The organism is Pseudoalteromonas sp. PS1M3 (assembly GCF_016865405.1).
In the GTDB taxonomy this organism is placed as follows: Bacteria; Pseudomonadota; Gammaproteobacteria; order Enterobacterales; family Alteromonadaceae; genus Pseudoalteromonas; species Pseudoalteromonas marina.
Genome location: NZ_AP022625.1, coordinates 288,357 through 519,042, shown reverse-complemented (window position 1 = coordinate 519,042; position 230,686 = coordinate 288,357). Strand labels below are relative to the sequence as shown.

Sequence of the window (230,686 nt, the reverse complement as noted above, 5' to 3'; positions counted from 1 at the left end):
CCAGCCATTTATGGGTGCAATGATAAGCGAAAAAGCAGCCCTTGGTATGGTTGCTGCGCAAAATGAATTAGTTAAAAGCGGCGGCGAAATACTCGTTGAGCTTAAGCAGCTAAAAGCAGGCACCGGCTTTGTAAGCCCAGGTATTATTGATGTTACACATATCACTAACATGCCAGATGAAGAACACTTTGGTCCGCTTATTAAAGTGTATCGCTACAACAACTTTGACAGCGCAATAGCAGAGGCAAATAACACCAGCTTTGGTTTATCAGCAGGCTTACTTAGCGATAACGAAGATGATTACAGCCACTTTTTAAAACGTATTCGTGCTGGCATTGTCAATTGGAACCGCCCTATTACAGGAGCCTCTAGTGCTGCGCCGTTTGGTGGTATTGGTGCAAGTGGTAATCACCGTGCTAGCGCATATTATGCGGCAGATTACTGCGCTTACCCTGTTGCGTCGGTTGAATCAGAAAAAGTAAATTTACCGCAAACTTTAGCACCTGGCTTAGTAATAGAATAATACCCATTTTTAAGGATTTAACATGCATACCAACGTAAATACATTATTTGAAAACCTATGGGATAACTATTTAGCCGTTACTCCATCGGCAGATAAAATTCATGACCTTTTAGGTTCAACCCAAAAAGACGACATAATTAACGACCATATTGCGTTACGTACGTTCAATATAGAAAAAGTAGGCCTTGAAAAACTAGCAGCACACTTTTTAGCGTTAGGTTACACAGAGTGCGGCGAATACCACTTTGAAGCTAAAAAGCTATACGCTAAACACTACGAACACAGCGATCCTAAGCAACCTAAAGTATTTATCTCTGAGTTATTAGTTGAAAAGTGTTCACCAGAGTTACAAGCCATTGTGACAGATATGGTAGAGCAAATAGATGAAAACGCAGTAATTGCCGATAACTTTTTATACTCAGGCACCCATTGGCAAGTAAGCGGTGAAACCTACAAGCAATTATTAGCAGAAAGCGAATATGCTGCGTGGATGTCGGCATGGGGCTACCGTGCAAACCACTTTACTGTAAATATTAATATGCTTGCCAAGTTTGATAACATTCACGATGTTAACCAAGCGCTTAAAGATGCAGGCTTTGCGCTTAATACATCAGGCGGCGAAGTAAAAGGCTCACCAGAAGTGCTATTAGAGCAATCATCAACGCTTGCTGATGATTACGCCGTTACCTTTAGCGATGGCGAGCTACGTATCCCTAGTTGTTTTTATGAATTTGCCATTCGATACCCGAAAGCCGATGGCGAACTTTACACGGGGTTTGTTGCAGCTTCAGCTGATAAAATATTTGAAAGCACTAACGCACGCTAATTTGATGAAAACAAAAAAAGCCCTTACGGGCTTTTTTTATGTCTATATTTTCATATAGCTATATAAAAACCTAAAAGAGTGTCACACATTTGGACACTTTTAATGTACACAATTAAGCATGCAATCAAAAGAAACGAAACTTATCACTTGAATATAAGGTTAGGTCAATCCTTTTACCGCAAGAGCCTTAAAACTGACTCCCCCAGTATATGTAGAGCTTACATTTCCGATATAGTATGCTTCATAAAAAGCAAAGCAATATTAGGTAATGCTGTGACCAAGGAAGAATTAGACGACTTTATTAAAGTCCTTATATCAAATAGAGCAAATGAGCTAGGTAGACTAGGTAAGGCAATCACACAACCGTTTTCGGTTACTGCGCAGCACTACTATGAAACTTGGTATAAAAGACATGAAGCTGTAATAATGAGTTTTTATAGGCATGAGGCCACGGGATATCCTGTCCCAGAAGAAGTTAAGTCTAAATATATTAGTTATAAAGAATGGATGAGCAAACAACTCATTAAAGCCTCAAAAAAAGCTCACCCAGTAGAGCATATTGCTAAATATGACAATGAAAATGCAGCATGGGAAATTACTAATTTAGAGCTGTATGATGCCCTAGATTACCCATCAGTTTTTAAAGAAAAAGCCTCATATTTAGACCAACAACTAAAAGAACACGCTCAAAGGCTTGCCTCTGCTAATAGTAGAGACCACAGTATTAAATTTAGAATGGAGCTAGAAGAGCTTTATAAAAAGTTTGAGATACCCCTCCCAACAATTCCTAGTGATACGCCGAAATTGAAAACCCAAAGTACAGCTCCTTTAGTCACTGATTTAGAAAGCTTAGTACACGAATATTGGGATAAAAAAACAGGTCTTAGTAATAAAAGCACTATAAATAAGTATAAAGGTATTCTAAAAGATATACTTATATTTTTTGACAATGTGCATGTAGATGAAATCAGTTTTCATGGCTTAGAAGAGTTCTGGCTGATCTACTCTACTTTACCAAAATTAAATATTAGTGCGGCTACGAGGAAGCAGTATGGCTTCTTTTCTAGTAAAAAAGGTAGTAATGAAGAAAGAAAGTTAAGGCTTGCTATAATTGATCAAGATGAAATAAAAATAAATAAAGCCGACCTTTACGGTTATGAAATGATAAAGAGCTTGAAAGTTGTACTTAAAGACTTTTTCAAAATATGCCTTAAAAACAACTATATAACCATAAACCCTATAGAAAATGCTGAACTTACAATTCCTAGAAATATGCGGGTTTTAAAAAGAACACCTTTATCAAATGAAAAGACATCAGAAATAGTTCATCACTGCTTTTCCAATTTGGATGATCTTTATTCATGGCCTGTTTTAGTTATGGCTTACCATGGTATGAGGAACAAAGAGGTCGCAGCATTAATCAAAGAAGACGTCATTAAAGATGAGGATACACAGGTATGGTATTTCAACATAAAGGAAGGTAAAACTGTTAATGCAACCCGTAAAGTGCCTATACACAAGGAATTTATTAATCGCGGATTTATAGACTACTGGACTAATATTCAAAGTAATGAGCCACTATTTGCGCTTACGTCTTCCATGCTTACAAATAACTTTAACCGTTACAGAGTTAAATTTGATATTCCCTCTCTAAACCAAGCAGGTGAGCTTCAAAGCTTATATAGTTTAAGACATGGTGTGATTTCTATGTTTCAGGATGAAAGTAATGAGATGAAGTATAAAGTTTTCGGGCATGGTAATAATAGTGTAACTGTTAATTATACAAACACGAACCTAGAAATTGCACAGTTTTTAATTAACAAAATTCATTATGAATAACGATATTAACTAAGTAAGTCTTATCTATTAATATACCTCATTCTGTACATGGGTTTACAAACCATTCACATTTTGTTATAATATAACAAAGCAATAAAACCTCCTCTCATATAACTACACACATAAGAAGAACAAAATGTACATCACTATTCGAAAGTTAATCGATGAGCAATACCGCCTGTCTGATGGTAAATTGATCAGCTCAAAACCCGTTAATACATTAACCACTGTTAAATCGATTTTATTAGCACTAGGTTTCACTTTTGACGAGCACGGAAACAACAGCAATTATCGTAAAATTATGCGTTTAATAAATAAAGGTGTACCTATTCATACTGCTGTTTGCACCATTCTAAAAAAGTAAACCAACACACTTCCATTTTGTAAGCTTTTACCCTTTAGCTATCCTCAACAGTCGGGGTAAAAGCTTATCTTTCTAATAACTTAATATAATAAAAAGGAAACTCTCCATGCATACTGATTTAATACAAGAATTAAAAGCAAGAATGCCCGATTTCACTAATGAAGCTAAATTAGCTAATTTAGAAGTACTTACAACCAAAACACATGAACGGGAAGGGAAGTATAAAAAGCAAGTTTTTAATAATTTCCCACAAGCATTGAAAGAAATAGATACCAAATTAAAATCAAAATACAAGATCGCAGCTGAATTGTGTAAGAGCTTATCAGGTAAGTACATTCTAGTATTTGAACTACCTCCAGCGGAAAGTAAAAAAGTACTGGAGCAAGCTTTAAAAGTTGCAAGAAATGAATACGATAAGTGGATTACCGAACAACAAAATGAGTGGTTGGATAGAGAGTTAGAGGAAGCCTTACTAGAAAAAGCTAAAATTCATACTAAAAACCAAGAAGAAGATAATGCAAAGTTTAAGGCCAGTCTTTTGAAAGCGCTACAATCAAATTAAACCTCTCTGTAACAGCGTTCAGCATACTTTAGGCTATATAGCTAAGTATTCACCTTAATAACAAAAACCTCTGCTAATACTGCCCTCCTCATAAGAATAATAACTGCAAGCGTGTTAGCTTCAATAAAATGGAAGAAATAAACGTGATAGAAACCAAAGTTGAATATAAAATTCGTTAGCATCAAATTTTCAAAAAGTCTGATTTGACCGCATTCGGATACATGAGGATTAATAAGTTTGACTTATCCGATCTAAATAAACTTTTAACTGTGGAATTTATTTGTTGACATAAAGATAAAAACAAACAATAATATCAAAGATATTGAATTTTTTAATTTAAAATCAATACCCCCCACTTATTACTCTAAATCTTATTTAAACAATGATTCTAAATTTCATTATATAGAGCTACAACCTATATGATCGTTAACTCTGCGTGTCTGATTAGTTGTTCAGTATCATGCTCAAATTTTACGGTATATAACTATAACTAAGAGTTTTATACATTTTATCTCTAAAGGAGACAGCAAGAATACAAGAAGGAAAGACAGATGCCAGCATTAGAAATAAGGAAAAACAACTATATTAACTCTGGTTATACCACAAACCATCACTATGAGTTATTGCATAAAGAAAACGGTTATATACAAGAATACATAAGGTCAATAACAGATTTGATAGAGTATGCAGCATTCAGTGGTGAGTACAATAGGCCATGTTTTTACTGTATCCGTATTACTCCCTCAATTGGTTTTGATGGTAAGCAATATACTAAAATAATAAATGCTTTCATCGCTAAAATTAGTGTAGGTAATCCCTTGTATTTCTCTAAGGTAGAATCTAACACTACTCAAGATGGAGTTCATTTTCACATAGGTTTAGTATTAGACAGAGATTTAACAAGCCCTAGAACTCTATTAAGTGCCTTAAAATCACTTATCAAAGATGGTTTAATTACTTGTCACTATGTATCAAGAGGCAGTGATCACAGACTTAATCTTATGTACCCTATTGGGTACAGTGATTTAACTAACATCAATAAGACATCGATAGAGTTATATCCTACAAAGAGTAAACCTAACCTCATTGCTAATGCTGTATATATAGGTGGTTACATAGCTAAGGTTGACACAAGTGTTTCCCAAGCTGAAATTGGGTATCAACCAGTACGAACTAACTTTAAAAAGAGCATGAAAACGGCACTCAACAAAGCTGCATAACTCACTCTGCGTTAAACGTACCGAGAAAACCAAACACCATTTATGCATAAAAAAGATAAAACCTCTTCAAAAAAGCGCTAAAGCTAGTAAATACAATGCTTATAGCGTTTTATGCCATGTAATTAATTATATATTAATATACTAAGATCAGCATTTAACCTACTCATTATCCTATATTAATTTCTCCTATCACTGGGCTATGGCCTATAGCAGCAACCCAAAAACCATATCTTTTACATGTTGACCAACTTAAAAGAGTCGATTATCATTAGGGTACTCTAAAGATGCGATTTAAGGTTTTATCAATGGCTAAATATATCTATGCACGTACAAGCACTACAGATCAGAATGTAGACCAACAAGTTGCTAAGCTTAAGGAAAGACATAGTGATGCTACAGTTTACAAAGAACAAGAAAGTGGTAAATCTACAGACAGACCTGTATTTAATGAACTAAAAGAAAAGGTAGCCTCTGGAGATACTATTGTAGTGCTATCGGTATCGAGGCTAGGTCGTAATACTGTACAGGTTTTAGAGTTTATTGAGCTAATGAAAGAAAGGGCTGTAGCCGTTATCGTAGACGATTTAGGCGGTATTGATGTTACAAGTTCAATGGGAAAACTTGTATTAACTACCCTAGCAGCAGTGGCAGAGATGCAGCGTGAAGACATACTAGAAAAACAACGTATTGGGATAGATAGAGCAAAGAAAGAAGGTAAATATCAAGGTAAGAAGCAATCACCTAAAACCATTAAAGCTTGTAAAGAAGCTATCAATCTTATGACTAAGCTAGATTACTCTAAAATGAAAGCTGCTCGTGCTACGGGTATAAGTATAGCAACCCTATACCGTTATATTAAAAGTGAAAACCTTACATGACTAAGCATTGCGTTAACTTAGCCTGTCAGGTTTGTGCCATAGCTATGTCCAGAACGCCTCCCTTAAAAATACTTTTATTTTAAGAATCATTCAGAGTTTTTTGTTTAGCTTTATAAAATTCTTCTTCTGTTAAAATACCTTTTTGAAACAATTCATTTAGCTCATTTAAACTTTCGACTAATGAGCTTTTATTTTCTTTAATGGGACTTAATGATTTCAGTTCTTTTAGGTTTCTCTCATCATATTTATCAGCCTCATTAATTAGTAGTGAAACGATTGCAAACCAATGCCGAACTGACTTTTCTGATTCTTTGAAGAGCGGAGTCCACTCTTTGCATTTAGTGTTTAAAAATATGATATCTTGAACTGGAGACTCTTTGTCGTTTACGATTATCCTAAGCTCAATCTTTTCAATTTCTTTTTTCGATTTCTTTTTTCCTGATAAGCCTCCTACAACGGCACCAAGCCCACCTAGAGCAAGTCCTCCAATTAAAGCACCACCTATTTGGCTAACTCGATTGGTTTTAGTTACAGTGTTGCCATCATAGAAAATCTCAGCTGATAGAATATCTTGATAACTAAAAGTCTTAGTTGTTTTCATTTCTGATGAGCAAATTGCAAATTTTTTATTGGCTTCATCAAATGCAATCCCTTTATTCCCAGTACTTGCAATATAAAATTGAGTTACGGTAAAACCATCAGTTCCTTTGATTCTTTTTTCTAATGATTTCTGTTTTTCCTTTAGGTTAGAGTCCTTTATCCAAAAATATATCCCCATACCTATAGCACCCATTAAAAACAACACTATATCCATATTTATTCCCGTATCTATTTATTAAGCAATTTTGTGGTTTACATCACACAAGTAAGTGAAAAATATAAAATGGTGTCAGTTCTTGCATTTTTCACGTTAACACAGATTTTAACAACGTCCGCTGATAGACCATATCAGTTCGTCAGATAAGAGCTAATAGAAATGAAGCCCTAGTATTTTGTATTTATGACCGATATATTTTCGGGCTGAGTATCTACGCGTTTAAGACCATTAGCACCCAGATCCAATATTTTAAAGTACAAAAAAGTTTCTTGTTATCTAATTTATTGTAGAATTTAATTTGCTTTTCCTATTATTCCACCATCATCCAACTGGGTGACTTCGCCTGACCAACTTTTATAATTGCCCTCTTCATCTTCTAAAGTACCAAAGCACTTAGTTGTACCATTTTGCAATTGTACTCTTGATGTCTCGACAGATAAGACTCTGCTCTTTTTTTCACCTTGATTGTTTAACCAGTATTGAAAGTCACTTTTATAACTGTCACAACTAGGCCCTGAATGGGAAAACTGTAATTTTATACTAACTAGTGATGCAGCTAAGAATAATAAAAATAAGATACTTGTTATCTTAAGTAAGATACTTGAATAAAGGTTTATATCTGACCAACTGATACTTTTGAGATGTGTTTTAATGGTTTCTATTTTAAACATTTACTTTCCCTGTAATTTTAGTCCAACTTTATAGAACTTAGCACCCTATACATACTGACACAAGAAACTTTATAACAGGGCAAGCAGCATAATTTTTAATAACTAGTCTTCCATTTTGTACACAAAAGTCTAAAGTATGTAACACAATCACTTACTAAGTGACGCTTTTAGGAAGTAAAAAAGCCCTTACGGGCTTTTTTATGCTCACGAACTTAAGCATGCAGATAAAATACCTACATCATAAAAACAAGGGTTTATAGTCGTTTTCTAGTTGTTCAAAAGATAAGTCACCAATAAAGCGCCCAAAACTCAACCATGTTGCTAGTCCGCGTAAATCTTTAAAATGCGGGGGAACAAACTTAGGGCTTTCAATCACACCTAAATCATGAAGCTGGGAAATTAATCTAAAATCATCAATAGACAACTTACCGACTAATAACAACGGTAACTGATCGATTCGCCCTAACTGAATTGCCACACGTATTAAGTTATACACTAAAACAAAGCCTTTTATGTAGGCAATGTCTTTAGTAAACGGTAATCCTGTTGCTGTGCTGCCTCTAAATACACGCTGAGCCAACGTATAACTATCGTCTTTAGATATTCCTTGAGCTACGTAATCTCGGTATATATCAACAAATTCAGCCCCATCAATTACTTTGGTGACCGCTTGAATCCGATTAACTAATTTCGATAAGCGCCTAGGGGTAGATTTTAGAGTAATAATTTCAGTTAATACTGCTAAGCCCTCTTGTGTTACTGTTGAGCTTGGTGTGCCCTTACTTAAACAGGTTAAATAAGGTTGGGCTAAACCATTTTGAGTCGTGCCCACATGAATCCACCCTTCATGTACTTCTAATATATCTAATTCACGTTGTGAAAATTTAACATCTTGGTTTAGCTTTATATTGTTAGCACCTGCTGCTGCGTCGCTTACAATCCCATCGCTCAACATAACCTCTACATTTATTCCTGGCATACTGGCATTAACTTGCTCTGATAAAATTCGCACCGCGTCGCTAGCATCTATATTTTTAGGATCATCGGGTAAAATATCGGCCATTAATAAATTTTGCAGTGGTTGCTCTAGCATATTCGCAAGCTCGGAGAGTGAAGGCTCACCCGCATGGAATAAATCTTTAGGATGACCAAAAAGCTCAACTGATAAATCATGAAATTCAGGAGTACCTCGGTACTCCAACATACTTAATACCGTTTTATATTCGCCACACATTTTACCCATATATTGAGAAATGGGGTTTAACTGACCTAACTGGTTAATAATGTTTCGGTGTAATGTTGAAAACGCTTGACGCAACTCGCTAGGCACAAAGCCTAAATCGCGCTGTTGGTAGTATGCACGATCTATTAGAGGGTTTTTTTGACACTTTTGCCTAAAAAATTCCTCTTTGATCTGTTTATCCCAATTTATTGCATCAAGAATTCGAATAGGTGTTTGAAGTGCAATTAGTTGGTCTGATAACTCACGAGTTTTAAGCAATAACGCCTTGTCTATCATGGTGAAAGCTCAATAAAAAATGAACCATGAGCATAATTTATAAACAGTAAATCGCCAAGTATTATCAATCAATTTTATCTGTTGTTTTAAGCTGATCGACCCTCATATCTAATACGTATTGAATTTGAAATTAAAGGTGCAAAATATGAAAAATGAACTCGACAATAAACAAATACTTGCCGTGTACGAGCGAATACAAAAACGCGGAGAAGCGAACGATGAAGGTAAGCATTATCAAGGTGTTACTGCATTTTCAGATATAGATGGATACACAATTTATTTACAAGGTAGTGGCGTACTATTACGCTTTGGTTTTCATAACACTTATCATCTTGATTACGAGCACGATAAACATAAAGATGATTTCTTAAAAAAATTACACAATATTGCTAACGAGGAATAATGTATCCAAGAAAAGTAAGAAAGCGCAGCGACAGCAAGCTCAATACTGCCTTTATTAATCAGGTAATAGCTGCGCTTAAATCAGATCCATCTAAACTCGCCGTCATTCAAAATAACCTGGAACAATACAGAAGCCAACGCCATTTAAAACGGGGGTTTTTACTCGCTATAGAACGCTTTGACTGGGTATTTGAGGCAAGTGATGATGTTAATTTTATTTGTGAACAAATATTAGCTGACGACTATATTGGAAATCGCCTAAGACGTTACCCCCTTCTATTCAAAGGCGTGATTAGCGAACAATAATAGCTATTATTTATACTAAATAACATCTACACAAGCCTAATAAAAAACCTCAGGTAATTTCCAAATTAGCGTGGTTAATATTATTTAGCCAGGGCTAGTTGCCTTACCGCGCCCCTAGTAATACTAACCTTCCCTAAGTTATTAGTGCACTAAGTAATTGTTGTGTTTGTGCTCACTTGGATTAAAAAAATACTATTAGTACTCTAATTATTACCACTCAAATAAATTTATTCATCTTTTATTTGATAACAAGGAGTAAAGATATAATTACACTCTTAAGCATTTCTAAAAAAACATTTAAATCACTGTTTTAAATAGCAATTAACCATCTATTGCATCTATTTTCTTAAGTACTTCTCCTGTTGGTTTTATTAATAATTCATCTACATTTTAGTATATGACTATTTACTTCACCCTTGAATTGTTAGAGCTATTACCTTAAGCTTATCTTTATTGAACGTTCAATTAATAAAAATTATGCCTAAAGTTGGAATGGAACCGGTCAGGCGTCAACAGTTAATTGACGCGACAATTGAGTCAGTGGCGATGCGTGGATTACAAGCAACCACTATAAACAGCATTAGTAAAAATGCGGGTTTATCGTCAGGCATTATTAGTCATTACTTTGGTGGTAAGCAGGGTTTAATAGAAGCAACTGTTCGTTATTTGCTTTCTAATCTTAAAAAAGACCTTATTGAAAAAGTGTGCAACAACACCAGCGCTACACAGCGCCTTATGCTTATTGTTGAAGCTAACTTTGCGCTTGTACAACAGCGCAGTGATACAACCAAAACTTGGTTGAGCTTTTGGGCGCAATCAATGCACGATGACGAACTTCACCGACTGCAAAATGTAAACAGTAAACGCTTGCAAAGTAATTTAGCATTCTCATTTAAGCAATTAATGCCTATTGAGCAAGCAAAACAAGCTGCTGAACTTAGCGCCGCTATGATTGATGGCCTATGGTTGAGAGCAGTATTGAGTAAATCAGACAAAAACCAGTTTAAACACAGTGAAACTCTAGCAAAAAGCTATGTAAATTCACTCATCAAGCAATATGGAGCCTAGCGTGAGCACACCAGTCTATCAAAATTTTATTAATGGCCATTTTCTTGCTAACCAAAGCGGTGAAACTTTTGATGTAACTAACCCTGCAACAGGTGAAGTTATTTACAGTGTCGAAGTTGCCGATGAATTTGTTCAAAACGCAGCCATTGAAAGTGCAAAGCAAGGTTTTGCACAGTGGTCTAAAATGGCCCCTATTGAACGCAGCCGTATTTTATTAAACGCTGTGGCAATACTTCGCGAACGTAACGATGAGCTTGCCTTAATAGAAGTGCTTGATACCGGTAAGCCAATGCAAGAAGCAAACTGTGTTGATATAGAAACCGGCGCCGATGTAATTGAATACTTTGCAGGCTTAGCACCTGCGCAAGTTGGCCAACAACAAATGGTAGGCGAAGACTTTTACTATACACGTAAAGAGCCATTAGGTATTTGTGCCGGTATTGGTGCATGGAACTACCCTCTACAAATAGCATGTTGGAAATCAGGCCCAGCCCTTGCTGCTGGCAACGCATTTATATTTAAACCATCTGAAGAAACGCCACTAGGCGCTATTAAACTTGCCGAAATTTTTGTAGAAGCGGGCGTACCTGCTGGCGTATTTAACGTAGTTCAAGGTGCAGGTGACGTAGGCCAATGGTTAACTGCACACAGTGAAATTGACAAAGTGTCGTTCACTGGCGAAGTAGGCACAGGTAAAAAAGTAGTAGCAAGCGCTTCAGGTACATTAAAAGACGTAACCATGGAGCTTGGCGGTAAGTCGCCGCTTGTTGTGTTTGATGATGCAAATATAGAGCAAGCAGTAAGCGCAGCCATGCTAGGTAACTTTTATACCCAAGGCGAAATTTGCACTAACTGTACACGTATTTACGTTCATAAAAATATATATCAGCAATTTATTGATGAACTTAAAACGCGAACAGAGAACAATATTATTGCGGGCGACCCGCAAGATTTAAACACTAACTTTGGTGCGCTTATCTCTAAAAAGCATCAAGACTTAGTAATGAGTTATGTTAAAAAAGGGATTGAGGAAGGCGCAACACTGCTTACCGGTGGGTCAACGCTTTCACCTGAATCAGCGCCTAATGGTTACTTTGTTGCACCTACCGTGTTTATTGATTGCAACGATGAAATGACTATCGTTAAAGAAGAAATATTCGGCCCAGTAATGAGCGTACTCGTTTTTGAAGACGAAGACGATGTAATTGCACGGGCTAATGGTACTCACCTAGGCCTAGCTGCAGGCGTGTTTACTAGCGATATTAAACGCGCACACCGCGTAATTCATCAATTAGAAGCCGGTATTTGTTGGATTAATGCCTATGGTAACTCACCTGCTGAAATGCCTGTTGGTGGTTATAAGCAATCTGGTATTGGCCGTGAAAATGGCATAGAAACACTTGATCATTACACGCAAACCAAGTCTATTTATGTTGGTATGGCCGACATAGAAAGCCCATTTTAAGGCGCCCTTTTATGAGTAATCATTACGACTATATTATTGTTGGTGCGGGATCTGCGGGTTGTGTTTTAGCTAACCGATTATCTGAAGATTCAAGCAACAAAGTGTTACTACTAGAAACCGGTGGCAGTGATAAAAGTATTTTTATTAAAATGCCAACGGCGTTGTCTATTCCTATGAATACTGACAAGTATGCTTGGCAATTTCATACTCAGCCAGAGCCGTACTTAGATAACCGTGAAATGCATTGCCCTCGCGGTAAGGTACTCGGTGGCTCGTCATCGATTAATGGCATGGTGTACGTACGCGGCCACGCAAAAGATTTTGATGAGTGGCAACAGCACGGTGCTAATGGTTGGGACTACCAATCGTGTTTACCGTATTTTCAAAAAGCGGAAAGCTTTTACCTTGGAGAAAACACATACCGAGGTGGCAAAGGCCCACTTGGCGTTAATAACGGTAACGAAATGCAAAACCCGTTGTACACCACGTTTATAAAAGCAGGTGTAGAAGCCGGTTACGCCAGTACAGACGATTATAACGCGTCACAGCAAGAAGGTTTTGGCCCAATGCACATGACCGTTAAAAACGGTGTACGCAGCTCGGCTTCTCGTGAATATTTAGACCCTGTAAAATCACGTAGTAATTTAACGGTCATTACCGGCGCACTTGCTCAAAAAGTAACTCTAGACGGTAAAAAAGCCACAGGCATTCAGTACAAAGTAAACGGTAATGTTCAAACAGCACATGCAGCAAAAGAGGTTGTTTTAAGTGCAGGCCCTATTGGCTCTCCGCATATATTACAGCTATCTGGGATTGGCGATAAAGACATCCTTGAAAAAGCAGGCGTTGAAGTTAAACACCACTTACCGGGTGTGGGTCAAAACTTACAAGATCATCTTGAATTTTACTTTCAATACAAATGTAAGCAGCCAATTACACTAAACGGCAAATTGGGTCTTATTTCTAAGGGCTTAATTGGCGCTAAATGGTTACTCACTCGAAAAGGTTTAGGCGCTACTAACCACTTTGAGTCATGTGCATTTATCCGCTCAAAGCCTGGAGTTGAATGGCCTGATATTCAGTATCACTTTTTACCAGCCGCTATGCGATACGATGGGCGTAGTGCATTTGCAGGTCATGGTTTTCAAGTTCACGTAGGTCATAACAAACCAAAAAGCCGTGGCAGCGTCACTATTCAATCAGCTAACCCTGAGCAACCGCCACAAATTTTGTTCAATTACTTACAGCACAAAGACGACATTGAAGGCTTTAGAGCCTGTGTGCGTTTAACTCGCGACATTATTGAGCAAAGTGCCTTTGATGATTACCGTGATGAAGAAATTCAACCAGGTAAACATATTCAAACAGATGAAGAAATAGATGCCTTTGTACGCCAAGCCGTAGAAAGTGCTTACCACCCTTCTTGCTCATGCAAAATGGGTGAAGACGACATGGCCGTAGTTAATTCAAATACCCAAGTACATGGTATTGAAGGCTTACGTGTTGTTGACTCTTCTATTTTTCCAACGGTTCCAAACGGAAACCTTAATGCGCCTACGATTATGGTTGCAGAAAAAGCGGCAGACATCATTTTAGGAAATGTGGCATTACAAAAAGCAAATGCTGATGTTGCTGTGACTCAAAATTGGCAAGAAACACAGCGTGCAGCAAAAATTTAATCAGCTACTTATAGGGTTAGCCTCGTCAGACTAACCCTATGAGCCTTGCAGTGGCGAACAACATAAATTGGTTATGTTGTAATAATGCAAGATTGAACAATAAAAAACGGAGTGCTTATGAATAACTCACTATTGGAGGGTAGCAATGACCATTTGGCTTAATGCTGGTATTATTTTTACCCTACTTGCAATTACAATCATTTTATTAAAATGGGGTAATGTACGTGTTGTTGGTGTTACACCAGTTAAAACACTTACTTTTATAGCAATACTCTTTACCTCAGGCCTTGATGTTGGCCTTATAATGTTTCCTTTAACTGAGTTTGCAGGTTATGCAGACATAAAAGCAAGCCCAGAATACGCGTTTGCAAATCCACTGGCCATTGAGTTTGGTTACTGGGGATTTTTGATCTGGGGATTTTACTTTCTTACGTGTTTTTATTTCTGTGTAATAGAACCTAAAGTTAAATTTTTCGAAATTCCTTGGGTTAAATTTATCAATAATGTAGTAATTATTGGTACGTGTGCTTTTACCGCATACCTTTTACTTTCAAACCTTCCGTGGTATTTACCTGAAATTGGTGATGGTTCAAGTGTCGTTTCTGAGTTTTACTTAATTGTATTTGCAGCAATTTGTTTTGCAGTATATTCAAGTACAGATATTAAGTACGTACGATTTTTAAGTATTTCTACAACTTGGTTATTCATAGCATTAATTGGGTTTATGTGGGCAGGTGCCTTTGTATTGGGTGACAGTCAAATGTCAGCATTCACAGATAACTTAGCCTCTATCGGCACATACTTTGCCAACATAAATGAATTTGTTTTACCGCTTAACGATTACCATGAGTTTTACCTATTTTGGTGGTTTGCTTGGAGTATTATGATTGGACAGTTTACTTCTCGTTTTGTTGGCGGGTTAAAAACTTACCAAGTACTTGGCGCTATGTTGATTTTCCCTTCAATACCAATCGCAATTTGGTTCAGTGTACTTTACCACTATCATGAAGCGGGTATTCCAACGCAAGGCATTAAAAACTTTGCCATGGTATTTGTAGGTATTGTGTTTGTAATTAATTCACTCGATTCGTTAGTGCGTTTATATACAGATAATTTAAACATCACTGTAAAACGCTTTGGTAAAGCGAAGTATATGATTGGAAACATACTTGCGCTTTCATTATTAACATTATTGTTCAAGCTAGAGTTTTTACAAATACAGTGGGTAGGCGCATTGGTGATTGCCTTGTTTTTCCTATGTGCTGGCTTCATTGGCTATAGCAAATTTAAAACCGTTAATAGTATTGATAGCTCACCAAAAGCAAACAAGATTGACTACACTAAAATTGAGACACAAAGTTAGGGATTTATAATGAACAACAAACTAAAACAACTTGCAGTAGCATTGTCACTAGCACTTATATCAACAACGGCAGCTGCAGACTGGTCAACAACTATTACAGCAGCATCAGATTACACTTTTAATGGTGTAAGCCAAACAGATAACGACCCTGCATTACAAGCAAGTTTAGATTATGCTTTTGATAATGGCGTGTATGCCGGTGTATGGGCATCAAACGTTGACTTTGGTGACGATACTGATTTTGAACTAGATGGCTATGTTGGTCGCTATGTACAATTAAACGACAAGTTTAGCGTTGACTACGGTATTGCATACTACACATACCAAGGTAATAACAGTGATGGAAATTACCCAGAGGTTTACACTAAATTTGGTTACACAAGTGACTACGGCCAAACAGAGCTTAACTTTTGGTACAGCTGGGATTATTTTGGTACAAGTGCGGGCCATGTAGTTTCAATGATTGCTCATACTTATGAACTTGCACCAAATCATGCAATACGTGCAAGTTTTGATATCTCTAATTCACTTGACGGTGAAAAATGGGCTTGGGATGTAAACCAAAAGAAATCGTATAATCACTACCGTCTTGCTTATCAAACAAGTTACGAAGGTTTCGGTATTGAAGTAGCAGCTGAAAATACTAGCCTTGACTACGATTACGCCGATGAGCGCATCGTGTTAGCAATTTCAAGAACATTTGATTTATAAAGATTAATTAATTTTAACTCTGTACATAAAGTTAGCGAACCACAACCCAGGTTCGTTAAACTGAAAAAAGCCTCTTTATGAGGCTTTTTTATTGTTTAAATATTCAATTAATGCGCTTGAGGTCAGCGGTCTTGAAAAGTAATAGCCTTGCAAATGCGTTACGCCAAGTTGAGTTAGCTTTTTGCACTGCAAAGGTGTTTCAACCCCTTCAGCAATAACATTAAAATTAAGCGAACTTGCCATTTGCACTACTGCGTTAACAATGCTTAAGCCTCTTTCATCCTCATCTTGAACAAAACTTTTATCTACTTTTACAATATCTACACCAACATCAAGCATACTTGATAAAGAAGAGTAACCGGTTCCAAAATCATCTATTGAAATTCTAACACCCAACTCTTGTAATGATTTAACCACATACAAAAATGTATGCTTATCGTTTGCAAATACAGATTCAGTTACTTCTAAATGAAGCTTATGAGCAGGAAAATTTAAATCCGCCAAAATGCTTTTAACCTTACTGGCAAACTCTATCTCCTTAAGCTGCATTACAGATACATTAATACTGACTGATAAATCTGGAGTTAATTTTTGAAAAGTAAGTGCTTGTTGGCATGCCGTTTCGAGTACCCAAAAACCTATTTTTGAAATTAACCCATACTGCTCAGCAATAGGTATAAACTCGTCAGGAGGAATGTTTTCTCCTTTCAATTGCCAACGTATAAGCGCCTCAATCGCATAAATATCATGTGTTTTAGAGTCAATAATGGGCTGGTATACTAACGAAAAACAATTGTTGATGAGCGCTGTTAAAAGCTCTTCGCTAAGTAGGCGCTTTCTTTCTAATTCTGAACGAAGCGACTCGCTAAAAAAACTTATTTGCCCACGATTCATTCTCTTTTGATGATACATTGCCATATCGGCATTTAAAATTAAGGCATCCAGATCTCTACCATGCTCTGGGTAAAGTGCAATACCTATGGTTGCCCCTACCCGTGCACCGTGCTCTGTTTCTGGATGATCCTGCGTAATTGCATCAATAATTTCTTTAGCAAAATCGTATGTATTTTCTTTGCATACAAAATCACTTAAAATTAAAAACTCATCGCCACCCCAGCGGCACTTTTGCTGATTATGAGCACACACGTCAGAAATACGTTTCGCTGTTCTTCTTAAAACATTATCGCCTACCTTGTGACCCATCACGTCATTTATATTCTTAAACCCATCTAGGTCTATAAAAAATAGCGCAAAAGGTGGGTCTGGATAATGCTTAATTCTCTTTTTTGCATCATTTAAAAATGCATTTCGATTTAATAATTGAGTTAGCGAATCAGAGTTTGATAAATGCATTATTTCTTTAGTACGCGCGTCAACTCTTAGCTCCATTCTTTCTAGCAAATCGCTGTTTTGATTTTTTAAATGTATTGCCTGTTGTGTAAATGCAGATGCTTTATTTAGAGTTAACAAGGTAATTGAGCCATAGCCAATACCCAAAAAGCCGAGTACATTTTCGTAATAGTCTTCAGACATTATTAGCACTAAAGCGTAGGGAAATAACAGAATAAAAGCATAAGCAAAACAGGTCAGCTTATGTGCTGACAAAACATTGGCAGAGCCACCACCAAGAGCGGATAATATAATTATGATACTTGTGGCTTCTAGGGGGGCAAAAGAAGTGTGAAAATACAAGGCATAACTGCACCATATAATGGCAGTTATAATAACCCCTGTTGAAAACTTTAGTAGGTCTAATTGGGTAGCCGTTTTGTTTGTTTTTAAAAATAGACGAATATCTAAAAAACGGATCCCCAAAGCAAGCAGCATAATAAGCCACCAAACTAGCTTGTCGTTATAGCTTAACAATCCGCCTTTATTAAAACTAAAAGCAATACATGCGCTGGCAAATAAAGAGACGAGTAAACCTGAATAAGCGTTCTCGTAAAGCAATCTAACGGTATCATTAAGGTTTTCTTTGATTAGGGAGCTTCGATGCATATTATCTAAGCCTTTACATTCGTTTTTATTATTAGTTTAACTAAAGCTATGCCTTAATTAAAAAATTGTCCAGTAAACGCCCTAGCAACACATTTATTTAGAAATTTCCCAGGCGCTAGAGCCAGATGCAGATAAATTAGCGTTATTATTACGTAACACTTTATTTCCTACATTAATTGACGACTCAGGTCGACTGACTAAGTAACCTTGAACTGAACTCACACCTAATTTTTTCACAAGCTCAAACTGGGCGATTTCTTCAACGCCTTCTGCGACAATTTTAAGCCCCAATCTTTGCCCAAGCTCACTAATTGTATTGAGTATATCGTTATATTTTTTGCTTTTGTTAGCTTGTGTAATAAACGAGCGATCTATTTTTATAACATCGATGGGTAAATCTGCTAGCGTACTTAAAGAGCTAAACCCGGTACCAAAATCGTCTATAGCAATAGTTACACCGTCTTCTCTTAGCTTGCTCAACTCATCAATAATTCTAGAGCTTGCCTGAATAAAGGTAGACTCTGTTACTTCAAGCATTAAAGACGTTGCCGGTAACCCCGTACTTTTGAGGATTTTTGTGATCCAATCGTATATATCACGATGTTTTAACTGAATACCGGAAATATTCACTGATATTTTTACTTTACGCATACCTGCATTGTGCCAAGCAGCCATTTGTCTGCATGACTCAAGCATAATCCAATCACCTAACTCTAATATTAAATTTGATTCTTCAGCAATAGGAATAAATTCAGCGGGAGAGATCATACCTTCAACGGGGTGATTCCATCGAGTGAGCGCTTCAAAATAGTCAATCATGCAATCTTCTACGTGCACAATTGGCTGAAAAGACAAATAAAAGTCTTTGCATGCAATGGCTAAACGAAGCTCTTCAAGTAAGTAATGATAGCGACGCATTTTATTACCCATTTCTGGAGAATAAACTTTAAAAATACCTTTACCATCACTTTTAGCACGATACATTGCTACATCAGCTAGTTGTAATAGTGCTTGTGGTGTAGATGCGCTTTCTGGATAAGTAGCAATACCAATGCTTGCGCTAATTTTTACAATCTTATTGCCAAGCACAAAGTCTTTTTCAAGCTCACTAAGTACTTGCTTGGCTATGTCGACTACTTTGTCACTTTCGTCCAACGATTCAATAAATATAGAGAATTCATCACCGCCTAAACGCGATAAATTTTGTTCTAACTGGTTTGCAGAATTGATATTACTCAACTTATGGTGACGCAACACATTAGCTAATCGCGTGGCAACTTGCACCAATATTTCGTCGCCAAAACTATGACCAAATGAATCATTTACTTGCTTAAACCCATCTAAATCTATAAACAACAATGCACAATTGAGTTCTTTTTGACCGGTTTGATTTATGTGCCTACCAATATGCTCTATGTAGGCATGTCTATCGATGAGTTGTGTTAATTTATCTTGGCATATACTTGTTTGTGTTTGTTTCACATAATTCACTACATGCATATTTAAGGTCGTGATAGATTTGCTTAAATTACTAATACCATTAGGGTTTTGAGCAGGTTCAATATCTAAGTTAAACGACTCTAAAAGTTTATTTGCCTGCAGATTAAGTTGGCTTAGCTTATGTTTGTGATTTTGTTTCCTGCTTTGTTTTTTTATGTAGACAGCAAGCAAAAGTATACAAGAGAAGAAAATAATAATGTTTTTAGGCGACGTTAACACCATCAAGATGAGTGCGTTTGAATCAGCCGCAATAAAATGTTGATCCGTTGTTTTAACAAGAAGTAATGTTTGAGAAGCACTGTCAATTGTATAATGACCGCTTAAAACAGGGTTATACCAAGGGGCAATATCTAAACTGGTGCTGCTTATATCAAATTTTTTAACACTAAAATTAGACTGAAACAGATTGGTACGGCTTATTTGGCTCGTTAATTCAGCATTTAGGTAAAAGCAAAATAACAAAGTGACTAAGGAAATTAATCCAACATGCTTTAATTTGTTCATGAAAAATTCCCTAACAATACTAATCCTTAATAACTAAATGCTCATTATATCCCCTATTTTTGTTTGTAAGCAATTATTAATGACTTGTATGCTATTTTTTGTTCATTTTAATATAGCTAAGTTATTGTTTATTCGTTAAGGCAATTATTTTTAGCGCAAAGTATCCGCAAAGTCAGACCACGTATTTGATAGATTGCTCACAAACAGCTTATGTGTATATTTTGCTTGTGAGCTTAAATCTATCTATGCTTTTAAAGCTGCCATGCGTAACTTACTTTTGTAAAAAAGGTGCGTTGGTCGCGCTCAATATTTTCTAGTGTGTCATCCTGATACCCTCTATCTGAGTAACCTAGGTAAAATAGCGTTTGTGCGTTAATCTTATACGAATAAACAAGTTGGCTGCCATAGTCTTTGTTTGTCTGGCTTACTTGATAAAAATAAGCGTCTTTGTTTCTGTCTATATCTTCAACCTGTAAAATCAGCTTTAACATTGATCGCATATTAAATTTATAATGCAGTCTAAAGTCGACTAAATTAGCTGTGTAAACGCGGTCATCTCGTGGGTTATCTAACTTACTATAACTGTGTCTTATATCCACTTGCCAATGATCGTTTATATCCCAAACTGCTTGCGTTTGTGTATTAATTACATCGCCAAGCTCTAAATTTGTATAGTCAATACGGCTTGCATATTCTAAGTAAAACGATAAGTTCAAGTCTTTTGTCGGTTTAAGCGAAGTGTAAAGATAACCTATATTCTGATTGTAAAATTCATCGTAATAACTTTCTTTACGATGGATAAAACCAATATTAAATAAAGACTGCTTTTGCCCCTTAAAACTTAAAAAGCCTTCGTATTCTTCCTCAAGCAAGTCACCACTTTGCGACCAAGTTTTATCCCAATCAGCTTCATAAGACCATGAAGTAATTAAATCTAACTCATCTCGATACCACGTTTGACCGCCACCAATTAGCACTTTTTCATAATCAACTTTTGCTTGGTATCCTAAATCGGTGCGATAATCCTCACCAATATTTTCATAAGATGTGTAAAGTTTATAGTCTCGCTTGTCACGCGTTAACTCAATTGCGTATGCCTGATCAGATTGCGTTTTGGATAGTCCATAGTTATCAACCAAAAAGTCAGAATTTCGTGTATCAGCTGACGAAACCTGATAAAGCAATGTATCTGACTGATTAAACCAATAACTGCCATCAACTGATAGTACCGTATTACTATAATTATCGCTTTGTCGGTGTGTACTTGAAACGCCCAACGTTCCTTGATCACCTAAGTCATATTGATAACGGCCTACTGCTGCCTGTGTTTTTTCATTTAATGAAGCAAAACCAGAGCCTTGATTTGAAGGTAGTAGAATATTACTGTTTTCATCATCAGCTAACATAAGTGCATAGCTATGCCCATCCGTTTTACCGGTTAACTTAGCGCCTAAAGTTGGCTCTGCAATGGTTCGGGTGTATAAAAGCTCAAATAAGCTACTTTTAAAATATGAGGCACCATCTAAAAAGAAAGGTCTTTTTTCTGCATAATAAATTGAGTAGGTTGTATTTACATCAAGCTCTAGAGAATCAGTTTCTACCTGCGAAAAATCAGGATTAATAGTCGCATTTAATACCGCGTCTTTTGTTATTCCCCAGCGTAAATCTAAACCGGCTTCAGTATCTATGTTACCGTTCTCCCAGTCACCGGGGAGTTGCGCTTTATCATCGTGACGAAGCGCTGTAAGCGTTGGGGTAAGTTGTACATTTTTACTTGATTCAATTTCACTTAAGCCCGTTAACTTATCAAACTGGCAAAGGCTACATTTGACATCGCGGTCGAACCCCATGTTAGATATTTGATAGAGCACGTCCCGTGGGTAGTTTCTCATTAACAAAAACCCCCACGTTAAGTCTTTTTTATCTTCTGGAAAACGCAATGCTTTAAAAGGAATACGCATTTCAACTACATAACCTTCATCGGTAATTTTTCCGGCACTATCCCAAATTGCATTCCACGACGGATCAGACTGCCAACCATCGGTATCGCTCATGCGTAAATCGCCTTGTGCACCTAACGGGTTAACAAAAAACTCATAGCCTGAGCGCTCATCATTAAAGGTATCTATTACGAGTATGGCAGTGTCGTCTTGCCAAAGGGTATCTCGGTCACGAAGTGAAGCACGTATTTGATCTGGCTCCGGATCGTAAGCAATAAAACCAACATACAAATTTGTGCCATCTTCGTACATGTAGGCATCGGTTTTTACCGGAGGCGTGCCTCTTTCATTAGGCTCATCTTGAACGAGTAAAGGAACATAGGTCGCTTTTTTCCAATGCGCTTCATCAAGTACGCCATCAACACTGATATTTTGATTGATTCGTGCTAGCGATACCTGCTCTTTTTCTGCAAATACACAGAAGCTATTAAATAGGAGAAAAAAGGATAAAACTAAAAGCGTGAGTGGTTTTTTTATAGTTATAAAGTACTGCATAAACATCCATTTAGAACAACTTTACCCAATATGAGTAATTTCTAAGCCGGAGTGTAATTTAAGCAGGAACATTTGTTAATACCTTGCAAACAAAATTTCGCTAAATATTAACTAATTAATAATAAAGGATTATTTTAATTGCACTGTTAGGTGTCGAGTAGCTTTAGCTTATTCTCAACTCCATTCCATGTGTCAGCATCATCTGGGGCAGATTTGACTTGGGTAATGCGTGGCCAAATTAAGGCAAGCTCTGCATTAAGTTCCGTGAACTCTTTTTGAGAGTCGGGTAGCTCATCTTCTTGATAAATTGCTTCAGCTGGGCATTCCGGTACGCATAACCCACAATCAATACAATCAATTGGGCTAATTGCTAAAAAATTAGGGCCTTCAAAAAATGCATCTGCAGGACACACTGATACGCAATCGGTGTACTTACATTTTATGCAATTTTCAGTAACTACAAACGCCATAATTTTTTGAACCATAAAGCTAATTTAATAGTTCGCGATCATACCCTTTCACCTCAAAAATACAATAAATAACTGCCATAATTAGCCAATTTAACGTAGTATATGCGCCCTTAATGTAAAGCCAATTCGTGCCCTACACTTTCTTATTGTGAGCGGATATACAACCGCTAAGACACCAAATAGAGATATTAATGATACGTTTAACTGAAATAAAATTGCCACTTGATCATGATGAAAATGCTATTGGCCAAGCCATTATCAACAAACTAAAAATACAACCAGAACAATTACACAGTTATAACGTATTTAAACGTGGCTACGACGCGCGCAAAAAAACAGCCATATTACTCATTTACACCCTTGATATAGAAGTTGATAACGAAACTGAGCTTTTAGCCACATTTGCAAAAGATCAACATGTAAAAACAGCGCCCGACACTTCATACAAATTTGTAGCTCAAGCAAACAAAAACATCACAGAGCGCCCTGTTGTTATTGGATTTGGCCCCTGTGGTTTATTTGCAGGCTTAGTGCTTGCACAAATGGGGTTTAATCCAATTATTGTTGAGCGTGGAAAAGAAGTACGAGAGCGTACCAAAGACACCTTTGGCTTTTGGCGTAAAAAAGCACTAAACACCGAATCAAATGTGCAGTTTGGTGAAGGCGGCGCGGGTACATTCTCAGATGGTAAATTATATAGCCAAGTAAAAGATCCAAAGCATTATGGCCGTAAAGTTATTACCGAGTTTGTTGAAGCAGGCGCACCTGAAGAAATTTTGTATGTAAGTAAGCCTCACATTGGTACGTTTAAACTTGTGACAATGATTGAAAAAATGCGCGCTCGTATTATAGAGTTAGGTGGTGAAATTCGCTTTAGTACCCGTGTAGATGATATTCACTTAGATGACGGTCAAGTAACAGGCTTAACCCTTTCTAACGGTGAACACCTTGAAACACGTCACGTTGTTCTTGCCGTTGGGCACAGCGCACGCGATACCTTTAAAATGATTCACGAAAAAGGCATTTATGTAGAAGCCAAGCCATTTTCAGTTGGCTTTAGAATAGAACACAAGCAATCAATGATTGACGAGTGTCGCTTTGGACCAAATGCTGGCAACCCAATTTTAGGCTCTGCCGACTACAAGCTCGTGCATCATTGTAATAACGGACGCACTGTATATAGCTTTTGCATGTGCCCTGGTGGCACTGTCGTTGCGGCAACATCTGAAGAAGGCCGAGTTGTTACCAATGGCATGAGCCAATATTCACGTAGTGAGCGCAATGCAAATAGTGCTATTGTTGTGGGTATTTCACCTGAAAAAGATTTCCCAGGCCATCCTTTAGCGGGTATTGAGTTGCAGCGCAAATTAGAGGAGCAGGCTTACAAGCTAGGCGGCGAAAACTATGATGCACCAGCCCAGCTTATTGGCGACTTTTTAAAGGGCAAATCTTCAGCTGATTTAGGCGATGTTAAACCCTCTTACACACCAGGAATTAAGTTAACTGACTTAGGTAACGTATTGCCTGCGTTTGCTATTGAAGCGTTACGTGAGGCTATTCCTGCTTTTAATAAGCAAATACGTGGGTTTTCTACTAATGATGGATTACTAACGGGTGTTGAAACGCGCACGTCATCACCCATTAGTATAAAACGTGATAGAAGCTTTCAGAGCATTAACACCAAAGGACTCTACCCTGCAGGTGAGGGTGCAGGCTACGCTGGCGGTATATTATCAGCGGGTATTGATGGCATTAAAGCAGCCGAAGCTGTTGCGCTTTCAATGCTTGAAAACGCTTAAACGCGCTATTTAGTTAATTATCGTAAAGCCTCACATTGTGGGGCTTTTTTGTGTTAAAAGTAACCAAACAATTATTTGTGTACTTTTTTATGATAAAAAAATTATTGGGATTATTAACCTGGATTGTTGCTTTTAACACTTCAGCACTCGAGCTAAAAACAATAGATGAGATCCACTCAGCGTATAAAAATAATACAATTACCGCTCAACAACTTACTCAAGGCTATATTAAACGAATTAATCAGCTTAACCCTCAATTTAATGCCGTCATAAATATTGAACCTACAGCTGTTACGCAAGCAAAAAAAATTGATGAACTTAGTGCTCAAGGGCTTTGGGCTGGGCCTCTTCATGGAATACCCGTACTTTTAAAAGATAACATAGAAACCACTGGATCATTACCAACAACAGCTGGCTCTTTAGCTCTTAAAAATAATATAACTAATAACGATGCATTTGTTGTTAAGCAGTTAAGAAATGCGGGCGCTATTATTTTAGGCAAAACCAATTTAAGTGAGTGGGCAAATTTTAGATCGTCTTACTCATCGTCTGGATGGAGTGCAGTTGGCGGGCAAACACACAATGCGCATGATACAACCCGTAATCCCTGTGGTTCGAGCTCTGGATCAGCGGTTGCCATCGCACTTAACTTTGCCCCTGTTGCCCTTGGAACAGAAACCGATGGCTCTATTACCTGCCCCGCTTCTGTAAATGGCGTTTATGCTATAAAACCAAGCATGGGCCAAGTATCGCGCTCTGGTGTAGTGCCACTTTCTAGTAGCCAAGACAGTGTTGGCCCAATGGCACACTCATTAAAAGATGCCCGTCTTGTATTATCTGTGCTACAAGGACGCGATACGCTTGATACTTCAACGCATAGTTTTGAATTGCAAACACTGCCTAAAATTACAAAGTCATCATTAGTTATTGGTGCGTTGCCCAGTGATAAGTTTACAGTGGAGACTCAGCGTTTATACAAAAAACAGCTCTCAGCGCTCAAAAAGGCAGGTCATACAGTAGTCAATATTGATATATCTGATGATCTAACTACGCTTTTTTTCGATGAATATTACATATTACTTTATGATTTTAATAAAGAAATAAACCAGTACTTAGCAAATACTCCTGGCCAAGTGAAGGTAAAAAGTTTAAGTGCACTGATTGATTTTAATAAACAAAACAAAGCAGCAGAAATGCCCCACTTTGGGCAAGATATTTTAATACAAGCCAATGCTATCGACTTAACACAAACAGACAAATACCAAAAAACTAAACACCGTTACCGCACACTGGCCACAGCTGCAATTACTAATTTATACAAAAATAATAATGTGGATGTTGTCATTGCCCCAACAACATCACCTGCATGGAAAACAGACTTAGTAAATGGTGATAACTTTAAAGGCAGTAGTAGTTCTTTATCAGCAATTGCCGGCACAACTCATATAACTCTTCCTGTTGGTCAAGTCAGTGGACTACCTGTTGGGTTATCTATTATTGCAAATAAAAACCAGCCACAGGCGGCCTATCAGCATGCTCAAATAATCGACGCAGTATTTATTTCACCCATAAAAAAACCTGAGTAAAAACTCAGGTTTTATTAATTCTTATATGAGTTGTTATTTTTTAAGTGACAACTTTGCACCTTTTAAGCTTTTACGCACATTAGATATACGCGAACGGTTTACCGCGCGAGCTTCGCCCGTTGCTTGCCCTGATAACTTATTAGAACGAGTACGGCGTAAGTGAGCCGGCTTTTTACCTATTTTATCAATAAGCACTTCGCGGTTACTCACTTCATAGCCTTCAAGGTAAACACGCTTAATTTTTTGACCGATTAATGCTTCGATTTCAAATAATGTATTTTCTTCTTCACGGCTTACAAACGATATTGCTTGGCCTTGATTACCAGCACGGCCTGTTCGGCCAATACGGTGAACGTAATCTTCAGCAAGCCATGGTAAGTCAATATTAATTACACGCGGTAATCCATCAATATCAATACCACGCGCAGCAACTTCAGTGGCCACTAGCACACGTACCTTACCTTCTTTAAATTCACGTAAAGCACGACGTCGGTTGCCTTGTGACTTATCGCCGTGGCAAACGGTTGCAGGGATGCCATCAAGGTTTAGTTCTTTAACAAGCTCATCCGCTGTGTCTTTCATATTTACAAACACAAGCACTTGCTGCCAGTTCTTTTTACCAATCAGCTCAGAAAGAAGTTCTTGTTTGCGGCGCTCTTCCACTGGGTATACAACGTGCTGTACAGTAGATGCGGTACTGTTAGTTTGGTCAACACGCACAATTTCAGGTTGCTTAAGTACTTTAGAAGCAAATTGTTTAATAGCTGCAGGGAATGTAGCAGAAAACAATAAAATTTGACGCTCATCAGCACAGCTTTTAATCACAGTTTGCATGTCTGTGATAAAGCCCATATCAAGCATGCGGTCGGCTTCATCAAGTACTAGGTGCTTTACATTGGCCAAACTTAAGTTACCTAGGCGAATGTGATCTAATAGACGACCCGGAGTTGCGACTACGATATCAACGCCTGCTTTTAATGCGTTTTCTTGGCCTGCGGTATTTACTCCACCAAATAAACTCACTACTTTTAGTGAGGTATGCTTTGCATATTCTTTACAGTTATTGGCTATTTGCTCTGCTAATTCTCGTGTTGGTGCTAAAACCAAAGCAGTAGGTGCATTGGTTGTGCTTAAGTCTGATTCAATTAATTTTTGGATAACAGGTAAAGCAAACGCGGCAGTTTTACCGGTACCAGTTTGTGCACTGGCTAAAACGTCTTTACCTTTACGAACAGCTGGAATTGCTGCGCGTTGAATGGGCGTAAGAGTGTGATAGTTGAGTTCGTCTAATGCCTGGATGATTTCAGGTGCGAAACTAAAAGATTTAAAATTCATGCTGTATAACCTACGGCCACATTATCAAGGGTCGCAAATTATACAGTAAAAATGAGCCAACAGTTAGTTATTACTGCTCATAATATCAAACTTATAGCTAAGAGAGAGTTAATACTTCATTGCTGTTAAGTAAACGCGCCTTGCCACCTACTACATCGGCTTCGTTTAACTGATTAATGAGTGGCAACCCTATTTGTTGCTGCTCATCATTCAGTGGCAAATACGGCAATCTAAATACGGGGTTTACCGCGCCCGTCATCATCAATGCCGTGTTTATTGCAATCGGGTTTGGCTCGCAAAACAACCAGTTCATTAAAGGTTGTAATGAGCTATTTAACGCATCATTTTTAGTATCCATTAGCTGGCGAAACAACTCAGGAATAAGATTAGAGGTAACCGATATAACACCGTGGGCTTTGTGTACATGGCGTGCGTCGTGCGCTTCGTCATCGTTACCAGACCAGCACGCAATACCTTGCTGCTCGTAATGTGCAATTCGCTCGTTACCACCGCATTCTTTTACACCAATTAAGTTAGGGTGTTTTGCTAATGGCTCAATAATATCAGGTGTTAAATCTTGCCCTGTGCGCCCTGCTACGTTGTAAATAAACGCAGGGCCTATATCGAGCACGCGTTTAAAGTGCTCTTTTACACCGGCAATAGACGTACGGCCATAATAAGGGTTAATTTGTAGCGCTGCATGCATACCACTTGCAAAGCCATATTTGGTGGCCTTTATTGCCTCGCGCGTATTATTACTGCCTGTATTACCAACAATTAGTAACTGGTTGCCATACTTGTTTGCACTGTGCGCAATAAGCATTAAATGCTCTTCCCAGTTCATTAACTGACCTTCCCCGGTTGTACCACCAACCACAATGCCATCTACACCCGCTGCAATTTGTATTTCGACGAGTTCATCATACTTGACTAAATCTATTTCACCATTAGCTAAATACGGGGTTTTGATAGCAGTAATTAAGCTTGCTTGTTTAATTTGTTCTAGGGTGCGCATAAAAATTCATTATTTATAAAACTTGCGCTATTTGTAACATACTTACACGCATTTTTGCAGGTCTAAGCTAATAATAAACGTAAAATGGCTTGTGTTATTTAGTTTGATAATACAAAATATAAACACTGTATATTTAAACAGTATTTGTATTTTTAACTTTAGGCGAGCCATTATGCGTTTATCTGACTACTTAGCCACTCATTTTTATACCACCGATGAGCTTTGCCATGCTTTAAATATTGACGCCGAACAGCTAGATACGTGGCAGCAGCAAAGCATTTTTCCTAAACCAAGTTATTGTATAAAAAGCCAACTAAGTTGTAGCTCGTACTCTGGTTTGTATGAATGTGAAGAGTACGATGATTATTACCCGCGAGGTTGTGTAAATTGGGGGCAAGGGCTAATAAAACAAAAAATTGAATCCTCAAGCAATGCCTTTAATTACTTTGCGCAGCAGTACACAGCAAGCCTGAGTAAACTTGCTCAGCAAGGCTTTAATTTTAATGAAGAATTATTTGGCTGCGAAATAGACGAGCATTTACAGCAAGTGTGGCAACAGTTTTTATGCAGCAAATACGGTGTACTGACACAAAACGGGTTAATTGACGAAATAGTATGTGTGGATATAGGCCGCTTGCTGGTAGACGATATTACTGAATTGCGCACTAAAGGAAGTTTAAACCAACAAGAGCGTACGCAGCTGCACCCCGCGATGAAACTGCTCAATAAAGCATTAGGGCACGGGGCTGATCACGAAAAACAACACACATTGCGTGCCCGTTACATAGATGCACTTATTTTAAAGTACGATTTATCGATTAAATAAATACGGCTGAGATTTATACAAGTTTGGGGTTTAAAATACAGAGTAACGCAAATGGCGATATATGTTTACGTCGCCACTGTATTTTACTAACTAATAAGAGTGCTTTTTACTAGCCAATGGTGTTGTAAACGTCAATATTACTGCTTGTTAGAAGCCCGGTAACCTGTGTTCCAAAAGCTTTAAAATGTGGCTCGTTTTTGTGCGATTCAAAATGCTCATCTGATGCCCACTGTTCAGTCACTAAATAAGTCGTTTGCTGCGCGTCACTTTTTACCGATAGCTCATAACGTAGACAGCCAACTTCTTGGCGCGAGTACTTTTGCAGGTTTTCGAGTGCAGTTAATACAACATCTGCATCAATATTTTTACTCGAAATAGTGGCGATTACTGTTAACATGATCAGTCCTTTTTAAAAACAAAGGTGCAGCTGCACTACACCTAATATCGTGTTACATATTTTATTACTGATCCCACTGCGGCGCAAAATCAGGCGTTGCTTGGCGGTCGCCACAGTCAAGTCCGTCAATACGAGCAATGTCTTCATCGTCTAACTTAACATGGTCGTTAAAGTTATCTTCCAAGTTTTTACGCTTGGTTGACGATGGAATAGTAGTCATATCATTTGCGTTTTCCCAAGCAATTACAATTTGCGCAGGTGAAGCGTTATGCTTATTCGCTATATCAAGAATCGTTTCATCTTTTAGTACTTTACCGACCACAAACGGCATATAAGCCGTTACGTGTATACCGTGCTGAGCGCAAAACGCACGTAATTTTGTATTGGTTAAGTACGGATGTACCTCAACTTGGTTAGTAAATATTTCACGCGAGTCTAGCGTTTGCATTGCTTCGTTTAAGTTTGCAATAGTGAAATTAGACACGCCAATATGTTTTGTTAAACCAAGCTGTTTAGCTTTTAAAAGCTCAGTTAGGTACTCACTCATTGGCTCATCGTTTGATGGCGCAGGCCAATGAATAAGCAATAAATCAACAGAGTCTACTTGCAGCTTTTCTAAAGACTTTTCTACGCTTGCAATAAAATCAGTTTTATTGAGTTTGTTATTCCACACTTTAGTCGTTAAAAATATTTCGCTGCGCGGAATGTTACTATCTTTTATAGCTTGGCCTACTTGCTCTTCGTTACCATAAATTTGCGCTGTGTCTATATGGCGAAACCCGACATCTAATGCCATTTTTACCGAGTTGTATGCAGTATCGCCTTCTAAACGAAATGTTCCAACACCTAAATTCGGCATTTCAATTACACGTTGTGTCATGAATCTATCCTTATACGTTGGTTTAAAATACAGCTATTGAATAGAGTTAAAATATACACCTTTTACTTTCTCAAAAAATAACCTCACAGTAGCTATGAGGTTATAAAAATGCGTTTCAAGGGTTTAATGATACAAAGTTTACACTTTATGCTCGCTGAATTTCACGCTTATCAAGCAAGCCACTGTAACGAGTCACTATAAGTGCCAATAGAGAAATGACGGCGCCTATCCATGCTGTGTCCCGCAGAGTCATACTTTCCACTACGCTTCCACCAATGATTGAGCCAAGTGCAATACCAATATTAAAAGCGGCTATATTTAATCCAGATGCAACATCCACAGCATTAGGTGTATGTTTTTGTGCTTGTTTTACAACGTAAAGCTGTAAGCCTGGCACGTTACCAAACGCAAAGGCCCCCCAAACTAAAATTGTAAGTACGGCAGCTACTTTATTATCCATGGTAAATGTAAGTGCCAATAAAATAATGCTAAGAGCACTAAATATAATACTGAGTGCACTTATTGGTCCGCGTTTATCCGCAAGTTTTCCACCCCAAATATTGCCTACCGCTACAGATGCACCATAAACCAGCATAATTAAACCAATAGCTGAGGGTGCAAAGCCCGTTTCCTGCTCTAGAATCGGCGCTAAATAAGTAAATGCTGTAAACGTGCCGCCATAGCCTAAAATAGTCATTAAATATACGAGTAATAAGCGCGGTTTAACAATAACCTGAAGCTGTTCTTTAAAGGTTGCAGGGATAGACTGCTTCAAGTTTTTGGGTACCAAAATAGCACTTCCTACCAAAGCAATTAAGCCCAACACTGATACCACTAAAAATGTTGCACGCCAGCCAAAATGCTGGCCTATCCACGTTCCTAATGGTACTCCTGTTACAAGTGCAACCGTGAGTCCCGTAAACATAATTGCAATAGCGCTGGCCTCTTTATCTTTACTTACTAAGCTTGTGGCAATCATAGAACCAATTGAGAAAAACACCCCATGGGCTAAGCCTGTTAAAATACGCGCAAGTATTAATGTTTCATAACTTGGCGCTTGCCATGCTAATAAGTTCCCCAGCACAAATAAGCCCATTAAGCTTATAAGTACAATTTTACGATTCCATTTCCCGGTGAGTGCAGTAAGTACCGGTGCACCAATAGCCACACCTACCGCATATAAACTCACTAGCAAACCCGCTGAAGGTAGGCTTACGCCTAAATCGTTTGCAATAGTAGGCACTAATCCCACTATTACAAACTCGGTTGTTCCTATTGCAAATGCGCTTAAGGTGAGCGCCCACAAAGCCAATGGCATAATTAAATCCTCATTATTAGTTAAGACTTACAGTTTGACTAAAAATGTGTTTGCAAAAAATAGCATTAGTGACAAAATACTTTTGTAATAAATGCAAAAGTAAGGTGCTAAAATATGGCTCAGCATGCAAAAACCGAAGACTTAGAAATGTTTTTAACGGTAGTAGATAGCGGGAGTTTTTCAGCAGCCGCGAATTTGCTTAATCAGCAAGTAGCAAAAGTGTCGCGTGCCGTGTCTCGTCTTGAAAATACGCTACAATGTACGTTACTAAACAGGACCACTCGCCGATTAGAGCTAACCGAAGAGGGCCATACCTTTATTAAATATGCTCGTGATGGCTTAAACACCTTACAAACCGGCGAAGAGGCAATCAAACTGTTAAAACAGTCACCCAGTGGAAAGTTACGTATTGATGCAGCAAGCCCTTTTGTACTGCACCAATTGGTACCTTTGATTGCTGAGTTTAATATGCAGTACCCCCACATTATGCTTGATATTACCTCTCACGACAGCATTATTGATTTACTAGAGCATAAAACTGACCTAGCCATACGTATTGGTGATTTAAAAGATTCAAACCTGTATGCAAAAAAGTTGGGGGCCAGTAAATTGCATTTGGTCGCAAGCCCTGAGTATTTGAAAAACGAACCTGAACTTACTCAAGCAAGCGATTTGGGCCAACATAAACTTATCGGCTTTACCGACTCACCCGCGCTCAATAACTGGCCTCTTAACATACCCTCAAAGCTTTCGTTTGAAATCACAGCAAGCAGCGGCGAAACAATTAGACAACTATGTATAGCAAACCAAGGCATTGCTTTACTCTCGCATTTTATGATTGGAAACGATTTAAAAGCTGGTAGGTTAGTCAATGTTTTACCAAATAGTATTAAAACACCAAACCACCGAGAAGATATACAAGCCGTTTATTACAAAAACAGTGCGGTGTCGTCTCGCATTGTTGCATTTTTAGATTTTATAAAACCAAAGCTTGCATTATAAGTGGCCTTTTTACGCTTTTAATCAGTATAAAAAGACTTATAATTAATAAAGGATTGATATGGACTCGTTAACACAGGTTGCTTTGGGTAGTGCTGTAGGCTACGCCGTGCTAGGCAATAAAATTGGTCGTAAAGCGGTATTTTGGGGTGCAGCGCTTGGCACCTTGCCCGACTTAGATGTTTTTTTACCTTATGGCGGTCCTGTAGAGTCATTTACTTATCATCGCGGTTTTAGCCATTCCTTCTTTATCCATTTATTAATAAGCCCACTTATCGTATGGCTTATATTAAAATTACACTCAGGTATGCAAACTTACAAAGTGAGATGGTTTTGGTTAGTGTTTTTGTGCTTATCAACCCACGCATTGCTAGATAGTTTTACCGTATATGGCACCCAATTAATGTGGCCGTTTACTGAGCACCCTTTTGCGTTATCAAATATGTTTATAATTGATCCCCTTTATACACTTCCATTATTGCTAGGAGTCGTGTGTACGTTACTTCCTAAAGTATCATCAAACACCGCCTACAAAATTAATAGTATTGCGCTTGGATTAAGCTCACTTTATTTATGTACGTCTTTTGCATTGAAAGTCATGATTGATGACAAAGTAAAAACGGCGCTAAACAACAAAAACATTACGTATGAGAAGTATATAAGCACACCAGCGCCACTTACTACCTTGCTTTGGCGAGTCGTTGTTATGTCTGACGATCATTACTATGAAGGCTATGCCTCTGTATTTGATGAACCCGACGAGGTAACACTTAGTGCATATCCTACAAATCCCTCGCTATTAAATAACATTAAAAATGAATGGGGTGTAAAACGCTTGCAATGGTTTACAAAAGGGTTCTATTCAGTAAGAGAGCAGCAAAAAAAAGTGATTTTGTCAGACTTGCGCATGGGAATGGAATGTCAGTATGTGTTTAATTTTCAAGTAGGTGAAATAAATTCAGAGGGAGTCACAGCCAGTAATTTTGACAAAATAAGTCAACGTCCAAGCTTCAATGATATGGATAAAATATGGGATAGAATTTGGCAACCCAGCAATTCACTCCTCAACAATACATGCAACAACGATACTAATCATTAAATAGTGTTATCGTCCCCAAACAGCTGAGTTCTATTTTTACCAAGCGATTTTGCTTGGTAAACAGCGTTGTCTGCTTGTGTAAATAAATCTATAAATGTGTTTATTGTATTACTTATGGTCATACCTATACTCACAGTCACAGGCTTATTATCGACTAATATGTCCGCAATAATGGCATGCAATCTATTACAAAATAGTAAGGCCCCTTTTTTATCTGTGTCTGGTAGCATGATTAAAAACTCTTCACCACCATAGCGGGAAATTAAATCGGTTTGTCGTCCAAAACTTTTTAGTGCTTGCCCAAGCTCTTTTAAAACACGATCGCCTTCTAAGTGGCCAAAAGTATCATTAATTAATTTAAAATTATCTATATCTATAACAAGCAAGGCTACAGACTGCTTTGATCTTAACGATTGTTCTAACAGTAAAGTACTGCGGTAATTCATTTCTCTTCTGTTTAACAAATTAGTTAGCTCATCAGTAGAAGCTAATGACTTTAACTCTTCAGCCTGCTCTTCTAATTTTTCTCGCGTTTTAATTAGCTCATCATAAAGTTGATCCTGCTTTGATGAATTAAAAAGGCTCCAAAACACCGTCCCCTCTTCATTTATTTGAGCATTAATGGTCATGGGGGTTTTTATCCCTTGTCCATTAAAAATAATTAGCTGCATTTCTTCGGATGTTTTTTCGTGAAGCAAGGTAGGAATAAGATAACTTTGAAAAAATATTCTTGATGATTTGGTCAAAATTTTATTTATATTTTGACCCACCAGTTCATCACTTTTCCAATAAAGATGCTCTTCAAAATAGCTATTTACATAAATAATCGTATTTTTAGAATCTGTGATCAAGGCACCACTGAGAAAACAGTCAGCTGAGTAAGATTCTTTTTTGTTTTCTGTTTTAATGGATTTCACGCTTATTGTTTTACGTAATCAATAATAGATTGACTTACAATCTCTGGGTGAGTCATTTGCAAGCAATGGCCTTGTGCACTTATAACAATGAGTGAACTCGATTGTATTTCCTTTTCAATGTACTGGCCAACAGAAACATCAGCGAGTGCATCATCTTCGCTTTGTAAAATGAGTGTAGGTTGTATAATTTTTGTGAGTAAAAAACGATAGTCAGAAAAAAAGGTCGCCTCTGCAAAATTTTTGGCTATGACAGGATCAGTTGAACAAAAACTACCTGAAAGCTCGCCAATCAACTCAGCTGAGTTAGTATTACCTATAACCAGTGGTGCTAAATAGTCAGCCCAACCAATATAATTTTTATCCATTAAGCTTAACAATTCTTGCAGGTCTTCTTTGTCGAACCCGCCTTGGTAATCTGGCGGGAAATTTAAGAAGCAAGGAGAAGGACACACCATAATTAATTTACTAATTAAATCGGGCCTTTCAACTGCCGCAAGCGCGCCTATCATTCCACTTACCGAATGGCCAACAAATACTACATCCGATAAATTTAACTCTGTGCACACCTCTATTACATCTAAGGCATAACCTTCTAGTTTTTTGTATCGTTGTTTGTTGTATTGAGATATGTCTGAATTACCTGAACCCACATAATCAAACAGTACAATTTTAAACTGCTTTTCTAAATAAGGAGTTAAAAAACGCCACATGTTTTGGTCACATCCAAATCCATGTCCAAATAGCAATGTTTTAGAGCCGCTACCAATTACCTTTACATTGTTTCTCGTTTTTATCGATTCTGAATTTAGCACTTTAAAGCACGCCTTTATCTGTAATATAAGTAATGTTATCGACAAAATGTTAAAAGCTAACTTGTATTAACTCTTACTCAAATTAACCGCCGTATAATCTTTATCAATAAATCTTAGTATACAACCAATACAAGCTATTAATTAAATAAAGATTTAATTTTGATGTTCGTATTGGCCTCTATATACCTCAAATACTTTTAAAACAGTATGTTGGTCTTTTGATAGATTATCGTACCAGTCATCAAATAATTCATCATTTTCTTGCTCGCTCAACGCCATATAATGAGCTAGTAGCTCAATAATGTCGTTATTATCGCAGCCAAGATGGTTAACTTGCTGTGCTAAGGCACTATGGTCGCGCTCTCTTAAGGTCTCCATTACCCCTTGATCTATTTGTTCTTGTTGTATTGCGTCGCTCATAAAATACCTCAGTATCTACTGTAAATATGTTTAACTATTTTTATTGTTGTGTTTATAGTTATAACAGCCTAAACATGAATAGCCAGTATTTTTGAACTAAGTGATTACTTTTTGATTTATTTGTTTAAATAGCCACCAAGAGTGTTTATAAAAGCATCACATATTGAAAAACCAATAAAAAACACACCAAATTACAACTCGTAATTGTTGTGTTTATAGCTATCTAAAAACGTCGTATTTTAGGGTGAGCGGCAAGGCAAGGGTATTAAAATGAAAGAGGTAACTCGTTAAAGTTACCTACATATTGGTGAATTTATTTTACAACAACAGAAAACTCAGGCACAGCTTGAATTACTTTTTTAACAGTACATGTATTTACTGCCGCAATTAATGCTTTTTTATACTTTTGAGGAAAACCATCAGGCAAATTAATTTCGATTGAAAATAACTTTTTACCATTTTCATCTACATTTTCGTTGTTTTGTGTAAGTGTCATACCTTCTGTAGAAATGTCACGTTGCTCACAAAATTTTCGCGCATAAAACCCTGCACACAAAACCATACTCACTAAAAAGTAGTCAAATGGTTCTGGGTGCTCTGCACCACCACCAGCCGAAATACTCTGATCGCTAATGACTTCCAAATCACCAAATTTAGCACTTTGCTTTTGGCCTTCTAATAATGAAACCGAAATTTCCATAACTATTCCTTACTTTCCAAACAATAATTCAAAAAAGCCTGGTGGCTCATGTAGTTTATGATATTTTTTTCGTAAATCATCAATGCGTTTAAGCGGTACTTTAGCAGCAGTAAGCCCTTGCTGATTAGCCGCTTTTTTTGCAAGCCTTGCTTGTGTAAGCACTTTATCAAGCCCCTTAACCGACTGTTCGGGCTTCTTGTAAAACTTTGCCGTTTTGCTTACTTCCACCAGCTTAATAAATTCATCAATTGCGGTATTAAACTCTGTTAACTGGCTAGCTTGTACCGCTTTTTTATAAGCAAGCCCTGTGTTTTTCATGTTTAATTCTAGATCAATAGTCTCGCTAGCATAACTGAGCGAGCTAAATAAAATGACAATAATGAGGTAAGTGTATTTCATGAAAAGCCCTAATAAAACTGATAATACAAATTGTATCAAGTAAACAGAATAAAGTAACGAATCAGCAATCACTCTTTATATACTGTAAAGGGGGTTTACAGCATATTATTGGTAATAGTCAGCATTAAGTTAAAATCAAATAATTACCTATTTTACTAACATTGAATGTATCTAGATCAACAAATGAATAACGACACATTTAATAAAGATGATGAAATTTACTCAATTTAAACATTTATTTTAATAACACCATTGAACGCCCCGCTCGCTAAATCAGCAAAAATATACATTTAAGTAACTTAATAGCACAATTAACAAACACACCTGTTAATTACATCTGCAATTTAACTATCATTTTGACGAGTCAAATAAACAGCAAGTAGATCAAAAATACCGCGTCAATTTTAATATTAATAACTCAATGTAAACAACGCAGCTAAAAAAGGTAAACAACCAAGAAAAACCCCACCTTATTGTCATCATAATTTAAACAAAAGTAACAACTTAAAACACTATAAATAAAATTAATTTCAAACCTTAACACAACAATATAGAGGCTTTCAGAGGGTTTAATCTTGTTTGCGAGCGTGTAATAATCGTTAGTTCTTTAGCTAAATGTGATGACAATGTTGCTATTTGACTATGCCAATTTTTGTTAAGCATTTTTTCATAACAAACACCCATTAGGGAACTCATGAAACATTATTCTTTAATTTCCAACAGCATTAAATGTGCACTACTAACCGCTGCTGCAACAGCGAGTAGCACAGTATTAGCTCAAGATGAGCAAGTAGCAAAAAAAATAGAACGCGTTGAAGTAACAGGCTCACGCATTTTGCGTGAAGGCGCAATTGCACCGGCACCCGTAACCGTAATCAGTGGCGATCAACTTGTAAATAGTGGCGCTGTTAATATTGGTGAAGCATTAAATAACCTTCCTGCACTGGGTAGCACTTATTCAATGGCTAACTCTGGTCGTTTTATAGGTACTGCAGGTTTAAACATCCTTGATTTACGTAATATGGGAACAGACCGCACACTTGTACTTGTAAACGGTAAACGTCACGTATCAAGCTCTGCGGGCTCTCAATCAGTTGACACTAATACAATTCCAAGCGTATGGATTGAACGTGTTGAAATTATTACTGGTGGCGCTTCTGCTGTATATGGTGCTGACGCCGTAACGGGTGTAGTTAACTTTATATTAAAAGATAATATTGAAGGTTTAGATGTAAGCCTAACCCGTGGCTTTGCCGACCTAAATAGCTATAACAACAAAAAGGCGACTTTTTCATACGGTTCAAACTTTAATGATGATCGTGGTAATGCAGCTTTTGCAGTAGAGTATTCTTCACAAGAGTCGTTAAATGCTTTAGACCACCCTTGGACTAGCACATCGTTCAGAAGCCTACGTAATCAGGCACAAACCGATGAAAACAAAGACAGCGCAGACTTTCCAGACAAAATACTAACACCTAACGCTGGTTACTACGCGATCAACAACGCAGGTGTTTATGCATTAGAAAATGGTTACACAAATAGCTTCAACCCTGATAGTACCGCTCGCGATTTATACATTGGTGACAATGTTGACGGCCTTTCATGTGCTAACTGTGACTTTTTTAACCTAGGTCAGTTTGAAGAAATTCAACCTGAGTTTGAACGTTACAACGTAAACTTTAAAGTTAACTACGATGTGACTGATGATTTAAATGCTTACTTCGACGCTAAATATGTAAATAGCCAAGGCGAAAGCATAGGCCAACCTGCGTTTTTCTTTTTTGATAGCGACAACAGCATTAAGCTAGATAACCCATACCTAGACCCAAGCATTAAAGCGCGTATGGAAGAAGAAGGTGTTGAGTCAATCATGGTTAACCGCATGATGACTGACTTAGGCCGCCGCGTTGAAAACAACACCCGTGAAACAACCCGTTTTGTTACAGGCTTACAAGGCACTGTATTTGAAGATTGGGAACTAGATACATCAATCGTATACGGTAAAACAGAATTAGAGCGCGAAAATGGCGCTAACATGATTTTAGCAAACTACTTTAATGCGCTTGATGCCGTTGAAGATGCAAACGGTAATATTGTGTGTCGTAGCGCAGAGGCGCAAGCTGATGGCTGTGTACCTGTTAATATTATGGGCTTTGGCGCACCAAGCCAACAAGCCATTGATTACATGAACACAGTGTCTATTGGCGACTCCACCATTGAGCAAACTGTTGTATCAGCTTCGCTTGCAAACGGCACTATTTTTGAGCTACCAGCCGGTTATGTAGGTATTGCTTTTGGCGCAGAGTATCGTAAAGAAGAAAGCGAAACGAACGAGCCAGATAACGCAGAAGGTACATTTTTTAACGCACTAGGCGAAGATAAAGGCTCGTTTAACGTGCGTGAAGTGTTTTTTGAAGCTTCAATGCCTATCTTAACTGATTTACCGCTTATTCAAGACTTAGTGTTTGATACCGCGGTACGCCATGCCGATTACAGTACTATTGGCGAAGCAACTAGCTGGAAACTAGGCCTTGATTGGACAGTAAACGACGAGCTACGCGTGCGTGTAACGCAATCTGCTGCCCTTAGAGCGCCTAATATTGGTGAAGTTTTTGGCGCACCTAGCCAAACTTTCTACAGTGTTGACGATCCATGTCGTGCTGAAAACCTAAATGACTTGTCAAACAGCACGACCCGCCGCGCTAACTGTGCCGCATTAGGTGTAGCAAACGATTTTAACTCAGACTACGATTCAGCGTCTTTAAATGGCTTAACAAGCGGTAACCGTGACGTAAAAGGTGAAGAGTCAACAAGTACAACGGTAGGTATTGTTTACCAACCAGAGTTTATTGACAACGCAGTATTAACTATCGATTACTGGGAAATTGAACTTGAAGATGCCATTGATACAATCAGCGCGCAAGATATTCTTGACCGCTGTGTAGACAGCACTACTGGCATCAACAACCAGTACTGTAATTTAATTACGCGCGATGCAAACAGCGAAATTTCGTTAATCCAAAACTCTGTATTAAACGTGGCGGGTCAAAAAGCATCAGGTGTTGATTTCGAACTAGGCTACGATTTTGAAGCCCTAGAAGGTAGCTTTAAAACACGTTTAATTGGTACTTACTTAATTGAACGAAAAGACTACCCTTTCCAAGATGATCCAAGCAACTTTATTGAAGCAGCAGGTACTTCTGGCGAAGCTAAATGGCAAGCAAATCTATCTGTAAGCTACTCAATTGACCGCTTTTTCAGCACTGTTGAAACACGCTTTATTGACGAAGTAGACCTTTATACAAATGTTGAACTTGCTCAAAACTCAAACCCTAATAGCAACATGAGCTACGGTAAATACTTTATTACCGATATGACTGTAGGTTACAGCTTCGATAGCGGTGTTGGCGTTAAAGTAGGTGTAGATAACCTATTTAACCGTGAACTACCATACGGTACACGCGGTACAGGCGCCGGTAGCGCAAGCTACGATAACATTGGCCGCTTTGGTTATGTTAGCTTTTCTTACAAGCTTTAATTTAAAGTGAATAATAGGCCAGGCAACGCTTGCCCGGCCTATTTGTTATTTTATATTACTTAGCCAAACACATTGATACGGTTCAAGTTCAATTGTTAACTGCCCTTCCTCTATTGTTTTTCCTGACACTAAGTCAAACCACTGCTGAGTATTAATTAAATTTAAGTCAGCCAATAAAAGTGTTTGCGGTTTATCGCTAATATTAAATACACAAAAAATACTTTGTCTGCGGTCTATACTCTGGCGCCAAAAGCCAAATAATCCACCAGAAAGATGTAACGTAAACTGAGTGGCATTAGGATGAAATGCACGTTGTTTTTTACGCACACCTAATAAGTTTTTAATTGAAGTAAACACTTTGTGATGATGGCTGTATTTTTCGCCAATTGCGGCTAACAGTTTTGATTCTTGCCAACGATGGCGATTAATTGCCCTGTTGTGTTGCGAGTTTTCAAAACGCTCATAATCATTGGTTGTGGCAAGTAAACTATGAATATATAAGCCAGGTATCCCCTCAAGCGCGAACATAATGGCATGCGCGCACATAAAACGCTCAAAACCAAATTTGTCAGGCCCATTATGTGTTCCTTGCATTGCATCAAATAACGCAATATTTAACTCATATGGTGTATGGGTGCCATCGTTACTGGTTCGCATTGAAACGCGACCACCAAATTGCATGGTTGTACTGACCAGCGACGCCACTTCAGTTGGCTGCAATAATCCCTCAATTGGACGAAGCCCTATACCATCATGAGACGCAATAAAATTAAAGTATGCGGTACCGTTTTGCGCAGGTGGCATGCTCATCATCCAATGCTTGAGTGCCGAACTATCACCACTTAATAAGGTATGCAGTAGTAACGGAGGTAAAGCAAAGTTATAAATAGCATGCGCTTCATTGGCATTACCAAAATACGACAGGTTTTCTTGGTTTGGTATATTTGTCTCAGTGATGATCACCACACTTGGCTCAACATGCTCAATAAGCGTGCGCATTAGCCTAACGGCTTCGTGGGTTTGTGGCAGGTTAATACAACTTGTATTAAGTTGTTTCCACAAAAACGCCACTGCATCGAGCCTAAAAAGCCTCACACCGTTATCTAAATAATGACGAATAATGCCTACAAACTCTTTCAAAACTTCCGGGTTTGCAAAATCAAAGTCAACTTGATCATGGCTAAACGTACACCATACATGCTTTTCACCACTGGGAGTTGTTACTGTATTGAGTAAAGACGATGTCCGCGGACGAACAACTTGGCTTAAATCATCGCTTAAGCTTGCAGTTTTAAAGTAATCTTTGCCGGGGTGTAAATCATTTAAAAAGTTTTCAAACCAAACACTTCGGCTAGAGCAATGGTTAATAACTAAATCAGCCATTAGCTTTACATCTTTCGCAATCCGTTTTATGTCTTCCCAATCACCTAACGACTCGTTGACTTGCACGTAATTCATCACCGCAAACCCCTCGTCAGAGCTATACGGGTAAAAAGGTAAAATATGCAGGGCGTTAATTTGCATATCGCACTGCTCTTTTATAAATCGATGCAAGGTTTTTAGTGGTGCTTCGATTGGGTTTGCTACCGCAAACTCAGTGTCGTCGTGCTTTATAATCGAATCACCATAAGCAATCAGTACAATGTCTTGCTCATCCCATCGGTTAGTGTGTGGAGTTGGGTCGCGAAGTGGACTGTCACCTAAAATAATTTTAATGAGTTGCTGTGCAAACTCTGCTATCGATATAGGCAGCTCAACATCTTGGTAAATAATGTGTAGGTGCTGCTCTACTCGCTGTAAAAATAATTCATTCACTGTACTCACACGCGACTCCTTTAACCGTTTTTATATTTATTTTTTTAACTTAACTGTATTCTTCGTTATCGAGCTCTACCGCCTCTTTTAAACGTTCAAATACATCAGGCATAGCCGATACCACCCGGTTCCAACTTGGCACAAATGGCGCTTCCATTGGGTTATCTAAAAAGTGTTGGCCTGCTTCCATAATGTTTTGTGCAAACATTTCTACGGCTTTTTCTTCTTGGTGAACATCCAGTGTTAGTCCGTTCATTAATGCATCATTGTGGTAGGTTTCAATAAAATCTAAGCCAATTCGGTAGTACGTTGCTTTTAATGAACGAATAGTTTCGCTAGTAAATGTCACCCCTTGGGTAGCGAGTTTTCTAAATAATGCCTTCGTAATATCAATCGACATTTTAGACAAACCGGCACTTTGATCGTCAAGCGACAACGCTTGATGTTTGTGATCGTAGTTATCGGCAATATCTACTTGGCATAAACGGTTATGCGAATAGTTTCGATACATTTCACTCAATACGCCTATTTCAAGCCCCCAGTCACTTGGAATACGAATATCGTTTAATACGTCGCGCCTAAACGAAAACTCACCCGCTAATGGGTACCTAAACGAATCCATATATTCAAGGTAGTCTGTATTACCTAAAATGGTTTTAAATGAGCGCAACAAAGGTGTGACTAATAAACGCGATACACGGCCATTAATTTTGCCGTTGGCTGTACGCGGGTAAAATCCTTTACAAAACTCGTAGTTAAAACGAGGGTGTGCAACCGGATAAATAAGACGTGCAAGTAAGCTTCTGTCATAGGTTAAAATATCGCAGTCATGAAGCGCTATAGACTCAACCTCGGCGGTTGCAAGCTTATAACCCATGCAATACCAAACGTTACGCCCTTTACCCAGCTCTCTTGGTGCAACGCCTAATTCTTGAAGCTCTTTATCAAGTGCTTGCAAACGTGGGCCGTCGTTCCACAACACTTTGTGATTTTGGTTTAACTCTTTAAAAAAACCAAGTGCATGGCGGTATTGCTGCTCATCGGCTCTATCTAAGCCAATTGTTATTTGCGACAAGTACGGCACTTCTCTTAACTCTTTTATTATATTTTGTAGTGCCGGACCTTCTAACTCGCTAAATAAAGAAGGGAGAATTAGCCCCATAGGGCGTTGTTTACTAAAGCTTATTAGCTCTTCTTCTAGTGCTTCAATCGGTCTATCTGCAATATTATGTAAAGTCGTGATAATGCCATTTTGATAAAAATCAGCCATGTGATTTTTGCTCCTCAATAGTATTTAAAATGCTGCTAATGCTTGGCAATGTTGTTATTTCTTCAACCCAGCCCTGCGGCGCGGGCGATTGAGAATAACGTGCCTTGTTATGCGATAATTTAACCGGCTTTTTACTGCTTGGGTTATTGATGATGATGGCGATATCAGCGTGTTCTAACATCTGCTTATCGTTGTCGCTATCACCTAGGGCTATTACTGTGAGAGGCTTTCTAAAATGTTGAGTAAATTGTTTAACTAACCACTGCTGCGCAGCGCTTTTATCTGTATTTTTAGCAATATGAATAAATCGGCCACCTATCTTTATTTCGTAGCCAAGTGCTGTTACGTCATTTACAAAGGTATCGAGTAATTCGTCACTGCCATACCAGTACAAAGGATCGGAGTAATCGCGTGTTTGAGCGCGCTTAGCTTGCGCATTATTTAATCCGGTAAGCTCGCTTATTTGCTCGCTACTTAACTCACTAAATAATTTATAGTGTGCTTTGTATTGTGCATCTAATGAGTCTAAATCACTTAACAAGCTTGATAGCGGAGACGCTAAGGCATAACACCAATAACCTGCTACTTCTTTACAGCCTATTGGCTTAAGCTCAAAGTAATTTTGCGGTATAAATACTGCTGCGCCATTTTCAACAATAAAAGGTTGCTGAATGTTTAACTCGTTTTTTATTTCAATCACTTCGCAAAATGTTTTGCTGGTATTAAATACCACAGGAATGTGTGCGCTTTGTAACTGCTGAAGTAGCTCACTTACATTGCTTGTGTTGTAATCTGTATGGTCGAGTAAAGTACCGTCTAAGTCAGTAAAAATAATAGGCTTTAAGGTATCATCACTTGTTAAGTGCATGCTTACTATGTCTCGATTGCTATCAAGCTCAATGAGTGCGTTTGCTTTGCGACTCAATGTATTTAAGTTTTCGCGGGTTATACGCTCAAAATGAGAAATAAAATAAACTAACTGCTCGTCTGTCATCGTGCCTGTACCAACACCACTTTTAGCTATTAGCTTTTGTTCTTGCTCTTTTCGCCACGTAAAAACATCTGAAAAGCTAGGCGCTTTAAGCATAACTTTGTAATCTATTTTATTAAAAATAGATTTATATTCGTTTGCTAAGCAGCTATTTATACAACGACGCCACACACCTTCTTTATCATTTAATTGTTCTAATTCATTCAGTGGCTCGCTTAGTGAAAATAGCGGCTGTGGCTCGCTTCCTACACACCACCCTTCTAAAAACACAATATCAACAGGCGCTACATTTTTAACCCAATCTTGCTCTGCAACGCAGTCGTCTTGGTGTTTGTTAAAACGTGGTAATGCTATGCCCACCTCACCGGCTAATAACTGAGTAATTGTTTTATTCATCAGGTCGGTATCGTGTGTACCGGGTACGCCACGTGTTACAAATAAAGGATGTACGTCTTGAGCTAGTTGCTTACGGCTTTCTTTACCTAGATAAAAATCGTCGATTGATAAAGCGACCGTATTTAACGACGTATTGTTGCTAAACCACGTGACTAAAAAGTCTGCAAGGGTTGTTTTGCCGGAGCCTTGGCAACCATTAATGCCAACAAAAAGAGGAGTTGATGATTTTTTTGATTCGAGAATGTCATGCGCAAGAGGTACAAAGTACTGCTCACTCAAATATTGATACTTTAAAGGCAGTTGATGCTTTGCTAAAAACGGGGTTATATCCACAATATTGGCCTCTGACATAGTAACTCCTTAAATACATAGTGTTCAGAGTACTAAATGCAGGGACTAGACCAACATTATTTTTATAACCTTTTTAATAGGTTATAAAAAAGGCGCGTTTAAAACGCGCCAAATTGGTGCAAATATTTTAACTAATGTTCAAAGTTAAGCAGCGGGTTGCTCTACTTTGGGGAGTACTAAATTAAGCACTATACCTAAAACGGCACACAAGCTAACGCCCTCTAAACTAAATTGACTGCTGCCTATGTACATTCCGCCAATGCCACACACTAAAATAAGGGCAACAATACTTAAGTTACGGGGCGCTGTTAAATCATCACCCGACTTAACCAACGTATTGAGTCCAACGACCGCAATCGAACCAAATAATAAAATCATAATACCGCCCATCACAGGCACCGGTATGGTTTGTAACCCAGCCCCCATTTTTGCAATAAATGCCAGAGCAATAGCAATAATAGCGGTCCACATCATTACTTTTGGATTAAAGTTTTTAGTTAGCATTACCGCGCCAGTCACCTCTGAGTACGTGGTGTTTGGCGGGCCTCCAAATAACGATGCTGCAGACGTTGCTAATCCATCACCAAACAAAGTACGGTGCAGACCTGGCTTTTTTAAAAAGTCTTTTTTAGTCACTTGGCTTATAGCCATCATATCGCCTATATGCTCAATAGCTGGCGCAATGGCCACAGGCACCATAAACAAAATAGCCTGCCATTTAAACTCTGGCAGTGTAAAGTTTGGAATAGCAAACCAATGTGCATTACTTACCGCATCAAACTGTACTACCCCCAACGCAAGCGATAAACCATAGCCCGATATTACGCCTGCCAATATAGGAATTAACTTAAATACTCCTTTACCCCACACGGCAAAAATAAGCGTTACCACAAGTGAAAACATGGAAATTAAAATAGCACTGTTGTAATCAATAAGCTGAACGCTGCCATCACCTGTTTTACCCATTGCCATATTAACTGCAACAGGCGCAAGCGCTAAACCTATCACCATAATAACGGGGCCAACAACAACCGGTGGTAAAATTTTATGAAGAGTCGCCACACCTTTAAATTTAACTAACAAACCTAACAACATATAAGCAACACCAGCGGCCATTAATCCGCCCATCGTAGCGGGTACGCCCCACATTTGTACACCTGCAATAATGGGAGCTATAAACGCAAACGAAGAGGCTAAAAATATTGGTACCTGCCCTTTAGTCACTAATTGAAATAGTAATGTGCCAACACCTGCAGTAAATAGCGCCACACTAGGATCGAGTCCCGTTAATAACGGCACCAGTACCAATGCACCAAATGCAACAAATAGCATTTGTGCGCCGGTTAAAATTGTTTTAATTGAAAACGTTGCGTTACTTTTCACTACACACTCCTAAATTTAAACATTGCTTTTTGCAGTTATAAAGTAATAAACAAACACGAAAAAGGCCTTCCTCAGAAAGCCTCTTTAATGATTGCGTTGCCCATAACGCGAAACACAATTAACGCTAATTAATGACGACTACACCGTACCAAATATTTTATCACCCGCATCACCTAAACCAGGCACTATATATCCTTTCTCGTTTAAGTGGCTATCTACCGCTGCGGTAAATATTTCTACATCAGGGTGAGCTGCTAACGTTTTTTCTACCCCTTCAGGGGCTGCAACTAACACTATAACTTTGATTTCTTTACAGCCCGCTTTTTTTAACATGTCTATTGTGGCAATCATCGAGCCACCTGTTGCAAGCATCGGGTCAATAACCAAGCTAAGACGTTGTTCAATGTTACCAACCAACTTCTCAAAATAAGGAATTGGCTCAAGCGTTTCTTCGTTGCGTTGAAGGCCAACTACACTCACTTTAGCCGCAGGCAACAACTGCATAACACCATCCATCATACCTAAACCTGCACGTAAGATAGGCACCACTGTAATTTTTTTGCCTTTAATATGCTGTACGTTAAGTTTGTTACCGTCCCAACTAGTTATTTCATTGTCTTCAAGGGGAATATTTTTCGTTGCTTCGTACGTTAATAATGTGCCAACTTCTGAGCACAGCTCACGAAAGCTTTTAGTGCTAATGCCGAAAGCGCGCATTAAACCTAATTTATGTTGAACAAGTGGATGAGTAATAACGTGAATAGCCATGATGAAAACCTACTTAGACAATAATTAGCGATATTTTATATTAAAAATGATCATTTGACCTGTAGTTTTAAACCAATTCTCATACATTGTGCGCAAATATATGTGTTTGTTTGATATTTATGCACAACACAATTGTAAAAGTTCAGCTGTTGGTTTCAAACCAACTAACAACTTGGTCATGCATATAACTATTTATTTTGTAATGCTCTGGGCTCCAGCCGGCTAAAAAGCGATAAAAATCAGCCCAAGCAGCAGGCCACAACGCTTTCCATTCCTTTGTTACCCCTTGAGCAGGTATATTAGGCTGATACTGAGTTAGCGCATGTTCTAACTCATAAAAATAATAGGTAAGTTCGCTTGTTGCATGAGCATGTAATTCTTCACAGCTATAGCAGCTCGTCATAAAATACATAACATCGACTATACCAACGCCAGCGCCTGTGTACTGAAAGTCGTAACCACGTATCTCATTATTTGAATTAACGGCAAAATTGGCCACTTTAGCATCGCCATGTAGTAACGTTTTATACTTAGGGTGTTCTAGCTGATAAGCTATTTTTTTAGCTGCCGCTTTTATATCAAACTGATTATTAGGGTTTGATACAAGCGCGTTAAATTCATCTGGCCGGGTATTTAAATGCCAATAACACCCTTGCTCCCACAAATCATCATGTTGCTTATTTAAATTAAACGCATGAAAGTGAGCAAGCCACTTTAATATTGGCTTTATATGCAACGTGCTGGCTTGCGTAAACCCAAACTGAGTAAAATTTTTAAATACCAGCGCATACTCATCGCCACAATTAATAGCACTCACACATTCAATACTGTTTGCTGTTTTAGGTAAATGCTGGCTGTAATGCTTATAAAAGTTATATTCAACATTATAAGACTGCCGCTTTCTTTTTAATGCAAATTCGCTTTGCTTAATTTTTGGATGGTTTATGTGACTGGGTATTCTAATCGCCTTTATAACACAAGGCACATTATCAAGCCTGCACTCAATAATACTGCCACACCCGCTCCAAAGCGAGGTAAGTGTTGCACCTATTTCAATATGTTTAAAGTGAGGCTGTAATAAGGAAAGGTAAAATGCCATAGCTGTATTAAGTAATTAATTTTTTTGTAGTTTAGCATTAGACGGTATTATTAGTGAAAGTACTTAATTAAACCCAATGCTTTAACAAGCCCACAGCTTTTATTTTTAAATAGCACCCATTTTTAATTTTTTAGTTGTACTTCTCGCTGTCGCATATACATGGCATCTATAATTGAATAAAGTGCTTTAACATCAATGGTGCTTCCTTGAGATTTAATGCCCCCATCTTTTCCTATTAAAGTAACGGTATTGTTTTTTAGTTGATATTGCTGCCTAACATTTAACATGAACGACTCGGATAACCGACCAGAATAGTTAGTTAAAGCCTCACTTTCTTTCAAAATAAACCAAACTATGTGTCGCTCATTAATCCCTTCTGAACTGTTTTTCATAAGGCTTAATACGTGCTCAGTATCTGTAGGTTTATTTAATATAATCAGGCGATTTTCCCATCGTAAACTGGATAAGTCATTCAATGGAATACTTTCACTAGCATTCGAAAACACGCTGAATACGAGTAAAGGAAGGTATTTGAGATATTTCATAACATAGCCTAAAAATAGAGTTTATAAATAAAATACGTTCTATTTGGCTTTGCGGTTTTGCTTATTTTATTTTTTAGCGTTTATTGCTGTAGAGTATTTGTATGGGTATCGTTGTTGTTTTTGTTTTAACCCGCTTAAAGTGCAAAATTTATAATAAGTGTCTTGTTAATCTTTCCCATAGTCACTTGTTAGCTGCCGTAATTTAACCGCCATTTTTGGATATGTAAAACTAAATAGCAGACCAACCAAATTAAAATAATATCCCAAAAGTAAATTAAGAATACTAATGGGGCAAATATAAAACTTATAAATGACTCATATATAAATAATCGATTTCCAAAATCAACCCCCAAAATTAGACATTCCGAAGGGCCAGCAGGAGATAAGTCACACCCTGAAATATCTATTAACTCCATTACTATTAAATTACTAATAACGGGAGTGCCAAATATGATAACCATAAAAACGCCGAAGGAAATAAGGCAGAATTTGGAAACTTGTAAATTTAGACTCATAGTTCGAGATTTCATTGGCAGCTAACGCCCGCTTAAGCGGACAAAAATTGTTGGTTATAATGTGAAGCGAAGCGGAACCTAACCAACTGTTTTTGTTCCTTTTAAAGCGCTTGTTAAATTGCGTAAAGCTACTACCTCAATAAGCTTGGGTAGATGTTTTGCAAACCTGAGTACGAAGTTTAAATGATCTTTGTATAAGCCTACTTTCTCCTTATAAAAACCACCTGCAATAATTGGCTTGCCCGAAGGTAACATCAATGAACCCATTGTCATTATTGATGCGTGGCTATAACCATTATAAAAATTTTTTGCTTGTTCGAGCCATTCATAGCCTTCAATTAAACCTAAAGTCTCAGCGTTTAATAAAACATTACCTATGGCTTTATGAGCTTTTGTATTTTTATTTCCTTGTAAATAAGACTTATAAAAATTTACAGGTTTTGCTTTTTTACTCTCACTAATTAATACATTATTCTCTGCACTAAGTAGTATTGCTAAACAAAGAGATTCATATGAAATTCTCATCGTATTACCTGAAGCATTAATATGACCTTCAATCAAAAGCCTTGTTGCCGTAACAAGAGACTCTATGGTCATAAAAGTGAATTCCTGAACCCATTTGTACTTCTGTTTTTCAGGCTCACTAAAGTAGTGCTCAAAGCATGACTCGCTTTGTTCGAGTAAATTTGTTATCTCAGTTATTTCTGAATCGAATGTTGAGCAGAACTCTGCTACTGAACGATCAGTTACTAAAATGTCGCGGATGGTCAAAACTCCATTAGCAATTTAACATGTTTATAGCGAGCTAATCGCGCGTATTTCTACCACAGCGTAGCTCGTTTTCTTATTGGTTTATTATTAACAAACTTGCCAACTAATTGCCAGTGTTATTAAAATTCACCCGCGCGCGTTTTCTTCTTAGTATAAAACGAGCGAATGGGTCGTTTTCTTGACTATGCGAGCGACGAAGCCATGGCTGTGCATATATACAGCGCTAATTTGACGAATTGAAAATAAAAACTTGCTCTGCGTATTTAAATTACATTGCGGACTATATTCTCACTCGACAGTATTCATTAAGAACTATTAATGCTTATTTGAGTTGGGTCCAAACTTTATTCACTTTCACAACAAACTCCATCCAAGCTCAATGGGAAATTCAGAAGTCGAAGCGTTTTTAGACCATATTCTATTAAAACGTAACATGTCAGCTAAAACACAAGCTGCTAATGGAGTTGTTAGCCCTTTTTCAAAATTATGAGCGTCTCTTATTAATCCTCTAGCGTTACATATTCGCTTTAAAACCAATATCGCTATCTATTGCTACTTTAAAAAACACATAAAAAAGCCCCGTTTGGTTTTAATCAAAAGGGGCTCCACACTAATTAGTGACTCAAGAATAAAAGCGCCGATTTTGCTGGCGCTTTGCATCATTGAATTAGCTTTGTAGCTTACTGGTTAACCACACTTTTAAGTGGGTTAACTGGTTGTGCGTTGTCATCTAATATGTTCATATCAAAATCGAACTCATCAACACGAATCGCTTTTTCACGTTTCTTGTTGTAATCAATTAACTGAGCAAACTCAGCATCTGTAATTACGTTTGCAGCAAGTGCGTTTTCAAGCGTAATGCTAAAACGAGCACCTGGCTTGATGGTTCTTGCACGTAATGCTTTTTTAACTTTTGCAAGTTCAGCTAGTGATGCAATTTTAGCTTTATAAGCTTGCTCGTTAATATGATGACCGTCGCCTTCAATAGGCTTAACTAAATGCGTTATTTGCGCTTTAAATGCTGTATCAAGCTGTGCTTGTTCAGCTAATTCGCGGATTAAATCATCGCTGATTTTTGGCATTTTAGTTGAGTAGTTCATTGTAACGAAACGAATAAACTTACGAGTACCACTTGCAGGGAAGTTATCTAAGAACTTGTGCAATGCTTCTTCTGCGCTTTGTAGTGCAAAACGAGTTGCATAATGGAAGTAAGGTGCTGCTTGCTCGCGCTCGCTGCTCGCTACTTTTTGCTCGTAGTATTTAATTGATGCCATAGCTGCGTACAAGAAGCTCATTACATCGCCTAAACGTGCTGATAGCATTTCTGCTTGCTTTAATTTACCGCCAAGTACTAACAACGAGAAGTCAGCGTATACTGCAAGTTTTGCAGATAGTTTGTGTACTGCTTTTTCGTAGTCACGTACTTCTGGTAATGCTGAGCTTGCGCCAGCTGTAAATGGTAATACACCTAAACGGAATGCACGTAAGCTGTTTGCTGTACTGTAACCAATTGTTTTACGTAAAATACCGTTAAATTCTGCATCAGCGCCTTTGTCGTCGCTGTGGATTGATTCAACCATAGATTGTAAGTATGGGTGACAACGCATAACACCTTGACCAAATATCATCAGGTTACGAGTAAGGATGTTTGCGCCTTCTACAGTAATTGCAATAGGTTGTGCAACGTAGCCACTTGCTAGTGTATTTTGTGGACCGTTTTGAATCGCTTTACCAGCTTGAATATCCATCGCCGAGTCTAATACGTCGCGACCAAGTTCAGTCATGTGGTATTTAGCAATTGCCGTTACTACCGATGGTTTTAAGCCCATGCCTAAACCTTCAGTTGTCAGTACACGCATTGCTTCTTGAAGGTATGTTTTACCCGCAATGTCAGCAAGCTTTTCTTGAATACCTTCAAACTGACCGATTGATAGGCCAAACTGCTCTCGTACTGCTGCGTATTCAGATGCAGATTTAAGTGCAACTTGCGCTGTACTTACACCTAGCGCGGGTAGTGAAATACCACGGCCAGCACCTAAACAGCTAACCAGCATTTGCCAACCACGGCCGATGTTTTTCTGACCACCAATAACAAAATCCATTGGTACAAATACTTTGTTACCACGTGTAGTACCGTTGTAAAAACGGATACCCATTGGATCGTGGCGATTACCAAGTTCTACACCTGGGTGCTCTTTTGGAATTAAGGCACATGTGATACCTAGGTTTTCTTTACCACCTAGTAAACCGTCTGGGTCAACTACTTTAAATGCTAAACCAAGAACAGTTGCGATTGGTGCAAGTGTGATATAACGTTTGTCCCATGTAATTTCTAGGCCAAGAACTTCTTCGCCGTTGTGCATGCCTTTGGTTACTTTACCAACGTCTGGAATGCCGCCTGCATCAGAACCCGCTTCAGGGCTTGTTAGGGCAAAACATGGGATGTCTGTGCCGTTTGCTAAGCGTGGTAAGTAATGCGCTTGTTGCTCTTGCGTACCGAAGTGAAGAAGTAGCTCACCCGGACCTAATGAGTTAGGTACCATTACTGTTACTGCTACTGCAGAACTTTTAGTCGCAATTGTGCCAACAATTGTTGAGTTTGCGTAAGGGCTAAACTCTAAACCACCAAATGACTTAGGAATGATAAGCGAGAAGAAACGTTCTTTTTTCAAAAACTCTAAAATGTCATTCGGTAAGTGAATGCCATTTTGAATTACTGAATCGTCAATCATGCCTAGTAGCTCTTGTACAGGGCCGTCAAGGAATGCTTGTTCGTCAGCTGTTAATGTAGCTGCTGGTACATCGCGTAATGCACTGAAATCAGGCTTACCTTGATAGATAGAACCTTCAAGCCAAACATCACCCGCGTCTAGCGCTTCTTGCTCAGTGATAGAAATACTTGGTAAAACTTTTTTTAACTTTGTACGTAAACTCATGATTGAACTCATCCGACCAGATAAATAATACCTACATTACGTCATAAAAATCGCTTTAGATCAATTACTCTATTCAATTAATTAACAGTTTTTTCAATTTATTTTCTTTACTCGAACGTAAACTGTTGAAACACAAAGGCTTACACCTGTACGCTGAAAATGATAAATTTTTTAAGATTGATTGATAAAACGCCGTGCAAAGGCACCAAAAAGCAAATAATCTGCAAAGCGGGTAATGAATTAGGGTGTTTTTTTAAATACAGACTGTTTTAATTTTTAAATTTAAGCCTGATTTATTGTACTGAACAGGGTAAGTTGACACGTTAAATACGTGATTTATGGCCACTCAAGTTGTTTAAAATGCTTTTGCTTATTAGTGTAAATGTATAAAAAATAATAAGTGAATGACACCTAAAAAAGGCATAAAAAAACGCAGCTTAAACAGGCTGCGTTTTGTATTAATCAGAGTTTTTTAACAACCTATTTTTACGACATGCTTGCCTGTAAAACCACCCGCGAGCTGCGTGTTTAAGGCATTAGATACCGCGTTTGCGTTAAACTCAACAGGCGTTAAGGTCGGTGCTTTAATATCACCATTAGTGGCGCCTTCGAGTAATAAATTACCCATAAAGCTCAAGCGTTGCTGCGCACATAAACTATTAGCGAGCCATGCACCACCAAGCGACACAACACTGATATTTGGCGCGCGCCGGTACATTAGATCTTGTTCAAAACAAGGTAATGGATTTAAACACGCTATTTTTCCGCAAAAACGCATGAGTTCGATATTACGCGCTGTCGACTCACCACCCACGGTATCGATTACTGCATCGAACCCTTGCGGCCCTAGCTCTCTACGAATTTTTTCACACAACTTTTTATCGTTGTAGTCAAACACAACATCCGCGCCAAGCTGTTTAACGAGTTTATGGTTTTTCTTAGAGGCTGTTGCAAATACATCAGCGCCACGCTGTTTAGCGTACTGAATAGCAAACTGCCCCACTGCACCTGCCCCACCTTCAATAAAAACAGTTTGACCTTCAGTGATACTAATTTTATCTAAGCTAATTAGTGCTGCCATTCCGGCGCAAGGCAGCACAGCAGCAACCGCTGGGTTTAACTCTTGCGGTACAATAGACACTGCAAAATTAGGCACTTTTGTGTATTCACTCAGTACCCCTTGCCCACCTACGTTGGCGTGCCACATGACTCGCTCGCCAACATTAGGAAGAATCCCTTTACTTGCTTTTACTACAACACCTACCGCATCAAGCCCCAAAATATGAGGGTACTGCCACTGACAAAAACCTGATTTTGCAAAATGCCCATCAACGGGATTTAAACCAACATATTCTACTTTTATCAGTAGCTCGTTATCTGAGCACTCAGGAACAGGTAACTCAATGTCAGCTAAATTTATTTGATCATTCGGTTTTTCCAATACAATGGCACGCATTGTGTGCGGTATAGTATTTTGCGTTAAAATATCAGTATCAGACATCGTTAAACTCTACTTATTTGTGTTACTTAGTGCATAGCTCCATTGCCCATTAAATGATTGGTACGCATTGACCTTAGCAAGTAACGATAAAATGGTTGTTTCAACTGCATTTTCTTGTGCTATTAAAACATCCTGCCGCGCATCTAACAACTCTAGATAAGGGATTTGGCCTTCTTCATACATGGCTTCTGCTTGTAAAAAGGCTTTATTAGCAAAGTCATAACGTTCATCTGCAAAACGTTTTTGCTGTGCCTGATTAACTAACCCCTGCAACGAAAGCTCACTTTCACTAAGTGCTTTAAGCACCACGTTTTGATAATCGCTGTAAGCGGCTTCACTTAAAAACTGTTGTGCGTCTCGTTGTGCTAAAAGAGCAGGATAGCTTAAGATTGACCATTGCAACTTAGGCGCAATTTGCCATTGCTGCTGTGTATCGCTAAAGCCATTACTACCTAGACTTAACACACCTGCAAAGCCACTTAGGCTTACATCAGGTAGTAAAGCTTTACTGGCTGCCACACTTAAACTATTGGCTTGGCTAAAGTCATAAATTGCACGGCTAATATCTGGCCTCAGTGCAATAGCGGCATTTGGCTTACTAAGTGTTACGTCAAATTTATTGCGTAACACACTCAGTTCATTTGTTAATTCAATATTTTGAGTTAAACGCCCTGTAAGAACAGCAAGCGTTGATAAATCACTGTACTTTGCAAACTCAATGGCAGGAATTAACGCTTGTTGCTGGCGTAATTGCGCTAGGGTGCGGTTTAAATCAAGCTCACTTGCAACGCCTTCATCAACCCGCGCTTGTAACACATCAATACTTTGCTCAAGCGCTTGTATTTGTAAGCTAATAATGCGCTGTTTTTCAGCATTGCCTTGATAGCTAACAAACCCTTTAACAACCGCTGAAACAACTTCAATTTGGAGTAAACGAACTTGCTCTGCTTGGCTCATAGCCGATGCATTTGCGGCATCAACTAAAGCAGTAACTCGGCCAAATAAATCCAGCTGCCAGTCAAGTGCAAAATTAGCACTTGATTGGCGTGAGTTTGTATCTCCTAAGCCGCTTCTTTGAGCGCCTACCTCAACACCACCTTGCGGTAAATATTGTGCTTTTTGCTCACCCAGCCTAGCTAATGCACTTTTTAGTACAAGCTGACTTGTTTTTAGGTCGTAGTTTTTAGCGAGTGCATCTGATACTAATTGGTTTAGCTGCTCAGACTTAAGCGCGTGCCACCAGTTAGTTTCATCTGCACCACTTAGTTGGTCAGCAACTGCAGCACTGGCAACAAATTCGTTAATTGTTTTTTGCTCGTCAAGCACGTCAACCTTACTTGCACAGCCAGATATGAGCGTGACCATTAATACAGAAGCTACGGTTAACTGTGTTTTAAACCGCTTTGCTATTTGATTAGTCATTTGATAACTCCTGTGTATTACCTTTTTTCTTTACAACAAGCATGTAAAACACCGGGGTAAACAATAAACCAAACACGGTTACACCAACCATCCCAGAGAACACGGCATTACCCATTGCATGGCGCATTTCAGCCCCTGCACCCGTTGCTAGTACAAGTGGTATAACACCCGCTGTAAACGCGATTGATGTCATAAGTATTGGGCGTAAACGCATACGACATGCCGCTAATATTGCATCAAAATGCGATAAGCCTGTATCGTTTTTATCTTTTGCAAATTCAACCATTAATATCGCATTTTTAGAGGCCAAGGCAACCAGCACAATAAGCGCTATTTGCGTAAATATATTGTTGTCTGAACCTACAAACCAAACACCAAGTAATGCTGAAAATATCGTCATTGGAACAATTAAAATAATTGCCAATGGTAAGCGTAAGCTTTCATATTGTGCAGCCAATACCATAAACACCAGTAACACAACTAATGGGAACACATACACCATAGTGTTGCCTGCTAATACTTGTTGGTACGTTACTTCAGTCCATTCGTACTCGATACCACTGGGTAAGTTGTCGGCCAAAATAGCCTCAATTGCCAGTTGAGCTTGGTCAGAACTAAAACCAGGTGCAGGACTGCCGTTAAGCTCTGCGCTTGGGTAACCGTTGTAGTGCATTACACGGTCTGGGCCAATTGTTGGCGTAACCGTTAGGATTGAGCCTAATGGCACCATGTTACCTTCACGGTTTCTTACTTTAAGGTTAAGAATTTGATCAGGATCTAAGCGATAATCAGCATCAGCTTGCGCATTTACTTGGTACGTTCGGCCAAACATATTAAAGTCGTTTACATACACAGAACCCAAGTATATTTGTAAAGCATTGAACACTTCGTCAAGCGGAATGCCTTGAATTAACGCTTGTTCACGGTCAATATCAATATCCATTTGTGGAACTTGAATTCTAAAGCTTGAGTAAAGACCCATTAATGCTGGATCTTGTTGCGCTTTGCCAATCACTGTTTGTAGGCTGTTAAATAACGCTTCAAAACCTTTGTTTGCTCTGTCTTCAATTTGAAGTTTAAAGCCACCTGTAGTACCTAAGCCTTGAATTGGCGGCGGTGGAAATACTGCGACAAACGCTTCGTCAATTGCTGCAAACCGTTGATTTAACTGCGCGGCTATAGCCATAGCCGATTTACTCGGATCGGTTCTATCTTCAAATGCATCTAATGGGGTAAACACAATCCCGCTGTTAGGGCTGTTGGTAAAGCCATTTACTGATAAACCTGGAAACGCAACCGTATTAGCAACACCTGGTACTTCAAGTGCAATTTGCTGCATTTGCCTGAGAACATCTTCAGTACGGTCAAGGCTTGCTGCATCAGGTAGTTGTGCAATGGCAACTAAGTACTGTTTGTCTTGTTGTGGAATAAACCCACCAGGTACTGCATCAAACAGCTTAATGGTTCCACCTACTAGGGCAACATAACCGATCATTACAATAAAGCTCATACGAATTAGTTTTTTAACTAATTTTTCGTAGCCTTTTGCGCCTCGGTCAAATACACGGTTAAAAGGTTTAAATAGCCAGCGGCCAAATAGTTTATTTAACAAACGTGTGAATGCATCTGGCTTAGTATCGTGAGACTTTAACAACAGTGCCGCTAATGCTGGCGACAACGTTAACGAGTTAATTGCTGAAATCACCGTTGAAATAGTAATTGTTAAGGCAAATTGCTTATAAAATTGCCCTGACAGTCCGGTAATAAATGCCGTAGGAATAAACACAGCACACAATACGAGTGCAATGGCAATAATTGGCCCTGTTACTTCGCTCATAGCAACACGTGTTGCCTCAAGCGGCGATAACCCTTGTTCAATGTTACGCTCAACATTTTCAACTACAACTATGGCGTCATCCACCACAATACCGATGGCAAGTACTAAACCAAACAGCGACAAGGTGTTAATAGATACGCCTAACCACTGCATTACCGCAAATGTACCAATGAGTGAAATAGGCACCGCAATAAGTGGAATAATAGATGCACGCCATGTTTGTAAAAACACAATGACAACAATCACTACTAGTACAATAGCTTCAAGCAACGTGGCAATAACAGCATCAATAGAGCCACGAACAAATACAGTAGGGTCATAAACTATGTCGTATTCTACACCTTCAGGGAAGTCTTTTGATAAACGCGCCATGGTTTCGCGTACTTGGTCCGAAAGCTCAATGGCATTAGACCCTGGGCGTTGAAATATAGGCATTGCAAGTGCAGGTTGCGAGTCAAGCTCAGCACGCAAAGAATAGCTGTCTTGACCAAGCTCTACGCGGGCAATATCTGTTAGGCGTGTTATTTGGCCTTCATCACCCACTTTAATAATTACTTGCTCAAACTCTTCAATACTGTTTAAACGCCCTTTTACATTTAACAGTACTTGAAATTGACTGTCGTTAGAAACCGGCTGTGCACCCAAGCTACCTGCTGCTACTTGTTGGTTTTGTGAACGAAGTGCTGTTATTACATCTGTTGCGGTTAGCTCGCGTGCTGCTAGCGCATCTGGGTTTAACCATACACGCATGGCATATTTACCTGCGCCAAATAAACGCAAGTCACCCACACCCGGTAAACGTGCTATTTCGTCTTTAATATAGAGGTCGGCATAGTTAGACAAATACGCGGTATCGTGGGATTTTTCTGGTGAGTACAAGTGCACCACCATGGTTAAATCTGGTGATGATTTTTCAGCCACCACACCTAAACGTTGCACTTCTTCAGGTAAACGTGGCAAGGCACTGTTTACACGGTTTTGTACTTGTACTTGGGCGCGGTCTAAATCAGTACCCAGTGCAAATGTAACCGTCAGCGTCATACGACCATCACTGGTTGCTTGAGAAAACATATACAGCATGTTTTCTGTACCATTAATTTCTTGCTCTAACGGCGTTGCTACCGTTTGCGCTATTACCGTTGGGTTAGCTCCTGGGTAGCTTGCTGTTACAACCACGGTAGGAGGCACGACTTCTGGGTATTCACTTACTGGCAATTGGAATAACGAAATACCACCGGCAATTAATATAACCAAAGACAGCATGGCCGCAAAAATGGGTCGCTGTATAAAAAAGTGTGAAAATTTCATCTAAAAAACCTTATTGCTTTGCGACTAAGCTTGAATCGTCATTGTTCATGGTGAACGCAACATCACTGCTATCAATGGTTACTTTGTTCGGTGCCACAGGCATACCTGGTCCAACACGAGCAGGGCCATTTACGGCTATTACATCGCCCTCTGAAAGACCTGAGGTGATAGCACGAAGAGAGCCATAACGCTCACCCACTGTAACTAATTTGTACTGCAGCACATTGTTTTCACCCACAGTCAAAACAAAGCGGTTTTTTAAATCAGTTCCTATTGCTCTGTCTGGCACAATTATTTGCTCTGTCACTGAATTAGCAGCAAGCTTAATACGCGCAAACGACCCTGCACGTAATTGGCTGTTATCCTGATCAAATACAGCACGCACACGCAGCGTACCTGTTGATGAGTTAATTTGATTATCAATAAAGTTAATGTACCCTTTGTAAGCAAAATCGCGCTCCCCTACTTTTTGCATTACAACGGCTTGGCGACTTTTTGAGGTCACGTTACTAAAATCGCTATTCCAGGTGCGTTCGTCCACATCAAAATAGGCGTACATTTTTTCGTTAGAAACAATGCTGGTTAGCACGCTTTGCCCTGCAATAATGTTGTTACCTTTCGTGATATTGGCACGCGAGATCACACCGTCGATAGGTGACACAATGGCTGTAAATTCTAAATCAAGTTCAGCTGATGTTAGCTGTGCTTGTAATGCAGCAAGTTGTGCTTCGCGTTGGCGTAATACAGAGGTACGTGACTCTGCTTGCTCAGTTGAAATTGCTTTACGTTCAGTTAAGCGCTCAGCGCGTTTAGCTTCGCTTTTTGCTTGCTCAAGCGCAGCTTGTGCACTATTAACTTGGGCCTTTAAACTGGCAACAACCGCCGCAAACGGACGGTCATCGAGCTTAAATAATACATCGCCTTTTTTAACAAGGTCGCCTTCATTAAACGTGATTTGTTCTATAACACCAGATACGCGTGGCATAAGTGCAACTTCTTGCGGAGACTCTAAGCGAGTTGTGTAGGTGTGCCAGCTTTGTACTGGTTTAACAAGTACGTTAGCAACATCTATAGGTTGAAGAAATTGTGCTTGAGCCGAAGGCGGTGTACTTTCATCAGCACAACCAGCAAGTGTTAAAAATGCGCCTGCAAATGCAGCAGCGATAAGGTGTTTTTTCATGAAGACGCTCCTTTAATTGATTAAGAACGCATACTACGGGTTATACCTGCGGACAAAAACCATAGATTTTTAAATTAATTAATGCCAAAATGGCATCAATAGTATTGTTTTGGTGGTTTTATGGATACGACAAGTCGGCTTTTAATGTTGCTTGAAGTGGTTGAGCAAGGCTCTTTTGCTAAAGCTGCCGAATTACGTAATATCGATCGCTCTGTGATCTCTAAACAAATTAGTCGTTTAGAAGATGAGCTAGGGGTTAGATTGCTAAACCGTACTACTCGCTCATTTTCACTCACTGCCGCTGGTGCAGAAATGATAAAAAAAGCCGGTGAGCTCAGAGAGCTGCTTGGCGAAACCGTGCGCATGGCCGAAAACTACCACTTGGAGCCTCGTGGCGTCCTCAAAATTACTTCATCAACACTCATTGGTAGGCGCTACTTACAACCAGTACTTAATGACTTTCAAAAGCGCTTTCCTCAGGTTGAAGTTGAATTAAGGCTTGATGACAGATTAGTAGATATTGTATCTGAAGGGTTCGATTTAGCGTTTCGTATTGGTGAGCCAAAAGATTCATCACTCATTGCAAGAAAAATTGCACGTAATCGCTTATTAATTGTTGCCGCCCCCGAATTTATCAGCACGTATGGTATGCCATCCTCCATGGAAGAACTAGCAGATTTGCCTGCGGCAAGTTATGCGAGCAACTCTATGAGAGTTGAAACAGTGGATTATTACAATAGCTCGGGTGAGCCATGTGAGCAAAAAATAAAAAGTGTATATCGCGCCAACGACGCTGAAGCACTGCTAATGAAGGCCATATCTGGCACCGCTTATTTTGTAGCACCGGCATTTATAATCGGTGACGAAATTACTGAGGGTAAATTAATTCCTATATTAACGGATGTGAAGTTAATGGATTACAGTGCTATGTATGCTGTTTATCCGCACAGAGATTTACCTGTACGTACACGGTTATTTTTTGATGCAGTGCGCGAATATTTAGGAAAAGATAAACCAATTTGGGAACGCGGCATCCCAAACTTTGAAAAAATGTATTAAGCAGGTACTTCTATTTGCTTTAATTGCTCTTTTGAACTTGCATATACTTTATTTCGACCTAAGCGTTTTGCTTTGTAAAGCTGTTTATCAGCCGCAATGAAAATAGATTCAAGCGAGGGGTTAGCTTGATAGTCAGCTACACCAATACTGATAGTAAGTTTAATTGCATGCCCCTCAATATTAAACGGTGTTTTTTCAACAGCTTCTCTTAACTTTTCAGCTGCAAATAAGGCTTCGTCTTTGCTATTAAAAGAATGAATAACGGCAAACTCCTCACCGCCAACCCTAAACACGTACCCCTTTGCTAAGGTTATTCTTAAAAGCGTTGCAATTTCAGTAAGTACTTTATCGCCTACATCATGGCCAAATTTGTCATTTATTTGTTTGAAGTAATCTAAGTCGAGTAAAAATAAATAGGTATTTGTTTTATCAACCAGCTCTACTTCAAAATAGTGGTTCATTGATAACCGGTTACCTGCGCCAGTTAATGGATCAAGTAGTGCTAGGTTTTTTAAACGTTTGGATGAAAGCGCGCGGCTTCCCTCAAAAATATGCGAAACAGTCCAAATACTGACATAAGCCAATAGTAAGTTAATCGCCATATTTAAATTTACTATAGGATCAGGCGAAGATTTACTTAATAAAGTCAGTGATTGAATAAAGAGGACAGTACCTGAGAAGAAAATTCCGTATCGCTTTCCCATTAATAAGTAACACAATACAGGCAAAGCGAATGACCATACAAATAAGCCATATTTAGGTTCTGATATATAATTGGCGTACAAAACTATAATACAAACCAATACACACATTACAACAGACTGCCAAAACCGCAATGCATGCTTACTTAAATGATGAATGGTATACAGGCAATAAATTGAAAAACAGAACTCTAAAAAGCCGAGCAAATAGACACCACTGAATACGTTTAATGCGCTAAAAAATAATGACACAGAACCAAAAAACAAACACATCCATACAAGAACGTGCTTTCTTAATGCTTTAGTACTATTTAGAGCGGTGATATCCATTCAATTAACTCAATAACGTCGAACTAAGGAATTATTCTACCCTGTAATAAATATATAACAAGTGTAACCGAGCGTTATTACACCACATTGTGGCATTTTTAACCGCTAACCACCCAGCATTGAAAGGTTAGTTGTTACACCTGTTTCGCCCTGATGTAGCAAATGAGTTGGTTTTTTAGTTTTAATATAGCGAGATAGCTGGTTTATAAGTGCTTGGTTTGAGTTTTCATTCATGTGCTCTCGTAATGAAATACCTTGCTCTGAAAACAAACAAAGGTGTAATTTACCCAAAGAAGACACTCTCAGCCTGTTACACGAACTACAAAAATCATTACTGTAGGGCATTATTAAGCCAATACGCCCTTGGTAGTCAGGGTGATAAAACTCCTGAGCAGGACCGTCTGTAATGCTTCTAATGACAGGTTGCCACCCCGCTGCACGTAATCGTACTTTAATTGACTGGCCGGATACGTGATTTTTATCAAAAAACGCCTTATTGTCGTTAGTCTGCATTAGTTCAATAAAGCGCATAGTGACTGGGCGATGCTTTAAATACGCTAAAAATGTGTCGAGCTCTTGACCATTATATTGCTTCATTAACACGCTGTTTATTTTTACCGATTCAATACCGCTTTCTAACGCGGCGTCTATGCCTTTCATCACGGTATTAAATTTATCGTGACCGGTAATAGTATTAAACATTCTTGGATCAAGTGTATCAATACTCACATTAATCGCATTAAGCCCTGCATCTACCCAATTGTTAATGTGCTTATGCATTGAAAAGCCGTTTGTTGTAGCGGCTATTTTTGTAATGCCCGACGTATCTTTTGCCACACGAATAACATCTATGAAATCTTTTCTAAGGGTGGGTTCACCGCCAGTAATACGTAGCTTGGTAATACCATGATGCGCAAAAGCGCTAATAGTATTGCTAATTTCATTCAGTGAAAGGAATTCTCTGTCATGGCCACATTGGTAGCCATCTGGTAAACAATAAACACATTTAAAGTTACACACATCGGTAATCGATAAACGTAAGTAACTAAATTTTCGCCCTGCTGGGTCGATGAGCATAAAAAACCTTCACTTTACTTTGTTTGACTGGGCCTGTGAGTATTACAGGTTATGCTTTTGTTATGGTTGTAGGTTAACACACGGATTTTGGCTTTATTAATATAAAATAAAGGCCTTATGTATTTAATCTAATATGAGCCTAATAACTCGCACTGCAAAAGCGTGTAAATTTAAGGTTTACACGCTTTTGGTGTTTATTTAGGCTTTTAAACCTTTTACAACTGCACTTGGTTTCATTGGTAAGTCACGTAAACGTACACCTACTGCATTGTATATGGCATTGCCAATTGCTGGCGCAACGCCAATAACACCTGGCTCCCCTAACCCTACAGGAAACTCATCACTTTGCACAAACTCAATGTCCATTTCGGGTACATCTTGCATTCTCATTGGAAGGTAAGTATTAAAGTTTGTAGCAGCTACTTGACCATTTTCATAAGAGTTGGACTCATGTAAGGCCATACTCGCTCCCCATAATAATGACCCTTCTAATTGAGCCATCGCACCATCAGGATGTACAATTAAACCGGCGTCAACAACAGCGTATAACTTTTTAAGGGTGATTTTACCATCGCTTTTGTTAACGTGAACATGGGCTGCAGTGCCAATCCATGCTGGCATGTGGCGCTCTTGCCCTGAACTAACCGAAAAACCAATGCCCTCGTTTTCGTTAAGCTTTATTGAGCTAACTTTGTCTGACACTTTTTTAAGTACATCATGTAAACGGCGCGCGCCACCAACACTTTCAGGTGCTTTACCCGCTTGTTTTCCTTTACCGTCAAGCATTGATAAACGAAACTTAACAGGATCAATACCTTGCTTGTGCGCTATTTCGTCTATAAAAGACTCAAGGCTCCATACAATCCAACCCGGTCCAACTGAACGTAACCAACCTGGCGTAAAAGTGCTTTGTGCTAACTCGTTATTGATAGCACGAGCACGATGGTTACTCATGCTATACCAGTGATCAGCACCTGAGGCAGAAAACGAATCAAATTTACCATTACCATCAACACCAGGAGCCAAAAAACCTGGCGCCATTGCTTTAGTTGGCCAGCCTGCAGCAAACGCATGCTCTAATGCGCTAAGCTCTCCCTTTTCACCGAACGAAGCGGTTAATTTAGCCGTAGACGCTGAGCGAGACTGATCAAATAAACTGTCATCTTCACGGGTAAATACAAGCTTAACCGGTTTACCTATTGCTTTTGCCGTTAATGCAGCAGGGACTGTCCAATCACCAAATAAACGACGTCCAAAGCCACCACCCAAATAGTAAGGACGAATAATGACTTTATTTTGCTCTATATCGAGGGCTTTGGCTAAAGCTGGTAACGTGAGTGATTGCCATTGGTTACCCGTATGTACAATCCAGTTACCGTTTTTAAATTCAGCTATGGCGTTAAGTGGCTCTAATTGGTAGTGACTCGCTGTCGCCGTGGTGTAAGTTGCATCAAATGTGTTTTTTGCATCGGCCAAAACCTGAGGCGTATTGCCTTCATCTACAAATAAAGTACCGGATGCGCTATCGTCACATAATTTTTTACCCTGCGCCTGAATATCTGCCTCGGAGACGTTGGCCGTTTTGCCTACCTGGTAGCTTACATTTAACGCATCAACCGCTTTAATAGCACTGTGATAATTGTCAGCCAGTACAACAACCCATCCCTCAACGGTATTACTAGGATCGTTTAATATTTCAAAACCGCGATAACCTTTAATTGCTTTTGCGCCACTGTCATCAACGCTTGTTACTTTACTACCATAACGTGTCGGAGGAATAACCGGACGCGCATACACCATACCTTCTATTTCAACATCAATGCCATACACTGCTGTTCCGTTTGTTTTAGCGGGTATATCTAATGCTTTAAAATCTTGGTTTAAGCCGGTTAAATGACGTTTATTGGCTGGTTTTAAAGGAAGCTTTGCAACTTCTTCACTTGTAAAGGTAAGATTAAATTCACCTTTTTGTACAATATCAGCGTAACTTACCGATTGACCACCAGCAACAATTTGCCCTTTTTGTGCAATACATTGCTCTGGTTTAACCCCTAGCATTTTAGCCCCGGCATCAATAAGGGCTAAGCGACCTGCGGCACCCGCTTGCGATAGCGGTTTAAAACTTTGAAATACTGACCACGAACCACCTGTAACCATATATCCCCATTTCTCATGGGTGTCTACGTAAGTAATTGATACTTTATCCCAATCACACTCTAACTCGTCGGCCACTATTCGTGCTAAAGCAGTGCCAATGTGTTGGCCCATTTCAGCCTTTGCAATGCTAACCTCTACCCCACCATTGGTATCCATTGTCCACCAAATAGTGGGTGAAAACGCCTGTTGTGAAATTGATTCTTTGGCGCTTAAAGAACCTGAAAGTAACGCAGGCGCAAATGCCATTACCAAGCCCGCACTAGCACTGCCAATCATAAATGAACGACGATTTAAGTTGACGGTTTCGCTGTTTTTTTGAAATAATTTTTTCATTATCCGCTCCGATTAAACGTCTTGCTCATTTGGGTTAAACATCTGTACTGCACTTTGTGACTCATCGGCCGCACGTTGTATTGCCGACTTTATACGTTTGTACGCCATACAGCGGCAGTAGTTACCATTCATATGATTGACAATTTCTTCGTCTGTTGGCGACGGATTGTCTGCAAGTAATGTTGCCGCTTGCATAATCTGCCCAGACTGACAATAACCACATTGCGGTACTTGCTCTTCAACCCATGCTTTTTGAAGCGGGTGTTCGTTATTGAGACCTTCAATAGTGGTAATGTTTTTACCAGCTACAGCTCCTACGGGTAATACACATGAACGTGTAGCCTGTCCATCTAAATGCACTGTACACGCACCACACATTGCTATGCCACAACCAAACTTAGTGCCCTTTAACCCTATTTCATCGCGAATAACCCATAGCAGTGGTGTATCTTCACTTGCTTGTGATTCAATCACTTTGCCATTAATTGTAAACGTTACCATAACCCGCCCCTTGAATTAGCTCTCAATCAACTGCACTGCGATTTGTGCTGAGCAGTTGGTAATACCATTAAAATTAAAGCAACTTGATCCTCGACATTGCTCTTAAGTTGGATGCGCAACTTTATGCCCTGCGCAGTATGTATTTATATAAACATGTTCAATTAAAGTTTAGTTTGTTTTTTTATTTAAGCTGAACCTCTGTTTGAGGTTGATTTATTGCCTAAAGTTTTAATTATTTAATTTAGCGCCTGTTTAGCGGTATAACAATTTAACTGCTCAACGGTATCTATGTCTGCGCTTGCCTTATTTAGTAAAACGCAGTTTACAATACCGCCGGATTCACGAAGTAGATGTTGAGCGCCTTTGTCATTCGACAAAGTGGTGAGTAAATCAAAATCATCATGAGGAAAAATTGCCGGCACACCTAATCGTTCTCCATAGTTAGCACACCATCGAGTGGGGTTATTCTGAAAACGAGTGACTAACTGCTGAATATCGCACGCCTCCAATTCAACCTGATCGGCTAGCATAAATAAAATGCCATCCCAACCGTCACTATGCCTTAACTGATTAGCTGCAAGCGCGATTGATTTACCTAACCCTTGCTGCCAATCTAAATTACAGATAATTTCGACATTATTGTAGTGCTTTAGCGCTTGAGTAATTTCGTTATGCCAGGCGCCTGAAACAACATAGACGGCACCCGCGTCTAACTGCTGTAAAACGTCAACTGCACGCGCAATCATAGTTTTATTATTGCCCACATTTGCTATTAATTTGCATCCATCAAAACGAGACGACTGTCCTGCGGCTAACAACACTTTTGCTATGCGCATACTTCACTGACCCCAATTGCTTAGGGATGTAGCATCTTTATTAGAAAGCACGGCGTGTATTTCACTAATAAGTGACAATGCAATACTCTCTGGCGAGTCGCCACCTAAGTTAAGCCCTACAGGCCCAAAAACAGGCGCTTTAACCTCTTGTATAGCTATATTAGCTTGCTCAAAAACTTGTGCTCGTCGGTGCTTAGGACCCAGCAGCCCCATATATTTTAAATTAGACTGGTTCAACGCATAAAGTGCATTTGCATCAAGCTCAACACTGTGGGCCATTAATATGCTCGCATCCACCTTTTGCTTTTCGCAATATTGGGTTAGCTCTTGAGGCGGACAACGTAAAATTGCATCTGCCTGCTGAAAATATTGCCTTTTAGCATTAGCCGCGCGGGGATCCCACACAGTCACAACCCAACCCAGCTGCTTAGCCATAGAATAAACGGCAACAGCGTCGGCACCGCCACCCACAATTAAAATATGTGGGGCTGGGTATACGGCCACTTGTAGCCAATGCTGATTATTTTTTTCAATGATTTGTGCTTTACGATTAACAGAAAGACCATCAGAAACATTACGTTTTGAAAAAACGCCCTGCCCCAACGCACAAAGAGGTTGCACTGGTTGTAAATAATAACCTGACACTTTTTCTTTAAGAGCATTAAAAACAAAATCGAGATTTAGGTATTTATTGGCGCTATTAACTGGCTGTAAAACAATATGGACAACACCACCACAGCCAATACCTAACTGAAAAGTTAAGTCATCTTCATCGGTGGCATCATACGTAATCGTTTTTGACGTAAGGGAGGTCATTACTTGTTTGGCGTGGCGCTGAATATCTGCCTCTAAGCACCCACCGGAGAGCATACCCAATCGCTGCCCTAAGCTAGAAATAAGCATCATGGCGCCTAGCTTACGGTAGCTCGAGCCTTCAATTTTATACAATGTAGCCAAAACCCATTGCTGTTCGTCTCGTAAAGGGTGCCACGTTGCAAGCATGCTTTTTAAATCAGTTACCATATAAGTGCCGTTAGAATCCATTATTTATGTATTTTCGTAGCCTATAAAATTTAGCTGTAAATAACTGACTAATTTTAAAAACGTTTAACCTACGTTGAGCCTACTTAGTAAGATCATATTTATATTATATAAATGAAATTTTCTTACTCAATGTAAAGGTTTAAATTTTATGGTTCCATTAAATCGTTGAGGGTTTCAATTAGGCTGTCAAATTCATCATTAACACTTTCGCGCTGTTTTTTATTCAATGTCGGGGCTAGTTCTATTAATAAATTAACATATAAATCAAGGTTGCTGGCATTTATGGCTAATTGCTTTTCGCTCATAAAGGCTTCACGCTCTTTTATTACATAGCTTAATTTAGTTACAAACTCATCTTCAGAGAGTGTTCCATCAACCATTATTGATTTTGCTGCATCTAATCGAGTTTGTTTATAATCGAGCCACAGCCCGCCTGACTCCGTATGCTTGTTGTTTGCGTCTGTAATAAGTTGCTTTTGCTGGTCAGTGAGCTTACCCAGCCAATCTGAGTAGTAGTTTAACTGGTTTTCTAGGCGTTTAGTTTTGCGCTCTTTACTAGATTGTTCGTTGTATTGCTCACGATCTTCGTTAATTTGATCTTGAATATTTTGTATAAATTCATCGCGCTGTACTGTAGAGAGCGTATACCCTAATTGCGCAAGCGAAAAATGCGCATGCTCAAGAAGATTTTTCCAGTGGGCCCTAGCAAATACTACCTGCTCTTTTAATTGAGCATGATTTAGATTTTGATTAAACAGCGACTTTAAATTTTCAATATCTTGCTTGTATGCTGGCAACTGTGTATCGCGATGCCATTGCTGTGTGGTGTTAATAATCTCTTTTAATTGCTTGTTCTGTTGTTTGTTTAAATCAACGTAATCATCAACCCAAAATGACGATAACCAAGTTAAATTATTATATGTAAACGAGGCAGAACAACTCGTTAATAGCAGTACGCTTAACGCAATAGTTATATGTGACAACTTATTTTTTATTGTTTTTAACATTTTCACCTCTGCAAATATAAACGCTTCACTTAGCTAAGCACTTACATAATGAACCTACGTAACGTGAACTCGCTACCTTAAATAGCATAACAGTCAAAAGTTTATAATTAGCAACTTTTCGCCATGCTTTGACATAGTTATTTCTTTTAAATTTTCTGTTATATCTGTATCTTACGCTTATAAAATCGAACGTGTTAGAAAAAACGCCCCCGATTTGAGCTATAATCACAAACAGAGTTTATCTAAACTTAAATGCACGCTAGTTTGTTTGTAGTAATAAAATAAACCTAAAATATAGCAACGTTATACGCCCTTAAATAGCTGCAAGTGCAATAGTGTTGCAAATAAAATGGTTTTATTTAACTCACAGTGAAACGATTACTTTTTGGAGACATCGCTATGTCACAGTTTAATTTAAAAACGTTATTACTTACGGGTGCTTTAATTGCGAGCCCTTTTGCGAATGCAACCCTTGAAGAAGGTATTATTGCGGCGAACGAAGGTCGCTTTGAATTCGCTTTAAAAGAATTTGAATACCTTGCCGACAAGGGGTTTGCACCTGGCATTTACGAGCTTGCTAAATTATACGAAGAAGGCCACGGCGTTACACGCGATTATTACAAAGCAGCCGATCTATACAAAAAAGGCGTAAAAAAGAATCACGCAGACTCAATGTTTGCATTAGCGGTATTATACGACGAAGGCAAAGGCGTTAAGTTAGACAAACAAATGGCTTTATCTCTATTCGAAAAAGCAGCCAAAAAAAACATGCCTGCCGCACAGTTTAACTTAGGCGTGATGTATTCAAATGGTGATGGTGTTAGTCACGACTACAAACTTGCTAAAACATGGTACGAAAAAGCCGCTGGGAATAACTATTCTTTAGCGCAATTTAATTTAGCGCTTATGTACTTTGAAGGGCTAGGAATGCCTAAAAACCTTGAGAAGTCATACATATGGAATACAATTGCCGAATACAATGGCAACATGCAAGCAAGCCATAGTCGAAAGTTAGATGAGCGTTCAATGCTACCTAAAGAAATTGAAGAAGCAAAAGAAAAAGCTGATGCAATTTACACTAAAATCCTTGCAGGTACCTACGCAGGTGAAGGACGTCTATTTTAGGTTAAGCAAAAAATAAAGCTGGACTTAGTATCATTGCGCATACTTAGTTCAGCTTTTTTTGGCTTGTTTTACTTAATATATAACCACTTTAGCAATCTGGTTAGTATTTTACTTTGCTTAAGTAACAACCCTATGCGCGGGTTAAAAGAACCAGAAACGAGTGTATTTTTAGCGTGACTAAACGTTAAAAACCCTTCCTTACCGTGATAGTGCCCCATACCTGAATGACCCACCCCACCAAATGGCGCGTCGTCAGCAGTGACTTGTACTAAAGTGTCGTTAACCGCAACGGTGCCACTAAGTGTTTGTTTAATAAGGTACTCTTGTGCCTCTTTATCTTGGCCTAAAATATATAAAGCAAGCGGATTTGGATGCTGTTTAATATAATCGAGAACGTCATCTAACTTCCCATAACTCTTAATTGGCAATATAGGCCCAAATAGTTCATCTTGCATAAGTTGCATGTCGTCGGTCACATTCGTTACTAAATGCAGACCCATACGATGTTTATCTGCATCTTGTTGATTTTGTTCAAGTGGCTTAATGACATTTGCCCCAAGTTCTTGTGCTTGCACTAAGTATCCGGCTAGACGCGCATAATGTGAGTCACTAATAATAGAGGTTAAGTTTTTACCTTCAACACCCTGCTTAAAATGCTTTTTATAAAGCTCACATAACTGTTTAATAAGCTGGCTTTCTAGGGTTTTAGGCACAAATACATAGTCTGGCGCGACACAAATTTGCCCGGCATTTGCCATTTTCCCGAATAACAGTGCGTGTGCTGCTTTTGCAACATCAGCTTGCTCGGTAATAATCACTGGTGACTTGCCACCAAGCTCTAAAGTAACGGGAGTTAAGTTTTTACTGGCTGCTTTCATTACTAATTTGCCAACCCCAGTAGAGCCGGTAAATAATAAGTGCGCAAAAGGAAGAGACGAAAATTCGCTGGCAACGTTGCTGCCGCCTTGGACCACACATACATGCTGACTCATTTTGTCATCAAAAAGCTTTTCTAATACGGCATTAGTATGTGGTGTAAATTCGCTGAGTTTTAACATTACTTTATTACCGGCTGCGATAGCGGTGATCACTGGCACAACCGCTAGCTGTATTGGGTAATTCCACGGTGCGATAACACCTACCACGCCTTTAGGCTGATAGGTAACACTCACTTTAGACGGCCATAAGCTAAGCCCCACAGAACGTTTACTAGGCTTTGACCATTTAGGTAATTTTTTAATAATGTGCGAAAGCCCTTGCACGGTAGGCAAAATATCACCAAGTAAGGTATCAAACGCAGTCCGGTAGCCAAAGTCTTTAGATACTGCACTGATAAGTTCTTCTTCTAGCTCTACAATGCGCGAACGTAATTTTTTTAAAATGGCAATTCGAGAATGAATAGAAGGATAAGGATTATCTAAAAACGCATTTTGTAAACTAGTAAAGTGCGCTGATAAAGAGGCTATTTGTGCTGTGTCTGTTGTCAAAATAGATTACTCGACTTTTAATGTTATTGTCGACTATAACCTTGATCTGTTTTTCGAGCAATAACACTAATTTACCTATTACAACCACACACATAGTGATTAAGAGTCGCTTTGTTTAAGATACAAACCGACTCAATTTTTAAAAATTAAATACTGTTTTTGCGAGCGTTATTGTTACAAGTGTAATTAATACGATAGCGACTAGGTTAAGTGCAAAACCTGCTCTGATCATATCGCGAATTTTAATTTTTCCCGAGCCAAATACAATGGCATTTGGTGGTGTAGCAACTGGCATCATAAACGCACAACTGCATGCTATAGCAGCAGGAATAACCCACACTAAAGGCGAGCCAAAAATACTTTCAGAAACTGGGCCTAATAACGGCAAAAAGCCCGCCGCAGTAGCTGTATTACTCGTGATTTCGGTTAAAAAGGTGATAAGCGCTACAACAACCACTATGCCCATAACTAACGGAATAGCACTCGCCCCTTCTATCATTTGTGCAATGTATTGCGCTAAACCAGAAGATTTAATCTGTGATGCTAACGATAAACCACCGCCAAATAATAACAATACGCCCCATGGCACTTTAGATGTACTTTGCCAATCTAAAATTCGCTCGTCACTGCCCTTCTTAGCTGGCAAAACAAATAACAACAAGGCTGCTGTAATAGCAATAGCAGTGTCTGAAATGCTAAGACCCGACAAATCAGCTAATAGCGGTCTAAAAACCCAACATAACGCGGCTAGTACAAATACTGAAAACACGCCTTTTTCAGCCCGTTGCAACGCACCGAGTTCAGCAAGTTCATTTACAAACATAGCCTTACTGTCTTTAATGTTTTCTGCATTTTTATCAACTTTATAGCTGAATTTAGTAAGCCATATCCAACACACCAGTAACATAACAATTGCTAAAGGCACACCTATCATCATCCATTGCCCAAAGCCTATTTCAATTTGGTAACTTTCAGATAAGTATGCTGCCATAAGCGCGTTAGGCGGTGTTCCTATTAACGTAGCAATACCACCAATGCTGGCACCATAGGCAATTGATAGAAGTAATGCTTTTGCAAATCCATCTTCACCAGAATCAGAGTGACTCACTAAATGAATAATTGATAACGCGATAGGTAACATCATCACCGTTGTAGCCGTGTTTGACATCCACATAGATAAAAATGCTGTTACTAACATCATTGCTAAAATTTGTAAGCTCGGTTTTTTACCCGCATATAACATAGTGGTTAACGCAATTCGTTTATGTAACCCCCAACGTTCCATAGCTATTGAGATTAAAAAACCACCCAAAAATAAAAATATAAGTGGGTGTGCATAAGGCGCTGCCGTAATTTTGATAGGCGCAATATTTACAAGTGGCGTTATTACTAGCGGTAACAATGAAGTTGCAGGAATAGGGACAACCTCAGTCACCCACCAAGAGGCCATCCAAAATGTTAAACCTGCTGTTTTAAAGGCTGTATCAGATAGGCCATTTGGTGGATCTAATAAACAGGTTAACAACATTACTATGGGCCCAAGCCAAAGCCACACGCTTCGTATAATAGGATGTATTTGATTAGAATTGTTTAGGTTGCTTACCATCACCACGCCAAAAGCTATTTAACAGACGACACAGTAAAGAAGATAGTAAGGACTTGTCAAATGGATATCAGCCATAACTAAATTTGCATAGAGTTAAAGGCTTAGAGCTTTAGTACGAGTGAAAAGTGTAAGACATCATACAAATTAAGAAGGGGAATTTATAGAAACGCCGTAAACAAGAGGTCTACGGCGAACATATCAAAATTAACTAGTCGCTAATGCTGATCTATTTTTTATATACTTATATAAACCAATTAATGAAGCAGCTATCCAAAATATTTCTATCACAAAGCTCGCTAGATTAAAGTTATAACAAAGGCTTATTAATAATAAAATCGCCCCTGTTAGGTTCATCATGTTGTACGTCAAGCTGGTTGGTGTTGTTTTACCTAATTGAAGTAGAAAAAACGAGCCAACAACTAAAAATGTGCCTGTCATACCGATGATGTCAAATAAGAGTGCTATCACGAAACTATCCTTTATCCATTTTTCAAATAACCCAAAAAACTGGCCCATTCCATGGGGAGGGTATTTTTCATTCATTGAAACAGCAAAACCGGGCGATCATAGCAACAAAGCAGTTTCAAACAAGGCCATATGTCCGCATATATTTTTTAGCTTATTTAAATGTAACTTTTCCACCTATCATTTTGTAGGCAGGTGCGCCGCGGATTAAAGCAGGTCTTGCAAAAGCCCGCTCACAACTTGGGCAAATACACGGAATTTTTGTGAAGTCTTGAGATATACGCTCTTTAAAACACTTAACAAGCGCCCCCTTCCCCCCTTTGCGATATTTAAAAAGTTGCGTTCTGCATGACGAGCAAAAAATATCAACGGTTTTTATAGGGCCTTTTTTGTTTGGTTGTGCCAAAACACCTCCGTAATTAATAATTATATTTAAGGTTAAATAAGATAAGTTTAATGAGGTAGCCCGTAAATTAAAACAGCCGTAGTGACTAGAAAATATTTTAACCGCCCAGTTCATGACTTATTGGCAGTAGCTAAAACATGATTTAAGTGATCAGCGAGGCATTTAAGGCTAAAGGGCTTAACAATAATGCCTGAAACTTTAGCTGCGATTACATTTTTTATAGTTTTAGAATTATCTTCGCATGTCACCATCAAGACAGGAGTTGAGGTAAGCTGTTCGTCATTTCTTATTCTATTTAGTAAATCTTTACCGTCCATTTTGGGCATATATAAATCAGTGATGACCAAATCAAAAGCCTGCTTTTTTAACAGTGTGAACGCCTGAATACCATCGGTCGCTTCAACAATATCAAGATAGTTTAGGTTTCTAAGCATGTTAATTAATACATGTCGCATCAGTGGTATATCATCAACAACAAGTATTTTCATATTATTTAGTTACCTGAATAAATAAAAAGATAGACAATTTTGTGTTTATAAATCAATTATGGCCACCCGCCTAAAATTAATCCCATCAACGAAAATTGGCTTACATAGTAACCACTGTTTATCAAAAAAAGTTTTACTGGACGCTGCTCATAAAGATAACTTAAACCCAAAGAGCTGCTCACCCAAAATAAACCAATAGCAAAACCAGTCCCTACACTCAAACCCAAGCTCGACTCATTACCTAAAAATATCGACAGTACAAATGCAGCCAAAAATGAAAATGAAAATGTGCCAACACATATGCGTTTTTTATTGGCACTTTGCAAATCAAGCTCGGTCAAGCCGCAACTTTCAAGCCAAGCTTGTCTAAATAATAAGTTTGAATACCAAACACTACTTAACGTAAAAGACGAAAGCGCAGCAACCAGTACCGAAATAAAATTAATATCCGAAAAATTCATACAACACTGAAATTTCCTGAATCGTAACGTCTTTTTAATGTAGTTAATATTAACTAATGCAGCAAATACTAAAGTGTAATCGATACTTAAATACCAACAAACTATTAGAACACAGCAAACGTTGCTTTTGTTAACTCAGCTATATCGTCTATGGCTAACTTTAACTCCAACCCACGCTTACCGGCACTGACATATATAATTTCAAACTCACTAGCACTACTGTGAATATATGTTTTAAGACGTTTTTTTTGTCCTATTGGGCTCACTCCTCCAAGTATATAACCGGTACTTGCATTTACTTTTTGAGGCGCGGCCAAGGCCATTTTTTTTGTTTTTGCCACTTTAGCAAGCTGTTTAAGATTAACTTGTTGAGATACGGGGGTGATGGCAACGATTAATTCACCTTCATGCGTTTCTAGTACAAGTGTTTTAAATACTTGATCACTATTTAAATTGAGTTTTTCAACTGCCTCTAAGCCATAGTGACCATTGTTTGCATCGTGCTCATAGCTTAGTATTTCGAACTTTATTTTTTGTTTTTCGAGCAGTGCGATAGCGGGTGTCATTGGGTTCTCACTTTTTTAGAGGTGTTAGCAAATTTAAAGCAAAAAAAACGGCGCTGTAAAGCACCGTTTTTTTAAACAACATAATTTTTACTTTGTTAAGTCATCAAAAAACTTTTTAACACCATCAAAAAAGCCTTGCTCTTTAGGACGGTTTTTTGAGCTATCTGTGCCCATGCTTTCTTCTAACTCTTTAAGTAGTTCACGTTGGCGCTCGTTAAGATTGACAGGTGTTTCAATAACTACCTTACAAATTAAATCACCTTGTGCGCCACTTCGTACAGACTTAACGCCTTTGCCACGCATACGGAACATTTTGCCGGTTTGCGTCTCTGACGGTATTTTAAGTTTTGCACGACCATCCAGTGTAGGTACTTGAATTTCACCGCCTAAACCAGATGTAGTAAAGCTAATAGGTACTTCACAGTATAAATTGTTACCTTCACGCACAAATATATCGTGTTCTCTTACAGACACTTGTACGTATAAGTCACCCGCTGGTGCGCCATGTACTCCGGCTTCACCCTCACCCGATAAACGAATACGATCGCCTGTATCAACACCCGCTGGTATTTTCACCGACAACGTTTTAGTTTTTTCTACACGACCTTGACCATGACAGCTGTTACAAGGGTCTGAAATAATTTGACCTTGTCCCTGACACGTAGGACATGTTTGCTGAACAGCAAAGAAACCTTGGCGCATTTGCACCTGGCCTGCACCATGACAGGTAGTACATGTTTTAGGTTTAGAACCCGCTTTTGCACCGCTTCCATCACAAGGGTCACAACTTACCCATGTTGGTACTTTAATTTCAACTTCTTTACCACGAACCGCTTCTTCAAGCGTTAAATCCATGTTGTAACGTAAATCAGAACCGCGTTGCTGGCGAGATTGACGTCGGCCACCGCCGCCACCAAAAATGTCACCAAACACATCGCCAAATACGTCACCAAAATCGCCATGTCCGCCACCAAAGCCGCCATGACCACCGCCACCGCCTTGTTCAAAGGCCGCATGACCGTATTGGTCGTACATCTGGCGTTTTTGATCGTCAGTTAGAATTTCGTATGCTTCTTTTACTTCTTTGAACTTGGTCTCAAGCTCTTTATCGCCTGCGGTACGATCTGGATGATATTTCATCGCTAAGCGTTTATACGCTTTTTTTATGTCTCGCTCACTCGCATCTTTGCTTACGCCGAGGACTTCGTAATAATCGCGTTTTGACATATCTATCACACTACTCTTTCTATTTTGCAGCGTAAGCTGCGGGATAAACCGATAAATCTAATCGATTTATCATTGAATTATGAACCTTAAATACATGCAAAAGGCGCGACAAGCTATTGCTCGCGCGCCTCATTTGTTCATCCTAACCTAAACACCTAACCGAGTTAAGTGTTTTTGGTTAGTTAGAAGCGTCGGCAACAATTACTTGTCGTCTTTTACTTCTTCAAACTCTGCATCAACAACGTCATCATCTTGCTTAGCTGATTGTTGTTGCTCACCTGCGTCTGCTTGACCTTGCTGTGCTTTAGCTTGAGCAATCTCCATTAACTTTTGAGACTTTTCAGCAAGTGCTTGCGTTTTAGCTTCAATTTCGTCTTTGTTGTCGCTCTTAATTGCAGCTTCTAAGTCTACAACTGCAGCTTCAATCGCTTCTTTATCTTCACTTGGTAAAGCATCGCCCGCTTCTTCAACTTGCTTACGTGTACCGTGAACCATTGCATCTGCTTGGTTACGAACAGCTACAAGCTCTTCAAACTTTTTGTCTTCTTCAGCGTGCGCTTCTGCATCACGTACCATTTTTTCAACTTCTTCATCGCTTAAACCTGAAGACGCTTGAATAGTAATTTTTTGCTCTTTACCTGTGTCTTTATCTTTAGCAGATACATGTAAGATACCGTCAGCATCAACATCAAATGTTACTTCGATTTGTGGTGTACCACGTTGAGCAGGACGAATACCTTCAAGGTTAAATTGACCTAAAGATTTGTTGTCGCTTGAACGTTTACGCTCACCTTGTAACACATGAATTGTTACCGCAGACTGGTTATCTTCTGCTGTTGAGAACGTTTGTGATTTCTTAGTAGGAATCGTTGTGTTCTTCTCAATAAGCGCTGTCATTACAGAACCCATTGTTTCAATACCTAGAGACAATGGAGAAACGTCTAGTAATAGTACGTCTTTAACATCACCTGCTAGTACGCCACCTTGGATTGCCGCGCCTACAGCTACAGCTTCATCAGGGTTAACGTCTTTACGTGGCTCTTTACCGAAGAAATCAGCAACTGTTTTTTGTACTAAAGGCATACGTGTTTGACCACCAACAAGAATAATGTCGTTGATGTCGCCTACTGATAAATCAGAATCAGCAAGTGCACGTTTAAGCGGCTCTAGAGATTTAGTTACTAAATCTTCAACAAGTGACTCAAGCTTAGCGCGTGTTAGTTTCACGTTCATGTGCTTAGGACCTGTTGCATCAGCAGTTACGTACGGAAGGTTAACTTCTGTAGATTGTGCTGAAGAAAGCTCAATTTTTGCTTTTTCTGCAGCTTCTTTAACACGTTGCATTGCAAGTGGATCTGTTTTTAGATCTAAGCCTTGGTCTTTCTTGAACTCTGCTACTAAGTAGTTGATAACACGGTTATCGAAATCTTCACCACCTAAGTGAGTATCACCATTGGTAGCTAGTACTTCAAATGTGTGCTCGCCTTCAACTTCATCAATTTCAATGATTGATAAATCGAACGTACCACCACCTAAATCGTATACAGCAACAATGTTTTCGCCTTTGTTTTTGTCCATGCCGTAAGCAAGGGCAGCAGCAGTTGGCTCATTGATGATACGCTTAACTTCAAGACCAGCAATGCGACCAGCATCTTTAGTTGCTTGACGTTGTGAATCGTTAAAGTATGCAGGTACTGTAATTACCGCTTCAGTTACTTCTTCACCTAAGAAGTCTTCTGCAGTTTTTTTCATTTTTTTCAGTACTTCAGCAGAAATTTGTGGTGCAGCGCGTTTTTCGCCGCCCGCTTCTACCCATGCATCGCCGTTATCAGCTTTGATGATTTTAAATGGCATAATGCCGATATCGCGTTGTACTTCTTCGTCTTCAAAACGACGACCAATTAAACGCTTAATTGCAAATAATGTGTTAGTAGGGTTAGTAACCGCTTGACGCTTAGCAGATTGACCTACTAATGTTTCACCGTCTTGCGTGTAAGCAATGATAGACGGGGTTGTGCGATCGCCTTCCGCGTTTTCTATAACACGTGCTTTGTCACCATCAAGTACTGCAACACAAGAGTTTGTAGTACCTAAATCGATTCCGATAATTTTACCCATGAAACTTCTCCAACTTCAAAATTCGTTATACGTTAATTCGTTCGATGACTAGTAAATAGGGATGCCCTAAAACTAATTCAACTGTAAAAATGAAAAAAAATTCATTTTTTATGATTTATTTACAAAATAACCCCAATAATTGTAAGGAATGATGATTTTTAGAGCGTTTGACACACCTTTAAATACTGGCCTGACCAGTTTGGTTGTGTTATAAATTTATTAAATTGCACTTTTAAAGGATATTTCCCATGCATTTTGACCAACTACTTGAGCAAGCCGCTAAAATAGGTCAATCAGATAAAATCGAACAATCCGCACTTACCATGCAATTTCCTGAAAATTGGTGCCAAGGAAGAACCGCTTTTGGTGGTTTATCAGCTGCATTGTTATATCAGGCTATTAGAGGCAAAGTGAATAATGACCGCCGACTTCTTTCATTAAGTACTAATTTTGTTGGGCCTTTACTCGCCGACACCCCTTTTTCACTTTATGTTGAAGTATTACGTGAGGGTAAAAACAGTACACAAGTAATCGCTAAAGCAATTCAAAATGAGCAAGTAGCCGTAATCGTGCAGGCTTGTTTTGCTAAAAATAGAGAGTCAGCTATTAATGTTCCTGTTTCAAAGTCGTTAGGTTTAAGCTCTGTTAACGAGCGTTATACGTTACCCTTTATAAAGGGCCAAATGCCTGAATTTTTTCAGCATGTGGATTTGTGCCCACAGCAAGGCGCAATGCCTTTTACAGGGGCAGACACATCTCATTTAGGTGGGTGGATGCGACTTAAACATACACCTGAAACCATTACAGAAGCGCATGTAATTGCACTAACCGATGCATGGCCGCCAACATTATTACAAATGTTTAAACAACCCGGACCTGCAAGTAGTATGTCGTGGTATTTAGAGTTTGTTCAGTCTCCCAATTTAACGCCTGGCGAGTGGCTTGGCTTTGAAGCAATTACGCATCACTCTAAAGATGGATATGGTTTAGAGGACGGGTGCATTTGGTCACAGTCAGGTGAGCTTATTGCTCTTACCCGCCAAACTGTTGCCGTGTTTGATTAGGGTCGGTTGAACTTTGCGGATTAAAATTCGTTCAAACTAAGGGCTATATAATAGCGGCGCGAGATTTTTAACCTAGTGGGCTCGATAACTGCTCCTGCATTACTCTACTGACTTACATCCATGTAAGAATAAGTAAAAACTGAGTAACAAAGAGTAAATAGCCCCTAGGAAGCCCCCCCCTTGGGAAGCGCCTGTTTGGCATTAATGCTACGTTCTCGACAATTTATGAGGAATAACCATACTAAATAAGCTCTTCCTTAATACTAATACAGACTCTGCAAATTTAACCTTGAAAGGTCAACAGACCTTAATATATAAAATGCTGGCCAATCAGATAGTTTCTGGCTTGGCCTGTATTCAAAATTAACAGTTCGCGTTGTATTACAGCTTCAAATATTGCAAAATCAAATAAATGCATTATTGTTTGGTACTAAATTGCAAACTGTTTGCCCCTGCTGTGACCTGATCATAGATATACCAAGAATTATCGCTAAGCAAATGGCGATTTGCCCGCATTGCCATCATAAATTATGCGAAGCCAACGTAAACCACGATAATCGCATAGTGGCGTTAAGCTTTAGTGCTTTGCTAATGCTACTAAGCAGTATGTTTTATCCTTTTTTATCATTTAGTAGTAATGGTATAACCCAAACTATCACCCTCCCCGACGCAGCCCGAATATTATTCAATTACGATAGTGAATTGTTAGGCCTTTTTATTGATTTAAGCATTATTGCCTTACCAATGAGTTTATTAATTATTTTAATACCCCTTCATTTAGGTGTTTTAAAAACATTGCCACAAGGCATTGCGCGTAGGTTGCTTAAGTTTACTTTGGCACTTGAGCCATGGATTATGTCTGAGATATTTTTAATTGGTGTTTTAGTCAGCATGGTTAAAATTATGTCTTTGGCTGATATAAGCTTTGGGGCAAGTTTTTGGGCTTATGCTGGCTTTGTTATTTTATACATTGCCGCTTTAGTACACTTAAATCGTCCAAGGTTATGGGCTCAAATAAAACCAGTAAAAGTGTTAGAAGGTGCCGAGCACGCTAAACGTGCTATTGATGAAAATATTAAAGCCTGTCATGTGTGTCATCAGCTTTGTACAGGTAAGGTCTGCCAGCGATGCCACACCAAAACACATGTACGTAATCCTCATAGCGTTCAAAAAGCAACTGCTTGGCTCATCACATCTATTGTTTGCTATATACCAGCCAACGTATTGCCTATCATGAATACAACAAGCTTGGGTGATGAAACCCCGTCCACACTTATTGGTGGGGTCATTTTACTTTGGAAAAGTGGTTCTTATCCCATTGCAGGTATCATTTTTTTTGCGAGTGTTGTTGTTCCTTTAGCCAAAGCATTTGTACTAAGCTTTTTGTGTATTATGGTAACAAAACCTGCAAACAGGCATACAAAAAGTTACACTAGAATTTACCAACTCACTGAGTTTATTGGTAAATGGTCAATGATTGACGTTTTTGTTGTCGCCATTTTAGTGGCTTTAGTACAGCTAGGTAATTTAATGTCAGTTACACCAGGCTTAGGCATTGCATTTTTTACCGTTATGGTAATATGCCAAATGATGGCTGCTCATTCATTTGATCCACGCCTTTTATGGGATTCACCTAAAAATAAATCATCAGAGACTAAAACATGACCGAAACTGCCCAAGTAACAGATGAACCAAGAATCTCTGCTATCTGGATTATTCCAGCCATAGCGCTTTTTGTCGGCGTGTGGATGCTTTATCAATATCAAGCAAATAAAGGCCCCACTATATATATTGAGATGCCGCAAGCCGAGGGCATTATTGCAGGTAAAACAGAAATAAAAGTGCGCAGTGTAAAAATAGGGCAAATAGACAGCGTTCGTTTATCCGACTCCCAAGACAGTGTGATTGCACGGGCTCAAATAGATAAAAGCTATGAAGACTTACTTACCGACGACGCAAAAATATGGGTGGTAAAACCACGTATAGATGAAACCGGCATAAGTGGAATGAGTACTTTACTCTCTGGGGTATATTTAGAATTTGCACCGGGCGAAAGTAATACACTTAAAGAAAATTTCACCCTGCAAGAAGAACCTGCATTAATAGGCAAAGACGTGCAAGGTGGTCGCTTTAAACTACTTAGTTATAACGCAGAAGTACTTGATGTTAGTACCGGAATATTTTTTAAGAATTATAAAATTGGCCAAATAGAAACCGCCACATTTGATTGGGAAAACCAAGCAATGAAGTACGGTATATTTATAAAAGCGCCGTACCAAAACTTAATTACCAACAACTCAATTTATTGGGTCAACGCTGGTATAGAAATTGATTTATCTGCTGATGGCATAAATATTAATACAGGCTCTTTGAGTAAGCTTTTAAAAGGCGGAATTTCAGTTGGCTTACCCGATAACCAAACACCAGGGGAAATAGCTAACGATGGTCACAATTTCTCACTTAGCCAAAGCTATAAAGAAGCACTAGAAGAACGCTTTTACGACTTTGACTATTACATAATAGATTTTGAACAATCAATTCGAGGGCTCAGACCCGGTGCCCCTGTTGAATATCGTGGTATTCGCATTGGTACAGTAGTTGAAGCGCCTGCAAACATAATTGTTAATGGTAAACCTGCTCACTTTAAAAGTGCAAACACGTCAGTACCTGTTCTTATAAAAATAGAGTACGGGCGTATTTATCACCACAGCGCAACAGCTAAAGACTTTTGGAAAGAAAGCTTAAAAGGCTGGATAGAAATTGGCATGCGCGCCTCTTTAAAGCCCGGAAATCTTTTAACTGGTGCAGTTTATGTTGATTTTGATATGTACCCCGATGCGCCAGAAGCGGAGTTTGAAAAACTGGGACAGTATACCGTTTTTCCTAGTATATCGAGCGGAATTACCGTACTTGCCGACCAGGTTTCTGATGTATTAAACAAAGTTAATAATTTAAAAGTTGAAGAAAGCTTAGCCCAAATACAAGTTGCCTTTGCCGACTACCAGTCTCTTGCAAATGAAATGCGCACACTATTAAATGAAAAAGATACTCAAAATTTACCCGGTGATATAAATCGTAACTTTGCAAAAATGACCAAAAGCATGGAGCAATTTGAAGTGACCATGCGACAATTTGATAAAACAATGGCCAGTTATCAGGCTGGGTCTGAATTTCATCATCAATTACAACAAACACTACGTGAATTTAAGCGCTTAAGTGAAGAAATACAACCTTTGACACGCGGCTTAAATGAGCAACCAAACATGCTAATTTTTGACAAATCACTGCCCGCAGATCCAATACCAAGGAAGCAATAATGAAAACGCTATTACTCATAACAAGTTTGCTTTTAGTATTGTCGGGCTGTAGCTCAGCAATACAAAATGCGACTCAGTATTACCAATTTGAACAGCCTATTGATTCATCATCACGAAATATTAGTGAAACCAACGCACAGTTGAGAGTGCAAACAGTTGTTTTAAGAGGCGCATTAAACAACTTAGGTATAGCGATGAAAATTGATAATAATCAAATTCATGCTGCAAATTATCACTTATGGGGCGAGTCTCCTGACGTTATGCTTACTGCCACTGCCCAACAAACTTTATTTAAAAATATGCCCTCTTGGATGGTTATTAAAGGGCTACCTGTAATAACCGAGCTTGATCAGCAAACATTTTATGAGCTTGAGTACGAAATTCACCACTTTAATGGTGATATGCAAGGCAATGCTGATATCTCTGGCCTATGGCGCTTATATTATACTCACCCAGAAAGCGGCCGCCGCTTGATTAGTGTGCATAACTTCTCACGCCTAGTACCCATAAAAGACGACGGCTACGACGGCTTAGTAGCGACGCTTGAGCAAACGTGGCTAAACATAAACTTAGATGTAGCCAAAGCAATAGAACAAGCACGACTTTAATAACCATATATATCAATGGCGGTTTTATCATCACTAATAACCGCCTTGCCTACCCTGTTAAAATCTAACTTTAATAATAGACACTAATAAACATTGTTATTATCTGTATCACCATTTGCAGCAACGCGTTTTTTTATTCAGACTTCACCATGCTTACAGCACTTCATTCTCGTTGTAACTTAATGAACTTTGGAGTTATGCAATTACCTTACACATTAATAGCAGCATCGCTGGCTGTTATTAGTTTTAAAGCATGAGATAAGTACTTTGTAGATATTGAAATAAATAAAAAACCCCAATGCATCAGTACATTGGGGGTTAATTTTTGACTTATTTATCAATCTTATTTTTGTAACTTAATGCCATTGTAATAAGCATCAAGCGTAGTGATTTTGCTTTGATTAGGTAAATCAGCAAAGTCACTTTCAATAAACTTAGTACCGCGCAGCTGCACATTTAAACGCGCTGCTTGTGGGTTTAGCATAGTTTGCTTGTAGTACTGTTTTATATCTGCAAGCGTTACTTTTTCTACTTCATTAATTAACTTTTGTTTTGAGTCAAAACTAAAGTTTTCTCGGTACCAATCGTTAATTAAAGGACCCATTTCATCATTTAAGTTTTTAGGTTGCTCTTTAAGTGACACCAAAGTCGCATTTTTAAGCTGTAAAAATGTGTCTTCTGTCATGTTATCGAGCTCTACCGCGTACTCTTTTTTGAACTGGTCGAAGCGAGCTTGTACTTCTTTAGGCCCTTTTACAGGGGTTTGTATAAACAAACCAACAGCAGAATAATCTTCGATTGAGCTTGCAATAGCACCTACTGCATAAGCAAGTTGTTCTTCGGTACGCATTTTGTCAAATGCGATCGTTCTAAAGTGATCGCGTAATACAGCAGCTTGAGCCTTTTGTTTGTAACCCGGTATTGGGTGAACGGTCATATCAACCACAGCAACATCGGCTACATCTATATCTTTTTGTAATACTAACGTTTCACCCGGTTGTGGCAACCATGCTTTACTACGTGCAAACTCGCTCACCGTATGGTTTTTAGGTAAAACGGCTGTTAACTCGCCAGCTATTGACTCTATATCTTGCTGATTATAATTACCGTAGCTAAATACACGCAAATCATTATTAGAGAATGTGGCTTGTTGTAACTTTGTAAGATCAGCAACAGTTAATGTTTTTGCGGTTTTGATTAATTCATCAGTATCAAAACTGCCTGTGCGTGTTAGCTTAGAATAAGCACCAAAGGCTTGAGCATAAGGAAATTGCTTTTGTTGATTCAATAAGTCACGCGTGTAACGGTCAATAGCTTGCTCGAACGCTTGCGAAGTAGCCTTAACGTTTAATCCACTCAAAGCCTGTTTAAGCAATACATCTTGCTTATCAGTGAACCCATTAAGTGATAATACAAGCCCATTACTTGGTGCTAGTCTAACGCCCATACCCGCTACAGCAGCTTCAGTGCTTAATTGGCTTTGCTGAATGTTGTATAAATCTGCCCAAACAGAGTAAAGCACTTCAGCACTTATGTCGTTCAGACCCGGTTGTGTATTTATATAAACCTCAACGAGCCCTTTAGGTTGCTCAGCAAATTTTTGACTTGCTTGACGCCATACTTTTACGCCCTGCTTATCGAAAACAAGCTCTGGGTGTTTTTGCTCTTTAAATTCAGCCGTTTTAATTGCAAAACTTTCAGGTAATAAGTTGTTCACACTAGGAAGCGCTAATTTAAACTCACTTGGCTTATTCCAGCTTGCTATTTCATCATCACTAATGTCATTTATGCGGTATTTACCGTCGTAAAAGTATAATTGAGAGTCTGTTTCTTCTTGTTGTGAAATGTACCAAATACGCAGTGAATCTGCGTTGAGCTGGTTTAGCACATCATTAACGGCGTCAGCATCAAACTTTGCATAGTGGTAAGGCGCGTTAATCGTGTGATTAAGCGGGTAAACTTGCATACTGCCTGTTAGAGCACTTACATAGTTAAACTCGTCGCCCTTTTCTAAAAATTTAAATTGGTTATTAAGCGAGGTACGTATTTCGTTAAAGTACTTGCTATTAACCCCTTCTTTTTTTATTAAATCAATGTATTGCATAACCACTGCAACAATTGCTTCGCGGTTTTGCATACCTAAATCAGTAAGCTCAATATCGACCGTTAAGGCACCATAGTTTGCATATTGTGTTGGAGAGGCTGATGCCCCTAGCTGTGAAACCCAGCCCTTATCTCTTAGTATTTGTGCTGGGCTACCCGGCATTTCATTGCTTAATAAATATGAAACAAAACGGTTAGGTTTAACAGCAAACTCATCACTGTTGTTGGTAATTGTAAAATCAAGTTTTAACTGTTTTACATCTTCATTTGGCGAGTAAAATACGCGTTTACCGCCCGCTTTATCAAAATCTAAATTAGCAGTAACACTTGGCTTTTCGATGTTTTTATTTTTAATGTCAGCGAAGTATTTTTGCGCTTTTTGTTCCATATCGGCGATTGGCAAATTAGAAATAAGTGCGACTTTCATAATATTTGACGAATAATATTTATTGTAAAAATCAACGGTTTCTTGATGAAGCGAACTACCTTCTTTATCGCCTAGTGTTTCTAGGTTACCAATTAAAAAGCGATTAGCCGGATGCTCGCCCATCATTTTACGCGCTAATTTAAATTGGCCAAAGAAGTCCAGTTCGCGGCGCATAGACCACTCAGCATTCACTGCGTTTTTTTCTTTTTCTGTGTATTCTGGGTATAACTTAGGGGCTTTAAAAAAGTCAGAAAAACGGTCGAGTCCTTCGTCAAACGCATCGTTGTTTATTTTGAACATGTAGTTTGTAATTTCGAGCCACGTGTAGGCGTTGTGCGCTCCGCCATTTTTGGTCATGAAATCTGAATAGCCTTTTGTATCAGGGTAACGTTCTGTGCCTAAAAACAGCATATGCTCTAAGTAATGCGCCATACCCTGCTGAGACATAGGATCATGCAATAACCCCACACCTACACTTAGTGAAGCAGCAGATTTTTCTGCGCTTGGATCAGACACTAAAATAACCTCAATTTCGTTAGCAAGCTTTAGTGTTTTATATTCTCTATTATCATTTGGGCTAACCACTAAAGTGTCTGATAGTAACGAGGCTTGTGGCGAGGTTGCTACTGATGAAGATGTATTAGAGCAACCGCTGAGAACAGCGAGTGCGATGGCACTGAGACAAATAATTTTTTTCATTTTATTTCCATTAAAAGCATGATGCAAAAAAGGTTATGCTAATTCAAAAGCAGGTTTGATAATATAAACTAACACTTTGTACTGAATACTTTCTAGCAGTTAACGCTTTTTTGTGTAACACATTGTGAAAAATGTCTGCATACTGACTAAAACAATAACAAGGAACTACAATGGAAAAAATAATAATACTTGCCATGTTTGTGCAAGTCACCCTGTCTTTGGCCGTAATGATTTTAATGGGGAGAAGACGCTTTGCAGCAGCTAAAAATAAACAGTTAAACTTAAACGACTTTGCAACGATGCGATTAGATAACGCAGGTGACCATGTAAGGGTTGCGGATAGAAACTTTACTAACCAGTTTGAAATACCCGTTTTATTTTACGCCGGTTGCTTGTTAGCTTTGCAATTAAACAGTGCAAGCGTTGTGGTTGCAATTTTGGCCTGCGTATTTGTAATAACACGCATATTACATAGCATTATTCATTTAGGATCAAATAACGTAAGAGCTCGATTTAACGTGTTTTTAATTGGCTGCGTGTCTGTATTTGCGATGTGGCTTGCGATGATTTGGCGGCTATTTATTTAATATAGGGCGCAGCTATATACTAGCTACGCAGTTTATATTGCTCTGAATGAGGTTACTTCTTCTTTTTAAGGCGTGGAACAGCTAGTAAAAAAGCACCCAGTAACCATATTAGCGCTCCACCCGAGCTACCATCTGAGCTACCAGAGTTATCCGCGTCAATCAGTGTATTTTCAACAACGGCCAATCCGGCTGCCGAATTAGGATCGTCATCTAATACAGTAACGCTCTGGATTGTCACTAAATTAGCACTACTAATAGACACATCACTGCTCGCACATTGCTCTGTTGTTATATCGACTACTGGTGTTTCACCGCAATGAACAAGGGCCGCAATTTTATCAAGCGTTTCCTGACTTTCTGCTGTGATTTGTCCAAACACTGTAAACCCACCATTTTGCGTATCAAGTGCCGCACTTCCCCCACTATTATTAGCCATATTAAAAAACCACTGGCTAGTAGCACTATTAGGGTTGCCCCCTAACTTAGCCATGGCAATAGTACCTTTAACATTAGAAAATACAGGTTCATTGATAACAGCAGGTTTAGTTGTTATTGGGTCAAGTGTGTCTGAAAATGTAAAACCACCGCCTTGAATTACAAAATTGTCTATTGAACGATGAATAACTGTTTCATTGTATGAGTCATCTTGCACATAACTTAAAAAGTTTTCTACGGTTTTTGGTGTTTGCTGGTCAAATAAATTAATCTCAATTGTGCCTTGGCTAGTTTGCATTTCGACTATGGTTGCATGGCTAGCAAAGCTTAATGAAGCGAGCAATGAACACAGTAAACGTTTTTTCATGTTAGATCCTATTATTATATTTATTTAAAAATAAGTTTTGTTTAGGTTAATGCTACACATTAAGAAAATCGATAGCATTAAGATAGTTGATACAAATTAGACCGTTCTGGTAACATTTCAATTACACAATATTGATTTATATTTTCTATGAATATGTAAACCGAGTAAATGTTTAACTTTGCTCATTGTTAATTATTAAATAACAGAGATAACGGATACACATGACACACACACCACACACAATTTGCGACTTTGGCCTACACAAAGGCGAAGCATACACCAAACTCCCAGCAAGCTTTTTAAATTGGATGGTTGCTACAAAACACGAAAAGTCACATTACGCTAGCCAAGAACTCAAACGCAGGGAAAATGCGGCTACGAGTCGTAATTAGCCAAAAATATAAATATCTGCCTTTTTTATATTTCAAACTAGTTTAAACTAGCCACCTACAACATTAAGTACAACTTAATACACAGGTATTTTATGCGCATAATTTTTATTTTTTCGATCATTTTGGGTGTACTGGGATGCACATCTGCCACAACTAATGAAAAAACATCTTCTACACAATACTTAACCGTTCTTCATACTAACGATAATCATGGTCGCTTTTGGCATAACGAAAAAGGCGAATACGGTATGGCTGCTCGCAAAACACTACTGGATCAATTACGTAGTGAAGCGAAAATAAAAGGTCATGCAGTTTTACTGCTATCAGGTGGCGACATAAATACAGGTATACCAGAATCTGATTTACAGCATGCAGAGCCTGACTTTAAAGGGATGTCTTTACTCGGCTACGATGCAATGGCATTAGGTAATCATGAATTTGATAACCCACTTAGTGTTTTAGCCAAGCAACAAAACTGGGCTAACTTCCCTCTCTTATCGGCTAATATAGTGGAAAAGTCGTCAGGTAAGAACGCTTTTGACGCCTATAAAATATTTGAAAAAAATGGCTTAACTATTGCCGTGATAGGTTTGACTACAACCGATACAGCAAAAATAGGAAACCCTCAGTACATTGGTCACTTAGAATTTAAAGACCCTGTTCCAGTAACAGCCAACCTAGCTAAAGAGATAAAAGCAAAATACAACCCAGACATTACTATTGCTGTTACTCACATGGGCCATTTTATTGATGCTAAACATGGCATAAACGCACCGGGCGATGTAACACTTGCTCGCTCATTGCCTGCTAATACGCTTGATATGATCATAGGTGGCCACTCACAAGAGCCTGTGTGTATGGCATCTGAAAATGTAAACGATGATAGTTTTAAACCTGGCTTAGCTTGTAATCCTGATCAGCAAAATGGCACGTGGATAATGCAAGCCCACGAGTGGGGAAAGTACGTTGGTAAGGCTGAGTTCAAATTAGAAAATGGTGAATTGAGCCTACTTGATTATAAATTAATGCCAGTTAATTTATATGTAGAAAAAACACAAGCTGACGGCACATTAAAAGAGGTACTTGCGAACGAATATATTAAGCCAGACCCGTCATTAAAAGCGTTTTTAGCTAAATACCAAGCGATTGGTGCTAAACAAATTGAGGGGACTATTGGCTCTGTTGATGCAAGATTAGAAGGTGATAGAAACAAAGTACGCTATCAACAAACAAACCTTGCTCGCGTTATCATCCAAGCACAAATGAATGTAGTAGGTGCAGATTTTGGGTTGATCAGTGGCGGTGGTATTCGCAGCTCAATTGATGCTGGTGAAATAAGCTATAAAGACATATTAAAAGTTCACCCTTTTAAAAACCGTATAACGTATATGGATTGGCAAGGTGCTGAACTATGGGACTACTTAAATACAGTAACAAGCTTCCCGGCAGACGCTGGTGCTTACTTGCAATATCACAAGCTTTCGTTTGAACGCAAAAATGGTAAGCTTATAAACGTATTTATTGACGGTAAACCGTTCGATAAAAGTAAAACATACCGCATGAGTTTAAATAGCTATAACGCATCGGGCGGTGATGGTTACCCAACTATAAATACGCTAAAAGGTTTTGTTAGCACTGACGAAACTGACGCCCAAGCACTTAAAACATTTATATCGCAACATGGTCCAATAAAAGCGGCTGAGTTTGCTCCTAAATAAACACGGTTAATAATAGGGAGGTGATATTACTTCCCTATTATTTCAATATTTCCCTTTGCAATATTTATGAGCCCGTAGCTGTGCAGGCGAGAGCGAGAGCCTTCTCCATGTGCTTTTGGAGGGTAATAAATTTCTTTTTCCTCAGGATATTCATTCAAAACGTCGTCAAGCGAAGCCCTTATTTCACTCAACGTTTTTTCAAGGCTGTTATTAAAGTTCGGCCGTTTCCTTATCGTGTGCCCTAGTTCTGTTAAACGGTAAAAATACTTGTTGGCAAGTTCAATAAGCTCATCGGGTACATTTTTATTATGATTTAAAATGACATCATTATTAGCTGAACAATATTCAACAAGGGCTAGGTAAAAACACAATGGTTTATTAGCTAATTGAACGCTGTGCTCTTTATTATAACTATGTGAAAGTGTTTTATTGCGTAAATCAATTATGACCGCCAAAGGCATTGGCATTGATGCAGCAGAGTTAATACTCTTATTTAAGCTTACATTGTTTTTCTTACTGTCTACCACTTTTAACCACACAGCAACAAAGAGACTGATAAGTAAAAAAAACAAAAAAAAGATTTTATTACTAGGTGTCAAGTAATGCTCATCTACACTAAAAATAATATTCACAGGGCCTTCACTCGTCGCTAAGCTACTGATAAATTGCTTTTCCTTTAAATCGCTGTGAGCAATCTCGCCTGTACTGATATCGATGACACGCAAGTTACTCATTCTTAGATAACTATTTAGTGAGTCAATATAGCCAACTAAAGCATCTTTATTACCTGCATGCTTATACAGTTCATTTGGCAAATCGAGTAATGGTAAATCTAGTGCAATTTGTTTTTCAATTTGAAACTTTTGCTGCTCGCTAACACGCTCTGTTTTATTAATCATAGATATATAAAACACTAAAGAAAGCATTAAAAAAATACATGAGGACACTGCAGAAAATTTAAGTCTACTCATTATCTTCACCTATCTTAAAAACAGCTGTATTATTCTCACATTGCCAAAAGGGCGAAACATTTTGATAATAATGAAGTTCTTGGTCTTTAGACATAGCCATTAGGTGTTCTTGTACAGCACATAACAAATCTGTGTTGTTTTGTTGCATTTTCAAGTACCAACGTGTGCCTGTTATGTTATTGCTTAATGGGGTGATATAGTTTTTCGAGAAACGGTCTTTATCGTTTTCTTTCCAAAACGACGCAATAATATCTACTTTACCGTTGGCTAATAAATCTCGTAGTTCATTATGAGAACTTGCGTACAAAATATTTAAATTTGCAATATTTATATCGAGATCTTTAAAGACCTGTTTTGGAAGAATATGCCCAGAGCGACTTGTTGGGTAATCAAGCAGTCCTATTTTTTTGTCTAAAAAATAAGACTTTGAAATAATTGGCTTTTCTTTTGAAGATATAAAAAATGCAGTGTAATCAGAAAAACCAACAACGGGCATATAATCATAGGTAGATTCAGCTTTAAAAGCCGCCATAATGTTGTTTTTTGCGAGTATAAGGTCTGCAATTCCTTTACCTACAAACTCTAAACTGTCTGATGTTTTATACCCCCAATACCCTACAACCACCCCGTACTGTTTAGCAACGACATTATCACCACACAACTTCTCTGTAAGTTGCACTGCAATATTTTTAGAGGGTGTAAATACAATAAGCTCACTGTCGTTTGCGGTCGCTGTTGTACGACATGTTGTTGATGTTTCAATAAGTACAGGAAAAGCGAGTTCATCGTCATTTACAATTAATTGACCACACACCCAAGCAAAAACTATTACTATAAACAAAAATGTAACAATTGAAGTTTTTTCCAATACCGTATTTTTAATATTCAAGCTAAAGACATCCTAAAATACATTACTTATCCATTTGAACAATTTTAATTACTTATTACAACAAGTAATTTTACCTATAGATGCTAAAGCACTGATTTATAACAAATATGAATAAGAAATTATGAATTTTATTGAGTCCTTCCTAATTTCAACAAAAGTAAGGACAATTGACCTTATTACAACGCAGCAACACCACTCCAAATTAATTAGGGAACCTTAATGCGTATCAATGTAAAATATTCGATAACGTCAGCGCTTTTAATAGGTGCCATTTTTACAAGTAGCGATTCACTTGCTTGGGGCCAAAACGGTCACCGGGTTGTAGGTAAAATTGCTGAATCTCATATAACAGACACCACAAAGTCAGCTATTAAACCATTCTTAGCGGGTGAATCACTTGCACAGGTTTCAACTTGGCCTGACGAGATGCGCTCAAACCCGGGGAAATTTTGGCAAAAGCAATCTTCTCGCTGGCACTACATTAACGCCTCACCTAACAAGTCCTTCACAATCAATCACGACCATACAAACAACAAAGAGTCGGTTAGCAACATTCTAGAAGGCATCCACTATTCTATAAAAACACTCAAAGATAAAAACAGCAGCCTAGATGCAAAGCAATTTAGTTTACGTTTTTTAGTTCATTTGGTTGGTGATAGCCATCAACCCTTCCATGCAGGAAGAAGCGAAGATAGAGGCGGAAACCGTATTAAAGTGTCGTTTTTTGGTCAAGATACAAACTTACACAGCTTGTGGGATACTAAATTAGTTGAAAACGAAAACTTATCATTTACTGAGTACGCGCAGTTTATAAATACTAATAACAGTGAACTAATTGCAGAATATTTAGAAAGTACACCAACTACTTGGATTGAAGAATCTCATAATTTAGCAAATGCACTTTATAAATCTACAAATGAAGAAGTTGGCTACAGCTATGTTTATAAAAATACACCTATCGTAAAAACACGTCTGCTACAAGCAGGTGTCCGATTGGCTGGTTTGTTAAACGCACTGTTTGACCCTTCAGCTAAAGAGCTGGAAACAGCGTTAAAAAAAGTATCTATGTAATTTGTGACACATAAAACCTACACACGGGGATTTTTTGTAAAAGCTTGTTTTACATTTCACAAGTTTGTCATAAAACATCGGTAGTATGAGCTCGCTAATAGAGTGATTACTCAAAAAAAGGTAAAAAATAGTCAAAATTTGTACTATTTATTAAAAAAACATTGCAGTTGTATTTTATTTGTAACAAACAATTGGGGTACAATAGCGATGGTTTTTAAAATATAAACCTGCATTTAGTTTATTTTTTGAAAACCAAAAAATAAAAATATAAAAATTTAATTATTAACTACACGGGAAAATTAAATGAAAACTCAAATACGCAAAACGGCCCTATCACTTGCTATCGCAGCATGTGTTGGTGTTAGTGGCGCTGCAATTGCAAATGAAACAACATCTGCAATTAAAGGTCAAATCACTGGTCCTAACGGCAACCCTGCTGCTGGCACTAAAATTACAATTTTACACGTTCCTTCAGGCTCAGTTAAAACAACTGAAACTAATGATGCTGGTTACTTTACAGCTAAAGGCCTGCGTGTTGGTGGTCCATACAGAGTAGTTGTAGATTCTGACACTTATGCAGACCAAGAGTTCAATAACATTATTCTTAACATTGGTAACGATTACCCGGTAAATGCTTCTTTAGAGAATATCTCTAACATCGAGCAAATTGTAGTTACGGGTGCTCCTATCAGTGCTATGTCTGGTGGTACAGGTCCTGCGTCTACTTTTACGCTAACAGATCTTGAAAACCAACCAGCCATCAACCGTGATTTAAAAGATATCATCCGTATTGACCCACGTATCACAATTGATGATAGCCGTGGTTCAATCAACTGTGGTGGTGGTAACCCACGTTACAACAGCTTAACGCTTGACGGCGTTCGCATGAACGATAACTTCGGCTTAAGCTCAAACGGTTACCCTACTATCCGTGCCCCTTTCTCTTTCGACTCTATTGAACAAGTTTCAGCTGAACTAGCACCTTTTGACGTTCAATACGGTGGCTTTACATCGTGTAATATTAACGCTGTAACTAAATCTGGTGGCAACGACGTTCACGGTGGTGTTTTCTTCGATTACACAAACGATTCAATGAAAGGCGACGAAATTGAAGGTAATGAAGTTGATAACGGTAACTACACTGAAAAACGTTACGGTTTCAACGTAGGCCTTCCGCTTGTTGAAGATACATTATTCTTGTTCACTTCATACGAAAAACTTGAAGGTGTTCGCCAGTTTAATTACGACGGCCTTAGCAGTGGTAGTGTTACAGCTGATGACGTATCTCGCATTCAGAGTATTTCTCAATCAGTTTACGGCTACGATGCAGGCGGTATGCCATCAAGCATGCCTGTTGAAGATGAAAAAATCTTAGTAAAACTAGATTGGAACATCAACGAAGATCACCGTGCAAACTTAATTTATAACTACAACGACGGTAACACAATTTCTCAGTCTGATACTGGTTCTAGCCGCGTTTCTTTATCAAACCACTTCTACAATCAAAGTGCTGAGTTTACATCAATCATTGGTTCTGTATATTCTGATTGGTCAGACGATTTTTCTACTGAAATTCGTTTAGGTAAATCAGAGCTAGATGCAACGGTTCAGTCATTAGATGCTGCAAGCAGCTTTGGTGAAATGCAAATCCGCACTGATAATGGCGGTACTGTATTCATTGGTCCAGATGATTCTCGTCAATCAAACGATCTAGATTACGACACAACTACATTTAAAGTTGCTGGTACTTATTACCTAGATCAACACACAATTACTGCTGGTTACGAGTTTGAAGAGCTATCTGTTTTTAACTTGTTCGTACAGCAAACAGAAGGTGAGTGGCGCTTTGACTCAATTGACGACTTTGAAGCAGGTCAAGCAGCGCGTATCTACTACAACAATGCTGCAGGTACTAATAACCCGAATGATGCGGCTGCAAGCTTTAAATATGCGCAGCATACATTCTATGTCCAAGATGAATACGCATTCACTGACTTAGATGCAACCATTCAGTTTGGTTTACGTTACGACAAGTACACAAGTGATGACGTTCCTAACTTTAACCAAAACTTCACTAACCGTTACGGTTTCAGCAACCAGTCTACATTCGACGGTATTGACTTACTGCAGCCACGTGTTGGATTCCAATGGTATGCAACTGACGAACTTGAAGTGCGCGCTGGCTTAGGCTTGTTCTCTGGTGGTAACCCGAACGTATGGCTGTCTAACTCTTACTCTAACGATGGTATTACAAACATTAGTACGCAGTTCCGTGGTGTAGATTTATTCAATACAGCTAACGTAAACGGCGGTACACCTGGTTTTGACGTACCACAAGGTATGTTTGACATTGTTGCAAATACAGAAATTGGTGTAGGCGATGCAACAGTTAATGCTGTAGACCCAGATTTTGAAATCCCTTCAGAGTGGAAATACTCTCTTGGTGCTACATACACAACTGAAGACGAATACGTAATCTCTGTAGACTACCTATACTCGAAGAAGAAAGATGCTGCATTGATGCGTGATATTGCACTTCAAGATAGCGGCGAAACTACGTTTGATGGTCGTCCTATTTACGAGTCAATCGAAGGTCGTAGTAATGAGTATTTATTAACAAATGTTAGTGGCGATAGCGGTGATTCTTCAGTTATCTCTGCAGCAGTTAGCAAAATGTTCGATAACGGCATCAACTTTAGCTTTGGTTATGCATACACAGATGCAGACGATGTAAACCCAATGACTAGCTCTGTAGCTGGTTCTAACTATGGTAACATCGCACTTACTAACCCAGGTAACCCAGGTGTTGCGTCTTCAGATTATGAAATTCCGCATCGTTTTACTATGACGCTTGGTTACAAATATGAGTTTGTAGATGGCTTTGAAACACGCTTTAACCTTTACGGTGAAGCATACAAAGGCCTACCTTACAGCTTTACGTTTGATGGTAGCGATAACACAGATGCTAACCGCAACACTACCTTTGGTGATAACAACTGGAATGGCAACCGTCAGTTAATGTACGTTCCACTTGAAAACGATCCTAACGTTATTTACAACATGTCGGCTGATGAAATCAATGAGTTTAACGACTTTATTGCTTCTGAAGGACTTAAACGTGGTGAAATCACAGGTCGTAACCAACAAAATGCTGACTGGTTTGTTAAGTTTAACCTTAAAGTTACACAAGAATTACCAGGCTTTATGGAAGGCCATAAAGGTGAAGCATTCTTTGTAATCGACAACCTTACAAACATGCTAAATGATGACTGGGGCGTACTTAAGAAAGGTCCTTTCGTAGGCGCAAGCATGATCTCAACATCTATTGATGACCAAGGTCGTTACGTTTACTCAGGCTTTAACGGTAATAACGCAAATACTTCAGTACAAACTGGTGCTTCAGTATGGGAAATGCGTGTAGGTGTCCGTTACACTTTCTAATCTAAATTGTTAGATTAGTTAAAATTATAAAAGCCCATCATTTGATGGGCTTTTTTATGCCTGTAATTTATTTTTTAGCTTATTAAGTAAGCTTATTAATAAATCCTGTTCATGTGTGTTTAACGAAGCCAATAGTTCTTTTTCCCACCTTAACGCCTCGGGTACTATTTTTTTATACCTCTCTTTTCCAGCTTCACTTAATGAAAGTATGGCTGCGCGCTTATCCTCTGAATTAATTTGAGTCATTAGCAACTTTTTTTCTACTAATATTTTTATTGCACGCGACACGGTCGATTTATCCATATCTGCCTGCGTACATAAATTTTTGGCATTACTTTGACCAAATTGCGCTAAATTCGCCAAAATTCGCCATTGAGGTATCGTTAAGTCAAATTTGCTCTGGTATACCTTAGCAAGGTCATTACTTACCAAACTTGCTACATTAATTAGTTGATATGCTAAAAAAGTGTCTAAATCCAGTTTCATTGTTATCCCGTTAAATAGGTTTACTCGCTGTTCATTTATATTTACATACACATTCATTGAGCAATTTGAAATTACTCTCACTTGAGAGTATCTTAACTTAAATAAATAAAACATAAAACTAGCCTTCTCTCACAGGAGTCAGTAATGGCAGAACAGTTAAAGTACATGACCGGTTTTGGTAATGAATTTGAAACCGAAGCGCTACCCGATGCCTTGCCTATAGGGCAATTTACTCCTCAAAAAGTTAAGTACGATCTTTACACTGAACAATTTAGCTCTACAGCATTTACCGCGCCTAGAGCAGCTAACCGCAGAACATGGCTGTATCGGTTACGCCCTTCGGTAGTGCAAGGTGATTACACCGCTGTTGATAACGGCTTGATTCGAACTGCGCCTATAACTGAAGCCGTAACACCTCCGACTATGCTTCGCTGGAACCCCGTGGAAATTCCTACAAAGCCAACTGATTTTCTAGATGGACTCGTAACAATGGCTGCTAACGGCAGTGCTAATGGGCAATCTGGCATCGGTATTCATGTTTATGTTGCTAACAAGTCTATGGTCGATCGCTACTTTTACAACGCTGACGGTGAAATGCTATTTGTACCCCAACAAGGCGAGCTACTCCTGCATACAGAATGCGGTAAGCTCTGTGTAAAACCAGGTGAAGTTGCAGTCATACCCCGAGGGATGAAGTTTTCTGTTGATTTAATACAATCAACGGCCCGTGGTTATATCTGCGAAAACTATGGTCATGCTTTGGAGCTTGCAGAGCGAGGCCCTGTTGGTGCAAACGGCTATGCCAACGACCGTGACTTTCAATACCCAGTTGCAGCTTTTGAAGATAAAGAAGGTGATTTTGAACTGGTGTCAAAATTTAATGGCAACTTATTCAGCTGTGAGATTAAGCATTCCCCTTTCGATGTTGTTGCATGGACAGGTAATAGCGCGCCTTATAAATACGATTTATCGCGATTTAATGTAATGAACACAGTAAGCTTTGACCATCCTGATCCTTCTATATTTACCGTTTTAACCTCGCCATCAGCTACTGAAGGAATGGCTAATGTTGATTTTGTTATTTTTCCACCGCGTTGGATGGTTGCTGAAAACACTTTTCGTCCGCCCTACTATCATCGTAATATCATGAGTGAATTTATGGGGTTAATTGAAGGTGTATATGATGCAAAAGAGCATGGCTTTGTGCCAGGTGGGGCAAGTTTACATAATTGTATGTCTCCGCATGGACCTGAAGCGGATGTATTTGAAAAAGCATCTAATGCGGAACTGGTTCCACAAAAATACGAAAATACCTTAGCGTTTATGTTTGAATCCCGTTATGTCATTTCACCGACTAAATACGCATTAGAAGGTAAAGAACGTCAACCAAATTACACAGATTGTTGGCGAACAATTAAAAAACACTATTCAGCCAACAAGGATTAATTATGAAGCTTTACAGTTATTTTCGATCATCAGCTGCATACCGAGTGCGTATTGCGTTAAACCTAAAAAAAATTGACCATGAGTTGGCAATTGTAAATCTTTTAAAATCAGAGCAGCTTGAGGAAGGTTACCTAACACTAAACCCACAAGGGCTTTTACCAGCCCTTGAAACAGATGAAGGTGTACTTGGTCAATCATTAGCTATTTTAGAATGGCTTGATGAAACATACCCACAGTCACCATTAATTAGCGGCTCTGCTTGGCAAAAAGCCCAAATAAGAAATTTAAGTTTTGCAATAGCGTGTGATATTCACCCAGTGAATAATTTGCGAGTACTTAAGTATTTATCGAATGAATTAAAAGTAGACGATGATGCTAAAAACACCTGGTACAAACATTGGGTTGAAGTAGGCTTTGATAAAATAGAAATACTACTTGGAGACGACGATTACTGTATTGGGAACAAGCCAAGCCTTGCTGATGTTTGCTTAGTACCTCAGGTATTTAATGCTATTCGTTTTAACGTGGATATGAGTCGATATCCAAAAATTGCAGCCATTTATGAACGATGTAATAAATTAGCTGCGTTTAATGATGCCGCACCGCAAAATCAACCCGATGCGACCTAAATACTGTTGAGCTTAACTTTTGAGCGCGCTATGAATAATCGTAACGTGCTCAATTAAATCTAAACCCAAATCCGTTAAGTAACCGCCATCTGGGCTATCTATAACGCCTTTATCGAATAATCGTTGTGCTGCTTCTATCAAGCTTGCTTCTGCGTCAGAATGTAATTTGATACCCTGCATTTTGCTATCAAGCGGAAACTTTGCAAGTAATGTGAATTCATCTATCATCAGCTGATTAAATTTCATGTGTGTGTACCTTTTATTGTTCTGTTTATTTTTTAGTGTGTAATATTACACTAGCATGTTTTTTAGTATTACGTACTATTTTTAAAGTCAATTGTAGGAGAATATTATGCGCCCATTAATAATTCTATCCGCCTGTTTTTTAAGCTTATCACTCTCGTTATTTTGTAATGCCGAGCCGCATAACAGCCGCACTTTTGTGAACGCAAGTCAGTTAAATCAGCACCAAACAATGTGTTGGTACGACGACAAACGCTATAGTGAAGGCGCATTAATTAGCGTTGATACGTTCAATTTACTGTGCGGTGCCAAAAACCCCAACCAAACCAATAGCGCATTAATGTGGCTTAAGCTCAATGAGCAAGGGAAAGTTATTTACCCAAATCGACCTAAAAAGATTACAGTGAAATAGCCTGCTTATTGTATTTAAGCTACAATATGCATAGTTTAAATAAGCAGTATGGCTATGGATAATCAACCTAAAAACCCACTACATGGGATCACACTAGAACAAATATTGGTCGAGTTAGAGCAGAGACTTGGCTGGAAAACGCTGGGCGAACAAGTAAAAATTAAATGTTTTACGGATGCACCAAGCATAAAATCTAGCTTAAAATTTTTACGCAAAACCCCTTGGGCCAGAGACAAAGTTGAAGCGTTATATATTCATACAATAAATAACAAACCACTTCGCAAACCAAAAAGCGCACCTCGTAAAACAACAAACAAGGCTCCAGATACAACTGACTTTGTTTGGCCATCAATAAAAAAGTAAAAATATAAATAAAGGCGCACTTTAATGCGCCTTTATATTTTAGTTTTACTAAATTTCCTTACTGATCACATTAAGCGATGCTGGCTGTATTTCAACCACAAGCCTATCAGCCGTTTTCACTTCGCCATCAATGACATATTTAATTCCATTCTCTGAAGATATTTCGACTTTTTTAGCATTTGTGTGTTGAGAATTAATGGCTAAATGGCTTTGCGTTATGCTGCTAAACATAAGCTCGGCAATACTCAGTACCGTAGTGGAATTTTCTTTATTGGGTATAAGCCAATTTATATCAAGTAGCCCATCACTGTGATTAGGCTGCCCTCCCCCTTGAGCAAGTAGCGTTGTAAACGGTGCTGCATTAGCAACAACAAAACTGCTTGTTGTGATCATCATTGGGTCGTTATCGTCCAATTTTACGTTGAGCTGTTGCGATTTTTGTTCCGAAAACGCCTGAAGAAATCCTGTTAAATAAGCGAGTTGCCCAAATTTATTTTTAAATTCGCGGTCAGCTTTTTCAATCATTGCATGTTCAAAACCTATACCGGCTAAAAGTAGCATTAAATCGTCATTACAATATGCTGTATCTATTAACGTAGATTGACCATCAATAATTAAATCACACGCTTGCTCTACAGGTATAAATTTTGAACTTATTCCCATTAAAACGTGAGCAAGCGCATTAGCAGTCCCGAGCGGAATAATACCTAACTTACAGGGTGTATTAACTAATACGCTCGCAACTTCCGCTACTGTTCCATCGCCACCGCAAGCAATAACAATATCAGGATTTTCACCAAGCGTTTGTTTGGCAAGCTCTATACCATTAATGTCTGGGCTTGTGGTCCTTACGGTTAAATCGTAATAAGTTGACAAGCGTGCAATGATAAATTGCTCTTTTTCTTGCCATATTTTTGTACCCGATACGGGATTTGCAATTAAAAATGCACGATTTTTAATTACTAGTTCGCCACTTTTATGTCGCTTTGCTAGGTGGCGCAGTTGGCGTTTATTTAGATTAGCGGTTTCACGTGTTTCTTTGATTTGGGCAAGCACATCATGCACGTCGGCGTGTTTATTTTGACTAAGTAAGTAAGCAGCCATTACAAACACTGAACGTCCGCGGCCCAACGCACAATGCACAACCACTTTATTGTTTTTTTGGATTTGATGATGAATCCAATTTATTGCCTGGTTAAGCTGAGAGCGTGTTGGCACGCTATGGTCAAGTACTGGAATATTTAAATAGTTAATACGCTCTTGTGTCGAGCTCCACTCTAAACCGTCAAACTCACAAGTAACATCTAATATAGCGGTAATATTATTGCTTTTTAACGTGTCTATATCCGAGGGAAATAAGCGGCATGCTAAAAAAAGGTTATCGTTAATTTGCTGAATTGGTGGCACTTTATCATGCTTACGCGACCATGCGTTGTACACTTGCGCCCCCAATAAAAAAGGAATAAACGCCCAGCGTATGTAAAATGGAATAACGCCGTTTTCTCGCTTTCTGAAAATTTTACCTATATTAAAAATGTATGCCCCACTGACCAATGACAGTGATAGCGCGGTCCAGTAAAAAAATAACGAAAAGTAAATTGAATTTATTTCCCACCCTATAAAAATAAGTACACACGCTAATATCAAATAACTAATTGCAGCCCACATAAAATCTCCATTTATATTTATTGCTATTCATTAATTAACAAACAGCTTTTATAATTGTGTTTGCAATTTACAAGCCACAAAACAGTAAAACGTACGGCACCACTTTTTTACTTATATTATTGATATTTAATAGCTATTTAAATACCGTTTTTATTGGTTTGTATGGACTTTGCTCTTTTTACACAATGAGTGTGTTAATTTTTCACACGTATCACAGTAGAAACTCACTAAGTCTTAGCTCCATATTAGTAAATCTGACTCACCAAGCTAATTTATTTTAAGTGTAACTTAGCGTGGCGACTCTGCTATAAACAAAAATCGGCTCAACCATTACAGATGCTTTTCTCTAATATAGTTTTTGAACTCACAGAATTATACCTAATAATAAACACAGATAGTCATTGCAAAAAAGAGCGAAAAGTATACTGTTGCAAGCTACTTAACTTTTTTGCATCCAAGTTCTAGCCTCAACCGTTTTTAAAAAGAGAATAAAAATAAATAGGATATTTATGGAAAACGATAATTTACTGTCTCTGTTATACGATACATCACAGGGTGATAAGCATGCATTTTCAACCTTGTATCAACAAACAAGCGGAAAGCTTTTTGCCATTAGCTTAAATATGCTTTCTAACAGAGCACACGCCGAAGAAGTGTTGCAAGACGCATTCATTAAAATATGGCATAACGCCTCAGAATACAATGCTTCTAAAGGCACTGTCATAAGCTGGATGATAAGTATAGTAAGGTATAGAAGTCTGGATGCGTTGCGTTACAACAAAGTAAGAAAAGAGCAAACAATGGGAGATGATGACTTTGATATTCAGAGCGTCGATGTCAACTATGACGAAAATACTAAATTAGTAAACTGTATAGAGCAGCTTGAACCCCAGCAAAAGCAGGCCATTCATTTAGCTTACTATAAGGGGCTTAGTCACAGCGAGCTAGTAGACCATATAGAGTCGCCATTAGGCACTGTTAAAAGCTGGATCAGACGCGGGCTTACACAACTTCAGAGGTGTTTAACATTATGAATTATACAAAACCCGAGCTGTTAGACGCGCTAGCAGGACAATATGTACTTGGCACACTCAAGGGGCTGGCACGAAAACGTTTTCAGCGCTTGTTACTTAGCTCAAGCAAAGCACGTGAGGCAATTTTTATGTGGGAGCAAAACCTTAATAATCTAGCAAGTGCAATTACACCACAAGCACCTAGCGATTCTGTTTGGGAAAACATTTTGCAAGGTATTGAGTCAAAAACAGTGCCTAGTCAAACAGTGGTGCAAACTAAGCCGTCGATTTGGCAGACATGGTCGTTTATAGCCACCGCCGCGTGTATTGTGTTGGCATTTTTAGTCATTCAACCGGCCAAAGAAGTGTCGCAATATCAGCAAATTGCACTCGTGCAAAACCAAGATAAACAGTCTTTATGGTTTATTGAAGTAAACGAAGATGCATTAACTATTAAAGCCAGTAGTCAATTAGTTGCCCAAAGAGATAAAGATTATCAACTATGGATGATCTTAAAAGGGCAAGATTTACCTGTTTCGTTAGGTATATTACCTAAACAAGGCGGTAAATTTTTGCTAAAAGATAAACGCTTTAACGCTGACGATATCTCACTACTAGCAGTCAGTTTAGAGCCTTTAGGTGGTTCGCCAAACGGCTTACCTACCGAGGTACTTTATACAACCGAACTCGTGTTACTTTAATCCCTTGTATGGCTGCTTATATAAGCAGCCATTTTTTATTTAAATAAAATGTAACTTTTTTGCATCCAATCTAAATTCCCCCCCGTTATTAGCTATGACTTCTATTTAAAACTAAAGGAAAAAGTCATGAAAGCTTTAACACCATCAATACTCGCAGTAGTAATATGTAGCACTTTTATTAGCGCACCAAGTAACGCATCAAGTCACCGAGAAGCGCCAAATATTAGTCGCTTTCCGACCTTAGATTCTACCGACTTTTATGTATTTAATAGCTATGAACAAGGAAAAGAAGAGTACGTCACACTAATTGCAAACTATATTCCATTACAGGATGCCTACGGCGGCCCTAATTATTTTGCAATGGACCCAGATGCAACTTACAGCATACACATAGATAACGATGGCGATGCCGTTGAAGACATTACTTTTGCATTTGATTTCCAAAGCATGCTACCAAACGATAATCAAGGTGTGCAATTAGCTGTAGGCCCAGAAGGCAACCAGCGTACTGTTTCTGTACCACTCAAAAATGTGGGTGGTGTATCAGCCGGTGATAATAGCGCAACTAACTTCAGTGAATCATATACTCTGAGTATGATTAATGGGCCGCAGCGCACAGGTGTTGCAACCTCATTAAATAATACCACTACGGGCACATCTACATTCAGTAAGCCACTTGATTATATTGGTAATAAAACATTTACCTCTAAAGCTGACTATCAAACTTACGCAGATCAATTTGTATATAATGTGTCAATCCCAGGTTGTGAAAGCATGGCACAAGTATTTGTTGGCCAAAGAAAAGATTCGTTTGTTGTTAACCTTGGTAAAACGTTCGATTTAGTAAACTACGTACCGGTAGAGGGCGACAGCGCTCCGGGTGCTGGTGATGCAGGTGGCTTCCCTGGAGGCATTACCCAATCGGCTGACAATGACGACCTTGCAGATAAAAACGTGACATCAATTGCTATTGAAGTACCAAAAAGCTGTATTGTAGGCGAAGGTAATGGCGTTATTGGTTCGTGGACCACTGCAAGTTTACCTCAAGCTCGCATACTAAACCCGAATGCTAAATTTGCTAATAATGCAGTTAATGGTGGTGCTCTTACTCAAGTATCGCGTTTAGGAAATCCACTTGTTAATGAGCTTGTTATTGGCATAAAGGATAAGGATACTTTCTCGACAGCACACCCTAAAGACGATGGACAGTTTTTAGATTATGTATCTCATCCAGCCCTTCCTGAACTTTTAAATATTTTATTCAAGGATGCAGTTAATACGACACTTGGCGCTAACCTCGAAACATTAGCCCCAACAAACTTTCCTCGTACCGATTTAATTACTGCATTTTTAACTGGTTTTGCTGGTGTTAACCAACAAGCAACCGTCACTCCCTCTGAAATGCTTCGTTTAAACACAAACATCGCGGCAACAGCGCAAAGTGAGCAGTCTGCATTTGGTGTTGCAGGAAACGATTTAGCTGGCTTTCCAAACGGCCGACGCCCTGGCGATGATGTTGTTGATATTGCTCTGCGCGTAGTAATGGGTCGTTTATGTCATCCTATTCCTGTTGCAGGCGAAGATACTGACCTAGGCTTATGTACTCCCGAAGATGCAAGCGTTGGTACAGTACCATTTACCGATGGCGCACCTGTTGATGCAACAATGATGGACTCAACCTTTCCGTACTTAGCTACCCCACTTGCGGGCTCTAAATAAGGAGTAAACTAATGCAACACTTAAAAATTACGCATATAGGTATTCTGCTTAGCGCATTAACGCTAGGAGCGTGTAGCAATGATGACGACAATAAAAAGCCGTTGCCTGTGGTTAATACAGCGCCTTCAGTTAGCGACATCATGTTAACAACGCAAACGGAGGTGAATATTACCGACTCACTTACAGCCATAGATAAAGAAGGTGATTCACTTACTTATTCATTGGTCAGTGAGCCTTCATTAGGCATGGTAAATATTGACGCTGATGGCAACTTTACTTACACACCAAATAAAGAGGTTACGGGCACAGATAGCTTTACTTTTGGCGTATCTGATGGCGTTAACAGCCAAGTAAGTGCAATGGTTAATATCACGATTGAAGCTTTGCAAGTGGACTTTGCTCAGTTTACTAGCGATGCATTTAACCAAGCACCGAATGCAGAGCCACTCTCTGTAAATGGAAGAGAGTTTACAAATAAAGACACAGATATTAATAATTTAATTAGTAATCAGTAAATAAGCTGACCGGCCATGGATGGCTATTTTAAGGATACAAATATGAAATCACCTCTAGTAAACCTGATGATTACATTAAGCTTAGTGTGCTCATTTGAGCTTTTTGCAGCAGCTTATACACCTAATGACAACGACGTAATAGCAGTCACTAAATCGGATTTAACTGCCTCACTATCGATAAATGAAATAGAAAATCTAGTCAATAAAAGTCAATTCGTTGGACAAACGGAGCATATGCAAGGGGTACTCAAAAACAGGCTCGCAGAAATATACTTAAATGAGCCAACGCCACAGGTAGGCTATTTATATGCACGCGTTTTACAAAAAGAGCATTTGTTTAATGATGCGATAAACATTGCTAATAGTGTTTTAAAAATAACGCCTGATCACAGCAACACTCATCTATTGCTGGCTAATTTGTACATGACACAAGGCCAGTTTGAACTTGCTAAACAGCATTGCTTAGCACTAATAACAAGGGTAAGCACATTAACGGCCAGTACTTGTGTACTAGACGTGCAAAGTCAGCACGGTAATTTATTAAGAAGTTATCAATCTTTAGTAAAGCTAACGAACAATAAGCCTATTGGACTCAATACAAAACATGTCCTAGCTGAAATGAGCTTTAGATTACAAAACTACACAAACGCATTAAAGCACCTTGAAAATATAAATTTAGTAAACTCTCCAGTAAGCCTAATTGCTTTATGGGCAGACATACAACTGGGCTTAAACAAGCCACAGCAAGTGATAACCAAATTAAGTAATTTATTAAAAGAATCGCACGATCTAGAAGATGCGCTTTTGCTGCGCTTAGCCATCGCAGAAAAAAAACTAAACACAAAACAATACAAATGGCAAAACGCCATGAAGCAACGAGTAGAGCTCAGAGAAATTCGCCACGACAGCTTTCACGCAAGTGACCTCGCCAACTATTATATTCACGTGCAGCCAAACAAATCTAAAGCCTTGTATTGGGCCAATATTAACTGGCAACAAGCTAAAATGAATATCGACCAAGCGCTGATTGTTCAAGCAAAAAGGATGTAAATGTTATGAGAATATTAATACGCGTATTTTCTATTATGTTGTTAAGCTTATTATTTTCAACAGCAGCTTTTGCGCACCAGTTAAGCACCGGCTACATTACGCTTAATAGCAACAATACAGCTCAATACAGCGGCAATTGGGAAATCAATGTTGCAGATTTAGAGCACGTTATAGCACTCGACTTAGACCAAAACGCCAACATTACCTGGTCTGAAATAAAAGCAAAACGCGACTCAATTGACGCATTTATAAAAAACAATCTTATCGCAGAACAAAACGAACAAACTTGCGCACTCACTGTAAATAACAATTACCAGGTAAGTGAGCACTTTAATCAGCCTTACTTGGTATTACCTGTGTCATTTTCGTGTTTAACAAATAACGAGATTACGCTTAAGTATTCAGCTTTTTTTCAAAATGACGCAAATCATAAAGTCATTGTTAATGTGAATAACATAGCACGTGTGTTTAGTATAAATGAGCCTAGCCAAACCTTTAATACTAACCAGTCGAGCTATTTAGATACCTTTACAGAATATGTGTATCAGGGCTTATTACACATTTGGATAGGCATCGATCATATTTTATTTTTAATTGCGCTATTACTAACTTGTGTTTTAACCCGTGATAAAAACACCTGGCAGCCCATTAGCTCTAAAAAACACATTATCAAACACACTGCATGGATTGTTACAGCATTTACGCTTGCTCATTCTATAACGCTTACAGCAACAGCGCTTGATTTAATATCTCTCAATACTCGCTGGGTTGAACTAATTATTGCAATTTCTGTATTGTTTGCAGCCCTTAATAATGTTTGGCCCGTTGTTTTGCGTTTAGGCTGGCTGACATTTGCTTTTGGGTTACTTCACGGAATGGGATTTGCGAGTGTACTTGGTGAATTAGGTTTGTCGAGTAACTATCAATTAATGAGCATATTGGCATTTAATTTAGGGGTAGAGATTGGCCAACTAAGTATTTTATTAGTAGCGTTGCCTTTATTAATTGCATTTAGAAAAACCGCTTGGTATGTAAAATGGTTAATGCCTGCAGGGTCTATAGGTATTGCCGTTGTGGCTCTAAACTGGTCTATTGAACGTTTTTGAACATAACTATACCCATTCGCCTAATTAAGTGATCTATTTTGAAGATGGAAAAACGTCTTGATAGCTAGGAAAACAATTCGCTATTTAGTTGTTATCGGCAATTTCTACTGTATTGCTCTGCATTCATGCAGTCGTAAATGAGAGTTTTTTAACGTAAATAGCGAGGCGTTTAGCCCCACAAAATGATTAAGTATTATTGCGGCTTGGTATTACTTTAAACGGTTGTTAATACTATAAACCCGCTAATATAGCGGGCGTATAGTTTATGCATTTTAATAGCACTATTTTAATCTTCAAACGGCAATAACAACGTTTTCATTGCCGGGCGAAGCGCAATTAAAACTGTCTCTTCGGTAAGTTCGGGGTAAAGCACTTTTCGCAAAAGTAAGCCTGCCATTACTGAAAAAATAACATTAATACGGCTTTCTAGCTCTACCTCATCTATGCCTTTTATCACACTGCGTTCACTTATAAGCAATTGGCGCATTCTATTTCGCGCTTGCGTGTCGGCATCACGTAATAGTTTAGCTACCTTTACGTTTCTACCAGCTTCAGCGAGCATTTCTAAATCAACCGCACATTCACCGGTATCCATATGCCTTTGAACGCCGATATTTAAACCGTTCAATAATACTGTGAGCGTATCTTCTGGTTGCCCTTCAAAATGCTCAAATATAGAAAACATTTCTTCCATATCTTTTTCAATAATACTTTCTATAATGGCTTCTTTACTTTCAAAGTAGTTATAAATATGCCCGGCACTCATTCCTGCTGTTCTGGATATTTCAGCCATACCTGCAGCATGAAAGCCTTTACGACGAAAGCATTCAGCCGCCGCAGTTAAAACCTGATCACGACGCGCTTTGGCTATCGCTGGATCTGTCTGTCTTTTAGTTTTCATACAAAGCTCCACTGCCAAGTGATTAGACTCGACAATAAGGCAAATACTTAATCATTTTGAAATACGCCTTTCACTCATAAATAAGTATTTAGCCCTATATAAATCTAGTTAATTAGCTGCAAAAAGGTGTTTACAGCTAAAACCCTTACTTAGTTGGTTTGATCGCTTTTCTCCCAGCCACCGCCCACTACTTTATACAGGCTAATTTGGCTAGCTAACAAAGCCTGTTGACCCAAAATTTGCTGTTGCTGTGCACTGTACCAGCTGCGTTGTGCATCAAGGACTTGTAAATAGCTATCAACACCTTTATCGTAACGCGCCTTTGATAGCGAAAACGTAGACTCTCGGCTTTGTAGTAACATATCAAGTGCACTTAATTGCGCTTGATAGCCTTCGTTGTCTGCTAAGGCATCGGCGACTTCGCGAAATGCTTGCTGAATTTTTTGCTGATAAGTAACTACAGCAATTTGTTGGTCGGCCTTAGCAACATCTAGCTGAGCTTGGTTTCTGCCCATATTAAAAATAGGTAAAGTAACTGATGGAATAAAACTCCACGTACCCGAACCTGCATCAAATAAATCACTTAAATCGTTAGAGGCAGTACCCGCATTAGCCGTTAAGCTAATACTGGGGTAAAAAGCAGCACGCGCTACACCAATGTTGGCATTAGCGGCCAATAACTGATGTTCTGCTGCTTTAATATCTGGGCGTTGAGTTAATAAATCAGAAGGTAAACCAACCGGTATTTTAGGCAACGCTAATAACGAGTCCAGCACCTTATTTGGCAGAAGTTCAGGGCTTACTGGTTTTCCTACTAATAAATCAAGTGCGTTTTTATCGCGCTTTAATAAACGTTTATACGTTGCAATATCAACCTTTGCGCTGGCAACGGTACTTTTCAGTTGCTCTAACGTAATTTTAGATGCTGCGCCTAAATCAAAACTTTTTTGAGTAAGCCCAAGCGATGCTTGTTGCGATTTTAACGTTTCCTCAGCAAGCCCAAGTAACTGTTGATCGGTTGCATAATTAAGCCACGCATTAGCCAGCTCTGCTACCAGCGACACTTGCGTGCTGTATTGAGTAAGCTCAGTAGAGTATAAATTTTGCAGCGCTTGTTGAGTTTGGTTACGAACCTTACCCCATATATCTAATTCGTAAGAGGTAATACCTACAGTAGCACTGTATTGCGAGCTTATAGTGGCCTCATCAGTACTTGTTAAACTTGCAGGCAGACGCTGGCGAGTGCCCGAACCATTAACATTTAAGGACGGATACAATACTGAGTTTTCTATTTGATACAACCCACGTACCCGCTGTACATTGAGCATCGCAATTTGCAGATCTTTGTTATGCTCAAGGCTTTGACCTATAAGCACCTGTAATTTTTTATCGCTAAAAAACTGCTGCCACTTTAATGTGTTAACTGTGGCTTGCTCTGTTTGAACTGAATACGTTTCGGGTACTGGCAGCGCTAAATTTTGCTGTTCAGGTGCCAACTGGCAACCACTTAAAGCAGCCAACGTAAGCACACTCAACGAAAAGGTTTTTATATGCATTATGCTGTCTCCTCGTTAGTGTTTTTTTCTTTTGCAGGGAATACACGGCGTACTAATACAAAAAACAACGGCACAAAAACAACAACCAAAATAGAAGATGCGAGTGTTCCACCAATAATTGAAATGCCTAATGCGTTTTGCGCACCAGAGCCTGCACTTGATGCAATAGCGAGTGGAATAACACCACAAATAAAGGCCATTGAAGTCATTAAAATTGGGCGTAAACGCAGCCTTACTGCAGCCACAGCCGCTTCAACTAAATCAAGCCCTTCGTCCATTTTATGGATAGCAAATTCCACAATTAATATGGCATTTTTAGACGCTAACCCTATCGTAGTTAATAAGCCCACTTGCAGGTAAATATCGTTTGATAATCCGCTACCCAATGCAGCCATAGCAGCACCAAATATACCTAACGGAACAATCATCATAACCGCAAACGGTACCGACCAACTTTCATAAAGAGCCGCTAAACATAAAAATACAAATAACAACGACAAACCATACAATAAAGGTGCTTGGCCGCTGCTAGAGCGTTCTTGAAATGAAATACCGGTCCATTCAGACGAAATACCATTTGGCAGCTGTTTTACCAAACGCTCCATTTCATCCATTGCTTGTCCTGTGCTGTAACCAGGTGCAGCGGTTCCTTGTATTTCCATTGCTGAAAAGCCATTGTAACGCTCTAAACGCGGCGAACCATAAGTCCAATAGGCCGTTGCAAAGGCAGAAAACGGAACCATATCACCCTCATTATTACGTACATACCACTTATTTAAATCTTCAGGCACCATTCGAGATTCAGCATCGCCTTGCATGTATACTTTTTTAACACGCCCACGGTCAATGAAGTCATTTACATAACTACTACCCCAAGCCGTAGCAAGGGTGTTATTAATATCGGTTTGCGACACACCCAATGCTTGTGCTTTAGCTAAATCGGTATCGAGTTGTATTTCTGGCATATCTTCTTGACCATTAGGGCGTACACCAGCCAATATCGGGCTTTGGCTTGCTAAACCTAATAGTTGATTACGTGCTGCTAAAAGTGCATCGTGGCCCAAACCTACACGGTCTTGTAAAAATATATTAAAACCATTTGCTGTTCCCAGTTCTACAATTGCTGGTGGTGGAAAAGCAAACACAAACGCTTCTTTAATACTGGAAAAGTACCCCATAGCTTTACCTGCTACACCTTGCACAGATAAATCGTCACGTTGGCGTTCATCCCAATGCTTAAGATTAACAAACCCTATTGCTGAGTTTTGGCCAGAACCTGCAAAGCTAAACCCGGTAACAGTAAAAATACCGTTTACTGCTTCAGATTGTTCGTTCAAGTAGTGGTTTTCTACTTTTTTAACCACTTCAAGTGTTTGCTCGGTTGTAGAACCCGCAGGTAACGAAACTTGGTTAAATAATATGCCTTGGTCTTCATCTGGTAAGAATGCGGTTGGTAAATTTGAAAACACATAAGCCATTCCACCTACAATTAAAAAGTATATAACAAGGTAGCGTTTAGCATGTTTGATCATACGGCTCACAAAGCTTTGCGCACCCGAATTTGTTTTGTCGAACCCGCGGTTAAACCCTGTAAAAAATTTACCAAATAACGACTTATCATTATGAACATGGCTAGGCTTCAAAAGCGTTGCACACAGTGCCGGCGTAAGTATAAGCGCCACAAGTACCGATAAACCCATAGCAGAAACAAGGGTAATTGAGAACTGACGATAGATTATGCCCGTTGAGCCGCTAAAAAAGGCCATCGGAATAAATACAGCAGAAAGCACCATTGCAATACCAACAAGTGCGCCTTTAATTTCGTCCATTGATTTGCGGGTTGCATCAAGCGCTGAGAGTTTTTCTTCGGTCATCAGTCGCTCTACGTTTTCTACAACAACAATGGCATCATCAACTAGTAACCCGATGGCAAGCACCATGGCAAACATGGTCAATGTATTAATTGAGTAACCAAAAGTGTATAAAATACCAAACGTACCCAGCAATACCACTGGCACTGCAATTGTTGGAATAAGCGTCGCTCTAAAGTTTTGTAAAAACAAGTACATAACAACAAACACCAACACAACCGCTTCTATAAGCGTATGAATTACTTTTTCAATTGAAAGCGCCACAAATGGTGTAGTGTCGTAAGGCACAACCGCTTCAAGTCCCTCAGGAAAAAATGGCTCTAATTCGGCAATGGCATCTTTTACACCCTGCGCAGTATCAAGCGCGTTGGCGCCACTGGCCAATTTAATCCCTAAGCCAGAAGCTGGTTTTCCATCATAACGCGCGACAACCCGGTAGCTTTCACCACCTAGCTCAACACGGGCAACATCACTCAACTTTACAAAAGAGCCATCTGCATTGGTTTTAACTAAAATATCTCTAAATTGCTCAGGAGTTTGTAAGCGGCTTTGCGCTGTCACAGTCGCGTTGAGTTGCTGTCCCGCCACCGCAGGCATAGCACCTAGTTGCCCAGCCGACACTTGTGCATTTTGAGCACTGATAGATGCACTTATATCTGCAGGCGTTAATTTATAATTTTGAAGCTTAGCCGGATCTAACCAAATACGCATTGCATACTGCGAGCCAAATAACTGTACTTCACCCACACCTTCAACACGCGAAACAATATCTTGCACGTTTGATGACACGTAGTCGCCAATATCAATGTTGGTCATGCTGCCATCTTTAGACATAAACGCATAAACCATCAAAAAGTTACGGGCTGACTTTGCAACCACAACACCTTGCCTTTGCACGGCTTCAGGTAATAGTGGCGTTGCAGTAGCTAACTTGTTTTGTACTTGAACCTGAGCAATATCAGGGTCGGTTTCAGCGCTAAACGACAGTGTGAGCGTTGCTGAACCGCTAGACTCTGACGTTGACGACATGTATAACAAGCCATCTAAGCCTTTCATTTTTTGCTCTATAACTTGTGTAACAGTATCTTCGAGCGTACGCGCCGATGCACCTGGGTAGGTAGCCGTAATACTTATTGCTGGCGGCGCTATAGACGGATACTGCGCAATAGGTAAACTTTTAATTGCTAATATACCTGCTAGCATCACTACTATGGCAAGTACCCAAGCAAATATAGGTCTATCGATAAAAAATCGTGACATGTAAATTCTCCGTTATTGCGCTTTAGCAGTTTGAACTTCAGATGGGCTAACTGGTGCGCCTGGGCGAATTTTTTGCAGCCCTTCTACGATCAGTTTATCGCCTTCCATTACACCATCGGTTACAAGCCAATTAGATCCAATGGTGCGATCTGTTTTCAAAACGCGGCTCTCTACAGTATTGTTTTTGCTAACAACCATTGCGGTAGGTTCACCTTTCGAGTTTCGACTAACACCGCGCTGTGGAACTAAAATAGCGTCGTTTTTAACACCTTCAACAATTGAGGCGCGAGCATACATCCCTGGAAGTAGTAACTTTTCAGGGTTAGGAAATTTAGCGCGTAATGTAACCGAGCCTGTACTTGGGTCAACTGTCACCTCAGAAAACTGTAAAGTGCCTTTATGAGAATATAAAGAGCCATCTTCCATAGTGAGTTCAACATCGGTTTGACTGGTTGAATCCACACTTAGGTCGCCCGAAACAATCGCTTTTTTAAGCTTGGTTAATTCGCTACTCGACTGCGTTAAATCAATATAGATAGGATCAAGTTGTGTAACTGTTGCCAAAGAAGTGGCTTGGTTGGCACTTACTAACGCACCTACGGTGACATTCGATTTACTAATTTGCCCACTAATAGGCGAAGAGACATGACTGTATTCTAAATTAATTTTTGAGGTTTGCAGCTGCGCTTGAGCAGTAAGGAGTTCTGCTTTTGCTTGCTTGTAGGCTGCATCAGCCTCATCGTAATCTTGCTGGCTAACCGCTTTAATTTTTAATAATTCACTATAACGAGACGCTTTAGCTTTACTGCTTGCAATGCTTGCTTCAGCGCGGGCAACAGCAGCTTCACTTGCCGCTAAGTTAGCCTCAAATGTAGCAGGGTTAATTTGATAAAGCGCTTGGCCTTTTTCTACTTGAGACCCTTCGGTAAATAAACGTGATTGCACAATACCGCTTACTTGCGGGCGTATTTCTGCAATTTGAAATGCACTAATACGTCCAGGCAACTCTTGCCTTAAAGTTAGCGATTGTTTTTTAAGCGTAATAACCCCTACCGGCACAGCTTTAGGAGCAGGTGCCTGCGACTGCTCTGTCACTTGGTCACAACCAGTCAACGCAACTGAACCTAGGAGAACTGAAAATACAAATAAAGCGGTGCTAGAACGCTGCATGTTAAATACCTTTAATTTAGAGTGAACGATCATTCTAAATTAAATGTTAGTGAGAATACATCTTAATAAGCTGATCTTTACACAAAATTACACTCAATTATGCGACCTCATACTTAATCACGAAGTAATGTTAATAAGGCTTTTATAATAAATATTTGCACCTACAAGCTAACTATAGTGCTCAGCGCACTGTATTTTTTAAAAATAGAAAAGTACTTACGCAAAAACCTTCTTTGTTTAAATTAAAGCCTAAAAGTACATAGTGAAGAGATTTTAATATTATATTTCAGTTAATTAGAGGTATGAGTCATTTAGCCAGATACCCATTAGGCCATAGCCAAATACAATTGTTATAACGAACAAATTTATAAACTTTCATTAACAAAAAAGCCAAGGCGAACTTGGCTTTTTTATACATGACGTGGTTAAGCGTTTATAAAGAGATAAGGATGGCAAGCTTTAAACTAATCTAGATACAAGCAATTGCTCTACACGAATACCTTCAACATCAACAACTTCAAATTTAAAGCCCGCATAACTAATGTGTTCAGCGCGTTTTGGTATACGCTTCATTGTGTAAATTAAAAAGCCTGCCACCGTCTCAAAATGTATTTGCTCTGGGAACTCCTCTATATCAAGCACTTTAGCTAAATCGGTAATTGGCGTCAGTCCGTCAACTAACCACGAGCTTTTATCTCGCTCGATTATTAGTTCATCCCCTTGGTGAGTTATTAAATCTCCCATAAAGCCTTTCATTAAATCTTTTACAGTAACAATACCAACAAGCAGCGCGTATTCGTTTACTACAATAGCAAATGGTTTAGCGGCGCTTTTAAATGCATTTAACGCCTCTGATAAACTTAAGGTTTCTGGTAAGTAAAATACATCGGTATCAACTAATTCGTCATTGATGTTAGCAGCTTCACCTTTGAGCACTTGGCGTAAAATATCTTTTGATTCAACAGAGCCATGTAATTTGTCTAAGTTACCCGTCACAACTAAAAAATGATTATGCGGGTGATCAATAATTTTGGTCGCAATGTCATGGCTACTTTCGTTTAAATCAAAGTACACAATTTGATCCCGCGGCGTCATTACGCTTGATAAAAAGCGTGCTTCTAAATCAAAAACATTACCTATTAAATCATACTCTTGTTTTTGCAAACTACCATACTCAGCGCCAGCTTCCATCATAGCAACAATGTCTTCTGTGGTTACATTATCTTCACGCTCTGCGGGGACTTTAAACAGTCGCAGTACAAAGTTAGTTACGCCATTAAAAAACATCACTAAAGGCGTTAATGCAAATGTAACCCAACGCATTATGTTAACGACCTTAACGGCGACAGCTTCTGGCATGATCATCGCTAATCGCTTTGGCATTAAATCGGCGAATAAAATAAATAACGAGGTAATAGTAAAAAATGAGAATAAAAAGCTAATTTTCTCTACATATGCACCCTGATAAAATAAAACCAATACTTTTTCAACGTATGGCGATAATGCTTGTTCACCTACAATGCCACCTAATATAGCGATAGCATTAAGTGCTATTTGTATCATGGCGAAGAACGCGCCCGGATTTTCTTGCAGTTTTAATACCGCAGCTGCATTTAAACTGCCTTCGTCTGCCATTACGCGAAGTTTTATTTTTCGTGACGCTGCAATTGCTATTTCCGACATAGCAAACAACGCACTGATCAAGATCAAGAGACTAATCCCGATTAAATCACCCATTTAACGCTCCAAAAAGTTAGCGCTTTTTATATAAAAAGCAGCTGATTATAGTCGCTTTTTTAATCGCAGCAATTGATATTTTTACTTTATATTTTAGTAATTATTATTCAAATAGTTAGGCAGTTTTAAACGATTAATTTAGAGGGTTATTGAGGTCAAATGCGTGGGCTAATTTCTTAATTATTTGTGGATCCATATTTGCATTACAGGCAAAGTACAAAGGAGCTTGCGTAGTATTTAAGTCAAATACCGGTTCGAGTAAATTTAACTTCGGTTCTGTTTTAAGGCGGTAATTAAATTGTTTTTTACTAAGCACCACAAAATCAAGAATTTCACGGCGTGTGCTTATCAACTTATCTATCTTATCTAGGTTATCGATAAGTAACAAATGACGGTTTTCATTAAAGCCGCGTTCTCGTAAGTAGTGGTGGCTAAAATTGTCTTTGAGTACAGCAATTTTATAACGCTTAGCGTCATTTAATGTATTGAGTTTGATGCCACGAGATTTGAGGGCAAATATTGCTGACTCGAATGGTTCAAGCTTTGAAACCCATACAAACTTGTCTTCTCTTTGAGGTAACCGAACAATCGAAAATATACAGGTGTTTTTATCTCGCAAAGCGGCGTTGTATGACACAGTCCAATTATTAGCAGATAAAGAATAATTAATATCGGTCTTATCTAGTGCATTTTTTACTTTTTCAACAGAGCGACCGGCCAACTTATTATTTGCATCAATATACTGAAAGTCAGGAAACACCTCCGTCACTATGTTAATTTCGTGTGCTTTTACCGTCGAACACAACACGCAAAGTAAAAAAACAAATCCCTTCATTGGGTAAAAGCCTCAACTAAATTAGTGCAACTATTCAATAAATATAGTTGAGGCTTTGTAGACTGCTAGTTTTGAGTATTTAATAAAATAAGATTAAGCCAATAGCATTAGTTTTGAAGCACTTATTTATTCATCGCATTAATTAAAAACGCTGAAATTTTTGCGCCTTCTTTTAATGTTGTCTCAGAACTTGCTTGGCCCACAAGTGAACTGTCGGTAAATGGTGCTATTTCCATCATATCAGCGCCCGTAATTGGAAATTCATCGGCAATGGCTGATAAAATGTCTAGCGCGTGCTTTGGTGTTAAACCGTTATCTTCCGGTGTACCGGTTGCAGAAGCAAATTCGGCATCGAGTGCGTCAATATCAAAACTTACATACACTTCATCAACCTTATCCGCTTTTAGTTGCGCGATAGTCTCTGCAGCAACAGCGGCTGCACCGCGTTCAATAATTTCATGCGCCCAATGTTGCTTAACCCCAAATGTGTTTTCCCAGTGTGATTTTGGTTTTCCACTTGAACGTATACCAAATTGAATTAAGTGATGGGGTGCAGGTAAAAACTCTAAAATATGTGTACACCAAGAGCCAAAACATAAATCTATACCCAAGCGCTCCACAAGCAAATCGGTGTGCGCATCAAAGTGAATAATAGCCGTACGCTTCCCTTGCTCGCGTTTTGCTTTTAAATACGCTTTGGTTAATGGATAACTAATAGAGTGATCGCCACCAATACCAAAAATACCTTTATCTTTAAACGTGGCATAAAAGCTGTCGCACACATCTTCAGTAATTGATAACGGACTTACGTAGTAGTCGTTATTTTCGTTTCCGTATAGCGCTTTTTGGCAATTAGAGATGGTTGTGTCGTTTAGGTACTTGTCATGTAACAAATGTGGAATAACACGCACATCGCCTAAGTCGAACGAATGACATTCAGGGTGCTGATCAATTAATGCTGAGCGAACAAACAAAGGCCCCCAATTGGCACCACGTAAAATACCGCCACCACAATCAGAACTAATTCCAAGCATTACCGCTTTATGGGGAGAGTGAGGCAACTCATTTAACGATTCGCGCCATAGCGTATCTACATTTTCGGTTTGACCATACAGTTTATTTCGAAGTGCCGCTTTTCGCTCTTTTGCAGTATTAACGGTAAAAACACCATCGCCAGGAGCACATAAGCAGTGCTCTGCTTTACTATTAAATGCTTGAATTTCTTGACTCATAATAAATCCTTATGAATTGTTCAGTGCGTATTTTAGTGATTATTTATGCAAAACGATTAAACAGGCCTAAACTTTAAATAATTAAAAGATTAAAAATTTTCTTTGTCTGTATGATTAAAAACCCTTTCAAAACCAACTTAAAATAAAAACATAAACAACTGATATTTAAAAACTTTTAATTAATGCAGGCAATTATCATTTATGACTAACCACTTAGTTGAGTGATACTTATAATGCTTGCGCACACAAGTCAACCGCACAAGTAAACCAGCAATCCATGGGTGTGCTTGAATATTCATAGTTGATGAATAAAATACGCTAAGGCCCTATTTTACTGGCTTAAACAAGCACTCAATTATATTAATACGGACATACGTCCTGTACTTAAGAAAGGTTTCTAGCAATTATGCTAGATTGATAAAAATTATTTTAAAAAGGCTTAGATATGGAAAAGGTATTTCACTTAGGACTATGTATTGACGATCTACAAGGTGCAAAACTTGCGATTGTGCCCGGTGACCCAGATCGCGCTGCACGTATTTCTCAATTCCTAGACAACCCAACCTGCCTTGCTCAAACACGTGAGTTTCATGTTTATCTAGGTCAACTAAATGGCCACTCTGTGGTTATATGCTCAACCGGTATTGGCGGCCCATCTACATCGATTGCAGTAGAGGAACTTGCTCAATTGGGTGTGCGTCAATTTTTACGCATTGGTACTACGGGTGCTATTCAGCCGCATATTAATGAAGGTGAAATTTTAATTAGCCAAGCGTCTGTACGTTTAGACGGTGCAAGCCAACACTTTGCACCACTTAGCTACCCTGCTGTGTCTGATTTTTATGCAACACAAGCCATGGTTGAAGCTTGTAAAAACTTAAACATTGACTTTCATATTGGTATTACTGCATCTAGCGATACATTTTACCCGGGCCAAGAACGCTACGACACACACTCGGGTTATGTACCAAAAGCATTCCAAGGTAGCTGTGAAGAATGGCAAAAGCTGGGCGTAATGAACTACGAAATGGAGTCGGCCACATTATTCACTATGTGTGCAGCTCTTGGCTTGCAAGCTGCCTGTGTTGCCGGTGTATTAGTTAACCGTACTCGTCAAGAAATTCCTAACGTTGACCACGGTGAAATAGAAAGAAAATCAGTGGCTGTTGTATTAGAAGCCGCCAAGGTGCTACTAGGTTAATTTTACTTTATAAGTAAAATTAATATGAAAAAGCACAGCTTATTAGCTGTGCTTTTTTGACTCTACTTAAGCGCAGCGCTAATTATTTTTAGCTCTGGCAAATCAGTAAATCCCGATAGTACCGCCTTCGAAACACCCGCTTGATTTTCGTGCCCTTTAGTTTCTAAAAGTGTGATGCCTTTCACCGTCTCTTTATCAAAACTAAGGCCAGCTAAAAAGAACTGACTCAACGCGCTTTGCAGAGGCGATAAACTTGGGCTATAGGCTGCGTTTTCTGCATAACTGCCGTAAAAATCCCCATTATTAAATGTACTTACCTTGACCGCACTAAAATTTTGGCTGTACGGTACATACGAATTTAACGCAAAGCCAGCAAAAGCCTCTTCGATCTGTTCGTCATCAAAAACCGCAAGCTGAGGCTTTGGGTTAAACAAGCTAAATTCGTTACCCAAATCGGTTGGTCCAAACGAGTGAGGTAAGAGCTCTGCCAATTTAAAATGTTGACTTGGAAGTAAAATATCAAACTCTTTCGCATCGGCTAATTCATTCATAAATTGGCGACAGTAGCCACACGGAGCGTCGCTTATAGCAATTTTAAGAATTTTTTTAGCACCATTTAACCAAGCATTATTAATGGCAGACTGTTCTGCATGAACAACGAGGCTCAGTGCTTGATGATCAAACTCTACATTAGCGCCAAAATAAAAATTAACTTGTTGCTGATCATCTATAGCTTTTACAATTGCACCAACATGAAAATGTGACACTGGAGCCACTGAAAACTCAGACGCTAAGGGTACTAAACCTTGTAACAGTGAATCGACAGAAACATTAAACTCTTTGCAAAGCTGTTCAATGTTGTTGGTGTTTAATATGCCGCGTTGCGACTTTAATTGGCTACGTAAGAACGCGGTTTGCGCTACGTTTAACGTGATATGAGAATTTGTAAGGGCTGTATCTTCTTGTACAGTAAAAGTTGCTGAAGCCATAATGTATTTTAATTATTCAATGGCTAAGTAGTTTAAAAGTTTAAGACCCAAATTGCTAGGGCCTGTTGACCTTTCAGGCTTAAAACTTGTTCAAACTAGAGACAATTTAATCGTGGCGCGAGGTTTGTAACCTAGTGGGCTAAGTAAAACCGAGCAAAGCTTCCTCAGGCAACAAAGAGTTAATCGCACCTAGAACGAACCTTCGGGCAACACGTGTTTGGTATTCATGCTGCGTTATCGCCTATTTATTGGGAATAAACACACTACATAGGCGCTGCCTTGCCTAAGTACTAAACGCATTGCTGAAAATTTAACCCTGAAAGATAAACAGGCCTAGGTTATTAAACACAAAAAAAGGGAACACGGCGTGTTCCCTTTCTAAATAACAAACGTTAACGATTAACCAGTATTACGCATACCTGCAGCAATACCCGTCATAGTGATCATTAATGCATTATCGATATCACCTTCGTTGTGCTCCTCGTTAGAGCGAGCACGGCGAAGCAATTCAACCTGCAAGACATTGAGCGGATCGGTGTACGGGTTTCGTAAACTAATCGACTCTTTTATCCAAGGCTGAGCTGCAAGTAAGCTTTTTTGCGGGCTTAACGACTGCACAAGCTCAATGGCTTCTTCAAGCTCTTTTCGCAACGTTACACCTAACGGCTTGTACATATCTTCCACCAGCGCATTATCATAGTGCTCACTTAACCAACTATCGGCTTTACTAAATACCATTTCAAGCATTTCTAAACGAGCTCTAAAAAATGGCCAATTGAGGCTCATTTCGTTTAGTGTTTCTAAGCCATATTGGTCTAGTGCCTTTTTTAAGCCTGTTAACGCACCTAACCAAGCAGGCAACATTAACCGGTTTTGACTCCATGCAAAAATCCATGGAATAGCACGTAAACTTTCAACGCCCCCATTAGGGTTGCGTTTTGCAGGGCGAGAGCCAAGCGGAAGTTTAGAGAGCTCTAATTCTGGCGTTGCCATTCTAAAGTAAGGAACAAAGTTTTCGTCGTGGCGAACAACATTGCGGTAATGCTCACACGACTGCTCACTAATAAGCTTCATAACTTCGCGCCATTGTGGTTTAGGCTCTGGCGGTGGTAATAAGTTACTCTGCAGTACTGCCCCTGCATATATATTTAAGCTTTGTAGTGCTACATCTGGCAAACCAAATTTAAAGCGTATCATTTCGCCTTGCTCTGTTACCCGTAAACCACCTTTAAGTGAGCCTGGCGGTTGCGAATGCAGTGCTTGTGCAGCCGGTGCACCACCTCGGCCAACAGTCCCTCCTCTGCCGTGAAATAACACAAGTTCAATGCCGCGCTCGTCTGCAAGCTGCACGAGTTTATCCATTGCTTCATATTGAGCCCAACCTGCTGCCATCATACCGGCATCTTTAGCCGAATCTGAATAACCAATCATTACATTTTGCGTATTTTGAATATGGCCGCGGTACCACACGTTATCGAGTAGCGTCGTGATCACGTCGCTACCATTATTCAAATCGTCTAATGTTTCAAATAATGGGGCAACTGGCAATTCAAAACTACAGCCGCTTTCTTTAAGAAGTAACTGTACAGCTAAAATATCGGATGCAGTGCGTGCCATTGAAATAATATACAAACCAAATGTTTTTTCATCTTGCTTTGCAATTACATCGAAGGTGTCGAGCACTTCTTGTACATCAGGGCTTGGTTGCCAATGCTTAGGAATAAGCGGACGACGCGAATTAAGCTCCGCTAGTAAAAATGCTTGCTTGTCTTGCTCTTGCCACTGGTTGTAGTCCCCTAATCCTAAATAGCGCGTAAGTTCAGAAAAAACGTCGCTGTGGCGTGATGAATCTTGACGTACATCCAGTTTTGCCAAACGTAGGCCAAAACTGTTTAAACGATGCATTAAATCAAGTAGTAAGCCATCGGCAACGACTTTCATGTTACATTTTAATAATGAACGATAACATACCTCAATTGGGTGCTTAAGCTGGTTAATATCAGTAACAAGATCTTCTGCGTCAGTGCGTTTGTGCTTAATTTTTGCACCTAGATGCGCCACTGTTTCAGACACTTCGCCTTTAAGCTTTTTAAGCACAGTGCGGTAGGGTTCAAAGTCTTGGCCTGCCAACTCAATGAGTTCGTCGCTGGCGTCAGACATAGATAGCTCAGCGCATAACGTATCAATATCTCGGCTGTATAAATCAAGTGCCATCCAGCGACCATGGTCAAGAACTTGCGAAGTAACCTGTGCAGTAACAAATGGGTTACCGTCTCGGTCTCCACCCATCCAAGAAGTAAATTCAATTGGGCTGTAGTCAATGGGCAACTCTAGACTTAATTGCTCTTTAGCATGCTCCGAAAACTCACGTAAAAAACGCGGTACAGCATGCCAAAGGCTATTTTCAATAACTGCATACCCCCATTTAGCCTCATCAACAGGCGTTGGGCGCGAACGACGAATATCGTCTGTATGCCACGCTTGGCTTATTAACTGAGCAATTCTATTTAAAATAGCTTCGCGCTCATGCTCCAAGTTATCTTTTCGCTCAAGCGATGCTAAACAATCGCTCAACTCAACGTGCTTGTTAATAATTGTACGGCGTGTAACCTCTGTGGGGTGGGCCGTTAGTACTAAATTAATGTGGAGTTTTGAGAGTGTGTCAGCAAGGTGGTTAGAGTCTAACTGACCTTCTTGTGCTTTAGCGGCTAACGTTTTTAATGTTTGAGTGAGAGGGTTTTGCTGGCCAAGACCAGCGTCATTAAAACGCGATACAGTATGAAACTGCTCTGCCACATTGGCTAAATTTAAAAAATGATTAAATGAACGGGCAACCGGTAAAAGCTCTTCATCACTAAGGGCATGTAATACTTCAATTAACGCCTTGCGATCGTCTTCATTACCACTACGAGAGGATTTTGATAAAGCGCGAATTTCTTCTACTTTATCTAAAATTGCTTGGCCTTGGGCATCTTTTATAGTTTGACCTAATAATTGTCCAAGTAGACCTACATTACCTCGCAGGGCGGCATATTGTTCACTCATTTCTCAGTCTCCTTTGTTTCATGGAGGACTATTAATATCATTAAGAGCGCATATTTAATAGATCCATTTGCAATGTCATGTCGTAAAAAAGTATAGATAAAATAATCACAAAGCATTGGTATGATCATTTTTTACGACGGTAACTGCCCCCTGTGTAGCACTGAAATGCAACAGTTAAAACAAGCAGATAAACACAGCTTAATTACCCTTGAGGATTTAAATGCTGCCGATTTTAGCGAGCGCTACAGGCATATAAACAAAAACCAAGCACTTACGTACCTACAAGCGCAACTAAAAAATGGCGAGATAATTTATGGGCTAGACGTAACGTATCAAGCTTGGAAAACAGTTGAAAAACACCGCTGGTTGAAACTTTTTCGCTTGCCGGTTATTCGTATTTTTGCAGATTGGGGCTATATTTTTTTTGCAAAACACAGGCACTCTATAAGCAGGTTGTTAATGCCTAACACCCAGTGCAACAACGGCCAGTGCGCCATAAAATCAAAAGGAAAAAAATGAAGACAATTATTCTTTTTGGCGCTAGTAGCGCGATTGCTAAAGCCTACGTAAAGCACCTTCAAAACCAAACAATTGAATTTAACATCATATGCGTCAGTTCAAGTAACCATGTTCCACAAGACAGTAACAACATTACTTTTTACAATACTGATTACTCTGCGGATAGCTTATTTGGCCTCACTCAACTTTTAAAAGATGAGCAAGCCGACATACACCAGGTAATAATGTTTAACGGTAAGTTACACAACTCCGAGCACATGCCAGAAAAAAAGCTTGAGGACATCAACGCTGATTATTTTAATTTGTTACTAAACGCAAATACGCTCACCCCATTGCTCTGCTTACAAAGCGTTTTGCCTTTAATCAATCATAAAACGCACTGCACTATAACTGCCTTAAGTGCACGAGTAGGTAGTATTAACGACAACAAAATGGGAGGCTGGTACACTTATCGGGCATCTAAATCAGCCCTTAACATGTTATTTAAAACTGCTGCAGTAGAGCTTGCTCGTCGTGCAAAGAACACCAAGCTTGTGCTATTTCATCCCGGTACAACTGACACTGACCTATCTAAGCCTTTTCAAAAAAATGTACCCGAAGGCAAATTGTTTACACCTGAATTTGTAGCACACCAACTTTTTGACTTAACAAATAACAACCCTGATTTAGAACTAAATGGCGAGCCAGCTTATTTAGATTGGCAAGGCTCAACTATACCGTGGTAAGGATTTAAAATGCATTTTACTAAAGCGCGTATCGACGCACTTGAAAAACGTACTCGTACACATTTAATAAACTCGTTATCTGGGTTTAAAAGTGCAAACCTAATAGGCACACAAGACCTACTAGGCAACACTAATTTATCGATTGTTAGTTCGGTTATTCATTTGGGTGCTCACCCTCCCCTCGTAGGTATGATAATGCGCCCACACAGTGTACCGCGCCATACGTTTGAAAATATATTACAAACGGGTGTTTACACTATCAATCAGGTAAATAAGTCTATTTATAAACAAGCGCATCAAACCTCAGCACGCTACGACAAAGACGAATCCGAATTTGAGGAAACAGGGTTAACACCTGAGTACTTAAATGAGTTTTCGGCTCCTTTTGTCAAAGAGAGTCGCTTAAAATACTCAGTAAAATTTGTTGAAAGTAAACATCTTGAAATTAACGGAACTGAACTAGTGATTGGTGAAATTGTCGATGTGTATTTAGATGAAACCGCTCTGCAAAGCGATGGATTTCTAGATTTACAAGCCATTGATACTGTCGCGGTTACAGGCCTTGACAGCTACCACACAGCAAATAAATTAACGCGCCTTCCCTACGCAAAAAAATAACTTTTAGGGGTGTATTTCACCCCTTTATCATGGCAAACACATAAGCCAACTTAGCCCCAACGCACTCACAATCCCAATCGATGTTGCTAATCGCAGAACATTGAATTTTAAAAATGCATTGCGCACAATAGCGAAAATTCCAAGGAGAATCCCATGAGCACAATCGGTATTGGCACGCAAACCCCAGAGCAAGCATTGGCCAGCTTAAGTAATATGACCCAATCGTTAACACCTATTCAGACTGACGAACACATTGAACGTATAGCAAAAGCACAAGCTTATATGACAGCTAATAACATTGATGCAATTTACCTAAATGCAGGGACCAACCTCACCTACTTTACGGGTATGAAGTGGTATGCGAGTGAACGTATGGTTGGCGCAATTTTACCTGCGATTGGTGAAGTACAGTACATTGCACCTTATTTTGAAATTGGTACTCTAGATGGCTTTAAAGTGATTGAAGGGCCCATACACGGCTGGCAAGAGCACGAAAACCCTTATGCGCTATTTGTTAGCGTATTAAAGCAACTAAACATTAGTGACGACGCCACCATCGGCATCGATGAAAGCGCACAGTTCTTTATATTCGATGGTATTAACAAAGCGCAAAAAGGATTAAATATAATCAATGCGCAAGGCGTTACTGCACATTGCCGCATGCACAAATCAGTTAACGAATTAGCACTTATGCAGTGCGCAATGGACATGACCTTAGCCGTTCACCAAGCCACTGCGAGTATGCTTTACGAAGGTATTACCACCACAGAAGTAGAAGCCTTTATAAAAAAAGCGCATCAAAAAGTAGGCGCTCCGGGCAACTATTTTTGCATTGTACTGTTTGGTGTAGCAACGTCGTTTCCACATGGTGTTAAAGATGCGCAAGTGCTTAAAAAAGGCGATATGGTATTAATAGATACTGGCTGTAAAGTACACGATTACCTTTCAGATATAACCCGCACCTATGTATTTGGTGAACCAACACCGCGCCAGCGCATGTTTTGGGATCACGAAAAAGCAGCGCAACTGGCCGCATTTAACACCGCAAACATTGGCACTACATGCGAAGATGTTGACGCAGGTGCTCGTAGCTATTTAGCGGCTCAAGGGTTGGGGCCGCAGTACCAAACACCGGGTTGCCCGCATCGAACTGGCCATGGTATTGGTTTAGATATTCACGAATGGCCATACTTAGTTGGCGGTGATAAAACCCCACTTGCTCCAGGCATGTGCTTTAGTAACGAGCCAATGCTAGTGATACCCGATGAATTTGGGGTGCGTTTAGAGGATCATTTTTATATGACCGACAACGGTCCGCATTGGTTTACAGAGCCTAGCCACAGTATCGACGACCCATTTGGGCTTAACGCTTAAAACTTAATACCTCAAAGAGCAGTCGTTTAGCTGCTCTTTTTATTTTATTCGTTGATAAAGTCCAGTTCATCCCAATATCGTTTGTTATACCAAAGCAATCCGCAAAAGGATGAATATGAAAAATTTTAAAATTGATATCGTGTCAGACGTAATGTGCCCATGGTGTGTGGTAGGTTATAAAAATCTTGAGACAGCACTTGGCCAACTTAAAGACGAAATGAGTGCAGATATTACATGGCATCCTTTTGAGCTAAATCCAGATATGCCAGTTGAGGGGCAAGACTTAAACGAGCATTTAATGCAAAAGTACAACCTAACGGAAGAACAAGGCGATGAAAATCGTAAAAACATGTTTGAAGCAGGAAAGCGTGCTGGATTTACGTTTAACTTTGATGGCAAACGTATCATGATCAACAGCTTTGATTTGCATCGTTTATTAATGTGGGCACGTGAAGAAGGTAAGCAAACCGAGTTAAAACTCGCCTTTTTTGAAGCGCACTTCACCGATTTAAAATACTTAAACCAAGAAGACGCTCTGCTTGATGTTGTCGAAAGTGTTGGCCTTGATAAAGAAGAAGCCCGAAATATTTTGCACTCAGACAAATACGTTCAAGCTGTACGCCAAGAGCAAAGTAACTTTAAACAAATGGGTATTACCTCAGTCCCTACGTTTATCATAAACGATAAATACGCACTCACTGGCGGACAACCAAGCGACTCATTTATTCAAGCGCTAAAACAAATTAGCGAAGAAGAAGCCAAGCAAGACGCTTGATATACAAATAAATTTTAAAACAAAAAAATGGCTGCACATTGCAGCCTTTCTTATATATTTATGAGTTCAAAAATAATACAAACTTGTTATTTACCTTCGTTCTCTTTTGGTGTCATTATAGAAACTAAATTTAACAAATCAATAATAGTACCTATAAAGGGATTTATAATGAAATATATAATTACAACACTAACTTCACTGTTTCTTTTAACTGCATGTTCGACAACACCTCTAGCTGATAGCCCTCACTCTACGCTTATAATGCCGAGTCCTCCGGAATATCCAATTAAAAACGCCCGTGAAAAGATAGAAGGTAGCGTGACAATGTCTTTTGATGTAGATACATCTGGTAAGCCAATTAATATTAAGGTGATCAAAGCTGAGCCTGTTAAAACTTTTGATAAAGCTGCAATTCGCTCTCTTTCTAAATGGCGTTACGCACCTAAAGTAGTTAATGGTATTGCAGTAGTTGATGAAGACTTAGAAATGACTATAGATTTCAATTTAGAAAAATAATAACTAACTAAAACAAAAAAGGCTGCACATTGTAGCCTTATTTATATACCCAAAGATGCATCTTTAATTAAAATAAACTAAGTACGATAAAGTACTTTAATAACATGCCAGCCAAATTTAGTTTTAACTAGGTGTGGCTCTAAAATAGCGCCATTAAAGGCTATTTTGTCAAACTGCGGAACCATTTGCCCGCGTCTAAATTCACCTAAGTCACCGCCTTTTTTACCCGATGGGCACGACGAATACTTTTTAGCTAAGGTTTGGAACTTTGCACCTTTACCTAATTGCTTAATAATGTCTTCTGCTATTTCTTTGTGCTTAACCAATATGTGGAGTGCGTGCGCTGTACTTGCCATTTCAAAGCCCTAGTAATTTAAAACGGGGCGATTTTAGCACAGCCCCTGTTTGAGAGCATCTAATTGATTTTATAAATAGTGAAGTTCGTCACTTTTAGAAGGGATACGGCAATACTGATATTTTCCAAATAAGGTATAACGGTTTAGAGCAATTTTATCGTACAGCCAATTATTAAAGGTGTTTGGGAAAACACTAAAAATAGTGGCTAGTTTGTAAGGGTAACCAAGCTGCTTCACTACTTCAAAAAAAGCGTGACTTTGTGTGAACACTTTGCCGTTTTGTAAGTACACCATCGAAGCGTATTGGGTAGTTGAAAAACCAAAGTGAGTTAATAGCAGTTCACCTTTTGGGGATTGCACGCTGCATAGTTTAAAAATGGCATTGGTATCGTTACTAATTATAAAATTACACCACGCACTACATAATTTACACTGCGCATCGAATAATATAATTTTTCGATTACGCATTAGTGTGACTGCATTTTCACTCATTTATTTTCCTTAAGCGATTAGTGCTGGACCGGCTTTTTTTGTAACTTACGTTGCAATGTGCGTCTATGCATATTTAATTGCCTAGCTGTGACCGATATATTGCCATTATTACTGTGTAGCACTTGCTGAATATGCTCCCATTCTAAGCGTTCAGGCGACATAACAGCATCATCAATACTCGTTTGAAGCTCACTTTTTTCGTTATTAAGTGCTTTTAATAATGTTGCCATATCAATAGGTTTAGTTAAATAATCGTTTGCCCCTAAGCGCATTGCTTCAACCGCAGTGGCAATGCTAGCAAACCCAGTTAATAAGACTATATGTGTATTATCTAATAAGTTGCGCAGTGGCTTTATAAGCAATAAGCCGTTGTCGTCCCCAAGTTTCATGTCCAATAAAATTGAGTCGGGTACTAATTGGCGCGCACGAAGTAACGCATCACTTTGGTTATGCGCAACATCACAGGTGAAGCCTTGCTTAGTTAAACGCCTAGCAAGCGTACTGGCTAAATTTATATCATCTTCAATTATTAGTAACTTCATTATGCTGTTTGCTCGTTATTAATAATGGCTAACTTAACCTTTGCTACGGCACCGCCTTCTTTATGGTTAAATAAGGTTAGTGAGCCATTTAGTCGCTCAAACGTGACGTTAGATAACAACACGGCCAAACCCATGCCTTGTTCGCTAGGCATTACCTGCCCCCCTAGTTCAGCTAGTTGTGAGGGCGTAAACCCATCGCCAAAATCACGGATTAATAAATCTATACATTGATCTTGCTGGTCAAGCTCCCAGCTTAACTCAAGCTCTGTTTTACCTTGTTTTTGATTTGCTATAGCCGCATTTTGCAACAAATTTAATATAGCTGGTAACAACATTGCGTCACTTAAAAGAATCGCATTAATGGAAGGTGTAGACCATTTAATTTGTTGACCGGGGTATTGTAATAAAAAGGTATCGTTAATGGCTGTTTGTAATTGCGTTATGGTTATTTGATCTTTAGCATTGTTAACCCGTATTTGCTCCGATAGCGCTCTAAAACTATTAAGTTGCTCTCGACATTGCTCAAGTGGGGTTTGCATCTGTTTAACTATAATATTGTTTGGTTGCTCCTCTAATAGCTCTTCAAACAACAGTTGTAAGTTAGCTATCGGTGTTGCTAACTGATGAGTTATTTGTGCTGCTGCGCCATCAAGCGTTACTAACTGCTCATTTCGTAGTTGTTTTTCTCGGGCTTTGGCAATGACGCGTTCGCGATCTTTTAGTGCACGGCTCATGGCCCCTATCACAAGCGCTATTACACTGGTACTTAAAACAAAGTTAACCCACATGCCAACAAAGTGACCGCTCATGTTCATTTGATGCATACTGTGATCGGGCATGTTTATTAACAAAAAGCTGTATGCAGCAATGGCAAGCAAAGCTATGTAGGCTAAGCCTTTTTCACGTAGCGTTACCGCTGCTATCATAATAGGCAGTAATAATAACGACACAAATGCATTAGTTGCGCCGCCACTTAAAGAAAGCAAAACAGTTAAAAACAAAACGTCAGCAGTGAGTTGCATCAGCATAACCGAGGGTTTAGCGTGGCTAACGTGTCGGTAAGCAAATAGACTGACTAATTGAAACGCAACTTCTAAAGCAATAACACCAAGTAAGGGCAGTAATGCCAATTGGTAATCAAGTAAAAAATAAACACTTAATACTGCAATTAGTTGTACTGCAATAGCGCCGCTTCGTAGCATAAGTAAACGGCTGATAGTGGGATCAGTTTGCATTAACAAAACAATGATTTTCCAATTTAATATATAAAAATGAGTTGAGGTAAAACGTTACTCGTCGTCCATTGAAATTGTAAAAGCAGCGCACGGTGTGCCTTGATGAAACACCATTTGCCATTGCTGTGCGCTATTTTTACGCCATAACGACATGCGAAGTGAATAATTAAATTCGGCACGTGCCGAACGTCTATACGCTGCTTGATAACTTATTTGCGCCACATCTATACTCAACATTCGGCCTTTAAAATGCTGATTATAAAACTGCGGCACCACCTCTGTGGGTAGGCGTGTGAGTACTTGGTATTTATTAAACGACGTGCCATTAGCAGCAATTTCGATAAACTCATCATCGAGTAAAGCGTCGAGTGCACGCTCTGATTGGCGAACTTCAGGCTCAAGTAATTGACGCTCAGCCTCAATTAAATGATTAAACAACGACGCTTTAATTTTGCTGCTCATGTGCTTCCCTATTGCTTGTAAATTTGCCCTGCTTTCATAACAAATTGCACGTTTTTAAGTACGTTTATGTCTTCAAGTGGCGAACCATTTACGCTGATAATATCTGCTTGCTTACCAACACTCAAGTCGCCTAACTGATGGCTTTGCCCTAACAATTTAGCAGCATACACTGTGGCTGACTTTATTGCATGCGCCTCACTCATTCCATTATCAACCATTAAACCAAACTCGTTTGCATTAAGACCATGACGCGATACACCCGAGTCGGTACCAAAGGCAATGTTTACCTTGTTTTTGAGCGCTAACTTAAACGATGCCTGCATTTTAGGCGTTACTTCTCGCACTTTATTCGCAATTGCCACTGGCATATTAGGATTAGTAAGTACCTCTTCACTTACCGTGGCACCAGCAAGCAGTGTGGGAACTAAATAGGCCTGCGTTTTATTGAATAAATCGACTGTTTTTTTATCTAAATAAGACCCGTGCTCTATTGAGTCAACCCCAGCTCTAAGCGCTGCTTTAATTCCTTCTGTTCCGTGGGCATGCGCTGTTACCTTTCGCCCTAAATGATGCGCTGTATCTACAATAGCTGACAGCTCATCATCAGTGAGTTGTTGATTCACTCCCGCTGCGGTATTACTCAACACACCACCCGTTGCAGTAATTTTAATTACATCAGCACCACTTTTAATAACTTCTCTCACAGCACGGCGGCAATCGTCAGCGCCATTACAAATGCCTAATGTCGTTTTAAAAACATCGGTTATGTCTTTTCTGTAGCCATGCATATCAGCATGACCGCCGCTTGGCGATATTGTATTACCCGCTGCAAAAATACGAGGCCCTGCAATGTCTTGTCGTTCAATTGCGCGTTTTAACGGAAAAATAACTTGATAGTCGCTGCCTAAATCACGCACCGACGTAAAGCCGGCATCAAGCGTACGCTGTAAATATTTAATAGAACGAAGCGCATAATCGGCTTCATATTCTGTAGCCCAACGGTGTGGGTTTGCTTTAGCGTCACGTTCAAAAGTTACATGTACATGCATATCAATCAAACCTGGCATAACAAACTGGTTTTTTAAATTAACTATTTCAGCATCGGGTAAATTAAGTACTGACTTTGATACATAACCGTCTTTAATAGCCGTTATTTTGTCATTGGTAACAACTAAGGTTTGTTCTTTTTTTAATGCCTGCTCAGGTGCTACAAGTAAACTACCTGCGTAAATGATTTTAGAGTGTGCTGCGTTTACATTATTAACGAACATTGCCAATACAATTGACGATAATGTTGTGAGTGCTGTTTTCATACATGCTCCTTTTTTATACTAGCTTTACTCTAAAAAACCTTTAATAGCGAATATTTACGATACAAAGCATGCTATAAACTAGTCTTATAAGTCGAATTTTGGTATAACTTGCCGGTAATAAATTGAAGTTATACCACCTTAAGAGAACACACTATGCCATACGCACATATCACTGGTTGGGGCAAATGCATACCACCAGCAAGTATTAGCAACGATGAAATTAGCGAAATAGTTGATACCACCGACGAGTGGATCACCACGCGTACTGGCATCAAATCTCGCCGTGTAAGCCATGTAAGCACGGCAGAGCTGGCAACTGTTGCAGCAAAACACGCACTTGCTTGCGCAGGTATTGACGCAAAAGACATTGATCTTGTCATACTTGCAACCTGTACACCTTCAACAGTTGTTGCAAATACGGCATCCCAAGTGCAAAAAAATATTGGCGCAGCAGGCGCAGCCGCCATGGATACGAATGCTGCGTGTTCTGGCTTTTTATACGCATTACAAGCTGCTACTGCGCAAATTCAAGCAGGCATGATCAAAAAAGCGGTCGTTATTGCTGCTGAACGAATGACTTGGTATGTAAACTGGGCGCGCCGCGACAGTGCAGTACTATTTGGTGATGGCGCTGGTGCTGTTGTACTAGAAGCTGCAGAAACACCGGCAGGTTTACTTGGCACTAAAACAGGGTGCGATAGTGAAGACCGCGACATTCTTCATATTACTAACTTTGGTAGTGATTTGAACAAATATGAACCCATTGGCCCGTCTGATCTGCTATTTGAAGGCAGAGAGATATTCAAGCGTGCCGTAAAAGGTATGAGTGAAGCCTGTGACGACGTTCTCGAGCAAGCTAATCTAAGCCTAGACGACATAAACGTACTAGTACCACATCAGGCTAATTTACGCATAATTCAGGCAATCCAGCACCGTTTAAAAGTACCTGATGAAAAAGTAATGGTTAACATTGCAGATTATGGCAACACATCAGCTGCAACCATTGCTATTGCGCTATGTGAAGCAGTTGAACAAGGGTTAATAAAGCCTCATTCAAATATTATGTCTGCGGCTTTTGGCGCGGGTTTAACATGGGCTGCAAGCTACATAAAATGGGGCGAACGTGTAACTCCAATTAGCGTTAGCGACGCACAATTAGCACCTTGCACCCAAACAGGTTTAGAGCTTGTGGCGCCAGCTGTAAAAGCATGTAAAGACGCTGAATGAGCTTGCTTTAAAAACGTATAATTAAACGCACTTTTTAGTGCGTTTTTTATTTAAGGAAGATAAATTTATGGAGCTTTTAGGTATTCATCATGCTGCAATTATTTGCAGTAATTATCCTCGCTCTAAACATTTTTATAGTGAAATTTTAAAACTCAACATTATTAACGAACATTATAGGGAAAAGCGTAATTCGTATAAGTTAGACTTAGCAATGCCTGATGGTAGTCAAGTTGAGTTGTTTTCGTTTGAGGGTGCGCCCTCAAGGCCTAGTTACCCGGAAGCACAAGGCTTACGCCATTTAGCGTTTAAAGTCGACAATGTAACTAAAGCAAAAGAATATTTAGAAAGTAAAAGTGTGGCAGTTGAAGAGATTAGAATTGATGAAATTACAGGTAAAAAATTTACTTTTTTTGCCGACCCAGATGATTTACCGCTAGAGCTATATGAAGTTTAAGCTTCATATAGCGCTAATGTTTTACGGGTAATTAATGATTAAAGCGGTTTTGCAAATAGTTAAACACGGCTCTAATGCCAAGTGCTTCACCGCCAGCAGGGCGACCTGGCAGCGCACGTAAATTCCATGCCATCACATCAAAATGCACCCAAGGCGTGGTTGGCTCTACAAATTCTTTTAAGTAAAGTGCGGCGGTAATTGCGCCACCAAATGGTGTACTTGCACTATTAGCCATATCTGCGACATCACTTTTCAAAAATCCACGATACTGCTCAAATAAAGGCAACTGCCAAACAGGGTCATTCACACTGATTCCTGCATCAATTATACCATTTGCTACATCACGCTCTGTAGAAAAGAAACCAGGTAACTCAGTACCTAACGCTACACGACATGCACCTGTTAATGTTGCAAAATCAATAATAAGCTCCGGATTATCGTTTTGTGCTTCACTTAACGCGTCACACAAAACTAAACGCCCTTCAGCATCCGTGTTATCTATTTCAACCATAATACCTTTGCGCGTTTTTACAACATCGCCCGGGCGAAATGCATTTCGCGACACCGCATTTTCAACTGCCGGTACTAATACTCTCAAACGGACAGGCAATTTAGCAGCCATAATCAGCTGAGCTAATGCAATAACATGCGCAGCACCGCCCATGTCTTTTTTCATATTACGCATACCATTGCTTGGCTTTAAGTCGAGCCCGCCAGAGTCAAAACACACACCTTTACCAACAAGCGTTATTAGTGGCGCATCATCTGCTCCCCACTTTAAATCAAGCAAACGCGGTTTATTCTCGCTTGCACGACCTACCATATGAATAGTTGGGTAGTTTTGCTCTAACAATTCATCGCCTATCCATTGTGAAAAATCACCGCCATGAGTTGAAGCCAAATCTTCCATCACTTGCGATAAATGTTGCGGCATCATATCGACGGCAGGCGTGTTTACTAAATCACGCGCTAAAAAAATAGCTTCCGCTTGCTGCTTGATACGCGTGTAAAGCTGTTCATCGCCAATACACAACTCGGCTTTAACAGTCGGTTTTTCTTTGTATTCACTAAATTCGTAGCCACCAAGAACAAATCCTAATGCCACAAACTCTATAAACGTATCGTCACCTTGAATTTGATAACTACCCACTGGTAGCGTATTGGCCAAATTGCCAGCAGCCCAAAAGTCGTTTGGGCTTTGCATTAAACAAATTACTTGGGACAACTCCCCGGAATTGCTATCGGGAATTAATGCTAAACCTTGCTTTTCAAAGCCTGTATTGTTTAGCCAATTTTGAATAAATGTAGGCTGCTTTGCTTGCCAATCAGAGAGTTCGCTTTTAAGAATAAATGATAAAGGAATACCAGAAGATGTATTGCGAAGTAATGCACTCATTAAATAGCTCATAATTTGTAAAAATTGTTCTTACGAGCATATCAATAAGCACTATTAAAAGGTATCGCTAATTGTCGGGTTTTTAGTGTTATTTATTGTGTATATTTTTTTTAACTGATTCTTGATGCGATTGTTCTATTTCGTTATCAAGTTCTTTTATTGATTTATTAATGCTAAACGAGCTGGGCAATACATCCACCCCCACTAACCGCCCTAACTTAACAACAAGTGGAATAGTAACGGGTGAAAAAGGAAGCACAGCAAATACGCCCAATCCAAGGCCTTTTAAAATATCGACAAACTGCTCATTCGCTCGTTTAAGCTCTGCACTATTTGTTTGCCCTTGTGTGTAACGCTTGTATATGGCCAACATCTCTTTAGTTTCTTGTTTTTCTTGTGCAAGTGCAATTTTAAGCGCCACCATAGCACGACGAAAACGAAGCTGTTGACGCTTTTTACTAATTTTTACTACACGCCAAGGAGCACGGTGAATAACTTTATATAATCGCATTTCTATATTTTCACACATGCTGTTGGGTTAACAAAGAATAATTTACTTGATTATGACTATACTTTATCCTTTGCACCAAACTAGTGCCAAAAAGTATTAACTATGACTGATTTAACAACTCAAATTCCACAAAAACCTGAAAAACCAAAATCTGATGAATGTTGCGGCAGTGGCAATTGTTATTCATGTGTGTGGGATGAATATAGAGAAAAATTAGCAACATGGAAATTAACAAATTTGCAAACTAAAACAAAAAAACAGGATGACATTTAAAAAGCCAACCTCGAAAACCCCTTCCCCACCTGCATTAATATTCCCAATTACATCTTAACCTGCACACAAATGGTTATAAGTAGCACTAAAATGCACCACCTTTGGATTTTTTACCTAATTAAAGTTTTGTTATTTAATAGTTAATTAATAATTGCTCTTGTTGTTTTTTATGTATAGTCTGTATTCAGGAGTTAACAGAAGGTGAGTATTTACGCTCTTTTGATTCGATACTTCAATCGCGTAAAACCACTCTGTTCGTTCCACAATTATGATTAAGGCGTGCTTTAAAGTACGCCTAAAACAAAATTATTCTAACTGGGGAAATTTAGAATGAAATTAAAAAATAATACGCTAAACCAAGCGATTAAATTTGCATTAGCCACAACCACCGCCGGATTATTCATCTCGGGCTCTGCAATAGCAGCAGATGAACAAAGCGAAGTTAAAGTTAATAAGAATGTAGAGAAAATTGCTGTAGTAGGTACGCGTTCAGCTCCACGTTCAATTGGTGATTCACCCGTTCCTATTGATATCATAGGTGGCGAAGAGCTAGAAAAGTCAGGTAACACTGACATGCTAGAACTTCTTAAAGGCTCAGTTCCTTCTTTCAACGTTCATCAAAACCCTATTAGTGATGCAGCATCACTAGTCCGCCCTGCTAACCTTCGTGGTTTACCATCAGACAGCACGTTAGTACTTTTAAACGGCAAACGTCGTCACCGTGCATCTGTAATCGCATTTCTAGGCGGTGGTATTAACGATGGTGCACAAGGCGCCGATATTTCAGTTATTCCTAGCATTGCAATTAAACAAGTAGAAGTACTTCGTGACGGTGCAGCCGCTCAGTACGGTTCTGATGCTATTGCAGGTGTAATGAACTTCCAATTAAAAGACGCTTCAGAAGGCGGTAAGTTTGAAGTTCGTAAAGGTCAATATTTTGAAGGCGACGGCGATACTACTCAAATTTCTGGTAACGTAGGTTTACCGTTTACAGACAGTGGTTTTGCAAACTTAAGCTTCCAATACAAAACAGCAGATGCAACGAGTCGTTCAGTTCAACGCCCAGATGCAGCAGGTTTTGCAGCAGCAGGCGTACCTGATGTTTCGTCTCTTGCTCAAGTTTGGGGTGCACCAGAAGTTGATGACGATATCTCACTTTTTGGTAATGTAGGCCTAGACTTAACAAACAACTCACAATTTTACATGTTTGGTAACTACTCTGAGCGCGATGTACGTGGTGGCTTTTACTATCGTAACCCGCATACTCGTTCAGGTGTATATTCAAACGATGATGGCGCAACACTCCTTGTTGCAGACCTAACTGACGACATGAGCGGTAACTGTCCTACCATTTCAATTACAGATGGTAATGTATTAGACGACCCGGCTTACGTAAACGGCGTAGCTAACAACCCAGATTGTTTTGCATTTAACGAAATGATCCCGGGTGGTTTTACACCAAACTTTGGTGGCAACATCACTGATACCTCTTTAACCATTGGTACAAAAGGTGAATTTACAGACGGCTTCATGAAAGACGTATTGTATGATTTAAGCGGTACTGTGGGTTTAAATGAATCACGTTACTTTATTTACAACACGGTGAATGCATCTTTAGGCCCAGACACACCGCGCGACTTTAGCCCTGGTAAATATGAGCAGTTAGAGAAAAACTTTAACTTAGACCTATCTAAAGGCTACGACTTTGGCCTAGCATATGATGTGAACGTAGCCGGTGGTTTAGAATGGCATGAAGAAACATTTACAATCATCTCAGGTGATGAAGCATCATACACTGCGGGCCCATTAACAGCGCAAGGTTTTGGCATTGGTTCAAACGGCTTCCCTGGATTCAAGCCGTCGCAAGCAGGTGAGTTTACACGCCGTAACTACGCAGCATTTGTCGACGTTGAAGCACCATTTACAGAAGACTTCTTAATGGGCTTAGCGCTTCGCTTTGAAGACTACGACTCGTTTGGTAGCACAACAAACTACAAATTAATGGCTCAGTATCATGTAACTGAAGATCTAAATATTCGTGGTTCAATTAGCACAGGTTTCCGTGCACCAACCGTTGGTCAAGCAAACGTAAGTAACGTTCAAACAAACTTAAGTGATGGTGTGTTAAGAGATTCTGCATTATTACCACCAACAAACCCTGTTGCTGTTCAACTTGGTGGTACGGAGCTACAACCTGAAGAATCGCAAAGTTATACATTTGGTGCAGTTTATACAATTGGCGATTTGTTCCTAACTGTTGATTACTACAACATTCAAGTTGAAGACCGTATCAGTCAATCTGAAAAAATTACGCTTAGCCAAGCTGATAAAGATACACTTTCAGCTGCGGGTGTACCTAATGTTGAAGGTCTTGCGCAAGTTAGTTTCTTCACTAATGACTTTGATACAACAACTCAAGGTGTTGATGTTGTAGCTAATTACACAGCAGATATTTTAGGTGGCAGCTCTACATTTAGCCTTGCTTACAACTGGAATGAAACTGAAGTAACTAAGTTCAGTGATATTACGGGTGAGTTTAAAGTTAAACGCCTAGAGGAAGACTTACCTAACCACCGTGCAACACTTACGTGGGCACAACAGTGGGAGTCAATCTCTGCGTTTACTCGTCTTAACTACTATGGCGAATATCAAGGTGTTCACGTTGATTACGATGCAACAGCTAAAACAGCAGACGCATCTGTAACGCTTGATGCAGAAATTACGTACTTTGTGAACGATTCAATCAGCTTCTCTGTAGGTGCACAAAACTTACTTGACCAAGATGCTGAAAAACTTGATTTCCAAGATGCAACGGGTATCCCAAATAATAACTGGGGTGGTAAATACTACGAAACATCTCCTTACGGTATTAACGGTGGTTTCTACTACGCTAAGGCCACGTATACTTTCTAATTTTTAGAATGAAAGCATTAAGGCGAAATGTTAAGACATTTCGCCTTTTTTATTTTATAGTAAATAAAAAATAAAATGCCCCACTATGCTACTAGATAAAGCCAACAAACTACTCGAACAAAACAAGCTCAAAGAAGCAGAGTTTCATTACAAAACATTACTTGCTACTGAGCCCGAAAATGGCGAAGCCTTATTTGGTTTAGGTAAAATAGCACTAAGACTAGAAAAGTTTGATGCCGCAGTTTATTTACTACAAAAAGCCTGCGAACGTTTACCGCACATGTTAGAACCGCTTCACGCATTGGCAGACGCTTTTAATGGTGTTAATTCACCACAGGACGCACTTACCGTATTAGAATATGCAAAAAGCCTAGCAAGCCATAACCCTGAACCACATTATTACTTAGCCCAGCATTATTTAACACATGGTGATTTGGATAAAGCGCACACAACATTTGCACACGCATTGAGTATGGGCTTATACCCTGTCACAGCCTATATTTTGTTTGAATTAGTACAACTTGGCCGTTTTAATAAAGAACACAATTACATTAGTAATTTGCATCACTTAGTAACTCAAACTAACAACCTACGTCTTAAAATGGTGTGTTACTACGCATTAGGCAAAAGTTACGATAAACTAAACGATACAGATCAAGCTTTTAACTATTTTGAGCTAGCAAATACGCTACAATATAAATTAAGTACGTTTACAACCAAAGAGCTTGACCCTTTTTATGATCAGATCATTAAATTCAATACTCTTGATTTATTGGCTACACGTGAAGAAGACTTTTCCGCAACAATCACGCCTGTATTTATAATTGGCATGCCAAGAAGCGGGTCAACTCTACTAGAGCAAATGCTTATAAGTCATAGCGAATGTTCAAGCCTAGGCGAAAACACGAGTATTAGTAATAATGTTGTTGCCTTTTTAGAGCAAAAAACCAAAACTCCGTATCCTCAGTGCTTAGCCAATTTAACGCCTAGCCTAATTAATCAAGCTCGTAATATTTATATTGATACACTAAAAACAGCGACACCGTTAAGGCCGATTATTATTAATAAGCTACCAAGCAATTATCAATCGCTCGGGCTGATTTATATTTTATTTCCAAACGCTAAGTTTATTAATTTATCACGTAACGTTAATGCCACAGCATTTTCTGTATTTAGTAATTATTTTGCTGAGAACGAGCCGTACTTTTGCTCTTTAACTGAATTTAAGCACTACCATGGCTTATATGAAAAACTAATGACACATTGGAATACTTTAAGATTACCTGTGTTTAATTTAGCCTATGAAGACTTAGTAAATAATCCTAAAGACCAATTAAATACTCTTTTTGAGTTTTTAGGGTGTAAATATGAGCAAAACTGCTTATCGTTTTACAATCAAAAAAGAGCCGTCACAACACTGAGCAAACAAGCTGTTCGCCAGCCAGTAAATACAAATGCCGTTAGTAAATGGGAACGATACCAAGTCCCCTTGCTCAAGCTAATGAACAAGGGTGACTCTTAAACCATTGAAGTAAATCGTTAAATTGCTCTTTGCGGGCTATTGGATGAGTTAACATATTTATGTGGTCGTAATCTATACGGTGTCCATGGCGACGACCATAAATACGCATTTGTTGGATACCAGGGCCAGATTCATCAATAAACCTTTGAATATCAATAGGCTGCGCTAATGCTTTATCTTTAACCGCTGCAATATGTAGCGTAGGTGGCAAATGAAGTGAACGTAGTGCTTTTGCATAATCAAAATTATCATCTGAATCAACCCAAGGCTTTTTTTTAGCCCACTGCATGCTTTGATAATGCGACTTTTGGGTTTCATCGTCACTTCCCCACTTTAAGCGCTTTGCAGGTAAATACCCGTGCTTTTTAGCAAGTAATGGCGCCATAAAATACCAAATAAAATTAGCTTGAAGTAATTTTTTTGGATGATTATTAAACAGTGAGCGTTTTGAACCAAAGTAAACACATGCTTTTACATCATCAATATAATGTGGAAAGCGTGCAAATACGCTATTCATTAAAACGCCACCCCACGAATGGGCCACCCAGTAATCTGGTTTAGAACCTTCGAGCTGCTCAATTTTATTAATAAACGCGGGAATATCTTCTAATATAGCTTCGGTTTGCCCATAGGCAGCAGATTTAGATATAACAGGCTTACTTTCTCCGCGCCCACGCAGATCAGCGACATAGCAACGATATCCGTGCTCAGCTAAAAATGGAGCAAGACCTTTATTACTATGTGTATAAAAAATTTTGCCATTTTCGACTGCACCATGCATAAAGAATACGATGGGACCATTTTGTTGTTCATCGGATATTTTGCGTAAATGCAGTGTTTGTTTATCTGCTAAATTTATAGTTATTGATTGTTGAGAAATGGCCACGCTTAATCCTTATTGTTACCCTAAACTCATCGTACCAGTATTTTTAAATATGCCAAAGTAATTGTCTGCACTTTAATTACGAGGATTTGTTACAATTAACTATTGATATAGATTGCTAAAATAAATTCATGACTAAAAATACACCACGTGCAAAACTACACCCACGCAATCAGCATAATAACGGTTACGATTTTAACTTACTAACAGCTGCGCTGCCGGCTTTAAGCCCTTATATAGTTAACACGCCTGCAGGTACTAAAAGTATTGACTTTGCAAATAATAAAGCAGTAAAAACACTCAACCAAGCGCTACTCAAAGCGCACTATAATATTGAATTTTGGGATATTCCCGAGCACAACTTATGCCCACCAATACCAGGGCGAGTAGACTATATCCATCACTTGGCCGATCTATTAAGCGAAGATAATAAACAAACAATCCCTCAAGGTAAGCAGGTTAAAGTACTTGATATAGGTACTGGTGCAAATTTAGTTTATCCATTAACAGGGACGAGTGAATATAACTGGCACTTCACTGGCTCAGATATAGACCCTATCTCGGTTAAAATAGCCAAGCAGATTGCACAATTTAATGCCTTAAAAATAACGGTTAAGCTGCAAAAAAAACCGGCTAATATATTTAAAGGTGTTATAAACCAAAAAGATTTATATCACTTAACGCTTTGTAACCCGCCATTTCATGCAAGCGAACAAGAGGCAAAAAAAGGAAGTGAACGAAAATGGAAAAACTTAGGAAAAGCGCCCAGTAAAACGCTTAACTTTGGTGGTAACAACAACGAGCTTTGGTGCGAAGGTGGTGAAGTACAATTTATTACAACAATAATTGCAGAAAGTGAAGAATTTGCACAACAAGTATTGTGGTTTACATCTTTAGTATCAAAAAAAGACTCACTTAGTGCACTTGAAGCAAAGCTAAAAACATACCCAATTGCGGAATATAAAATTATTGATATGGCTCAAGGGCAAAAAGTTAGCCGATTTCTTGCTTGGAGTTACTTTGATAAAGAGACGCGTGAACAAATTTGTAATGAACTTGATTAAATAAGAAAAAGGAAAAATATGATAGATTTTCGTTCAGATACGGTCACCAAGCCAACAAAAGAAATGCGCGATATCATGTACAGTGCACCAGTCGGTGATGATGTTTATGGCGACGATGAAAGTGTAAATAACCTAGAGAACTTCGCTTCTACTCGTTTTAATTTTGAAGCCGCACTTTTTTGTAGCTCTGGAACACAAGCAAATTTACTTGGTTTAATGGCACACTGTGAACGTGGGGACGAATATATTTGTGGCCAAAATGCGCATAATTATAAATTTGAAGGTGGTGGTGCAGCAGTTCTAGGCTCTATACAGCCACAACCGATAGAAAACGAACAAAACGGTTCCATTAATTTCAATAAAATAGCCGCTGCAATTAAACCAGACGATAGCCACTTTGCAAAAACGCGATTACTAAGCCTAGAAAATACCATTGGCGGTAAAGTACTTAGCCTAGAGTACCTCGCCCAAGCACGGGACTTTGTTAATGAGCATAATTTAGCTCTGCATTTAGATGGCGCACGTGCGTTTAATGCATCAGTTGAGTTAGAAGTTGATATTAAACAAATAACGAAACATTTTGACTCTGTGTCTATTTGCTTATCTAAAGGGTTAGGTGCACCGGTTGGATCATTATTATTGGGGTCGTCTTCGTTGGTAAATAAAGCTAGGCGCTGGCGTAAAGTACTTGGTGGTGGAATGCGACAAGCCGGAATGCTCGCTGCTGCGGGGCAATATGCGCTTGAAAATAACATAAGTCGCTTAAAAGACGATCATGCTAATGCGCGCTACCTAGCTGAATGTTTAAGCTCACTTGAAGGCTTTAACGTAGATATGAGTAATACGACCAATATGGTGTATGCATATTGTGATGAAGATTTTAATATTGTAGATATAGCTGCGAAGCTAAAACAGCAAGGTGTTCTAATAAGCCCAAGTAAACAACTCAGGCTAGTTACGCATTTAGGGATAACTCGAAAAGATATAGACACCTTTATTAACGCGTTATCGGCCCATATTTAAAGCGGCTTTGTAATGTTTGCGGCATACCGATACATAACGATCGTTGCCGCCAATTTCAACTTGATTACCATCGGCAATGGCATCACCATTTTCATCGGTACGTAATACGTGATTGGCTTTGCGCCCACAATGGCACACCGTTTTAAGCTCAATTAATTTATCAGCCCAAGCTAGTAGGTATTGAGAGCCAACAAACAACTCACCTCTAAAGTCGTTTCGTAAACCGTAGCAAAGCACAGGAATGCCTAACTCATCTACTACATCAGTTAACTGCATGACTTGCTCTTTGGATAAAAACTGACATTCATCGACTAATATACAATGGCGCTTTTTTTCATTGTTAAGCAATTGAATCAACTCATACACATCTTTACTTGCATCAAATACATGTGCATCTGCTTGCAAACCTATTCGAGACGAAACCTTGCCAACACCTTCTCTATCGTCAATAGCTGCAGTAAGGATAACTGGCTCCATACCTCGCTCTTTATAATTAAAAGCCGATTGTAATAAGGTGGTAGATTTTCCCGCATTCATTGCAGAATAGTAAAAGTATAATTGAGCCATGATGGTGCCAAGTTACAAAAAGTGCGCTTATGCTACCCTAATATGCACTGAATACCAATTTCAAACGCCAAATAAACTTATGATTTAAAGTATTAGTTTTGAGGTTGTTTGGCAGAATTTAAATAATCAATGTAGATAGGAGCCGAATCAAATTCACTAACCCACTGCCACATTTTATTACTAAGCGTCGGATGATTTTCATAAAATTGATGCGAAAAAACTAAATAACCAAGCGTAAATTCGTATGGGGGAAATAGTGCTTTTACATCGGTGTCACTATAAGGGTAACTAGACGTTTTAATTTTATTAACTTGGCAAATATCTATGCTTGAGTCCACAACCCCTTTGTTAAGTAGCTCAAATGCATTTTCTTTAGACACCGTCTCGTGAACAAAAAGAGGTTCTTTTTTTAAAACAGCGCTCAAGCCATAACCGCTTGGCACAGCAATTGTAAATGTTTTGGTATTAAACTTATCACGTGATTGCCATTGCGTTCGAAATTTATCACGACCTAACAAGCAGCTGCCAAACCTGCTAATAGCAAACTGAGCATTAGGTTTTGCATGTTCATTCATTGGATAAACGGCTATTCGCTCTCTGCCTTCTCTGAAGCTAGCAATAACTGCATTTACTTTATTTGATTCAAGATCTTTCAAGCACCTTCGCCAAGGTTTCCTTACAAACTCAATATCAACGCCATCAACCGCATCATCTAATAGCCGGAGTACGTCTGCCGAAGCTCCGGGCCTTTGAGTCGGGATCTCTTGCCCTGCACCTAAAAACATTGGCGCAATTTCCTTGTCTTCATAGCAAAAAAGCAGCTTTTTAGCAGCGGCGTTTGCAACATTAATAGGTACGATGCATAAAAAGATAAATATATAAAATAATGTATTAACTTGCATGGCTATTTTTTATTCGAGTATTTTCTATAGTGTAACCTTTATAATATATGATACAAAGCTTACGGCTACTAATTCACAAAACCCCTTCGTGTTTTAGGAGCCAGCGTTTTCTTTCGAGTCCACCAGCGTATCCAGTTAGCGTTGCATTTGCGCCAATAATTCTATGACAAGGCACGATAATGCTAATTGGGTTTTTACCGTTAGCTGCCCCCACCGCTCTTACCGCTTTTGGGTTATTTAATGCGTGAGCAATATCACCATACGTATTGGTTTTACCGTAAGGAACATCCAAAAGTGCGTTCCATACACTTTTTTGAAATTCAGTCCCTTTAGTATCCAATGGAACATTAAATGTTTTACGCTTTTTGTTAAAATACTCTTTTAATTGCAGCGCACAGCTTAATATCGGCTCATTAGTTACTTTAGCAAGAGGCACATGTGGGTAGGTTTCAAGCGGATAAAAGCCAACGTAACTCACCCCTTTTTCAGTTGCTTGAATTATTATATTGTCTATGGGACTTGTTATGTATGTTTGAATAATCATGATAGTTGCTGCCAAAGTTGAAACGTTAAATAGGAACGAAATGGGGTGCACTTTTCACTGTTAAACGAACTTGCCGCAGCTTGTGCTTTTTTAATTCCTAAATCACCATCAAGTAATATATCGGGTTGGCTTTGCCCTCTTAATTTTGCATAGTTCACAGTCCATGGGCCTATTCCTTTTAAATCAAGCCATAAATCTAAGTCGCTATTGCCAGGGTTATTGGTGCAAAACAAGGCTAAATTATGTAGCGCATTTTTGCGCGCTTGCGGCATTTTAAAAAAATCAAAGTTGCTTTGTGCTACCTGTTCGGCACTCGGAAAATACACATGGTTTACGTCTTTTTCTCCGAGCTCATCAACTAGTTTAGTGACTAAGCTATGCGCTGCGGCTACGCTTACTTGTTGTCCTAGCACAGCCCTAATACCAGCCTCAAACTCTGACCAAATACCTGGCAACCTAAGTCCGTTACACAGTGTGAATGCATTGTTTATGTTTGTATTTAAATGAGTTTCTATTAAATTAATATCAGCATCTAAGTCTAGAACCCGGCGTATATTATTTATAACTGTTTGCAAATATTGCGTGTCGTCTATCTCTACCTTTACTTTAAAGTGATGTTTACTTTCGATAAATTCAGCAGTGAAACATCCTTTATAAAGCGTATTTGAAAACGTACGCCCGTAGCTATTTTCCGAAATCCATTCAACAGGTTTAATTAAACGTTTTTCTATAAATGCGCGTAAAGCAAGCCAATTATAAGGAGGCCTAAAAGGAAGGGTTAAGGTAAGTGACGTACTTTGAATTTTGGTATTTTGACGCAGTGCTGATGGTGTCATATTTAATTGTTTGAAAAAAGCATCATTAAATCGCCTTGTACTTTTAAAACCTGCCGCGTATGCAATGTCGGTTAGCGATAAATGCGTTTCTTGTATCAGCTTTTTTGCAAAATGACATTGCTTAAATAAACGATATTGCGTAAGCGACAAACCAAAATGTTGTTTAAACAAACATCTTAAATATCGGCTACTCACTCCTAACCTTTCAGCTAACTTTTCGCAATCATGTTCATCGTATTGGTCAATGAGCTGCTTTGCCCTCAAAGCGGTTGTTTTGACCCCTTGCCAAGCCGCACTTCCCGGTGCACTGTCAGGCCTACAACGAATGCAAGGCCTAAAACCGTCTTGCGCTGCATTATGAGCAAACTCATAATAAATAACATTTTTTTCAAGCGCAGTAGGCGCTGGACAAATAGGCCTGCAGTAAATACCCGTACTTTTTACCGCAACATAAAAAAGACCATCAAATCGGTGATCGCGACTTTGACGTGCTTTTTGCCAGTAAGATGAAATCATAAATAGCTCTTTTAATGAGTGACCAGCACAAAGTTTAAATAAATTTTTAACCATTGCTAGCCACAATCGGAACTTAACTATTTAGCAAAATCTATTAACTCTTGACCCGTCAATCGATAAATAATCCATTCAGTTTGGGGCTTTGCACCTATACTGTCATAAAAATCTATAGCAGGCTTATTCCAATCCAAAACAACCCATTCAAAACGACCACAATTATTGCCCAACGCCTTATTAGCTAAATGCTTCATTATGGCTTTACCAGCACCTTTACCACGGCTATCTGGACTTACGTATAAATCTTCAAGATACAAACCGTTTTTACCAAGCCAAGTAGAATAATTGTAAAAATAAACTGCAAAGCCTATAGGTTCATCGCCATCTAAACATATAATACTGTGCGCTGTGGCGCCTTCGCTGAATAATGTATCTAAAATAGCTTGCTCATTTGTTTTGACCGCATCTGGCTCTTTTTCATATATCGCAAGCTCTGTAATAAAATTTAAGATAATTTTGGCATCGCTTGGCTTCGCATCGCGAATTATAATTGACTTGCTCATAGTAGTGACCCTAAGTGTGCTGCACTATTGTTAAATTAAAATATGTGTTCAGTAAGTATTTATGGTGCTGATAATGTATTACACACCATGAAATTAATGTGTGTTTGAGTATGCCATACATTAATTAGCTTAATTGATTAATAAACAAAAAATATAATTGAATTAAAAACTATTAATGTGGTTTGCTATTTTTTGCACCTGAGTTCAGCGCTATAAAGTTAATTACGACACCCGTATTACCTAAGCTGTTTTAAATATATTCAAGCTACTCTTATTCAAGCAAAAATTGATTGTGCGCCCAAAACGCAGAGAGCCTATAAAGCAAGCAACAATGCAAACTTAAATAAGAATCAAAACCAATAGTAACACAATGATTTTTATAGAGAAAACTTGCAATTACTTGGTTTTACACTACACTATCCATAATTAACAAAGCTATGGTGGCATATCATGAAAGGTAATCAAAAAGTAATCGACGCATTTAATGCGCTACTCGCCAACGAGTTAGCTGCAATCGATCAGTATTTTATACACTCTCGCATGTATGATGATTGGGGTTTAAATAAACTTTATGAGCGCCTTAATCATGAAATGGAAGAAGAAAAAGACCATGCTGACTGGTTAATCAAACGTATTTTATTTTTAGAAGGTGTCCCAAACCTTACCAAGCGTCGTGATTTGCTTATTGGAAACGATGTTAAAAGCATGATGCAAAATGATTTAACACTCGAACTAGAAGTTGTTGCCTGCGTAAAAGATGTAATTGCCATCTGTGAAGAACAGCAAGACTATCAATCTCGTGCAATACTCCAAAAACTATTGTTCGATACAGAAGAAGACCATGTTTACTGGTTAGAACAACAACTTGGCCTAATTGAAAAAATTGGCTCAGAAAATTACCATCAATCTCAAATGGGTTAGCAGGAGCTAAAGTTATGAAAGGCGACTTAGAGGTAATTAAAGCGTTAAATAGCGTACTTGCTAATGAACTTGTCGGAATTAATCAATACTTTTTACATGCACGTATGTTTAAAGACTTTGGTTTTAGCCAGCTTGATAAAGCAGACTACAAAGTGTCAATTCAAAAAATGAAAAACGCCGATCGTTTAATTGAGCGTATTTTATTTTTAGAGGGTTTACCAAACCTACAAGACTTAGGCCGTTTACGTATTGGTGAAAACAGCGAAGAAATGATTGCTGCTAACATGAGCTTTGAGCTTGATACTATAGACGAACTTCGCGCTGCGGTTAAATTAGCTGAAAGTAAAAAAGACTACATTAGCCGAGAAGCACTCGACCATATTTTAAACGAGCAAGAAGAGCAAATGGACTGGCTAGAAACACAACAACAGCTTATTGAGAATGTAGGTATAGAAAATTATCTTCAATCTCAACTTTAACAACACGTTATAAACATAAAAAAAGCAGCCATATGGCTGCTTTTTTATGTAATATTTTTTAAAAATAATTAAGCGACTTGATCTGTTATGTCTGCAATTTCAATCAGCTTGCGATTCAAAATCTTCTTAGTACAACCACAGCATTTTCCGCATTGGCTGCCAACGTTAAGCTCTTTTGCCAACTCACGCATAGTTGTTGCACCATCATCAATTGTTTGTTCAATTTTTTTATCTGTCACACCGTGACATAGACAAATATACATGATTACAAACCACTCTAATTACTTTCAATATAGTTATATTAATCTAAATAGTAATAGTTATCAATAATTTTTAGAGCGTTATTTGAATTTTATTTTTAAATCCAATTATAACTTTAGGGTAACCTCTCATACAAAAATTGGTAACTCATTGTTCCCCTAATCTTTTGTCAATTTTATTTAGTATCGCCATTGATTCAAATTAATAGATTGATCATTAAAATCTAATAATTAGTGAATATAGATTAGTTCATTTGAGAGTTGACTAATAAAACTTTCACTCAAAAGTGTGCACTAACACAAATATAAAGCACTTGCATAAAACTATTTATTACTCAGTTAGTTAGGCTCTTTTTGAAAAAATAGAGTGTGATTTAACACTCAACAAATTTACTTTAAGGAAGCGGCCCCCTGAAGCTAAACCCTATTTTTGCAATAACAGCCTTTAGTATCTGCTACGAGTAATTTTGAGTTAAACCCAGCAACTAAGTTAGTCATAGCCGTTTCTACAAAACCACTGCCCTGTGAGCAAGCCAATCCTTCGGATAATGGCCCCGCATAAACAAACTCGCCATTCTTATCCATAATTACTGCGGCTGGCGTAGCTGGAATAACGTGATGTAACTCAGCCGAATAAGGATGCTCGATAATATTAAAGCCTTTTTCGTCAGCAAACCGTTTAAGTGCGGTAATGTGTGCTTTAGCCTGCTTCGCGCAACCACAGTTTTGCTCTATGACAAGAACTAAAGACGCCTCGTGTATTTGCGTATTCAACCCTAGCTGCTTTTTAAAACTTAAAAACCAACCATCCTGTAATAATATTCTGTCACTATCAAACGATTTTAGCTGGCTAACCTGAAAATATACTAAGCCTGATATAACGAATCCTAACCAGGCTAGTATTATAAACTTTAAAAAATGTGGGCTACTTAAATTTAGCAATTGATTGCTCAAGTACGTCAATACTCACGTCGATTAACTGAACTTTGTCGGTGAGTTGCTTAACAATATTGGAATCTTCGTACTGATTTTGGCGCATTTGGTCTGTGCTGTTAGCAATTTGTTCTGTATTACCAGCCTGCTCTGAAACAACTTGTGCAACCGAGGTAGTACTACTGGATACAGCTTTTATCTGTTCACTCATTGCTGAAATGTTTTCTTTCATTGCAGTGCTTATTTCAGTTAAATCAACAACAAAGCTTACGCACTGAGTCATTGATTGGGTAGATGTTTTACTATTTGTAACAAGGTCTTTAAGAGTCAGGCCTATTTTGTCAGTAGTTGCTTTACTATGGTTTGCCAATGATCGTACTTCATCCGCTACAACTGCAAAGCCCCTTCCGTGCTCGCCAGCCCTGGCAGCTTCAATGGCTGCATTGAGCGCAAGTAAATTTGTTTGTTCAGCAATTCCAGATATTTCGTTTAATAAGCTTGAAATGACATCGCCGGCAGCAACGAGTTGATTAATTTGCTCTTCTGTATGATTTAACAAATTCAGTAGCTCTCTACTTTTACTGTCGGTCTGTAATACGTCGTCTAGAGCCCCTTTAGCAGATTGTGTGATGCTATCTACTTGTGTTTTCAACACTTCGCTTTCTTGCTCTACTAATTTGAAACCATGCGCAACTTGAGCACCCGAATTAGCTATATCATCTGTTTGCTGAGTTCGCTGCTGTGCACCATTCGCTAGTTGATCATGAACTTGAATTAATTCACCGGAATTGGTTTTTAGAGAATACGATTGAGTTTTAACTTGTTTAATAACGTCCGACAAGTAATCGAGTAAGGTGTTAAAACCAACAACAGCTTCGCTTTGCGTGTAATCGGCTCTAAGAGATAATTTAATGTGCTCAGAGTTTTCCATAATTTGCTCAGTTGCTGAGCTAAGTGATGTTCCAGCCCGGCGCTCTCTCTCTAAAGTAATTGCTATGTAACCTACAACAAGCACTTCAACTATTGCATAAGCTGCATGAATAATCACAGTGCTAAAAGCAAGCCTATCAGGGTCAAAAACATAAAAGCCCGTATTTTGGGTTTGTAAGTAGTAGAAAGAAAGGTGATGGACGGCAACAAATACAATGGCTGTAATAAAAACTCGCCACTGAACAAAAACAATTAAAATAGGCATTAATATAAAAATTTCAAAATGCACTTCAATTAAGCCAAATGCTTGCTGTATATGCAAAAAAGAAAACATCATAATTGCAGCAGCGACTATGTGGGGTGTAATAGGGTTATTTTCTTGAGTTTTAAGTAGCCATATTGGTAATAAACACAACGGCAAACCGACTATAAATGCTTGAGTTAACGTACCAAAATAAAGGCCTAATCCTATAGATTCGACGAATAAGATGACAAAAATAACTGTTAATAAACGACTAACACTAGACATAAAGACCCTAACTTTTAATTTTGCTAATACATTTAACTTAGTACAAATACAGCCAAATAGTACCGATATTATCAATGAATAATTTAAAATTTAATAATAATAAACATTTAATTTACACTATATACAACTAACCTATTTAATTATAGGTAGTATTTTCTTAAACGTAGGCGTAGCTGCAGTTTTTGTCCATTGAAATATAATAATTTCTGCACATGAAATTACCGCTCCGCCATGCTTTAGCTGTTCTATTGCGATACTTTTATGCTCAGCATTACGAGAGCCTATTGCATCTGTTACTAAAACCACTTCAAATCCATTTTTTAATAAATCAATACACGTTTGTAAAACACACACGTGCGCCTCAGTGCCCACTACAACAATCGTTTTTTTGTTAAAACTAATTAACTTATCTAAGAAGCCAGCTTCTTCACAAGCACTAAAATGCACCTTACTAAAATACGTAGCACGCGGTAAAACAGATTTAATTTTGTTGTCGGTTTCTCCTAATCCTTGGACGTACTGCTCTGAGATAAGTGTTGGTATGTCGTGCACACAAGATGCCTGCGCTAATTTTAGTGTATTTTTTAAAAGACTTTGAAAATCACTAATCATGGAGGAAAGTCGCTCTTGAATATCTATGATCAGTAAAAGACTATCTTTGGCTTGTATGTTTGTTAAAGCCATTTTAAGACCTCCCTAAAACCCTTAAATAGTGTTAAATATTAGTTCATTGCATTAAATTTGCACTGACAAAATATGTTTATTTTTTGTAAAAACAAAATAAAAACTGTGCTATATTTAACACTTAGCTGTATGTAGCTGCACCTGTTTTGGAGATCGGTCATCAGTGCCAATAAGTAAATTTTCCCTTTTTGTTCTATTTATAATGTTGTGTATGACCAATGCATTTGCATCGCAAAATTACGCCCAACAGTTACAGCGCCTTTCTACCGATGAAGGCCTCTCACAAAATTACGTTGTAAAAATACAAGAAGATGAGATTGGCTACATTTGGATTGCAACGCAACAAGGACTAAATAGGTTTGATGGCTATAACGTTGAAACATTCGACGGTGGTTTTGAGCTAGACAAACATTACATTTCTACGCTGTTAAAAACACAAGACGGTAAGTTACTTGTTTCCACTGATATAGCTGGGGCATTCATAATAGATCCGCAAACTTTAAAAACAGAAAAAATTTACTCTGGTCAGCTCGATAAAGAAAAACAGATTTATTCACCTGTTGCAGCAATGGCTGAAAAAAACGAACTTTATTACTTAGCAATTGATAACCAAATAGTCACTTACGACAAAACCACTGCTACTTTTAAAAAAACAGCCGCTTTAGCTGAAAAAACTTCGTTTATTCGCGCTTTAACACTACACAATAATACACTTTTCATTGGTGCCAATAATGGGCTATATGCGTTCAACCTTGTAAGTAATCAGCTTACAGAAATACCACTTCACTCTGCCGAAAAAACAACAATAGACAACATCAATGTAAAGTTTTTACAGGTAGATAAAGAGCTTGGCCTTCTAGTTGGCACGGTAGAAGGGCTGTATAAATTCGCATTTTCAGAAGATAACCTTGTACTCAGCTCTAAAATAACGACGCTTATTCCCGATCTCAATATCTGGGATTACATTAATTCTGAGCAGGGTGAGTTTGTAGCAACAGAAAAAGGATTATTTAGTTTTAGCCGAATAAACGGCGAAATAGAGTTCATATTAAATTATGAAAAAAGTAAATTTAATATCAACGATAACTCAATTGACGATTTAACAATAAGCCAAACAGGAGTACTTTGGTTATCATCAAGAAGCCAAGGGGTATTCACGTGGCCCATTAATACAAGACGATTTAAAAATATTAAGTTGCCCGTCAATAATACGATAAACAAAATTCACGAAGACGAAGATAATACTATTTGGTTTGGTACAAACGATGGCCTAGCTCAATACAACCCTAAAACAAAAACTACACGTACTTTTTTAAACTCAACCGACGCTAAAGCAGTGTTTGGTTCGTCAGCAGTTTATGATATTTTTGCTTCCTCTCTTGGAAACAACCAATATTTATGGCTATATTCTTACAATGGGTTTGAATTGTTTGATAAAAATAGTAAGCAATTAGTATCAAACTTAAGTACTAATAACGATTTACTTACTCAACCAACTGTTTTTGGTTTTGCCAAAATTGGCACTCATCAATATGCATTTGCAAACGACAAAAACTTTTACCTATTTAACGAAAAAACAGGTGATATAAGGGTTATTAAAGGGCTTAAAAACTTTTTAGACCCAATATATGCCTATGTCTTTCTGCCACCGCTGAAAACTCATCCTAATGAACTTTTAATTAGTATGACCAACAGCCTATATAGGTACAATGAGTCCACACAAAGCTTAACCCAAATATTTCAGTCATCAAAGAATAGAGACGACATCTATTACACTGTAGATAATTATTACCTTGACTTAAAAAGAAATGTTTTATGGCTTGCAACTACTTATGAAGGCTTAATTGGCATAGACCCACAAAGCTATGAACGTAAACATTCTCTGGGGCTTAAAAGTTCTTTAAATTCAAGTTCAATTTTGTCTTTAGTGCCTGATGAAAACAAGTATCTTTGGGCAAGCTCTGAGAATGGGCTCTACAAGGTAAACCTCAACACACTTAATGTTACAAGTTTTTCTGTTAAAGATGGTTTAAGCACCAATAAATTTACAGACTACACGCAAAGAAAATTGAATAATGGGCAAATAATATTAGGTAGTAATGCAGGCGCGCTGCTTTTTAATCCTGCTGATTTCAATACAAAAGCAACAACTAAAAAAGATAAATTAGCAATTACAGATGTCAGTCTATTGACAAGAGAATTACCTTTTTCACCTCTTGCATACAGTAATCAACCACTCAAATTGAGCCATGATGATATGGGGTTAACGGTAAGCTTTTCTGACTTTTCTTACCCAGATACAAATAAAACGTTATATGATGTGGTTCTTGATGGCCCAACATCACTTACCTATGACAACTTAAAATCAAATCAGGTGTTTTTTACTAAACTTCAACCAGGAAGCTACTCTCTCACCATAAACGCACATTTTAAAGATGGTGTAATTAAAGCCCCACCAGTTAAGCTGAGCATGAATGTAGCCTATGCTCCTTGGAAGTCTCCCTTTGCGATATTCACCTATATTATAGTTATGTTAAGTCTCTTCGCTTTATTTTTCTGGCAATACCGTAACCGCCAAAATGTTATTCAACAAGCGCATACAGATACTATAAACTCGAAAAAACAAACAGAGCTCGCTCTTAAAAATAATAAAAGTGGAATATGGGATTTTCGATTTAAAGATGGTTCTGTAAATACCTTACGCGGCATAGAACTGGGTTATGAGAACCTTGAAGAACGAGTATCGATAGAGCTGTTTTATTCTATTATACACCCTGACGATAAGCGTCGATTTGAAACCAAATGGCAAAGCTTTATAAGCAAAAAAAGTAAAAATAAAAATTGGCAATTAACATATCGTCTCCGCCATAAAAATGGGCAGTGGTTGTGGTATCAAGACACTGGCCAAATAATTTTTGACACTCAAACAGGCAAACCTTTGTATGTATCTGGTATTTATACCAATATTACAGAGCAGCGTGCCAATGAAGAACAAGCCAAAATACTAGGTGAAGCATTTAGCCAAATAAACGATTGGTTACTGATTTTAGACGATCATTTAATGCCATTTTCAGCAAATAATAGTTTTATAAGAACGTTCTCTGATTCAGAGGAATTTACAAATATTAGCCCGAAACTATTTATAAAGTCTATTGGTAAAGAAAACTGTAAAGAGTTCGCAAAAATACTTAAAAAATTGCAACCAACTGAAAACTGGCATATTGATACGTTAATAAAAACAACTAAAAGCAGTAAGCACCCAGTGCATATTAATGTGACTGCTGTAGCAAAAAGTACAACAGAAGTAAGCTACTATGTAATTGTTATTTCTGACCTAACAGAGCAAAAAAGAGCTGAAAATGAGCTGCGTTATTTAGCCAATTACGACGCACTAACAAAACTGCCAAATCGTAGTTTAATGTATCAAGAAATTGAGGAAGCCATTAAACAAGCCGAAAGTTCAAATACACATTGCGCACTCTTATTTATAGATTTAGATAAGTTTAAGCCAGTAAATGACTCTTTTGGTCATGCTGTAGGTGACAAGCTTCTTTGTAATATTACTGAACGGGTGAGTAATATTCTTAACGAAAATGCACAGCTTGGCCGCCAAAGTGGAGATGAGTTTTTAGTTCTTATTAAAAATGTAGAATCTCAGGACTCATTAAAAGAAACAGTTATGCTAATTAGTAAAGAATTAGCAAATAAAGTGATGATTGAAGACTTTGCGATTAATATTTCTGCCAGTATAGGCGTTGCTTTGTACCCATTTGATGCAATAACAACCGACATTTTAATTCGTAACGCAGACGTCGCTATGATGCAAGCAAAGCAAAATGGCAGGAATGGTTTTAGCTTCTTTAGCGATGAAATGAACGAACAAATAAAACAAAAGCTAATGCTCGAAAATGATTTAAAAGATGCAGTAAAAGCCGACTTATTTTTTAATCATTATCAGCCAATTGTTGATATTGAAGCAAGAACAATAAATGGTGTAGAGCTACTAATGCGCTGGAAAAACAAAGAGCAATTTGTTTCACCCGCAGTGTTTATTCCAATTTCAGAAGAAACCGGTTTAATCGAGCGCTTAACTGAGTTAGCCCTTAAACGCGCACTTATTGAATTAGCGCCACTACTGAATGACAATCCACTATTTTATATTTCCTTAAACCTATCACCAAAACATATTTTAAAGGAGAATATAACCGAACGTTTACAATGCATACTAGCAGACGCGGGTATTCTGCCAAAGCAACTGAGGCTCGAAATTACAGAGACTATATTGCTTGAAGATAAACTGAAAGCTGCTAAGCAGTTACAAAAATTAAAAGCAGCAGGATTTAAATTATTGCTTGATGACTTTGGTACAGGCTATTCATCGCTGACTTACTTGAGCCAATTCCCAATTAACGTCATAAAGATAGATCAAAGTTTTGTAAATAGTATTGGTGAGGACAAAGGAGACGAGTCAATTATTAAAACTATTATTTCTTTAGCTGAAAATTTAAACTTATATTGTATTGCTGAAGGCGTTGAAAATCGTGACCAAATGGAGTTTTTAGTTAACGCTGGTTGCCATGTGCTTCAAGGATACTACCTTGCAAAACCAATGAGCGCTGAAGCACTTAATGAAAATAGTTGTTTTAGAAAAATTATTGAGCTTATTTGAAGCAACTAGCAAGGCATTAGAGCCCCCATCCACTAACACACAGTTCTAATGACCTTTGTGGGTTAGTGTTTGTTAAAACTTAAAGCGGTTTAATCGCAGCACCAGGTTGGCTACTACTCCTGCACTACTCTTCAGCCTTTACACGGTGTAACAGTAAACCAAAGCCGAGCAACAAGAATTAAACTGCCCCGGGAGATTCCTTTGGGGCCGCGTCTGCTTGCATTAATTCTGCGTTATCAACTATTTGTGAATGTACACACCTTATGTGCACTGTCTTGCCTAAGCACCATGTAGGCCGTTGGAATTTAACTTTGAAAGGTTAATAAACTCTAGTGAATATGATGGCATTCATGGCTTTCAATTTGCAGTACGCTACTCGTTACTCTAAACCTTTCAGCAAGCAGATTCTCTACCTTTAAGCGACATGCTTCGTCATGCTTTTCAATAGTACAGTGCTTTTTGAGTACCACATGAGCCCCCACCACTAGGCCATCGTAATTACGTGTTACAGTTACATTATGTACGTTATGTACGTGTTCTATGCTTGTGATTTCGCTTTCAATATCTGTTACCTTGGGAAGCTTTGCTTTATTTAAACGCAAACCTTTAATACAACTTATAATTACTTTAATGCCCGTAAACAATACAAACGACGCTATAAGCATACTCGATAAAATATCGATGACCGCAAGGCCTGTGAAATATATTAGTACACCAGCAACAAAAGTGGACACAGTAGAAATCAAATCAAAAAACGAATGTAAGAACACGGCATAAACATTAATGCTTGCTTTTCGTCCCTTGTATAATACCCAAGCAGCGGCACCGTGGAACAAAAAGCCTAGCCCCGCAATTACCGACATTAAGTAACTATTTATCTCAAGTTCGTTACCTTCATGCTGATGAATAAATCGCTCCCCACCTTCATATAGAATCACCAAACTAATTACGAGATATAAAATGCCATTAATAAGCCCACCCATTAACTCAGCCCGTTGATAGCCATCATTGAAAGTTTTAGCTAAGTGAATAGCAAAACTTGAAGCAATTAAGGCAATAAATAGCGAACTATTATGCACAAACAAATGTCCTGCATCAGCTAATACAGCAAGCGAATTAGCATAATACGCGCCAATTACTTGTATGATCATAAATGAGCATGTTATTGCAAGCGCAATGAGTAAGCGCCTACGAGAAGCTTGGTGTGTTGTAATTTCGGTCATGAAATACTTGGGTTACCTATACTTAGAATGCAAGTAAGCCGCTAAAGGCTCACTGAAGAAAGGAGTAATGATATACAGTATCAATTATAATGCGTGACTCACATAAACGCACTAAAAAAGTTAGTAATATCAACAAAACTGTACTAAAACTATATTATAAGAATAAAAATCAATCGGATATGTCCTATCTTTTATAGAAAATGAGGTAACTTAAACGTTGAACTCGATTAAAGAGATCTGGAGTACATTAAAGTGTCTCCCTTTTGCTGTTTTGGTCCACGACTCAAAAACACGCAACTACAAAGCAAACGAATCCGCGTTAAACCTGTTTAATTTAAAGCAGCATTCTGACTTGAATGAAAATCACTTTAGTCACATAAAGCTAATAAGCCCTTTAAGTAAAAAAACTTTATTATTACAGAACCTTTTTGATGTTTATCTTATACCTAATGTTCAAAATAAAGTGGTGCTTGAAGTAGATCAAACAGCCTTCTTACTGAACATTAAATTTGCCAATATTACCGAGACCGTTTCAATGATCACCTTTGAAATAGAAAAACAAACAATTGATGAACAATATAATTTTGATGTTGTTATATCGAATATATCAGCCGATCTCATTGATATTCAAAACGATGATGTAGATAAACATATTAATTATGCATTAAAAGCAATTGGCACTGTATGTCATGCAGATCGCAGCTATTTATTTAAATTTAACGACGAAAACACACAAATGAGTAATACACATGAATGGGTAAATAAAGGCATAATGCCTTTTAAGGATTCGTTGCAAAATGTACCTAAAAGTGAACTACCCTACTTTTTTAAATTAATGAACGACACTTACCTTTTTAAAGTAAATGATGTTGCGGATTTACCAGCCTCTGCAGGTGGTGAAAAAAAGGAATTTGAACTACAAAAAATCAAATCAGTAATGTGCATTGGCTTAAGCTACGAAAAAGAGCTTGTTGGTTTTATTGGCTGTGATTGTGTAGCAGTAAAACGTGAATGGACAAACCTTGATTTAATCCGAATAAAATTAGTGGGTGAAATACTAACCAACGCGTTCAAAAATATAAACTATAAACAAAAATTAGAACTTACTCAGCAGCAACTTATCACAGCCAATCAACAATTAAGTGAGCTGGTCAATACAGACGGCTTAACAAACATAGCTAATCGTCGATGCTTTGATCAAACTATAGATGACGAAATACAACGATGCGTTCGTTACCAACAACCCATTAGTTTACTTATTTGCGACATCGACTTTTTTAAAAAATACAACGATAGTTATGGTCATCAAAAAGGGGATGAGGCATTAAAACAAGTTGCTGAAACACTGCAAAATTTATGTAAGCGCCCTGGCGATCTAGCAGCTCGATATGGTGGTGAAGAATTTGCACTTATTTTACCCTGTACCAATACTGATAATGCATATTGCTTTTCCATTCTAATTCAAAAAGAAATAGCCAAGTTGGGCATAGAGCATAAATATTCAGAAGTAAGTGATATGCTTACTTTAAGTATTGGTTTTTATAGCCTAATTCCTAACACAAAAACAATAGCAGAAGACATTATTGCAAAAGCAGACGCTGCTCTTTATAACGCTAAAGAAACTGGTCGAAATAAAATTTCCGAGAGCCCCCCTCGATAATATGTACTTCTTAAGTGCCCACTTTTTGTAGGTAATTACATTGAAAAGTGGTAGTCTTTATTAGTTTAAAATTAAAACAACACACCATTTTATGATTAATTATTATAAGGAATATTTAAATGGATCCAGTGTCACAAATTCTCGATGTCGTATTTACTGTTGAGGCATTTTTACTCATATTTGTTATTGTGCTTCTAAAAAGCAGTGTTAAATTTGTCCCTCAAAATAGAGCTTGGCTAATTGAACGTTTTGGTAAATACCAATCAACCAAAGAAGCCGGCCTTAATTTTATTATTCCGTTTATCGATAGAATATCTGCCGACCGCAGCTTAAAAGAACAGGCCCAAGATGTTCCATCTCAATCAGCTATAACAAAAGACAACATCTCGTTAATTGTAGATGGCGTATTATACTTTCGAGTATTAGACCCGTACAAAGCTACCTATGGTGTTGACGATTATACATTTGCGGTTGTTCAGCTTTCGCAAACAACAATGCGCTCAGAGCTTGGTAAAATGGAGCTAGATAAAACTTTTGAAGAGCGTGACCTACTAAACACAAATATAGTAGCTGCAATAAACCAGGCATCTGAGCCATGGGGTATTCAAGTACTGCGTTACGAAATTAAAGATATTGTGCCACCGAACTCGATTATGGAAGCTATGGAAGCACAAATGAAGGCCGAGCGTGTAAAACGTGCTCAAATTTTAGAGTCTGAAGGTGACCGTCAAGCAAATATAAATGTCGCTGAAGGTAAAAAGCAAGCACAAGTGCTTGCTGCAGAAGCAGATAAAGCTGAGCAAATTTTACGTGCAGAAGGTGAAGCTACCGCAATTACAACCGTCGCTGAAGCACAAGCCAATGCACTATTAAAAGTCGGTGAAGCCGCTGATACAGAGCAAGGACAAAAAGCGATTCAACTTGATTTAGCAACCAAAGCCATTTCGGCTAAAGAAGCCATTGCACGTGAATCATCTGTTGTTCTACTCCCTGACAACGCAACAGATGCAAGCTCAATGGTTGCGCAAGGCATGGCAATCATTAATAGTTTAAACAAGCAAAATAAAGGTTAACACCTAAAGAGGTTTGTATGGATTTTTTTATGCAAAATTTACCACAAGCACTTATGGTGCTTGGTATAATTGCCTTAATAATAGAAGTAGCCGTGCTGGGTCTCTCTACTATTATTCTATTATTTTTTGGCTTATCACTACTGATAACTGGCTTTTCAATGAGCTTAGGAATATTGCCTGATTCATTAACAACTGCACTATGGAGTAACACAGTGGTAACGGCTATTTTAGCCATTGGCCTGTGGAAACCTCTAAAAAAAATGCAAAACCGTGTGGATACAAAGCCCGTAACAAATGATTTTGCAGAGCTTACTTTTACCCTAGATGACGACGTTACCGATCAAGGGTTAACTACGTATAATTATTCAGGTATTAGCTGGAAATTAAAAAGTGAGGAAGCAATTACTGCAGGCACTCGCGTATACGTTATGAAAAAAGATGTTGGCGTAATGTGGGTCAAACCGGTTTCACAGTAATTTGTAAGCTAATTATAAAATAACGGGTGGCTCGAGTTGCCCGTTTTTTATCCCGCTAATTTTAAGTGTCGTCCCTTGTATATTTTGTAAGTCATTATTAGAGTCGCATAATGCTGAAGTGACAAATAGCAGCTCACCTTTTTTGCCGCCAAATGCTGTACATGTAGGATTGAGGTTATTTACTTTTATTGTATGAATTACTTCTGCATCAGGCGATAAACACATAATACAGCCCATTCCCCATACCGCTGACCACAAGTTACCAATACTATCGATTACGCAACCATCGGGATCTACATCGGTGTTATTAAATTGATAGAATACCTTCGCTGTGCCAGCAACTTCACCTGTATTAACATCAAGGTCAAGAACGTAAATACAGCTTGTAAAAGAGTCACAATAGTAACCACGAGAGCGAGCTTTATCAAAACACAAACCATTAGGAATGGTTAAATTAGTCACAATGCAATTTAGCTTTTTTTTGTAATAGCGGTATATCTTACCCTGCCCTTTTTCGGCAGTCTTATCCATTGTACTTAACCAAAAGCCACCCCAGGGATCGGCACGCCCATCGTTTGAGCGCCTATTCGAGTCACCACTTTCAAGTTCCGTAATTAACTGAGGTGTTTTACGCTTTATATTGTAACGGTAAATTCCAGATTCAGTTCCTAAAATTAAATGCTCTTTATCTTGCCAAGCTATAGCTGTCACTATAAAAGGCATTTCAACCGAGTAAGCATTTGCTGGTTCATCGAGTGAACGACAAAATAACAGTTTTCCATTGATATCAACCCAAAAGAGTTTTGCCAACATTGGGTGCCATAGCGGACTTTCGCCAAGCTGATTTTGCGTATTATTAAATAAGGTGATTTTAAAATCGCTCATTATAGAGTTTATTTACCTTTTAGGAGCAAACTATGACCTTGGTACAATTATTCGCAGTACAAGGCTCTTAAATTATCGGGCTCGAAAGCAACAACGGCTAAATTATGCTGACTTACGTTCGCGATATAATAACTATAACAATGTCAATTTATGCAAAAATATTGACGCATATTATCCATCTTAATGTTGCAAAATCAGTGACCCTTTTAAAGGTTTATTTTTAACATAAGCTTGAAGCCTAACATTAACAAAAAATATAACTCAGTGCGATGTAATTACAGCCATAAAATTTCTAAAAATAGTATGCCGCTTAATTAATATATTAACTACCAACATATTTATTAAATTAAATGTCTTATTTATTGTTTACTTATTATTGAATTAACCTTTAATAGGAATGCAACTTATTGATAATATGTGTTTTATAGCTCGCCCTCACTGGCCTTAGTTGGTAACATAAAGTCAGATTAAAAGGAGTTACAATTATGGCTAAAAATATAAAACATGCACTTGTAGTCGAAGGTGGCGCAATGCGCGGTATATTTGCTGCAGGCGTCCTTGATGAATTTTTATCACAAAATCATCAGCCCTTTGATTGTTACTTTGGCGTTTCTGCAGGAGCAACAAATGTAGCTGCATTCTTATGTAAGCAACCCATGCGAAACTACAAAGTGATCACCGATTATTCATGTAGGCCGGAGTTTATTAATCTGGCTCGGTTTTTAAAAGGTGGTCACTTATTTGATCTTGATTGGTTATGGGAAGAAACTATTCGTGAAATTCGTCTACAAACCGAAATATTTGAGCAAAACCCACAACCGTTTTATATTGTTACTACCGCTATAGATTCAGGTAAAGCCTATTATTTAGAAGCAACAAACGACAATATGGTTGAGCAATTAAAAGCATCCTGCGCAATTCCTATTGCATATCGTGATTACCCGATTATAAATAACACACCTATGACGGATGGAGGAGTTGCAGACTCTATTCCTGTTATCAAGGCGTACGAAATGGGGGCGCGCGAAATAACGGTTATCTTGTCACGTTCACGAGGGTACAAAAAAAAAGCGACAAAAACGTCTTGGCTCACTAAACAAATTTATAAGGGCTATCCTGCACTCATAAATGCAGCATTAAATAGAGCTGACGTTTATAATAAAAGTATCGATTTTATAGAAAACCCACCAAGCGATTGTATAGTTAATATTATTGCACCACCAAAGCACTTTAAAGTGGGCAGAACCACTAAATCGTTTAATATTTTAAATAAAGGATACCAAATGGGCATAACTGAAGCGCGTGCTCACTTGCAAGCACCCTAAAATAAACAATTAAAGAAAATACTTTAACCGCCGATATTAATTATAATTTAGTCAGGAAAAAAATATGAGTGAAAAAATAAATGACGATGCACTTCATGCTCTTAAAATAGCGTTTACATATATGCCAAAAGCTATTGAAGTGACTAAATATGAATATGGTGAGCACTATCAAACGGTCCTTGATCATATAGAAGCCGTAAGAGAAACACTTATGATAAACGATGTTGATCCAGAAGAAGTTGATGGAGATATCAACCCAGAGTACACACCTAACTCAACATACTAAATTACAAATTAGATAACGTGCACACAAATACGCTAAATCTATGTTTTAATAAAATCGTTTTTTATGTATTTAGTTGCCGAGATAGTAATAGCTTTTTATCACTTTTTAACGTTATTCTAAGCTTGCTAAATAAAGTTTAAAAAAATTAATACTATAGGGTTTTTCTATTGAATTTTCTTAGGCAATTTCACGACATAGTCTCTGATCAAAGTTTAACATTTGACAACAAAACGCAAAAGCTTTTAACGTTTGGGCTTAACGTTTTTCATCTTAATTTAGCTATTATCAGTAAGGTTGAAGACCAGTGTTACACTGTTTTATATGCGGTTACCCCCAACAACGATCTTGCTATAGGTACACAATTTGACCTAGAAGGTACTTACTGCACACACACCCTCAAAGCAGGCTCAGCCCTCGCTTTTCACAATGTATCTCAGAGCGAAATTGCAGACCACCCTTGCTTTGCTAATTTCCAACTGGAATCCTACATTGGTGCTCCTATTAAAATAGGTAATGAAGTGTTTGGAACCGTTAACTTTTCTTCTGCTGATTCATCGCCTGTTTTTACAGACCAAGCCTATGACTATATAGAATTATTTGCACAATGGTTAGGTGCGGAATTTGCCAGAAGCCAAACAAAAGATCGCCTAATAAAAAATAGTAATAGCCTTATTAAGCTTGAAAGTGTTGCTAATATAGGAACTTGGGAAGTTGATATTGCCCACAATAAAATTTATTGGAGCAGACAAACTAAGCTTATTCATGAAGTTGATGAAAACTATCAACCTATGATGGAAACAGCAATTAACTTCTATAAAGAGGGATCAAGCCGAGAAAATATTACCAAAGCAGTAGAGTTAGCCGTTAGCAAAGGCGAAAAGTGGAATTTAGACCTTGAAATTGTTACTGCAAAAAATAACAACATTTGGGTATCGACCTTTGGAGAAGCTGAATTTGAAGGCGACACCTGCGTAAGGTTATTTGGCACGTTTCAAGATGTAACAGAGTCGATGACACTTCGTGAAGAACTTAAAAGCAAAAAAGCAGAGGCTGAACGCTTACTTTTTGATAGAAGCATGCTTTTTGCAAAAATTAGCCATGAACTTAGAACGCCACTCAATGGTATTACAGGCATGCTCACCACCTTGATAGATGAGCATGATGAAGAAAAAAGAACAGAAAAAATTAAAGTTGCGCTACGCAGCTCAGACATATTATTGAATATTATTAATGAGGTTCTTGATTTCTCAAAAATTAATCATGGCGAGCTTAAGCTTGAACCAAACAATGTTTTATTAAAAACTGTTTTCACTGACCTTGTTTCACTTTATACCCCTTTATTTACTGAAAAGCGTGTCGCACTTGAAGTGAAAAATGAAATTAATGACGATTGCTGGGCCTTTTTCGACAACACACGCCTAAGCCAAATTACCTCCAATTTACTCAGTAATGCATTAAAGTTTACAGAAAAAGGTAGTGTAAAGCTGGACACGTTTTTAACCAATATTGACGACGCTTTGTCACTCACTATTACCGTGACTGACTCAGGCAGAGGGATGACTCCTGAATTTCTTAAATCGCTATTTTCTCCATTTACGCAAGAAGTCGATGCTAAAAATACAAAAGGCGGTACAGGTCTAGGCTTAGCAATTGTAAAAGAACTTGTTCAGTACATGGGCGGTAAAATTGAAGTCAGTAGCGAAATTAATAAAGGCTCTACATTTTCAGTTTATATCCCTATAACCCGAGGTGAAGAGCAAGCACTTGAAAATAAACCGCTCGCTAACATTGATATAAACACAAGCGAGTTATCTGTGCTTGTTGTTGATGACAACGACATCAATAGATTAGTGCTTAACGCATCCCTAAATAAGCTTAATATACACCCCGACTTTGCGGTTGATGGTCAAGACGCTGTTTTAAAATGTAAGCAAAAGCCGTATGACCTTATTTTTATGGACTGTATTATGCCTATTTTGGACGGTTTTGAAGCAACTAAGCAGTTAAGAGAGCAAAAAATTTGCCCCGCAGATAAAACGTATATTGTTGCGTTAACGGCTAATACGTCGTCGCAAGATAAACTTGCCTGTAAACAAGCTGGCATGGATATGTTTATATCAAAACCTTTTAAAATGTACTCACTTGAGCTCGCTATCGCATCAGCAATAAAAACCGTTAAGCCAAAATTACATTAAATATACCTGACAGTAAGTAAAAGGAAATAACAATGAAATTAATAGCTCGGACCATTTTGATTACTATTTTAGCTTTGTCACTTTATACCGGTTATTCGTCACAGGATTGGCAGTCAATCATGGTAATTTTAATTGTTAGTAGCTTTTTGCTACTACTTACCTTTGTCACTGCAAACTCAAAACAAGGTGCAACCACATACAATACTAGTACAAGTTACTCTGATAATAATTGCAGCGGTTCAGATTCTGGCTGTGGTGGCGGTGGCGATTAACCTATTTATATATGATTAATTACGCCATAAAAAAGCCGCCTTTGGAGAGGGCGGCTTGGGTTAACAAACAGCGATGGGTGTACCTTGCTGTTATATCAAGAGAAGTTTTGCACGTTAAGCAGCTGTTTTGTCTTGCTCGCTTTCTTCGCTGTTGCGAATTAAGTAATCAAAAGCACCTAAACTTGCTGTTGCACCGCTGCCCATGGCAATAATAATTTGCTTAAATGGGGTATTTGTTGCATCACCTGCGCCATAAACCCCCGGTAATGACGTAGCACCTTTTGCATCAATTAATATTTCACCAAATTTACTTAGCGCTAAGTCACTAATTTTTAACCACTCAGTGTTAGGAATTAAGCCTATTTGTACAAAAATACCCGCTAGAGTAAGTGCCTTGCTATCACCTGATACTCGGTCTGTGTACGTGAGTCCTGTTACCTTTTTACCATCGCCAAGTACTTCTGTAGTTTGGGCGTTTTTAATAATAGTAATATTATTTAAGCTTTTCGCTTTGCGAATAAGTACTTCATCGGCGCGAAGTGTATCTGCAAATTCAAGCACTGTTACGTGCTCAACAATGTTTGCTAAATCGATTGCCGCTTCAATACCTGAGTTACCACCACCAATTACTGCTACAGGCTTACCTTTAAACAAAGGGCCATCACAATGCGGACAGTATGCTACACCATGTCCGCGGTACTCTTGCTCACCGGGTACGTTCATTTCACGCCAGCGTGCACCGGTTGCTAAAACAAGTGATTTAGCTTTTAAAGTAGCCCCGTTCTCAAGCGTAATTTCGTATTTGTTATTAACGCGTTCAAGTCCTGCAGCACGTTGGTTATGCATTACATCAACATCGTACTCTTTAACATGCTCTTCAAGCTGTGCAACAAGTTTTGGCCCTTCAGTGGCTTTAACAGATATAAAGTTTTCAATAGCTAATGTGTCAGCAACTTGCCCACCAAAACGTTCAGCTACAACACCTGTATTTAAGCCTTTACGTGCAGAGTAAATAGCAGCTGAGGCACCCGCAGGCCCACCACCAACTACTAGTACGTCAAATTCATCTTTTTCACTCAGTGCCGCTGCTTGGCGTGCTGCACCTTTACTATCTACCTTGTTTAAAATGTCAGTTAGGCTTAATGCACCTTGGCTAAATGGTTCGCCATTTAAATAAACAGCCGGTACGGCTAAAATATTGCGCTCTTCTACTTCCTCTTGAAATAGTGCGCCATCAATCATGGTTGCTTTAATTTTGCTATTAGTCGCGGCCATTGTATTTAGCGCCTGCACTACTTGAGGGCACGTTTGGCAGCTCAAGCTAATGTAAATTTCAAAATTAAGTTCTTGATCAAGTGATTGTATTTGTTCAATGTCTTCGCTTTTTGCTTTACTTGCGTGTCCGCCAGTGTGTAAAAGCGCCAACACTAAACTTGTAAATTCGTGTCCCATCGGTACGCCTGCAAACGTAATGTGGGTATTTTTAACTGGTGAATGTACAACCATAGATGGACGACGAGCGCTGGTATCTGGGTTGTTAACTACCGTAAACTTATCGCTTAATGATGCTAAATCGTTTGCTAAGCCTTCTACTTCTGTTGATTTTTTGCTGTCATCCAAGGCAATAAGCAGCTCAACAGGTTGAGTAAGCGATTCGAAATGGCTTTTTAATTGATTTTTAATGTTGTTATCTAACATGGCTTAACCCTTTTTAGGAAAATTTAAACAGCAAGCCTCCCATGCCAATTAATGCATGTGCTTAATCATCAAATTGAGATAGGAGGCACCAATAAACGAATATTTATTGGTTTAAGGGCAGTTACCTGCCCTTACAGTTGAGGTAATCTATACTTAGATTTTACCAACTAGGTCTAGTGAAGGAGCAAGTGTGTCTTCACCTGGCTGCCAAGATGCAGGACAAACTTCACCGTCGTGAGTTGCAATGTATTGTGCAGCTTGTACTTTACGCACTAGCTCTTTAGCGCTACGGCCAATGCCTAAATCGTGAGTTTCAATTACTTTAATTTCACCTTCAGGGTTCATTACAAACGTACCACGAAGTGCTAGGCCATCATCTTCAATCATAACGCCAAAGCTGCGAGTAATACGGCCTGTTGGGTCGCCAATCATCGGGAATTTAATTTTACCAATTGTGTCTGACGTATCGTGCCATGCTTTATGAGTAAAATGAGTATCAGTTGATACTGAGTAAACTTCTACACCCATTTCTTGTAGTTGCTCGTAGTAATCAGCAACATCGCCAAGTTCAGTAGGACATACAAATGTGAAATCTGCTGGGTAAAAGAAGAAGATTGACCACTTACCAAGTACATCTTTTTCAGATACTTCTACAAAATCACCATTGTGGTATGCAGTTGCGTTAAAAGGTTGAATTTTTGTGTTGATTAATGAAGTGCTCATAGTATTCCTCATTTATATTTAATTTATTAATTTAAGTTACCAAGCAAAGCGAGATTTGTTGGCTAACCTTGCTGGCTTGATTAATACAATAAGCCCATCGACAAATTAAATAAAATTGATTGTTTAGATTAAAACAATCGATTTTTAGGATGAAACTAAATAATAACTAGATTCGTACTTAATTTATTGCAACATATCGGTTTGCACGTGTAAGGCTGATACAATTGCCTCGCTTACTATTAAAAATACCCAGGGCACACTGTTATGAACAAGTTTATCAATCACATCCAATTAGGCTATCTTGGCCTAATACCATTTCTAGCCTGTTTAGCGTGGCCGCTGATGCTCGGTAGTAACAGTGTTAACTTAGAGTTTTTTACGTTTTATAGCATTGCTATTCTTGCTTTTATGGCAGGTAATCTTTGGCATGCCGGCCAGCAAAACTATGCTGATGCAATAAAAGCGGTACTACCTGTTATTCCGGTACCATTTTTAGCATTTTTACCTGTTGAATGGGTTTTAGGGTGGTTATCGCTGAGTTTTTGGCTTGTTCTACTTTTTGAAAAATCAACATCACAGTGGCAAACCTACGACAAAGACTATCAAAAAATGCGCTTTGTGCTGACGTCGGTCGTGTTTGTATGCCATATATTTATTATTGGTATGAGTATTTACCCAAAATAGTAGCTATTACCTTAAATATTGCGCGGTAATAATGTACCATCCGCGCACAGCTATTTGAGGACTCACCATGATTGACCAATTACGCCAGCAGCTTGACGAGCTTGGCGAAAACTATGTAGAAAAAAACGCCGCTTTCAAAATCAAGGTCATTCCATTTTTTTGCGCTATTAGCATTAAAAAAGATCACAAAAATGAAAACCGCCTCAACTTTTATTCAAATCAACTTATTGAGATATTTTTAGTTGTTTTGCTCATATTATTTGGCGTAACGTTATATAAAGCGGACGGTGGGTTTACAGATGGGCCGCTGCATTTTGCATTTGCAATTGTAATCACTTTTAACTTAATTATTAAACAAATAGCCATCGAAGGCCTAAAAACAAGGCTTGCTTTTGAGCGTTTAAATTCGGCAAATAAGCAACTTCAAAACGTTAATAAGCAAAACACGTAGCAAAGTATGTACTTAAACCCTAATTGGCGAATACTTACTGTTGGCGATGGCGACCTATCGTTTTCTCATGCGATTTTTGAGCACGTAAAACCAAATAAATTAGTCGCCTCAACTTACGATAGCGCACAAACCATAGAACAAAAATACCCTGATAACGCTTTAAAAAAATTGCGTGAATGCAGTGTTGACGTTCTTAATAATTTTGATGTGACGAGCAAAGCGTGTTGGCAAACATTAAAAAGTAACAACCAATACTTTGATGTAGTCATTTTTCAGTTCCCACTTATTCCTGCATTTGTAGGTAAAGAGGCGTTTGAAGCTAGCACTCGTCAATCAAGTATGAACGTTTTAAACAGAGCCCTATTACATCAATTTATTAAATATGCCACTGAGTTTGCGTTAAACCCAAATGGCCCAATGCTTTGCTTTATAACCTCTAAAGATGTAAAACCTTATCGTGAATGGAACATAGAAGGCAGTTTAAACGAACGTTTAAGCAGCAAATATTGTGGCCAAATGCCATTTGATATAACACGTTTTTCGGGCTATAAAATTCGTAATGTTGACCGTGACAAACACGTCAAAGACACAAGCGGGATCACGTATGTATTTAGCCCAAAAAGTAGCACCTTAGAACCCCAACTAGCCAAACAATTAACCAAACCCAGCTACTTAACATCAAACCATTGCGCGCTTTGCCGAGTTGGACCGTTCATCGCAGAAGAAGACCAAGCAAAACATCTTAAAGCTAAAAAGCACTTACAAATGTTACGCCTAGAATCTGATTGGCAACACTGGCTAAACACCTTTTACAGCTAACTATTGGCTGCCTTAATTAAGTCAGCCGCTTTTTCTGCAATCGCTATAACAGGGGCATTAGTGTTACCTGTGACAATTGTGGGCATTATCGACGCGTCAACAACACGTAAATTATTAACGCCATGCACTTTTAACTTGCTGTCAACAACCGACATCTCGTCCTTACCCATTTTACATGTCCCAACGGGATGATATTCAGTGTCAGCTGTTTCACGAATAAACTCTATTAACTGCTGATCATTATTTATATCGAGTGGATAAACCATATCTGCACGTATTTCATCAAAGGCTGGGCTATTCATTATTGCGAGTGTTTTTTTCAAACCCAACAACATTATGTTTAAGTCATCTTGATGGATTAAATAATTAGGATCAATCAGTGGTGCTGCATAGGGGTCATTGTTTGCAAGCTTGATAGTCCCTCTACTTTTAGGTCGCATAATACTGCTATGAATACTGTACCCATGCCCATAATGCAACTTGCGACTATGATCGTCTACTAGCCCAATTACAAATTCGAGTTGAACATCAGGTGCCGGCGAATCTTTAAATAATTTAATAAACGCATGAGACTCCGCAAAGTTACTTGTTAAACATCCGTTTCGTTTACTAAACCAATCTGCAACCCCTTTGGTAACTTGAAGCGCACCTTTTGGGCTTATACCAAACGTACCGGCACTATTATTGGCTTTAAAAAGTGGAACCACTGTTAGATGGTCTTGTAAATTTTCACCAACGCCTTCTAACACAACCTTCACATCAATATTATGTAATTTTAAATGCTCTTTTGGTCCAATCCCCGACAACATTAAAATTTGCGGCGAATTAATAGCCCCCGCACTCAAAATCACCTCTTTATTAGCCGTTAACTCTATTTGCTGTTTGTTACGTGTTATTTGCACTCCTTGCGCAGTTTTATTTTTTATATTTATTTTTTTAACGTGGCAATGTGTGAATACGGTTAGGTTATCCCTATTTAAATTAGGTGTTAAATACGCTTTCGCTGCACTACAACGTTCTCCTTTATGCTGTGTAACCTGCGACAAACGTGCACCACTTTGTTCTTTACCGTTAATATCATCATTTAGCGGTACCCCTTGTTCAGCGCAAGCATTTAAAAAATACTGATTAACAGAACTTGGCGTATTTAGCTCTTGTACATAAAGCGGTCCACCAACTCCATGCAAAGAGTTATTTATAAATACACTGTTGTTTTCAGCTTTTATAAAATAGGGCAACATGCTTTTATAATCCCAGCCCATGTTCCCCTGCTTTTCCCACTCATCATAATCGTGTTTATTACCTCGAATATAAACCATTGCATTGATTGAGCTTGAACCACCGAGCACTTTACCCCTTGGCATAAAACCGCACCGATTGTTAAGTGCTTTTTGGGGTACTGTATTATAGTGCCAACTGTTAATACCATAAGGCACGCTGGCAGCAACTGCAGCTGGCATTTGAACAAGAGCGCTTTTATCTCCCCCGCCGGCTTCAATTAAACATACACTCACATTTTTATCTTCAGATAAACGCGAAGCAATAACACACCCAGCACTACCTGCCCCTATAACAATGTAATCAAATGTTGTGCTCTGCATGTGAGCCCTTATGAAAAATTAATACCTTATTAATACTGCATAGAAAAACACATCAAAACTTGATATTTTTAGACACCAAGTTGCTGGAGTAATGCATGAAAAATTTTATTAAGGCCACATCACTACAAGGGATAGACTCGCTTGTTAAGAGCTTAGGCGCTGACATATCACAAATAATGACACAGCTTGGCCTTAACATTTGCTTTAATAACTTAGAGCAACAATACTTGCCCTATAGTACTTACGCCGAACTCCTTGAACATTGTGCACATACGCTCAACTGCCCAAGCTTTGGGCTGCAACTAGCCAATAAGCAGAGCTTTGATATACTTGGCCCTATTGCTATAGCAGCAAAAAGTAGCACTAATTTAGGTGACGCCCTCAACTGGGTTATTAAATATTTGCACCTACACACTCCCGCTTTAAGCTTAACTATTCATCCGTTAGAGGCTGATAAAACACTCTTTTTATCATTTCAAATAAACTTAACCCCATTACCTAAAACAACCCAGGTTTTAGAACTAACTATCGGCCTCGCCATGGGAGTAATAAAAAAATTAAGTGATAACACCTGTAAACCACAATCGGTATTCTTACCTCAAAAGCAACTTGCTAATACCCGCGCATATAACACTTACTTTAGCTGCAAAGTCACGCACAATAGAAATAGTGCCGGTATTGTTATTTTAAAAACAGATTTAGCATTATCAATTGCACAACCCCAGTACGATAAAGTACCTGCCGCGCTGCAGTTTTTAGCTCAAAGCGAACAGCAAAATCAATCCCTGCCAACTCAAGTAAGCGCGTTAATTAGGCCCATGTTGCCAATATATCAATGCACAAACGAAACCATAGCAGCAGCGCTGGGTATGCACCCAAGAACATTGCACAGAGAGTTAAATAAACACAACACAAGCTTCGTAAAACTAAAAGACTCAACCCGGCGCTCATTAGCTGCGCACTATTTGGCGCAAAACCATTACAGTATTTCAACCATCTCAGAGCTATTAGGTTATCAAGAACAAGCAACTCTTAGCGCCAGTGTAAAACGTTGGTTTGGTTATTCTCCGCGAGCATACAGAGCTAAAAAAATGATAAACTTAAATAAACATAATTCTAAGGAATGAGTATGAACTTTGTAATTGTAGGTACTAATTTTATCAGCGACACATTACTTGACGCTGCTAATACTCTCGCTGATTTTAATTTATACGGGGTTTGCTCTCGCGCGCTTTCAAGCGGCGAAGCATTTTTAGCAAAGCACCCGCAAAATACACATGCAAAAACGTTTACCAGTATTGAACAAGTTTGCCAAGACGAATGCGTTGACGCAGTTTATATAGCCGCGCCCAACAGCTTGCACAAACAGTATGCGGTTAGGTGTTTAAACGCAGGTAAACATGTACTCGGTGAAAAGCCGTCCGCAGCCAATAGCCAAGAACTAAAAGAAATCATAGCCACCGCTAAGCAAAACCAGTGCTTATACATGGAAGCAATGATGACCACCCATTTACCTAACTTCACATTGTTAAAGCAAGCACTTAGCAGAATAGGCACTCCTCGAAAGTACATAGGTCAATACAGTCAATATTCATCTCGTTACGATAAGTACAAAAATGGGGAGCGCCCTAACACCTTTTTACCTGAATTTGCCAACGGTGCTTTGGTCGATTTAGGTATATACCCTCTTTACTTGTTAATTGCACTTTGGGGCGCGCCGCAAAGTGTAAATGCAAGTGGCGTATTACTAGATACCGGTGTTGATGGCGCAGGCGATGTACTGCTTAATTATTCAAATAAGCAAGCTGTGATTAGCTACTCAAAAATATCGCAAGGCGACAACATAACAGAAATACAAGGTGAACTAGGCAGAATGCGTATTGAAGCCGTATCGCAACTCAAAAAAGTAGAGTTTATTGCTAACAATGGCGAATCAGAAATTATATCTGAACAATTTGATGAGCATTTTATGAAGTTTGAAGTTGCTCACTTTATGCAACTCATAGAAAAAAAACAGTGGGAATCTGATGTAAACACCTTCGCGTTGTCATTAGATGTTATGAATGCGCTTGACGAAGCTCGTAAACAATTAGGTGTGATTTATCCAAACGATAAAACACATTAATTTAGCCCTTGACTGGGGTAAGTTGTATATGGGCGTTAAACAACGACAGTTAACGCCCATGGGGAAATGCAAATCACTATACCAACTACACACTTTTACTTACGCACATTACAACAACGATCCCCATCCGTGGGCAATCAATTTGATATAACGACCTAAAGTATTTACCAATTACTGACTGACAATAGAGCTATTACTCAATCTTAATCAGAAAACAGTCATTACTCATTTTATCGGTGTAAATCCAAACTAACACACAAAAACATAACCAATCAAGCTAGCCAATTATTTAATTTTAAACTAAATTGGTATTACACAAACCAAAGCAACTAACAATATTGTTTTATAACCAAATCATAACACTAGAATTTTGACATATTAGTGGGGTTTGGGGTAACCTTGTCGGTTAATAAATGATATAAATTTTTAGACCTAAATGGTCAATATTCCTTAGGGTATGAAGGTACAATATGGGTAATCGTCGCTTATTTTGGCGCATTGTTGATAAAATAGAGTCTTTAATAAATCAAGGTGAGTTTACTGCTGGGAGTCGTTTACCTCCTGAGCGTGAACTTGCAGAAATGTTTGACGTAAGTCGCCCAACAATTCGAGAAGCAATTATTGCATTAGAAGTACGTGGACGGGTTGAAGTTAAAACCGGTTCGGGTGTTTATGTTGTTGAACAAAAAAATGCCTCTATAAAATCAAAAGAGATCAGCGCATTTGAATTAACTCAGGCCCGCGCACTCATCGAAGGCGAAATTGCAGCACTTGCCGCTCAAAGTATTACAGAAGAAGAACTTGAGCAGCTAAATCAAACGCTAATAGTAATGGAAAAAGGGCTTTATGTAGAGCAAGCAGACCGAGAATTCCATGAAATAATTGCCAGAGCAACACGCAATAAAGCGCTTGAATTTGCTGTTTCTAATTTGTGGGATTTACGATTAAAAAACCCACAAATTGTCGCTGATTACAGTAGTGTTTGTACTAATAACAACGAATGTGTGATGGATGAGCACACCGCTATTTACACGGCACTTAAAGCACATGACGCAAGTGCAGCCCGTGCGGCCATGCATAAACACTTCAACCGATTAATTAATGCATTGTTTGACGCTGTAGAAGCGCGTGCTCTAGAAGAAATAAAACGTAAAAATGACGAAAAACGCGGTCTTTACTCTTTGGACGGTCTCGTTAATAAAAGCGCTCACTAAGTTTAAACATACTAGCAAACACCTGTTTGCTAGTATGTTGCCCTTCATTAGGTCTTACTCTAAAAAGCCACACCTATTTTTTAATCGCAAACACTTACCAATCGCACTAAAAGCAGATATTATCCCGCCACAAAATATAGCCATTGCATCTTAAATAGTGGAAATTTATTAACCCCTATTAACAGTGCTTTAAATTAGGGACAACAATGCAATCAAGTACCAAAGACTTCATATTAGCAACTGTTTGCTTATTAATTGCCATGATGACCATTCAATCGGGTGCGTCGTTTGCAAAGCAACTATTCCCAATTGTTGGCCCCGAAGGGACGACCGCGCTTAGGCTTGGTTTTTCTGCACTTATATTATGTTTAGTATTTAAACCATGGAAACATATACCTGCCAGAGGAAACCGCTTAGCTATTGTGGTTTATGGTTTAAGCTTAGGTGGAATGAACATTCTGTTTTACTACGCTATTGAGCGCATACCCTTGGGTATTGGTGTCGCACTGGAGTTTACTGGCCCCCTTGCCGTTGCTTTATTTAGCTCTCGCCGTAAACGCGATTTATTTTGGGTTGCCTGCGCCATTGCCGGTATATTACTTTTATTGCCCGATATGAGCGGTGAAGAGAGCTTAGATCCTGTTGGTGTTATTTTAGCTTTAGCAGCAGGTGCATGTTGGGCTGGCTATATATTGTTTGGTAAAAAAACCGGAATGCAAAGCTCAGGTGGTGCAACGGTTGCCCTAGGTATGACCGTTGCGGCCATTGTGCTTGTGCCCTACGGAGGCATTATGCAAGCGAGCGCATTCACATGGGAAGTTATTCCTCTGGGGATTGGTATTGCAGTTTTATCAAGTGCGTTACCCTACACGTTAGAGATGGTGGCACTGCGTAATATGCCTTCTCAAGGCTTTAGCATAATGATGAGCCTTGAACCTGCCATTGCATCACTTGCTGCCTTTGTTATTTTAGGCGAGCTACTCACACTCTGGCAGTGGTTAGCCATTTTATTAGTAATAATAGCCTCGGCAGGAAGCTCTTTTTCTGGTGAATCAAAAAAGTAGCCTAAACCAAAAGCCATCAACCACGATGGCTTTTTTGTTAAGCTGTATGTGCTTTTTGTTTTTCTTTTTTAGAAGAATAAAAAAATCCTATTAACGCAATAAGCGGCATTGCAGCCGCAACTAAAGCTATACTTTCCCACCCGCCAAACTCATATAATGAGCTAGCAATTAATGACCCAACAGCACCGCCCAAAAATATACTGGTCATGTAAATGGCGTTAAGCCGAGCACGACTTTGTGGCTCTAGCGAATAGATTACCCGTTGGCCAAGTACCATATTGGCTTGCACTGCAAAATCAATTAAAACACCGGTTAGCGCCAATATGATAATGCCGTTTGGTAAATCAAATAAGCTGGGCAAAAAACACGCTAATGCAATCACTTTGGCTAATAACGACATTTCGTAGGTATAGCCTTTGTCAGCTAAACGCCCAACAATAGGCGCTGCAACAGCACCGGCTGCGCCTACTAAAGCAAACAATGCTATTTGAGTTTGCGAAAAACCATATTCTCTGGCAAGCACAACAGGCACTGTCGTCCAAAACAAGCTAAATGACGCAAACATTAGCCCCTGGTAAAAAGCACGTTGACGAAGCACAGGTTGACTTATTACCAGCGACTTTAACGATCGTAATAAAGCAAAGTAACGTGTGTTATGCGTTGGCAACCTTTTGGGTATAGCAAAGTGAATAACTAAAGCAATAAATACCATGCATCCCGCGGCAAAAAAGAACACGGCACGCCAGCCAAAATGATCAGCAATTATGCTGGCTACAGGTCTTGCTAACAAAATACCCAACAACAGCCCCGCCATAATATTACCTAAAACTTGCCCCCGCTTTTCGTCTGACGATAAATGCGCCGCCAACGGAATAAGTACCTGCACCGATACCGAGCTTGCCCCCACTAGCAAACACAAAAACAGCATTGTATTTGGAGTTTGAACAACCCCCAGTCCAATTAGGCTAAAAAATGTAATACACAGAGTAATTAACATTAACCGTTTATTTTCAACTAAGTCGGCTAACGGCACTAAAAAAAATAACCCAATGGCATAGCCAATTTGAGTTAAAGACACAATAAAGCTGGCACTGTGTGCACTTAAACCCACATCCGGAGCTAACAATTCTATAATAGGTTGTGCATAGTAAATGTTGGCAACAATTAAGCCGCAACATAGTGCAATAACGCTTACAAGAGTACGGCTGATCTGCACAGGGTCTGCGCTTAAATTAGACATGGCATTCTCAAAATTAATTAGATAAAACCTCAAAAAAATGAGGTTTTTTTATTAGGTCACTTTATGGGCGAAGGCTTTCCGTGCGGGCTTGAACGTAAATATTGCTTAGGTGCGTTAACTGTTGCACCCAATTCAGCTGCTGCATGCCATGGCCAATGTGGGTTATATAAAATACCTCTAGCTAAAGCCACTGCATCCGCTTTGTGCTCGCTTAAAATATTTTCTGCTTGTTGCGCTTCGGTAATTAAACCCACCGCAATAACCGGCATATTAACGGCCTGTTTTATTGCAGTAGCAAAAGGCACTTGAAAGCAAGGCTCAACAGGTATTTGCTGTAAAGGGCTTAAACCCGCTGTACTTACATGAATAAAATCACAACCAAGCTCATCAAGCGCTTTAGCAAGCGCTATTGATTGCTCTAAATCCCAACCACCCTCAACCCAGTCAGTCGCTGAGATTCGAATACCCACGGGTTTATTAACATTAAACTCAGCGCGCACCGCTTTAAAAACCTCCATTACAATGCGCATACGGTTTTGTAAACTGCCTCCATATTCATCGTCACGCTTATTACTCAAAGGTGATAAAAACTGATGCAACAAATACCCATGAGCACCATGTAATTCGATCAGATCAAGGCCTAGCTCGTCGGCGCGTTTAGCAGCGCTTGCAAAGTCCGCAATTAATTGCGCTATATCTGCTTTACTCATTGCAACAGGTTCAAACGAATGCTCATCATAAGCCTGTGCTGATGGCGCAATAGTCTGCCAACCATTTTTATCGCTAGGTGAAATAGCACCTACGTCGTCCCAAGGTTTACCGGTTGACGCTTTACGCCCTGCATGCGCAAGCTGAATACCTATAGGCATGTCACTATATTGCCTAACCGTGTTTAAAGTTTTACCTAATGCTTGTTGGGTTTCATTATTCCACAGACCTAAATCACCATAGCTTATTCGCCCCTCAGGGCTTACAGCCGTCGCTTCCATAATAAGTAAACCGGCTCCACTTAAACTCAGTTGACCTAAATGAATAGTATGCCAATCAGTTGCCTCACCATTAATAGCTGAATATTGGCACATAGGTGCAATAATAATGCGGTTAGGTAAACTGAGCTTACCCAAAGATAACGGCGAAAAAAGCTGGCTCATAACAGATCCTTGATGCATACGAATTAAAAATTAAATTGAGTGTACGAACTAATAAACACATTCGCCCATTTAGTCATATAAAAACCTTTATTTAAAAGTAGGTTATGGGGAGGTAAAACTTTTTTTAAACCGCTACAACTTACTAAAAAATAAATGGCTCCTGCCCAACCAAATAAACTTACAAAAAATTAACACCACCAAAATCCAAGCATACAAAAAAGGATGAATAGTCATTCAAATATTCACAAAAATTAAAACCGTACATTAATTGTACCTTGCACGGGTAAAGCTAATAATAAATGGGTGATAAATTTAACAAACCCAACAAACCACACTCATCCAACCCTTTTTTATTCTAAAAAAGTGAATTTTAATTCAATTTATACATTCCCTGATTCGATTGTGACTGATATCATATTCACTGTACTTTACTTATGTTAAATCTTTGAACTAGGGATCATTTTTATGTTTAAACCAAGCTTGTTAACCTTGGCTATGTCGGGCGCCCTATCTAGCGCTTTTTTACTTCCAAATACTGCGTTTGCCCAAGAGCAAGAAGCCGCAAAAGACAAATCACTTGAAGTTATTGAAGTAACAGCAACACGACGTAGCGGCTCAGTGCAAAACGCACCGCTTAACATTACAGCGCTTGATGCCGACATAATGAAAGACCAAAACATCAGCGAGCTCGCCGATGTAGCACGTTGGGTACCTGGTTTAACAATTACCGATCAAGGTGGTCGTTCTGGTTCACCTATTATTGTACGTGGTTTAAACACAAACTCTTCAGGTCCATCATCAGACGGTGGCACCGTTGCAACTTACATTAACGAGATCCCAGTCGCCATTGATATGCGCCTAGTCGACGTAGAGCGCGTAGAAGTTCTTATTGGGCCACAAGGTACGCTGTACGGTGCAGGTACATTAGGTGGTGCTATTCGTTACATGCTTAAAGAGCCTGAGCTTGATTTCACATCACTTGAAGTATTCGGCAATTTATCGCAAACACAAGAAAGCGACTCTATTGGCGGTGAAGGTGGATTCATATTTAACTTACCATTAATTGAAGACACACTTGCCGTTCGTGCTAGCTTAAACATTTACGAAGACCCAGGTTTTATTGACTATGGTTACGTAGTGCGTGAGCCGGGCGTATCGTTACCTGACCCAGATTGGACCGACAGCGCAGCAGTTAACAACAACCTTAAAAATGTAGAAGACGCCAACGGTGAATCAACCACTACAGGGCGTATTTCTGTTCGCTTTAAACCAAGCGAAACATTTGAAGGTACACTTAACTACTTTTACCAAAATCAAGACAGCGAAGGTCGTTCAATTGTTCATTACAATACATTAAGTGCCGATAACGGTCTTAGTGATTTAATTGGTGAATACGAGTCAGGTTACCGCTACGAAGAGCCACGTGAAAAAGAAAACCAACTACTAAGCTTAGAGTTAAAAGCAGACCTAGGTTTTGCTGAATTAGTATCGGCAACAGGTATTTCGAATTTTGATGCAGACGGCCAACGTGACCAAACCGATTTACTTATTCGCCTTGATTACGGCTACGAAGAATTTCCTGCGTTTTCATCGTTCACACGTGAAATTGAAGAGCAAGATACGTTCACACAAGAAATTCGTTTAGTATCACAAAACGACAGTGACATTAACTGGATTGTAGGTGGCTTTTACAACAAAATTGAAAGCGATGCGTCTAGCCAAGAATACACGCCAGGCTTTGGCGACTTTGCAGTAGAAAATTTTGGCGCAGATCAATCTCGTCCAGATCAACTTGAGTACTACTCAATTGACCGCGTTGAAATAACAGAATCGGCTTTATTTGGTGAAATTGGCTACCAAGTTACCGACAAACTCGATATTACTGTAGGCGCTCGTTTTTACAAGTACGATGTTGAGTCTGAGTCAGCGGTCGATTTTCCATTATTTAATACCTTATTCGGCGGCGCAGGCCCAGACGAAGTAACACTTAACTTTGAACAAAATGAAGCAAGCGACAACGGCAGCCTATTTAAATTTAACGCCAAGTATCAATTTACTAATTCAGTAATGGGTTACGCAACAATAAGTGAAGGCTTCAGAATTGGTGGTTCAAATGGTTTAGCACCTTGTCCTGATCCATTACCAGCTAACCAAGCGGGTTGTGGTAACCCAAGTGAAATGCTTTACGATGCAGATACAACAACTAACTACGAGCTTGGTTTTAAAAGCACATGGTTAAGAAGCCGTTTACACTTTAACGCTGCATTATTTAATATAGATTGGGACGACGCACAAGTTGCCGGTGCAACTGAGGTAGGCCAACTACCGTACTTGTCTAATGCCGGTTCAGCCAATGCGAAAGGTATTGAAATATCGTCGCGTGCAATTTTATCTGACTCATTCTCTGTGTATTCTACATATGCATACACAAAAGCAGAGTTAACATCAGACGCACCATTCTTATTTAATTCAGACGGAACAGATGGTGCAGAAGATGGCGACCGTTTACCAGGCTCGTCTGAGCACCAGTTTTCAATGGGTGTAAACTATCAGACCGATGTGTTTAACGACAAAACGCTTGATATTAACTACGGTATTACCGCACAAAGCGATGTAATTTCTCGTGTTGGTTTACGCGATAACGGTGAAACATTACCAGGTTATAGCTTAAGCAATATTTCAGCTAAACTAACCGCCGATGAGTGGTCAGCGACCGTTTACGTAGACAACGTATTTAATAAATACGCCGTTACGTCTGTTCGCCGTTCAGATGCCGATATTACCTCAGCAAATAGAACTGATATACAACGTAACTATGGTTACTTTATCAACCGTCCATTAACGGTAGGCATTAAATTTAATTATAAGTTTGAAATATAATTAACCGTTAAGTTTAAGTACAATCAAAAGGCTCAAATTTATTTGGGCCTTTTTTCTTTATTAACGCGTAACTAAACAATACAAATAAAAAATGCAGCCAAATTTAAAACAACTCCATCAAAGCGCTATTAAATATTTAAACGAAGGCAAAGTACAACTTGCCCACAAAAGCTTAGTTGAACTGGTTTCGCATAAACCTGACTTTGCCGACGGCTATTTTTTACTGGCAATGGTTAACTTGCAAGTAGGGCAAATTTATAAAGCCATCAAGCTAATCGAAAAAGCCTTAACACTTGGCTCTAGCATTGAATATACTGCTCAACTGGCAAAATGTTATGCGCTTACCGGTGACTTAAAAAAAGCAAAGAATGTAGCGCTGTCGGTGCCTATTACACAAATAAAAAAAGCACTCGACGCCGATACTCTAGGCGTTGCACTTACGCAAGCAGGCCTACACGAACACGCTTTACATTATTTTGAATGTGCACTCACATTAGCCAATGCCAAACAACAACCTCAACCCCAGTTTTATTACAACTTTGCAGTAAGCGCCAAGTTTTTGGGCCTATTTGACAAAGCACACACCGCGTTTGGACATGCCATTGCACTTAACCCGCTTCATCATCAAAGCCACTTTGCACTCAGTGATTTAACTAAAGTAACAAAGCAAAAAAATAATATTACACGGTTAAAGCAAGTGTTTGAGCAGGTTTCACACCCTGATGCTAAATTACACATAGGCCATGCACTGGCAAAAGAATACCAAGATATTGGCGCATTTTCTGACGCCTTTACCGCGTTACAACAAGGTAAAGCAGCAAAGCATGCACTTACCCCGTTTGATAACGCATCGTCAAATGCGTTGTTTGAACATATAAAACAACTCAGTGCTAAACACAAAAACCAACAAGTAAACGGCAATCCCACCGCTGAGCCTATTTTTGTATTAGGTATGCCCCGCTCTGGTACCACATTAGTTGAGAGAATATTATCGAGCCACAGTGACGTGCAGTCAGCCGGTGAATTACAAGACTTCGGCCTAAGCGTAAAAAGATTAAGCAACACACCCACACCTAACGTGCTCGACATGCAAACACTCACTAAAGCGTATGAACTTGATTTTAATCAGCTTGGCTCAACATATTTAAACGCCACCCGCGTTACTACCGGTAGCCATAAACATTTTATAGATAAACTCCCGTTTAACTTTTTTTATATCGACTTAATCACTAAAGCACTGCCAAACGCTAAAATTATTTGCATGCTGCGCGACCCAATGGACACCTGTATTGGTAACTACCGCCAACTATTTACTATTAACAACCCTTACTACGCGTATTCGCTAGACCTACTCGACACTGCTAAATTTTATAGCCGTTTTTATAAACTCATACAGCACTTCAGCACCCTGCACAGCAATATAAAAATTGTGAAATACGAAGAATTAGTCGCACAGCCCGAGCAGCAAATAAAAGAGTTAGTCAGCTTTTGTGATTTAGAGTGGCAAGAACAGTGTATAGACTTTCACTTAAACACCGCACCGGTATCTACTGCCAGTAAAGTGCAAGTACGCCAACCGCTAAACAACAAAGCCATTGGGCGTTGGAAGGCATTTAAACCCCATACTGACGAGGCTCAAAATTACCTGTTAGAGCAAGGAATTACGTTGCAATAGCCATTAATTATGCATTGCTTTAGTAAAAGTGAATTTATAAGCCAAAGTTAAAGCTTAGGTTTATAAATTCATAACACAATAAACTTCCCAGCTTTAACTAGAGAGTTTTTATATATTGCAATAGAGAGCATTTAACTTGGCTTTTTAGATTGAACTTTTCTTATTTGAGAAATAGCTTCCATTAAAAAAGCCGTATTAAGCCCTACAATTATTAACCCATTTACAGCCGTTAAACTGCCAAGCAGCCGCCATTGAGTGCCCAACACAACATCGCCATAACCAAGTGTTGTAAAGGTAACAACCGAAAAGTAAAGTGCGGACTCTAATTCGCTAAAAACATCAAAAATTAAAAATATAGCAGCCCATAACCACGCACTCGCCGTTAAGCCTCCTACCAACCAAATTACCATTGCCGTGACGACTAAAATCATCTTTAGAGTTTTTGAGCCATTTAGTAACCAATCGTTAATATTAGCCAGCACTTTAGACAAAACACCAATAAACATTGCTTGTATTAGCACCGTGCCACAAATAACAAATGTTCCAATAATAAGCTGTATTAGCATTTTGATCCCACTGCTTAAATCCTTATATTTTAAGTAACATTATACATAAAATTCACAACAGGGTAGGAACCTACATTCACTATAATAAAGTATTTTTCCTACCGTTATTTAACAGTTTATTACTGCTATTACTACCGTGCTAAAACTCAGCCAAAACCTAAGTAAGACAATATTTAGGTAAATAAAAACAGAAATAAACACTTAAAACCAAAAGGAAATGCAGTAACCGTAAACATCACTGTACCACTACACACTTAACCGCTAAGTAATCACCGGGAAAGCAATAACAAAAATGTTTGGCGTAAATCATCAATTTAATAAAACTACAGATAGTTATGCCTGTACTTGCTTTAACTCACCTGACTCATATTTCGTTAAATTTTCATTTAACTCGATAGATTAGGTTTAATCTGCAAAGTGCCATGAGCAGACATCGAAGGCTTTAATGTCTGAAGTCAAAATTTGACCCCGCTTGCTTCCTTATATTTTATTATCCCGCTATTAGGTTTCTAAATATACCGCATAAAAACCTTTAGAACATCCAACTTCCGTTATAATCTCAAAGCTATCGATATCAATGTAATGATCTTTTTCACTAACAAGTCTTTGAGGATGTATCTCTGAGTAACTTATTGTACAAACCCCCTCATCAACTAATCTGAGCCTTACCTTGTTGAGCTTGGGTGCCATCAATTTAACCATAAAGCCAGCTTCTGATATCGCTTGATTATACTGAGCAATAGCATCAGTAACTTCCTTGCTACGCAGTAAACTTGATTTATCATTTTTGATCAATATATCCAAACCAATATGTACTCTACCTTTACCTGTTTTATTTAAATATGCTTTCGGGTTTTGAACATAAAGCTTTTTTGAAATTTCCATTCCGATATTGCCGTTATGATCAGCTAGAAATGTCTGTTCCCAGCCAGCTCCTTTTAAAGTAAGCTGTAATTCATTTTTTTTTAGAGAGGTGTCTTCTGGGGTTAATCTTATTTTGAAAGCAAGCTTATTAAACTGGCTTAAGTCTTGCTCCAAGAATAAATCCATTGAAGTTGCTTCGATGATATTTTTATATTCAATATAGCCCTCACTAGCTCTCAATAAAAATACAGAAAATAATGTAACAAATAAAATTATAAATTTAGTCACTTATAACACCACTCAAAAGTCTTTTAAATATATTTATGCTGTTAGTTTGAGATAATGAAGTATCCAAGGAAATTATTTGTAATGAATCTTCTTTTACTAGTTCACACAAAAGTTCAATTGCAGAAAACAAGCCCCCTAAATGGTCTATGTACCCTAAATCAAAGCCTTGCTTTGCGTTTATAACTTCTCCATTTTCTAAACATTTTAACCTGTGGTCATCAAGAGACCTAAACCGTTTTATATTATCTAGAAAGTTATCATGGTTACTTTTAATAACATCTGCGATAGAACTATCTGCACCTTTATTAATAGAAAAGTAATTTAAAGAGTCTTTTTCGTTTCCGCTACTTACTACTTCATATTCAACCCCAAGTTGCTCTAGGAGAGAAGATATATTAAATTTCCTATAAATAGCACCAACATTTCCAATAAGAGATGAAGGTGAGGCTACTACCTTGTCACATGACATTGCGACATAAAAAGCGGACGACAATGCACTATCCGTTACAAGTCCAATAACTGGAATATGCAATTCTTGCTTAACAAACCGCAAACCCTCAACTAAACTTTCTGCTGCACCTAAACTCCCTCCAGAGCTCGAAATACGTAAAATAATACCTTTAATTTCGTGGTTATTTGAAGGCAATGCTCTGATCTTAAAAAGCATATTCAAAACATCCTTTTCAGATATATTATTCACTAATGATATCATCGCTATTGCCTTATTTTTTTCGGGTTTTTTTTTAAACATCTTAACTATTCACTATAAGATAAAATACAGCAATATCTGTAAATATATGGGCTAAAATAGGTACTAAAAGTGAGCCGGTTTTTCGTACAAGAAAAGTCAAAGCACAAGCGTATACAAAGGTCATGGCAAAACCAATACTTCCACTAGGAACTCCAAGCTTATAGTGGGCAATTGCAAAAAGCGTAGCTTGAATGAAAGTTGCCAAGCTAAAATTTAAATTTAACTTCAGTAAAGTTTCTTGAAAAACACCTCTAAACAGCCACTCTTCGAGAAAAGCATTTATAAGTGCAAAGCCCAAAGCAACAAATACTAGCTGTATAGCTGATGAGTCAGGAATCATCCTCCGTAAGGGTTCAAGCTCAGAGGATGAGGTATTAGCCCATATGAACAATGCCGAAACAGATATGATTAAAACAATTCCTCCTTCTAGCACCCCTTTGTTGAGTTTGAGGGCGGTGAGATTCAAATAATACTCTTTTTCATCGCTAAAATAAGATATTGCTACAAACGCTATAAGTGGAAAAATTAAATGGATTGGCCACACAAAAAAGTGTGGTACAAATATAATCATTATATATTTGACGAATAATATAACAGATATACTTTTTAGAAAGCTCTTCAAAGCAAATGTCAATACCGTAGAAGAAAACAGAATAACAGAGAGAAGAATGTAATTGTTAGTTGAAAGATATACCGTACCAATAAAGTCAGTAAAAAAAAGAATAGCGATTAACGAAAATTCTACCCAACGTTTAAGCTTCAATTGCATCATCCATCTGCTCTTCAAAAATTTTATAGTAGTTTCTCTCCCTTTTTACCAACAGTTCATGGTCGCCAGATTCTATAACCTCTCCCCCATCCATAACCATAATTTTGTCAGCGTGCCTAACTGAAGATAACCTATGTGAAACGATAATGACTAATTTAATAAACTGATTATCTTTAATTAATTTATATAGCTCATGCTCTGACTTAGAGTCTAAAACAGCAGTAGCTTCATCTAAAATTAAAATTGGCTTCTTTGACAAAATAGCTCTAACAAATGCAACTTTCTGTTTCTGCCCCGTAGAAAGCGTATTAGTCAACTCTTCGTCGTAGATATCAATGCTACTCAATCCCAATTTACTCAAAGTAAGCTTAATCGAGCTTTCATCACTGTTACCTGAAAGTGAAATATTGCGCTCTATACTGCGATTTAATAAATTTGCTTCTGATCCCAAATAATTAATAAAAGAAGATAATTCAAAATACCCAGAACAAGAACCATTAAAATCTATACTACCCTCGTTTGGTGTATACCATCCTCTTATTAGATTCAATAAAGAACTTTTCCCAGAGCCACTTTGCCCAACAATGGAGTATATTTTACCTTTATTAAACTCAACTGATAGACCTTTAATACGAAAATCAGAGTTAGGGTATAGAAAGCTTACATTATTGAGTTTTATATTCGGTTCTAACTTATTTTCGCGGGGGGGGGTGACTTTTAAAGTTAGAGAAATAAATTGATTAATCTTGTCAAAAGAACATTTTGCTCTCCTAATTGAGGAGTAATTAGCCGACACTTGGTTAAAAGCTCTTCCAGCTAATAAAATATAACTAACAAATCCTACAAGCGATCCTGTTGATATATGCCCAATTGTGACTAAATAAGAAGATAAACTTATAAGTAATACTAATAGGAGCAGAGAGGCTACTAATAACGCCCCTCCAAACACAGACTGAAATCGATTTTTCTTGTAAAGAGCATCAAGCGCACCCTTTTGCCAATCAGTCATGTTGCGAATTTCACTTCCCATTACATTAAATGACTGAATTAATTCAACTTTATTTAACAGCTCTAAAGTTTTTTCTGTAGCCTGATTTGTTTTTTCCTGAACAATTCTTGTAAGAACTTCAATTTTTTTCTCGAGTAAGAAATTTAAATAAGCTAATCCACATATTGCAATTATAATTACAACTGTCAGTAAAATAGATATAAAAGAAAGGAATAGCAATGAAAATAGTAACAATGCTAGATTAAATATAATCGGAATTATTGAATTTCCAATTGCAACAGACAATATTGAAATATCATTCATAAATATAGCGTTTGGTTTAGGTAAACGTTTCTCTCTATCAATGGGAAGCGTTTTTAACCACTTTTCCATAAACTCTATTTGAATAGAGGCACCTATTTCGCTAGATAATTTCGAAGAGAAATAAAAATTGGTATTTACAATCCCTCCCATAAATACAAGGTATGCACAAATTACAAAATATGTCCTCGTACCTACATTAGAAAAGTCATTTGATATTATAGATTGAATAATACTCGGTAAATAAAGCAGTAGTATGGCTAACAAGCATGATGTTAAAAGGCAAACTAGAAAATTTCTTTGTTGTTGAACGTATTTGTTTACAACATATTTAAACAGCTTAGAGGTCATTTTTTGCGACCTCTACTTCGAGCTTCTGAGCAAGCCTAATTTTGTCAAGCAAACCAGACCAACCACTATATTGATATGGTAATTCACTGACTTTATTGAACATTTCAAAATCAAGGTTTCGTGAGATAATACTATAGTCTTCATTTTGTAAGTTATTATTTACATATAGTGGCTCACCAAATTCAGTAACATATTTCTCTTCTTGAATGAAAATATGAAAAGGTATAATAGTTGCGTTAAATTTTGAAGCTAGCTCAAGAATGCTTAATGGAAATACCGATTTTTGATTAGATATAGTTGAGAAAACAAATCTGTTAGTTTGAGTCGGGAGACTGTCCACTCGCATAGCTAGTATTTCATTTTTCTTCAGTGACTTAACAAGCTTAATGCCAACTCTTTTATTGTCTGCTTCAATTCCTGATATTGAATTACCAGAAACAATAGATAGCTTTTCATAAAAGCCTACTTTATTAAGAATATCCAAAGCCTCCTTAGGCTGCACGATCTTAATTTCGCGTCCTATATGTGAATTTTTTAGTAAGCCTAAATAATGAACTGTAAAAGAGTTCAGCAGTAGCAATATTGGTTTATCGCGATTAACTGCATTTAGAAAATTATCATATTTTTTGTATATAATATTATTCTGGCTCCAGATTTTAAGTTGCTCTACATCCTGTTCATGTAAAAAACAGTTCAAAACAATATTCTTTGCATCGTTAACCTGCAAATTCCAATAGCCTATATAAGCCTTAAAGCTTCTTAAACAAAGTAGAATTCGCATAGCTTCTAATGATTTAGGTGTACCTTTTTTGAAAAGTAAACTGTCAAAAAACCAATAAGAACCTACAATATGTGAGACAACCTTCCAAAATGGTCTAGGAAGCTTGCAAGTAAAAATTGCCCATTTGGGCAACATTAGAGAAGAAGAATCATCCATAATAACTCCAAAAATAGCGAGCGTTACACGCTCGCTAGAAATATAAATTTGATATTAGTTTCCATCCTTAGGCGGCTCTGGCGCAGGTGGTGGTGGTGGTGGTGCAGGGAATGAGCAGTTGTCTCGACAAACACATGTCGCAGATGATGAAACAGACGATAAATTAGAGCCTTCGACTACAGAAGCTTTATCACCGTTAATTACCTTAACTTTTCGCTTCATGTTTAAATGACTTTTTTCCATAAGTTTAATCCTTTTTCTTTGTGTAATATTAATCCTTTAAGTCTTTTTTTGACCTACAACAAAGGTATAAAAAAAAATAGCGCATCAAAGGGGGGGGTGTCAACCCCCTTTTTTACTTAACTGATGTTACGCAGTAACAGTAAACTTTCATTTAAAAAGTAGTTAAAATAGAGTTATGAATAAAAACAAACAAATATTTGAGCTGTACATTGATTATCTTGTCACTTCATTCAGCTATACAACAGCAACAGGCTTATCGGATCTTCTTGGTGGAGATATTAGTCATGATCAAATCACGCGCTTCCTCTCTCACAAACAGTTCAGCTCTGCTGATTTGTGCAAGTCGAGGGTCAAATCTTGACTTCAGACATTAAGATTTTTGACTAACTATTTCTCGCTCATCACTGCCCTTAATAACCATTCAAACATGATCAAAGTTTAAAGCTTTGCTTTAAACTAGGCACGTAACCTATCGCTCATTCAAAACACTTAATTTAGTTAGCTTGGGCGCCCCACCACAACGCTTATTTACTTTTGTGTCGGTTCAACTGCCAATAATGTCGATTCAGATAAACATTAATGAAGCAGGTTATAAAAGTCGCTAACTTTCTTATCAACAAAACGCCAAATACCTATTATTTGATAAGGAATACAGTCATGAACATTATTACAAAAACAGTTATAGCACTGAGTTTAGCAAGCCACTTTAGTGCTCACGCCATTGACCTGCGAGTCGATAACATTCGTTTATACCAAAGTAGTTCGCAAAGCTTTTCTGCACCAAGTTCGCTATATATTGATGAGGGCAAAATTGTAAGCATTACTAAAACGACTGACCCACTACAAAACGCAGATAAAACAATTAACGCCAACAACCAGTATGCAATACCCGGTTTAATTGATTTACATGTACATTTAGGCTCATCGGGCAGTAACTTTACTGAATTTCAGTATTTGCCGGTTAAATCGCACTTTAATTCTAATTTGTATTTAGGCGTAACTAACATTGTTGATTTGTTTTCGTTTGAACAAACCCTAAACGAAGCAGCTCAATTAAAAGCAGCCCAACTAACCCCTAACCTTTTTTATGCGGGTACTTTGTTTACCAACCCTGGCGGGCATGGCACGCAGTTTGGTGGCCAAGCATACGAAATTGCAAAAGATGAAGACATAGCAGCGCTGTGGCAAAAACATATAAGCACTAAGCCACATGTAACTAAAGCGGTTATTGAAACCTTTGGCGGTGTAGGTAAATCGTTAACTGATAGCCAACTGGCTGAGCTAGGTAAGCGCTCTAAAGCCGCTAATTTACCGTATTTTGTGCATGTTTCTACACTAAATGATGGTAAACGTGCTATCAAAGCCGGTGCAACGGCTTTAGCGCACGGTATTAATAGCGAAGCGATTGACGATGAATTTATTACGCTAATGAAAGATCATAACGTAACTTACATTCCTACCCTTGCGGTGTACCACAATCATAGCGATGAAAAGCATAACCATACTATTAGCTCACAAAGCGAGTTACTAAAAACCATTCCTGAAAAGCTTCAAGGCTGTTTGTTCGAAAAGGTGCCTGCACCTTCAAAATGGAAAGAGCACGCGTGGGATGAGCGTAAAACCGCTTATGCAAATATTCGAAAGCTACATAAAGCTAATATTGCTATTGGCACAGGCTCTGATGCCGGAAACCCATACACGCTGCACGGTACAGGGTTACACAACGAGTTAGATGCGCTTAAAAAAGCAGGCCTAACTAATGGTGAAATAATTAACGCAGCCACAGTTAACGGCGCAAAAGCGATTAATAAAGCCGAGAGCATTGGCAAACTTGCTAAAGGTTTTGAGGCAAGTTTTGTACTGCTTAAACAAAACCCACTTAATGATATAAATCATATTCACACTATCTCACAGGTGTATAAAACAGGTTTAAAAGTAGACCGCCCAGCGCTTATTGCTCAAAACAACGCCATTACACCACAAGGCCCTACCTGCAATGAAGAAGTTAAAAGCAGCCAAGCACAGCATACTATTGATGATTTTACCGGTGATACACCATGGCAAGCTATGAGCGATTCGGTAATGGGTGGGCAGTCTGTTGCAACGCTTACCACGCATAAAAATAGCTTAACTATTGATACAACCATTACAAAGCCTACAAGCTTTGGTGCATGGGCAGGCGCTGAAATTAAGTTTTCGTCACCGGCTGATGCCTCAACATTTAAAGGTATTCGCTTAACCTATAAAGGCTCAACTACACCTTTTGCTATGTCTGTTTATCATAGTGATGTAAAAGATTGGGATCACTTTAGTGTACTTTTAAAACCACGCGATGAGTGGACCACGCTTGATATACCTTTCACTACATTTAAACAGTTTGGGTTTGGTAGCCCCGTTACGTGGTCGGCAACAGAATTAACAGGGGTTAACTTAATGTGGCGTAAAATGCCAGGCGCAAGCAACGAGCCGTTAAAAAATACATTACAAATCAAAGAGCTAACTTACTTCTAAATAAGTGACAGTCAAAACACAAACTCTTTGGGTTTTGACTGTTTTTTGTTATGGTTTAATCACTTACAAAAAGAAGCACCTATTATGCTCAAACATCCTTTTTACAAATACAGCTTTTTTATTCTACTTATTGTTGATATTGCTTACGCCCTTGGGCTGATAATTGCTAACTCTGCGCCCTTAACAGGCGGCAGTGCACTCGCCGCAACCGTGTGGTTTATTACTTTTTATTGGGTTCCGGTATGGAGTGCGGCAGCGGTTATTTTTTATCTGCGCAATAAGCACATTAATAAAACAGCACTTGAATGGTTAATTGCCGTTGTATTTATGGCCCTCGGTAATGTGCTTACCGATGTATTACTGACACTGCTTTTTGATGGGCATAAATCAATGGGGATATTTGTTGTATTTAACGGCTTACTTTGGGGCTCGTGTATTTACCTTACCAGTATTTTTATTGAAAGCAAAAAACGCGTAACAGCCGAAAAGCATGCGCTTAAACAAGCCCAGCTTGCTACATTGCGATACCAGCTAAACCCTCATTTTATGTTTAATAGCTTAAATACAATTTCCGCTTACATACACACAAAACCCGATTTGGCCGATGAAGTACTGCATGAACTGGCTGATATTTTAAGGTACTCGCTTGATACCGCAGAGCAACAGCAAATACCTTTACAGCAAGAGCTTACCATAATAGAAAAGTACCTAAATATTGAAAAAGCACGCTTTGGCGATAAGCTTAAGGTTAATTACCACATTCCTAATACCCTTAAAAACAAAACGCTACCACCTCTACTTATTCAACCTATTATTGAAAATGCAATTAAGCACAATGCTAAACAAACTTCACTTACACTTAATATTACCCTGAGTGAAATGTCTAACGGGGTAAAAATTGTGATAAGCGACAACGGAAAAGGCTTTACTGACGATGTATTAAAATGTGGCTACGGAAAAGGTATAGGGATGAAAAACATTATGCTACGCGTTAATCAACTTGGACAAAGTAAAGTATTGCTCAGTAATGATAATGGTGCTGTTGTTACGCTGGAGCTAGCGTTATGAACAATATAAACCTGCCAAATAAAACGACTAAAATGCGTATACTGTTTGCCGATGACGAGCTTCCTGCTCGCGAAAAATTAAACCATCAATTAAGCTTAATGGAGCATGTTGACGTCGTAGGTATAGCCACAAATGGCAAAGAGGCCATTGCATTAATTAATGAGCTGACTCCTGATGTGGTATTGCTTGACATTCAAATGCCTGAAATTAATGGCCTTGAACTTATTGATTTACTTAACTACCAACCCATTATTATTTACACAACCGCGTATGACCAATTTGCGATTGAAGCATTTGAGCACGCCTCAACTGACTATTTACTCAAACCTTTTCCAATTGCACGATTAAAAAAAGCGTTAGCCAAAGCACAGCAGCAATTAGATCAACAACGAGCGCACACTCATGTAACTAGCTGCGCAGGTGAACCCGCTTTTACACTTACAGAAAGTTCATTAAACAAACTGGTTAGTAAAAGTGGCGAGCGCATATTTTTACTTTCCCCAAGCGATATTAAATTTATTAAATCAGAGCAAGGAAATAGCCTAGCGTGGAATGGAGAAACGTTTAATCACTTGAGCGACACGCTCGATCAGCTTGAACACGCCCTAGCCATGCACAATTTTGTGCGTATTCATCGCAGTTATTTGGTTAATATTGACCATATAAAAGAAATACAGCGCTGGTTTAACGGCAAATTGATGGTGATTGTAAACGACGATGTAAAATCGGAGCTTAGCACCAGCAGAGCCGGTGCCGATAAGCTAAAACAATTACTGCATATTTAGGCTTATTTTAAAGTTAGCTACTGATCATTACTTGAGTAAACACTTAAAATAGGAAATTTATATTCAGCAAACGAGACAGTTACCGACTGCGTTTCGTTACCCTTAAAACTTAATTTAAAAGGTTGAGGAGGTAGTCGTGTTCCATCAGCGAACAAAGCCATTAAGTGGTCTTCGTTAAGCTCACGATTGCCCGTCGATAAATTAGTGAGTGTTATTACTGCCCAGCGTTCACCCTCGTTATTACTCATTAATATGTAATTTAAAACATTGAAGTCGCCTTTTTTAGGCGTAATGTTAGCATCGTTTGGAAATGCTAAATGCAAGCTATTAGGTATGGCTCTGTCTACGTTTATTACGTTCTCAGTATTTGCCAATACCGAAGACGACAGTATAACCAACATTAAAATCCATGCTTTAACCATATTAATAATCTCCTTCAAGCGTACTTAATGACGTTTGTATAGTCTACATAGTTAAGCATACTCTCAGCATTTACCTATTATGTAAACATACACAACAAATACAGTAATGCTCACTAAGCGCTCATTCAGGGTGGCTTGTGTAACCTTAGCTTTAATTTAACCTAATAAACATGGCGATTAAACGGAGACAATTACATGGCAACCACATTTAACAGTTTAGGCGCGATTGAAAATTCACAATCGGCTTTATTAAACACTGAGCACAGCATTCAAGTAAGAGGCGCACGTGTTCATAACTTAAAAAATGTGGATGTAAACCTGCCCCGTAATTCGCTTGTGATGTTTACTGGTATATCGGGCTCGGGTAAATCATCGCTCGCCTTCGGAACATTATTTGCTGAATCGCAGCATCGTTACCTTGATTCGGTGTCGCCTTATGCACGAAGGTTAATCGATCAGGTTGACGAACCCGATGTAGATTCAATTGAAGGGCTGCCACCAGCAGTAGCAATGCAGCAACAGCGCGGTGCGCCTTCTGTTCGTTCATCGGTTGGCAGCGTAACTACTATTTCTAACGCGCTGCGAATGCTTTACTCACGCGCTGGCGAATACCCTAAAGGGCAGAGCATTTTGTATGCCGATGCGTTTTCTCCAAATACCCCCGAAGGTGCATGCCCACAGTGTTCGGGCATTGGCCGCACTTTTGAGGTAACCGAACAACTACTTGTGCCCGACAATACAAAAACGATACGCGAAGGCGCAATAGAAGCTTGGCCACCAGCATGGCAAGGTAAAAACTTAAGTCGCATACTGGTATCACTTGGTTACGACATCGACATACCATGGTATGAGTTACCGCAAAAAGCACGCGATTGGATTTTATTTTCAGACGATACCCCCACTGTGCCTGTTTACCCAGACTACACTATTTTAGAAGTTAAAAACGCCATTAAAAATGGCGAAAAACCTCGCTATAAAGGTACTTTTACCAGTGCTAAGCGCTTTGTTCTTAAATCTTTTGCTACAACACAAAGTCCTCGTATAAAAAAACGAGTGTCGCAGTTTATGCAAATATCCCCATGCCCAAGCTGTAAAGGTAAAAAGCTTAAAAAAGAGTCGTTATCGGTTAAAGTCGCAGGCCTTGATATAGGCGAAATTTCGCAGTTAACATTGAACGAACTTGCAGATAAATTAAGATTTGCCGCTAATCCACCTTCTAAAAGTAACGCTACAAACCCAGAAAAAGCCATCGTCACTAAGCGTATTACAAGCGATATTATTAAACGTATAGAATCACTGACTAAACTTGGCCTAGGGTATTTATCGCTTGAGCGCACCACCCCATCGTTATCACCAGGGGAGTTACAACGTTTGCGGCTAGCAACGCAACTTCGCTCAAAATTATTTGGTGTTGTGTATGTATTAGATGAACCTTCTGCTGGTTTACACCCTGCCGATACACAAGCACTTTTAAGCGCATTAGATGAACTAATAGCTGCTGGTAACTCTGTATTTGTGGTTGAGCACGACGTAAGTGTTATTAGACATGCCGACTGGGTAGTCGATGTTGGGCCAAATGCGGGCTCCCATGGCGGTAATATAGTTTATAGCGGCCCCGTTGAGGGCTTAAAGCAAATTAGTAGCTCACACACTAGCCAGTATTTATTTAAAAATAACCAAACCCAGCAGGCTCCCATACAAAACAAGCAGCGCCAACCTAAAGCGTGGTTATCGCTTAAAAATGTTGAACGTAATAACTTACAAAAGCTTAATGTAGAATTTCCGCTTGGGGTTATTACAAGTGTTACGGGAGTATCTGGTTCTGGTAAATCGAGCTTAGTAAGCCAAGCACTTGTTGACTTGGTATACGATGCACTGGGGCAAAAATCGCAGCCACAAATACCTACCGATGAAGCCGAGCTACTCGAGCAAGAGCTCAACGTAGCAACCGGCGGGCAAATAACTCAGGGCATTGAGCACATAAAGCGCCTAATTACGGTTGATCAAAAAGCCATTGGCCGTACGCCTCGCTCAAACCTTGCAACGTACACGGGCTTGTTCGATCAAGTACGTAAGCTATTTGCAAACACCACTGAGGCAAAAAAGCGAAAATACGATGCCGGTCGCTTTTCGTTTAATGTTAAAAAAGGCCGCTGCGAAAACTGCGAAGGTGTAGGCTTTGTAAGCGTAGAACTGTTATTTTTACCCAGCGTGTATTCGCCTTGCCCTGTGTGTAATGGCAAGCGCTATAACCAAAAAACACTCGACATTACCTATAAAGAGAAAAACATTGCCGATGTGCTCAACTTAACCGTTGAGTCTGCGTATATATTTTTTGCCGATGAACCCGCTATTTTGCGCGCGATCAATGCGCTTTTACAAGTAGGCCTTGGCTATTTACGTTTAGGGCAACCTGCTACTGAGCTTTCGGGCGGCGAGGCACAACGTATTAAACTTGCCACTGAACTACAACGAACACAGCGTGGCGATACGCTTTATATTTTAGATGAACCAACCACAGGCCTACACCCAAAGGATGTAGCCATGCTAATGGCGCAGTTAAATGGCTTAGTTGATGCTGGCAACACCGTCATTATGGTTGAGCACGATATGCAAGTAGCCAGTAACAGTGATTGGGTTATTGATATTGGCCCAGGAGCTGGCGACGAAGGCGGGGTAATAGTTGCACAAGGAAAACCTGAAAGGGTCGCTGAATCACAAAAAAGTAAAACGGCACCATTTTTAAAAGCGCAGTTAAATCACGCAGGTTCTAATTAAAAATTAATAGTCGTTATGCGCAAAATAATAAAGAGCCACGGGCTCTTTATTATTAATCTAAGGCTAACCAAACACCTACAAGCATCATTAAACTACCTGCAATTCGGTTCATCCATTTAATATTATCGCCTCGGGCTAAAAACAAGCGCAGGCTTTTACCACCTGTTGCATACGCTAACATACTTACAAATTCGGTTATCATAATTACGCTAAGTAAAATAAATAACTGTGGCGCAACAGCCTGGTCAACATTAATAAACGGCGGCAATAGTGAGATCATAAACGCCCACCCTTTTGGGTTAGCAACAGCGGTAATAAACCCTTGCGTAAAAAGCGACTGCCTACTTACATCACTTGGGCTATGTGTATTAACCGACATTTTACCTTTGGCGCGCCACATATTTATACCTATATAAATTAAGTAGGCACCACCGACCCATTTTAAAATAGCGAACGCATCAGGATAATTTAGCATGACACTTGCAACCCCAAGTACCGCCGCAATAGCTACACTTGCAACCCCTAACAGCTCACCTATCATCATCCACAGGGTGCGGCGCACACCGATGCTCATACCTAATGTCATGGCAAGGGTCATACACATACCCGGTGTGATAGATACAAAAAAGAACGTAGGAATAAAAACTGCCAGTGCTGCTACATCAATCATTAATTTACTCTCGTATTCATAACAAAAGCGCGGCTATAAGTAGCCGCGCTGTTGCTTACCTATGTGTATTGTTATTGCTGGGTATTAACAGCAGGCTCGCTAACGACCTCTACTGGCTGTGGTGTATCATTTAACAAATACTTATCTAGCCACTGCTCTTGCTCCCACAATACATGTAATAAGCTTTTACGTGCGCGGTAGCCATGAGCTTCGTAAGGCAGCATAACTAAACGGGCATCTTTTCCTAAGCCTTTAAGCGCGGCATACATGCGCTCACTTTGCATTGGAAAAGTGCCTGAATTAGGATCCTCTTTACCGTGTATCATGAGCATTGGCTCATCGATTTTTTCGGCGTGAAAAAACGGCGACATATTAGCGTATACACTTTGCGCCTGCCAAAAATCACGTTCTTCCCCCTGAAAACCAAATGGTGTTAACGTACGGTTATACGCACCACTTCGAGCAATACCTGTTTTAAATAAATCACTATGCGCCAATAAGTTAGCAACCATAAATGCACCGTATGAATGCCCTGCTATGGCTATTTTGTCTTTATCAGCAATCCCTTTATTAACTAACACATCTACTGCTGCTTTGGCGCTAGAAACCAGCTGTTTTCTGAAGTGATCATTTGGCTCGCTGCCATCAATACCAACAATGGGCATTTTAGGATCGTCAAATACGGCAATACCTTTGGCAAGGTACGGCATTGGGCCCCAGTAACCAATATACGTAAACTCGTAAGGCGACTCGCGAACTTGCGACGCTACTGCTTTGTCTTTGTATTCAAGCGGGTAAGCCCACATAAGCACAGGCAAAGTGCCTTGTGTTTTGTCGTACCCTGGTGGTAAATATAACGTGCCAGAAAGCTCAACACCGTCGTCGCGCGTGTAACGCACTTGTTCTTTTGTTACCCCTTTAAAAGCAGGGTATGGGTGTTCAAATTGCGTTAGTTGGGTTAACGAATCGTCATCTAAATCACGAATGAAAAAGTTAGGCTGCTCAGTTTTAGACTCACGAACAGTAATAAAGCGTTCGCCTTCGTCATCAAGCAGCGCCCTTACACGCTCGTAATAAGGCGCTTTAGATTGCCATAAACGCTTGCTGCTATTTGTTTTTACATCGTACCTGTCTAAAAACGGGATGTTACCTTGTTCTGACGCACCATTGCCACGCAGGTAAATATAACGCCCACCAACCACTTTAATTACATTAGCGCCTAAATCGTTACGCTCGTAAATAGCATTACCGGGATCTTTATAAGCATCGTTATAACTGCGCTCTGAAAACAGCACACGGTTACTATCGGCATTACGTGGCTGAATAACATACGTACGCAATTGACGGTCGCTAAAGCGCCAATCGCTCAGCATAGCAATGTCGTTATTAGCCCACTCCATACCCGCATAACGACGTTCTACTTTTGCAAATAACTTTGGCTCGCGTTTAAACGGTGCACGTAGGCTATAAATGTAGTCATGGTGCGGTACGTCAGTTTTCATGTCGCCGCCATCTTGCGCTTCTGCCCAAATAACTTCAGCACCCTGGTCTGCTCGCCATTCAAAATTACGTCTTCCTGTACGTACACTGTCGTAACCTTGTGGAATATTATCGGCCAAAGGTTGCTTAGCAAGCTCGGCTAATGCAAAACCACGCATACCCCATATTTGCCACGTTGTCGCAAAGCGGCTGTAAGGCACTTGATACGAAAACGGCTCGTTAATTCCCGCCACCAAAATATTAGTCGAGTCGGGCGACACCGAAAACGATTTAAAAAGTGCAGGACTGCCAATAGCTTGGGCTTTTCCATCAAGGGTAATGTAAGCCAACTGGCCTTGGCCAAAAAACTTAAATTGAGCTTCATCAAATGGGCTCGTTAATAAATTTTGATACGTGCGTGCGGGGGCTTTTTCACCAGTACTTTGCTGAATAACTGGCACAACATTTTGGCTGTTGTTTTCTAGTCGTGGTTTACCCACATTTACAGCTAGGTTTGCAATAATGGCTGTGCTGTCTGGTAACCATTGGTATGGCGATGCCGTTAAAACTGAATTTAACGCAGCACTTGAAAGCATTTTTGCTTGTTTACTTTCAACACTATAAAGCCATAAATTTGCTTCGTTTGTTTGTTCAACAATAAACGCCAAGTATTTGCTATTTGAAGACCACTTAGGCGAGCGAATAATACCATTTGGTAAGTTATTAATATTAATAACAGTGCCACTTTGCACATGTTTAAGTTCTACAGCACTAAAATTTGCGCGCACCCGTGTGCGTGAAAAATTAGCCGGGTTTAGTTTAATCCCCGCAAGCTTTAACTCTTCAATTGCAAGCTCATCAAGCGATACAACACGCCTGCGTTCAAATAGCGCAAGCCACTGACCATCACTTGATAAGTAACTTGTGGGCGCCAATTTAGCATCTACCACTGCCGCTAAATCAGGCGAAGGAGTTTGGTAGCCCTGCTCTGCATGACTAAATGGTAGTAATACAACACAACAAATAAAGGCAACTAACAGCCTAAAAGCGTTCATGTTTTTATCCTTTTGTTATTTTTTACACAATTAAGTGTATATAAACACGTTTTGCTTTGTTCATAAAGCATTAAGGTGGCTCAACACATGGCAAAAGATGACTTAACAGCCCAGTTTAAGCTACACTAATGCGTTTTTAATTTATCACTGCGACAAACACTACTATGCATAACAAAGCTAAATCTGTCACAATTTTTGATGTTGCCGACCTTGCAGGTGTGTCTAAGTCAACGGTGTCTTTGGTGCTGACTCAAAGTAAAAAAGTCAGCGATAAAAGCAAACAAAAAGTATTAAAAGCAATTGATGAATTAGGCTACGTTTATAACCGCGATGCCGCAGCTATGCGCTCAAAGCGCTCTAATTTAATCGCTGTGGTTATAAATGATTTAACTGACCCTGTTATGGCACAGTTGGCCACCGAGCTTGAGCTAATATTAAACAATGAAGGTTTTCAGGCCGTTATTGTTAGCAGTAACAATAACGTTGAGCAGCAAACACAGGCAATTAATAAACTAAAAGAATACAACGCCGCCGGATTTATAATTTGCCCTGTGACTAATACATGCACCCAATGGTTAGACACATTAAGTTCTCAGCATAGCGTTGTTACGTTAATGCAAGAGCTTGCATTTAGTAATGCACCTTGTGTGTTACCCGACTACAAAAAAGCAAGCCATATAGTTAGCATGCATTTACTTTCTCAAGGGGTTACAAACATTGCGTTTATAGGCAGCAATTTACAATTAAGCAGCTGCTTAACACTTCAACACGGCTTTAATACCGCATGTGCACAACACAGTATATCGCCACTAAACGCAATCGAATGCAGTGAAAATTCCGCTCTTAGTGCCAAAAATGCTTTTGCACAGGCTTATAAAAGCACCCCTGCTATTAACGCCATTGTGTGTGCGAATGACATTATCGCCCACGGCGTGCTAGCAAGCATTAACACATTAAACTTAGCAGCTAATCAACGCATTAAAGTAGTAAGCTGTCAGCAAGTTAAAAATAGCGCCTTACTTGACGATACATTAACGAGTGTTGCAATCAGCACGCATGAAATCGCAAAACGTTGCCTTTTAGTACTACAAGAACTATTACAAAATACAGCCCCACCGGTTAAAACACTGGTAAATGTTAACTTACAAATTAAAGAGTCTAGCCAATGAAAAAAGTGCTGGTAATTGGCTACGTATGGCCAGAGCCCAACTCATCCGCTGCGGGTACGCACATGATGTCATTATTAAACGCATTTACAGCACAAAACTGGCAAGTGGAGTTTGCTACTCCCGCTCAACGCACAGAGCACATGGTAAACCTTGACGACTTTGGTATAACAAGTCAAAGCATTGCCCTTAATTGCGAAAGCTTTGACGAATACGTTAAAGCCTATAACCCCGACATTGTAATGTTTGACCGATTTATGATGGAAGAACAATTTGGTTGGCGCGTTGATAAGCATTGTCCCAATGCCATTAAGATTCTCGATACCGAAGATTTACAGTGCCTGCGAAACGCACGCCATGAAGCGCACAAAGGCGAGCGTGAATTTACAACAAGCGATTTACATTCAGACATAGCAAAACGCGAAATAGCGGCTATTTTGCGTTGCGACCTAAGCCTAATTATTTCAAGCTACGAAATGGAATTACTCAATAGCGTATTTAAGGTCGAACCAAGCTTATTACACCATTTACCGTTTATGGTCGATTTAACCTCGCTGCCCGAAACCACAAAAAGCTTTGATGAACGTCAGCACTTTATGACGATAGGCAATTTTAGGCATGCGCCAAACTGGGATGCAGTACTTTACTTGCAAAAAATATGGCCGTTAATTCGTAAACAACTACCCAAAGCTGAGCTACATATTTATGGCTCTTACCCGCCACCTAAAGCAACTGCGCTTAACAACCCTAAAACGGGGTTTTTAATAAAAGGCTGGGCCGATAACGCCTATGATGTAATGCAAAGTGCGCGAGTATGTTTAGCCCCTCTTAGGTTTGGCGCTGGTATTAAAGGTAAATTACTTGAAGCCATGATAATGCAAACACCCAGCGTTACCACCAGTATTGGTTTAGAGGGCATGCACAACGATTTACCTTGGTCTGGTAAAATGGCTAATAATACCGAAGACTTTGCAAATGCAGCCGTTGAGCTTTATACCAATGAAACCGATTTTAAACATGCCCAGCAAGCTGGCAATACGCTACTTAACACCGTATACGACAAAGTAAAATTGAGCGCGGCACTCATTAATAAAATAGATGCAATAAGCAGCGATTTAAGCACGCATCGTGAAAAAAACTTTACCGGACAAATGCTCAAACATCATACAATGCGAAGCACACAATACATGGCGCAATGGATAGCGGAAAAAAATAAAAAATTAGATTAAAAATGACTAGACACACACCAATTAGTCTTTAAAATCGCGCCCATTACATATGGGCGTTTTAGCCTATACTTTTAGCTAATTTATTTACACACTGGCCTAAATAAGATTTGAAAACTGCAACCTTTACAGAAAAACGCAAATTTATCGTTAAGTTGGGTAAAATGCTTCATAAATACGGTACGCCTGCCTACCGCCTAGAAGCACACTTAATGGAAGTCGCCACATACTTAGGCCTCAAATCGTCGTTTGTTATGTCGCCCACCTCGGTCACCTTTGTCATTTGGACCGACGGCCATGAAGATGAGTATACGCATGTGGCACGAGTTGACCCAGGCGATCATGATTTAGGATCACTTGCCGATACCGACGACCTTGTAAATAAAATGCTTAACGAAGAATTGTCTCTTCAAGAAGTAGACCAACAGCTAGATATAATTTTTGATGCCCCTAACCCTTACAATAAATTAACGACAGGTATTGCATTTGCAACCTCGGGCGGCGCATTTGCAATGCTTATGGGCACCAGTTGGACCGATGTAATTTGGTCTGCGTTACTCACCCTTGTGGTGTATATATTTGTATTGTGGTCTATGCGCTCTAAACGTGTAGCGCATATGCTTGAACCACTTGTTGCTATTGTTTCAGCAATTATGGCTTGTGCTGTAAGCGTTTATATAACACCCGAAGTAAACATACGCTTGGTGGTGCTTTCTGCCATTATTGTATTTATACCGGGCCTTGCGCTTGCACTTGGATTGGCAGAGCTTGCAGCTCGCCACTTGGTATCGGGTACAGCAAGAGTAATGGACTCATTTATGTTGCTGTTTAAACTCTATTTTGGTGGCTTTATAGGTATAGGCATTGGCTTTGCACTTTTTGGCCAAGCAGACTTTGTTCAACCGGAGCCTTTACCCAGCTGGACACCTTGGCTTGCTATATTTTTACTGTGTAGCAGCCTAATAGTTATATTTAGAACCAAACTAAAACATGCGGGTTGGTCTATTGCATCAGGCTTTATAGCCTATGGCACAAGTATTGGGTCAGCAATGTATTTAGATTACACATTGGGTACCTTTGTTGGCGCGTTATCGGTGGGTATTTTTAGTAATTTATTTAACCGTGTTGCTAATGCGCCGGCTTCAATTGTGGCAATGCAGGGCTTGATTGTATTAGTCCCAGGTAGCAAAACCTACATTGGCTTAAATTCACTCATTGAAGGCCAAGACTTTATATATGCAGAGCATATAGGCCAGCAAACATTTTTAATATTTATGTCGCTTGTAGCCGGGCTTATATTTGCAAACGTTGCCTTACCGCCTAAAAAAAGTTTATAAAAAGCAGCGCGGTACATTCCGCGCTATTCATTATTTATTTTATCACCTTCATTTAACGCCCTCTTTTGAGCATTAATCGCATTTTTTAGTTTATTAACCTTAGCTTGTTATACTAATCTGGATTTTAAAAATAAAGGATATAACAATGCTTAAGACAAGCTTAGCGCTAGCAATCGGGCTTTCAAGCAGCCTTGCATTTGCGCAATCAGCAATCACAGTTGAAGACATTCCAAAAGTAAAATCGGTAATACAAACAAGTATTAGCCCAGATGGTGAAAGCGTTGCATTTACACGCTCGTTACCACGCAAACTTTACGTTGACGAAAATGGCAGCAATTACAGCGAACTTTACGTTGTAGACGATGAAGGTGTTGAACGCCCATTTATTACCGGCTCGGTTAATATTAAAAGCCTACAATGGTCAAACGACAGCAAAACAATTTACTTTTTAGCAAAGCTTAAAGACGATAAATTTACCGCGCTTTACCAAATTCCTGTTGATGGCGGACAAGCACAAGCAGTTATGTCGTTAAAAGGGACTTCTATTTCAAGTTATCAACTAAGCCCAGACAATAAACAGCTTGCGTTATTAGCGATGCCCGCTGCCGACAAATCAGATAAAGAATTAAAAAAACTTGGTTTTAAAGCAGAAGTATACGAACTAGGTTTAAAAAACAAACAACTCTTTGTTGTTGATTTGGCCAAAGAAGATAAACCATTATCGCCAACAGCCATAAACATTGATAGCTATGTAAGCGATGTTAACTGGTCAGCCGACAGTGACAAGCTACTCGTTAAAACTCAACCTACAGCACTTATTGACGATCGCTATACTAAATCAATGTGGCACCTTTACGATATTGCTAACGAAAAAGTAACCTTATCGTTTAAAACACAGGGTAAATTGGGCGATGCAGAGCTGTCGCATGATGGTAAATACGTCGCTATTTTAGGCGCAGAAGATCAGCACGACCCAGCAACTGGCCGCTTATTTATTGCTGACACTGAAACCGCAAAAATCACTGAGTGGCTACCTAACTTTATGGGCCACGTCGTTGATTTTGAATGGTCGCATAAGCGTAACACGCTTAACTTTATTGCCAATGTAGGTACGCAAAGCTTTGTTGCCAGTATCAAAGCAGGCTCTAACAAATACAAAAAGCTAGTTGATGAAGGCCAATTTATTGCAACGCAGTTAAGTGTTTCTGACTCAGATAAAACATTGGCACTTCGTGGTAACAGTGCTAAGCATCCTAACGAAGTGTTTATTGTGCGTAGTAAAAAAGCAAAGCGTTTAACAGACTCAAACAGCTGGCTGAACGATAAACGTTTTGCTAAACAAGAAACGATTAAACTTAAAGCGCGTGATGGCGTTGAACTAGACGGCGTACTTGTATACCCGCTCGATTACAAAAAAGGCACACGCTACCCACTTATAATGTCAGTACATGGCGGCCCAGAAAGTCACGACAAAGATGGGTGGATCACCAATTACTCTCGCCCTGGCCAAATGGGTGCTGCACGTGGGTACGCGGTATTTTATCCAAACTATCGTGGTTCTACAGGTAAAGGCGTTGATTATTCAAAGCTAGGGCAAAACGATTACGCTGGTAAAGAGTTTGACGACCTAGTGGACTTTAAAAACCATTTAGTCGACATGGGTCTAGTTGACAGCAAACGTGTTGGTATCACAGGTGGTTCTTACGGCGGTTACGCCTCTGCTTGGGGTGCAACAAAACTAACTGAACATTTTGCAGCAAGTGTTATGTTTGTGGGTGTCACTAACCAACTTTCTAAGTTTGGTACCACTGATATTTCAAACGAAATGCACTTAGTGCATGCCCGTTCATACCCGTGGGATAAATGGCAATGGTATTTAGAGCGCAGCCCAATTTACTGGGCTGGTCAGTCAGAAACACCGTTGCTTATTATGCACGGTAAAGACGATCCACGCGTTCACCCTGCGCAATCTATGGAGCTTTACCGCTACATGAAAGTACAAGGTAAAGATGTACGCCTTGTTTATTACCCGGGTGAAGGCCACGGCAACCGTAAAGTGGCAGCACAATACGACTACAGCTTACGTTTAATGCGTTGGATGGATAACTATTTAATAGAGGGTAAAAAAGACATGCCTGATTACGAAATAGACCACGCAGCAAAACTTAAAGCAGTAAAAGATGCCAATAAATAATTTGTGGTAAGTTAAAATATCAAGGCCGGCATTGTTGCTGGCCTTTTTTTATTATTTGTAGAACCAATATCCCCTAGCAAGCTCATGCTGTGATAAAATCTAAATTAATTCTTCGCCTCAATTTCATGATTCGACCGCTATGTCTAACAGCCCTTGTTTTACCCCATATGCTCAACCTGTTTCCACTATTCCTTTACCGGAACAGTTTACTTACCCCTTTTTTTACGAGCCACACCCGTTAACTATTGCAGCAAGCGAACAATTGCAACAGCAGCTCGAAACACTGCCACATTTAAAAGCTGAAAACGCGGGTAAAATGTTTGGCGTGTTAGTGGTTAAAAATGAGCAAAACGAACTGGGCTTTTTAGCAGCCTACTCAGGGCAAGTTGACGCAAACAAGGAAAATATTAACTTTGTGCCCCCTATTTCAAGTATGCAATTAAACGATGAAAATTACTTAGCTAAAAGCAAAATAATAAATGACATAAACGCGCAAATAAACGAACTTGAAAACAGTGAGCAGCTAAAGAGCATTAGCCAATTATTAGCTACCGCCAACGAAGGATTTGAAAAAGAGCTGCAAGCGCAGCATGCTTTAATGCAAAAAAGCAGAAAAAAGCGTAAAAAACAACGCAGCGACGCTGAAAAAAAATCGAGTAAAACCAAAATTCAACAACTCAAAAAAAAGCTAGCAACACAAAGCATTGAAGAAAAAAAGCAGCTTCAGGCATTAAAGCAAAAATGGCAAACACAGCTAGTCACACTTGAACAAGCGCATAGCAAAATAAACGATGAACTTGAACATTTAAAAAAACGCCGTAAAACGCTCTCCAAAAGCTTACAAAAAATACTATTTGCTCAATATCAATTTCTTAATATTGATGGCGAAATAGAAGACCTCAATGCTATTTTTGCCAAATTACCTGAGCATACGCCGGCATCGGGGGCAGGTGACTGTGCAGCCCCTAAATTACTTCAATATGCGTTTAAACATAACTTAACACCTATAGCCATGGGTGAATTTTGGTGGGGAGCCCCGCCTAAATCTGCGGTTAGGCAGCATAAAAACTACTACCCATCTTGCTTTAGTAAGTGTCAGCCTATTTTAGGCCACATGCTAAAAGGCTTAAATGTAGAACCTAGCCCACTGTTGAATAACCCTGCACAAGGTAAAGAGCTTACTGTTGTTTACCAAGATGACGATTTGGTCATAGTGAATAAACCGGCAGAGTTTTTATCGGTCCCGGGCATTACCATAGACGACTCTGTATTCTTGCGTATGAAAACACAATTTCCAGAAGCTACAGGCCCACTTATTGTGCACCGATTGGATATGTCAACCTCAGGACTATTAATTATTGCCCTAAATAAACGGGCACATAAAGCCATTCAAAAACAATTTATTGAGCGCACAATAGAAAAGCGCTACGTTGCTTTAGTTGACGGGAATATAGAACAAGAAAGCGGTACTATAGAGTTACCACTAACACCAGATTTTGATGATAAGCCGCGTCAAAAAGTGTGTTACCAAAAAGGAAAGCCTGCACTTACAACATGGCAAGTACTTGAGCGAAAAAACAACACAACTCGCTTGCAGCTCTACCCTAAAACAGGGCGCACACATCAACTGCGTGTGCACTGCGCACATGTATTAGGTTTAAACACCCCTATTATTGGTGATACACATTATGGTAAAAAAGCAGACCGGTTACACCTGCATGCTGAGTATCTAGCATTCACGCACCCGATTAATCACGAGCGCTTAGAGTTTAAAATTGATGCTGATTTTTAAAAGATAAATACTAAAACCACCATAAATAAGGCTGCTATCACGCTTATACTAGGATTATAGGCGTAGATATTTTTATAAAATAACTTTTATGGTAATGTAATTGGATAATTAATGGTTAACCAATACTTAATAGAGATTGAAAATGCTAGATATAAACGTCTCTCAAGGCTACAACCTGCTTAAGTTTTTGATTACTAAAAGTATATGGTTAAGGTATAGCCAAAATTTAACTAACCCTACGTTTTTCAAAAAAGCTACACGTATCAAGTTAGTAAGGGCTTAATATGACTAATAACATGCAATTTAAAGCAAGTTACCTATCGGTGTTGGTTAAACAGCTTGTTGTTGTGTGTTTTTTACTCGCCGCCTTTCAAAGTATTGCTTATTCAAACAACTCCGCTACCCCTGAGCTTAGTCAGCAAGACGTACGCGCGCTGATTAAAAGTGTAAGAACAGATAAACTTGATTACCTGCAAAACAAAAAACAAATCACTCAAGCTTACGAGCAAAGTAAATTAAAACAGAATGGCGCTTTGCATTTAGAAGCTGCAGCCATTTATGCCGAACTGCTTTTTAGGGAAGAAAAGTACGAAAAATTAGATAAACACCTCACTGTTTACTTATCAAATCAGCAATTATCTAAACAACCTGACGTATTACTGCTATTTTTGGAGTCACAATTAAAACTGCTTAGCCTACAAAAAGAACTCCAAAAGGCAAACGATGTTGTTAATCAACTAAAAACGCGATTTTCTCAATCTACACCGGCTGAAAAAATCATTATTTTAAGAGCCTTTGCATATTTTTATACCGAAACAGATGAACTGAAAAAAACCTTGAGCGTGGCACTCGACGGATTAGAACTGGCGATGCAAAACAACGATATTGCATCGCAAGGCTATTTTTACAGGAAGATAGCCGATGCGTATAATTATTTAGAAAACAAAGAAAAAGCAATAACATACGCTAAAAAAGCGCTGATCGCATATCAGCAAACTCAAGATGGCTTATATACAGCTAAAGCTTACTGGAGCTTGGGCAATGTATTACTTGAAATAAATAAACCAAACGAATCCCTCATTTATCTAGACAAAGCACTCTCTTACTTTGAATCTGTTAACATGCAAAAAGGACTGTCTTTTGCTCAGTATTCAATTGCTAATATTTTATACAAACAAGAAAACTACGAAGATGCGCTCGCCTTAGCCACAAAAAATATTGAGGTTGCCCACCTAGCCGGAATAGGTGATATGAAACTCGCATCGATGATATTGATGCTAGATATTTATAAAAAACAAGGTTTACTTGAAAAAGCCGATAAAATGAACGATGAAGTATTTTCGATGATCGATGATTTTAGCCGCAGCATTTATAAAGCCGATTACCTTCAAAAGCGATACCAGTTAAAACGAAGCCTCAACAAAACAGACGATGCATTTGACGCAATGGAGCAAATGCTTACATTTATGAAAAAGCATTACGAAGCCACCAGCGAAACAAACATTAAAACGCTGCAAATAAAATTTGAAGTAAAAGAAAAAGAAGAAAAAATACTCCAACTAGAATACGACAAAAACATTAACGAATTACTCGCCAAAGAAGAGTATCAACAAAAAATAATTTGGCGGTTAAGCGCAACAATTGCGTTTATTTTAGTTATTATGTCGTTATTACTTATTTATAAACAAGTACTACAACGTAAAAAATATTATAACATTGCGCTGACTGACTACTTAACTAGCAGTTTAAATCGACGCGGTATTATGCAAAAAGCGGCTCAAAAACTTAAGCAAAGCAATGCTACAATTGCCATTGTCGATCTAGATTTGTTTAAGCACATTAACGACACTTACGGCCACGATGTGGGTGACTCCGTTCTTAAAGCTTTTGCTCGTGCAGCACAAAATACACTTGCTGGTGACGACCAATTTGGCCGCTATGGTGGTGAGGAATGGTTATTTATTTTAAACACCGTTGATAAACAAAGCGTTAAAACAACGTTCGATTCTATTGCCAATACACTGATAGATATTTGTAGCAAAATAGAAGGCTTAAATAATACTGAAACCATTACGTTTAGCGCAGGTGCAGCAATTAGCTCCTCCTCTAACCGCTCACTTGAAAAACTGATCATTCATGCTGATGAGCTTCTTTATAAAGCCAAACAAAGTGGCCGCAATCAGGTTAATGTTGAGCAGCCCTAGGCGTATTAAAGCTTAACAAACACATACCCCCCAAATATGTTTTTAACAAGCTAATTGTAAATAGCTGCACGTGAAGTATTAGCTCGTATTAAAAGTAAGAAATTATTTCACCCTCTCGTCTGTAAAAAATACACAAACAATCCAAAAACATAGCCCAAACCCTATAAAGCCATTAATTTCAACAACTTAAAATCTGGCACTGCGTTTGCTTATTAGTTGTTAAGCAACGTAATTGATTAGGATGATTTATGAATATTTTTGAAGCACTGTGATTACCAAGGGATTGTGTCGGTCTAATTACCGAGCGACTTTGTCGTAAATAGCATATCAGCCAGTTGTTAAACTGGCTATGATTTATGCCTATTCTTACAACGCTTGCGACCTTGCAACTCTCAGTGCAGTGGTATTCAAATTGTTTCTTAACCACATGCTACGCACACCGCCTGCGCTAATATCAATACCGAGGGCTTCAGTCAGCTTGATGGCCACTTTCTGTTGACCAAGGTGGGGATGCTCAACGGAGAATTTTACGACTGCATCTTCGATGGCTTTATCTACACAGTTTTTATGTCTTATATCGGGAGTTTCTTGGCGTTTTAAGGCATCAGGACCGCCTTGCTTAACCAGTCTTAAGTGTCGGTGAATAGTGTCTCGTGAGACGCCACTTTGTCGTGAAGCTGCACTGATACTTCCAAGCTTTTCGATTAATGCCAACACCTCTAGTTTCTTTTGTACTGCTAAGTCTTCTGATTCAAGCTTACTTGGCTCATTTACTTCAGATACCTTGAGTTGCCGCCCTGCGAAGTGTGCGGTGAAGCCTTTCTTGCTGGTGTTTCGGATCTCAATTTTCTGATTAGCTATGGAATGTTTTAGCGGTGAATCAATCAAATAGAACTTGTTACCGTAGCTGAAGGTGTGGTCATTGCGGATCTTACGATGGTCTTTAATGACGCAGATATCATCAAGGTTGGTGTGTTTCGATAATGGTGTAAATTCAGGCGCTTGCTTTGATTTCACTTGAATTCTAGACTGCCAGAATTGTGGGATGAATACATGTTTCAGGTATGCATTAGCACTGGCTATATCTTTAATATTGTTAAGCCTTAGCTCAGGTACAAGACGGTCTTGAAATGTATCAAAGGCACGTTCAACACGGCCTTTACCTTGAGGCGAATTGGCGAAGATAATCTCAATACCCAATTCTTCACATGCACGCTGCATTTGTGAGAAGTTGCAACGCTTAGGGCCGCCGAAGATACCCGCTCTATCCACGTACAGCGTTTTAAACACGCCCTTAGTTTCGATGCAATCTCGCATGACTTTCATACAACCAGCGGTGGTTTCAGATGGGAAGAACTCTGCATGTACTTCACTGGTGGCATCATCAATCATCGCAATCAAACAATGCTTCTTATCGCCAAACCAACGATGGGGACTACCATCCATCTGCATCATTAAGCCCGGCGCTGCCATACGCTCTCTGCGTTTTCGAACATTGCTACGTCTTCGTTTGGCTCGTTTAACGTGATGAATATCATGTGCCCAACCGCGAAGGGTTTCACGCTTAATAACAATGTTCTCATTCGTAGCTAATTGTTCAGCCAAGTGCAACAGATTCAAATCGTAATATTTTTCCTGAATCAATTTTTGAACCGCTTTTTTTATTGATACCGGCGTTTTGTTGGATGGGGCTTTGCCACTGTTACCATGCACAACAAACTGAATACCGACTTTCTGATATCTCTTCACATAGCGTTCTATTGAACGTCTAGACTTACTGAGTAACTTAGCAGCATTGGTAATTGTTATTCTGCCTTCAACCACTTTGGCAATTATATCAACGGTTAGTTGAGCTTTAGAATCCATCACAATCATCCTCAACATGCCTTCTAGTATTCAAAAACAAGAACACTAACAAACATGTAAAAAAGAGACCGACAGTTTCCCTTGGTAATTAGCAATTACGACAGAATTGCTTGGTAATTAAGATACGACAAAGTCGCTTGGTGTTAACAAATATTTTTGAAGCACTACGTAATGATCATGACAAACAACGCAAACTAGTTGACGCGCTTATTCAAACCAAGGGCGACACAAAAAAACGTCATAGCTTAATGGATGAGCTAAAAACAGAGCTAGAAGAACATGCAAAATTTGAAGAGCGCTACTTTTATAATCCATTAATTTGCGAAGATCTAACGCAAGAAAAAGCACGCCACAGTGTTGCAGAGCATCATGAAATTGATGAACTAATTGAACAACTTGAAGACACCGAAATGAGCTCATCAGCATGGTTAGTAGAAGCTAAAAAACTACACCATTTAGTGCATCATCACTTAGATGAAGAAGAACATGAAGTATTTCAACTAGCAGGTAAAGCGCTGTCTGAAGGGCAAAAAGAGCGCTTAGGCGACAAATACAACGACGCAATGCATTAATCGTAAAAGTGAGAATTCATACACCTCCCTGTGTACTTTTGGTTATAAGCTAATTGGCTTATAACCATTTTTTTGTCTGGCTGTTTTATTTAACAGTATATTTTACGTCTTGATCCCGTAATAAATAAAGTGCAAAACACGCTGCCCACATTGGCCACGCAGTAAAAAATAATAAGTTATTAAAGCCATCAATGTACTGATTGTAAGATGAAAGCGTTGATAAGCCGTGCATTATGAAAATAATACCGTAAGTTATACGTTTTTTAATACCTGCTAAAAACGCTAAAACAAGTACTAGCTGCACCGCACCAATAATGTAAGCCACCATATCTGTAGAGCCACTAATCCCATAAAAATGCTCAAAAATACGTGCGCTATGTCCAGGGTTAACAAACTTATCGAACGTCCACATAACCATTACAATAAACACACCTACACGCAAAGATAAAAGTGACCACTGCAAACGATTTTGAACATCACTACTTAAAGAATCCGTCATAAAATTTCCTTTAAAAATATATAAATAAACCAAGAACAGAACAAGACCGTATAAGGTATGATTAATTTCAAACTATTTAGATTTAATCCAAGTAGGTATTCAACAACATTTAAAGCTTAAGACTATAATAAGAATAATTTGCACGCATCCATTCTAAAAATTAAAAAAGTTATACTTTAATTGAAAGATATTTTTATTCCTTTCGGTCTTTATCGCCAATAACTAATTACACTAGAGAGACAACCCTTGAAACACGCATACTTAGCACTATCGTTAGCCACCATATTAAACACTCCCCTTGTTGCTTTTGCAGCTGAAAAATCGCAAGTAAAAGATTCGATTGAACACATAGAGGTGGCTGGTCAAGTTATAAAGTCTCAAGGTCTTTCTGTTAAAAATGAAACAATTGACGGTCCTTTTGGTGATAACTTAGCACTTCAAGACATAGCACGCTCAGTAACGCCTATTTCAAGCGAACTTATAGAACAGCTTAACATTACTACTTTACAAGATGTATTAGCAGTAAGCCCAAACACATACTCTGCAAGTGGCTTTGGCGCGCCAAGTTTACCTACTATTCGCGGTCAATTGGGTGAGCTTTTTCAAGATGGTACACGTCGTCAAGCAGGTAACAATGGGTTTGGCGTGCCGTTATCGTTCAATTCTGTCGAACAAATAGATGTAGTAAAAGGCGCACCGCCGGTTTTGTTTGGTTCAAGCCAACGCAACGGTGGGTTTGTTAACTTACAGTCAAAAGTAGCGTCAACGGACGAAAGTAAAGGCAAAGCGAGTTTATCGGCCGGTCGTTGGGACCAATACAGTGCGCAAATAGATTACACTGCGCCAATTATTAAAGACAAAGTCGGGTTTAGAGTAAGCTATGAACATCTTGACCATGGCAGCTATTACGATTATTCAGGTACTAAAAGCGACAGTTTATTTGCAGCACTACGCATTTTGCCAGACGATAAAAGCACTTGGGATATTAACTTTGAGCTATACCAAGTCGAATTTACCGACAACGCCGGTATTAACCGCCCTACCCAAGCTTTAATTGATGATGGCCTTTATATTACTGGCCAAGGCGTGCAAGCAAATGGCAGTACAGTACCGGCGGCGGGTTCGATTGTGTCGCCTACTGGGCAAGTAAACATTGATCGCAGCACTGTACTTACTGACCCTGATAACCAAAACGAAGCTACAACCTATTTAATTCACAGTATTTATAAACGTGAGCTAAGTGCAAATGCCTCACTTAAAAACATCACCTACTTTCAACATTTACAGCGTGAAGAGATTGCCCAAAATAGCTTTGTTGAAATTATTGACGGCGCCGACACGGCGCAAAATCGAACAGAACTAACGTATAGTTGGAACGACGAACAACAAACTATTTTTGCTTTTGACGTACGCTATAACAAAGTGCTTGGCTACAGCCAGTTCACCACAGAGGCCGACTTACCTATTGATTTAACAGGCCCATTATCAAATCGGCGCATTCCTTTAACAGACGCACAAAAGGCACGTTTGGTTGAGCTTCGCCCGGGTGTGTTCGTATCACCTGGTGCACAGTACGATATAGATAACGACGGTAGCGGCGACTTTAACCTATCAGACACCACTGACTCTCGTTCATGGCAAACAGGTTTTGCTATTCAGCAAGACTCGGATTGGACAGATAAACTTCATACAAGCGTAGGTTACCGGTTAGATTATTATGATGTAGAAGCACGTGATCCTATTGCACCACAAGGCCAAACTGCAGCAAGTGATAGCATTAACGACACACTTCAGTCAGGTCAGGTAAGCTTTAATTACAAACTAAACGCTGATTTCACAGGCTACGGTGCTGCAAGTTATAACGAGGCCACATCAAATAGTATGGCTGGCGGTAATGTGCTGGGTGGCGGCAACGTGATTAGTGCACAAAACTTTGCAACAGAAAACACACTCGTAGAATTTGGTTTAAAATACGCCCCAACCAACAGCGACTGGTACGCTGATGGCGCGGTATTTAGCCAGCGCCGTAGTTTACGTAATCGCGATGGCAGCAATACGGGTATTCGTACCACGGGCTTTGAAAGCCAAGTATTTTACGATGCTTACCCTTATTGGCTAAGTGCGGGCTACAGCTACATAGATGCCCGCTACGATAACTCTGCAAGCAGCCAAGATTCCGCTCAAGTCGCTGATGCGTTTGATAACTCACGCCCAGACATTATTGCTGGTACGGGCGTTGGCGCGCCAAGCTTTACACCATTTGCACCGTCAAACAGTCAAGTACAAGGTATTCCAGAGCAATCGTTTAGTTTTAATGGTAATTATTCAATTACCTCGAAATGGCAAACTGGTTTTTCAGGTCTATATACAAAGAGTTACCCATTAGACTTTTTACAAACAGTTAAAATTCGTGATCAGTACACGCTAAACGTAAATACTAGCTATGCATTTACGCCTAGTACTAAGTTACGTTTAGATGTAAATAACATCACAAACCAAAAAAATTGGCGTCCTGTTTTTGAAGGCGGCTACTTTGGCGCAACCTTAGCATTCCCTGAATTGCCAATAAATGCCAAGCTGACTCTGACCCATAAGTTTTAAAATTTATGAATATTTAGCTTTAAAGGTTAAATGTACATAAATTTGCTTCTTATAAAACGAGGTAAAGCCTATGTGGTGTGGTCATCCCTCATAGGCGTTTTAAAGTAAAATTACTGCTAAGCAGGCGCAGCCCAAAGGATTTACCTAGTGCAATCCAAAAAGGTTAATAGGCCCTAATTAAGAGAGAGAACATGATAAAAAAATTATTATTAATAGTGATTGCCGCCGCTGCTATTGGCGCGTTCTTTCATTTTAATTTACACCAGTTACTAACACTTGATGGCTTAAAAGGGTCAATGGATCAATTTGATCAGTACAAAGCAGAGTCACCGTTGCTTGTTATTGGCGGCTTCTTTTTGCTTTATGTGGTAGTAACGGCTCTCTCTTTACCGGGTGCGGCTATATTAACACTGGCCGCAGGTGCATTATTTGGCTTAGTTGAAGGCTTATTGGTTGCCTCGTTTGCCTCTACGGTAGGTGCTACGCTTGCCTTTTTAGTATCGCGTTATTTACTGCGCGATACAATTAAACAACGTTTTCCTGAGCGCTTAGACGCTATTGACGCAGGCGTTGAAAAAGAAGGTGGGTTTTACTTATTTACCCTTCGTTTAGTACCCGTATTCCCGTTCTTTTTAATTAACTTACTAATGGGTGTTACTGCAATTAAATCGTGGACCTTCTACTGGGTAAGTCAGGTAGGTATGCTCGCAGGTACTTTTGTATTTGTAAACGCGGGTACGCAACTTGCGCAAATTGAAAGCTTATCAGGCATTTTATCGCTCGATCTTATTTTATCGTTCGCTTTATTGGGTGTGTTCCCATTCATTGCTAAAGGAATCCTAAACGTGTTTAAAAAACGTCGCGTATACAAAAATTACACCAAGCCTAAAAAGTTCGACCGTAACATGATTGTTATTGGCGCAGGTGCTGGCGGCTTAGTGACAAGCTATATTGCAGCAGCGGTTAAAGCCAAAGTAACCCTAATTGAAGCCGGCGAAATGGGCGGCGACTGTTTAAACTACGGGTGTGTGCCAAGTAAAGCCGTTATTAAAAGCGCTAAAATTGCTGAGCAAATTCGCCACGGTGAACACTACGGCTTAGAAAACGCCACACCGCAGTTTTCGTTTAAAAAAGTAATGGCACGTGTACATAAAGTAATTGCCGACGTAGCACCACACGACAGCGTTGAGCGCTACACAAACCTAGGCGTAGATGTTGTAAAAGGCTACGGTAAATTATTAGACCCGTGGACTGTAGAAATTAAACTTAACGATGGCGGCACACAAACATTAACCGCCCGTACTATTGTTATTGCCACTGGCGCACGCCCATTTGTACCGCCATTACCTGGTATTGAAGAAACTGGCTATGTAACAAGCGATACGTTATGGACTAAATTTGCAGAGCTTGAAGAAGCCCCTAAAAAGCTTGTTGTACTTGGCGGCGGCCCAATTGGGTGCGAACTTGCACAAAGTTTTGCACGCTTAGGATCAAGCGTTACGCAAATTGAGATGAGCGAACGCATCATGATCAAAGAAGACCTAGAAGTGTCTACCTTTGCTCACGAAGCGCTAACAGAAAGCGGCGTAAACATTTTAACCTCGCATCAAGCACTACGCTGTGAAGAGCGCGATGGCAAAAAGTTCATTGTGGTAAAACATAACGATACCGAAATCGATATTGAATACGATGAGCTACTATGTGCTGTGGGCCGAAGCGCTCGTCTTAAAGGTTACGGCCTTGAAGAACTCGGTATTGAAACTAACCGTACTGTAGTCACTAACGAATACCTTGAAACGCTTTACCCTAACATTTTTGCCGCTGGCGATATTGTAGGTCCGTATCAGTTTACGCACGTAGCCGCTCATCAAGGTTGGTACGCAGCAGTAAATGGCTTATTTGGTAATCTTAAAAAGTTTAAAGTAGATTACCGTGTTATTCCGTGGACTACGTTTATTGACCCAGAAGTAGCACGTGTTGGCTTAAACGAGCAAGACGCTATTGATAAAGGCATTGACTATGAAATCACTCGCTTTGAATTTGAAGAGCTAGACCGCGCCATTACCGACAGCGCCACCAAAGGCTTTATTAAAGTAATTACACCAAAGGGCAAAGACAAAATACTCGGTGTTACAGTGGTATCTGAGCACGCTGGCGATTTAATAGCTGAGTTTGTACTAGCAATGAAACACGGTTTAGGCCTTAACAAAATACTGGGTACTATTCACAGCTACCCTACTTGGGCTGAAGGTAACAAGTACGCAGCAGGCGAGTGGAAACGCGCTCACGCACCTGAAAAAGTACTTAACATGCTTGAAAAATACCACACATGGCGCAGAGGCTAATATGTTTAAAACACCTTTTAAAGCGCTATTGTTAGGGTCTGCTTTGCTTGCAACATCGTTTGCAAGCAAAGCTCAAAATATGCACGAGGGCTGGAATACATTATTAAACAACCATGTTGTGGCTATAAACCATGGCCACAGCACTGAGGTTGATTACGCAGCAATAAAAGCTAAGCACAGCGAGCTTAAAACCTATTTAGATTCGCTATCGGCTGTTACGCAAAATGAGTTTGATACATGGGAAAAACCTAAGCAGCTGGCGTTTTTAATTAACGCATATAACGCCTTTACTGTTGAGCTGATATTAACAAAATACCCAAACCTTAAATCAATTAAAGATTTAGGCAGCTTTTTTAGCTCACCATGGAGCAAAGAGTTTGTGCCATTACTTGGTAAAACTCGCAGCCTTGATGATATAGAACATGGTTTAATACGTGGCAGTGGTAAATACAACGACCCACGTATTCACTTTGCTGTAAATTGCGCAAGTATTGGCTGTCCAGCACTTCGTGCAGAAGCCTACACAGCCACTGATTTAGAAAGCCAATTGCAAGAGCAAACGGTGCGTTTTTTATCAGACATGACCCGCAATATAGCGCAAGATAACACGCTAAGCGTGTCTTCAATATTTAAGTGGTACGGCGATGATTTTGAACAAGGCTTTAAAGGCGCAAACTCGCTGCAGCAGTTTTTTATGCAATACCCTAAAGCACTAAAACTGATACCCGCTCAGCAAAAAGCGCTTAAAAATAACGACATGAAAGTTAAATTTTTAGACTACAACTGGGATTTAAATGCTCGCCAATAAATGTTGGCAAACATTATCGCGATACAGCTTTTGCTGTGTCGCATTTTGCATTTGCCTTGTTATTAGCTTTAAAAGCCTAGCAAGTACACAATTACAAAGCCGGTGGCAGCAAGTTGAAAGCTTAGGCAAAGACCAAAGCGTATATTTTTATGCGTGGGGCGGCGATGCGCAAATAAATGCGTATATTCAATGGGCTGCTCAGCAAGTAAAAACCAAATACAATATTAACTTAGTACATGTAAAACTCAGTGATACCAGCGAAGCCGTAAGCCGCGTACTTGCCGAAAAATCAGCAAACAATAACGATAAAGGCAGCGTAGATTTAATTTGGATAAACGGTGCTAACTTTGCCACCATGAGTGAGCACTCATTATTACTTAAACAATGGGCTAATAAGTTGCCTAATTTTAGCTACACCGACCCTAGCAATAACCCTGCTGTTAATTTTGATTTTGGAATACCCACTAATGGAATGGAAGCACCTTGGGGCCAAGCATCGCTCACCTTTTATTACGACAGTTTAGCAATTGACGGCACTGCAAATAACACACTTCCAACAACCCTAGACCAGTTACTTAGCTGGAGCGCACAAAACCCAGGACGATTTAGCTACCCAAAGCCCCCTGATTTTTTAGGCATGAGCTTTTTAAAATACGCCCTTGTTATGCTACATCAGCAAAGTGATGATACACTTAAAGCACAGTTAAACCAGCCAGCTACTGCACAAAACACAGCCCAAGTATTAAACCCATTATGGGACTTTTTAAATAAACTGCACCCAACACTTTGGCGCGGCGGTAAACACTTTATGCAAAGTGGTGCACAAATGCGCCGCTTAGTAGGCGACACAGAGCTAAGCATAGCGTTTACGTTTTCAGCACCCGAAGTCCCCGCAGCCGTTAAACGTTATGATTTACCTAAAAGTATTCGCAGCTATGCAATGCAAGATGGCAGTTTAAGTAACACTCACTTTGTAGCCATACCTTATAATGCAAGCCACCAGCAAAGTGCGCAGTTAGTGGCTAATTTTTTATTAAGCCCAGAGGCGCAAGCTCAAAAACAAAAAGCGCCTATATGGGGCGATAAAAGTGTACTTATTCAGTCAACGCTAACACCACAGCAGCAAGCCTTATTTAAAACAACGCAACCACATCCAAGCGCGCTGCCTTTGAATAGTATTAAACGCACGCTAAGTGAGCCTCACCCAAGCTGGGTAAACGCTATTATGGAAGGTTGGCAAGCGCGTTTTGGAGTAAGCCAATGAGTGTTGTTTCAAATAAGTTAGCAGCAAGCCCAACGCTTAAACCACATAAAAGCGCCGATATGTTTAGTAAATTAGTTAAATTAAGTCCACGCTTTTTACTGGCATTACTAATTTTGCCGGTAATAGGCGGCCTAATTAGCGTGCTACTGCCCGCTTTTGGCTATGCGCCAGTACTTGAGCAAACAACACTTGGCCTACATGGCTTTACTATGCTTATGCAAACACCCGGCCTAACACACATGGTTATGCTAAGTGTTGGCACCGGATTAATAAGTACCTTACTTGCCTTTATCATTACGTTAATGATTTTAGCGGCATTTTTTAATAGCCCGTGGCTTAACCGTATTCAGCGTTTACTGAGCCCAATACTCGTAATACCCCACGCAGCAGCGGCTATTGCGGTTGGTTTTTTAATTGCTCCTTCGGGCATGATCTCGCGTTTAGTATCGCCTTGGTTTAGTGCATGGGAACTTGCGCCTAACGGCATGTTTCCGCATGACTCGTTTGGTATTAGTATAATTTTAGGCTTAACCCTTAAAGAGCTGCCTTTTTTACTGTTAATGGCGCTAGGTGTGCTTGCCCAACCTGAGCTTGGCAAAAAACTTCGCCAACAACATAAAGTAGCGCTTAATTTAGGCTACTGCCCTATGACTGCTTTTTTTAAAGTGATACTGCCAAGCCTTTACCCATTACTGCGCCTACCCATTTTAGCCGTATTGGCTTATGCCAGCGCAAGTGTAGAAATGCCACTTATTCTGGGGCCAAATACACCACCCACCTTGGCAGTCGCTATTATGCACTGGTTTAACGATGTAGATTTAAACCTGCGTATTAAAGCCTCTGCAGGGGCATTATTGCAGCTTGTACTTACTGGTGGTTTACTAGCTCTTTGGCTTGGAGGCGAAAAAACCATAAAAGCATTATTTAGTGATTTACTCACCAATGGCGAGCGAGAATATGGCGGTGTTTATTGGCAAAAAATAACAACCGTATTAACAGTATTTGTAATTGGCTTTATTTTGCTCTCGTTAATTGGCTTAATTATGTGGTCGGTTGCCGGATTTTGGCGTTTTCCGGCGGCACTGCCCGATCAGCTCACGCTACTTCACTTTAAAAGTGCGCTAATGCAAATGCAAAGCCCGCTTTATAATACCCTTGCTATAGGGCTAGTTACTACGTTATTTGCCATTATTATTACCCTTTTGTGCTTAGAGTCAGAGCAATTAAGTGCAAAACCCATGTCGCGCTTTACCAGCTTAATTATTTATTTACCGTTGCTTGTACCAAGTATTGCGTTTTTATTTGGCCTAGTGTGGCTGCAACAACTAGTAAATAACCAAGCCGCGTTTTTTAATGTGGTATTTACCCATTTATTGTTTGTACTGCCGTATGTGTTTTTATCGCTTGCGAGCAGTTATAGGCGATTAGACCCTCGCTTTGCTCATGTAGCAGCAAGCCTTGGCGCAAAACCCTGCAAAGTGTTTTTACACGTAAAGTTACCCCAGTTGTTTGCCCCTATTTTGATTGCAGCGGCACTGGGTTTAGCCATTAGCTTTGGCCAATATTTACCGACTCTTTTAGCCGGCGGCGGGCGCATAGCAACAATTACAACCGAAGCGGTTACCCTTGCAAATGGCGCAAGTAGGCGGACCAGTGCGGTGTATGCCATTATGCAAATGGCATTGCCACTCATTGGCTTTATCCTAGCGTGGGTGTTACCTAAGTACTTTTTTAAAAGCGCACATCGCTAACCCATAAATTAAAAGGTTTTTAATGCAGTCATCTTTAGAGATTAAAAATTGTGAGCTTTATCGTCAACACGAGCAATTACTAAGCTTAAACGAGCAAGTAAAAGGCGGCGAAATACTCACTGTTATGGGGCCATCAGGCAGTGGTAAATCAAGTTTATTAAATTGGCTTACCGGCACATTACCCAGTGGTTTCAGCGCAAATGGCGAAGTGTGGCTTAACGGCGAAAATATTAATAACTTACCCGCACATTTACGCCACATAGGCGTGCTTTATCAAGATGCGTTATTATTTTCGCATTTATCGGTAAGCGGTAACATTGCCTTTGCTATGCCTAAAGGCAATAAAAAACAGCGCCTTGAAAAAATAGAGCACGCCCTTGAACAAGTTGGACTAAAAGGCATGGCTAATCGCCACCCCGACAACCTCTCTGGGGGGCAACAAGCCCGCGTTGCTTTATTGCGTATGCTATTAAGCGAGCCAAAAGCGATTTTACTTGATGAGCCCTTTAGCAAGCTCGACACCCAATTAAGAGTAGATACCCGCGAGCTGGTATTTAGCCAAATACGCGAGCATAAATTGCCCGCTATTATGGTCACCCACGATCATAGCGACGCAGAAGCCGCAAACGGCAAACTGATCACCTTAAATTTAGCCAAATAAATACACGCACAAAAAGCACAAGGCACTAAGCATGTTAGACAAATACATAACCCCGGTAATAAAGCCACTGTTAACCCCTGTTGTGGCGTTAATGCACAAGCGTGGTATAACGCCCGACCAACTCACTGTGGTTGGTTTTTTAATAGGGCTATTAGCTGTGCCATTAATTGCGTTTGAAATGTGGTACGCAGCGTTAACAACTATTGCTTTAAATCGTATTTTAGATGGGCTAGATGGCGCATTGGCACGCCATGCAAATTTAAGTTCAAGCGCTGGCGGTTTTTTAGATATTACCCTCGATTTTTTATTTTACGCGGCAATTCCGCTTGGCTTTATTTTGGCAAACCCCGAGCAAAACGCCATTGCAGGTAGCATATTACTTGCCACTTTTATAGGTACAGGCTCAAGCTTTTTAGCCTTTGCCATAGCCGCCGAAAAATTTAAGCTCGAAAAACCTCAGTTTAAATACAAAAGTTTTTACTATTTAAATGGCTTAACCGAAGGCACAGAAACCATAGCGCTATTTATAGCCTTTTGTATTTGGCCGCAGCACTTTGCCATAATGGCGAGTATTTTTGCCACTGCGTGCGCTATTACTATTTTTACACGTATACATGGTGGTTATAACACGTTAAAACTCCAAGAAGCTGATGAGGTTACACAATCCAATGAATAATGAAATTTGGTGGCGTTTAGGGTTCTTTTTTAGCATTTTGGTTATTATGATGCTGCTGGAATCGCGTATGCCCGCACGCAAATCGCCTATAAAAAGTAACACTCGATGGTTTGCTAATTTTGGACTCGTGTTTGCTTCATCACTAATTGCCCGCTTAAGTGTGCCAATAGGCTTAACTGCCGTAGCGCTTTATAACCAAGAGCACGGTATTGGTTTATTTAATCAAATAGCCACACCAAGTAGTGTTGCTATTATTTTAAGTATGCTACTGCTTGATATACTTATTTATTGGCAGCATAGGTTATTTCATAACGTGCCTATTTTGTGGCGTTTGCATCGCGTACACCACGCTGATGCGCACGTAGATACGAGTACAGGCTTGCGTTTTCACCCTATCGAAATTGTACTCAGCATACTTATAAAATTGATTGCCGTTACCGCTTTGGGTGTACCCGCTATTGCTGTATTAATATTTGAAATAGCACTTAATGGATTAGCGCTGTTTAACCACGCCAATATACGTTTACCCAATGCCATAGAAAAACCACTTCGGCTCATATTAATGACCCAAATACTGCACCGTATTCATCATAGCCAGCGCGTGAGCGAAACCAATTCAAACTATGGATTTAGCGTTATTTGGTGGGATAAATTATTTGGCAGCTACAAAAATGAAGCGCAAAAAGCCGATAACGACATAGATGTAGGCCTAAAAGAATACCCAAGCGAAAAGCAAAACGCCTCTCTTTGGGCTTTGTTAACCATGCCATTTCATAAAAAGTAACAACTATCCTCTTAAAAAATAAAATCATTAAACAAAATTACGCAGTTTAATGATTTTAGAACTACTATTTATTCGTTAAACAGTAAATTAATTGTAAATAATTTAGACAAATATGTTGACCAAATCACAACTGCACAATACTATTTGTAAGCGCTTACAATTACACGCGCAAATGTAAGCGCTTACAGAAAGTATAAAAGCTATAAAATCAACTAAACTTAAACACATATTCTGACAATTATCAGTTGAACGGGGTTCAGTTATGAACATTGAAACAACACGCATTACACGCCTTCTGGCAGCTATTTCATTAGCGTCTTTGGCCGGCTGTGGTGGTGACGCTGCAACAACAAACACAAATACAGAAGTCGTTAATTCTTCAGAGCCAGTCTCAGACTGGCGCATGGTATGGAATGACGAATTTGACGGCACTAGCATTGATACAAACAAATGGAACTTTGAATTAAACTGTGCTGGTGGTGGTAACAACGAAAAGCAATGTTATACCGATAACGAAGAAAATGCCTTTATTAAAGATGGCATGCTGAACATCGTCGCACTCCCTGCAGAAGAAGGCGCAGCTAAACCTTACACATCAGCCCGCTTAAATACCCGTTACAATGCAGACTTTACATACGGCCGCTTTGAAATGCGCGCAAAATTACCGTCTGGTCAGGGTAGCTGGCCTGCATTTTGGATGATGCCAACTGATGAAGAGTATGGCACTTGGCCACGTTCTGGTGAAATTGATATTTTAGAAGCTGTAAATCTTAAAGTAGCCGCTGAAGATGGCACTATTGAATCTTACGTGCACGGTACTCTTCATTACGGTCGTGAGTGGCCAAATAACTCTAGCTCAGGTAAAGCTTATTTGTTACCTGAAGATATGAACCCAGCTGATGATTTTCATACTTACGCTATTGAGTGGCAAGAAGGTGAAATCCGCTGGTATGTAGATGATTACCTTTACGCTACACAACGTCGTTCTGAAGTTCGTTACAATTCAAAAGACGAAGCTGTTGGCCTTAAGCACAAAGGCTGGTTTGCGGAATACTTTGAACAAGGAAGCGGCGAACTTACAACACATTGGGATAACGCCCCTTTCGATAAAGATTTCTACCTTATATTAAACCATGCAGTGGGTGGAGATTGGCCTGAAAACGTTAACAACCTAGGTATTGATGCAGACGCATTTGCACAAGGACAAAGCTTTGAAATTGATTACGTTCGAGTATACGAATGTGCATCAGACCCAAGCACAGGCAAAGGCTGTGAAACAGTTCGCCCAGGTTACGACAGCCTAGACGACGCACTTGTAGAAGGTGCAGCACCTGTACCTACCCCACCTAGCGACGGCGTAGCCCGAAACCTTGATGTATTTAACGGTAGCCTAGACGCTAACTGGATTGCATGGGATTGTTGTGGCGGCACTGTACCAGAGGTTATTACTGATGCAGACAAAGGTGACGCTGTTAAATTTAATATAAATGATAACAACGGAACTGTGCTTGGCTTCTCTACGCGCGGTGGTCACTTTCCAGACGACTTTACAGGAACATCGTCTCCATTTGATGCATCTCCATTACTTGATTTAAACGGCCGTTTAACGTTTGACATGAAAGTGGTAACACCTCCAACGTCGGATACTACATGGATACTTAAAGCAGAGGCAGGTGACGGTGGCCCAAATACAGGCGACGTACCATTAAGTGAAAGCAATGAAGGTGTAACACCTGTAACTGGTCAATGGCAAACATATACCTTTCCATTATCACTACTTCAAGAAAAAGGCCTAGATTTAAGCGCAATTGATGTGCTTATGGTATTCCCGGCATGGCAAACAGGTGAAGGTGCTGAGTACCTTATTACTAATGTAGCAATTGAAGGTGACTTGGGTGCTTCTCCTGAGGTTGTCTTATTCGACAACGGACAAAGTTTAGATTGGCCTATGTGGGATTGCTGTGGTGGTTCAACACCAGTTGAAGCATTAGACGACGAAGAACACGGTTTAACTGCAGAGTTTAGCATTGGTGAAGCACCTACAGTAATGGGCTTTAACACACGCACTTCTGCAGGCGGAAGCGGCACACCATTCGATGCGACTAGTATTTTGGAAAATGGCGTTCTGCAGTTTGAACTAAAAGTAATGTCAAACCCTAACAACCCTGACTCAACTTGGTTAATGAAAATTGAATCTAATGAGGGTGACTCAGCGGTAGAGCTTCCGTTAACAGACGCAGGTGACGCGCCAGTTGCAGGTGAATGGAAAACTTACACTTACACCTTAGCCGACCTAGCAGGTGCAGGCCTTGATGTTAGCGCGATAGATGTTGTTATGATTTTCCCAGCATGGGGAACGGGTGAAGGCGCAGTTTACCGTGTAGATAACGCTAAAATTTATGACCCAAGTGCAGCATCTACTGCAGGAAGTGAAATTACAATATTCCAAGATACTGCTGCAGAGCAATGGAGCATATGGGATTGTTGTGGTGGTTCAACACCTACTGAAGAAACAGACGATAGCGATCACGGTACCGTTGCTGAATTTGTAATTGGCTCAGCGCCAACTGTTATGGGCTTTTTAGCCGATGAAGGTGTTTCTTTTGATGCCTCGTCTATCCTTGCAAATGGGGTTGTACAATTTGAAATGAAAATGGTAACTCCACCTAACGCAACAGACGCTCAATGGTTATTTAAAATTGAATCAACTGGCGCTGCGTCTGCAGTAGAGCTTCCTCTTGCAGAAAGTGTTGAAGGTCAAGTACCGGTTATTGGTCAATGGCAAACGTACACATTTACATTGCAATCACTTTTTGACGCCGGTTTAGACATTAGTGATATCAACGTGTTAATGGTTTTCCCAGCATGGAGTACGGGTGAAGGCGCGGTTTATCGTATCGATAACGTAATTATCGCAAACCCGTAGAACAACCATTGAATGGTAGGTGCCTTTAAATAGGCACCCACTAACTGTAATAAATTTAGAAAAGCAGAGCAATTATGAACACATTCACTTTTAAAAAGAGCCAGTTAGCAGCTTCTGTGTCACTTATCATCGCTGCAAGTACATTTAATTTAGCCTATGCAGCAGAAGAAAATACTGCTGAACCTGAACTAGAAATCATTGAAGTAAAAGGTATTCGCGGATCATTAATCCGTTCAATGGATGTAAAACGAGATGCTTCTGGTGTAGTTGACGCCATCTCAGCTGAAGAAATGGGTAAGTTCCCAGATACAAACTTAGCAGAATCATTACAACGAATTACTGGCGTATCTGTCAGCCGATCAAACGGTGAAGGTAGCCAAATTACTGTTCGTGGTTTTGGTCCATCGTTTAACTTGGTAACACTTAATGGTCGCCAAATGGCGGGAACAGGTTTTACACGCTCATTTAACTTTGAAAACTTATCATCAGAAGGTGTAAGTTCACTTGAAGTAATGAAAACTGCACGCGCTGATTCACCAACCGGTGGATTGGGTGCAACTGTAAATATTGTTACCGCAAAACCATTACAAAAGCCTGGTGAGCGCTTTTCTTTTATGGCTAAAGGTATTCACGATACATCTGTAGAAGAAGGCGATAAAGTAACACCTGAAATTGCAGGTATCTACAGTAATACCTTTGATGACGAGCGTTTTGGTGTGTCGGCTAACTTTTCATATCATCGTCGTGATTTTCAACGACAAGCAGCAAATGTTCGCTCTTGGTTAGTTAATCCAAATCTCTCGGTTGATGCAGCTAATATTGTTGATAACCGCCCAATGGATGCTGAAGGTAACCCGGCTAAACAATTCTTTGACCCAAACGCTGGGGAAAATGGTGAATTTGTTTCAGCCGCTTTCTTTCCGCAAGAAGTTAGTTTTGCAAAAGATGACATTCAGCGCGAGCGCTTAAATGCGCAAGCAACATTTCAGTTTGCGCCAACAGATAACCTAACCTTTACGCTTGATCATACGATTTCACAAGCAACAACCGGTAATAACTCATTGTCTTGGGGTATTTGGAACGGATCGTTTGGTGGTAATGCCAATGCTTATGAACTTGATGAAAATGGCACAGCTGTTTATTACAACTCTGCAGGTGACGATGCATCATTTACTGCATTTCGTGAAACATCAGAAGTAGATTCAAAAGCAACAGGTATTAACGTTGAGTGGTTAGCAACCGAAAACCTGAGCTTTAACTTTGATGCTCACACATCTAAAACAACGACCGATAATGGTAAAGATCCTGGCTTAGGCGCTAACGCACGAATCATTTTAGGCTCGGCAGACATTTCAACTAAAGAGTACTCTTTCCGTGAAGGTGACG

At 39.1% G+C, this 230,686-nt stretch carries 195 protein-coding genes (2 of these 195 only partly in view); 96 read left to right on the top strand and 99 right to left on the bottom strand.

Features of this window, described 5'->3' with window-relative positions; translation table 11 throughout:
• From astD to PS1M3_RS18995, 7 genes are all read left to right on the top strand, one after another.
• Positions 1 to 523, top strand: partial view of a succinylglutamate-semialdehyde dehydrogenase gene (gene astD, locus PS1M3_RS19025; protein ID WP_203987495.1) — the final stretch only. It extends 944 nt beyond the left edge of the window; 523 of the gene's 1,467 nt are visible here — the last part of the coding sequence; its start codon lies beyond the left edge, outside the window; its stop codon occupies positions 521 to 523.
• Positions 524 to 545: 22 nt separating this feature from the next.
• Positions 546 to 1,349 (top strand): DUF1338 domain-containing protein, encoded by an 804-nt coding sequence (locus tag PS1M3_RS19020; RefSeq protein WP_203987492.1) that lies wholly within the window; start codon positions 546 to 548, stop codon positions 1,347 to 1,349.
• A 273-nt stretch (positions 1,350 to 1,622) separates the two neighbouring features.
• A complete protein-coding gene (locus PS1M3_RS19015) occupies positions 1,623 to 3,188 on the top strand; it encodes a hypothetical protein (protein ID WP_203987489.1) in 1,566 nt (521 codons plus the stop codon).
• 136 nt (positions 3,189 to 3,324) lie between these two features.
• A complete protein-coding gene (locus PS1M3_RS19010) occupies positions 3,325 to 3,552 on the top strand; it encodes a hypothetical protein (protein ID WP_203987486.1) in 228 nt (75 codons plus the stop codon).
• 106 nt (positions 3,553 to 3,658) lie between these two features.
• The gene (locus PS1M3_RS19005) at positions 3,659 to 4,114 is read left to right on the top strand and encodes a hypothetical protein (RefSeq protein ID WP_203987484.1); all 456 of its coding nucleotides are present in this window, start codon (positions 3,659 to 3,661) and stop codon (positions 4,112 to 4,114) included.
• A 551-nt stretch (positions 4,115 to 4,665) separates the two neighbouring features.
• Positions 4,666 to 5,334 (top strand): hypothetical protein, encoded by a 669-nt coding sequence (locus PS1M3_RS19000; RefSeq protein WP_203987481.1) that lies wholly within the window; start codon positions 4,666 to 4,668, stop codon positions 5,332 to 5,334.
• 284 nt (positions 5,335 to 5,618) lie between these two features.
• Entirely contained in the window at positions 5,619 to 6,212 is a 594-nt protein-coding gene (locus PS1M3_RS18995; RefSeq protein WP_239104503.1) for a recombinase family protein, read from the top strand.
• A gap of 79 nt (positions 6,213 to 6,291) precedes the next feature.
• Here PS1M3_RS18995 and PS1M3_RS18990 read toward each other — a convergent pair whose 3' ends face one another.
• The 3 genes from PS1M3_RS18990 to PS1M3_RS18980 form a co-directional block, all read right to left on the bottom strand.
• Entirely contained in the window at positions 6,292 to 7,026 is a 735-nt protein-coding gene (locus PS1M3_RS18990) for an SHOCT domain-containing protein (RefSeq protein WP_203987479.1), read from the bottom strand.
• 296 nt (positions 7,027 to 7,322) lie between these two features.
• Positions 7,323 to 7,700, bottom strand: coding sequence for a hypothetical protein (locus tag PS1M3_RS18985; RefSeq protein ID WP_054983595.1), 378 nt, complete (start codon positions 7,698 to 7,700; stop codon positions 7,323 to 7,325).
• Between the two features lie 238 nt (positions 7,701 to 7,938).
• The gene (locus PS1M3_RS18980; protein WP_010556258.1) at positions 7,939 to 9,219 is read right to left on the bottom strand and encodes a flavohemoglobin expression-modulating QEGLA motif protein; all 1,281 of its coding nucleotides are present in this window, start codon (positions 9,217 to 9,219) and stop codon (positions 7,939 to 7,941) included.
• Positions 9,220 to 9,364: 145 nt separating this feature from the next.
• Here PS1M3_RS18980 and PS1M3_RS18975 point away from each other — a divergent pair, with 145 nt between their 5' ends.
• From PS1M3_RS18975 to PS1M3_RS18945, 7 genes are all read left to right on the top strand, one after another.
• On the top strand, positions 9,365 to 9,622 hold the full coding sequence (locus PS1M3_RS18975; RefSeq protein ID WP_039037417.1) for a DUF3081 domain-containing protein: 258 nt from the start codon (positions 9,365 to 9,367) through the stop codon (positions 9,620 to 9,622).
• Positions 9,622 to 9,927 (top strand): hypothetical protein, encoded by a 306-nt coding sequence (locus tag PS1M3_RS18970; protein ID WP_203987477.1) that lies wholly within the window; start codon positions 9,622 to 9,624, stop codon positions 9,925 to 9,927. Before PS1M3_RS18975 ends, PS1M3_RS18970 begins: the two co-directional genes overlap by 1 nt.
• 492 nt (positions 9,928 to 10,419) lie before the next feature.
• A complete protein-coding gene (gene betI, locus PS1M3_RS18965) occupies positions 10,420 to 10,995 on the top strand; it encodes a transcriptional regulator BetI (protein WP_203988060.1) in 576 nt (191 codons plus the stop codon).
• A 1-nt stretch (position 10,996) separates the two neighbouring features.
• Positions 10,997 to 12,460, top strand: coding sequence for a betaine-aldehyde dehydrogenase (gene betB / locus PS1M3_RS18960; RefSeq protein ID WP_203987475.1), 1,464 nt, complete (start codon positions 10,997 to 10,999; stop codon positions 12,458 to 12,460).
• Between the two features lie 11 nt (positions 12,461 to 12,471).
• Positions 12,472 to 14,139, top strand: a complete 1,668-nt coding sequence (betA, locus tag PS1M3_RS18955; protein ID WP_203987472.1) for a choline dehydrogenase — start codon at positions 12,472 to 12,474, stop codon at positions 14,137 to 14,139.
• Between the two features lie 145 nt (positions 14,140 to 14,284).
• The gene (locus PS1M3_RS18950; protein ID WP_008127897.1) at positions 14,285 to 15,502 is read left to right on the top strand and encodes a BCCT family transporter; all 1,218 of its coding nucleotides are present in this window, start codon (positions 14,285 to 14,287) and stop codon (positions 15,500 to 15,502) included.
• Positions 15,503 to 15,511: 9 nt separating this feature from the next.
• A complete protein-coding gene (locus PS1M3_RS18945) occupies positions 15,512 to 16,213 on the top strand; it encodes a TorF family putative porin (protein ID WP_008127899.1) in 702 nt (233 codons plus the stop codon).
• 75 nt (positions 16,214 to 16,288) lie between these two features.
• On the opposite strand, the gene PS1M3_RS18940 is transcribed toward PS1M3_RS18945, so the two are convergent.
• The 4 genes from PS1M3_RS18940 to fdxA form a co-directional block, all read right to left on the bottom strand.
• Positions 16,289 to 18,211, bottom strand: a complete 1,923-nt coding sequence (locus PS1M3_RS18940) for a bifunctional diguanylate cyclase/phosphodiesterase (protein ID WP_008127901.1) — start codon at positions 18,209 to 18,211, stop codon at positions 16,289 to 16,291.
• A gap of 93 nt (positions 18,212 to 18,304) precedes the next feature.
• Entirely contained in the window at positions 18,305 to 20,215 is a 1,911-nt protein-coding gene (locus PS1M3_RS18935; protein ID WP_008127905.1) for a bifunctional diguanylate cyclase/phosphodiesterase, read from the bottom strand.
• Positions 20,216 to 20,466: 251 nt separating this feature from the next.
• Positions 20,467 to 22,710 (bottom strand): carbohydrate binding family 9 domain-containing protein, encoded by a 2,244-nt coding sequence (locus tag PS1M3_RS18930; RefSeq protein WP_008127908.1) that lies wholly within the window; start codon positions 22,708 to 22,710, stop codon positions 20,467 to 20,469.
• A 146-nt stretch (positions 22,711 to 22,856) separates the two neighbouring features.
• Entirely contained in the window at positions 22,857 to 23,180 is a 324-nt protein-coding gene (gene fdxA / locus PS1M3_RS18925; RefSeq protein ID WP_006791755.1) for a ferredoxin FdxA, read from the bottom strand.
• A 191-nt stretch (positions 23,181 to 23,371) separates the two neighbouring features.
• On the opposite strand from fdxA, the gene PS1M3_RS18920 reads away from it, so the two are divergent.
• Both PS1M3_RS18920 and PS1M3_RS18915 read left to right on the top strand, forming a co-directional pair.
• On the top strand, positions 23,372 to 24,979 hold the full coding sequence (locus tag PS1M3_RS18920; RefSeq protein WP_008127910.1) for an NAD(P)/FAD-dependent oxidoreductase: 1,608 nt from the start codon (positions 23,372 to 23,374) through the stop codon (positions 24,977 to 24,979).
• A gap of 89 nt (positions 24,980 to 25,068) precedes the next feature.
• On the top strand, positions 25,069 to 26,565 hold the full coding sequence (locus PS1M3_RS18915) for an amidase family protein (protein WP_203987470.1): 1,497 nt from the start codon (positions 25,069 to 25,071) through the stop codon (positions 26,563 to 26,565).
• A gap of 33 nt (positions 26,566 to 26,598) precedes the next feature.
• Here the strand turns inward: PS1M3_RS18915 and PS1M3_RS18910 are convergent, their stop codons facing one another.
• Together PS1M3_RS18910 and dapA are read right to left on the bottom strand one after the other, a co-directional pair.
• Positions 26,599 to 27,900, bottom strand: coding sequence for a DEAD/DEAH box helicase (locus PS1M3_RS18910; protein ID WP_203987468.1), 1,302 nt, complete (start codon positions 27,898 to 27,900; stop codon positions 26,599 to 26,601).
• Between the two features lie 97 nt (positions 27,901 to 27,997).
• Entirely contained in the window at positions 27,998 to 28,915 is a 918-nt protein-coding gene (gene dapA / locus PS1M3_RS18905) for a 4-hydroxy-tetrahydrodipicolinate synthase (RefSeq protein ID WP_203987467.1), read from the bottom strand.
• Between the two features lie 172 nt (positions 28,916 to 29,087).
• Here dapA and PS1M3_RS18900 point away from each other — a divergent pair, with 172 nt between their 5' ends.
• A complete protein-coding gene (locus PS1M3_RS18900; protein WP_008127925.1) occupies positions 29,088 to 29,741 on the top strand; it encodes a DUF6058 family natural product biosynthesis protein in 654 nt (217 codons plus the stop codon).
• Between the two features lie 109 nt (positions 29,742 to 29,850).
• Here PS1M3_RS18900 and PS1M3_RS18895 read toward each other — a convergent pair whose 3' ends face one another.
• From PS1M3_RS18895 to PS1M3_RS18885, 3 genes are all read right to left on the bottom strand, one after another.
• Positions 29,851 to 30,138, bottom strand: coding sequence for a putative quinol monooxygenase (locus tag PS1M3_RS18895; protein ID WP_203987465.1), 288 nt, complete (start codon positions 30,136 to 30,138; stop codon positions 29,851 to 29,853).
• Positions 30,139 to 30,202: 64 nt separating this feature from the next.
• Positions 30,203 to 31,018, bottom strand: a complete 816-nt coding sequence (dkgB, locus tag PS1M3_RS18890; RefSeq protein WP_203987463.1) for a 2,5-didehydrogluconate reductase DkgB — start codon at positions 31,016 to 31,018, stop codon at positions 30,203 to 30,205.
• A 145-nt stretch (positions 31,019 to 31,163) separates the two neighbouring features.
• Entirely contained in the window at positions 31,164 to 32,336 is a 1,173-nt protein-coding gene (locus PS1M3_RS18885; RefSeq protein WP_203987461.1) for an MFS transporter, read from the bottom strand.
• Between the two features lie 114 nt (positions 32,337 to 32,450).
• Here PS1M3_RS18885 and PS1M3_RS18880 point away from each other — a divergent pair, with 114 nt between their 5' ends.
• Positions 32,451 to 33,338 (top strand): LysR family transcriptional regulator, encoded by an 888-nt coding sequence (locus PS1M3_RS18880; RefSeq protein ID WP_203987460.1) that lies wholly within the window; start codon positions 32,451 to 32,453, stop codon positions 33,336 to 33,338.
• Positions 33,339 to 33,396: 58 nt separating this feature from the next.
• Positions 33,397 to 34,434, top strand: coding sequence for a metal-dependent hydrolase (locus tag PS1M3_RS18875; RefSeq protein WP_203987458.1), 1,038 nt, complete (start codon positions 33,397 to 33,399; stop codon positions 34,432 to 34,434).
• Here PS1M3_RS18875 and PS1M3_RS18870 read toward each other — a convergent pair.
• The 5 genes from PS1M3_RS18870 to PS1M3_RS18850 all read right to left on the bottom strand — a co-directional run bounded on the left by PS1M3_RS18870 (position 34,431) and on the right by PS1M3_RS18850 (position 37,682).
• Positions 34,431 to 35,351: a diguanylate cyclase gene (locus tag PS1M3_RS18870; protein ID WP_203987455.1), complete on the bottom strand. Its 921-nt coding sequence runs from the start codon at positions 35,349 to 35,351 to the stop codon at positions 34,431 to 34,433. The two genes, PS1M3_RS18875 and PS1M3_RS18870, sit on opposite strands and share 4 nt — an antisense overlap.
• 2 nt (positions 35,352 to 35,353) lie before the next feature.
• Positions 35,354 to 36,163 (bottom strand): alpha/beta fold hydrolase, encoded by an 810-nt coding sequence (locus tag PS1M3_RS18865; RefSeq protein ID WP_203987452.1) that lies wholly within the window; start codon positions 36,161 to 36,163, stop codon positions 35,354 to 35,356.
• Positions 36,164 to 36,316: 153 nt separating this feature from the next.
• A complete protein-coding gene (locus tag PS1M3_RS18860; RefSeq protein ID WP_006791740.1) occupies positions 36,317 to 36,583 on the bottom strand; it encodes a hypothetical protein in 267 nt (88 codons plus the stop codon).
• Between the two features lie 313 nt (positions 36,584 to 36,896).
• Positions 36,897 to 37,283, bottom strand: coding sequence for an OsmC family protein (locus tag PS1M3_RS18855; protein ID WP_008127939.1), 387 nt, complete (start codon positions 37,281 to 37,283; stop codon positions 36,897 to 36,899).
• 9 nt (positions 37,284 to 37,292) lie between these two features.
• Complete coding sequence (locus PS1M3_RS18850) at positions 37,293 to 37,682, bottom strand: cytochrome b562 (RefSeq protein ID WP_008127943.1); 390 nt, start codon at positions 37,680 to 37,682, stop codon at positions 37,293 to 37,295.
• 694 nt (positions 37,683 to 38,376) lie between these two features.
• Between PS1M3_RS18850 and PS1M3_RS18845 the strand changes: the two genes are divergently transcribed.
• Complete coding sequence (locus PS1M3_RS18845; protein ID WP_203987449.1) at positions 38,377 to 41,220, top strand: TonB-dependent receptor domain-containing protein; 2,844 nt, start codon at positions 38,377 to 38,379, stop codon at positions 41,218 to 41,220.
• Between the two features lie 45 nt (positions 41,221 to 41,265).
• Here PS1M3_RS18845 and PS1M3_RS18840 read toward each other — a convergent pair whose 3' ends face one another.
• The 8 genes from PS1M3_RS18840 to PS1M3_RS18805 form a co-directional block, all read right to left on the bottom strand.
• Positions 41,266 to 43,044, bottom strand: a complete 1,779-nt coding sequence (locus PS1M3_RS18840; RefSeq protein ID WP_010556278.1) for a sugar phosphorylase — start codon at positions 43,042 to 43,044, stop codon at positions 41,266 to 41,268.
• A 40-nt stretch (positions 43,045 to 43,084) separates the two neighbouring features.
• Positions 43,085 to 44,305 (bottom strand): hypothetical protein, encoded by a 1,221-nt coding sequence (locus tag PS1M3_RS18835; protein WP_006791735.1) that lies wholly within the window; start codon positions 44,303 to 44,305, stop codon positions 43,085 to 43,087.
• Entirely contained in the window at positions 44,298 to 46,043 is a 1,746-nt protein-coding gene (locus PS1M3_RS18830) for an HAD-IIB family hydrolase (protein WP_138739659.1), read from the bottom strand. The genes PS1M3_RS18835 and PS1M3_RS18830 overlap by 8 nt, the downstream gene beginning before the upstream one ends.
• A gap of 144 nt (positions 46,044 to 46,187) precedes the next feature.
• Positions 46,188 to 47,426: a uracil-xanthine permease family protein gene (locus PS1M3_RS18825; RefSeq protein WP_138739658.1), complete on the bottom strand. Its 1,239-nt coding sequence runs from the start codon at positions 47,424 to 47,426 to the stop codon at positions 46,188 to 46,190.
• Between the two features lie 138 nt (positions 47,427 to 47,564).
• The gene (gene upp / locus PS1M3_RS18820) at positions 47,565 to 48,194 is read right to left on the bottom strand and encodes a uracil phosphoribosyltransferase (RefSeq protein WP_006791732.1); all 630 of its coding nucleotides are present in this window, start codon (positions 48,192 to 48,194) and stop codon (positions 47,565 to 47,567) included.
• 142 nt (positions 48,195 to 48,336) lie between these two features.
• Positions 48,337 to 49,293 carry a kinase gene (locus tag PS1M3_RS18815; protein WP_203987447.1) on the bottom strand — a complete coding sequence of 319 codons (957 nt, stop codon included), beginning with the start codon at positions 49,291 to 49,293 and terminating at the stop codon, positions 48,337 to 48,339.
• A 122-nt stretch (positions 49,294 to 49,415) separates the two neighbouring features.
• On the bottom strand, positions 49,416 to 49,838 hold the full coding sequence (locus tag PS1M3_RS18810; protein WP_138739656.1) for a DUF4174 domain-containing protein: 423 nt from the start codon (positions 49,836 to 49,838) through the stop codon (positions 49,416 to 49,418).
• A gap of 593 nt (positions 49,839 to 50,431) precedes the next feature.
• Positions 50,432 to 51,124, bottom strand: a complete 693-nt coding sequence (locus PS1M3_RS18805) for a hypothetical protein (protein ID WP_203987445.1) — start codon at positions 51,122 to 51,124, stop codon at positions 50,432 to 50,434.
• A 379-nt stretch (positions 51,125 to 51,503) separates the two neighbouring features.
• Here PS1M3_RS18805 and PS1M3_RS20100 point away from each other — a divergent pair, with 379 nt between their 5' ends.
• Positions 51,504 to 51,614, top strand: coding sequence for a hypothetical protein (locus PS1M3_RS20100; protein ID WP_235591591.1), 111 nt, complete (start codon positions 51,504 to 51,506; stop codon positions 51,612 to 51,614).
• Positions 51,615 to 51,804: 190 nt separating this feature from the next.
• On the opposite strand, the gene PS1M3_RS18795 is transcribed toward PS1M3_RS20100, so the two are convergent.
• From PS1M3_RS18795 to PS1M3_RS18775, 5 genes are all read right to left on the bottom strand, one after another.
• A complete protein-coding gene (locus tag PS1M3_RS18795; protein ID WP_058429757.1) occupies positions 51,805 to 54,060 on the bottom strand; it encodes an acyl-CoA dehydrogenase in 2,256 nt (751 codons plus the stop codon).
• A gap of 472 nt (positions 54,061 to 54,532) precedes the next feature.
• Positions 54,533 to 55,561 carry a zinc-binding dehydrogenase gene (locus tag PS1M3_RS18790; RefSeq protein WP_203987444.1) on the bottom strand — a complete coding sequence of 343 codons (1,029 nt, stop codon included), beginning with the start codon at positions 55,559 to 55,561 and terminating at the stop codon, positions 54,533 to 54,535.
• Positions 55,562 to 55,570: 9 nt separating this feature from the next.
• The gene (locus tag PS1M3_RS18785) at positions 55,571 to 56,983 is read right to left on the bottom strand and encodes a TolC family protein (protein WP_203987441.1); all 1,413 of its coding nucleotides are present in this window, start codon (positions 56,981 to 56,983) and stop codon (positions 55,571 to 55,573) included.
• A complete protein-coding gene (locus PS1M3_RS18780; protein WP_203987438.1) occupies positions 56,976 to 60,128 on the bottom strand; it encodes an efflux RND transporter permease subunit in 3,153 nt (1,050 codons plus the stop codon). Before PS1M3_RS18780 ends, PS1M3_RS18785 begins: the two co-directional genes overlap by 8 nt.
• 10 nt (positions 60,129 to 60,138) lie before the next feature.
• Positions 60,139 to 61,308: an efflux RND transporter periplasmic adaptor subunit gene (locus tag PS1M3_RS18775; protein ID WP_006791714.1), complete on the bottom strand. Its 1,170-nt coding sequence runs from the start codon at positions 61,306 to 61,308 to the stop codon at positions 60,139 to 60,141.
• A gap of 120 nt (positions 61,309 to 61,428) precedes the next feature.
• Here PS1M3_RS18775 and PS1M3_RS18770 point away from each other — a divergent pair, with 120 nt between their 5' ends.
• Positions 61,429 to 62,367: a LysR family transcriptional regulator gene (locus tag PS1M3_RS18770; protein WP_033025041.1), complete on the top strand. Its 939-nt coding sequence runs from the start codon at positions 61,429 to 61,431 to the stop codon at positions 62,365 to 62,367.
• On the opposite strand, the gene PS1M3_RS18765 is transcribed toward PS1M3_RS18770, so the two are convergent.
• From PS1M3_RS18765 to PS1M3_RS18735, 7 genes are all read right to left on the bottom strand, one after another.
• Positions 62,364 to 63,398 (bottom strand): GGDEF domain-containing protein, encoded by a 1,035-nt coding sequence (locus PS1M3_RS18765; RefSeq protein ID WP_008127486.1) that lies wholly within the window; start codon positions 63,396 to 63,398, stop codon positions 62,364 to 62,366. The two genes, PS1M3_RS18770 and PS1M3_RS18765, sit on opposite strands and share 4 nt — an antisense overlap.
• Before the next feature lie 105 nt (positions 63,399 to 63,503).
• Entirely contained in the window at positions 63,504 to 64,475 is a 972-nt protein-coding gene (gene moaA, locus PS1M3_RS18760; protein WP_008127485.1) for a GTP 3',8-cyclase MoaA, read from the bottom strand.
• 198 nt (positions 64,476 to 64,673) lie between these two features.
• Positions 64,674 to 66,965 carry a xanthine dehydrogenase family protein molybdopterin-binding subunit gene (locus PS1M3_RS18755; protein WP_008127483.1) on the bottom strand — a complete coding sequence of 764 codons (2,292 nt, stop codon included), beginning with the start codon at positions 66,963 to 66,965 and terminating at the stop codon, positions 64,674 to 64,676.
• Positions 66,966 to 66,977: 12 nt separating this feature from the next.
• Positions 66,978 to 67,466, bottom strand: a complete 489-nt coding sequence (locus PS1M3_RS18750; RefSeq protein ID WP_008127481.1) for a (2Fe-2S)-binding protein — start codon at positions 67,464 to 67,466, stop codon at positions 66,978 to 66,980.
• A gap of 236 nt (positions 67,467 to 67,702) precedes the next feature.
• Positions 67,703 to 68,302 (bottom strand): nucleotidyltransferase family protein, encoded by a 600-nt coding sequence (locus tag PS1M3_RS18745; protein WP_008127478.1) that lies wholly within the window; start codon positions 68,300 to 68,302, stop codon positions 67,703 to 67,705.
• 3 nt (positions 68,303 to 68,305) lie between these two features.
• On the bottom strand, positions 68,306 to 69,325 hold the full coding sequence (locus tag PS1M3_RS18740; protein WP_008127476.1) for an XdhC family protein: 1,020 nt from the start codon (positions 69,323 to 69,325) through the stop codon (positions 68,306 to 68,308).
• Positions 69,326 to 69,492: 167 nt separating this feature from the next.
• The gene (locus PS1M3_RS18735; RefSeq protein ID WP_008127475.1) at positions 69,493 to 70,353 is read right to left on the bottom strand and encodes a DUF6279 family lipoprotein; all 861 of its coding nucleotides are present in this window, start codon (positions 70,351 to 70,353) and stop codon (positions 69,493 to 69,495) included.
• Between the two features lie 399 nt (positions 70,354 to 70,752).
• Between PS1M3_RS18735 and PS1M3_RS18730 the strand changes: the two genes are divergently transcribed.
• A complete protein-coding gene (locus PS1M3_RS18730; protein ID WP_006791705.1) occupies positions 70,753 to 71,478 on the top strand; it encodes a tetratricopeptide repeat protein in 726 nt (241 codons plus the stop codon).
• 68 nt (positions 71,479 to 71,546) lie between these two features.
• Here PS1M3_RS18730 and PS1M3_RS18725 read toward each other — a convergent pair whose 3' ends face one another.
• The 9 genes from PS1M3_RS18725 to dnaK all read right to left on the bottom strand — a co-directional run bounded on the left by PS1M3_RS18725 (position 71,547) and on the right by dnaK (position 80,302).
• Positions 71,547 to 72,965, bottom strand: coding sequence for a coniferyl aldehyde dehydrogenase (locus tag PS1M3_RS18725; protein ID WP_008127473.1), 1,419 nt, complete (start codon positions 72,963 to 72,965; stop codon positions 71,547 to 71,549).
• A 139-nt stretch (positions 72,966 to 73,104) separates the two neighbouring features.
• The gene (locus PS1M3_RS18720; protein WP_033025038.1) at positions 73,105 to 74,571 is read right to left on the bottom strand and encodes a DASS family sodium-coupled anion symporter; all 1,467 of its coding nucleotides are present in this window, start codon (positions 74,569 to 74,571) and stop codon (positions 73,105 to 73,107) included.
• A gap of 204 nt (positions 74,572 to 74,775) precedes the next feature.
• The gene (locus tag PS1M3_RS18715) at positions 74,776 to 75,039 is read right to left on the bottom strand and encodes a hypothetical protein (protein WP_008127470.1); all 264 of its coding nucleotides are present in this window, start codon (positions 75,037 to 75,039) and stop codon (positions 74,776 to 74,778) included.
• 151 nt (positions 75,040 to 75,190) lie between these two features.
• The gene (locus PS1M3_RS18710) at positions 75,191 to 75,442 is read right to left on the bottom strand and encodes a hypothetical protein (protein ID WP_138739649.1); all 252 of its coding nucleotides are present in this window, start codon (positions 75,440 to 75,442) and stop codon (positions 75,191 to 75,193) included.
• 110 nt (positions 75,443 to 75,552) lie between these two features.
• A complete protein-coding gene (locus tag PS1M3_RS18705) occupies positions 75,553 to 75,930 on the bottom strand; it encodes a response regulator (protein WP_203987435.1) in 378 nt (125 codons plus the stop codon).
• Between the two features lie 56 nt (positions 75,931 to 75,986).
• Entirely contained in the window at positions 75,987 to 76,391 is a 405-nt protein-coding gene (locus PS1M3_RS18700; RefSeq protein ID WP_008127466.1) for a DUF1761 domain-containing protein, read from the bottom strand.
• Between the two features lie 104 nt (positions 76,392 to 76,495).
• Positions 76,496 to 76,957, bottom strand: a complete 462-nt coding sequence (gene ybaK / locus PS1M3_RS18695) for a Cys-tRNA(Pro) deacylase (RefSeq protein WP_006791698.1) — start codon at positions 76,955 to 76,957, stop codon at positions 76,496 to 76,498.
• Between the two features lie 87 nt (positions 76,958 to 77,044).
• A complete protein-coding gene (gene dnaJ / locus PS1M3_RS18690) occupies positions 77,045 to 78,184 on the bottom strand; it encodes a molecular chaperone DnaJ (RefSeq protein ID WP_006791697.1) in 1,140 nt (379 codons plus the stop codon).
• Positions 78,185 to 78,385: 201 nt separating this feature from the next.
• Complete coding sequence (gene dnaK, locus PS1M3_RS18685; protein ID WP_008126292.1) at positions 78,386 to 80,302, bottom strand: molecular chaperone DnaK; 1,917 nt, start codon at positions 80,300 to 80,302, stop codon at positions 78,386 to 78,388.
• 248 nt (positions 80,303 to 80,550) lie between these two features.
• On the opposite strand from dnaK, the gene PS1M3_RS18680 reads away from it, so the two are divergent.
• The 4 genes from PS1M3_RS18680 to PS1M3_RS18665 all read left to right on the top strand — a co-directional run bounded on the left by PS1M3_RS18680 (position 80,551) and on the right by PS1M3_RS18665 (position 85,291).
• Positions 80,551 to 81,366 (top strand): thioesterase family protein, encoded by an 816-nt coding sequence (locus tag PS1M3_RS18680; protein ID WP_203987432.1) that lies wholly within the window; start codon positions 80,551 to 80,553, stop codon positions 81,364 to 81,366.
• A 498-nt stretch (positions 81,367 to 81,864) separates the two neighbouring features.
• Complete coding sequence (locus PS1M3_RS18675) at positions 81,865 to 83,031, top strand: paraquat-inducible protein A (protein WP_006791694.1); 1,167 nt, start codon at positions 81,865 to 81,867, stop codon at positions 83,029 to 83,031.
• Positions 83,028 to 84,683 carry an intermembrane transport protein PqiB gene (pqiB, locus tag PS1M3_RS18670; protein WP_138739644.1) on the top strand — a complete coding sequence of 552 codons (1,656 nt, stop codon included), beginning with the start codon at positions 83,028 to 83,030 and terminating at the stop codon, positions 84,681 to 84,683. The genes PS1M3_RS18675 and pqiB overlap by 4 nt, the downstream gene beginning before the upstream one ends.
• A complete protein-coding gene (locus PS1M3_RS18665; protein ID WP_203987430.1) occupies positions 84,683 to 85,291 on the top strand; it encodes a PqiC family protein in 609 nt (202 codons plus the stop codon). The genes pqiB and PS1M3_RS18665 overlap by 1 nt, the downstream gene beginning before the upstream one ends.
• A 343-nt stretch (positions 85,292 to 85,634) precedes the next feature.
• On the opposite strand, the gene PS1M3_RS18660 is transcribed toward PS1M3_RS18665, so the two are convergent.
• A complete protein-coding gene (locus PS1M3_RS18660; protein WP_203987428.1) occupies positions 85,635 to 88,520 on the bottom strand; it encodes an insulinase family protein in 2,886 nt (961 codons plus the stop codon).
• Between the two features lie 170 nt (positions 88,521 to 88,690).
• On the opposite strand from PS1M3_RS18660, the gene PS1M3_RS18655 reads away from it, so the two are divergent.
• Entirely contained in the window at positions 88,691 to 89,107 is a 417-nt protein-coding gene (locus PS1M3_RS18655; protein ID WP_138739641.1) for an MAPEG family protein, read from the top strand.
• A 52-nt stretch (positions 89,108 to 89,159) separates the two neighbouring features.
• Here the strand turns inward: PS1M3_RS18655 and PS1M3_RS18650 are convergent, their stop codons facing one another.
• Positions 89,160 to 89,909: a peptidylprolyl isomerase gene (locus tag PS1M3_RS18650; protein ID WP_138739640.1), complete on the bottom strand. Its 750-nt coding sequence runs from the start codon at positions 89,907 to 89,909 to the stop codon at positions 89,160 to 89,162.
• A gap of 221 nt (positions 89,910 to 90,130) precedes the next feature.
• Here PS1M3_RS18650 and PS1M3_RS18645 point away from each other — a divergent pair, with 221 nt between their 5' ends.
• Positions 90,131 to 90,301: a hypothetical protein gene (locus PS1M3_RS18645; protein ID WP_006791686.1), complete on the top strand. Its 171-nt coding sequence runs from the start codon at positions 90,131 to 90,133 to the stop codon at positions 90,299 to 90,301.
• A gap of 92 nt (positions 90,302 to 90,393) precedes the next feature.
• Entirely contained in the window at positions 90,394 to 92,019 is a 1,626-nt protein-coding gene (ushA, locus tag PS1M3_RS18640; protein ID WP_138739639.1) for a bifunctional UDP-sugar hydrolase/5'-nucleotidase UshA, read from the top strand.
• 26 nt (positions 92,020 to 92,045) lie between these two features.
• Here ushA and PS1M3_RS18635 read toward each other — a convergent pair whose 3' ends face one another.
• Both PS1M3_RS18635 and PS1M3_RS18630 read right to left on the bottom strand, forming a co-directional pair.
• Positions 92,046 to 92,990: a hypothetical protein gene (locus tag PS1M3_RS18635; RefSeq protein ID WP_138739638.1), complete on the bottom strand. Its 945-nt coding sequence runs from the start codon at positions 92,988 to 92,990 to the stop codon at positions 92,046 to 92,048.
• The gene (locus PS1M3_RS18630) at positions 92,983 to 93,879 is read right to left on the bottom strand and encodes a hypothetical protein (protein WP_138739637.1); all 897 of its coding nucleotides are present in this window, start codon (positions 93,877 to 93,879) and stop codon (positions 92,983 to 92,985) included. The genes PS1M3_RS18635 and PS1M3_RS18630 overlap by 8 nt, the downstream gene beginning before the upstream one ends.
• A 219-nt stretch (positions 93,880 to 94,098) precedes the next feature.
• On the opposite strand from PS1M3_RS18630, the gene PS1M3_RS18625 reads away from it, so the two are divergent.
• Positions 94,099 to 94,950 carry a S1/P1 nuclease gene (locus PS1M3_RS18625; RefSeq protein WP_203987426.1) on the top strand — a complete coding sequence of 284 codons (852 nt, stop codon included), beginning with the start codon at positions 94,099 to 94,101 and terminating at the stop codon, positions 94,948 to 94,950.
• A 303-nt stretch (positions 94,951 to 95,253) separates the two neighbouring features.
• Positions 95,254 to 98,391: a TonB-dependent receptor gene (locus PS1M3_RS18620; protein WP_008464355.1), complete on the top strand. Its 3,138-nt coding sequence runs from the start codon at positions 95,254 to 95,256 to the stop codon at positions 98,389 to 98,391.
• Positions 98,392 to 98,445: 54 nt separating this feature from the next.
• Here PS1M3_RS18620 and PS1M3_RS18615 read toward each other — a convergent pair whose 3' ends face one another.
• On the bottom strand, positions 98,446 to 98,877 hold the full coding sequence (locus tag PS1M3_RS18615; protein WP_239104502.1) for a MarR family winged helix-turn-helix transcriptional regulator: 432 nt from the start codon (positions 98,875 to 98,877) through the stop codon (positions 98,446 to 98,448).
• 144 nt (positions 98,878 to 99,021) lie between these two features.
• Between PS1M3_RS18615 and hmgA the strand changes: the two genes are divergently transcribed.
• Together hmgA and maiA are read left to right on the top strand one after the other, a co-directional pair.
• Positions 99,022 to 100,323 carry a homogentisate 1,2-dioxygenase gene (gene hmgA, locus PS1M3_RS18610; RefSeq protein ID WP_203987422.1) on the top strand — a complete coding sequence of 434 codons (1,302 nt, stop codon included), beginning with the start codon at positions 99,022 to 99,024 and terminating at the stop codon, positions 100,321 to 100,323.
• A gap of 2 nt (positions 100,324 to 100,325) precedes the next feature.
• Entirely contained in the window at positions 100,326 to 100,952 is a 627-nt protein-coding gene (maiA, locus tag PS1M3_RS18605; protein WP_006791678.1) for a maleylacetoacetate isomerase, read from the top strand.
• Between the two features lie 12 nt (positions 100,953 to 100,964).
• On the opposite strand, the gene PS1M3_RS18600 is transcribed toward maiA, so the two are convergent.
• Positions 100,965 to 101,198 carry a TIGR02647 family protein gene (locus tag PS1M3_RS18600; RefSeq protein WP_006791677.1) on the bottom strand — a complete coding sequence of 78 codons (234 nt, stop codon included), beginning with the start codon at positions 101,196 to 101,198 and terminating at the stop codon, positions 100,965 to 100,967.
• 106 nt (positions 101,199 to 101,304) lie between these two features.
• On the opposite strand from PS1M3_RS18600, the gene PS1M3_RS18595 reads away from it, so the two are divergent.
• Both PS1M3_RS18595 and PS1M3_RS18590 read left to right on the top strand, forming a co-directional pair.
• A complete protein-coding gene (locus PS1M3_RS18595) occupies positions 101,305 to 101,607 on the top strand; it encodes a DUF1496 domain-containing protein (protein WP_138739635.1) in 303 nt (100 codons plus the stop codon).
• 54 nt (positions 101,608 to 101,661) lie between these two features.
• On the top strand, positions 101,662 to 101,970 hold the full coding sequence (locus tag PS1M3_RS18590) for a VF530 family DNA-binding protein (RefSeq protein WP_008126252.1): 309 nt from the start codon (positions 101,662 to 101,664) through the stop codon (positions 101,968 to 101,970).
• A 48-nt stretch (positions 101,971 to 102,018) separates the two neighbouring features.
• On the opposite strand, the gene PS1M3_RS18585 is transcribed toward PS1M3_RS18590, so the two are convergent.
• Positions 102,019 to 103,638 carry a diacylglycerol kinase family protein gene (locus PS1M3_RS18585; RefSeq protein ID WP_138739634.1) on the bottom strand — a complete coding sequence of 540 codons (1,620 nt, stop codon included), beginning with the start codon at positions 103,636 to 103,638 and terminating at the stop codon, positions 102,019 to 102,021.
• A 509-nt stretch (positions 103,639 to 104,147) separates the two neighbouring features.
• Between PS1M3_RS18585 and PS1M3_RS18580 the strand changes: the two genes are divergently transcribed.
• The 6 genes from PS1M3_RS18580 to PS1M3_RS18555 all read left to right on the top strand — a co-directional run bounded on the left by PS1M3_RS18580 (position 104,148) and on the right by PS1M3_RS18555 (position 109,742).
• Positions 104,148 to 104,672 carry a sigma-70 family RNA polymerase sigma factor gene (locus tag PS1M3_RS18580; RefSeq protein ID WP_006791673.1) on the top strand — a complete coding sequence of 175 codons (525 nt, stop codon included), beginning with the start codon at positions 104,148 to 104,150 and terminating at the stop codon, positions 104,670 to 104,672.
• Positions 104,669 to 105,352, top strand: a complete 684-nt coding sequence (locus PS1M3_RS18575) for an anti-sigma factor domain-containing protein (RefSeq protein WP_010556741.1) — start codon at positions 104,669 to 104,671, stop codon at positions 105,350 to 105,352. Before PS1M3_RS18580 ends, PS1M3_RS18575 begins: the two co-directional genes overlap by 4 nt.
• Before the next feature lie 126 nt (positions 105,353 to 105,478).
• On the top strand, positions 105,479 to 107,071 hold the full coding sequence (locus PS1M3_RS18570; protein ID WP_138739633.1) for a DUF4331 domain-containing protein: 1,593 nt from the start codon (positions 105,479 to 105,481) through the stop codon (positions 107,069 to 107,071).
• Between the two features lie 11 nt (positions 107,072 to 107,082).
• Positions 107,083 to 107,586 (top strand): Ig-like domain-containing protein, encoded by a 504-nt coding sequence (locus tag PS1M3_RS18565; protein ID WP_203987420.1) that lies wholly within the window; start codon positions 107,083 to 107,085, stop codon positions 107,584 to 107,586.
• Positions 107,587 to 107,628: 42 nt separating this feature from the next.
• Positions 107,629 to 108,636 carry a lipopolysaccharide assembly protein LapB gene (locus PS1M3_RS18560; RefSeq protein WP_203987418.1) on the top strand — a complete coding sequence of 336 codons (1,008 nt, stop codon included), beginning with the start codon at positions 107,629 to 107,631 and terminating at the stop codon, positions 108,634 to 108,636.
• Between the two features lie 5 nt (positions 108,637 to 108,641).
• Complete coding sequence (locus PS1M3_RS18555; protein WP_203987416.1) at positions 108,642 to 109,742, top strand: HupE/UreJ family protein; 1,101 nt, start codon at positions 108,642 to 108,644, stop codon at positions 109,740 to 109,742.
• Between the two features lie 286 nt (positions 109,743 to 110,028).
• Here PS1M3_RS18555 and PS1M3_RS18550 read toward each other — a convergent pair whose 3' ends face one another.
• The 7 genes from PS1M3_RS18550 to PS1M3_RS18520 all read right to left on the bottom strand — a co-directional run bounded on the left by PS1M3_RS18550 (position 110,029) and on the right by PS1M3_RS18520 (position 120,304).
• Complete coding sequence (locus PS1M3_RS18550) at positions 110,029 to 110,643, bottom strand: TetR/AcrR family transcriptional regulator (RefSeq protein WP_203987414.1); 615 nt, start codon at positions 110,641 to 110,643, stop codon at positions 110,029 to 110,031.
• A 149-nt stretch (positions 110,644 to 110,792) separates the two neighbouring features.
• Positions 110,793 to 112,199: an efflux transporter outer membrane subunit gene (locus PS1M3_RS18545; protein ID WP_203987412.1), complete on the bottom strand. Its 1,407-nt coding sequence runs from the start codon at positions 112,197 to 112,199 to the stop codon at positions 110,793 to 110,795.
• Complete coding sequence (locus PS1M3_RS18540; protein ID WP_008126229.1) at positions 112,199 to 115,330, bottom strand: efflux RND transporter permease subunit; 3,132 nt, start codon at positions 115,328 to 115,330, stop codon at positions 112,199 to 112,201. Before PS1M3_RS18540 ends, PS1M3_RS18545 begins: the two co-directional genes overlap by 1 nt.
• A 12-nt stretch (positions 115,331 to 115,342) precedes the next feature.
• Entirely contained in the window at positions 115,343 to 116,500 is a 1,158-nt protein-coding gene (locus PS1M3_RS18535; RefSeq protein WP_203987410.1) for an efflux RND transporter periplasmic adaptor subunit, read from the bottom strand.
• A gap of 459 nt (positions 116,501 to 116,959) precedes the next feature.
• On the bottom strand, positions 116,960 to 118,237 hold the full coding sequence (locus tag PS1M3_RS18530) for a hemolysin family protein (protein ID WP_008126225.1): 1,278 nt from the start codon (positions 118,235 to 118,237) through the stop codon (positions 116,960 to 116,962).
• Positions 118,238 to 118,370: 133 nt separating this feature from the next.
• Positions 118,371 to 119,072, bottom strand: coding sequence for an ABC transporter substrate-binding protein (locus PS1M3_RS18525; RefSeq protein WP_203987408.1), 702 nt, complete (start codon positions 119,070 to 119,072; stop codon positions 118,371 to 118,373).
• Between the two features lie 122 nt (positions 119,073 to 119,194).
• Positions 119,195 to 120,304: an arginase family protein gene (locus PS1M3_RS18520; RefSeq protein WP_203987407.1), complete on the bottom strand. Its 1,110-nt coding sequence runs from the start codon at positions 120,302 to 120,304 to the stop codon at positions 119,195 to 119,197.
• 445 nt (positions 120,305 to 120,749) lie between these two features.
• Between PS1M3_RS18520 and udp the strand changes: the two genes are divergently transcribed.
• Positions 120,750 to 121,505, top strand: coding sequence for a uridine phosphorylase (gene udp / locus PS1M3_RS18515; RefSeq protein WP_138739625.1), 756 nt, complete (start codon positions 120,750 to 120,752; stop codon positions 121,503 to 121,505).
• A gap of 62 nt (positions 121,506 to 121,567) precedes the next feature.
• On the opposite strand, the gene cdd is transcribed toward udp, so the two are convergent.
• Together cdd and ppc are read right to left on the bottom strand one after the other, a co-directional pair.
• The gene (gene cdd / locus PS1M3_RS18510; protein WP_203987404.1) at positions 121,568 to 122,494 is read right to left on the bottom strand and encodes a cytidine deaminase; all 927 of its coding nucleotides are present in this window, start codon (positions 122,492 to 122,494) and stop codon (positions 121,568 to 121,570) included.
• Between the two features lie 399 nt (positions 122,495 to 122,893).
• Positions 122,894 to 125,539, bottom strand: coding sequence for a phosphoenolpyruvate carboxylase (ppc, locus tag PS1M3_RS18505; protein ID WP_203987402.1), 2,646 nt, complete (start codon positions 125,537 to 125,539; stop codon positions 122,894 to 122,896).
• A gap of 120 nt (positions 125,540 to 125,659) precedes the next feature.
• On the opposite strand from ppc, the gene PS1M3_RS18500 reads away from it, so the two are divergent.
• From PS1M3_RS18500 to PS1M3_RS18475, 6 genes are all read left to right on the top strand, one after another.
• Positions 125,660 to 126,058, top strand: coding sequence for a thiol-disulfide oxidoreductase DCC family protein (locus tag PS1M3_RS18500; RefSeq protein ID WP_203987400.1), 399 nt, complete (start codon positions 125,660 to 125,662; stop codon positions 126,056 to 126,058).
• Entirely contained in the window at positions 126,055 to 126,783 is a 729-nt protein-coding gene (locus PS1M3_RS18495) for an SDR family NAD(P)-dependent oxidoreductase (RefSeq protein WP_203987397.1), read from the top strand. Before PS1M3_RS18500 ends, PS1M3_RS18495 begins: the two co-directional genes overlap by 4 nt.
• Before the next feature lie 9 nt (positions 126,784 to 126,792).
• A complete protein-coding gene (locus tag PS1M3_RS18490; RefSeq protein ID WP_006791655.1) occupies positions 126,793 to 127,401 on the top strand; it encodes a flavin reductase family protein in 609 nt (202 codons plus the stop codon).
• A 153-nt stretch (positions 127,402 to 127,554) separates the two neighbouring features.
• A complete protein-coding gene (locus PS1M3_RS18485) occupies positions 127,555 to 128,775 on the top strand; it encodes a Xaa-Pro peptidase family protein (protein ID WP_203987395.1) in 1,221 nt (406 codons plus the stop codon).
• Positions 128,776 to 128,890: 115 nt separating this feature from the next.
• On the top strand, positions 128,891 to 129,550 hold the full coding sequence (locus PS1M3_RS18480; RefSeq protein ID WP_203987393.1) for a DsbA family oxidoreductase: 660 nt from the start codon (positions 128,891 to 128,893) through the stop codon (positions 129,548 to 129,550).
• Positions 129,551 to 129,718: 168 nt separating this feature from the next.
• Complete coding sequence (locus tag PS1M3_RS18475; protein ID WP_006791652.1) at positions 129,719 to 130,066, top strand: energy transducer TonB; 348 nt, start codon at positions 129,719 to 129,721, stop codon at positions 130,064 to 130,066.
• A 77-nt stretch (positions 130,067 to 130,143) separates the two neighbouring features.
• Here the strand turns inward: PS1M3_RS18475 and PS1M3_RS18470 are convergent, their stop codons facing one another.
• The 6 genes from PS1M3_RS18470 to PS1M3_RS18445 form a co-directional block, all read right to left on the bottom strand.
• Positions 130,144 to 130,422: a peptidylprolyl isomerase gene (locus tag PS1M3_RS18470; RefSeq protein WP_004588770.1), complete on the bottom strand. Its 279-nt coding sequence runs from the start codon at positions 130,420 to 130,422 to the stop codon at positions 130,144 to 130,146.
• 69 nt (positions 130,423 to 130,491) lie between these two features.
• Positions 130,492 to 130,914 carry a thiol-disulfide oxidoreductase DCC family protein gene (locus tag PS1M3_RS18465; RefSeq protein WP_010556759.1) on the bottom strand — a complete coding sequence of 141 codons (423 nt, stop codon included), beginning with the start codon at positions 130,912 to 130,914 and terminating at the stop codon, positions 130,492 to 130,494.
• Between the two features lie 17 nt (positions 130,915 to 130,931).
• Complete coding sequence (locus PS1M3_RS18460) at positions 130,932 to 131,456, bottom strand: response regulator transcription factor (protein WP_203987391.1); 525 nt, start codon at positions 131,454 to 131,456, stop codon at positions 130,932 to 130,934.
• On the bottom strand, positions 131,456 to 132,691 hold the full coding sequence (locus tag PS1M3_RS18455) for an ATP-binding protein (RefSeq protein ID WP_203987389.1): 1,236 nt from the start codon (positions 132,689 to 132,691) through the stop codon (positions 131,456 to 131,458). The genes PS1M3_RS18460 and PS1M3_RS18455 overlap by 1 nt, the downstream gene beginning before the upstream one ends.
• A 54-nt stretch (positions 132,692 to 132,745) precedes the next feature.
• A complete protein-coding gene (locus tag PS1M3_RS18450; RefSeq protein ID WP_008126189.1) occupies positions 132,746 to 133,153 on the bottom strand; it encodes a DUF4440 domain-containing protein in 408 nt (135 codons plus the stop codon).
• An 8-nt stretch (positions 133,154 to 133,161) separates the two neighbouring features.
• A complete protein-coding gene (locus tag PS1M3_RS18445; protein ID WP_203987387.1) occupies positions 133,162 to 134,466 on the bottom strand; it encodes an amidohydrolase family protein in 1,305 nt (434 codons plus the stop codon).
• A 153-nt stretch (positions 134,467 to 134,619) separates the two neighbouring features.
• Here PS1M3_RS18445 and PS1M3_RS18440 point away from each other — a divergent pair, with 153 nt between their 5' ends.
• Together PS1M3_RS18440 and PS1M3_RS18435 are read left to right on the top strand one after the other, a co-directional pair.
• The gene (locus PS1M3_RS18440) at positions 134,620 to 135,693 is read left to right on the top strand and encodes a ketoacyl-ACP synthase III (RefSeq protein WP_203987385.1); all 1,074 of its coding nucleotides are present in this window, start codon (positions 134,620 to 134,622) and stop codon (positions 135,691 to 135,693) included.
• 67 nt (positions 135,694 to 135,760) lie between these two features.
• Entirely contained in the window at positions 135,761 to 136,147 is a 387-nt protein-coding gene (locus PS1M3_RS18435) for a VOC family protein (protein WP_203987382.1), read from the top strand.
• A 31-nt stretch (positions 136,148 to 136,178) separates the two neighbouring features.
• Here the strand turns inward: PS1M3_RS18435 and PS1M3_RS18430 are convergent, their stop codons facing one another.
• Both PS1M3_RS18430 and PS1M3_RS18425 read right to left on the bottom strand, forming a co-directional pair.
• Complete coding sequence (locus PS1M3_RS18430) at positions 136,179 to 137,543, bottom strand: M17 family metallopeptidase (RefSeq protein ID WP_138739613.1); 1,365 nt, start codon at positions 137,541 to 137,543, stop codon at positions 136,179 to 136,181.
• An 88-nt stretch (positions 137,544 to 137,631) separates the two neighbouring features.
• Positions 137,632 to 138,054, bottom strand: a complete 423-nt coding sequence (locus PS1M3_RS18425) for a hypothetical protein (protein WP_033018928.1) — start codon at positions 138,052 to 138,054, stop codon at positions 137,632 to 137,634.
• A gap of 102 nt (positions 138,055 to 138,156) precedes the next feature.
• Here PS1M3_RS18425 and PS1M3_RS18420 point away from each other — a divergent pair, with 102 nt between their 5' ends.
• From PS1M3_RS18420 to PS1M3_RS18410, 3 genes are all read left to right on the top strand, one after another.
• Entirely contained in the window at positions 138,157 to 138,327 is a 171-nt protein-coding gene (locus PS1M3_RS18420; RefSeq protein ID WP_203987379.1) for an oxidoreductase-like domain-containing protein, read from the top strand.
• A gap of 330 nt (positions 138,328 to 138,657) precedes the next feature.
• Positions 138,658 to 141,240: a TonB-dependent siderophore receptor gene (locus PS1M3_RS18415; RefSeq protein ID WP_203987376.1), complete on the top strand. Its 2,583-nt coding sequence runs from the start codon at positions 138,658 to 138,660 to the stop codon at positions 141,238 to 141,240.
• An 85-nt stretch (positions 141,241 to 141,325) separates the two neighbouring features.
• Positions 141,326 to 142,762, top strand: a complete 1,437-nt coding sequence (locus PS1M3_RS18410) for a sulfotransferase (RefSeq protein ID WP_203987373.1) — start codon at positions 141,326 to 141,328, stop codon at positions 142,760 to 142,762.
• On the opposite strand, the gene PS1M3_RS18405 is transcribed toward PS1M3_RS18410, so the two are convergent.
• Positions 142,734 to 143,648 carry an alpha/beta fold hydrolase gene (locus tag PS1M3_RS18405; RefSeq protein WP_203987371.1) on the bottom strand — a complete coding sequence of 305 codons (915 nt, stop codon included), beginning with the start codon at positions 143,646 to 143,648 and terminating at the stop codon, positions 142,734 to 142,736. The genes PS1M3_RS18410 and PS1M3_RS18405 overlap by 29 nt on opposite strands.
• A gap of 128 nt (positions 143,649 to 143,776) precedes the next feature.
• On the opposite strand from PS1M3_RS18405, the gene rlmF reads away from it, so the two are divergent.
• Together rlmF and ltaE are read left to right on the top strand one after the other, a co-directional pair.
• The gene (gene rlmF, locus PS1M3_RS18400) at positions 143,777 to 144,709 is read left to right on the top strand and encodes a 23S rRNA (adenine(1618)-N(6))-methyltransferase RlmF (RefSeq protein ID WP_203987368.1); all 933 of its coding nucleotides are present in this window, start codon (positions 143,777 to 143,779) and stop codon (positions 144,707 to 144,709) included.
• Between the two features lie 18 nt (positions 144,710 to 144,727).
• Entirely contained in the window at positions 144,728 to 145,732 is a 1,005-nt protein-coding gene (ltaE, locus tag PS1M3_RS18395; protein ID WP_203987365.1) for a low-specificity L-threonine aldolase, read from the top strand.
• On the opposite strand, the gene PS1M3_RS18390 is transcribed toward ltaE, so the two are convergent.
• The 5 genes from PS1M3_RS18390 to PS1M3_RS18370 form a co-directional block, all read right to left on the bottom strand.
• Positions 145,715 to 146,299, bottom strand: coding sequence for a thymidine kinase (locus tag PS1M3_RS18390; protein WP_006791636.1), 585 nt, complete (start codon positions 146,297 to 146,299; stop codon positions 145,715 to 145,717). The genes ltaE and PS1M3_RS18390 overlap by 18 nt on opposite strands.
• Before the next feature lie 92 nt (positions 146,300 to 146,391).
• The gene (locus tag PS1M3_RS18385) at positions 146,392 to 147,201 is read right to left on the bottom strand and encodes a transporter substrate-binding domain-containing protein (protein ID WP_203987362.1); all 810 of its coding nucleotides are present in this window, start codon (positions 147,199 to 147,201) and stop codon (positions 146,392 to 146,394) included.
• A 73-nt stretch (positions 147,202 to 147,274) separates the two neighbouring features.
• A complete protein-coding gene (locus PS1M3_RS18380) occupies positions 147,275 to 147,745 on the bottom strand; it encodes a methylated-DNA--[protein]-cysteine S-methyltransferase (protein WP_039037591.1) in 471 nt (156 codons plus the stop codon).
• Entirely contained in the window at positions 147,742 to 149,097 is a 1,356-nt protein-coding gene (locus PS1M3_RS18375) for a DNA-3-methyladenine glycosylase 2 family protein (protein ID WP_203987359.1), read from the bottom strand. The genes PS1M3_RS18380 and PS1M3_RS18375 overlap by 4 nt, the downstream gene beginning before the upstream one ends.
• A 77-nt stretch (positions 149,098 to 149,174) precedes the next feature.
• Entirely contained in the window at positions 149,175 to 149,657 is a 483-nt protein-coding gene (locus PS1M3_RS18370; protein ID WP_203987357.1) for a GNAT family N-acetyltransferase, read from the bottom strand.
• A 450-nt stretch (positions 149,658 to 150,107) separates the two neighbouring features.
• On the opposite strand from PS1M3_RS18370, the gene bfr (PS1M3_RS18365) reads away from it, so the two are divergent.
• Positions 150,108 to 150,578 (top strand): bacterioferritin, encoded by a 471-nt coding sequence (gene bfr / locus PS1M3_RS18365; protein ID WP_006791631.1) that lies wholly within the window; start codon positions 150,108 to 150,110, stop codon positions 150,576 to 150,578.
• A 14-nt stretch (positions 150,579 to 150,592) separates the two neighbouring features.
• On the top strand, positions 150,593 to 151,057 hold the full coding sequence (gene bfr / locus PS1M3_RS18360) for a bacterioferritin (protein ID WP_006791630.1): 465 nt from the start codon (positions 150,593 to 150,595) through the stop codon (positions 151,055 to 151,057).
• Between the two features lie 68 nt (positions 151,058 to 151,125).
• Here bfr (PS1M3_RS18360) and PS1M3_RS18355 read toward each other — a convergent pair whose 3' ends face one another.
• The 4 genes from PS1M3_RS18355 to PS1M3_RS18340 all read right to left on the bottom strand — a co-directional run bounded on the left by PS1M3_RS18355 (position 151,126) and on the right by PS1M3_RS18340 (position 154,393).
• The gene (locus PS1M3_RS18355; RefSeq protein ID WP_203987355.1) at positions 151,126 to 151,320 is read right to left on the bottom strand and encodes a (2Fe-2S)-binding protein; all 195 of its coding nucleotides are present in this window, start codon (positions 151,318 to 151,320) and stop codon (positions 151,126 to 151,128) included.
• A gap of 414 nt (positions 151,321 to 151,734) precedes the next feature.
• Positions 151,735 to 152,259 (bottom strand): DUF6436 domain-containing protein, encoded by a 525-nt coding sequence (locus tag PS1M3_RS18350; protein WP_203988057.1) that lies wholly within the window; start codon positions 152,257 to 152,259, stop codon positions 151,735 to 151,737.
• Complete coding sequence (locus PS1M3_RS18345) at positions 152,243 to 153,709, bottom strand: methyl-accepting chemotaxis protein (protein ID WP_058429850.1); 1,467 nt, start codon at positions 153,707 to 153,709, stop codon at positions 152,243 to 152,245. Before PS1M3_RS18345 ends, PS1M3_RS18350 begins: the two co-directional genes overlap by 17 nt.
• Positions 153,710 to 153,841: 132 nt before the next feature.
• Entirely contained in the window at positions 153,842 to 154,393 is a 552-nt protein-coding gene (locus PS1M3_RS18340; protein ID WP_203987353.1) for an isochorismatase family protein, read from the bottom strand.
• A gap of 211 nt (positions 154,394 to 154,604) precedes the next feature.
• On the opposite strand from PS1M3_RS18340, the gene PS1M3_RS18335 reads away from it, so the two are divergent.
• The gene (locus PS1M3_RS18335; RefSeq protein WP_203987351.1) at positions 154,605 to 159,062 is read left to right on the top strand and encodes an EAL domain-containing protein; all 4,458 of its coding nucleotides are present in this window, start codon (positions 154,605 to 154,607) and stop codon (positions 159,060 to 159,062) included.
• A 329-nt stretch (positions 159,063 to 159,391) separates the two neighbouring features.
• On the opposite strand, the gene PS1M3_RS18330 is transcribed toward PS1M3_RS18335, so the two are convergent.
• The gene (locus PS1M3_RS18330) at positions 159,392 to 160,285 is read right to left on the bottom strand and encodes a cation diffusion facilitator family transporter (RefSeq protein WP_008129736.1); all 894 of its coding nucleotides are present in this window, start codon (positions 160,283 to 160,285) and stop codon (positions 159,392 to 159,394) included.
• Positions 160,286 to 160,502: 217 nt separating this feature from the next.
• Here PS1M3_RS18330 and PS1M3_RS18325 point away from each other — a divergent pair, with 217 nt between their 5' ends.
• The 3 genes from PS1M3_RS18325 to PS1M3_RS18315 all read left to right on the top strand — a co-directional run bounded on the left by PS1M3_RS18325 (position 160,503) and on the right by PS1M3_RS18315 (position 163,494).
• Positions 160,503 to 161,945 carry a diguanylate cyclase gene (locus PS1M3_RS18325; protein ID WP_074210184.1) on the top strand — a complete coding sequence of 481 codons (1,443 nt, stop codon included), beginning with the start codon at positions 160,503 to 160,505 and terminating at the stop codon, positions 161,943 to 161,945.
• Between the two features lie 119 nt (positions 161,946 to 162,064).
• Positions 162,065 to 163,018 (top strand): slipin family protein, encoded by a 954-nt coding sequence (locus PS1M3_RS18320; protein WP_006791622.1) that lies wholly within the window; start codon positions 162,065 to 162,067, stop codon positions 163,016 to 163,018.
• A gap of 17 nt (positions 163,019 to 163,035) precedes the next feature.
• Complete coding sequence (locus tag PS1M3_RS18315; protein WP_203988045.1) at positions 163,036 to 163,494, top strand: NfeD family protein; 459 nt, start codon at positions 163,036 to 163,038, stop codon at positions 163,492 to 163,494.
• A 12-nt stretch (positions 163,495 to 163,506) separates the two neighbouring features.
• Here the strand turns inward: PS1M3_RS18315 and PS1M3_RS18310 are convergent, their stop codons facing one another.
• On the bottom strand, positions 163,507 to 164,379 hold the full coding sequence (locus PS1M3_RS18310; RefSeq protein WP_203988043.1) for an SMP-30/gluconolactonase/LRE family protein: 873 nt from the start codon (positions 164,377 to 164,379) through the stop codon (positions 163,507 to 163,509).
• A 485-nt stretch (positions 164,380 to 164,864) separates the two neighbouring features.
• Between PS1M3_RS18310 and PS1M3_RS18305 the strand changes: the two genes are divergently transcribed.
• The 4 genes from PS1M3_RS18305 to PS1M3_RS18290 all read left to right on the top strand — a co-directional run bounded on the left by PS1M3_RS18305 (position 164,865) and on the right by PS1M3_RS18290 (position 168,457).
• Complete coding sequence (locus PS1M3_RS18305) at positions 164,865 to 165,704, top strand: patatin family protein (protein ID WP_008129729.1); 840 nt, start codon at positions 164,865 to 164,867, stop codon at positions 165,702 to 165,704.
• A 64-nt stretch (positions 165,705 to 165,768) separates the two neighbouring features.
• Positions 165,769 to 165,990, top strand: coding sequence for a hypothetical protein (locus PS1M3_RS18300; RefSeq protein ID WP_008129726.1), 222 nt, complete (start codon positions 165,769 to 165,771; stop codon positions 165,988 to 165,990).
• A 167-nt stretch (positions 165,991 to 166,157) separates the two neighbouring features.
• Positions 166,158 to 168,185 (top strand): ATP-binding protein, encoded by a 2,028-nt coding sequence (locus PS1M3_RS18295; protein WP_203988041.1) that lies wholly within the window; start codon positions 166,158 to 166,160, stop codon positions 168,183 to 168,185.
• Positions 168,186 to 168,217: 32 nt separating this feature from the next.
• Positions 168,218 to 168,457, top strand: a complete 240-nt coding sequence (locus PS1M3_RS18290; RefSeq protein ID WP_203988039.1) for a hypothetical protein — start codon at positions 168,218 to 168,220, stop codon at positions 168,455 to 168,457.
• Between the two features lie 114 nt (positions 168,458 to 168,571).
• Here the strand turns inward: PS1M3_RS18290 and ahpF are convergent, their stop codons facing one another.
• On the bottom strand, positions 168,572 to 170,155 hold the full coding sequence (gene ahpF, locus PS1M3_RS18285) for an alkyl hydroperoxide reductase subunit F (protein ID WP_010556790.1): 1,584 nt from the start codon (positions 170,153 to 170,155) through the stop codon (positions 168,572 to 168,574).
• Positions 170,156 to 170,308: 153 nt separating this feature from the next.
• Positions 170,309 to 170,878 (bottom strand): alkyl hydroperoxide reductase subunit C, encoded by a 570-nt coding sequence (gene ahpC / locus PS1M3_RS18280; RefSeq protein WP_004587118.1) that lies wholly within the window; start codon positions 170,876 to 170,878, stop codon positions 170,309 to 170,311.
• Between the two features lie 264 nt (positions 170,879 to 171,142).
• Here ahpC and PS1M3_RS18275 point away from each other — a divergent pair, with 264 nt between their 5' ends.
• The 3 genes from PS1M3_RS18275 to PS1M3_RS18265 all read left to right on the top strand — a co-directional run bounded on the left by PS1M3_RS18275 (position 171,143) and on the right by PS1M3_RS18265 (position 172,832).
• Complete coding sequence (locus PS1M3_RS18275; protein ID WP_203988037.1) at positions 171,143 to 171,562, top strand: DUF3429 domain-containing protein; 420 nt, start codon at positions 171,143 to 171,145, stop codon at positions 171,560 to 171,562.
• Between the two features lie 67 nt (positions 171,563 to 171,629).
• Complete coding sequence (locus PS1M3_RS18270; RefSeq protein ID WP_010556792.1) at positions 171,630 to 172,013, top strand: hypothetical protein; 384 nt, start codon at positions 171,630 to 171,632, stop codon at positions 172,011 to 172,013.
• 6 nt (positions 172,014 to 172,019) lie between these two features.
• A complete protein-coding gene (locus tag PS1M3_RS18265; RefSeq protein ID WP_008129714.1) occupies positions 172,020 to 172,832 on the top strand; it encodes a class I SAM-dependent methyltransferase in 813 nt (270 codons plus the stop codon).
• On the opposite strand, the gene PS1M3_RS18260 is transcribed toward PS1M3_RS18265, so the two are convergent.
• Positions 172,829 to 174,433 carry a GMC family oxidoreductase gene (locus PS1M3_RS18260; protein ID WP_203988035.1) on the bottom strand — a complete coding sequence of 535 codons (1,605 nt, stop codon included), beginning with the start codon at positions 174,431 to 174,433 and terminating at the stop codon, positions 172,829 to 172,831. The two genes, PS1M3_RS18265 and PS1M3_RS18260, sit on opposite strands and share 4 nt — an antisense overlap.
• A 95-nt stretch (positions 174,434 to 174,528) precedes the next feature.
• Here PS1M3_RS18260 and PS1M3_RS18255 point away from each other — a divergent pair, with 95 nt between their 5' ends.
• From PS1M3_RS18255 to PS1M3_RS18240, 4 genes are all read left to right on the top strand, one after another.
• Positions 174,529 to 175,560 (top strand): AraC family transcriptional regulator, encoded by a 1,032-nt coding sequence (locus PS1M3_RS18255; protein ID WP_203988033.1) that lies wholly within the window; start codon positions 174,529 to 174,531, stop codon positions 175,558 to 175,560.
• 2 nt (positions 175,561 to 175,562) lie between these two features.
• Positions 175,563 to 176,558, top strand: a complete 996-nt coding sequence (locus PS1M3_RS18250) for a Gfo/Idh/MocA family protein (RefSeq protein ID WP_203988028.1) — start codon at positions 175,563 to 175,565, stop codon at positions 176,556 to 176,558.
• Between the two features lie 470 nt (positions 176,559 to 177,028).
• Positions 177,029 to 177,772 (top strand): FadR/GntR family transcriptional regulator, encoded by a 744-nt coding sequence (locus PS1M3_RS18245; protein ID WP_006791608.1) that lies wholly within the window; start codon positions 177,029 to 177,031, stop codon positions 177,770 to 177,772.
• A gap of 206 nt (positions 177,773 to 177,978) precedes the next feature.
• Positions 177,979 to 178,836, top strand: coding sequence for a DMT family transporter (locus PS1M3_RS18240; protein ID WP_138739589.1), 858 nt, complete (start codon positions 177,979 to 177,981; stop codon positions 178,834 to 178,836).
• Positions 178,837 to 178,873: 37 nt separating this feature from the next.
• On the opposite strand, the gene PS1M3_RS18235 is transcribed toward PS1M3_RS18240, so the two are convergent.
• Positions 178,874 to 180,076, bottom strand: a complete 1,203-nt coding sequence (locus PS1M3_RS18235) for an MFS transporter (RefSeq protein ID WP_203988025.1) — start codon at positions 180,074 to 180,076, stop codon at positions 178,874 to 178,876.
• 56 nt (positions 180,077 to 180,132) lie between these two features.
• A complete protein-coding gene (locus PS1M3_RS18230; RefSeq protein ID WP_138739587.1) occupies positions 180,133 to 181,227 on the bottom strand; it encodes an NADH:flavin oxidoreductase/NADH oxidase in 1,095 nt (364 codons plus the stop codon).
• A gap of 465 nt (positions 181,228 to 181,692) precedes the next feature.
• Here PS1M3_RS18230 and PS1M3_RS18225 point away from each other — a divergent pair, with 465 nt between their 5' ends.
• Both PS1M3_RS18225 and PS1M3_RS18220 read left to right on the top strand, forming a co-directional pair.
• The gene (locus PS1M3_RS18225) at positions 181,693 to 184,107 is read left to right on the top strand and encodes a TonB-dependent receptor (protein WP_138739586.1); all 2,415 of its coding nucleotides are present in this window, start codon (positions 181,693 to 181,695) and stop codon (positions 184,105 to 184,107) included.
• A gap of 91 nt (positions 184,108 to 184,198) precedes the next feature.
• Positions 184,199 to 185,782, top strand: coding sequence for a sulfotransferase (locus tag PS1M3_RS18220; protein WP_138739585.1), 1,584 nt, complete (start codon positions 184,199 to 184,201; stop codon positions 185,780 to 185,782).
• A gap of 131 nt (positions 185,783 to 185,913) precedes the next feature.
• Here PS1M3_RS18220 and PS1M3_RS18215 read toward each other — a convergent pair whose 3' ends face one another.
• The 7 genes from PS1M3_RS18215 to PS1M3_RS18185 all read right to left on the bottom strand — a co-directional run bounded on the left by PS1M3_RS18215 (position 185,914) and on the right by PS1M3_RS18185 (position 191,860).
• Positions 185,914 to 186,348, bottom strand: a complete 435-nt coding sequence (locus PS1M3_RS18215) for a potassium channel family protein (RefSeq protein WP_006791602.1) — start codon at positions 186,346 to 186,348, stop codon at positions 185,914 to 185,916.
• A 501-nt stretch (positions 186,349 to 186,849) separates the two neighbouring features.
• Entirely contained in the window at positions 186,850 to 187,500 is a 651-nt protein-coding gene (locus PS1M3_RS18210; RefSeq protein ID WP_138739583.1) for a hypothetical protein, read from the bottom strand.
• The gene (locus tag PS1M3_RS18205; RefSeq protein WP_138739582.1) at positions 187,493 to 188,251 is read right to left on the bottom strand and encodes a S49 family peptidase; all 759 of its coding nucleotides are present in this window, start codon (positions 188,249 to 188,251) and stop codon (positions 187,493 to 187,495) included. Before PS1M3_RS18205 ends, PS1M3_RS18210 begins: the two co-directional genes overlap by 8 nt.
• A gap of 1 nt (position 188,252) precedes the next feature.
• A complete protein-coding gene (locus PS1M3_RS18200; protein ID WP_138739581.1) occupies positions 188,253 to 189,023 on the bottom strand; it encodes a CPBP family intramembrane glutamic endopeptidase in 771 nt (256 codons plus the stop codon).
• A complete protein-coding gene (locus PS1M3_RS18195) occupies positions 189,004 to 190,680 on the bottom strand; it encodes an ABC transporter ATP-binding protein (protein WP_203988022.1) in 1,677 nt (558 codons plus the stop codon). Before PS1M3_RS18195 ends, PS1M3_RS18200 begins: the two co-directional genes overlap by 20 nt.
• Positions 190,670 to 191,617, bottom strand: coding sequence for a hypothetical protein (locus PS1M3_RS18190; RefSeq protein WP_203988020.1), 948 nt, complete (start codon positions 191,615 to 191,617; stop codon positions 190,670 to 190,672). Before PS1M3_RS18190 ends, PS1M3_RS18195 begins: the two co-directional genes overlap by 11 nt.
• A 54-nt stretch (positions 191,618 to 191,671) precedes the next feature.
• Positions 191,672 to 191,860, bottom strand: coding sequence for a hypothetical protein (locus PS1M3_RS18185; RefSeq protein WP_203988018.1), 189 nt, complete (start codon positions 191,858 to 191,860; stop codon positions 191,672 to 191,674).
• Between the two features lie 657 nt (positions 191,861 to 192,517).
• Here PS1M3_RS18185 and PS1M3_RS18180 point away from each other — a divergent pair.
• Genes PS1M3_RS18180 through PS1M3_RS18170 form a run of 3 tightly spaced genes read left to right on the top strand, consistent with a single transcriptional unit; the run spans position 192,518 to position 196,224 of the window.
• A complete protein-coding gene (locus tag PS1M3_RS18180) occupies positions 192,518 to 194,371 on the top strand; it encodes a CIA30 family protein (protein WP_203988015.1) in 1,854 nt (617 codons plus the stop codon).
• Between the two features lie 27 nt (positions 194,372 to 194,398).
• Entirely contained in the window at positions 194,399 to 195,439 is a 1,041-nt protein-coding gene (locus tag PS1M3_RS18175) for a sensor histidine kinase (RefSeq protein WP_010556810.1), read from the top strand.
• Positions 195,436 to 196,224, top strand: a complete 789-nt coding sequence (locus PS1M3_RS18170; RefSeq protein WP_203988014.1) for a LytTR family DNA-binding domain-containing protein — start codon at positions 195,436 to 195,438, stop codon at positions 196,222 to 196,224. The genes PS1M3_RS18175 and PS1M3_RS18170 overlap by 4 nt, the downstream gene beginning before the upstream one ends.
• A 17-nt stretch (positions 196,225 to 196,241) precedes the next feature.
• Here PS1M3_RS18170 and PS1M3_RS18165 read toward each other — a convergent pair whose 3' ends face one another.
• Positions 196,242 to 196,646, bottom strand: a complete 405-nt coding sequence (locus PS1M3_RS18165) for a hypothetical protein (RefSeq protein WP_203988012.1) — start codon at positions 196,644 to 196,646, stop codon at positions 196,242 to 196,244.
• A gap of 195 nt (positions 196,647 to 196,841) precedes the next feature.
• Here PS1M3_RS18165 and uvrA point away from each other — a divergent pair, with 195 nt between their 5' ends.
• A complete protein-coding gene (gene uvrA, locus PS1M3_RS18160) occupies positions 196,842 to 199,424 on the top strand; it encodes an excinuclease ABC subunit UvrA (protein WP_203988010.1) in 2,583 nt (860 codons plus the stop codon).
• 52 nt (positions 199,425 to 199,476) lie between these two features.
• Here the strand turns inward: uvrA and PS1M3_RS18155 are convergent, their stop codons facing one another.
• Positions 199,477 to 200,094: a LysE family translocator gene (locus PS1M3_RS18155; protein WP_008129686.1), complete on the bottom strand. Its 618-nt coding sequence runs from the start codon at positions 200,092 to 200,094 to the stop codon at positions 199,477 to 199,479.
• 71 nt (positions 200,095 to 200,165) lie between these two features.
• The gene (locus PS1M3_RS18150) at positions 200,166 to 202,628 is read right to left on the bottom strand and encodes a S9 family peptidase (RefSeq protein ID WP_203988007.1); all 2,463 of its coding nucleotides are present in this window, start codon (positions 202,626 to 202,628) and stop codon (positions 200,166 to 200,168) included.
• 164 nt (positions 202,629 to 202,792) lie between these two features.
• On the opposite strand from PS1M3_RS18150, the gene PS1M3_RS18145 reads away from it, so the two are divergent.
• The 6 genes from PS1M3_RS18145 (at position 202,793) to PS1M3_RS18120 (ending at position 212,547) form a co-directional block, all read left to right on the top strand.
• Positions 202,793 to 203,797: a LacI family DNA-binding transcriptional regulator gene (locus PS1M3_RS18145; RefSeq protein WP_203988005.1), complete on the top strand. Its 1,005-nt coding sequence runs from the start codon at positions 202,793 to 202,795 to the stop codon at positions 203,795 to 203,797.
• Positions 203,794 to 205,023, top strand: a complete 1,230-nt coding sequence (locus PS1M3_RS18140) for a glycosyltransferase (RefSeq protein ID WP_203988002.1) — start codon at positions 203,794 to 203,796, stop codon at positions 205,021 to 205,023. The genes PS1M3_RS18145 and PS1M3_RS18140 overlap by 4 nt, the downstream gene beginning before the upstream one ends.
• A 107-nt stretch (positions 205,024 to 205,130) precedes the next feature.
• Positions 205,131 to 206,357 (top strand): threonine/serine exporter ThrE family protein, encoded by a 1,227-nt coding sequence (locus PS1M3_RS18135; protein ID WP_082664371.1) that lies wholly within the window; start codon positions 205,131 to 205,133, stop codon positions 206,355 to 206,357.
• A 145-nt stretch (positions 206,358 to 206,502) separates the two neighbouring features.
• Positions 206,503 to 208,551 carry a S9 family peptidase gene (locus PS1M3_RS18130; RefSeq protein ID WP_203988000.1) on the top strand — a complete coding sequence of 683 codons (2,049 nt, stop codon included), beginning with the start codon at positions 206,503 to 206,505 and terminating at the stop codon, positions 208,549 to 208,551.
• Positions 208,552 to 208,690: 139 nt separating this feature from the next.
• Positions 208,691 to 210,343, top strand: a complete 1,653-nt coding sequence (locus PS1M3_RS18125) for an RluA family pseudouridine synthase (RefSeq protein ID WP_138739570.1) — start codon at positions 208,691 to 208,693, stop codon at positions 210,341 to 210,343.
• 284 nt (positions 210,344 to 210,627) lie between these two features.
• Entirely contained in the window at positions 210,628 to 212,547 is a 1,920-nt protein-coding gene (locus PS1M3_RS18120; protein ID WP_203987998.1) for a tetratricopeptide repeat-containing diguanylate cyclase, read from the top strand.
• Positions 212,548 to 212,913: 366 nt separating this feature from the next.
• Here PS1M3_RS18120 and PS1M3_RS18115 read toward each other — a convergent pair whose 3' ends face one another.
• Entirely contained in the window at positions 212,914 to 214,422 is a 1,509-nt protein-coding gene (locus PS1M3_RS18115) for an ISNCY family transposase (RefSeq protein ID WP_203983756.1), read from the bottom strand.
• A 131-nt stretch (positions 214,423 to 214,553) separates the two neighbouring features.
• Between PS1M3_RS18115 and PS1M3_RS18110 the strand changes: the two genes are divergently transcribed.
• Complete coding sequence (locus PS1M3_RS18110; RefSeq protein WP_203987996.1) at positions 214,554 to 214,985, top strand: hemerythrin domain-containing protein; 432 nt, start codon at positions 214,554 to 214,556, stop codon at positions 214,983 to 214,985.
• Positions 214,986 to 215,070: 85 nt separating this feature from the next.
• Here the strand turns inward: PS1M3_RS18110 and PS1M3_RS18105 are convergent, their stop codons facing one another.
• Positions 215,071 to 215,484: a hypothetical protein gene (locus PS1M3_RS18105; protein WP_006792654.1), complete on the bottom strand. Its 414-nt coding sequence runs from the start codon at positions 215,482 to 215,484 to the stop codon at positions 215,071 to 215,073.
• Between the two features lie 246 nt (positions 215,485 to 215,730).
• Here PS1M3_RS18105 and PS1M3_RS18100 point away from each other — a divergent pair, with 246 nt between their 5' ends.
• From PS1M3_RS18100 to PS1M3_RS18055, 10 genes are all read left to right on the top strand, one after another.
• The gene (locus tag PS1M3_RS18100; protein WP_203987994.1) at positions 215,731 to 218,085 is read left to right on the top strand and encodes a TonB-dependent siderophore receptor; all 2,355 of its coding nucleotides are present in this window, start codon (positions 215,731 to 215,733) and stop codon (positions 218,083 to 218,085) included.
• A gap of 191 nt (positions 218,086 to 218,276) precedes the next feature.
• Positions 218,277 to 220,430, top strand: a complete 2,154-nt coding sequence (locus tag PS1M3_RS18095) for an FAD-dependent oxidoreductase (RefSeq protein ID WP_203987992.1) — start codon at positions 218,277 to 218,279, stop codon at positions 220,428 to 220,430.
• Between the two features lies 1 nt (position 220,431).
• Positions 220,432 to 221,238 (top strand): DUF547 domain-containing protein, encoded by an 807-nt coding sequence (locus PS1M3_RS18090; RefSeq protein ID WP_203987990.1) that lies wholly within the window; start codon positions 220,432 to 220,434, stop codon positions 221,236 to 221,238.
• Entirely contained in the window at positions 221,225 to 222,502 is a 1,278-nt protein-coding gene (locus PS1M3_RS18085; protein WP_203987987.1) for an ABC transporter substrate-binding protein, read from the top strand. The genes PS1M3_RS18090 and PS1M3_RS18085 overlap by 14 nt, the downstream gene beginning before the upstream one ends.
• Positions 222,499 to 224,253, top strand: coding sequence for an ABC transporter permease (locus PS1M3_RS18080; RefSeq protein ID WP_203987985.1), 1,755 nt, complete (start codon positions 222,499 to 222,501; stop codon positions 224,251 to 224,253). The genes PS1M3_RS18085 and PS1M3_RS18080 overlap by 4 nt, the downstream gene beginning before the upstream one ends.
• 22 nt (positions 224,254 to 224,275) lie before the next feature.
• Positions 224,276 to 224,914 carry an ATP-binding cassette domain-containing protein gene (locus tag PS1M3_RS18075; protein WP_203987982.1) on the top strand — a complete coding sequence of 213 codons (639 nt, stop codon included), beginning with the start codon at positions 224,276 to 224,278 and terminating at the stop codon, positions 224,912 to 224,914.
• A 31-nt stretch (positions 224,915 to 224,945) separates the two neighbouring features.
• On the top strand, positions 224,946 to 225,590 hold the full coding sequence (locus PS1M3_RS18070) for a CDP-alcohol phosphatidyltransferase family protein (protein WP_203987978.1): 645 nt from the start codon (positions 224,946 to 224,948) through the stop codon (positions 225,588 to 225,590).
• A complete protein-coding gene (locus tag PS1M3_RS18065) occupies positions 225,583 to 226,374 on the top strand; it encodes a sterol desaturase family protein (protein ID WP_203987975.1) in 792 nt (263 codons plus the stop codon). Before PS1M3_RS18070 ends, PS1M3_RS18065 begins: the two co-directional genes overlap by 8 nt.
• Before the next feature lie 262 nt (positions 226,375 to 226,636).
• The gene (locus PS1M3_RS18060) at positions 226,637 to 229,300 is read left to right on the top strand and encodes a glycoside hydrolase family 16 protein (RefSeq protein ID WP_008131852.1); all 2,664 of its coding nucleotides are present in this window, start codon (positions 226,637 to 226,639) and stop codon (positions 229,298 to 229,300) included.
• Positions 229,301 to 229,374: 74 nt separating this feature from the next.
• Positions 229,375 to 230,686 carry the beginning of a TonB-dependent receptor gene (locus tag PS1M3_RS18055; RefSeq protein WP_203987973.1) on the top strand. It continues 1,682 nt past the right edge of the window, so 1,312 of the gene's 2,994 nt are visible here — the first part of the coding sequence; it begins with the start codon at positions 229,375 to 229,377; the stop codon falls past the right edge of the window.

What these genes read in the sequence shown, in the direction of transcription:
- PS1M3_RS18185 (WP_203988018.1), bottom strand. Translation starts at nt 191,860, where the DNA reads ATGGAAAAAAGTCATTTAAACATGAAGCGAAAAGTTAAGGTAATTAAC.
- PS1M3_RS18740 (WP_008127476.1), bottom strand. Translation starts at nt 69,325, where the DNA reads ATGGTAACTGATTTAAAAAGCATGCTTGCAACGTGGCACCCTTTACGA.
- PS1M3_RS18345 (WP_058429850.1), bottom strand. Translation starts at nt 153,709, where the DNA reads ATGTCTAGTGTTAGTCGTTTATTAACAGTTATTTTTGTCATCTTATTC.
- PS1M3_RS18750 (WP_008127481.1), bottom strand. Translation starts at nt 67,466, where the DNA reads ATGGTAACGTTTACAATTAATGGCAAAGTGATTGAATCACAAGCAAGT.
- PS1M3_RS18680 (WP_203987432.1), top strand. Translation starts at nt 80,551, where the DNA reads ATGCATTTTGACCAACTACTTGAGCAAGCCGCTAAAATAGGTCAATCA.
- PS1M3_RS18390 (WP_006791636.1), bottom strand. Translation starts at nt 146,299, where the DNA reads ATGGCTCAATTATACTTTTACTATTCTGCAATGAATGCGGGAAAATCT.
- PS1M3_RS18335 (WP_203987351.1), top strand. Translation starts at nt 154,605, where the DNA reads ATGACCAATGCATTTGCATCGCAAAATTACGCCCAACAGTTACAGCGC.
- PS1M3_RS18880 (WP_203987460.1), top strand. Translation starts at nt 32,451, where the DNA reads ATGGCTCAGCATGCAAAAACCGAAGACTTAGAAATGTTTTTAACGGTA.
- PS1M3_RS18860 (WP_006791740.1), bottom strand. Translation starts at nt 36,583, where the DNA reads ATGAGCGACGCAATACAACAAGAACAAATAGATCAAGGGGTAATGGAG.
- PS1M3_RS18950 (WP_008127897.1), top strand. Translation starts at nt 14,285, where the DNA reads ATGACCATTTGGCTTAATGCTGGTATTATTTTTACCCTACTTGCAATT.
- PS1M3_RS18935 (WP_008127905.1), bottom strand. Translation starts at nt 20,215, where the DNA reads ATGAACAAATTAAAGCATGTTGGATTAATTTCCTTAGTCACTTTGTTA.
- ushA (WP_138739639.1), top strand. Translation starts at nt 90,394, where the DNA reads ATGCGCATAATTTTTATTTTTTCGATCATTTTGGGTGTACTGGGATGC.
- udp (WP_138739625.1), top strand. Translation starts at nt 120,750, where the DNA reads ATGGAAAAGGTATTTCACTTAGGACTATGTATTGACGATCTACAAGGT.
- PS1M3_RS18755 (WP_008127483.1), bottom strand. Translation starts at nt 66,965, where the DNA reads ATGAAAAAATTATTTCAAAAAAACAGCGAAACCGTCAACTTAAATCGT.
- PS1M3_RS18835 (WP_006791735.1), bottom strand. Translation starts at nt 44,305, where the DNA reads ATGGCTGATTTTTATCAAAATGGCATTATCACGACTTTACATAATATT.
- PS1M3_RS18920 (WP_008127910.1), top strand. Translation starts at nt 23,372, where the DNA reads ATGATACGTTTAACTGAAATAAAATTGCCACTTGATCATGATGAAAAT.
- PS1M3_RS18815 (WP_203987447.1), bottom strand. Translation starts at nt 49,293, where the DNA reads ATGGCATTTTACCTTTCCTTATTACAGCCTCACTTTAAACATATTGAA.
- PS1M3_RS18645 (WP_006791686.1), top strand. Translation starts at nt 90,131, where the DNA reads ATGACACACACACCACACACAATTTGCGACTTTGGCCTACACAAAGGC.
- PS1M3_RS18315 (WP_203988045.1), top strand. Translation starts at nt 163,036, where the DNA reads ATGGATTTTTTTATGCAAAATTTACCACAAGCACTTATGGTGCTTGGT.
- dnaJ (WP_006791697.1), bottom strand. Translation starts at nt 78,184, where the DNA reads ATGTCAAAACGCGATTATTACGAAGTCCTCGGCGTAAGCAAAGATGCG.
- PS1M3_RS18425 (WP_033018928.1), bottom strand. Translation starts at nt 138,054, where the DNA reads ATGCGATTATATAAAGTTATTCACCGTGCTCCTTGGCGTGTAGTAAAA.
- PS1M3_RS18215 (WP_006791602.1), bottom strand. Translation starts at nt 186,348, where the DNA reads ATGCTAATACAGCTTATTATTGGAACATTTGTTATTTGTGGCACGGTG.
- PS1M3_RS18240 (WP_138739589.1), top strand. Translation starts at nt 177,979, where the DNA reads ATGCAATCAAGTACCAAAGACTTCATATTAGCAACTGTTTGCTTATTA.
- PS1M3_RS18910 (WP_203987468.1), bottom strand. Translation starts at nt 27,900, where the DNA reads ATGAATTTTAAATCTTTTAGTTTCGCACCTGAAATCATCCAGGCATTA.
- PS1M3_RS18095 (WP_203987992.1), top strand. Translation starts at nt 218,277, where the DNA reads ATGATAAAAAAATTATTATTAATAGTGATTGCCGCCGCTGCTATTGGC.
- PS1M3_RS18290 (WP_203988039.1), top strand. Translation starts at nt 168,218, where the DNA reads ATGAAATTAATAGCTCGGACCATTTTGATTACTATTTTAGCTTTGTCA.
- PS1M3_RS18140 (WP_203988002.1), top strand. Translation starts at nt 203,794, where the DNA reads ATGAAAAAAGTGCTGGTAATTGGCTACGTATGGCCAGAGCCCAACTCA.
- uvrA (WP_203988010.1), top strand. Translation starts at nt 196,842, where the DNA reads ATGGCAACCACATTTAACAGTTTAGGCGCGATTGAAAATTCACAATCG.
- PS1M3_RS18770 (WP_033025041.1), top strand. Translation starts at nt 61,429, where the DNA reads ATGGATACGACAAGTCGGCTTTTAATGTTGCTTGAAGTGGTTGAGCAA.
- hmgA (WP_203987422.1), top strand. Translation starts at nt 99,022, where the DNA reads ATGGCAGAACAGTTAAAGTACATGACCGGTTTTGGTAATGAATTTGAA.
- PS1M3_RS18830 (WP_138739659.1), bottom strand. Translation starts at nt 46,043, where the DNA reads ATGTCAGAGGCCAATATTGTGGATATAACCCCGTTTTTAGCAAAGCAT.
- PS1M3_RS18450 (WP_008126189.1), bottom strand. Translation starts at nt 133,153, where the DNA reads ATGAGCAGCAAAATTAAAGCGTCGTTGTTTAATCATTTAATTGAGGCT.
- PS1M3_RS18985 (WP_054983595.1), bottom strand. Translation starts at nt 7,700, where the DNA reads ATGTTTAAAATAGAAACCATTAAAACACATCTCAAAAGTATCAGTTGG.
- PS1M3_RS18460 (WP_203987391.1), bottom strand. Translation starts at nt 131,456, where the DNA reads ATGAAGTTACTAATAATTGAAGATGATATAAATTTAGCCAGTACGCTT.
- PS1M3_RS18560 (WP_203987418.1), top strand. Translation starts at nt 107,629, where the DNA reads ATGAAATCACCTCTAGTAAACCTGATGATTACATTAAGCTTAGTGTGC.
- PS1M3_RS18780 (WP_203987438.1), bottom strand. Translation starts at nt 60,128, where the DNA reads ATGAAATTTTCACACTTTTTTATACAGCGACCCATTTTTGCGGCCATG.
- PS1M3_RS18495 (WP_203987397.1), top strand. Translation starts at nt 126,055, where the DNA reads ATGAAGACAATTATTCTTTTTGGCGCTAGTAGCGCGATTGCTAAAGCC.
- PS1M3_RS18550 (WP_203987414.1), bottom strand. Translation starts at nt 110,643, where the DNA reads ATGAAAACTAAAAGACAGACAGATCCAGCGATAGCCAAAGCGCGTCGT.
- PS1M3_RS18165 (WP_203988012.1), bottom strand. Translation starts at nt 196,646, where the DNA reads ATGGTTAAAGCATGGATTTTAATGTTGGTTATACTGTCGTCTTCGGTA.
- PS1M3_RS18735 (WP_008127475.1), bottom strand. Translation starts at nt 70,353, where the DNA reads ATGTTAAAAACAATAAAAAATAAGTTGTCACATATAACTATTGCGTTA.
- PS1M3_RS18120 (WP_203987998.1), top strand. Translation starts at nt 210,628, where the DNA reads ATGACTAATAACATGCAATTTAAAGCAAGTTACCTATCGGTGTTGGTT.
- PS1M3_RS18320 (WP_006791622.1), top strand. Translation starts at nt 162,065, where the DNA reads ATGGATCCAGTGTCACAAATTCTCGATGTCGTATTTACTGTTGAGGCA.
- PS1M3_RS18205 (WP_138739582.1), bottom strand. Translation starts at nt 188,251, where the DNA reads ATGTTTAAAAAAAAACCCGAAAAAAATAAGGCAATAGCGATGATATCA.
- PS1M3_RS18250 (WP_203988028.1), top strand. Translation starts at nt 175,563, where the DNA reads ATGAACTTTGTAATTGTAGGTACTAATTTTATCAGCGACACATTACTT.
- PS1M3_RS18255 (WP_203988033.1), top strand. Translation starts at nt 174,529, where the DNA reads ATGAAAAATTTTATTAAGGCCACATCACTACAAGGGATAGACTCGCTT.
- PS1M3_RS18855 (WP_008127939.1), bottom strand. Translation starts at nt 37,283, where the DNA reads ATGGAAATTTCGGTTTCATTATTAGAAGGCCAAAAGCAAAGTGCTAAA.
- PS1M3_RS18090 (WP_203987990.1), top strand. Translation starts at nt 220,432, where the DNA reads ATGTTTAAAACACCTTTTAAAGCGCTATTGTTAGGGTCTGCTTTGCTT.
- PS1M3_RS18410 (WP_203987373.1), top strand. Translation starts at nt 141,326, where the DNA reads ATGCTACTAGATAAAGCCAACAAACTACTCGAACAAAACAAGCTCAAA.
- upp (WP_006791732.1), bottom strand. Translation starts at nt 48,194, where the DNA reads ATGGCTATTCACGTTATTACTCATCCACTTGTTCAACATAAATTAGGT.
- PS1M3_RS18190 (WP_203988020.1), bottom strand. Translation starts at nt 191,617, where the DNA reads ATGGATGATTCTTCTTCTCTAATGTTGCCCAAATGGGCAATTTTTACT.
- betI (WP_203988060.1), top strand. Translation starts at nt 10,420, where the DNA reads ATGGAACCGGTCAGGCGTCAACAGTTAATTGACGCGACAATTGAGTCA.
- PS1M3_RS18080 (WP_203987985.1), top strand. Translation starts at nt 222,499, where the DNA reads ATGAGTGTTGTTTCAAATAAGTTAGCAGCAAGCCCAACGCTTAAACCA.
- PS1M3_RS18355 (WP_203987355.1), bottom strand. Translation starts at nt 151,320, where the DNA reads ATGTATATTTGTCTATGTCACGGTGTGACAGATAAAAAAATTGAACAA.
- PS1M3_RS18125 (WP_138739570.1), top strand. Translation starts at nt 208,691, where the DNA reads ATGTCTAACAGCCCTTGTTTTACCCCATATGCTCAACCTGTTTCCACT.
- PS1M3_RS18575 (WP_010556741.1), top strand. Translation starts at nt 104,669, where the DNA reads ATGAATTATACAAAACCCGAGCTGTTAGACGCGCTAGCAGGACAATAT.
- ahpC (WP_004587118.1), bottom strand. Translation starts at nt 170,878, where the DNA reads ATGAGCACTTCATTAATCAACACAAAAATTCAACCTTTTAACGCAACT.
- moaA (WP_008127485.1), bottom strand. Translation starts at nt 64,475, where the DNA reads ATGCTCATCGACCCAGCAGGGCGAAAATTTAGTTACTTACGTTTATCG.
- PS1M3_RS18875 (WP_203987458.1), top strand. Translation starts at nt 33,397, where the DNA reads ATGGACTCGTTAACACAGGTTGCTTTGGGTAGTGCTGTAGGCTACGCC.
- PS1M3_RS18270 (WP_010556792.1), top strand. Translation starts at nt 171,630, where the DNA reads ATGATTGACCAATTACGCCAGCAGCTTGACGAGCTTGGCGAAAACTAT.
- PS1M3_RS18115 (WP_203983756.1), bottom strand. Translation starts at nt 214,422, where the DNA reads ATGATTGTGATGGATTCTAAAGCTCAACTAACCGTTGATATAATTGCC.
- PS1M3_RS18775 (WP_006791714.1), bottom strand. Translation starts at nt 61,308, where the DNA reads ATGAAAAAACACCTTATCGCTGCTGCATTTGCAGGCGCATTTTTAACA.
- PS1M3_RS18485 (WP_203987395.1), top strand. Translation starts at nt 127,555, where the DNA reads ATGAGCACAATCGGTATTGGCACGCAAACCCCAGAGCAAGCATTGGCC.
- PS1M3_RS18705 (WP_203987435.1), bottom strand. Translation starts at nt 75,930, where the DNA reads ATGAAAATACTTGTTGTTGATGATATACCACTGATGCGACATGTATTA.
- PS1M3_RS18170 (WP_203988014.1), top strand. Translation starts at nt 195,436, where the DNA reads ATGAACAATATAAACCTGCCAAATAAAACGACTAAAATGCGTATACTG.
- PS1M3_RS18330 (WP_008129736.1), bottom strand. Translation starts at nt 160,285, where the DNA reads ATGACCGAAATTACAACACACCAAGCTTCTCGTAGGCGCTTACTCATT.
- PS1M3_RS18945 (WP_008127899.1), top strand. Translation starts at nt 15,512, where the DNA reads ATGAACAACAAACTAAAACAACTTGCAGTAGCATTGTCACTAGCACTT.
- PS1M3_RS18275 (WP_203988037.1), top strand. Translation starts at nt 171,143, where the DNA reads ATGAACAAGTTTATCAATCACATCCAATTAGGCTATCTTGGCCTAATA.
- PS1M3_RS18795 (WP_058429757.1), bottom strand. Translation starts at nt 54,060, where the DNA reads ATGAGTTTACGTACAAAGTTAAAAAAAGTTTTACCAAGTATTTCTATC.
- pqiB (WP_138739644.1), top strand. Translation starts at nt 83,028, where the DNA reads ATGACCGAAACTGCCCAAGTAACAGATGAACCAAGAATCTCTGCTATC.
- PS1M3_RS18635 (WP_138739638.1), bottom strand. Translation starts at nt 92,990, where the DNA reads ATGAGTAGACTTAAATTTTCTGCAGTGTCCTCATGTATTTTTTTAATG.
- PS1M3_RS18660 (WP_203987428.1), bottom strand. Translation starts at nt 88,520, where the DNA reads ATGAAAAAAATTATTTGTCTCAGTGCCATCGCACTCGCTGTTCTCAGC.
- PS1M3_RS18430 (WP_138739613.1), bottom strand. Translation starts at nt 137,543, where the DNA reads ATGAGTGCATTACTTCGCAATACATCTTCTGGTATTCCTTTATCATTT.
- PS1M3_RS18230 (WP_138739587.1), bottom strand. Translation starts at nt 181,227, where the DNA reads ATGAGCCAGCTTTTTTCGCCGTTATCTTTGGGTAAGCTCAGTTTACCT.
- PS1M3_RS18420 (WP_203987379.1), top strand. Translation starts at nt 138,157, where the DNA reads ATGACTGATTTAACAACTCAAATTCCACAAAAACCTGAAAAACCAAAA.
- ybaK (WP_006791698.1), bottom strand. Translation starts at nt 76,957, where the DNA reads ATGACACCCGCTATCGCACTGCTCGAAAAACAAAAAATAAAGTTCGAA.
- PS1M3_RS18595 (WP_138739635.1), top strand. Translation starts at nt 101,305, where the DNA reads ATGCGCCCATTAATAATTCTATCCGCCTGTTTTTTAAGCTTATCACTC.
- PS1M3_RS20100 (WP_235591591.1), top strand. Translation starts at nt 51,504, where the DNA reads ATGGGAAATTCAGAAGTCGAAGCGTTTTTAGACCATATTCTATTAAAA.
- PS1M3_RS18265 (WP_008129714.1), top strand. Translation starts at nt 172,020, where the DNA reads ATGTACTTAAACCCTAATTGGCGAATACTTACTGTTGGCGATGGCGAC.
- bfr (WP_006791631.1), top strand. Translation starts at nt 150,108, where the DNA reads ATGAAAGGTAATCAAAAAGTAATCGACGCATTTAATGCGCTACTCGCC.
- PS1M3_RS18720 (WP_033025038.1), bottom strand. Translation starts at nt 74,571, where the DNA reads ATGGTAAGCAACCTAAACAATTCTAATCAAATACATCCTATTATACGA.
- dnaK (WP_008126292.1), bottom strand. Translation starts at nt 80,302, where the DNA reads ATGGGTAAAATTATCGGAATCGATTTAGGTACTACAAACTCTTGTGTT.
- PS1M3_RS19000 (WP_203987481.1), top strand. Translation starts at nt 4,666, where the DNA reads ATGCCAGCATTAGAAATAAGGAAAAACAACTATATTAACTCTGGTTAT.
- PS1M3_RS18075 (WP_203987982.1), top strand. Translation starts at nt 224,276, where the DNA reads ATGCAGTCATCTTTAGAGATTAAAAATTGTGAGCTTTATCGTCAACAC.
- PS1M3_RS18340 (WP_203987353.1), bottom strand. Translation starts at nt 154,393, where the DNA reads ATGGCTTTAACAAACATACAAGCCAAAGATAGTCTTTTACTGATCATA.
- cdd (WP_203987404.1), bottom strand. Translation starts at nt 122,494, where the DNA reads ATGGCTTCAGCAACTTTTACTGTACAAGAAGATACAGCCCTTACAAAT.
- PS1M3_RS18540 (WP_008126229.1), bottom strand. Translation starts at nt 115,330, where the DNA reads ATGTCACGATTTTTTATCGATAGACCTATATTTGCTTGGGTACTTGCC.
- PS1M3_RS18130 (WP_203988000.1), top strand. Translation starts at nt 206,503, where the DNA reads ATGCTTAAGACAAGCTTAGCGCTAGCAATCGGGCTTTCAAGCAGCCTT.
- PS1M3_RS18380 (WP_039037591.1), bottom strand. Translation starts at nt 147,745, where the DNA reads ATGATTATTCAAACATACATAACAAGTCCCATAGACAATATAATAATT.
- PS1M3_RS18990 (WP_203987479.1), bottom strand. Translation starts at nt 7,026, where the DNA reads ATGGATATAGTGTTGTTTTTAATGGGTGCTATAGGTATGGGGATATAT.
- PS1M3_RS18650 (WP_138739640.1), bottom strand. Translation starts at nt 89,909, where the DNA reads ATGAAAAAACGTTTACTGTGTTCATTGCTCGCTTCATTAAGCTTTGCT.
- PS1M3_RS18065 (WP_203987975.1), top strand. Translation starts at nt 225,583, where the DNA reads ATGAATAATGAAATTTGGTGGCGTTTAGGGTTCTTTTTTAGCATTTTG.
- PS1M3_RS18585 (WP_138739634.1), bottom strand. Translation starts at nt 103,638, where the DNA reads ATGTGGGCTGCAATTAGTTATTTGATATTAGCGTGTGTACTTATTTTT.
- PS1M3_RS18900 (WP_008127925.1), top strand. Translation starts at nt 29,088, where the DNA reads ATGCGTTTATCTGACTACTTAGCCACTCATTTTTATACCACCGATGAG.
- PS1M3_RS18615 (WP_239104502.1), bottom strand. Translation starts at nt 98,877, where the DNA reads ATGAAACTGGATTTAGACACTTTTTTAGCATATCAACTAATTAATGTA.
- PS1M3_RS19020 (WP_203987492.1), top strand. Translation starts at nt 546, where the DNA reads ATGCATACCAACGTAAATACATTATTTGAAAACCTATGGGATAACTAT.
- fdxA (WP_006791755.1), bottom strand. Translation starts at nt 23,180, where the DNA reads ATGGCGTTTGTAGTTACTGAAAATTGCATAAAATGTAAGTACACCGAT.
- PS1M3_RS18435 (WP_203987382.1), top strand. Translation starts at nt 135,761, where the DNA reads ATGGAGCTTTTAGGTATTCATCATGCTGCAATTATTTGCAGTAATTAT.
- PS1M3_RS18415 (WP_203987376.1), top strand. Translation starts at nt 138,658, where the DNA reads ATGAAATTAAAAAATAATACGCTAAACCAAGCGATTAAATTTGCATTA.
- PS1M3_RS18530 (WP_008126225.1), bottom strand. Translation starts at nt 118,237, where the DNA reads ATGGGTGATTTAATCGGGATTAGTCTCTTGATCTTGATCAGTGCGTTG.
- PS1M3_RS18655 (WP_138739641.1), top strand. Translation starts at nt 88,691, where the DNA reads ATGGAAAAAATAATAATACTTGCCATGTTTGTGCAAGTCACCCTGTCT.
- PS1M3_RS19010 (WP_203987486.1), top strand. Translation starts at nt 3,325, where the DNA reads ATGTACATCACTATTCGAAAGTTAATCGATGAGCAATACCGCCTGTCT.
- PS1M3_RS18790 (WP_203987444.1), bottom strand. Translation starts at nt 55,561, where the DNA reads ATGTCTGATACTGATATTTTAACGCAAAATACTATACCGCACACAATG.
- PS1M3_RS18995 (WP_239104503.1), top strand. Translation starts at nt 5,619, where the DNA reads ATGCGATTTAAGGTTTTATCAATGGCTAAATATATCTATGCACGTACA.
- PS1M3_RS18765 (WP_008127486.1), bottom strand. Translation starts at nt 63,398, where the DNA reads ATGGATATCACCGCTCTAAATAGTACTAAAGCATTAAGAAAGCACGTT.
- PS1M3_RS18200 (WP_138739581.1), bottom strand. Translation starts at nt 189,023, where the DNA reads ATGATGCAATTGAAGCTTAAACGTTGGGTAGAATTTTCGTTAATCGCT.
- PS1M3_RS18915 (WP_203987470.1), top strand. Translation starts at nt 25,069, where the DNA reads ATGATAAAAAAATTATTGGGATTATTAACCTGGATTGTTGCTTTTAAC.
- PS1M3_RS18745 (WP_008127478.1), bottom strand. Translation starts at nt 68,302, where the DNA reads ATGCGCATAGCAAAAGTGTTGTTAGCCGCAGGACAGTCGTCTCGTTTT.
- PS1M3_RS18475 (WP_006791652.1), top strand. Translation starts at nt 129,719, where the DNA reads ATGAAATATATAATTACAACACTAACTTCACTGTTTCTTTTAACTGCA.
- PS1M3_RS18145 (WP_203988005.1), top strand. Translation starts at nt 202,793, where the DNA reads ATGCATAACAAAGCTAAATCTGTCACAATTTTTGATGTTGCCGACCTT.
- PS1M3_RS18810 (WP_138739656.1), bottom strand. Translation starts at nt 49,838, where the DNA reads ATGAAATATCTCAAATACCTTCCTTTACTCGTATTCAGCGTGTTTTCG.
- PS1M3_RS18260 (WP_203988035.1), bottom strand. Translation starts at nt 174,433, where the DNA reads ATGCAGAGCACAACATTTGATTACATTGTTATAGGGGCAGGTAGTGCT.
- PS1M3_RS18535 (WP_203987410.1), bottom strand. Translation starts at nt 116,500, where the DNA reads ATGCAGCGTTCTAGCACCGCTTTATTTGTATTTTCAGTTCTCCTAGGT.
- PS1M3_RS18455 (WP_203987389.1), bottom strand. Translation starts at nt 132,691, where the DNA reads ATGCAAACTGATCCCACTATCAGCCGTTTACTTATGCTACGAAGCGGC.
- PS1M3_RS18195 (WP_203988022.1), bottom strand. Translation starts at nt 190,680, where the DNA reads ATGACCTCTAAGCTGTTTAAATATGTTGTAAACAAATACGTTCAACAA.
- bfr (WP_006791630.1), top strand. Translation starts at nt 150,593, where the DNA reads ATGAAAGGCGACTTAGAGGTAATTAAAGCGTTAAATAGCGTACTTGCT.
- PS1M3_RS18730 (WP_006791705.1), top strand. Translation starts at nt 70,753, where the DNA reads ATGTCACAGTTTAATTTAAAAACGTTATTACTTACGGGTGCTTTAATT.
- PS1M3_RS18940 (WP_008127901.1), bottom strand. Translation starts at nt 18,211, where the DNA reads ATGCATCGAAGCTCCCTAATCAAAGAAAACCTTAATGATACCGTTAGA.
- PS1M3_RS18570 (WP_138739633.1), top strand. Translation starts at nt 105,479, where the DNA reads ATGAAAGCTTTAACACCATCAATACTCGCAGTAGTAATATGTAGCACT.
- PS1M3_RS18370 (WP_203987357.1), bottom strand. Translation starts at nt 149,657, where the DNA reads ATGAGCAAGTCAATTATAATTCGCGATGCGAAGCCAAGCGATGCCAAA.
- PS1M3_RS18970 (WP_203987477.1), top strand. Translation starts at nt 9,622, where the DNA reads ATGTATCCAAGAAAAGTAAGAAAGCGCAGCGACAGCAAGCTCAATACT.
- PS1M3_RS18385 (WP_203987362.1), bottom strand. Translation starts at nt 147,201, where the DNA reads ATGCAAGTTAATACATTATTTTATATATTTATCTTTTTATGCATCGTA.
- PS1M3_RS18155 (WP_008129686.1), bottom strand. Translation starts at nt 200,094, where the DNA reads ATGATTGATGTAGCAGCACTGGCAGTTTTTATTCCTACGTTCTTTTTT.
- PS1M3_RS18445 (WP_203987387.1), bottom strand. Translation starts at nt 134,466, where the DNA reads ATGAAAACAGCACTCACAACATTATCGTCAATTGTATTGGCAATGTTC.
- PS1M3_RS18675 (WP_006791694.1), top strand. Translation starts at nt 81,865, where the DNA reads ATGGCGATTTGCCCGCATTGCCATCATAAATTATGCGAAGCCAACGTA.
- PS1M3_RS18975 (WP_039037417.1), top strand. Translation starts at nt 9,365, where the DNA reads ATGAAAAATGAACTCGACAATAAACAAATACTTGCCGTGTACGAGCGA.
- PS1M3_RS18895 (WP_203987465.1), bottom strand. Translation starts at nt 30,138, where the DNA reads ATGTTAACAGTAATCGCCACTATTTCGAGTAAAAATATTGATGCAGAT.
- PS1M3_RS18520 (WP_203987407.1), bottom strand. Translation starts at nt 120,304, where the DNA reads ATGAGTCAAGAAATTCAAGCATTTAATAGTAAAGCAGAGCACTGCTTA.
- PS1M3_RS18555 (WP_203987416.1), top strand. Translation starts at nt 108,642, where the DNA reads ATGAGAATATTAATACGCGTATTTTCTATTATGTTGTTAAGCTTATTA.
- ppc (WP_203987402.1), bottom strand. Translation starts at nt 125,539, where the DNA reads ATGAGTGAACAATATGCCGCCCTGCGAGGTAATGTAGGTCTACTTGGA.
- PS1M3_RS18465 (WP_010556759.1), bottom strand. Translation starts at nt 130,914, where the DNA reads ATGAGTGAAAATGCAGTCACACTAATGCGTAATCGAAAAATTATATTA.
- PS1M3_RS18785 (WP_203987441.1), bottom strand. Translation starts at nt 56,983, where the DNA reads ATGACTAATCAAATAGCAAAGCGGTTTAAAACACAGTTAACCGTAGCT.
- PS1M3_RS18235 (WP_203988025.1), bottom strand. Translation starts at nt 180,076, where the DNA reads ATGTCTAATTTAAGCGCAGACCCTGTGCAGATCAGCCGTACTCTTGTA.
- PS1M3_RS18070 (WP_203987978.1), top strand. Translation starts at nt 224,946, where the DNA reads ATGTTAGACAAATACATAACCCCGGTAATAAAGCCACTGTTAACCCCT.
- PS1M3_RS18300 (WP_008129726.1), top strand. Translation starts at nt 165,769, where the DNA reads ATGAGTGAAAAAATAAATGACGATGCACTTCATGCTCTTAAAATAGCG.
- PS1M3_RS18470 (WP_004588770.1), bottom strand. Translation starts at nt 130,422, where the DNA reads ATGGCAAGTACAGCGCACGCACTCCACATATTGGTTAAGCACAAAGAA.
- PS1M3_RS18440 (WP_203987385.1), top strand. Translation starts at nt 134,620, where the DNA reads ATGCCATACGCACATATCACTGGTTGGGGCAAATGCATACCACCAGCA.
- PS1M3_RS18085 (WP_203987987.1), top strand. Translation starts at nt 221,225, where the DNA reads ATGCTCGCCAATAAATGTTGGCAAACATTATCGCGATACAGCTTTTGC.
- PS1M3_RS18980 (WP_010556258.1), bottom strand. Translation starts at nt 9,219, where the DNA reads ATGATAGACAAGGCGTTATTGCTTAAAACTCGTGAGTTATCAGACCAA.
- PS1M3_RS18850 (WP_008127943.1), bottom strand. Translation starts at nt 37,682, where the DNA reads ATGAAATACACTTACCTCATTATTGTCATTTTATTTAGCTCGCTCAGT.
- PS1M3_RS18150 (WP_203988007.1), bottom strand. Translation starts at nt 202,628, where the DNA reads ATGAACGCTTTTAGGCTGTTAGTTGCCTTTATTTGTTGTGTTGTATTA.
- PS1M3_RS18180 (WP_203988015.1), top strand. Translation starts at nt 192,518, where the DNA reads ATGAACATTATTACAAAAACAGTTATAGCACTGAGTTTAGCAAGCCAC.
- PS1M3_RS18220 (WP_138739585.1), top strand. Translation starts at nt 184,199, where the DNA reads ATGCAGCCAAATTTAAAACAACTCCATCAAAGCGCTATTAAATATTTA.
- PS1M3_RS18565 (WP_203987420.1), top strand. Translation starts at nt 107,083, where the DNA reads ATGCAACACTTAAAAATTACGCATATAGGTATTCTGCTTAGCGCATTA.
- PS1M3_RS18105 (WP_006792654.1), bottom strand. Translation starts at nt 215,484, where the DNA reads ATGACGGATTCTTTAAGTAGTGATGTTCAAAATCGTTTGCAGTGGTCA.
- ahpF (WP_010556790.1), bottom strand. Translation starts at nt 170,155, where the DNA reads ATGTTAGATAACAACATTAAAAATCAATTAAAAAGCCATTTCGAATCG.
- PS1M3_RS18310 (WP_203988043.1), bottom strand. Translation starts at nt 164,379, where the DNA reads ATGAGCGATTTTAAAATCACCTTATTTAATAATACGCAAAATCAGCTT.
- PS1M3_RS18060 (WP_008131852.1), top strand. Translation starts at nt 226,637, where the DNA reads ATGAACATTGAAACAACACGCATTACACGCCTTCTGGCAGCTATTTCA.
- PS1M3_RS18845 (WP_203987449.1), top strand. Translation starts at nt 38,377, where the DNA reads ATGAAACATTATTCTTTAATTTCCAACAGCATTAAATGTGCACTACTA.
- PS1M3_RS19005 (WP_203987484.1), top strand. Translation starts at nt 3,659, where the DNA reads ATGCATACTGATTTAATACAAGAATTAAAAGCAAGAATGCCCGATTTC.
- ltaE (WP_203987365.1), top strand. Translation starts at nt 144,728, where the DNA reads ATGATAGATTTTCGTTCAGATACGGTCACCAAGCCAACAAAAGAAATG.
- PS1M3_RS18885 (WP_203987461.1), bottom strand. Translation starts at nt 32,336, where the DNA reads ATGCCATTGGCTTTGTGGGCGCTCACCTTAAGCGCATTTGCAATAGGA.
- PS1M3_RS18545 (WP_203987412.1), bottom strand. Translation starts at nt 112,199, where the DNA reads ATGCATATAAAAACCTTTTCGTTGAGTGTGCTTACGTTGGCTGCTTTA.
- PS1M3_RS18245 (WP_006791608.1), top strand. Translation starts at nt 177,029, where the DNA reads ATGGGTAATCGTCGCTTATTTTGGCGCATTGTTGATAAAATAGAGTCT.
- PS1M3_RS18600 (WP_006791677.1), bottom strand. Translation starts at nt 101,198, where the DNA reads ATGAAATTTAATCAGCTGATGATAGATGAATTCACATTACTTGCAAAG.
- dkgB (WP_203987463.1), bottom strand. Translation starts at nt 31,018, where the DNA reads ATGACACAACGTGTAATTGAAATGCCGAATTTAGGTGTTGGAACATTT.
- PS1M3_RS18525 (WP_203987408.1), bottom strand. Translation starts at nt 119,072, where the DNA reads ATGAAGGGATTTGTTTTTTTACTTTGCGTGTTGTGTTCGACGGTAAAA.
- PS1M3_RS18500 (WP_203987400.1), top strand. Translation starts at nt 125,660, where the DNA reads ATGATCATTTTTTACGACGGTAACTGCCCCCTGTGTAGCACTGAAATG.
- PS1M3_RS18490 (WP_006791655.1), top strand. Translation starts at nt 126,793, where the DNA reads ATGCATTTTACTAAAGCGCGTATCGACGCACTTGAAAAACGTACTCGT.
- PS1M3_RS18580 (WP_006791673.1), top strand. Translation starts at nt 104,148, where the DNA reads ATGGAAAACGATAATTTACTGTCTCTGTTATACGATACATCACAGGGT.
- PS1M3_RS18665 (WP_203987430.1), top strand. Translation starts at nt 84,683, where the DNA reads ATGAAAACGCTATTACTCATAACAAGTTTGCTTTTAGTATTGTCGGGC.
- PS1M3_RS18625 (WP_203987426.1), top strand. Translation starts at nt 94,099, where the DNA reads ATGCGTATCAATGTAAAATATTCGATAACGTCAGCGCTTTTAATAGGT.
- maiA (WP_006791678.1), top strand. Translation starts at nt 100,326, where the DNA reads ATGAAGCTTTACAGTTATTTTCGATCATCAGCTGCATACCGAGTGCGT.
- betA (WP_203987472.1), top strand. Translation starts at nt 12,472, where the DNA reads ATGAGTAATCATTACGACTATATTATTGTTGGTGCGGGATCTGCGGGT.
- PS1M3_RS18480 (WP_203987393.1), top strand. Translation starts at nt 128,891, where the DNA reads ATGAAAAATTTTAAAATTGATATCGTGTCAGACGTAATGTGCCCATGG.
- PS1M3_RS18305 (WP_008129729.1), top strand. Translation starts at nt 164,865, where the DNA reads ATGGCTAAAAATATAAAACATGCACTTGTAGTCGAAGGTGGCGCAATG.
- PS1M3_RS18225 (WP_138739586.1), top strand. Translation starts at nt 181,693, where the DNA reads ATGTTTAAACCAAGCTTGTTAACCTTGGCTATGTCGGGCGCCCTATCT.
- PS1M3_RS18700 (WP_008127466.1), bottom strand. Translation starts at nt 76,391, where the DNA reads ATGAATTTTTCGGATATTAATTTTATTTCGGTACTGGTTGCTGCGCTT.
- PS1M3_RS18620 (WP_008464355.1), top strand. Translation starts at nt 95,254, where the DNA reads ATGAAAACTCAAATACGCAAAACGGCCCTATCACTTGCTATCGCAGCA.
- PS1M3_RS18375 (WP_203987359.1), bottom strand. Translation starts at nt 149,097, where the DNA reads ATGATTTCATCTTACTGGCAAAAAGCACGTCAAAGTCGCGATCACCGA.
- PS1M3_RS18930 (WP_008127908.1), bottom strand. Translation starts at nt 22,710, where the DNA reads ATGCAGTACTTTATAACTATAAAAAAACCACTCACGCTTTTAGTTTTA.
- dapA (WP_203987467.1), bottom strand. Translation starts at nt 28,915, where the DNA reads ATGCGCACCCTAGAACAAATTAAACAAGCAAGCTTAATTACTGCTATC.
- rlmF (WP_203987368.1), top strand. Translation starts at nt 143,777, where the DNA reads ATGACTAAAAATACACCACGTGCAAAACTACACCCACGCAATCAGCAT.
- PS1M3_RS18590 (WP_008126252.1), top strand. Translation starts at nt 101,662, where the DNA reads ATGGATAATCAACCTAAAAACCCACTACATGGGATCACACTAGAACAA.